The sequence below is a fragment of the Streptomyces sp. Ag82_O1-12 genome (genome assembly GCF_900182715.1).
Taxonomy (GTDB): Bacteria; Actinomycetota; Actinomycetes; order Streptomycetales; family Streptomycetaceae; genus Streptomyces; species Streptomyces massasporeus.
Genome location: NZ_FXUW01000001.1, coordinates 2,504,384 through 2,733,573 on the forward strand (window position 1 = coordinate 2,504,384; position 229,190 = coordinate 2,733,573).

194 protein-coding genes, 4 tRNA genes and 6 pseudogenes (2 of these 204 running past the window's edge) are annotated in these 229,190 nt (G+C 71.9%); 110 read left to right on the plus strand and 94 right to left on the minus strand.

From position 1 onward, the window contains the following. The 4 genes from QOL88_RS11530 to QOL88_RS11545 all read right to left on the minus strand — a co-directional run. Nucleotides 1–831 carry the 5' portion of a DMT family transporter gene (locus tag QOL88_RS11530; protein ID WP_097216354.1) on the minus strand. Its footprint begins 138 nt before the window's first position, so only the first 831 of its 969 coding nucleotides appear in the window; the start codon lies at nt 829–831; the stop codon falls past the left edge of the window. 50 nt (nt 832–881) lie between these two features. Beyond that, a complete protein-coding gene (locus QOL88_RS11535; RefSeq protein WP_257027717.1) occupies nt 882–1,613 on the minus strand; it encodes a 2OG-Fe dioxygenase family protein in 732 nt (243 codons plus the stop codon). Nucleotides 1,614–1,690: 77 nt separating this feature from the next. Further along, nucleotides 1,691–2,899 carry an argininosuccinate synthase-related protein gene (locus QOL88_RS11540; RefSeq protein WP_097216356.1) on the minus strand — a complete coding sequence of 403 codons (1,209 nt, stop codon included), beginning with the start codon at nt 2,897–2,899 and terminating at the stop codon, nt 1,691–1,693. A gap of 226 nt (nt 2,900–3,125) precedes the next feature. Further along, nucleotides 3,126–5,180, minus strand: coding sequence for a bifunctional glycosyltransferase 87/phosphatase PAP2 family protein (locus tag QOL88_RS11545; RefSeq protein ID WP_097216357.1), 2,055 nt, complete (start codon nt 5,178–5,180; stop codon nt 3,126–3,128). Nucleotides 5,181–5,467: 287 nt separating this feature from the next. Here QOL88_RS11545 and proP point away from each other — a divergent pair, with 287 nt between their 5' ends. Further along, the gene (gene proP / locus QOL88_RS11550) at nt 5,468–6,853 is read left to right on the plus strand and encodes a glycine betaine/L-proline transporter ProP (protein ID WP_097216358.1); all 1,386 of its coding nucleotides are present in this window, start codon (nt 5,468–5,470) and stop codon (nt 6,851–6,853) included. 89 nt (nt 6,854–6,942) lie between these two features. Then, nucleotides 6,943–7,614 (plus strand): O-methyltransferase, encoded by a 672-nt coding sequence (locus tag QOL88_RS11555; RefSeq protein ID WP_097216359.1) that lies wholly within the window; start codon nt 6,943–6,945, stop codon nt 7,612–7,614. 31 nt (nt 7,615–7,645) lie between these two features. Here QOL88_RS11555 and cydC read toward each other — a convergent pair whose 3' ends face one another. The 4 genes from cydC to QOL88_RS11575 all read right to left on the minus strand — a co-directional run bounded on the left by cydC (nt 7,646) and on the right by QOL88_RS11575 (nt 13,668). Beyond that, the gene (gene cydC / locus QOL88_RS11560) at nt 7,646–9,361 is read right to left on the minus strand and encodes a thiol reductant ABC exporter subunit CydC (RefSeq protein WP_097216360.1); all 1,716 of its coding nucleotides are present in this window, start codon (nt 9,359–9,361) and stop codon (nt 7,646–7,648) included. A gap of 208 nt (nt 9,362–9,569) precedes the next feature. Beyond that, nucleotides 9,570–11,246, minus strand: coding sequence for a thiol reductant ABC exporter subunit CydD (gene cydD, locus QOL88_RS11565; protein WP_097216361.1), 1,677 nt, complete (start codon nt 11,244–11,246; stop codon nt 9,570–9,572). A 46-nt stretch (nt 11,247–11,292) separates the two neighbouring features. Further along, nucleotides 11,293–12,318, minus strand: a complete 1,026-nt coding sequence (cydB, locus tag QOL88_RS11570; RefSeq protein WP_283445888.1) for a cytochrome d ubiquinol oxidase subunit II — start codon at nt 12,316–12,318, stop codon at nt 11,293–11,295. A 60-nt stretch (nt 12,319–12,378) separates the two neighbouring features. Continuing rightward, nucleotides 12,379–13,668 (minus strand): cytochrome ubiquinol oxidase subunit I, encoded by a 1,290-nt coding sequence (locus QOL88_RS11575; RefSeq protein WP_097216362.1) that lies wholly within the window; start codon nt 13,666–13,668, stop codon nt 12,379–12,381. 151 nt (nt 13,669–13,819) lie between these two features. On the opposite strand from QOL88_RS11575, the gene QOL88_RS11580 reads away from it, so the two are divergent. Then, a complete protein-coding gene (locus QOL88_RS11580; RefSeq protein WP_097222943.1) occupies nt 13,820–14,749 on the plus strand; it encodes a LysR family transcriptional regulator in 930 nt (309 codons plus the stop codon). Nucleotides 14,750–14,765: 16 nt separating this feature from the next. Here the strand turns inward: QOL88_RS11580 and QOL88_RS11585 are convergent, their stop codons facing one another. Beyond that, on the minus strand, nt 14,766–15,158 hold the full coding sequence (locus QOL88_RS11585) for an FHA domain-containing protein (protein ID WP_097216363.1): 393 nt from the start codon (nt 15,156–15,158) through the stop codon (nt 14,766–14,768). 90 nt (nt 15,159–15,248) lie between these two features. Between QOL88_RS11585 and QOL88_RS11590 the strand changes: the two genes are divergently transcribed. Further along, a complete protein-coding gene (locus tag QOL88_RS11590; RefSeq protein WP_097216364.1) occupies nt 15,249–15,656 on the plus strand; it encodes a DnaJ family domain-containing protein in 408 nt (135 codons plus the stop codon). A gap of 22 nt (nt 15,657–15,678) precedes the next feature. Here QOL88_RS11590 and QOL88_RS38830 read toward each other — a convergent pair whose 3' ends face one another. Then, the gene (locus tag QOL88_RS38830; RefSeq protein ID WP_373559276.1) at nt 15,679–16,419 is read right to left on the minus strand and encodes a hypothetical protein; all 741 of its coding nucleotides are present in this window, start codon (nt 16,417–16,419) and stop codon (nt 15,679–15,681) included. 4 nt (nt 16,420–16,423) lie between these two features. Beyond that, entirely contained in the window at nt 16,424–17,119 is a 696-nt protein-coding gene (locus QOL88_RS11600; protein ID WP_097216365.1) for a hypothetical protein, read from the minus strand. Nucleotides 17,120–17,289: 170 nt separating this feature from the next. Between QOL88_RS11600 and QOL88_RS11605 the strand changes: the two genes are divergently transcribed. Beyond that, on the plus strand, nt 17,290–17,781 hold the full coding sequence (locus tag QOL88_RS11605; protein WP_097216366.1) for a GNAT family N-acetyltransferase: 492 nt from the start codon (nt 17,290–17,292) through the stop codon (nt 17,779–17,781). Nucleotides 17,782–17,783: 2 nt separating this feature from the next. Here QOL88_RS11605 and QOL88_RS11610 read toward each other — a convergent pair whose 3' ends face one another. After that, complete coding sequence (locus QOL88_RS11610) at nt 17,784–19,835, minus strand: MDR family MFS transporter (RefSeq protein WP_097216367.1); 2,052 nt, start codon at nt 19,833–19,835, stop codon at nt 17,784–17,786. A 159-nt stretch (nt 19,836–19,994) separates the two neighbouring features. On the opposite strand from QOL88_RS11610, the gene QOL88_RS11615 reads away from it, so the two are divergent. Then, nucleotides 19,995–21,530, plus strand: a complete 1,536-nt coding sequence (locus tag QOL88_RS11615; RefSeq protein ID WP_143668850.1) for a peptidoglycan-binding protein — start codon at nt 19,995–19,997, stop codon at nt 21,528–21,530. A 27-nt stretch (nt 21,531–21,557) separates the two neighbouring features. Continuing rightward, nucleotides 21,558–22,112 (plus strand): chloramphenicol phosphotransferase CPT, encoded by a 555-nt coding sequence (gene cpt, locus QOL88_RS11620; RefSeq protein ID WP_097216369.1) that lies wholly within the window; start codon nt 21,558–21,560, stop codon nt 22,110–22,112. 16 nt (nt 22,113–22,128) lie between these two features. Here the strand turns inward: cpt and QOL88_RS11625 are convergent, their stop codons facing one another. Together QOL88_RS11625 and QOL88_RS11630 are read right to left on the minus strand one after the other, a co-directional pair. Next, nucleotides 22,129–22,788: an HAD-IA family hydrolase gene (locus tag QOL88_RS11625; protein ID WP_097222944.1), complete on the minus strand. Its 660-nt coding sequence runs from the start codon at nt 22,786–22,788 to the stop codon at nt 22,129–22,131. Between the two features lie 207 nt (nt 22,789–22,995). Beyond that, a complete protein-coding gene (locus QOL88_RS11630; protein ID WP_031109598.1) occupies nt 22,996–23,577 on the minus strand; it encodes a TMEM165/GDT1 family protein in 582 nt (193 codons plus the stop codon). A gap of 390 nt (nt 23,578–23,967) precedes the next feature. On the opposite strand from QOL88_RS11630, the gene QOL88_RS11635 reads away from it, so the two are divergent. From QOL88_RS11635 to QOL88_RS11660, 6 genes and pseudogenes are all read left to right on the plus strand, one after another. Beyond that, nucleotides 23,968–24,612: an HNH endonuclease family protein gene (locus QOL88_RS11635; protein ID WP_097216370.1), complete on the plus strand. Its 645-nt coding sequence runs from the start codon at nt 23,968–23,970 to the stop codon at nt 24,610–24,612. Between the two features lie 78 nt (nt 24,613–24,690). Continuing rightward, entirely contained in the window at nt 24,691–26,328 is a 1,638-nt protein-coding gene (locus QOL88_RS11640; protein WP_097216371.1) for an alkaline phosphatase D family protein, read from the plus strand. A 118-nt stretch (nt 26,329–26,446) separates the two neighbouring features. Then, nucleotides 26,447–26,845, plus strand: a pseudogene (locus QOL88_RS11645) (FAD/NAD(P)-binding protein); the annotation flags it as partial. An 83-nt stretch (nt 26,846–26,928) separates the two neighbouring features. Next, complete coding sequence (locus tag QOL88_RS11650) at nt 26,929–27,381, plus strand: DoxX family protein (protein WP_097216372.1); 453 nt, start codon at nt 26,929–26,931, stop codon at nt 27,379–27,381. Between the two features lie 285 nt (nt 27,382–27,666). Further along, nucleotides 27,667–28,263 (plus strand): DedA family protein, encoded by a 597-nt coding sequence (locus QOL88_RS11655; protein WP_097216373.1) that lies wholly within the window; start codon nt 27,667–27,669, stop codon nt 28,261–28,263. Nucleotides 28,264–28,391: 128 nt separating this feature from the next. Further along, the gene (locus tag QOL88_RS11660) at nt 28,392–29,678 is read left to right on the plus strand and encodes a phosphatase PAP2 family protein (protein ID WP_283445924.1); all 1,287 of its coding nucleotides are present in this window, start codon (nt 28,392–28,394) and stop codon (nt 29,676–29,678) included. 41 nt (nt 29,679–29,719) lie between these two features. Here QOL88_RS11660 and QOL88_RS11665 read toward each other — a convergent pair whose 3' ends face one another. Beyond that, entirely contained in the window at nt 29,720–29,950 is a 231-nt protein-coding gene (locus tag QOL88_RS11665; RefSeq protein WP_097216374.1) for a DUF2277 domain-containing protein, read from the minus strand. A gap of 102 nt (nt 29,951–30,052) precedes the next feature. Between QOL88_RS11665 and QOL88_RS11670 the strand changes: the two genes are divergently transcribed. Next, nucleotides 30,053–30,949, plus strand: coding sequence for a ketopantoate reductase family protein (locus tag QOL88_RS11670; protein WP_097216375.1), 897 nt, complete (start codon nt 30,053–30,055; stop codon nt 30,947–30,949). A gap of 51 nt (nt 30,950–31,000) precedes the next feature. Continuing rightward, complete coding sequence (locus tag QOL88_RS11675; protein WP_097216376.1) at nt 31,001–31,363, plus strand: DUF8825 domain-containing protein; 363 nt, start codon at nt 31,001–31,003, stop codon at nt 31,361–31,363. Nucleotides 31,364–31,378: 15 nt separating this feature from the next. Here the strand turns inward: QOL88_RS11675 and QOL88_RS11680 are convergent, their stop codons facing one another. Both QOL88_RS11680 and QOL88_RS11685 read right to left on the minus strand, forming a co-directional pair. After that, nucleotides 31,379–32,053 (minus strand): DUF305 domain-containing protein, encoded by a 675-nt coding sequence (locus tag QOL88_RS11680; RefSeq protein WP_097216377.1) that lies wholly within the window; start codon nt 32,051–32,053, stop codon nt 31,379–31,381. A gap of 51 nt (nt 32,054–32,104) precedes the next feature. Continuing rightward, complete coding sequence (locus QOL88_RS11685; RefSeq protein WP_257027719.1) at nt 32,105–32,530, minus strand: DUF6153 family protein; 426 nt, start codon at nt 32,528–32,530, stop codon at nt 32,105–32,107. A 178-nt stretch (nt 32,531–32,708) separates the two neighbouring features. On the opposite strand from QOL88_RS11685, the gene QOL88_RS11690 reads away from it, so the two are divergent. After that, nucleotides 32,709–33,260 (plus strand): hypothetical protein, encoded by a 552-nt coding sequence (locus QOL88_RS11690; protein WP_097216379.1) that lies wholly within the window; start codon nt 32,709–32,711, stop codon nt 33,258–33,260. Nucleotides 33,261–33,335: 75 nt separating this feature from the next. Here the strand turns inward: QOL88_RS11690 and QOL88_RS11695 are convergent. Then, nucleotides 33,336–33,410 (minus strand) — tRNA-Val (locus QOL88_RS11695). A 211-nt stretch (nt 33,411–33,621) separates the two neighbouring features. Here QOL88_RS11695 and QOL88_RS11700 point away from each other — a divergent pair. Beyond that, the gene (locus QOL88_RS11700; RefSeq protein WP_097216380.1) at nt 33,622–34,449 is read left to right on the plus strand and encodes a DUF4097 family beta strand repeat-containing protein; all 828 of its coding nucleotides are present in this window, start codon (nt 33,622–33,624) and stop codon (nt 34,447–34,449) included. 74 nt (nt 34,450–34,523) lie between these two features. After that, nucleotides 34,524–35,924 (plus strand): coiled-coil domain-containing protein, encoded by a 1,401-nt coding sequence (locus QOL88_RS11705; protein ID WP_097216381.1) that lies wholly within the window; start codon nt 34,524–34,526, stop codon nt 35,922–35,924. A 19-nt stretch (nt 35,925–35,943) separates the two neighbouring features. Here the strand turns inward: QOL88_RS11705 and QOL88_RS11710 are convergent, their stop codons facing one another. From QOL88_RS11710 to QOL88_RS11720, 3 genes are all read right to left on the minus strand, one after another. After that, nucleotides 35,944–37,116, minus strand: coding sequence for an amidase domain-containing protein (locus QOL88_RS11710; RefSeq protein ID WP_097216382.1), 1,173 nt, complete (start codon nt 37,114–37,116; stop codon nt 35,944–35,946). A 105-nt stretch (nt 37,117–37,221) separates the two neighbouring features. Further along, entirely contained in the window at nt 37,222–38,499 is a 1,278-nt protein-coding gene (locus QOL88_RS11715) for a polysaccharide deacetylase family protein (RefSeq protein ID WP_097216383.1), read from the minus strand. 59 nt (nt 38,500–38,558) lie between these two features. Continuing rightward, nucleotides 38,559–40,715 carry a transglycosylase domain-containing protein gene (locus QOL88_RS11720; protein ID WP_179879102.1) on the minus strand — a complete coding sequence of 719 codons (2,157 nt, stop codon included), beginning with the start codon at nt 40,713–40,715 and terminating at the stop codon, nt 38,559–38,561. Between the two features lie 250 nt (nt 40,716–40,965). Here QOL88_RS11720 and QOL88_RS11725 point away from each other — a divergent pair, with 250 nt between their 5' ends. Together QOL88_RS11725 and QOL88_RS11730 are read left to right on the plus strand one after the other, a co-directional pair. Next, on the plus strand, nt 40,966–41,190 hold the full coding sequence (locus tag QOL88_RS11725) for an FmdB family zinc ribbon protein (protein WP_097216384.1): 225 nt from the start codon (nt 40,966–40,968) through the stop codon (nt 41,188–41,190). A 58-nt stretch (nt 41,191–41,248) separates the two neighbouring features. After that, nucleotides 41,249–42,058, plus strand: coding sequence for a DedA family protein (locus QOL88_RS11730; protein ID WP_097216385.1), 810 nt, complete (start codon nt 41,249–41,251; stop codon nt 42,056–42,058). Here the strand turns inward: QOL88_RS11730 and QOL88_RS11735 are convergent. From QOL88_RS11735 to QOL88_RS11745, 3 genes are read right to left on the minus strand one after another with little or no spacing between them, the layout of a single operon-like run. After that, nucleotides 41,979–42,788, minus strand: coding sequence for an HAD family hydrolase (locus QOL88_RS11735; RefSeq protein ID WP_097216386.1), 810 nt, complete (start codon nt 42,786–42,788; stop codon nt 41,979–41,981). The two genes, QOL88_RS11730 and QOL88_RS11735, sit on opposite strands and share 80 nt — an antisense overlap. After that, complete coding sequence (locus tag QOL88_RS11740; protein ID WP_283445889.1) at nt 42,788–45,355, minus strand: phosphoribosyltransferase; 2,568 nt, start codon at nt 45,353–45,355, stop codon at nt 42,788–42,790. The genes QOL88_RS11735 and QOL88_RS11740 overlap by 1 nt, the downstream gene beginning before the upstream one ends. Before the next feature lie 20 nt (nt 45,356–45,375). After that, nucleotides 45,376–46,542: an HpcH/HpaI aldolase/citrate lyase family protein gene (locus QOL88_RS11745; RefSeq protein WP_097216387.1), complete on the minus strand. Its 1,167-nt coding sequence runs from the start codon at nt 46,540–46,542 to the stop codon at nt 45,376–45,378. A 229-nt stretch (nt 46,543–46,771) separates the two neighbouring features. Between QOL88_RS11745 and QOL88_RS11750 the strand changes: the two genes are divergently transcribed. Continuing rightward, nucleotides 46,772–47,677: a TerD family protein gene (locus QOL88_RS11750; protein WP_097216388.1), complete on the plus strand. Its 906-nt coding sequence runs from the start codon at nt 46,772–46,774 to the stop codon at nt 47,675–47,677. A 76-nt stretch (nt 47,678–47,753) separates the two neighbouring features. On the opposite strand, the gene QOL88_RS11755 is transcribed toward QOL88_RS11750, so the two are convergent. The 6 genes from QOL88_RS11755 to QOL88_RS11780 all read right to left on the minus strand — a co-directional run bounded on the left by QOL88_RS11755 (nt 47,754) and on the right by QOL88_RS11780 (nt 52,327). Beyond that, nucleotides 47,754–48,488, minus strand: a complete 735-nt coding sequence (locus tag QOL88_RS11755; protein WP_097216389.1) for a TerD family protein — start codon at nt 48,486–48,488, stop codon at nt 47,754–47,756. Between the two features lie 130 nt (nt 48,489–48,618). Then, nucleotides 48,619–49,764: a DUF475 domain-containing protein gene (locus QOL88_RS11760; protein WP_097216390.1), complete on the minus strand. Its 1,146-nt coding sequence runs from the start codon at nt 49,762–49,764 to the stop codon at nt 48,619–48,621. Nucleotides 49,765–49,889: 125 nt separating this feature from the next. After that, nucleotides 49,890–50,465, minus strand: coding sequence for a TerD family protein (locus QOL88_RS11765; protein WP_030836941.1), 576 nt, complete (start codon nt 50,463–50,465; stop codon nt 49,890–49,892). 137 nt (nt 50,466–50,602) lie between these two features. Continuing rightward, nucleotides 50,603–51,178, minus strand: a complete 576-nt coding sequence (locus QOL88_RS11770; RefSeq protein ID WP_030836938.1) for a TerD family protein — start codon at nt 51,176–51,178, stop codon at nt 50,603–50,605. Nucleotides 51,179–51,324: 146 nt separating this feature from the next. Continuing rightward, entirely contained in the window at nt 51,325–51,783 is a 459-nt protein-coding gene (locus QOL88_RS11775; protein ID WP_097216391.1) for a peroxiredoxin, read from the minus strand. A 106-nt stretch (nt 51,784–51,889) separates the two neighbouring features. Further along, nucleotides 51,890–52,327, minus strand: a complete 438-nt coding sequence (locus QOL88_RS11780; protein WP_031104104.1) for a DUF3052 domain-containing protein — start codon at nt 52,325–52,327, stop codon at nt 51,890–51,892. A gap of 417 nt (nt 52,328–52,744) precedes the next feature. Between QOL88_RS11780 and aceE the strand changes: the two genes are divergently transcribed. After that, nucleotides 52,745–55,492, plus strand: coding sequence for a pyruvate dehydrogenase (acetyl-transferring), homodimeric type (gene aceE / locus QOL88_RS11785; RefSeq protein ID WP_097216393.1), 2,748 nt, complete (start codon nt 52,745–52,747; stop codon nt 55,490–55,492). Nucleotides 55,493–55,575: 83 nt separating this feature from the next. After that, a complete protein-coding gene (locus QOL88_RS11790; RefSeq protein WP_097216394.1) occupies nt 55,576–56,331 on the plus strand; it encodes a potassium channel family protein in 756 nt (251 codons plus the stop codon). Between the two features lie 49 nt (nt 56,332–56,380). On the opposite strand, the gene QOL88_RS11795 is transcribed toward QOL88_RS11790, so the two are convergent. Then, entirely contained in the window at nt 56,381–56,689 is a 309-nt protein-coding gene (locus QOL88_RS11795; protein WP_097216395.1) for a small hydrophobic protein, read from the minus strand. A 236-nt stretch (nt 56,690–56,925) separates the two neighbouring features. Next, nucleotides 56,926–58,551, minus strand: a complete 1,626-nt coding sequence (locus QOL88_RS11800; RefSeq protein WP_097216396.1) for an MFS transporter — start codon at nt 58,549–58,551, stop codon at nt 56,926–56,928. Between the two features lie 115 nt (nt 58,552–58,666). On the opposite strand from QOL88_RS11800, the gene QOL88_RS11805 reads away from it, so the two are divergent. From QOL88_RS11805 to QOL88_RS11815, 3 genes are all read left to right on the plus strand, one after another. Further along, nucleotides 58,667–59,299: a TetR family transcriptional regulator gene (locus QOL88_RS11805; RefSeq protein WP_257027720.1), complete on the plus strand. Its 633-nt coding sequence runs from the start codon at nt 58,667–58,669 to the stop codon at nt 59,297–59,299. Nucleotides 59,300–59,372: 73 nt separating this feature from the next. After that, on the plus strand, nt 59,373–60,581 hold the full coding sequence (locus tag QOL88_RS11810) for an alpha/beta hydrolase family protein (protein ID WP_097216398.1): 1,209 nt from the start codon (nt 59,373–59,375) through the stop codon (nt 60,579–60,581). Between the two features lie 66 nt (nt 60,582–60,647). Next, nucleotides 60,648–61,499, plus strand: a complete 852-nt coding sequence (locus QOL88_RS11815; RefSeq protein WP_097222947.1) for a DUF4429 domain-containing protein — start codon at nt 60,648–60,650, stop codon at nt 61,497–61,499. 93 nt (nt 61,500–61,592) lie between these two features. Here the strand turns inward: QOL88_RS11815 and QOL88_RS11820 are convergent, their stop codons facing one another. After that, nucleotides 61,593–62,609 carry an aldo/keto reductase gene (locus QOL88_RS11820; protein WP_097216399.1) on the minus strand — a complete coding sequence of 339 codons (1,017 nt, stop codon included), beginning with the start codon at nt 62,607–62,609 and terminating at the stop codon, nt 61,593–61,595. Next, nucleotides 62,606–63,073 carry a MerR family transcriptional regulator gene (locus tag QOL88_RS11825; protein ID WP_031104091.1) on the minus strand — a complete coding sequence of 156 codons (468 nt, stop codon included), beginning with the start codon at nt 63,071–63,073 and terminating at the stop codon, nt 62,606–62,608. The genes QOL88_RS11820 and QOL88_RS11825 overlap by 4 nt, the downstream gene beginning before the upstream one ends. Before the next feature lie 98 nt (nt 63,074–63,171). Between QOL88_RS11825 and QOL88_RS11830 the strand changes: the two are divergent. Together QOL88_RS11830 and QOL88_RS11835 are read left to right on the plus strand one after the other, a co-directional pair. Next, nucleotides 63,172–63,643: pseudogene (locus tag QOL88_RS11830) on the plus strand (GNAT family N-acetyltransferase). Between the two features lie 18 nt (nt 63,644–63,661). Next, complete coding sequence (locus QOL88_RS11835; protein ID WP_097216400.1) at nt 63,662–64,477, plus strand: serine hydrolase domain-containing protein; 816 nt, start codon at nt 63,662–63,664, stop codon at nt 64,475–64,477. A gap of 16 nt (nt 64,478–64,493) precedes the next feature. Here QOL88_RS11835 and QOL88_RS11840 read toward each other — a convergent pair whose 3' ends face one another. Then, nucleotides 64,494–65,144 (minus strand): pirin family protein, encoded by a 651-nt coding sequence (locus QOL88_RS11840; protein ID WP_097222948.1) that lies wholly within the window; start codon nt 65,142–65,144, stop codon nt 64,494–64,496. A gap of 62 nt (nt 65,145–65,206) precedes the next feature. Here QOL88_RS11840 and fasR point away from each other — a divergent pair, with 62 nt between their 5' ends. The 5 genes from fasR (at nt 65,207) to fabF (ending at nt 70,146) form a co-directional block, all read left to right on the plus strand. Next, nucleotides 65,207–66,412 carry a fatty acid biosynthesis transcriptional regulator FasR gene (gene fasR / locus QOL88_RS11845; RefSeq protein ID WP_097216401.1) on the plus strand — a complete coding sequence of 402 codons (1,206 nt, stop codon included), beginning with the start codon at nt 65,207–65,209 and terminating at the stop codon, nt 66,410–66,412. An 89-nt stretch (nt 66,413–66,501) separates the two neighbouring features. Beyond that, nucleotides 66,502–67,431, plus strand: a complete 930-nt coding sequence (locus QOL88_RS11850) for an ACP S-malonyltransferase (RefSeq protein ID WP_097216402.1) — start codon at nt 66,502–66,504, stop codon at nt 67,429–67,431. A 25-nt stretch (nt 67,432–67,456) separates the two neighbouring features. Further along, nucleotides 67,457–68,458, plus strand: a complete 1,002-nt coding sequence (locus QOL88_RS11855) for a ketoacyl-ACP synthase III (protein WP_097216403.1) — start codon at nt 67,457–67,459, stop codon at nt 68,456–68,458. Nucleotides 68,459–68,539: 81 nt separating this feature from the next. Beyond that, entirely contained in the window at nt 68,540–68,788 is a 249-nt protein-coding gene (locus QOL88_RS11860; protein ID WP_003989952.1) for an acyl carrier protein, read from the plus strand. A gap of 86 nt (nt 68,789–68,874) precedes the next feature. After that, complete coding sequence (gene fabF, locus QOL88_RS11865; protein ID WP_097216404.1) at nt 68,875–70,146, plus strand: beta-ketoacyl-ACP synthase II; 1,272 nt, start codon at nt 68,875–68,877, stop codon at nt 70,144–70,146. 150 nt (nt 70,147–70,296) lie between these two features. Here fabF and QOL88_RS11870 read toward each other — a convergent pair whose 3' ends face one another. Next, nucleotides 70,297–70,791 carry a DUF3145 domain-containing protein gene (locus QOL88_RS11870; RefSeq protein ID WP_030836890.1) on the minus strand — a complete coding sequence of 165 codons (495 nt, stop codon included), beginning with the start codon at nt 70,789–70,791 and terminating at the stop codon, nt 70,297–70,299. A 259-nt stretch (nt 70,792–71,050) separates the two neighbouring features. Between QOL88_RS11870 and QOL88_RS11875 the strand changes: the two genes are divergently transcribed. Together QOL88_RS11875 and QOL88_RS11880 are read left to right on the plus strand one after the other, a co-directional pair. Next, a complete protein-coding gene (locus QOL88_RS11875; protein WP_097216405.1) occupies nt 71,051–71,944 on the plus strand; it encodes an SGNH/GDSL hydrolase family protein in 894 nt (297 codons plus the stop codon). Nucleotides 71,945–71,954: 10 nt separating this feature from the next. Continuing rightward, on the plus strand, nt 71,955–72,926 hold the full coding sequence (locus tag QOL88_RS11880; protein ID WP_097216406.1) for an aldose epimerase family protein: 972 nt from the start codon (nt 71,955–71,957) through the stop codon (nt 72,924–72,926). 81 nt (nt 72,927–73,007) lie between these two features. Here QOL88_RS11880 and QOL88_RS11885 read toward each other — a convergent pair whose 3' ends face one another. Further along, entirely contained in the window at nt 73,008–75,494 is a 2,487-nt protein-coding gene (locus tag QOL88_RS11885; RefSeq protein ID WP_373559277.1) for a beta-glucosidase, read from the minus strand. 52 nt (nt 75,495–75,546) lie between these two features. Continuing rightward, nucleotides 75,547–75,993, minus strand: coding sequence for a RidA family protein (locus QOL88_RS11890; protein ID WP_097216407.1), 447 nt, complete (start codon nt 75,991–75,993; stop codon nt 75,547–75,549). A 58-nt stretch (nt 75,994–76,051) separates the two neighbouring features. On the opposite strand from QOL88_RS11890, the gene QOL88_RS11895 reads away from it, so the two are divergent. Further along, nucleotides 76,052–77,002 (plus strand): LysR family transcriptional regulator, encoded by a 951-nt coding sequence (locus QOL88_RS11895; protein WP_257027721.1) that lies wholly within the window; start codon nt 76,052–76,054, stop codon nt 77,000–77,002. Nucleotides 77,003–77,091: 89 nt separating this feature from the next. Continuing rightward, on the plus strand, nt 77,092–78,324 hold the full coding sequence (locus QOL88_RS11900; protein WP_097216409.1) for a pyroglutamyl-peptidase I: 1,233 nt from the start codon (nt 77,092–77,094) through the stop codon (nt 78,322–78,324). On the opposite strand, the gene QOL88_RS11905 is transcribed toward QOL88_RS11900, so the two are convergent. Beyond that, nucleotides 78,275–79,102 carry an EI24 domain-containing protein gene (locus QOL88_RS11905; RefSeq protein ID WP_097216410.1) on the minus strand — a complete coding sequence of 276 codons (828 nt, stop codon included), beginning with the start codon at nt 79,100–79,102 and terminating at the stop codon, nt 78,275–78,277. The genes QOL88_RS11900 and QOL88_RS11905 overlap by 50 nt on opposite strands. Nucleotides 79,103–79,245: 143 nt before the next feature. Between QOL88_RS11905 and QOL88_RS11910 the strand changes: the two genes are divergently transcribed. Together QOL88_RS11910 and QOL88_RS11915 are read left to right on the plus strand one after the other, a co-directional pair. Then, on the plus strand, nt 79,246–81,813 hold the full coding sequence (locus QOL88_RS11910; protein ID WP_097216411.1) for a M14 family zinc carboxypeptidase: 2,568 nt from the start codon (nt 79,246–79,248) through the stop codon (nt 81,811–81,813). Next, nucleotides 81,810–82,955, plus strand: a complete 1,146-nt coding sequence (locus QOL88_RS11915; RefSeq protein ID WP_097216412.1) for a serine hydrolase domain-containing protein — start codon at nt 81,810–81,812, stop codon at nt 82,953–82,955. Before QOL88_RS11910 ends, QOL88_RS11915 begins: the two co-directional genes overlap by 4 nt. Nucleotides 82,956–83,123: 168 nt before the next feature. Here QOL88_RS11915 and QOL88_RS11920 read toward each other — a convergent pair whose 3' ends face one another. Together QOL88_RS11920 and QOL88_RS11925 are read right to left on the minus strand one after the other, a co-directional pair. Then, nucleotides 83,124–83,543, minus strand: a complete 420-nt coding sequence (locus tag QOL88_RS11920) for an organic hydroperoxide resistance protein (RefSeq protein WP_097216413.1) — start codon at nt 83,541–83,543, stop codon at nt 83,124–83,126. 96 nt (nt 83,544–83,639) lie between these two features. Beyond that, a complete protein-coding gene (locus QOL88_RS11925; protein ID WP_097216414.1) occupies nt 83,640–84,662 on the minus strand; it encodes an NADP-dependent oxidoreductase in 1,023 nt (340 codons plus the stop codon). A 102-nt stretch (nt 84,663–84,764) separates the two neighbouring features. On the opposite strand from QOL88_RS11925, the gene QOL88_RS11930 reads away from it, so the two are divergent. Next, nucleotides 84,765–85,214 carry a MarR family winged helix-turn-helix transcriptional regulator gene (locus QOL88_RS11930; protein WP_097216415.1) on the plus strand — a complete coding sequence of 150 codons (450 nt, stop codon included), beginning with the start codon at nt 84,765–84,767 and terminating at the stop codon, nt 85,212–85,214. A 331-nt stretch (nt 85,215–85,545) separates the two neighbouring features. Here the strand turns inward: QOL88_RS11930 and QOL88_RS11935 are convergent, their stop codons facing one another. Then, on the minus strand, nt 85,546–86,493 hold the full coding sequence (locus QOL88_RS11935; protein WP_179878838.1) for an SCO2400 family protein: 948 nt from the start codon (nt 86,491–86,493) through the stop codon (nt 85,546–85,548). Between the two features lie 269 nt (nt 86,494–86,762). On the opposite strand from QOL88_RS11935, the gene QOL88_RS11940 reads away from it, so the two are divergent. From QOL88_RS11940 to QOL88_RS11975, 8 genes are all read left to right on the plus strand, one after another. Next, on the plus strand, nt 86,763–87,926 hold the full coding sequence (locus tag QOL88_RS11940; RefSeq protein WP_097216418.1) for a mandelate racemase/muconate lactonizing enzyme family protein: 1,164 nt from the start codon (nt 86,763–86,765) through the stop codon (nt 87,924–87,926). Further along, nucleotides 87,923–88,927: a zinc-dependent alcohol dehydrogenase gene (locus QOL88_RS11945; RefSeq protein WP_097216419.1), complete on the plus strand. Its 1,005-nt coding sequence runs from the start codon at nt 87,923–87,925 to the stop codon at nt 88,925–88,927. Before QOL88_RS11940 ends, QOL88_RS11945 begins: the two co-directional genes overlap by 4 nt. A 110-nt stretch (nt 88,928–89,037) precedes the next feature. Beyond that, nucleotides 89,038–90,006 carry a hypothetical protein gene (locus tag QOL88_RS11950; RefSeq protein ID WP_097216420.1) on the plus strand — a complete coding sequence of 323 codons (969 nt, stop codon included), beginning with the start codon at nt 89,038–89,040 and terminating at the stop codon, nt 90,004–90,006. Between the two features lie 137 nt (nt 90,007–90,143). Further along, entirely contained in the window at nt 90,144–91,256 is a 1,113-nt protein-coding gene (chvE, locus tag QOL88_RS11955; RefSeq protein WP_349362266.1) for a multiple monosaccharide ABC transporter substrate-binding protein, read from the plus strand. Nucleotides 91,257–91,302: 46 nt separating this feature from the next. Further along, nucleotides 91,303–92,853, plus strand: coding sequence for a multiple monosaccharide ABC transporter ATP-binding protein (mmsA, locus tag QOL88_RS11960; protein ID WP_097216422.1), 1,551 nt, complete (start codon nt 91,303–91,305; stop codon nt 92,851–92,853). Then, nucleotides 92,850–94,094 (plus strand): multiple monosaccharide ABC transporter permease, encoded by a 1,245-nt coding sequence (gene mmsB, locus QOL88_RS11965; RefSeq protein WP_097216423.1) that lies wholly within the window; start codon nt 92,850–92,852, stop codon nt 94,092–94,094. The genes mmsA and mmsB overlap by 4 nt, the downstream gene beginning before the upstream one ends. A gap of 56 nt (nt 94,095–94,150) precedes the next feature. Next, on the plus strand, nt 94,151–95,299 hold the full coding sequence (locus QOL88_RS11970; RefSeq protein WP_097216424.1) for an aldose epimerase family protein: 1,149 nt from the start codon (nt 94,151–94,153) through the stop codon (nt 95,297–95,299). Nucleotides 95,300–95,470: 171 nt separating this feature from the next. Continuing rightward, nucleotides 95,471–97,369, plus strand: a complete 1,899-nt coding sequence (locus QOL88_RS11975; protein WP_283445890.1) for a pyridoxal phosphate-dependent aminotransferase — start codon at nt 95,471–95,473, stop codon at nt 97,367–97,369. A 114-nt stretch (nt 97,370–97,483) separates the two neighbouring features. Here QOL88_RS11975 and QOL88_RS11980 read toward each other — a convergent pair whose 3' ends face one another. The 4 genes from QOL88_RS11980 to QOL88_RS11995 all read right to left on the minus strand — a co-directional run bounded on the left by QOL88_RS11980 (nt 97,484) and on the right by QOL88_RS11995 (nt 101,650). Continuing rightward, nucleotides 97,484–98,920: a family 43 glycosylhydrolase gene (locus QOL88_RS11980; RefSeq protein ID WP_097216425.1), complete on the minus strand. Its 1,437-nt coding sequence runs from the start codon at nt 98,918–98,920 to the stop codon at nt 97,484–97,486. Continuing rightward, nucleotides 98,902–99,888 (minus strand): arabinan endo-1,5-alpha-L-arabinosidase, encoded by a 987-nt coding sequence (locus tag QOL88_RS11985; RefSeq protein WP_097216426.1) that lies wholly within the window; start codon nt 99,886–99,888, stop codon nt 98,902–98,904. Before QOL88_RS11985 ends, QOL88_RS11980 begins: the two co-directional genes overlap by 19 nt. A gap of 179 nt (nt 99,889–100,067) precedes the next feature. After that, nucleotides 100,068–101,144, minus strand: coding sequence for a hypothetical protein (locus QOL88_RS11990; RefSeq protein WP_257027724.1), 1,077 nt, complete (start codon nt 101,142–101,144; stop codon nt 100,068–100,070). Nucleotides 101,145–101,194: 50 nt separating this feature from the next. After that, nucleotides 101,195–101,650: a pyridoxamine 5'-phosphate oxidase family protein gene (locus QOL88_RS11995; RefSeq protein WP_097216427.1), complete on the minus strand. Its 456-nt coding sequence runs from the start codon at nt 101,648–101,650 to the stop codon at nt 101,195–101,197. 122 nt (nt 101,651–101,772) lie between these two features. Between QOL88_RS11995 and QOL88_RS12000 the strand changes: the two genes are divergently transcribed. Then, nucleotides 101,773–102,549, plus strand: coding sequence for an intradiol ring-cleavage dioxygenase (locus tag QOL88_RS12000; protein WP_097222951.1), 777 nt, complete (start codon nt 101,773–101,775; stop codon nt 102,547–102,549). 54 nt (nt 102,550–102,603) lie between these two features. Here QOL88_RS12000 and QOL88_RS12005 read toward each other — a convergent pair whose 3' ends face one another. Continuing rightward, on the minus strand, nt 102,604–103,152 hold the full coding sequence (locus QOL88_RS12005; RefSeq protein ID WP_097216428.1) for a YciI family protein: 549 nt from the start codon (nt 103,150–103,152) through the stop codon (nt 102,604–102,606). 64 nt (nt 103,153–103,216) lie between these two features. Here QOL88_RS12005 and QOL88_RS12010 point away from each other — a divergent pair, with 64 nt between their 5' ends. Continuing rightward, nucleotides 103,217–103,993 carry an alpha/beta fold hydrolase gene (locus QOL88_RS12010; protein ID WP_097216429.1) on the plus strand — a complete coding sequence of 259 codons (777 nt, stop codon included), beginning with the start codon at nt 103,217–103,219 and terminating at the stop codon, nt 103,991–103,993. Nucleotides 103,994–104,079: 86 nt separating this feature from the next. Here the strand turns inward: QOL88_RS12010 and QOL88_RS12015 are convergent, their stop codons facing one another. Further along, nucleotides 104,080–104,733: a DUF4360 domain-containing protein gene (locus tag QOL88_RS12015; protein WP_097216430.1), complete on the minus strand. Its 654-nt coding sequence runs from the start codon at nt 104,731–104,733 to the stop codon at nt 104,080–104,082. A gap of 315 nt (nt 104,734–105,048) precedes the next feature. Next, nucleotides 105,049–105,507, minus strand: a complete 459-nt coding sequence (locus tag QOL88_RS12020; protein ID WP_097216431.1) for an RrF2 family transcriptional regulator — start codon at nt 105,505–105,507, stop codon at nt 105,049–105,051. 131 nt (nt 105,508–105,638) lie between these two features. Here QOL88_RS12020 and QOL88_RS12025 point away from each other — a divergent pair, with 131 nt between their 5' ends. Next, on the plus strand, nt 105,639–108,617 hold the full coding sequence (locus tag QOL88_RS12025) for a glycoside hydrolase family 35 protein (protein WP_097216432.1): 2,979 nt from the start codon (nt 105,639–105,641) through the stop codon (nt 108,615–108,617). Between the two features lie 259 nt (nt 108,618–108,876). On the opposite strand, the gene arfA is transcribed toward QOL88_RS12025, so the two are convergent. The 4 genes from arfA to QOL88_RS12045 form a co-directional block, all read right to left on the minus strand. Beyond that, on the minus strand, nt 108,877–110,388 hold the full coding sequence (gene arfA, locus QOL88_RS12030; protein WP_097216433.1) for an arabinosylfuranosidase ArfA: 1,512 nt from the start codon (nt 110,386–110,388) through the stop codon (nt 108,877–108,879). A gap of 107 nt (nt 110,389–110,495) precedes the next feature. Then, a complete protein-coding gene (locus QOL88_RS12035; RefSeq protein WP_097216434.1) occupies nt 110,496–111,344 on the minus strand; it encodes a carbohydrate ABC transporter permease in 849 nt (282 codons plus the stop codon). Continuing rightward, nucleotides 111,341–112,279, minus strand: coding sequence for a carbohydrate ABC transporter permease (locus QOL88_RS12040; RefSeq protein WP_179878839.1), 939 nt, complete (start codon nt 112,277–112,279; stop codon nt 111,341–111,343). Before QOL88_RS12040 ends, QOL88_RS12035 begins: the two co-directional genes overlap by 4 nt. Next, on the minus strand, nt 112,279–113,634 hold the full coding sequence (locus tag QOL88_RS12045; RefSeq protein WP_097216435.1) for an extracellular solute-binding protein: 1,356 nt from the start codon (nt 113,632–113,634) through the stop codon (nt 112,279–112,281). The genes QOL88_RS12040 and QOL88_RS12045 overlap by 1 nt, the downstream gene beginning before the upstream one ends. Nucleotides 113,635–113,895: 261 nt before the next feature. Between QOL88_RS12045 and QOL88_RS12050 the strand changes: the two genes are divergently transcribed. The 3 genes from QOL88_RS12050 (at nt 113,896) to QOL88_RS12060 (ending at nt 117,314) form a co-directional block, all read left to right on the plus strand. After that, nucleotides 113,896–114,507: a toxin-antitoxin system, toxin component family protein gene (locus tag QOL88_RS12050; protein ID WP_179878840.1), complete on the plus strand. Its 612-nt coding sequence runs from the start codon at nt 113,896–113,898 to the stop codon at nt 114,505–114,507. After that, the gene (locus tag QOL88_RS12055; RefSeq protein WP_097216436.1) at nt 114,504–115,733 is read left to right on the plus strand and encodes a DUF6545 domain-containing protein; all 1,230 of its coding nucleotides are present in this window, start codon (nt 114,504–114,506) and stop codon (nt 115,731–115,733) included. The genes QOL88_RS12050 and QOL88_RS12055 overlap by 4 nt, the downstream gene beginning before the upstream one ends. 180 nt (nt 115,734–115,913) lie before the next feature. Then, on the plus strand, nt 115,914–117,314 hold the full coding sequence (locus QOL88_RS12060; RefSeq protein WP_097216437.1) for an NAD(P)/FAD-dependent oxidoreductase: 1,401 nt from the start codon (nt 115,914–115,916) through the stop codon (nt 117,312–117,314). A 245-nt stretch (nt 117,315–117,559) separates the two neighbouring features. Here QOL88_RS12060 and QOL88_RS12065 read toward each other — a convergent pair whose 3' ends face one another. The 3 genes from QOL88_RS12065 to QOL88_RS12075 form a co-directional block, all read right to left on the minus strand. Then, a complete protein-coding gene (locus QOL88_RS12065) occupies nt 117,560–118,408 on the minus strand; it encodes an SMP-30/gluconolactonase/LRE family protein (RefSeq protein WP_097216438.1) in 849 nt (282 codons plus the stop codon). Further along, entirely contained in the window at nt 118,405–119,178 is a 774-nt protein-coding gene (locus QOL88_RS12070) for an IclR family transcriptional regulator (RefSeq protein ID WP_097222954.1), read from the minus strand. Before QOL88_RS12070 ends, QOL88_RS12065 begins: the two co-directional genes overlap by 4 nt. A gap of 215 nt (nt 119,179–119,393) precedes the next feature. Next, the gene (locus QOL88_RS12075) at nt 119,394–120,353 is read right to left on the minus strand and encodes a trypsin-like serine peptidase (RefSeq protein ID WP_097216439.1); all 960 of its coding nucleotides are present in this window, start codon (nt 120,351–120,353) and stop codon (nt 119,394–119,396) included. 309 nt (nt 120,354–120,662) lie between these two features. Here QOL88_RS12075 and QOL88_RS12080 point away from each other — a divergent pair, with 309 nt between their 5' ends. Both QOL88_RS12080 and QOL88_RS12085 read left to right on the plus strand, forming a co-directional pair. After that, nucleotides 120,663–122,285, plus strand: a complete 1,623-nt coding sequence (locus QOL88_RS12080) for a M6 family metalloprotease domain-containing protein (protein WP_179878841.1) — start codon at nt 120,663–120,665, stop codon at nt 122,283–122,285. A gap of 42 nt (nt 122,286–122,327) precedes the next feature. Next, nucleotides 122,328–122,633: a hypothetical protein gene (locus QOL88_RS12085; protein WP_097222956.1), complete on the plus strand. Its 306-nt coding sequence runs from the start codon at nt 122,328–122,330 to the stop codon at nt 122,631–122,633. 141 nt (nt 122,634–122,774) lie between these two features. Here QOL88_RS12085 and QOL88_RS12090 read toward each other — a convergent pair whose 3' ends face one another. After that, nucleotides 122,775–124,025 carry a PucR family transcriptional regulator gene (locus tag QOL88_RS12090; protein WP_097216440.1) on the minus strand — a complete coding sequence of 417 codons (1,251 nt, stop codon included), beginning with the start codon at nt 124,023–124,025 and terminating at the stop codon, nt 122,775–122,777. Nucleotides 124,026–124,027: 2 nt separating this feature from the next. Next, the gene (locus QOL88_RS12095; RefSeq protein WP_179878842.1) at nt 124,028–124,180 is read right to left on the minus strand and encodes a hypothetical protein; all 153 of its coding nucleotides are present in this window, start codon (nt 124,178–124,180) and stop codon (nt 124,028–124,030) included. 214 nt (nt 124,181–124,394) lie between these two features. On the opposite strand from QOL88_RS12095, the gene pgfA reads away from it, so the two are divergent. The 10 genes from pgfA (at nt 124,395) to QOL88_RS12145 (ending at nt 136,284) form a co-directional block, all read left to right on the plus strand. Further along, nucleotides 124,395–125,390, plus strand: coding sequence for a cell envelope lipid trafficking protein PgfA (gene pgfA / locus QOL88_RS12100; RefSeq protein ID WP_097216441.1), 996 nt, complete (start codon nt 124,395–124,397; stop codon nt 125,388–125,390). A gap of 219 nt (nt 125,391–125,609) precedes the next feature. Continuing rightward, nucleotides 125,610–126,794: a glycosyltransferase family 4 protein gene (locus QOL88_RS12105; protein WP_283445891.1), complete on the plus strand. Its 1,185-nt coding sequence runs from the start codon at nt 125,610–125,612 to the stop codon at nt 126,792–126,794. 107 nt (nt 126,795–126,901) lie between these two features. Continuing rightward, nucleotides 126,902–127,594: a class I SAM-dependent methyltransferase gene (locus tag QOL88_RS12110; RefSeq protein WP_097222957.1), complete on the plus strand. Its 693-nt coding sequence runs from the start codon at nt 126,902–126,904 to the stop codon at nt 127,592–127,594. Further along, nucleotides 127,591–131,763 carry an alpha-(1->3)-arabinofuranosyltransferase domain-containing protein gene (locus QOL88_RS12115; protein ID WP_097216442.1) on the plus strand — a complete coding sequence of 1,391 codons (4,173 nt, stop codon included), beginning with the start codon at nt 127,591–127,593 and terminating at the stop codon, nt 131,761–131,763. The genes QOL88_RS12110 and QOL88_RS12115 overlap by 4 nt, the downstream gene beginning before the upstream one ends. Beyond that, on the plus strand, nt 131,760–133,004 hold the full coding sequence (locus QOL88_RS12120; protein ID WP_097216443.1) for a condensation protein: 1,245 nt from the start codon (nt 131,760–131,762) through the stop codon (nt 133,002–133,004). The genes QOL88_RS12115 and QOL88_RS12120 overlap by 4 nt, the downstream gene beginning before the upstream one ends. Continuing rightward, on the plus strand, nt 133,001–133,747 hold the full coding sequence (locus tag QOL88_RS12125; RefSeq protein ID WP_097216444.1) for a class I SAM-dependent methyltransferase: 747 nt from the start codon (nt 133,001–133,003) through the stop codon (nt 133,745–133,747). The genes QOL88_RS12120 and QOL88_RS12125 overlap by 4 nt, the downstream gene beginning before the upstream one ends. A gap of 15 nt (nt 133,748–133,762) precedes the next feature. Continuing rightward, complete coding sequence (locus QOL88_RS12130) at nt 133,763–134,668, plus strand: hypothetical protein (RefSeq protein ID WP_097216445.1); 906 nt, start codon at nt 133,763–133,765, stop codon at nt 134,666–134,668. Beyond that, nucleotides 134,665–134,886, plus strand: a complete 222-nt coding sequence (locus tag QOL88_RS12135; protein WP_097216446.1) for a Trm112 family protein — start codon at nt 134,665–134,667, stop codon at nt 134,884–134,886. The genes QOL88_RS12130 and QOL88_RS12135 overlap by 4 nt, the downstream gene beginning before the upstream one ends. After that, nucleotides 134,883–135,710: an FkbM family methyltransferase gene (locus QOL88_RS12140; protein WP_097216447.1), complete on the plus strand. Its 828-nt coding sequence runs from the start codon at nt 134,883–134,885 to the stop codon at nt 135,708–135,710. The genes QOL88_RS12135 and QOL88_RS12140 overlap by 4 nt, the downstream gene beginning before the upstream one ends. Beyond that, entirely contained in the window at nt 135,676–136,284 is a 609-nt protein-coding gene (locus tag QOL88_RS12145; RefSeq protein WP_097216448.1) for a hypothetical protein, read from the plus strand. The genes QOL88_RS12140 and QOL88_RS12145 overlap by 35 nt, the downstream gene beginning before the upstream one ends. On the opposite strand, the gene QOL88_RS12150 is transcribed toward QOL88_RS12145, so the two are convergent. Together QOL88_RS12150 and QOL88_RS12155 are read right to left on the minus strand one after the other, a co-directional pair. Next, on the minus strand, nt 136,265–137,680 hold the full coding sequence (locus QOL88_RS12150) for an MFS transporter (protein ID WP_097216449.1): 1,416 nt from the start codon (nt 137,678–137,680) through the stop codon (nt 136,265–136,267). The two genes, QOL88_RS12145 and QOL88_RS12150, sit on opposite strands and share 20 nt — an antisense overlap. 55 nt (nt 137,681–137,735) lie before the next feature. After that, the gene (locus QOL88_RS12155; protein WP_179879103.1) at nt 137,736–138,605 is read right to left on the minus strand and encodes an ATP-grasp domain-containing protein; all 870 of its coding nucleotides are present in this window, start codon (nt 138,603–138,605) and stop codon (nt 137,736–137,738) included. Between the two features lie 172 nt (nt 138,606–138,777). Between QOL88_RS12155 and QOL88_RS12160 the strand changes: the two genes are divergently transcribed. Then, nucleotides 138,778–139,854, plus strand: a complete 1,077-nt coding sequence (locus QOL88_RS12160) for a MerR family transcriptional regulator (protein WP_097216451.1) — start codon at nt 138,778–138,780, stop codon at nt 139,852–139,854. A 35-nt stretch (nt 139,855–139,889) separates the two neighbouring features. Here QOL88_RS12160 and QOL88_RS12165 read toward each other — a convergent pair whose 3' ends face one another. After that, nucleotides 139,890–140,597, minus strand: a complete 708-nt coding sequence (locus QOL88_RS12165) for a FadR/GntR family transcriptional regulator (protein WP_097216452.1) — start codon at nt 140,595–140,597, stop codon at nt 139,890–139,892. A gap of 193 nt (nt 140,598–140,790) precedes the next feature. Here QOL88_RS12165 and QOL88_RS12170 point away from each other — a divergent pair, with 193 nt between their 5' ends. The 3 genes from QOL88_RS12170 to QOL88_RS12180 are packed head-to-tail and all read left to right on the plus strand — an operon-like array spanning nt 140,791 to nt 145,034. After that, nucleotides 140,791–142,197, plus strand: a complete 1,407-nt coding sequence (locus tag QOL88_RS12170; protein WP_097216453.1) for an SLC13 family permease — start codon at nt 140,791–140,793, stop codon at nt 142,195–142,197. Nucleotides 142,198–142,255: 58 nt separating this feature from the next. After that, a complete protein-coding gene (locus QOL88_RS12175; RefSeq protein ID WP_097216454.1) occupies nt 142,256–143,701 on the plus strand; it encodes an acyl-CoA synthetase in 1,446 nt (481 codons plus the stop codon). Then, entirely contained in the window at nt 143,694–145,034 is a 1,341-nt protein-coding gene (locus QOL88_RS12180; RefSeq protein ID WP_097216455.1) for a carboxyl transferase domain-containing protein, read from the plus strand. The genes QOL88_RS12175 and QOL88_RS12180 overlap by 8 nt, the downstream gene beginning before the upstream one ends. Before the next feature lie 41 nt (nt 145,035–145,075). Here QOL88_RS12180 and QOL88_RS12185 read toward each other — a convergent pair. Continuing rightward, a pseudogene (locus QOL88_RS12185) lies at nt 145,076–145,709 on the minus strand (transposase); the annotation flags it as partial. 54 nt (nt 145,710–145,763) lie between these two features. After that, nucleotides 145,764–146,171 (minus strand): MerR family transcriptional regulator, encoded by a 408-nt coding sequence (locus tag QOL88_RS12190; protein ID WP_097216456.1) that lies wholly within the window; start codon nt 146,169–146,171, stop codon nt 145,764–145,766. Nucleotides 146,172–146,233: 62 nt separating this feature from the next. Here QOL88_RS12190 and QOL88_RS12195 point away from each other — a divergent pair, with 62 nt between their 5' ends. From QOL88_RS12195 to QOL88_RS12225, 7 genes are all read left to right on the plus strand, one after another. Further along, a complete protein-coding gene (locus QOL88_RS12195) occupies nt 146,234–147,043 on the plus strand; it encodes an alpha/beta fold hydrolase (protein WP_097222958.1) in 810 nt (269 codons plus the stop codon). After that, entirely contained in the window at nt 147,040–148,257 is a 1,218-nt protein-coding gene (locus QOL88_RS12200; RefSeq protein ID WP_179878843.1) for an MFS transporter, read from the plus strand. The genes QOL88_RS12195 and QOL88_RS12200 overlap by 4 nt, the downstream gene beginning before the upstream one ends. Before the next feature lie 100 nt (nt 148,258–148,357). Next, complete coding sequence (locus QOL88_RS12205) at nt 148,358–148,765, plus strand: CU044_2847 family protein (protein ID WP_257027725.1); 408 nt, start codon at nt 148,358–148,360, stop codon at nt 148,763–148,765. 32 nt (nt 148,766–148,797) lie between these two features. Next, the gene (locus QOL88_RS12210; protein ID WP_097222959.1) at nt 148,798–150,486 is read left to right on the plus strand and encodes a VMAP-C domain-containing protein; all 1,689 of its coding nucleotides are present in this window, start codon (nt 148,798–148,800) and stop codon (nt 150,484–150,486) included. Between the two features lie 98 nt (nt 150,487–150,584). Then, on the plus strand, nt 150,585–151,592 hold the full coding sequence (locus QOL88_RS12215) for an AAA family ATPase (protein WP_097216458.1): 1,008 nt from the start codon (nt 150,585–150,587) through the stop codon (nt 151,590–151,592). Then, nucleotides 151,582–154,845, plus strand: coding sequence for an SAV_2336 N-terminal domain-related protein (locus QOL88_RS12220; RefSeq protein ID WP_101927778.1), 3,264 nt, complete (start codon nt 151,582–151,584; stop codon nt 154,843–154,845). Before QOL88_RS12215 ends, QOL88_RS12220 begins: the two co-directional genes overlap by 11 nt. Nucleotides 154,846–155,016: 171 nt before the next feature. Beyond that, nucleotides 155,017–156,054 (plus strand): rod shape-determining protein, encoded by a 1,038-nt coding sequence (locus QOL88_RS12225; protein WP_097216459.1) that lies wholly within the window; start codon nt 155,017–155,019, stop codon nt 156,052–156,054. A 45-nt stretch (nt 156,055–156,099) separates the two neighbouring features. On the opposite strand, the gene QOL88_RS12230 is transcribed toward QOL88_RS12225, so the two are convergent. Both QOL88_RS12230 and QOL88_RS12235 read right to left on the minus strand, forming a co-directional pair. Then, nucleotides 156,100–157,053, minus strand: a complete 954-nt coding sequence (locus QOL88_RS12230) for an anti-sigma factor RsbA family regulatory protein (protein WP_097216460.1) — start codon at nt 157,051–157,053, stop codon at nt 156,100–156,102. After that, a complete protein-coding gene (locus QOL88_RS12235; protein WP_257027726.1) occupies nt 157,050–157,406 on the minus strand; it encodes an STAS domain-containing protein in 357 nt (118 codons plus the stop codon). The genes QOL88_RS12230 and QOL88_RS12235 overlap by 4 nt, the downstream gene beginning before the upstream one ends. A gap of 188 nt (nt 157,407–157,594) precedes the next feature. Here QOL88_RS12235 and QOL88_RS12240 point away from each other — a divergent pair, with 188 nt between their 5' ends. The 4 genes from QOL88_RS12240 to uppS all read left to right on the plus strand — a co-directional run bounded on the left by QOL88_RS12240 (nt 157,595) and on the right by uppS (nt 161,608). Further along, entirely contained in the window at nt 157,595–158,293 is a 699-nt protein-coding gene (locus QOL88_RS12240; RefSeq protein WP_097216462.1) for an ANTAR domain-containing protein, read from the plus strand. A gap of 70 nt (nt 158,294–158,363) precedes the next feature. Next, nucleotides 158,364–158,606, plus strand: a complete 243-nt coding sequence (locus tag QOL88_RS12245) for a DUF6411 family protein (protein WP_031111933.1) — start codon at nt 158,364–158,366, stop codon at nt 158,604–158,606. 70 nt (nt 158,607–158,676) lie between these two features. Further along, nucleotides 158,677–159,642 carry a YihY/virulence factor BrkB family protein gene (locus tag QOL88_RS12250; protein WP_097216463.1) on the plus strand — a complete coding sequence of 322 codons (966 nt, stop codon included), beginning with the start codon at nt 158,677–158,679 and terminating at the stop codon, nt 159,640–159,642. Nucleotides 159,643–159,709: 67 nt separating this feature from the next. Then, on the plus strand, nt 159,710–161,608 hold the full coding sequence (gene uppS, locus QOL88_RS12255; protein WP_257027728.1) for a polyprenyl diphosphate synthase: 1,899 nt from the start codon (nt 159,710–159,712) through the stop codon (nt 161,606–161,608). 228 nt (nt 161,609–161,836) lie between these two features. Here uppS and QOL88_RS12260 read toward each other — a convergent pair whose 3' ends face one another. From QOL88_RS12260 to QOL88_RS12270, 3 genes are read right to left on the minus strand one after another with little or no spacing between them, the layout of a single operon-like run. Then, the gene (locus QOL88_RS12260; RefSeq protein ID WP_179878713.1) at nt 161,837–162,058 is read right to left on the minus strand and encodes a hypothetical protein; all 222 of its coding nucleotides are present in this window, start codon (nt 162,056–162,058) and stop codon (nt 161,837–161,839) included. Then, a complete protein-coding gene (locus QOL88_RS12265) occupies nt 162,048–162,416 on the minus strand; it encodes an MmcQ/YjbR family DNA-binding protein (protein ID WP_097216464.1) in 369 nt (122 codons plus the stop codon). The genes QOL88_RS12260 and QOL88_RS12265 overlap by 11 nt, the downstream gene beginning before the upstream one ends. After that, nucleotides 162,413–162,808: an MmcQ/YjbR family DNA-binding protein gene (locus tag QOL88_RS12270; RefSeq protein WP_097216465.1), complete on the minus strand. Its 396-nt coding sequence runs from the start codon at nt 162,806–162,808 to the stop codon at nt 162,413–162,415. The genes QOL88_RS12265 and QOL88_RS12270 overlap by 4 nt, the downstream gene beginning before the upstream one ends. 237 nt (nt 162,809–163,045) lie before the next feature. On the opposite strand from QOL88_RS12270, the gene QOL88_RS12275 reads away from it, so the two are divergent. Continuing rightward, nucleotides 163,046–163,891, plus strand: coding sequence for a helix-turn-helix domain-containing protein (locus QOL88_RS12275; protein ID WP_097222961.1), 846 nt, complete (start codon nt 163,046–163,048; stop codon nt 163,889–163,891). A gap of 108 nt (nt 163,892–163,999) precedes the next feature. Here the strand turns inward: QOL88_RS12275 and QOL88_RS38835 are convergent. The 4 genes and pseudogenes from QOL88_RS38835 to QOL88_RS12290 form a co-directional block, all read right to left on the minus strand. After that, nucleotides 164,000–164,284, minus strand: a pseudogene (locus tag QOL88_RS38835) (cyclophilin-like fold protein); the annotation flags it as partial. Beyond that, a pseudogene (locus tag QOL88_RS12280) lies at nt 164,196–164,975 on the minus strand (aldo/keto reductase); the annotation flags it as partial. The pseudogenes QOL88_RS38835 and QOL88_RS12280, both read right to left, overlap by 89 nt. Before the next feature lie 4 nt (nt 164,976–164,979). Next, nucleotides 164,980–166,002, minus strand: a complete 1,023-nt coding sequence (locus tag QOL88_RS12285; protein WP_179878844.1) for an alcohol dehydrogenase catalytic domain-containing protein — start codon at nt 166,000–166,002, stop codon at nt 164,980–164,982. Between the two features lie 59 nt (nt 166,003–166,061). Continuing rightward, complete coding sequence (locus tag QOL88_RS12290; protein ID WP_097222962.1) at nt 166,062–167,498, minus strand: carboxylesterase family protein; 1,437 nt, start codon at nt 167,496–167,498, stop codon at nt 166,062–166,064. 1,208 nt (nt 167,499–168,706) lie between these two features. On the opposite strand from QOL88_RS12290, the gene QOL88_RS12295 reads away from it, so the two are divergent. The 3 genes from QOL88_RS12295 (at nt 168,707) to QOL88_RS12305 (ending at nt 171,946) form a co-directional block, all read left to right on the plus strand. Continuing rightward, nucleotides 168,707–171,118, plus strand: a complete 2,412-nt coding sequence (locus tag QOL88_RS12295) for a helicase-associated domain-containing protein (protein WP_097216468.1) — start codon at nt 168,707–168,709, stop codon at nt 171,116–171,118. Nucleotides 171,119–171,260: 142 nt separating this feature from the next. Continuing rightward, on the plus strand, nt 171,261–171,503 hold the full coding sequence (locus QOL88_RS12300) for a type II toxin-antitoxin system Phd/YefM family antitoxin (RefSeq protein WP_097222963.1): 243 nt from the start codon (nt 171,261–171,263) through the stop codon (nt 171,501–171,503). Continuing rightward, on the plus strand, nt 171,500–171,946 hold the full coding sequence (locus tag QOL88_RS12305) for a PIN domain-containing protein (RefSeq protein WP_048457563.1): 447 nt from the start codon (nt 171,500–171,502) through the stop codon (nt 171,944–171,946). The genes QOL88_RS12300 and QOL88_RS12305 overlap by 4 nt, the downstream gene beginning before the upstream one ends. A gap of 780 nt (nt 171,947–172,726) precedes the next feature. Here the strand turns inward: QOL88_RS12305 and QOL88_RS12310 are convergent. The 3 genes from QOL88_RS12310 to QOL88_RS12320 all read right to left on the minus strand — a co-directional run bounded on the left by QOL88_RS12310 (nt 172,727) and on the right by QOL88_RS12320 (nt 173,141). Further along, a tRNA-Ile gene (locus QOL88_RS12310) sits at nt 172,727–172,800 on the minus strand. A gap of 190 nt (nt 172,801–172,990) precedes the next feature. Continuing rightward, a tRNA-Asn gene (locus QOL88_RS12315) sits at nt 172,991–173,063 on the minus strand. Nucleotides 173,064–173,068: 5 nt separating this feature from the next. Continuing rightward, nucleotides 173,069–173,141: transfer RNA gene (locus QOL88_RS12320), tRNA-Asn, on the minus strand. Nucleotides 173,142–173,301: 160 nt separating this feature from the next. Here QOL88_RS12320 and QOL88_RS12325 point away from each other — a divergent pair. From QOL88_RS12325 to QOL88_RS12340, 4 genes are all read left to right on the plus strand, one after another. Further along, on the plus strand, nt 173,302–173,607 hold the full coding sequence (locus tag QOL88_RS12325; RefSeq protein WP_097216469.1) for a YtxH domain-containing protein: 306 nt from the start codon (nt 173,302–173,304) through the stop codon (nt 173,605–173,607). Nucleotides 173,608–173,781: 174 nt separating this feature from the next. Beyond that, on the plus strand, nt 173,782–175,230 hold the full coding sequence (locus QOL88_RS12330) for a xylulokinase (RefSeq protein WP_097216470.1): 1,449 nt from the start codon (nt 173,782–173,784) through the stop codon (nt 175,228–175,230). A 111-nt stretch (nt 175,231–175,341) separates the two neighbouring features. Then, nucleotides 175,342–177,075, plus strand: coding sequence for an ABC transporter ATP-binding protein (locus QOL88_RS12335; RefSeq protein ID WP_097216471.1), 1,734 nt, complete (start codon nt 175,342–175,344; stop codon nt 177,073–177,075). Further along, nucleotides 177,075–179,003, plus strand: a complete 1,929-nt coding sequence (locus QOL88_RS12340) for an ABC transporter ATP-binding protein (RefSeq protein ID WP_097216472.1) — start codon at nt 177,075–177,077, stop codon at nt 179,001–179,003. Before QOL88_RS12335 ends, QOL88_RS12340 begins: the two co-directional genes overlap by 1 nt. A 155-nt stretch (nt 179,004–179,158) precedes the next feature. On the opposite strand, the gene QOL88_RS12345 is transcribed toward QOL88_RS12340, so the two are convergent. The 5 genes from QOL88_RS12345 to QOL88_RS12365 all read right to left on the minus strand — a co-directional run bounded on the left by QOL88_RS12345 (nt 179,159) and on the right by QOL88_RS12365 (nt 186,168). Continuing rightward, nucleotides 179,159–180,454 (minus strand): RNA polymerase sigma factor, encoded by a 1,296-nt coding sequence (locus tag QOL88_RS12345; RefSeq protein WP_097216473.1) that lies wholly within the window; start codon nt 180,452–180,454, stop codon nt 179,159–179,161. Nucleotides 180,455–180,540: 86 nt separating this feature from the next. Then, nucleotides 180,541–182,460 carry a DNA primase gene (dnaG, locus tag QOL88_RS12350; RefSeq protein WP_097216474.1) on the minus strand — a complete coding sequence of 640 codons (1,920 nt, stop codon included), beginning with the start codon at nt 182,458–182,460 and terminating at the stop codon, nt 180,541–180,543. 125 nt (nt 182,461–182,585) lie between these two features. Further along, nucleotides 182,586–183,851: an NAD(P)/FAD-dependent oxidoreductase gene (locus QOL88_RS12355; RefSeq protein ID WP_097216475.1), complete on the minus strand. Its 1,266-nt coding sequence runs from the start codon at nt 183,849–183,851 to the stop codon at nt 182,586–182,588. 134 nt (nt 183,852–183,985) lie between these two features. Then, a complete protein-coding gene (locus tag QOL88_RS12360) occupies nt 183,986–185,263 on the minus strand; it encodes a deoxyguanosinetriphosphate triphosphohydrolase (protein ID WP_097216476.1) in 1,278 nt (425 codons plus the stop codon). Nucleotides 185,264–185,400: 137 nt separating this feature from the next. Continuing rightward, complete coding sequence (locus QOL88_RS12365; protein ID WP_097216477.1) at nt 185,401–186,168, minus strand: sirohydrochlorin chelatase; 768 nt, start codon at nt 186,166–186,168, stop codon at nt 185,401–185,403. A gap of 214 nt (nt 186,169–186,382) precedes the next feature. Between QOL88_RS12365 and QOL88_RS12370 the strand changes: the two genes are divergently transcribed. Beyond that, nucleotides 186,383–187,081 (plus strand): SanA/YdcF family protein, encoded by a 699-nt coding sequence (locus tag QOL88_RS12370; protein ID WP_097216478.1) that lies wholly within the window; start codon nt 186,383–186,385, stop codon nt 187,079–187,081. Between the two features lie 115 nt (nt 187,082–187,196). Here QOL88_RS12370 and QOL88_RS12375 read toward each other — a convergent pair whose 3' ends face one another. Genes QOL88_RS12375 through QOL88_RS12385 form a run of 3 tightly spaced genes read right to left on the minus strand, consistent with a single transcriptional unit; the run spans nt 187,197 to nt 190,750 of the window. After that, the gene (locus QOL88_RS12375; RefSeq protein ID WP_097216479.1) at nt 187,197–187,964 is read right to left on the minus strand and encodes an enoyl-CoA hydratase-related protein; all 768 of its coding nucleotides are present in this window, start codon (nt 187,962–187,964) and stop codon (nt 187,197–187,199) included. A gap of 12 nt (nt 187,965–187,976) precedes the next feature. Further along, nucleotides 187,977–189,233 carry an FNR domain-containing protein gene (locus QOL88_RS12380; protein WP_097216480.1) on the minus strand — a complete coding sequence of 419 codons (1,257 nt, stop codon included), beginning with the start codon at nt 189,231–189,233 and terminating at the stop codon, nt 187,977–187,979. Then, nucleotides 189,230–190,750, minus strand: a complete 1,521-nt coding sequence (locus QOL88_RS12385; RefSeq protein WP_097216481.1) for an amino acid adenylation domain-containing protein — start codon at nt 190,748–190,750, stop codon at nt 189,230–189,232. Before QOL88_RS12385 ends, QOL88_RS12380 begins: the two co-directional genes overlap by 4 nt. A 394-nt stretch (nt 190,751–191,144) precedes the next feature. Between QOL88_RS12385 and QOL88_RS12390 the strand changes: the two genes are divergently transcribed. Next, nucleotides 191,145–193,448, plus strand: coding sequence for a molybdopterin oxidoreductase family protein (locus QOL88_RS12390; RefSeq protein WP_097216482.1), 2,304 nt, complete (start codon nt 191,145–191,147; stop codon nt 193,446–193,448). A gap of 18 nt (nt 193,449–193,466) precedes the next feature. Here QOL88_RS12390 and QOL88_RS12395 read toward each other — a convergent pair whose 3' ends face one another. Then, complete coding sequence (locus QOL88_RS12395) at nt 193,467–195,113, minus strand: M4 family metallopeptidase (RefSeq protein WP_097216483.1); 1,647 nt, start codon at nt 195,111–195,113, stop codon at nt 193,467–193,469. A 139-nt stretch (nt 195,114–195,252) separates the two neighbouring features. Here QOL88_RS12395 and QOL88_RS12400 point away from each other — a divergent pair, with 139 nt between their 5' ends. Beyond that, entirely contained in the window at nt 195,253–195,669 is a 417-nt protein-coding gene (locus QOL88_RS12400) for a gamma-glutamylcyclotransferase family protein (RefSeq protein WP_097216484.1), read from the plus strand. Between the two features lie 33 nt (nt 195,670–195,702). Here QOL88_RS12400 and QOL88_RS12405 read toward each other — a convergent pair whose 3' ends face one another. After that, nucleotides 195,703–196,350 carry an NADPH-dependent FMN reductase gene (locus QOL88_RS12405; protein WP_097216485.1) on the minus strand — a complete coding sequence of 216 codons (648 nt, stop codon included), beginning with the start codon at nt 196,348–196,350 and terminating at the stop codon, nt 195,703–195,705. 271 nt (nt 196,351–196,621) lie between these two features. Here QOL88_RS12405 and QOL88_RS12410 point away from each other — a divergent pair, with 271 nt between their 5' ends. Both QOL88_RS12410 and QOL88_RS12415 read left to right on the plus strand, forming a co-directional pair. Then, entirely contained in the window at nt 196,622–197,143 is a 522-nt protein-coding gene (locus tag QOL88_RS12410; RefSeq protein WP_097216486.1) for a GVDTG sorting domain-containing protein, read from the plus strand. 166 nt (nt 197,144–197,309) lie between these two features. After that, nucleotides 197,310–197,915: a class F sortase gene (locus QOL88_RS12415; RefSeq protein WP_097222964.1), complete on the plus strand. Its 606-nt coding sequence runs from the start codon at nt 197,310–197,312 to the stop codon at nt 197,913–197,915. A gap of 159 nt (nt 197,916–198,074) precedes the next feature. Here QOL88_RS12415 and QOL88_RS12420 read toward each other — a convergent pair whose 3' ends face one another. Next, nucleotides 198,075–198,857, minus strand: a complete 783-nt coding sequence (locus QOL88_RS12420) for a sulfite exporter TauE/SafE family protein (RefSeq protein WP_097216488.1) — start codon at nt 198,855–198,857, stop codon at nt 198,075–198,077. A 371-nt stretch (nt 198,858–199,228) separates the two neighbouring features. On the opposite strand from QOL88_RS12420, the gene QOL88_RS12425 reads away from it, so the two are divergent. From QOL88_RS12425 to nirD, 3 genes are read left to right on the plus strand one after another with little or no spacing between them, the layout of a single operon-like run. After that, nucleotides 199,229–200,446, plus strand: a complete 1,218-nt coding sequence (locus QOL88_RS12425; protein ID WP_097216489.1) for an NAD(P)/FAD-dependent oxidoreductase — start codon at nt 199,229–199,231, stop codon at nt 200,444–200,446. After that, the gene (nirB, locus tag QOL88_RS12430) at nt 200,446–203,064 is read left to right on the plus strand and encodes a nitrite reductase large subunit NirB (RefSeq protein ID WP_283445892.1); all 2,619 of its coding nucleotides are present in this window, start codon (nt 200,446–200,448) and stop codon (nt 203,062–203,064) included. Before QOL88_RS12425 ends, nirB begins: the two co-directional genes overlap by 1 nt. Beyond that, nucleotides 203,061–203,411, plus strand: coding sequence for a nitrite reductase small subunit NirD (gene nirD / locus QOL88_RS12435; RefSeq protein ID WP_097216490.1), 351 nt, complete (start codon nt 203,061–203,063; stop codon nt 203,409–203,411). Before nirB ends, nirD begins: the two co-directional genes overlap by 4 nt. Nucleotides 203,412–203,603: 192 nt before the next feature. Here the strand turns inward: nirD and QOL88_RS12440 are convergent, their stop codons facing one another. Together QOL88_RS12440 and QOL88_RS12445 are read right to left on the minus strand one after the other, a co-directional pair. Then, nucleotides 203,604–205,478, minus strand: a complete 1,875-nt coding sequence (locus QOL88_RS12440; RefSeq protein ID WP_257027730.1) for a SulP family inorganic anion transporter — start codon at nt 205,476–205,478, stop codon at nt 203,604–203,606. A gap of 497 nt (nt 205,479–205,975) precedes the next feature. Next, nucleotides 205,976–206,581 (minus strand): carbonic anhydrase, encoded by a 606-nt coding sequence (locus QOL88_RS12445; protein WP_097216491.1) that lies wholly within the window; start codon nt 206,579–206,581, stop codon nt 205,976–205,978. A gap of 217 nt (nt 206,582–206,798) precedes the next feature. Here QOL88_RS12445 and QOL88_RS12450 point away from each other — a divergent pair, with 217 nt between their 5' ends. The 4 genes from QOL88_RS12450 to QOL88_RS12465 all read left to right on the plus strand — a co-directional run bounded on the left by QOL88_RS12450 (nt 206,799) and on the right by QOL88_RS12465 (nt 210,339). Continuing rightward, on the plus strand, nt 206,799–207,671 hold the full coding sequence (locus QOL88_RS12450; protein WP_097216492.1) for a response regulator transcription factor: 873 nt from the start codon (nt 206,799–206,801) through the stop codon (nt 207,669–207,671). Then, a complete protein-coding gene (locus tag QOL88_RS12455; protein WP_097216493.1) occupies nt 207,668–209,155 on the plus strand; it encodes a sensor histidine kinase in 1,488 nt (495 codons plus the stop codon). The genes QOL88_RS12450 and QOL88_RS12455 overlap by 4 nt, the downstream gene beginning before the upstream one ends. A gap of 67 nt (nt 209,156–209,222) precedes the next feature. Next, complete coding sequence (locus tag QOL88_RS12460) at nt 209,223–209,726, plus strand: excalibur calcium-binding domain-containing protein (protein WP_257027731.1); 504 nt, start codon at nt 209,223–209,225, stop codon at nt 209,724–209,726. A 94-nt stretch (nt 209,727–209,820) separates the two neighbouring features. Next, a complete protein-coding gene (locus tag QOL88_RS12465; protein WP_097216495.1) occupies nt 209,821–210,339 on the plus strand; it encodes an NUDIX hydrolase in 519 nt (172 codons plus the stop codon). 157 nt (nt 210,340–210,496) lie between these two features. On the opposite strand, the gene ppdK is transcribed toward QOL88_RS12465, so the two are convergent. After that, nucleotides 210,497–213,244, minus strand: coding sequence for a pyruvate, phosphate dikinase (gene ppdK / locus QOL88_RS12470; RefSeq protein ID WP_373559278.1), 2,748 nt, complete (start codon nt 213,242–213,244; stop codon nt 210,497–210,499). A gap of 407 nt (nt 213,245–213,651) precedes the next feature. Next, complete coding sequence (locus QOL88_RS12475) at nt 213,652–214,878, minus strand: ROK family protein (RefSeq protein ID WP_179878845.1); 1,227 nt, start codon at nt 214,876–214,878, stop codon at nt 213,652–213,654. A 121-nt stretch (nt 214,879–214,999) separates the two neighbouring features. Here QOL88_RS12475 and QOL88_RS12480 point away from each other — a divergent pair, with 121 nt between their 5' ends. The 3 genes from QOL88_RS12480 (at nt 215,000) to QOL88_RS12490 (ending at nt 220,374) form a co-directional block, all read left to right on the plus strand. Then, the gene (locus QOL88_RS12480) at nt 215,000–216,412 is read left to right on the plus strand and encodes an MGH1-like glycoside hydrolase domain-containing protein (protein WP_097216498.1); all 1,413 of its coding nucleotides are present in this window, start codon (nt 215,000–215,002) and stop codon (nt 216,410–216,412) included. Beyond that, nucleotides 216,409–218,346: an amylo-alpha-1,6-glucosidase gene (locus QOL88_RS12485; RefSeq protein ID WP_097216499.1), complete on the plus strand. Its 1,938-nt coding sequence runs from the start codon at nt 216,409–216,411 to the stop codon at nt 218,344–218,346. Before QOL88_RS12480 ends, QOL88_RS12485 begins: the two co-directional genes overlap by 4 nt. Before the next feature lie 153 nt (nt 218,347–218,499). Further along, on the plus strand, nt 218,500–220,374 hold the full coding sequence (locus QOL88_RS12490; RefSeq protein WP_257027732.1) for an alkaline phosphatase family protein: 1,875 nt from the start codon (nt 218,500–218,502) through the stop codon (nt 220,372–220,374). On the opposite strand, the gene dusB is transcribed toward QOL88_RS12490, so the two are convergent. Beyond that, nucleotides 220,375–221,508: a tRNA dihydrouridine synthase DusB gene (gene dusB / locus QOL88_RS12495; protein WP_031110351.1), complete on the minus strand. Its 1,134-nt coding sequence runs from the start codon at nt 221,506–221,508 to the stop codon at nt 220,375–220,377. It abuts the gene before it with no gap. Nucleotides 221,509–221,586: 78 nt separating this feature from the next. Here dusB and QOL88_RS12500 point away from each other — a divergent pair, with 78 nt between their 5' ends. Beyond that, the gene (locus QOL88_RS12500) at nt 221,587–223,032 is read left to right on the plus strand and encodes an MFS transporter (RefSeq protein WP_097222967.1); all 1,446 of its coding nucleotides are present in this window, start codon (nt 221,587–221,589) and stop codon (nt 223,030–223,032) included. Nucleotides 223,033–223,215: 183 nt separating this feature from the next. On the opposite strand, the gene QOL88_RS12505 is transcribed toward QOL88_RS12500, so the two are convergent. Beyond that, on the minus strand, nt 223,216–224,115 hold the full coding sequence (locus QOL88_RS12505) for an MmyB family transcriptional regulator (RefSeq protein WP_179878846.1): 900 nt from the start codon (nt 224,113–224,115) through the stop codon (nt 223,216–223,218). A 102-nt stretch (nt 224,116–224,217) separates the two neighbouring features. Here QOL88_RS12505 and QOL88_RS12510 point away from each other — a divergent pair, with 102 nt between their 5' ends. Further along, nucleotides 224,218–225,651 (plus strand): MFS transporter, encoded by a 1,434-nt coding sequence (locus QOL88_RS12510; RefSeq protein ID WP_097216500.1) that lies wholly within the window; start codon nt 224,218–224,220, stop codon nt 225,649–225,651. 115 nt (nt 225,652–225,766) lie between these two features. Next, nucleotides 225,767–225,973 carry a hypothetical protein gene (locus QOL88_RS12515; RefSeq protein WP_097216501.1) on the plus strand — a complete coding sequence of 69 codons (207 nt, stop codon included), beginning with the start codon at nt 225,767–225,769 and terminating at the stop codon, nt 225,971–225,973. 72 nt (nt 225,974–226,045) lie between these two features. On the opposite strand, the pseudogene QOL88_RS12520 reads toward QOL88_RS12515, so the two are convergent. After that, a pseudogene (locus tag QOL88_RS12520) lies at nt 226,046–226,210 on the minus strand (LysE family translocator); the annotation flags it as partial. A 3-nt stretch (nt 226,211–226,213) separates the two neighbouring features. Between QOL88_RS12520 and QOL88_RS12525 the strand changes: the two are divergent. Further along, nucleotides 226,214–226,342 (plus strand): hypothetical protein, encoded by a 129-nt coding sequence (locus tag QOL88_RS12525; protein ID WP_257027733.1) that lies wholly within the window; start codon nt 226,214–226,216, stop codon nt 226,340–226,342. A gap of 61 nt (nt 226,343–226,403) precedes the next feature. Here QOL88_RS12525 and QOL88_RS12530 read toward each other — a convergent pair whose 3' ends face one another. Next, a complete protein-coding gene (locus QOL88_RS12530) occupies nt 226,404–227,786 on the minus strand; it encodes a glycine--tRNA ligase (protein ID WP_097216502.1) in 1,383 nt (460 codons plus the stop codon). A gap of 171 nt (nt 227,787–227,957) precedes the next feature. Here QOL88_RS12530 and QOL88_RS12535 point away from each other — a divergent pair, with 171 nt between their 5' ends. Both QOL88_RS12535 and QOL88_RS12540 read left to right on the plus strand, forming a co-directional pair. Next, nucleotides 227,958–228,905 carry a metal ABC transporter substrate-binding protein gene (locus QOL88_RS12535; protein WP_097216503.1) on the plus strand — a complete coding sequence of 316 codons (948 nt, stop codon included), beginning with the start codon at nt 227,958–227,960 and terminating at the stop codon, nt 228,903–228,905. Nucleotides 228,906–228,925: 20 nt separating this feature from the next. Next, a protein-coding gene (locus QOL88_RS12540) for a metal ABC transporter ATP-binding protein (RefSeq protein ID WP_097222969.1) crosses the window boundary here: on the plus strand, nt 228,926–229,190 show its beginning. It continues 503 nt past the right edge of the window; only the first 265 of its 768 coding nucleotides appear in the window; it begins with the start codon at nt 228,926–228,928; its stop codon lies off the right edge, out of view.

Consider the following 229,190-nt stretch of genomic DNA (forward strand, 5'->3'; position numbering starts at 1 on the left):
TGGCCATCCCGGCCGGTCCCCGGCGAGTGCGATTCCGAAGACGGCGGCCCACACCGGCTCGGTGCCGAGCAGCAGGCTGACCCGGGAGGGCGATGTCCGGCGTACGGCCCACATCTGCACGAAGAACGCGAACAGGGTGCAGAACGCCGACAGGTAGAGCAGTCCGAGCCAGTCCCCGGCGTCGAAGTCCGCCGCGGCCGCCCACGGGGTGCTGCCGGTACCGGGCGCCGCGAACAACAGCGCGAACACCATGACCGCGCTGCCCAGTTGGGCCGTGGTCATCGACATCGAATCCGCACCCTGCACCGACCGCATGCGCGACATCGCCAGGACGTGCACGGTACGGGCCACGGCCGCGCCCAGCATCAGCAGATCACCGAGGGACGGTGCGCTGAACCCGGCGCCCTGGGTGAGGAGCAGGACACCCAGCACCGAGAGCCCCGCGGCCGCGATGAACGACCGGGAGGGCCGGGTGCCGGTGAGCCGGCTCTCCGCGAGCGGCGTGAAGATCATGGTGAGGCTGATGATGAGCCCGGCGTTGGTCGCGGAGGTGTGCACGACGCCGTACGTCTCCAGGAGGAAGATCCCGGAAAGGATCAGCCCGAGGACGCCGGCGCCCCGTATCTGTGCTGCATCGAGCGCCCGCAGCTTGCGCCACCCTGTGACGACCAGGACCGGCAGCACCACCCCGAATCGCAGGACGAGCACGGCCAGGACGGTTTGGGTTGTGGTGATGTCCTTGGCAGCGAGGTAACTGGAGCCCCACACCACCGCGACCAGCAGGACGGGCAGATCGGTCAGCCAGGCGCGGCGGGCCGCGTTGACGCTCATGTGGGACTCCTAAGGCGGCGGACGATGAGGTGTGCAGCTGGAGCGGCGGCTCAGCGCGCGGTGTAGGCGATCACCAGGACGTCGCGGTGAGCGGCGAGTTCGGGGTCCACCGGCCGCACCGGGGTCACCGAGTGCAGCGTGCGGCGGTCGTCGCCCAGCAGCAGGTCACCGGGCTCGGACAGGGTAACCGTGAGCAGGTGCTCACCCTCGTCGGAGTAGACGCCGCTCTCACCGCCGGTGACGTTGCTGCGGCCGATCAGCAGCGAGGTGATGAAGGTGACGCCGTCACGGTGCCGGCCCTCGGGCGCCGGCTGGCCCTGCTGATCCGCGGAGGCGCTGATGCGGTACGGGTGCAGTTTCACGTTCCACGACTCGGTGCCGTCGACGGCGGTGAAGATCCGGCCGAGTTCGACGAGGACAGAACGCAGCAGCGGGTCATCGACGAAGGACTCGGTCAGCGGGTCGAACACCCGCTCGACGCCGCCGTTGAGCGGATTGATGTCCGACTCCTGACGGTACGGCGCGTGCGGAAGCAGGGTGAGTTCGCCCTCGACCGGGTCGACCTCGAACTGTCCGTAGCGACGGAACCGGTACGTTCCTCCGTCGGCCATGTACGTGTCGAGGGTGAGCTCGTCCCAGTGGGCGGCGAAGCGCGCCCAGTCGGCGGCGCCGACACCGGCCAGCGCGGAGAGCTGTGCGGCGGGCATCAGATGACCGCCGGGCCCGGCAAGAGCGTTGACGGCATCGACGGCGGCGGGGTGCTGGATGGCGGCAGTGGTCACGGCGTACTCCAGGGGGAGGAGAGAGGACGAGGGGGCGACGCGGGGGGGGAGCCGATGAGAAGGGCGGGAGGGAACCATCAGACGGCGGCGAGAACGGCCTCCGCCGCGGGGACGAACGGCGCCGACTCCGCGTTGATCGCCCGCTCCTCCCACTGCTCCCGGTCACGCAGATACAGCGGTGATCCGACGGCGATGGAGCGCGTGTCGGCGCCGCCGGTGCGCAGCCGCCAGGCCACGGACCCGGTGGTGCGGGCCGCGCAGGCGTCGATGAACACCTGGGCCGCGAGACGCAGTTCGCCGAACCAGCGGCCCTCGAGGGCCTCCCGTGTCCAGACCTGTTCCAGGTGCCGCTTCTCGCGGATGAGTTCGGCGCCCAGGCAGGCGCTCTCGATGTGCCGGTAACTGCTGAGCAGGAGCCAGGCGGCGGGCATCTCACGGATTTCGAGGACCTTCTCGCCGTGATCGAGGTGCTCCAGGCCGGAGTAGCGGCCGAGTCCGTACGCGCCGACCCGCCGGTTGAGCCGCTCGACCAGACCGGTCAGCGGCAGCGGTTCTCCGTCGAGAGCAACGGGCAGCCCGTGCTCGAAGGTGACGGTCAGGGTGTCGGTGTCACCGGGGCGGGCGGTCGGCCGGCTCCAGGTGTACATCTCTTCGGGGACCTCGTGGAGTTCAGGGTCGTCGAGGATGCCCGACTCGAACTCGCGGCACCACAGGTTGGAGTCGCCGCTGACGATCCGCCCGGCGAGCAGATCGATGCCGGCGGCGCGCAGTTCGACGAGCTTGTCGTCGCGACTGACGGGATCGAGATCGTACGGGCTGCCGAACGCGCCCTCGTAACCGAGCAGTGTCAGCGCCCCGTTGAGGCGGCGCAGGGTGTTCTGGGAGCGGTTGGCGGTGTGCAGGACGGCCTGCGCACCGAGCGCACGGGCCAGTCCGACCGCACTCTGGGCGATCAGTGGGCGGCTCAGCGTGGAGCTGACGGGGTGGATACCGAGGTAGACGGCCTGAGCGGCGATCGCGGGAGCCACGTACCGGTCGGCGAACTCGGCACGCCGGTCGAGGATGTGGATCGTCGCGCCGAGCGCTTCGGCCACCTGGCGTTTGTAGGTGCTGGACTCGTCCTCTCCGATGTCGACGCTCACGGCGTGCACCTCGCGGATGCCCATCCGCCGCAGCCGCAGCAGCAGATACGAACTGTCGAGTCCGCCGCTGAACAGCGTCACGACGGGGCGGCAGGGGTCCAGGGAGTCGAGCTGCGAGAAGGAACGTATGAGCGGGGAACGCATGGCCTCTTCACCTTCTGTACTGGTCACGGGGAGGAGACTTCCGTCCCGGGAAGCGCTCGACAACGGATTCCGGCGTCCGTGCCCGGCCATGACCGGTCCCGGAAACGCCGCCCGGGTGCCGGCCTGCCGCAACGAGCTCTGGCCCAAGTCGGCGCGGGCGAGTACGCGGCGGCCCGAGAGAGCGCTTTCGACGGTTTCCGGCACGCTGATCCAGCTGGTGCGTGCGTCAGCCGACGGAACTGGTCGAGCGGCCGGTGCTCGGATCCGCCGCCCGGGACGCCCGGCGCGCGGCGGCGGTGCCCGCCCGGGGTCCGGACAGCAGATACGTCAGCGCGAAGCCCGCCCCGACCACCACCGCTCCCCCGGCCGCGTCCAGCACCCAGTGATTCCCGGTTGCCACGATCGAGCAGCCGGTGAGCAGCGGATGCAGCACCCCCAAGGCCTTCACCCACCACCGGCGCGCCAGCACGGCGATCACGACGCCGCACCACAGCGCCCAGCCGAAGTGCAGGGACGGCATGGCCGCGTACTGGTTGGTCAGGTGCGTGAGCGTGCCGTAGTCGGGCTGGGAGAAGTCCTGGACGCCGTGGACGGTGTCGATGAAGCCGAGGCCGGGCATCAGGCGCGGCGGGGCCAAGGGGTAGAGCCAGAAGCCGGCCAGGGCGAGCAGCGTGGCGAAGCCCAGGGCGGAGCGGGCCCAGCGGTAGTCGCCGGGGCGGCGCCAGTAGAGGACCGCGAGCACGGCCAGCGGGACCACGAAGTGGAACGACGTGTAGTACTGGTCGAGGAAGTCCCGCAGCCGGTCGATCCCGACGACGGTGTGGTTGGCCCAGCGCTCGATGTCGACACGCAGGACGCGCTCGAGGTCGTAGACCTGCCTGCCGTGCTCCTCCGCCTCCGCGCGCCCGGCGGCGTTGCTGCCGCCGCCCGCGGCGAGGCGGACCTGGGAGTAGGCGGCGTAGGTGACGCGGAGGAGGAGCAGCTCCAGGAGGAGGTTCGGCCTGGTGAGGGCCCGGCGCAGGAACGGCACCAGCGGCACATGGCGGAAGCGGGCCGCGGCGGCGGGTGCGTACGCGGCCGGTTTCGGCGACCGGTAGAAGGGCGAGCCGCGGGGCAGGAACGGCACGGCGGTGGCGGCGGCGAGCGCGGCCAGCAGGACGACGTTGTCCCGCAGCGGGTGGAGGGCGTCCATGTCCGGCAGCAGCATGCCCGCGGGCAGCGTCATGACCAGGACGACGGCGGCCGGCCACACACAGCGGTCGCCGGCGCGGGTGCCGGTGATGCCGACGACCGCGAGCAGCACCCACAGCAGCTGGTGCTGCCAGGCGGTGGGTGAGACGACGATCGCGGCGCAGCCGGTGATCGCGACGGCGAGCAGCAGCCGTCCGTCGTCGAAGTACCGCACGGCCCGGCGCAGGGCCAGGACGGCGACGGCCGCGCCGAGCGTCAGGAAGAGCGCGATCTCCAGGGGGCCGGTCAGGCCGAGCCGGAGCAGGGCGCCGTGCAGGGACTGGTTGGCGAGGTCGTCGGCCCGGCCGCCGAGACCGGCGCCCGCCAGGTGGTGGACCCAGTAGCGGTGGGAGTCGTGCGGCATCGCCGCCCAGGCGAGTCCGGTGCCGGCGGCGAAGGTGACGCCGGTGGAGAGGGCGGCGCGTCTGCGGCCGGTGAACCACAGGAGGGGCGCGAAAAGCAGCAGCGTCGGCTGGAGCGCCGCCGCGAGGCCGATGAGCAGACCGCTGGTGCGCTGGCCGCGGGCGGTGAAGCAGCCGAGCAGGACGAGCAGGACCGGGATGATGCTGGTCTGGCCGAGCGAGAGGGTGTCGCGTACGGGCAGGGACAGCATCAGCAGGCTGACGGCGACGGGCGCTGCCAGCAGTGCCGTGCGGCGGCTGACCGGCTGGGGCAGGGCGCGGGCGGCGATCAGCCCGAGGGCGACGACGAGCAACAGCGTGCCGAAGGTCCAGCCCCAGCCGAGGGCCTGTTCGGCCGAACGGGTGAGGGGCTTGAGGACGAGCCCGCCGAAGGGCGTGCCCGTGAAGCGGGTGGAGTCGTACAGCGAGCCGTTCACATGCAGGACGCCGTTCGGCCCCACCCAGGTCTCCAGGTCCGTCAGCCGCTCACCACGCGGGGTGGCGAGGACGGCGGCCACCTGCCGGGCGGCGAGGAAGGCTGCGATCAGCCACAGTCCCAGGCAGGCCACGCGCAGGCGTGCACGGGTCCTGCCGACGGCAGTCGCTCCGAAGGCTTCCGTCGGTCGTCCGCCGCGCTCCGCATTCGCCACGCCTCGCCGACCCTCTACCCCTTATGCCCTCTTCGTCCGGTTGACGATAGTGCGCGAGGCTTGCGGCTGCCTCTCGTGACGCGAGAAGGATCACATCAAGATCTCATGGGAACCACTCCCGGGCGGGCATACGTGCCTGCACAGCCAGCGTTTAGATGCATGCTGCAACGATAGGCATACCGCCCGTGATCGGGCATTTGCCGCCTATCGTCGCTTGTTCGGCCCGTTCGACAGCGCCGCCGCGCGGACCGTGTTCCCGTCCCCGTCGAAAGGTAGGCGAGCGAGTCTTGTCGAGTGCCTCATTCGTCGCCCCCGCGTCCCTCGCGAAGAGCCGCAAGGCGAAGGCCCCCGACCCCACCGTCACCGACCCCGCGCTCGTCAAGCGCGCCGTGAAGGCGGCCGCGCTGGGCAACGCGATGGAGTGGTTCGACTTCGGCGTCTACAGCTACATCGCGGTGACGCTGGGCAAGGTCTTCTTCCCCTCGGGCAACCCCACCGCCCAGCTGCTCTCCACGTTCGGCGCCTTCGCCGCGGCCTTCCTGGTCCGCCCCCTCGGCGGCATGGTCTTCGGCCCGCTCGGCGACCGCGTCGGCCGCCAGAAGGTCCTCGCCGTCACCATGATCATGATGGCGGCCGGCACCTTCGCGATCGGTCTGATCCCGTCGTACGCGACGATCGGTGTCGGCGCGCCGATCCTGCTCCTGGTGGCCCGGCTCGTGCAGGGCTTCTCCACCGGCGGCGAGTACGCGGGCGCCTCCACCTTCATCGCCGAGTACGCCCCCGACAAGCGGCGCGGCTTCCTCGGCAGCTGGCTGGAGTTCGGCACGCTGGCCGGCTACATCGGCGGCGCGGGCCTGGTCACGATCATGACCGCCCTGCTCTCCGCCGACGACCTGACCTCCTGGGGCTGGCGCATCCCGTTCCTGATCGCGGGCCCGATGGGCATCATCGGCCTCTACCTGCGGCTGCGCCTGGAGGAGACCCCGGCGTTCGCGGCCGAGGCGGAGAAGGCCGAGAACAACCGCCCGAAGACGCCGCTGCGCGAGATGGTCACCGGCCAGTGGCGCGCGCTGCTGCTCTGCGTCGGCCTGGTGCTGGTCTTCAACGTCACCGACTACATGCTGCTGTCGTACATGCCGAGCTACCTGACCGGCCAGCTCCACTACGACGAGACGCACGGCCTGCTGGTCGTCCTCGGCGTGATGGCCGTGATGATGATCGCCCAGCCGTTCGCCGGCGCACTGACCGACCGGGTCGGCCGCCGCCCGGTGATCGCCACCGGCTGCGCGGGCTTCCTGCTGCTGTCCGTCCCGGCCCTGCTGCTGATCCGCGAGGGCAGCCTGCTCGCGGTCGCGCTCGGCATGGGCGCCCTCGGCATGCTGCTGGTCTGCTTCACGGCCTCGATGCCCTCGGCGCTGCCGGCGCTGTTCCCGACGAAGGTCCGCTACGGCTCGCTGTCGATCGGCTTCAACGTCTCGGTGTCCCTGTTCGGCGGCACGACCCCGCTGGTGGTCACGGCCCTGATCGGCGCGACCGGGAACATGATGATGCCCGCGTACTACATGATGGCCGCAGCCGTGATCGGCGGTTTCGCCGTGTGGCGGATGACGGAGTCGGCGGGGCGTCCGCTGCCCGGCTCGGCGCCCTCGGTGGCGGGTCGACACGCCGAGTGAAAACCCGCTGACAGCGACCCGCGCACCAACTATCTTCGTCAGCGCCAGTAGTTAGGAATGCTAACTATGCTGACGAAAGGTAGCGGCGCATGAGCGAGTCGCACGTCTGGGACGAGGTCGACGCCTACTTCACCACCCACCTCGCACCGGACGACGAAGCCCTGGCGGCCGCGCTGCGCGACAGCGACGCCGCCGGGCTTCCGCACATCAACGTCGCGGGAAACCAGGGCAAGCTCCTCCAGCTCCTCGCTCAGATCCAGGGCGCCCGCCACATCCTGGAGATCGGCACGCTCGGCGGATACAGCACCATCTGGCTGGGCCGCGCCCTGCCCGCCGACGGGCGGCTGGTCTCCCTGGAGTACGACCCGCGGCACGCCGAGGTCGCCCTCCGCAACCTCGCCCGCGCCGGCCTGGACAAGCAGGTCGAGGTGCGGGTGGGTCCGGCCCTGGAGTCGCTGCCCAAGCTGGCCGACGAGAACCCGCCCCCGTTCGACCTGGTCTTCATCGACGCCGACAAGGCCAACAACCCGCACTACGTGGAGTGGGCGATCCGGCTCACCAGCACCGGCAGCCTCATCGTCCTCGACAACGTCGTACGGGGCGGCCGGGTCGTCGACGCGGACAGCACCGCCCCGGACGTCACGGGCACCCGCACCGCGATCGAGCTGATCGCCGCCCACCCGAGGCTGAGCGGCACCGCGATCCAGACGGTGGGCATGAAGGGCTACGACGGGTTCGCCCTGGCGCGCGTACTTGCCTAGGTGTATTGATTCGCAGGGTTGTTGACGCGGGTCAATACACCCAGGACCTCGCCGGGTCGTGGCTCCCACGCCCGTCGAGTGTCACGACATGGTCGGCCGCGTCCAGGCCGGACCGCTCATGGGTGACCAGAAGCATGGTGCGGCCGCGGGTGGCGTCGAGGATGTCGGCCAGCACGGCCCGGGCGGTGTCCGGGTCGAGGCCCTCGGTCGGTTCGTCCAGGACGAGCACGGGCGGGTCGGCGAGCAGCGCGCGAGCCAGCAGCAGGCGCGTGCGCTGACCGCCCGACATGGTGGTGCCGTCCGGTCCCAGATACGTCTCCCAGCCCTCGGGCAGCGACTCGATCCAGTCCAGGAGCCGGGCCCTGCCGGCCGCCGCCCGCAGGTCGGCGTCGGTGGCGCTCGGTCGGGCCAGGAGCAGGTTCTCTCGGACAGTGGCCCGGAAGACGTACGCGTCCTGGGTCATGCCGGTGATCACACGCCGGACGTCGGCGCCCGCGCAGTCGCTCAGTTCGCGCCCGCCGACACGGATGCTGCCTGCCTCGTACGGGACGAAACGCATGAGCGCGGCGATCAGCGTCGACTTGCCGGATCCGCTGGCGCCGACGAGCACCACCCTGCGGCCCGGTGGCACGTGCAGGCTCACGCGGTCCAGGGCCGGCGGCCCACCGGGGCGGTGGCGGACCCGCAGGTCCGTGATGTCCACGCCGAGGGGGCCGTCGGGCATGGCGAGAGGCACCGACGGGTCGATGACCGGGGGCGGTGTGTCGAGGAGTTCGGCGAGCCTTCGCGCGCAGACCCGTACCGCGGCGAGGCGGCGGGCGGCCTCGGGCAGCGGCGTCAGCGCCTCGAAGGAGACCAGCGCCAGGACCGCGAGGACGGTGAGGTGCACGGCGGCCAACTCTCCGGCGGCTTGCGCGCGCAGCGCGAGCCAGGTGACGCCGACCGTCGTCCCGCCCTGGAACAGCAGCACCGTTCCGGAGGCCAGCGAGGTGGTCACAGCCCCCCGGCGTTCGAGCGCTGCGATCCGCGCGGCGGTGTGGCGGGCACGCTCGTGCCCTCGGCCCCGGGCGCCGTACACGGTGAGGTCCGCCGCCCCCCGGGTCAGGTCGACCGTCAACGCGGCGAGTTCGGCGCGGGCCGTCTTCTCCTCCCGGCCGGCGCGGCGGGACAGCTTGAGTACCAGGGCGGGCACCAGGAGGCCCGCCACGGCCAGGAGCAGCCCGAGCAGAAGGCCTGCCGACGGCAGCAGCGCGGTGGCCGCCGCGGTGGCGGTCGCGGCGACCGCGCAGGCCGCCGAGGCCGGGACGAGGACCCGCAGCAGCACGTCCTGGGCGGCGTCGACGTCGTCCACGAGGCGGGTCAGCAGGTCGCCGCTGCGGAAGACGGGGGTGCCGGCCGGGGCGAGCGGCACCAGTGCCTCGTATACCCGGGTCCGGAAACCGGTGACGGCCCGCAGGGCGCCGTCATGACCGAGCAGCCGGTCGGCGTAGCGCAGCGCTCCGCGCCCCAGGGCCAGGGCGCGTACGGCGACGATCGCGACACTCACGGCGGCGAGCGGCGGTTGCTGTGCCGCGCGGGTGATCAGCCAGGCGGCGGTGGCCATCAGTGCGGCCGTGGCGAGTTCGCTCGTGGCCGAGGCGAGCACCGCGGGCACCAGCTTGCGCCAGTACGGAAGGAGATGCCTCAGGAGCCGGAGGGTGGGTCCGCGGCCGCGCGTGGCGAACGCGCCGGCGGCCCTGCTCGGCATCGGCTTCGGACTGCTCTGAGTCGATGCCTCGGATGATGCAGAGCGTGCGGAGGGTACCCGGCCGAGTGCGACGCCCGCGGCACGACCGGGCGCCCACCCGGCGGCCTCCGCGCCCCCGCTGATCTCCGTGGCCCTGCCGGCGTCTGCGGTGTCGCCGGCCTCTGTGTGAGAGTCGATCACGGGGTCCGGTTCCTGACGGGGCATCGAGTCACCGGCCCGTCCGCTGCGGCTGCCGGGGCGGCAGAAGGCTGCCCGCCCGTAGCGTGACGATCCTGTCGGCGTGCGGCAGGAGGCTCGTGCGGTGGGCGACCACGATCGACGTCCGGCCGCGCATGAGGTCGGCCGTGGCGCGCGTGACGGCGGCCTCGCTCTCCGGGTCGAGGTGGGCGGTCGGTTCGTCCAGCAGCAGCACGGGAGCGTCCTTGAGGAAGGCGCGGGCCAGAGCGACGCGTTGCCGCTGCCCGGCGGAAAGCCCCGAACCGTGCTCGCCGAGCCGGGTGTCGTAGCCCTGGGGCAGCCCCTCCACGAACAGGTCGGCGGCGGCTGCACGGGCCGCCCGGCGTACCTCGGCGTCGGTCGCGTCGGGCCGTCCGAGGCGGATGTTGTCGGCGACGGACGCGGCGAACAGGTGCGGTCGCTGCGGTACCCACGCCACCTGCGCGTGCCATGCGCCGGGCGCGATGTCGGCGAGGCCGGTGCCGCCGATCATGACGCGGCCCGACGCGGGGGTGACGAAGCCGAGGAGCAGCGAGAGCAGCGTGGACTTGCCCGCGCCGCTCGGACCGACCAGGGCGATGTGCTCGCCGGGGCGCACGCGGAGGGAGACGCCTCGCAGGGCGGGCGTGGCGCGGCCCGGATAGTGGACCGTGACGTCGTCGAGCCGCAGGTGTGCGGTGCGGGCGTCCGGGGCCGGGGCTGTGGGGCGCGTACCGGCCGGCTCCGCCTCGTCGAGGATCTCGAAGACCCGCTCGACGACCGCGATGCCCTCGGCGCTGTCGTGGAAGGCGGCGCCCGCGGCGCGGAGCGGAAGACAGGCCTCGGGGGCGAGGAAGAGGACGATCAGTGCCGTACGCAGGTCCGTCTCACCTCCGAGCAGGCGCAGGCCGACGGGGACCGCCACCAGCGCCACGGAGAGCGTGGCGACCGTCTCCAGGACGAAGGACGACAGGAACGCCACCCGCAGCGTCCGCATCGTCGCCCGCCGGTGTGCGTCCGCCATCTCGCCCACCACCCGGGCCTGGTGCCCCTCGCGGCCGAACGCGCGCAGTGTCGGCAGTCCGGCCAGCACGTCCAGGAAGTGGCCGCCCAGCCGCGCGAGCAGCCGCCACTGCCGGGCAGTGCGCCGCGCGGTGTGCATCCCGACCAGCGCGCCGAAGACGGGAATCAGCGGCAGCGTCACGACGACGATCAGCGCAGAGGCCCAGTCGGTCCACAGCAGCCAGCCCACGACCGTCAGGGGCACGACCACGGTGGCCGCCATCGTGGGGAGATACCCGAGGACGTACGGGTCCAGGGCGTCGAGGCCGCGGGTGAGCAGCGTGGCCGTCTCGCCGTGCCGGTGGGCCGCCGACCGCAGCGGGCCGGTCCGCTCCAGGTGACCGGTGACGCGGTCCCGCAGCGTGCGCTTGGCGTCGGCGACGGCACGCCGGGCGAGCACTCCGCGGGCCCAGCCGAGCAGCGCGCGCAAGGCCGTGACGACGGCGAGGGCGGCCAGCGGCGCGGCCCCCGGCGTCCCCGCGGCGAAGCCGGCCGCGAGGGCCGTGGCCAGCAGCGTCGCCTGGGCGACGGTGAGCACGGCGCCCAGCAGCGCCAGCGCCGCGGCGGACACCCTGTGGCGTCGCAGCACCGCCACTTCCCGCAGCAGACGGCGTTCGACCTGCTTCATCCTGGTGCTCCCTCGTCGTGTCCCGTCGCCCCGTGGTCGCCGCGGCTCAGAAGTACCGGGGGTGGCGTCGGCCGGTCCGCCCCCGGAAGGCCCACCAGCTCCAGGTCTGGTAGGCGAGGATCACCGGGATCAACACGATCCCGAAGACGGTGAGGATCCTGAGCGTGGCGCCGTCCGTGACGGCCTCGCCGACGGTCATCCCCGGCCCCGAAGAGCTGATCAGGACGTACGGGTAGTGGCCGGCCCCCACGATCGGCACGGGCAGCATCGTCGCGCAGCAGGTCGCGGCGAACGCCCGGCCGTGCCTGCCGCGGCTCAGACACCACCAGGCGCCGGTGAGCGCCATGCCGAACAGGGCGGTGAGGGCGGCCGAGGTACCAGGGTTCGTCAGCGCCGCGCCCGCCCCGAACAGAGTCAGCAGCACCGGAAGGAGGGCAGCCGCCCCGGCCGCCCGCAGCAGGCCGGTGCCCAGCCGCTGTGCCTCCGAGGCGAGAGCGGGAGCCGAGCGCAGGGCCACGAACGCCGCCCCGTGCGCCGCGAAGAGAGGTACGACGGTCACGCCGCAGGCCACCACGAACGGCGTGAACACGTCACCGAGCGCGATGTGGAAGCTCCCGTCGGCCCGGCGGGGCACGCCGTGCAGCAGCAGGCCCAGGAGGAGTCCCCAGCACAGGGCGGGCACCGCCCCGCCGAACACGATCAGGGCACCCCACCGCCGGCGGCCGCGTTCCGTACGGGCGCGCCCGCGCAGCTGGACCGCCGCGTTGCCGAGGACGAGGCCCACCAGGATCGCCACGATCAGCGGGTACAGACCGGGCAGCAGGGTGCCTTCCAGGTGCGGGAAGGCACCGAACAGCACGCCCGCGAAGGCGACCAGCCAGACCTCGTTGCCCAGGAAGAACGGCGCGACGGCCTCCAGGGCCGCGTGGTGGCCGGTGCGCTCAGGGTCCCCCCGGTCCCGGCCGCCCAGGAAGGGGTGCAGCATCTGTACGCCGTAGTCGTAGCCGCCGAGCACGAAGTACCCGGCGAGGAGCAGGCCGAGGAGGGCCAGCCAGCAGGTCTCCAGACTCATCTCTCTCAACTTCTCTTCACAGCAGGTGAGTTCATTTCTTCGCGGGTGCGTCGGACCGGGTCAGAAGGCGGGCAGTGTCCGCTTCTCGCCGGCCTCCCCGGGCACGTCGGCGGCGAGCGGCTCGGTTGCACCGAGCTGGGTGGCGACCGGACCACGGCGGGCGAAGCGGGCGATGAGGGTCCAGTTCGTCACCGTCAGCCCCATGAAGACGGCGATGAAAAGGGCGCAGGACACGGCCAGCGAGGCCCTGCTGACGGGGGAGAGCGCGTCCTCGACCTTCAACCGGCCGTAGACCAGCCAGGGCTGACGCCCGACCTCGCGGACGACCCAGCCGCCCACGGAGGCGACGAAGGGGAACGGGATCAGCGCGGTCATCAGGTGAGCGAGAGGACGCCAACGCACCAGCAGGTCCTTCCACAGCAGGAAGACGGCGACGAAGGTGACGGTGGACACGGTGTTGCCGATGATCGTCATCACGTCCGTCGAGAGGTGCATCCAGCCCTGCGGTGGCACGTAGTCGCCGGGCCCGTACCGCTCGACGAGCTGCTGCCGCAGTGCGGCGACGCCGTGGTCGTCGAGGACGGCCGCCTTCATCGGCTGCGTCCGCCGGATCACCGGGAGCTGCATGTCGCCCACGACGATGACGAAGAAGGAGGCGAGCATGGCCACCCACGTCCCCAGCCGCAGGGAACCGCGGAACAGGTCGGCCTCCTCGGTGCCCCGGACGAAGTGCCAGGCGCTGATCCCGGCGACGAACACGCCGCCCGTCGTCAGCGCGGCGAGGGTGAGGTGGGCGAGCGCGACCAGGGTGCTGGGGTTGGTCAGCAGCGCCCCGAAGTCGGTCAGGTAGGCGACGCCGTCGCGGACTTCGTAGCCGACGGGGTGCTGCATGAAGCCGTTGGCGACGAGGATCCAGTACCCGGAGGCGTAGGCGGTCAGGGCGACCAGCCAGATGAGCGTGACGTGCGTGCCCTTGCGCAGGTGGCCCCAGCCGAAGATCCACATGCCGAGGAAGGTGGACTCGGCGAAGAAGGCGATGAGCGTTTCCAGTGCCAGTGGGGCGCCGAAGACGTTGCCTGCGAACTTGCTCAGGCCGCTCCAGCTGAGCCCGAACTGGAACTCCATGACGAGGCCGGTGACGATGCCGACCGCGTAGTTGACGACGTAGAGCTGGCCCCAGAAGCGGGTCATCCGCTCCCGGACCTCTCTGCGGGCGGGGTCGCGGGTGTACGCGGCCCGGGTGTGCATGACCGCCACGAGAGGGACGAGCCCCATGGTGAGGATCACGAACAACCAGTGAATACCGGTCGTGGCCGCGAACTGGAGTCTGGCCAGATCCACCGAGCTCATGGTGCGACCTTCCTGGGGGCATGCCTGACGGGAGCGGGGAGCGGCGGTTGCGCACCGGCCCCGTCGGAGACCGTAGGAAGAAACCTCTTATGCGTTCCAAGACCACTTTCGCCATGTGATGATGACCTGGAAGGCATAAGTCGAGGTGAACATGGACCTACTGCAGTTGCGCTACTTCCAGGTCGTCGCCCGTTACGAGCACATCAGCCGCGCCGCTGAGGAGTTGCGCGTCGCCCAGCCCTCCCTCAGCCGCACCGTCGCGCGCCTCGAGGCCGAGCTGGGCGCCCCGCTCTTCGACCGGCAGGGCCGCCGCATCAGGCTCAACCAGTACGGCGCGATGTTCCTGCGGCACGTCGACCGGGCCCTGAGCGAGCTGGAGGACGGCCGCAGGGCCCTGCGCGATGCCCGCGACACGGGGCTGGGCCGGGTCACGGTCGCCTCCGAGACGCTGCTGACCATCACTCATGCGCTCGGCAGCTTCCGGGCGGCCCATCCCCGAGCCGACGTACGGCTCTATCAGTCGACCGCGCAGGAAATGGACCGCCGGCTGCGGGCGGGCGAGGTCGACTTCTGTGTCGCCTCACAGCCGCTGACCGGCACCAACCTGGAGTCGGTCGAGCTGACCCGCGAGGAGGTGCTGCTCGCGGTGCCGCCGGGGCACTGGCTCGACGGGCGGGAGAGCGTGACGATCCCGGAGATCGCCGACGAGCCCTTCGTCACCACTCGCCCCGGGCACTGGCAGCGCGCCCTGCTCGACCGGCTGTTCGCGGCCGAAGGTCTCACGCCGGTGCTGTCCTGCGAGGGCGACGAACCGGGGGCCAGCCAGGACATGATCAGCGCCGGCCTCGGCATCGGCCTCATTCCGGCCATGTCCCGCCGCGCCGGTACGGAGTCGTTGGTCCCCGTGGGCTGGGTGCACCTGGACGCGCCCGACTGCCACCGGGTACTGACCTTGGTGTGGAGCCGTGACACCTATCTGTCCGAGGCAGCCCTGCGATTCAGGCGGTTCGTCACCGCACGGCCCTTCATGGAGCACCGCCTGCCCGACCCGCGCCGGGGGCGCGGGGCGGCGGGTTCCTGACCCGGGGGCCTCGCCGTCACACCTCGTGGTAGAAGCCCACGTTGACGCTGCGCGGGGCGGTGCGGTCCTGGATGATGATCTCGCCGCTGCCGCCCCTGGGCAGCGGGACGGTGCCGCCGTAGGCGAGGGGCTGGACGTACTCGCCCAGGGTCAGCCGCACTTCGGAGGACGGGTCGGGCTGGGAGCCGCGCAGCCAGGTGAGCTGCCAGGTCCCCTCCGGCCCGCACAGGAACTCCAGGTGCACGCGGGAGACGAACAGCCAGTCGTCGGGCGTGCTCAGCCGGCACACGGACTTGTCGCGGCCCACCCGCAGCACCGCGCCCGGCTCGCTCGGCGCGTCGGCCATGAGCATGCCGGCCGTGGCTCCCGCCTCCGCCTCCGCGACGGTGGCCATGGTGAGTTCGAGCACGTGCGCTCCTTGTCCGAGACGTCCTGGTGGGACTGCAAGCCCGCCGAATGATAGAACGCCTGGCCGCACGGTGTCCGGCACAATGGCTTCATGACCGAGCGGAAGCCACCAGGCGTCGACTTCGAGTCCTGGGTCGACAAGCAGATCCGTGACGCGGAGACGCGCGGGGAGTTCGAACGGCTGCCGGGAGCGGGCGAACCCCTCCCCCGAGACATCGAGAGCACCTACGACGAACTGTGGTGGGTCAAGCGGAAGATGGCCCGCGAGGGCTTCTCCGTCCTCCCGCCCACGCTGGCACTGCGCAAGGAGGCGGAGGACGCGCTGGAGGCCGCGCTCGCGGCCCCCTCGGAGCGGATCGTCCGGAAGATCATCGGCGAGATCAACGACAAGGTCCGCGAGATGATGTTCAAGCCGCCGCCCGGCCCCCCGCTGGGAAAGAAGCCGTACGACGTCGAGGACGTCGTACGGCAGTGGCGGGAGCGCCGGGCGGAGCACTGACGACCGGGGGCTTCACCCCGGATCACACGTGCAGCAGCCGTTCGGCCAGCTCGCGGTAGTCCTTCAGGGCCAGCCGGAGCTGCTCGGTGTCGGCCGACGACACGGACCTGCCCTCGCCGCCCTCGACGGACTGCCAGGAGTGGCGCAAGGTGCGACGGCGCTGCGTCACGGCCTCGGTGAAGCGGGCCGCGATCTCCTCCAGCACGTGGTCGGCCTCCTCGACGGCGGCCCGGGGCCCGTCGACGAACCCGGCGACGGCGTGCTGCAACTGCGAGCCGAGCTTGTCGGAGTCGTCGTGGGCGAGGAGGTGGGCCCGGTTCTTGGCGGAGCCGACCTTGTCGGGGCCGGTGCCGTGGTCGCCGCGGGGTGCCTCGGCGCCGAGCCGGTCCGTGTCGTGCCGGTCGGTGCCGGGCAGGTCGGAACCGTGCCGGTCGGTGCCGGGCAGGTCCGTTCCGTGCCGGTCGGTGCCGGGCAGGTCCGTACCGTGCCGGTCGGTGCCGGGCAGGTCCGTACCGCGCCGGTCGGCAGCGGGTATGTCGGCGCCGTGCGCCGCCGCGCGGTCCGCGTCGGTGCCGTGCGGGGCGCCGCGGTCGGTCTCGATGCCGCGCGTGGCGCCGCGGTCCGCGTCCAGGTCCCGGGCCGTGTCGTGGTCCGTGCCCGGCGCGTTCGTGCGGTGGCCGGTGCCCAGGGCGCTCTCGCCGCGGGCGTCCGGCGTGTGGTCGTCCGGGGTGTGGTCGCCCGGCGGTCGGGTCATGTCGGTCATTGCCTCAACTCTCCTTCGCCTGACGTCGGTTCATCGCCCACGGCGTGTGACCGCCGCGGCCCGGAGCCTTGCGGCCCCCGTTCAGGGCGGTGCGCTCGCGGCCGCCGTCGTGCCGTCCGCCGGTGTGGCCGCCGCCGTCGTGGGGAGCCGGCTTCACCAGCTCCTCGAACAGGGCGCGGGCCGCCACAAAGGCCTCACGCATGTCTTCCGTGCCCTGGCCGCCGTCGCGGGCGTCCTCGGCGCGCAGATGCGCCGCGCGGTGCACGCGCCGGTAGCCGTCCACGTGGTGGGCGTGGTGCACGGACAGCGCGGCCAGCTGTTCCTCGTACTGCCCGCCGTCCGGGAAGCCCCGGACACCGGCGACCTCGGCGAGCAGCCGGTCCGCCTCGGCGACGGCCTCGCGGGGCGAGTCGACGAAGCGCTCCTGCGCGGCCGTCCAGCGCGCCTCGTACTGCTCGCGCTGCGCCGGCTCCAGCGACCGCTCGCGCAGATCGCCGTGGCGCTGCACGCGCTCGGTCAGCTCGCGCTCGGCCGCTTTGGTGTCACCGTCGTGCCGGGCTACGGCCCGGTCGTATTCGGGTCCGAAGCGCCGCTTCAGGCTCGGGCCGCGCCGAGGCCCGCGGGCGCGCAGGGTCATGACGGCCGCGATGATGACGACCGCCGCTATCACGATCAGAGCAATGATCAGGCCAGTGGACATGAATGCCTTCCGGGTTCTCGGCCCAACCGGCTCTCCTCGCGAGCCGGTTCGCCCGTCGGGTGTCCCCAAAGCCCGTCTCCAAACGGCTCCCGGGCGCAACCGGGGCGTGAATCGGTGGCCGGGACTATTCGCTTGCGTGTCCGGTGGGGTGCCTGAGGAGAATGCGGTCCATGACCTGGACCGTGACTCAGGAGCCGTACGACTCGCCCGTGGCCGCCGCGCTGTGGCGGGCGTACTACACCGAGGTCAGCGACCGCTGGTACCTGCTGCACGAGGGGCGCCGGACCGACCCGGCCGAGCTGGAGCGGGAGATCGCCGCCCAGCCGGGTGCCGACCTCGCACCGCCGCGTGGCCGGCTGCTGGTCGCCCGGTACGGCGGTGAGCCGGCCGGCACCGCCGGCGTACGGCTGCTGGACGCCACCACGGCCGAGCTCAAGCGGGTGTTCCTGCACGAGCCGATGCGCGGTCGGGGCGGTGCCCCGCTCCTGGTCCGGGCCGCCGAGGACGCCGCACGCGCGCTCGGCGCCACCCGGATGATCCTCGATACCCGGGGCGACCTCGTCGAGGCCCGCGGCCTCTACGCCCGCCTCGGTTACACGGAGACCGGACCCCACAACGACGACCGGTACGCGGAGCACTGGTTCAGCAAGGAGCTGGCCTGAACTCAGGCCCTCTCCCGCGCGGAGCGCACGCTGTACGGCCGCTCGCGCCGTGATCCGCACAGTTCGCCGGTCAGCTCCCGCACGAGCCGCTCCAGGTCGGTCGGCCGGTCCGGCCCCCACCAGTCGCCGAGCAGCTCGGCGAGGGACTCCTCACGGGCCGCGGCCAGCCGTCCGGCCACCTCGCGCCCCTCGTCGGTCAGGACCATGTCGACGCCCCGCCGCACGGCGAGGCGGCGCTCCTCGGCCTGCCGGGCGGCCTCCATGACCACGGTCAGCGGCACGGGCATCGTGTCGGCGAGCACGCCCGGCTCCACGGAGCCGTTGCGCCGCATCCGCAGCAGCAGCCAGCTCGTGGCCGGGAGCAGGTCGTAGCCCGCCCGGGTGGTGATCTTCCGGTAGATCTCGCGCCGCCCCGCGCGGGTGCCGAGCACCGACAGCGCCCGGCACACCTCGTCGTACGAGGTCCGCTCGACGGGGTTGCTGGCGAGGGTCTCGGAGACGTCGGGCACGGTGACCGAGCCGCGCAGCCGGTCCTCCTTCAGGAACCAGGCCAGGACGAAGCCGAGGAGCGCGACGGGGGCGGCGTACAGGAAGACGTCCGTGATGGAGACGGCGTAGGCGTGCAGGGCGGGCGGGCGCAGGCCGGACGGCAGGGCGGCGATGCCGCGCGGGTCGGCCTCCAGGGTGTCCACGGAGATGCCGGGCGGGAGCCGGACGCCCCGGAAGGCGTCCGTGAGCTGGTCGCCGAGCCGGCCCGCGAAGACCGTGCCGAAGACGGCGACGCCGAACGAGGCGCCGATGGAGCGGAAGAAGGTCGCGCCGGAGGTGGCCACGCCCAGGTCCTCGTAGGGGACGGCGTTCTGCACGATGAGCACCAGGACCTGCATCACCAGGCCGAGTCCGAGCCCGAAGACGAAGAAGAAGCCGCTCAGCTCGGCGGTGGAGCTGTGCTCGTCGAGCTGGTGGAGCAGGAGCAGCCCGAGCGTGGTGATGCCGGTGCCGGCGATCGGGAACACCTTCCAGCGGCCGGTGCGGCTGACGATCTGCCCGGAGGCCGTCGAGGCCAGCAGCAGGCCCAGCACCATCGGCAGCATGTGCACACCGGACATGGTCGGGCTGATGCCCTGCACGACCTGGAGGAAGGTCGGCAGATACGTCATGGCGCCGAACATGGCGAACCCGACGACGAAGCTGATCAGGGCGGCGAGCGTGAAGGTGCGTACGCCGAACAGCTTGAGCGGCAGGACGGGCTCGGCGGCCCGCCGCTCGACCGCCACGAAGGCGACGGCGAGGAGCACGCCCAGGACCGCGAGGCCGACGATCTGCCAGGACCCCCACGCCCAGGTCGTCCCGCCGAGCGAGGCGACCAGCACCAGGCAGGTGGCGACGGCGGCGATGAGGAACGTGCCGAGGTAGTCGATGACGTGCCGTTGCGCCGTGCGCGGGATGTGCAGGACGGCGGCGATCACGGCGAGCGCGACGACGCCGACGGGCAGGTTGACGTAGAACACCCAGCGCCAGCTCAGGTGCTGGGTGAACAGCCCGCCGAGCAGCGGCCCGAGCACGCTGGTGGCGCCGAACACGGCCCCGAACAGGCCCTGGTAGCGGCCGCGTTCACGAGGCGGCACCAGATCTCCGACGATCGCCATCGACAGCACGATCAATCCGCCGCCGCCGAGCCCCTGAAGGGCCCGGAAGGCGATCAGCTGAGCCATGTCCTGCGCGGCGCCGCACAGCGCGGACCCGATCAGGAAGATCACGATCGCCGTCTGGAACAGCCTCTTGCGCCCGTACTGGTCGCCGAGCTTGCCCCACAGGGGGGTGGCGGCGGTCGCGGCCAGCAGATAGGCGGTGACCACCCAGGACAGGTGGTCCAGGCCGCCGAGATCGCTGACGATCGTGGGCAGCGCGGTCGACACGATGGTCTGGTCGAGGGCGGCCAGCAGCATGCCGAGGAGCAGGGCGCCGATGGAGACCAGGACGTTCCCGGGCACCTGCTCCTGCGGGGCCGCGCCCGGGGGCGTCAGCGTGGTGGCGTTCACGTCCCCGGCCATACGACCTCCCGAGTCTCCTGTGACATTTTCCATCGTGACCGCTGTGACCGGTTATGGCCCGCCGGGCCCTTTTGGAAGCTGCGCTTCCGGGGGCTCCTCGACCGCACTGTGGAGAAGATCTGGATAATCTCTGGAGTTCGCGAGGGGAGGGAGGAACGCGTGGAACCGCCCAACGGCCACCCGTGCCCGGAGTGCGGCGCGCCCAGACAGCGGGACAACACCCCCGCCTGCGCCTGCACGCACCGCGCCGCCGAGGCCCTCCGCGACGCCCGCACGGCCGAGGCGGCGGCAGCGGAGGACTTCGACCCGCTGCGGATCCGCCCGTACGTGGAGATCGACGCCGGGGCCTCCGGCGGTCCGGGCAGGGATACGGCGCCCTCGGCCGACGCGGTCGAGCCCACCCCGCATGCCCCGGACGACGCCGCCCTACGACCCGGAACCGGCCCGGCGGAAGCACCACCCGGCCAGAACCCCGGCGCGAGGGCCGAGGACGCACAAGGCCGAGCCGCAGCGGACAACACCACCGCCCTTCCGCACGGGGCCGGACCCCGGCCGCCGGGAAACGGTTCCGCAGAGGCAACGCGGACCCAGCGCCCCGGGCAGACGGCCGAGGGCACACAGCGTCCAGCCGCAACGGCCAATGGCGCCACACCCGCGTACGAAGACGCTCCCCGGCCGCCGGGAAACGGTTCTGCGGAGGCACCCCGGCCCCAGGGCCACGGCTCCGGAGCCGATGGCAGACAGGGTCGGGCCGCGACGGACAGCAGCGGAACGCCGTCTCAGTCTCCGGCCGGAGCCACACCGGGCCCGGCCGCCGCGGCGGACCGTGCCGGCAGCCTCCCGCACGCCGAGACCCCCCGCCCCGCCCGTGCCGCCGGGCCACTCTCCCCCGCCGACGCCACCATGCCGCTGCGCCCCGTGGACCCGGACGCGACCGCCGTACTGCCGGCCGCAGTTCCCGTCACCGCGGCGCTTCCGACGCCCCTGGCTCCCGCCGCGACCGAGCCGAGCGTCACCGATCTGCGCATGTTCGACGGCACGGCGGGGGCGGATCGCGGCACGCCGGAAGGCGGCAGGCGTCGGCCGCGTCGGCGCAGCACCCTCCTGATCGCCGCCGCCGGGGCCTGCGCCGCCGTCGTCGTGGCGGCCGGGTACGCGAGCGGGCTGTTCTCCTACGAGAGTCCGTCCCGGGACACCGCCCTGCCGGACGACATCCGCGCGAGCGTCCCGGACGCCCCGTCGAGCAGCGCGGCGTCGACGCCCCCGCAGGGCAGCGCCTCGGCCGCTCCCCCGGCACCGGCCGCACCGTCGCCGTCCCGCAGCGGGAGCCCGTCCGTTTCGCCGTCGCCGTCCGCGCCGAGCGCCTCGGCGAGCCCGTCGCAGTCACCCTCACCGTCGGCTTCGCAGCCGTCCGGGTCGGCGACCGGCGCCGAGCAGGCGCCCCCGGACAACGGCCGCCAGAAGGCCGGCCCCACCGTCCTGCGCCTCGGCGACCGCGGCCCGGAGGTCACCGAACTCCAGCTCCGCCTGCGCCAGTTGTACCTCTACGACGACGACGCCGACGGCACCTTCGACGACCGCCTGGCGGAGGCGGTCCGCACCTACCAGTGGTCACGCGGCGTCCAGAGCGACGAACTCGGCGTCTACGACCGGGCGACCCGGGAGAAGCTGGAGTCGGAAACTCGCGAGCCCTGACCGGCCCGGGCGCCCTACCGTGACGGGGTGACCATTCAGGTGATCGTTCTCAACGGCGGTTCGAGCTCGGGCAAGTCCGGGATCGTCCGGTGTCTGCAACAGGTTCTGCCCGATCCGTGGCTGGCCTTCGGCGTCGACTCGTTCGTCGACGCGCTGCCCGCGAGGCTGCGGGACTCGGAGGGCGGGATCACGTTCACGGCGGACGGCGGCGTGAGCGTGGGCGCGGAGTTCCGGGCGCTGGACGCGGCCTGGACCGAGGGCATCGCCGCCATGGCCCGCGCGGGCGCCGGGATCATCGTCGACGATGTCTTCCTCGGCGGTCCGGCGTCCCGGCAGCGGTGGGAGAAGGCCCTGTCCGGCCTCGCCGTGCTGTGGGTGGGCGTCCGGTGCGACAGCGCGGTCGCCGCGGGGCGCGAGATCGCCCGGGGAGACCGTGTCGGAGGCATGGCGGCGTCACAGGCCCAGGTCGTGCACGCGGGCATGAGCTACGACGTGGAGGTGGACACGACCCACACCGAGTCCCTGGAGTGCGCGCACGTCATCGCCGCGCGAGTGACGCGCTCGCCCTCTTCCTCCGGGTGAGCCGGGCGGCCGTGGCTCACCCGATGTGCAGGCGGATCGTCCCGTCGCCCACGGCCTCCACCCGTACCCGCGTCAGGTCCTCCACCACCACGTCCGGCTCGTGGATCGCGGCCCGGGGCCCGATCCCGACGACCGTCATCCCGGCGGCGCGCCCCGCCGCTATCCCGGCTCCGGAGTCCTCGAACACCACGCAGTCCCCGGGGGCGATCCCCAGCTCCGCGGCGCCCTTCAGGAAGCCCTCCGGGTCGGGCTTGCTCGCCCCGACGGACTCCGCCGTCACCCGTACCTCGGGCAGGTCCAGACCGGCCGCCGCCATCCGCGCCGTCGAGAGCGGCACATCGGCGGAGGTCACGAGCGCGTGCGGCAGCCCCCGCAGCGAGGCCAGGAACTCCGGCGCCCCCGGGATCGCGACGACGCCCTCGGTGTCGGCCGTCTCCTCGGCGAGCATCCGGGCGTTGTCGGCGTAGTTCTGCTCCATCGGCCGCTCGGGCAGCAGCAGCGCCATGGAGGCGTAGCCCTGCCGGCCGTGGACGACCTTCATGACCTCGCCGCCGTCGAGCCCGTGGCGCTCGGCCCAGCGCCGCCAGACGCGTTCGACCGAGGCGTCGGAGTTGACGAGGGTGCCGTCCATGTCCAGCAGGAGGGCGCGGGCGGTGAGCACGGCGGTGGCCGTCATCGGCAGCTCCAAGGCTCGGGGCGCGTTCCAGCGCGGGAGGGGGCGGACCACAAATCGCGACCGGCACGCCCCGGGGAGACAAGGCGGCCCCGCCCGCCGGTCAGGGAAAACGGGCGGAGGCCACTTTGTTCCCCCACGGTACAAAACAAGGCCGCCTTCGCGCCAGGGGCCCCCTGTGACGTTCACCCACTGTTCAGCCCGCCCGGCTCAGCCGGTCACGGCCTCCCACAGGCTCCACAGCCCGAGCGCCAGCATGACCAGCGCCGCGATCTGGGTGATCAGCCGCAGCGGCACCTTCTTCATCAGCGCCTTGCCGCCGACGATGCCGAGCCCCGCCACGGCCCACAGTGCGAGCACCGCACCCAGGCCGACGGAGAGCGGGTCGTCGTACCGGGCGGCCAGGTTCGCGGTCATGATCTGGGTCAGATCACCGAACTCGGCGACCAGGATGAGCATGAATCCGGCACCCGAGACCTTCCAGAAGGACTGGTTCTCCGGCTTGCGGACCTCCTCCTCGTCCTCGCCCTTCCTCAGCAGCAGCACCGCGGCCCCGCCCAGGAAGAGCACGCCCGTGAGGGCCTGCACGATCTGCTGCGGCAACAGCGTCAGCACACTGCCCGCCGCGACGGCCAGCACGACGTGCAGCGCGAAGGCGGCGGCGACACCGGCGAAGACGTAGGAGGCGCGGTAGCGGGTGCCGAGGACGAGGCCGGCGAGGGCGGTCTTGTCCGGCAGTTCTGCGAGGAAGACGACGCCGAAGACGACGGCCGTCACGGTCAGGCTGATCAAGGGTTCCTCAATCGGTCGGGGCCGCCCCACCGAGAGTGCTGGACCTTCGCACACGACACCTCGGCACGGCAGCACATTCGGGACCCGCGCCGGGGGCACGGGCGTGCACTGCTTTGCCGAAGGTCTCGCTGGCGGGTCCTGGGAAAGGACCGCCTCCGGGCGCCGGCTCAGGCGGGCTGAGCAGTATGTCGACGGTCCGGCGAAGAGCTACTCCCCTTCTGCGCCGTCCATGGTACGGGACGCGCCCGAAGTGAAAAGTTCCGCCTCGAACCTTGTCATGTCATGACCGCGTCACTAACTTCTCACCGGGCGCACATCTGTGCGCAACACGGCACCGCGAGCATTCCCCTCGCTCGCAAGCCAACACCCCCCTCTCCCCAGGGAGTTCGCATGCCCAGGTTCTACGCGCGTCGACGGTTGAGCATGGCCGCGGCGGCCACCGCGCTCATATCCTCCGTGGCCCTCTTCAACGCCCCCACGGCCTCCGCCGCCCTCCCGACGCCGGTGAGCGCCGCCACCGCCCGCACCTACCTCGCCTCGCTCACCGTCGCGACCGAGGACCGCACCGGCTACGACCGCGACCTCTTCCCGCACTGGATCACCCAGTCCGGCGCCTGCAACACCCGCGAGGTCGTCCTCAAGCGCGACGGCTCGAACGTCCAGCAGGACTCCTCCTGCGCCGCCACCAGCGGCAGCTGGTACTCCGTCTACGACGGCGCGACCTGGACCGCCGCCTCCGACCTGGACATCGACCACCTGGTCCCGCTGGCCGAGGCCTGGGACTCCGGTGCCGACTCCTGGACGACGTCCCGCCGCCAGTCGTTCGCCAACGACCTCACCCGCCCGCAGCTCATCGCGGTCACCGACAACGTCAACCAGGCCAAGGGCGACCAGGACCCCGCCACCTGGATGCCCTCCCGGACGGCGTACCGCTGCACCTACGTCCGCGCCTGGGTGCAGGTGAAGTACTACTACGGCCTCTCGGTCGACTCGGCCGAGAAGTCGGCGCTGCAGAACTACCTCGCGAGCTGCTGACACGCTGAATTCATGTCGGGACCTCCCCGCTGACCTCCGTCGCTGCGTACCGTACGGGGCGACGGAGAGGGGAATGACATGAGCACACTGCGCCTCGGACCGCTGCTGAGGTACACCGACGGCTCGTCCGCGACCGTGTGGGTCGAGACGAGCCGTCCGTGCACCGCCGAGGTGCGCTGCGCCGACGGCGCCGGCGGCACGGCCCGCAGCTTCCAGATCGCGGGTCACCACTACGCGCTGGTCCCGGTGACGGGCCTGACGGCCGGCACGACCACGACGTACGAGGTGCTCCTCGACGGCACCCAGGTGTGGCCGCTGCCCGGCTCCCCCTTCCCGCCCTCGGCGATCCACGCCCCGGGCCCGGACGGCGATTTCGACGTCGCCTTCGGCTCCTGCCGCTGGGCCTCTCCGCCGGCGGGCGGGGACGACCCCGTCGGCCCGGACGCCCTGGACGCCCTCGCCACCCGCCTCGCGGCCGACCCCGAGGGCGAGCGGCCGCACGTGCTGCTGCTGCTCGGCGACCAGGTGTACGCCGACGAGACCTCCGACTCCACCCAGCGCTGGCTGGCGGGCCGCCGCGACATCAAGGAGGGGCCGGGCACCGGGGTCGCGGACTACGAGGAGTACACCCACCTCTACTACGAGTCCTGGCTCGACCCGCGCATCCGCTGGCTGCTGTCCACCGTGCCCAGTTTCATGATCTTCGACGATCACGACGTCATCGACGACTGGAACACCTCCGCCGCCTGGCTCACCGACATGCGCTCCACCGACTGGTGGCAGGAGCGGCTGCTGAGCGGCCTGATGTCGTACTGGGTCCACCAGCACCTGGGCAACCTGTCCCTGGAGGAGCTGGCGGCCGACCCGGTGTACGAGGCGGTCCGCGAGACCCCCGACGGCACCGACGCACTGCGCGCCTTCGTCGCCCGGGCCGACGCCGACGCGGCCACGGCCCGCTGGAGCTACCGGCGGGACTTCGGGCGCGTACGCCTGGTGATGGTGGACAGCCGGGCCGCCCGGGTGCTGGCCGAGGACAAGCGCGCGATGCTCGACCCGGGTGAGGAAGCCTGGCTGCGCGAGCAGGTGCTGGGCACACCCGGGGCCTACGACCACCTCCTGATCGGCACCTCGCTGCCCTGGCTGCTGCCGCACCTGGTGCACGACGCCGAGCACTGGAACACGGCACTGTGCGGCGGCGAACGGGGCGCGCGCTGGGCACGGTTCGGGGAGAAGGTGCGGCGCGCCGCCGACCTGGAGCACTGGTCGGCGTTCCCCGAGTCCTTCGCGGGGCTGGCGGAGCTGATCGCCGAGGCGGGCTCGGGGCGTAACGCGCCGGCGACGGTGTGCGTGCTGTCCGGGGACGTGCACCACGCCTATATCGCCGAGCCCTCCTGGCCCGGCCGGAGCCCGGACGCCCGGGTGCTGCAACTGGTCTGCTCACCCGTCCACAACTCGGTGCCGCTGTCGATGCGGCTGGCCTTCCGTATCGGCTGGAGCGCGATGGCACGGGGCATCGGCCGCGGCCTGGCCCGGCACGGCCGTCTGCCGCAGACCCCGGTCGGCTGGCGCAAGACGGGCGGCCCCTGGTTCGGCAACCAGCTGATGACCCTGACTCTGCGCGGCCGTTCGGCCCGGCTGCGACTGGAGCACGCCAAGACCCGCGAGGGGGCGGGCCCCCGCCTGACGACACTGCTGGACTCCGAACTCACCCCCTGAACCCCCTGACCCCCTCGTCCCCTGGCCCCCCGTTCCGCCCGTTTGTCGCGCTGTGACCGGTGGTGCCCCGTAAGGCCGGTGAGGCATCCCACGGCGACCGTCAGGCCTTCCCGGGGGAGGGCCGGCGGTCCGTGTGAGAACCCTCATAGGCAGCCCGCCTGCCGGAGCCCGACCTTCGGCACACCGCCGACGACCTCCCGGCGGTGTGCCGCGGTGCGGGCAGCGCCGCCCGTACGTCGTGGACGGTTATGAGACAGGGGGTGGACGCGTCACAGCGCGCCCCTGTCGGCTGATGGTTCGTCAAGAAGTTGCACACACAAGGCGGTTCGCGTTCGGCGTGCCGACAGAAGGCGTGCACTGGGCGACCGCCGCGGGAGCCCGCCCAGGGGTGGATTCGGTCATTCTTTCGGACGTGGACGCGGTGGCGAGAGCCGCTCCACGTGCGGCTGGGCCCGAGATCGAGCCCCAACGGGAGCTAAAGCAGTGGCCAAATGTTGAACTTGCAAGCATCAATTAGGCGCACCTAACGTGGGCTACTCCGCGGTATCCGTCCCCGACCGGCCTCCCCAGGGCCGGCCAACCGAAGGAGTGACCCCCCACATGACCGCTCGCCTCAACGGCGCCCAGCCGTACGCGCTCGGCCTGTTCCGGATCGTCGTCGGCCTGCTGTTCGCCTGCCACGGCGCCGTCGCACTCTTCGGCGTTCTCGGCGGCGCGGACGGCAAGGGCGGCACCGCCGCGACCGGCGCCTGGCCGAACTGGTACGCGGCCGTCATCGAGCTCGTCGGCGGCATCCTGGTGCTGCTGGGCCTCGGCACCCGCATCGCGGCGTTCATATCCTCCGGGGCGATGGCGTACGCGTACTTCAAGGTCCACCAGCCCCAGGGCCTGTGGCCGATCGAGAACAGCGGCGAGGGCGCGGCGATGTTCTGCTGGGCCATGTTCCTGCTGATCTTCACGGGCTCCGGCGCGTTCGGCCTGGACCGGCTGCTGTCCAAGCGCACCTCGATCCAGGGGCAGCGCTCCGCGGATCAGACCCCGGTGGCCGCCTGAACCGCCCGCCCCGTCGGACACACAGCGGCGCCTGCCCCTCGGGGGAGGCGCCGCTGCGTCTGTACCGGACCGCGATCAGCGTGTCGGCGGAGAAAACCGCGCATATGCTGACACAGCCGGACGAGGCGCGCCGAGGTGAACAGTCCACACCGAACGTATGAGCCCCCCGTGAACCGCCCCTCACACCCAGGCGTACGCTCTATGGCTGTCATGGCCACCCCTGCCGCTCCCCCGCGCCACCGCGGCACGGCGGTCCGGCCCACGGGGGAGTCACGGGGAGTTGCGGTGCTGGAGCAAGTGGGGCTGCCGATCGGCAGCCCATGGATATACGCGGTGGTGGCCTTGTCCGTGCTGCTCGACGTGTTCCTGCCGGTGCTGCCCAGCGGCGTCCTGGTGATCACGGCGGCCACGGCGGCGGCAGCGGGCACGGCGACCGACGTGCCCGACATCCTCGCCCTGACGCTCTGCGCGGCCACCGCCTCCGTCCTGGGCGACCTGGTCGCCTACCGCCTCGCCTGGCGCGGCGGCGCCCGCCTGGACCGGGCGATCTCCCGCTCCCGACGGCTGACCACCGCCCAGCAACGACTCGGCGCGGCCCTCGCCCGGGGCGGCGGAGCCCTCGTCGTCCTCGCCCGTTTCGCTCCCGCCGGCCGCTCCGTGGTCTCCCTCGGCGCGGGCGCCGCCCACCGCCGCGCCCGTGACTTCCTGCCCTGGTCGGCCCTGGCCGGCTTCACCTGGGCCGTGTACAGCGTCGCCCTCGGCTGGTTCGGCGCCCACTGGCTGGGCGCGACCTGGCTGGCGACGGCGGTGTCGGTGGGGGCGCTGTTCGCCGCCGGGGCGGGAGCGGCGTTCCTGATGCGGCGCGAGCCGCGGACGTCGTAGACCGGGCTCCGGCTCACCACCACGACCATCCAGACCTGGAAGCGGCTGAGACATTGACCATCACGGAGTCGCGGAAAACCTCCCGGACGAGACGGATCGCCCTCGCCGCGAGGCGGCACCCACGGGCGCTGCTGTGGGTCGCGGCAGGCGTGGCCACGCTCGGGTTCCTCGTCGCGCTCCAGATCGCCGCGCACCACTTCGGCACCGAGGGGCCGATCACCGCGCAGGCACGCGAGGTGATCTACGCCCCCAAGTCCGGGTTCCTGCTGTACGCGAGCCTGGCGCTGACGATGGTGGTGCTCACCTGGCGGCAACGGCTCATCGCCCTCGGCGCCGCGCTGGGCATCGACCTCGTCTTCCTGCTGGTGCGGTGGCTGGCCGGCGCCTATCCCGACGAGGGCCACCCGTTCGGCAACGGCGCGCTGTGGGTGATCCTGGGCATCGCGGTCATCGCCCTCACCCGGCGCACCGGCCCGGAACGCGTCCTGATGCTGAAGGGCGTAGGACTGGGCCTGCTGCTGGTGGCCGGCCGCAAGACCGGTGACACCTGGCTGCTGATCACGTCGAAGACCCGCCCGCTCATCCTCGACCCGTACGTCGCCATGGCCGACCACGCGCTGGGCAACCCGTCGTGGCTGGCGGGCCGGCTCCTGCGGGCGAGCGGCCCGGTCGGCGAGCACGCCCTCGACTACGTCTACGCCCAGCTCGCCGTGGCCGCGGTCTGTGTGGCGCTGTACCAGCTGCGCGACGTGGCGGCCGAGCGGCGCTTCCCGCGCCACCACCTGGTCCGCACGTTCCTGCTGATCGGCCTGCTCGGACCGGCCTTCTACATGATCTATCCCGTGGTCGGGCCGATGTTCGCCTACGGCCCCGAGGGCGGGCACTGGGCGGCGGCCGACCTGTGGCCGGACACCCTGCCGCCGGTGATCACCCCGTACGCGATGCCGTTCGACGAGATCACCCCGCGCAACTGCATGCCCAGCCTGCACACGGCCTGGGCGACCACGATCTTCATCCACTCCCGCAAGGGGCCGCGCGCCCTGCGGTACGCCGGCACGTTCTGGCTGGTCGCCACGCTCGCCGCGACGCTGGGATTCGGCTGGCACTACGGGGTGGACCTCATCGCCGGCGTGGTGTTCGCGTACACGGTCGAGGCAGGACTGCGCACATACGACCGCGGCTGGGACCGGGCTGGACTCCGGCTGATCGGCTACGGGACGGTCGTCTTCGCCGTGCTGCTGGCGTCCTACCGCTTCGTGCCGATGGAGATGGCCGCGTACCCGTGGATATCCGGCCCGCTCCTCCTGCTGGCGATGGCCTCGGTGGTCTACGGCTACCGGCGGACCACCAGGCTGTGGGAAGCGGAGCCGGCGCCCGCCGCGCGCCCCGAACCGCAGCCCGAACTGGCGGTCTGAGACCGGCTCGGGGCCGACCGGATCTAAGCTCCTGGGGTGTCCTAGCTCGCCTTCCGCGCCCCGGCCCCGCGCACCTCCAGACCGTCCAGCAAGTCGGCCGTGGCCTGCGCGACGGCCTCCACGGCGCGGTCGAACACCTCCTGGTTGTGAGCGGCGGGGGCGCGGAATCCCGACACCTTCCGCACGTACTGCAGGGCGGCAGCGCGCACGTCCGCCTCGGTGGCCTCTTCGGGCATCGCGGGCGGACGCAGCGTCTTGATACTCCGGCACATGCCCCCAGTCTCACCCGCCCGGCCCTCGTACGACAGAGATGCCTGCCATGATCGCTCCGAGGCGGCCACCATTCCGGGGCCGACCGACGAGAGGAACTCCTCGTGGCGAACGAACTCAGCGTGGCCGTCCTGGGCCCCGGCGGCGTGGGCGGCCTGCTCGCCGCCCTGCTCTCCCGCGCCGGCCACCGCGTGATCTGCCTGTCCGGCGAGAAGACCGCCGAGGCCCTGCGCACCGACGGCATCCGGGTCCGCAGCGCCCGCTTCGGCGACTTCACGGCCCGGATCGAGGCCGACACCGAGCTGCGGGAGCCGGTCGACGCGTGCCTGGTCACCGTGAAGCACACCGCCCTCGACACCGCCCTGGCGCGGGTTCCCGCCCCGGTGCTGTCCGACGGGCTCGTGGTGCCGTTCCTGAACGGCGTCGAGCATCCGGCGGCCCTGCGCGCCCGCTACCGGCCGGACCGGGTGGCCCCCGCCGTGATCCGCGTCGAGTCCACCCGAGTCGCGCCGGGCGTCGTCGAACACGGCAGCCCCTTCGCGGAGATCGACCTGACCGGCACGGACGTGCCCCGGCCCCGTCTCGACGCCCTCGCCGACGCCTTCGCCGCGGCCGGTCCGGCCGCCCGCGTCCTGGAGGACGAGACGGCCACCCTGTGGGCGAAGATGTCGTTCCTGGCGCCCTTCGCCCTGCTGACCACCCGCTACGGACTCCCCCTCGGCGACGTCCGCACCCACCACCGCGACGAGCTGACCGCCCTGGTGGAGGAGACGGCCGCGATCAGCCGCGCGTGCGGCGGCCCGGCGGACCCGGCCCAGGCCCTCGCACGCTACGACGCCTTCCCGCCGTCGACGAAGTCCTCGATGCAGCGCGACGCCGAGGCCGGGCGGCCCCTCGAACTGGACGCCATCGGCGGCGCGTTGCTCCGCGCGGCCGAGCGGCACGGGATCCCGGCGCCGGTGGCGGCCCGGGTGGTGGCGGAGGTGCACCCGTTCGCCTGAACCACAGGAAGGAACTCGCCTACCAAATTCGAACAGGCGTATCATTGGGGCGTGGCTACGACCTATGACTTTCCGAGTGACCTCCTGGCCGGTCAGGAGGAACTCCATCAGGTCCGGGCCGAGCTGTCGGCCCTGCTGAAGCGGCTGCCCTGGTCGGTGGAGCCGCTGGACGGCTTCAGCGACGACAACGGCTGGCGCAAGGTGGAACGCCCCGCCTCCCCCGGCTGGACCGCCGACGAACAGGCCGAGGTGGAAAAGCTCCGGCAGCGGGAGCACGAGCTCGCGGTGTTCGTGAGCACGCACCGCTACTGGTCCGAGCTCGCCGGCTCCGATCGGGTGGCGGCCCGCTCGCAGCTGAAGCACACACAGCACACGCACGGGGTTGTGCCGGAGGAGACCGGCACAACCCCGTGACGCCCGGCCGTCAGGTCAGCTGTCGCTCTTGCTCTCGCTCTTGCCGAGGAGCTTGTTCATCTCGCCGATCTCGGCGTTCTGGGCGGTGACGATGTCGCCGGCCATGGCCTTGGCGGGGGCGTGGCGGCCCTTGCGCTGCTCGGTCTCCGCCATCTCCACGGCCCCCTCGTGGTGCTCGACCATCAGGGTCAGGAACTGGACGTCGAACGCCTTGCCCGTCAGCCTCTCCAACGCGGCCATGTCCTCGCCGCCCATCATGCCGGGCATGCCGGAGTGGCCCGACGCGGAGTGGTCCATGCCGCCGCCTCCGGTCCCTCCGGGGACCTTCTCGCCCCAGGACTTCAGCCAGCCGGTCATGGTCCGGATCTCCGGGTCCTGCGCCTTCTCGATCCGCCCCGCGAGGTCCTTGACCGTCCCGGAGGAGGACCGGTCCGCGGCCAGCCGCGCCATCTCCAGCGCCTGCCGGTGGTGCGGGATCATGCCCTGCGCGAAGGCGACGTCCTGGGGGTTGTGGGCGCCTGCGGGCGACGGGGTTCCGGCGGGGGCATGGCCACCGGCGTCGCCGTGCCCGGCACCGCCGGCGGCGCGGTCGGCGCCGTCACCGCCACACGCGGCGAGGACGAGGGCCGCGGCGCCCGTCGCCGCCACCAGGGCGGCGCGGCGCGCCAGGGTACGAATGCTGCTGCTCATGCGTGAACTCCTGCTTCTACGAGGAACTGGGGGATCTCGGACACGACGTGTCTAGATCCGCAGAAGCTGGAGCTCGGAGAGGGAAGGCGGGGCCCGGGCACCCTCCGTATCCATGACGGCATACGCCCGAACGGCGCTCTCCCCCTCGTCCACGGGGACCGGGTCGGTGACGAGCGGCGGCACCACCGGCCCCCCGCCCACGGCACCCGACGCACAGGTCGGGTCGGCGTGCTGAACATGCCCGCCGTCACCGCAGTCGCCGTACGGCATGACCTGGGTCCGGGGCTCGTGGAGCACATGACTCCGGGGCACGGCCGCCTGCGAGGCGTGCGCCCGCTCCCCGTGCCCCTGCCGGGGCAGACCACCACCGGGCGCCAGCCCGTGCATCCCGAGCAACCCGGCCAACAGCCCCAGCACACACAGCACATGCCACCGCCGGGCGACGGTTCGCTGAGCACGCTGCCCGGGGCTGTTCACGCGCTCATCGTAGAGAAGGGCCCGGGGCCGGCATCGACCCGGGGCGCACGCGCGTACGGGCGGCCGCAGGCTGTGCGACCGGCTGTACTCCCATCAGGTGAACTCGTTCAGCCTTCTACAACCACGAGGCTCCCCCGGCAGGTCGTACGCACGACACGCAAGATCCCGAGGGGGACCCATGAGCCAGCAGTACCCGCAGCAGCCGACCCAGCCCTACCCGCCGCAGCCCGGTTACGGCGCCCCGGCGCCCCAGCCGCCCAAGAAGCGCGGCGTGGGCAAGATCGCGGGCCTCGGCTGCGCGGGCATCATCGCCCTCTTCGTCATCGCCGCCGTCGCCACGGGCGGCGGAGGCGACGACAGCGGCGACACCTCGAACAAGGACAAGGCCGTCGCCGCCGACGGCAAGCGCGGGGGTGACAGCGCCGAGAAGGCCGGGGCGGCCGAGGAGAAGCCTCAGGCCGAGCAGTTCAGGGACTGCGTCGCCAAGAACGGCACGGAGACGGAGAAGGCGGCGGTCGAACACGTCACGAAGGTGACCGGCGCGGACAAGCGCAACGACATCCTCGACGCCGCGGAGGTCTTCACCGACTTCAGCGGCGGCCTGATGGGCCCCCACCAGGGCGAGGGCAAACTCATCGCCTCCGCGTTCACCTCGTGCTACGAGTCGAAGAACGGCCTCGTCACGGTGTACGACAAGGACGGGGAGCTCCTCGCCAACGCGAACTACTGAGCCCTGCCGACGCGGGACCAACGGCGGAGGCCCTCCAGGTACATCCCTGGAGGGCCTCCGCCGTGGAACTCGGTGTGGTGGGCGCGGACGGTTTCGAACCGCCGACATCCTGCTTGTAAGGCAGGCGCTCTACCCCTGAGCTACGCACCCGGCTCCCGGGCCTCGCGCCCAGGACGAGTCGACAGCCTACATGGCCCGGGGCACGGTCCCGCAAACCCGTTTCGCGGGCCGTGGCGGGTCCCGCGCCTGGGGTTAACCCCACCTCACATCCGGGAGTGACCCGGATCCCCCGGCGGGCCCCCGATCCATACGGTCGTAGAGCGCCCCAGAGCGCCCGTCGTCCGTCCAGGGGGAGATCGTCATGACCACACGCACCGCCACCGCCCGCACCGTCGCCCTCGCCGGTGCCGTCGTGGTGCTCGTCGCCGGGCTCAGCGCCTGCGGGGCGTCCGCCGGGGACGACACGGACCCCGATCACCGGTCTTTCGGCCTCCAGGGCCGCACCCTCACCGTCGACTCCGACGACTCCGCCCTGGAGATCGTCGCCGCCGACGGCAATCCGGCGGGCAAGGTCGAGGTCACCCGGTGGTTCCAGGGGTCGGTCGCCATCGGCAAGGATCCCAAGGCCACCTGGTCCCTGCGGGAGGACCGGCTGGTCCTGCGGCTGAGGTGCTCCGGCATCGTCGTCGACTGCTCCGCCAAGCACCGCATCGAGGTGCCCCGAGGGATCACCGTCAAGGTCAAGGTCGCCGACGGCAGCGTGCGGGCCCGCGGCTTCCACGATCCCCTGAACATCCGCACCGGCGACGGCTCCGTCCGCGTCCAGGACACCACCGGCCCCGTCGAGCTGCGCACCGACGACGGTTCGATCCGGGTCAGCGACACCACCGGTTCCCTGCGGATGCGCACCGGCGACGGATCGATCCGGGCGGACGTCTCCTCCCGCGACGTCCGCACCCACACCGGCGACGGCTCCGTCCGCCTCGAACTCGGCGTCGTACCGGACCGCGTCGAGTCCCGCAGCGGCGACGGCTCCGTGACCATCGTGGTGCCCCGGTCCACCTACCGCGTGACCACCGAGACCGGCGACGGGGGCGTCGACGTGTCCGTGCCCCGCGACGAGACCAGCCCCCATCTGGTGTCCGCCCACACCGGCGACGGCAAAGTGACGGTCCGAACAGCGAACTGACCGGCCCGTGTGTTCGTCCTTAACCGGTGGGAGAATGACACCGGGCAGGGCGGACCACAGCACGGGAGAGGGATGTGACGGCGACACCAGGACAGCCGGACTCGCCGTCGGCGCCGCGCGCCCATCGTGCGCGCGGCGGCACCCCCCGCACCCCCGGCCCGCTGCGCGACACGCTCACCCTGGTCGGGCTTCCGCTGCTGGCCGCGCTGGCCCTGCCCGCCGCCTTCGCCGGCGGGGGCACCCGGCGCTGGTTCGGCGGCCGGGCCGAGAACCAGCGGGCCGAGGCCCAGGCCGCCAAGGACGCCGCCGCCGCGGCCTTCTACGAGCTGGACACCGCCCAGCGCGACCTGCGCATCTCGATCGAGACGATCACCGCCGTCGACGACTCCCCCGCCGCCCGGCGGGCCGTCGCCGACTTCGACGCCCTCGGCAACCGCATCGACGAGGCCAGTCACCGCTACATCGACGCCGTCGACGCCCACGACCTCGACCGTGACGACCTGGAGGCCTCCACCGCCTCCCGCGCCCGCGGCGAGCTGACCGCCGCCAAGGAGGAACTCGACCGGGTCAAGCAGGAGCTCGACCGGTTCACCGACGGCCTCGGCCCCCTCCTCGGCAAGGCCGAGACGCAGCTGGCCCGCCTGGCCCCCGCGGTCGAGCGGGCCCGCCAGGCCCTGCTCGCCGCCTCCAACGCCCTCGACTCCGTCCGGGCGTCCGGTCTGAAGGCGGACGACCTCGCCGCCCGGCTCGCCGCCCTCTCGCCGGAGCTCACCAAGCTGAACCAGGGCGCCGGACAGCACGGCGTCCCGCACACCCTGGAGCGGGCCGAGCGGGTCACCCGCGAGGCGGAGGCGGTCCGCGTGGAGGCCGAGCGGCTGCCGGACCGCGCCGCCGAGATCGACCACCGCCTCGTCTCCCTGCGCACCCGCGCCCAGGCCCTCACCACCCGCTCCGAGCAGGTCGAGCCGACCCTGAGCGAACTGCGCCGCCGCTTCACCGCGGCCTGCTGGCAGGACCTGCAGCACGTCCCCGACGCCGCCGCCGAGAACGTCCGCCAGGCCGAGGCGAAACTGGCCGAGGCCCACACCGCCCGCGGCGCACAGCGCTGGGCCGACGCCACGGCCTTGCTGTCGACCGTGCGGGCCCTGCTGAACAGCACCGACGAGGCCGTCTCGGCCGCCGGGGACCGCCTGCACCGGCTGAACGCCGTGCAGAAGGACCCCCAGCAGGAGATCGACCGCACCCGCTTCGCCATCCGAGACGCCCAGCGCCTCGCCATGGCCGGCCGCAACACCCCCGACCCGCGCCACGCCCGCCCCCTGGACGACGCCGTGGCCCGGCTGGACCGCGCCGTCGCCACCCTGGAGGGCCGCCACCCCGACTACTGGCACTTCCTCACGGAGACCGAAGCGGTCCGCCGGGCAGTGGCCCACGTGGTCTCCGGGATCCGCGAGGAGCGAGGGGCCGGACACTGAGCCCGGCCCCGGCCCGGTCTCAGGTGCGGTAGGCGTAGTAGTACGCGTTCGGGTACGACGCGACGAGGCTCGCCACCGACCTGCGGAGGGTGTTGTTGGAGTGGTAGGTCACGTACGGCACACCGCCGCTCTTGTACGTGACGATCATCGTGTGGTCCTTGGACCCGTCCCGGTCGAAGTCCATCTGGAGGACGTCGCCGACCTCGAGCTGGAAGACGTTGGCGAGCGGCGTGGTCCGCTTGGAGTTCTGGGCGAACCAGGACCACTCGTTGACGCCGACGAAGGAGTCGGACTGGATGTCGGCGTTTCCGAACCACTTGGTGTAGTCGTACACGTAGCCGGGGGCGTGCTTCCAGCCGCCCGCCTTCAGCGACTGGCTGACGAAGTTGGTGCAGTCGCCGCCCGCGCCGTGCCCGTTGAAGTCCGGGTAGTCCTTGTTGTAGACGTTCCAGTACTTCTCGGCGTAGGCCGCCATGGCCTTGTAGTCGTACGTCGTGCCGGTCTTCGGGGCGGCGGCCGGGTTGCGGGTGATGGCCGCGCGCGGGGCGTTCGGCGTGGTGTTGTCGGCGGCGGTGGTCGCCTTGACGGGGGCCGGCTTGGAGAGCGTGTTCACCGCGAGACCGCCCTCGTCGGTGTCGCGGATGCCGGTCAGCCGCCAGTCGCCCTGCCGGTCGGCCTTGAAGGTCAGCTCGTGCCGGGCCTGGAAGCCGGTGGTCTTCGGCGCATTGCCACGCGCCCGGGCGTAGGTCAGCGTCGTGGTCTCGGTGACGTCCGCCTTGGCCGTACGGCCCGTCACCCGCGTGGCGTTCAGGGTGACGGTGGTGCTGGCCTTGCCGTACGTCTCGCCGGCCTTCGCCAGCTGCTCCTTGCGCTGCCCCAGTTCGGACAGCGTGGCGTCCTCGGTGCGGGCCGTGCCGGAGGACAGGGCGACGTCGCCGGAGAAGGCGTCGGTCAGCGGCTTGTCCGCGCCGGCCCGCCCGCCGTCGACCAGGGCGTTGGTGCGGTCGGTGAAGACCGCGTCCGCCAGCCGCTGGAAGGTGGCCTTGGTCCGCGCGTCCACCGTCGGATCGTCGACGACCGCCGCGCCCGCGCTCCAGTTGGGCAGCAGGGCCACTCCGGCGACGACCGAGGTCGCCGCGGCCCCGAGTATCGTGACGCGACGTCGCGTCCCGCTCAGTTTCCGTGATTTCACTGGTGTTTCCCCTCTTGCCCCGGCCAAAGGGTTGCCGGGGTAGGCGATCTTCGCATGGAGTGTGTGGCTGCTGTGAAGGGTGCTGCGGCCGTTACTTTGGCGTGATCACTTCACGACCGTCGACCAGTCGGGCGACTGCGCCGGGTCCAGGCCGCGCAGCCGCTGAAGGGTCCCGGGCTTCTGCACGTCGAGCCAGTCGGCCAGTTCCCGGAAGGACACGCACTTGACGTCCTTCTTGGTGCACATGTCCTTGACGACCTGGTCGACGGCCCGCATGTAGATGCCGCCGTTCCAGTCCTCGAAGTGGTTGCCGATGAACAGCGGGGCCCGGCTGCCGTAGTACACGCGGTTGAAGCCGGACATGTAGGAGGCCACGGTCTCCTGTTCCCACTCGGGGTACTTCGCCGGGTCGCCCTCGGTCTCGCCCTCGGACTGGTTGTAGAGGAAGTTGAAGTCCATCGAGAGGCCCTGGTACTTGCCGCCCTCGTACGGGAGCATCTGCAACGGAAAATCCCAGATGCCGTTCTTCTTGGCGGGCCATATCTGGAAGTCGCCGGCGGAGCTGGCGTCGTAGCGCCACTTGTAGTCCTTGGCGGCCTTCAGCAGGTTCTTCTGTCCCTCCAGGCAGGGAGCGCGGCCGCCGGTGACCTCCTTCCTGATGTCGAACGGCAGCGGGTCGACGTCCTGGAAGCCGGTGTTGGTCTTCCACTTCTCGGTGAACGCGTAGAACTGGTCGATCTCGCTCTTCCACTCCGCGACGCTCCAGTCACCGCCGCCCTTCTTGCCGCAGAAGTGGCCGTTGAAGTGGGTGCCGATCTCGTTGCCGCCCTGCCACGCCTTGCCGAGTTGCTCCAGTGTGGTGCGGATGTGCTCGTCGGTGGCGAAGCTGATCGCCGCCGAGCCCTTGGCGTGCTGGGGCGGGGAGTACAGCTCCTTCCTGGCCTTGGGCAGCAGGTAGATGCCGGTGAGGAAGAAGGTCATGTGGGCGTCGTACTCCTCGGCCAGCTCCCGGTAGTGCGAGAAGAGCGCGTCGTCGCCCTGCAGCGCGCCGTCCCAGGAGAAGACCACGAACTGGGGCGGCTTCTCCCCCGGCTTGAGCGGCACCGGCTTCAACTGGCCCTTCTGCGGGCCGGTGTAGGAGGTGGAGCCGTCTCCGAGGACCTTCGGCTTGCCGTCCCACCGGGGCTCCTGGTGCGGCTTCGGGGAGGTTCCCTTGCGGGCTCCGGAGGAGGCGGTCGGGGTGGTGGTGTCCGAGCGGGTCAGGGCCAGATATCCCCCGACCAGGGACGCGACGACGAGGAGCGCCGCGAGAGTCAGGACCCCCGGGGGCGTGGTGCGGCGGGGTGCGCGGGATCGGCGGCGGCGGCCGGACGGCTGTTTCATGCGCGGCTCATTCTGCGAGGGAGGGGGCGGAGGCCCGGGTGCGGGGTCCTGGGTGGGGGTCAGCCGATGCCGCGGGCACCGGACCAGATGCGGTACGGGACGCTGTCGCCGACAGAGCCCGCGATCCCGTCCAGCGGCAGGGGTTCGAGGCTCTTGGTGAGGTCGATGCGATAGGCCACCACGGCCGTCGACACGGAGTTGGCCGTGCCGACGTACCAGGCGGCGGTGTCGTTCTGCGTGGTACCGGCCTTCCCGGCCACCGTGGCGGTCGTGACCGCCCCCGGGCGGGCGGTGCGGAAGGCGTCCGTGAGGGCGGACTGGACCGCCCCGGCCACGCTCGCCTTCACCGCGCGGCGGGACCCGGGCTCGGTGAGCGGGACCCCGGAGCCGTTGCGGGTGATCCGGGCCACCGAGTACGGCTCGACGTGCTTGCCGGCGGCGGCGAACGTGGCGTATCCGCTCGCCATGCGGATCGCGCTGGGCGTGGCACTGCCCAGGGACATCGCGGGCACCTGCGGACCGAAGCTGGAGGGGAGCAGGCCCGCCCGCTGGGCGGTGTCCCGCACCGTGTCCAGGCCGGTGTCCATGCCGAGCTGCATGAACGGTGTGTTCACCGACAGGGCGAGCGCCCGGCCCAGGCCGATCCGCCCGTAGGACTTCCCGCCGTCGTTGTGGGAGGTGACCTGTTTGCCGCCGCGGTCCCAGTAGGGGCCCTCGGGTGTCCTGACGGCGATGCCGTCGTCCCCGTCGTACAGCGTCTGGGGGGTGACCTCGGCCGCGGCGCCGTCGCGGGTGGTGTGCACACCGTGCTCCAGGGCGGCGGCGTAGACGAACGGCAGGAAGGCCGAACCGGCGGGGACGGTGGTCGCGTTCGACTCGTTGTAGCCCTGCTCGCGGTGGTCGGGGCCGCCGTGGACGGCGAGGATGCGCCCGTCGGTGGCCACCGAGGAGGCGCCGAAGTGCAGGGACTTCGCCTTGGCCGGGTCGTCCTTGCGCGCCTTCTTGCGGGCCTTGTCCACGGCGTCGGTGAGCGCGGTCTCCTGCTTGCGGTCGAAGGTCGTGTAGATCTGGTAGCCGCCGAGGTCGAACTCCCTGGCCGAGAGGTGCGCCGCCTTCTTGGCGTACTGGGCGGCCAGTTCCACGAGGTAGTCGCTCTGCTTGCCGGTGTCGAACCCGGGCGCCCGCTTCAGCGGCTCGGGGAACTCCTTGTAGCGGGCCCGCTCGGCCTTCGACAGTGCGCCGGTGTCGACCATGCGGTCGAGGATCCAGGACCAGCGCTCCACCGCCCGGTCGTGGTTGGCCTCGCTCAGGGCCGGGTCGTAGAGCGCGGCGCCCTTGAGGAGGGAGGCGAGGAAGGCGGCCTCACCGGCGTCGAGTTCGCCGACGTCCTTGCCGTAGTAGGCCTGGGCGGCGCGCTGGATGCCGTAGGTGCCGCGGCCGAACCAGCTCGTGTTGAGGTAGCCCTCGAGGACGTCGTCCTTGCTCATCTCGTTGTCGAGCTTGAGGGCGAGCATGGCCTCGGTGAACTTGCGGCCGACCGAGCGGTCCTGGTTGAGGTAGACGTTCTTGACGTACTGCTGGGTGATGGTGGAGCCGCCCTGGGTCTCCCCCTGGCCGAGGGTGCGCCACACGGCTCGGGTGAGGCCGCTGAAGGATATGCCGGGGTCGCTGTAGAAGCTCGCGTTCTCCGCCGCCAGCACGGCCCCGCGGACGTCCTCGGGTATGTCCTTCAGGGGCATCGCCTGCCGCCGCACCCAGCCGGTGCGGGCCATGGGCGTCCCGTCGGACCAGAAGTAGACGTTGTCCTGCTGGGTGGCGTACGAGTTGAGGTTCTCCGGGATGTCGGTGGCGGCGTAGGCGGAGCCCAGGAGGACGACGCTCAGGCCGGTGAACGTCAGCGCGGCACCGAGCCATTGCCGCCAGGAGGGCGCCCAGCGCCGCCAGCCGGTGCGGTCGGCGTGCGGGTAACGGGGCCGCAGGCGGCGGGCGGCGGATGCGGCGCGGGCGACGAGTCGGGCCGGCCCCGGGGCGGCGGCGGTGAGACGGGTCAGGGGGGAGGGCCGGGGAGCCCTGCGCCGGCGACGCGATCTGTCCGGTGCGCTCCCGTCCTTCGCCGCGCCGGACGCCGTGTCCGCCTGGTCGGTCGAGGCCGCCCCGACGACGCGCAACATCATGGTCTCGTCCGCGTGCACGGAGTCGGGGACCTTCAACTGCATGGTCTCGTCCGGTTCCCGCCCATCCTTCGACACGGCTGCGTCTCCCTCCCGCTTACGGTGGTGCTCGCGCGGAAGGGCTTGGCTGCGGTGGTCGACGGCAGCGATCCCTCGTCATCCCCCGCCTGTACGGCTCCTCGCGCTTTCGAAAGTTATCAGCGGCTTTTACATGTCCTCCACACCGGTACGGCAACAATGGTCAGACGGGTTCACGAAAGGCGGCATTTACGTCGGCGACGATTAATCTGTCCCCATGCCTCGCTACGAGTACCGCTGCCGGACCTGCGGCGACACCTTCGAACTGAGCCGTCCCATGGCCGAGTCGTCCGACCCCGCGGCCTGCCCCTCGGGCCATGACGACACGGTGAAACTCCTCTCCACGGTCGCGGTCGGCGGCTCCGCCTCCGCCCCGGCGTCCGCGCCCCGCGCGAGCGGCGGCGGTGGGGGCGGCTGCTGCGGAGGCGGCTGCTGCGGCTGACGCCCTCCCCCGGGCTTCCTCAGGAACCCTTCAGCTTCGGTTTCCTAGCGTGAGTGGCATGACAGCCATCGCAGCGGACGCCGGGCCGCAGTGGGTCAACGACCTGATGGACGCGCTGGGCGCGCCGGGAGCCGGTCTCGCCATCGCCTTGGAGAACCTGTTCCCGCCGCTGCCCAGCGAGGTGATCCTGCCGCTGGCCGGGTTCGCCGCGAGCAGCGGCCGGATGAGCCTGCTCGCCGTCCTGCTGTGGACGACGGCCGGCTCGGTGATCGGCGCGCTCGCGCTGTACGGGGTCGGCGCGCTGCTCGGCCGTGACCGGACGGTGGCGATCGCGGCCCGGCTGCCACTGGTGAAGGTATCGGACATCGAGAAGACCGAGGCCTGGTTCCTGAAGCACGGCACCAAGGCCGTGTTCTTCGGCCGTATGATCCCGATCTTCCGCAGCCTGATCTCGGTGCCGGCGGGCGTCGAGCGCATGCGCCTGCCCGTGTTCCTGGGACTCACCACCCTGGGCAGCGCCATCTGGAACACGGTGTTCGTCCTCGCGGGCTACTTCCTCGGCGCGAACTGGCACCAGGTCTCGGACATCGTCTCGACCTATTCGAAGGCGGTCCTGGCCGTGGCGGCGCTGGCGGTGGCGGCGTTCATCGCGGTACGGCTGCTGCGACGCCCCAAGGGGACGCGCCCCGAAGAGGCGCGGGGCCGTAACGATCAGCGGCTCCGCCGCGGGGCGCGAACGGCCACGACGGCGCCGCACCCGCACGACGACGACCACCCCACCCGAACGCTCAGGCGCCCCGCACTGCCCCCAGAAACTCCCTCAGGATCCGCTCCCCGGCGAGGACACCCCGGTCGGGAAGCGCCCTGAGCGAGGGAGCCGTGAACCCGGTGTCGGCCAGCTCTCCGTGTCCCGGCCGCCAGCCCCGGTCGGCCGCGAGGAGCAGGTCGGCGTCGAGCAGGGAGTCACCCGCGGCGAGCGTGAGATCGGCACCGGTCCGCCGCGCGACCTCCCGCATCGCCGCGCTCTTCGTGAGGGGCTTGGGAACGGCGTAGATCTTGCGGCCCTGGAGGGACACGGTCCAGCCGCGGTTCTCCGCCCACACCGCGAGTTCCTTCACCCAGTCCTCGTCGAGCAGCTCGCGCTCGACGACGAGATAGGCGAAGAGGTCGTCGGCGACGCGCTGCTTGCGCACCCAGACCGGGTCGGCGGCCCGCAGCAGGTGCTCCTGCACCTCGGCCAGGGGCGCGCACTCGTCGGCCAGCCGCGCGGTGACCTGCGCGTGCCAGTCGGGGTCGGAGACACCGTCGACCAGCAGATGCCCGCCGTTCGCGCAGATCGCGTACGTGGGCTCCGGGCCCGGCAGGTTGATGCGCTGGTACTGCTTGCGCGTCCGGGTCGTCGTCGGCACGAACACGGCCGCGTCGCCCAGGTCGGTGAGGAGCCGCGCCGCCGTCTCCGTCATGTACGACAGCGGCTTGCTCTCGTGCACCTCCACGCACAGCAGCCGGGGCGCCCGCGCGTCCGGCATGGTGAGCGCCAGCGCGGCGGCGGAGTAGATCAGGGTGCGATCGAGGTCGCTCGCGACGAGGACGGGCATCAGACCGACACCGCCTTGCCGTCGGCGCCGGTCGCGCCCCGGGTGTACTTGGGGTGGATCAGGCCGACGCAGGTGTAGGGCAGTCCGTCGACCTCCTCCACGGGCACGCCGCGTTGCTCGGCCAGCAGGCGCACGTGGTCGAGGTCGCTGCCCGCCCCGGCGCGCGCCAGCACCTTCCAGGGCACGCGGCGCAGCATGACCCGGGTGGTCTCGCCGACCCCGGGCTTGACGAGGTTCACGTCGTGGATGGCGTACTCCTCGCTGATGCGCTCGACGGCGGCCCAGCCCTCCCAGGTGGGTGAGCGGTCGGTCGCGAGCAGTTCCTTGGCCTGGGCGCACGCGGCGTCGGCGACCTCGGGGAAGCGGGCGGACACGGCGTCCAGGAAGGCCACCGAGACGTCGGTGCCGGCGAGTTCGCGGTAGAACTTGGCGCCGTGGAAGTCGTCCGGGCCGACCAGGTCCGCGCGCAGCACGGTCCGCGAGATCAGGCCGGAGACGGTGGAGTTGAGGCAGGCGGAGGGGATCAGGAAGTCCTCGCGGGTGCCGTAGGTCCGCACGCAGGAGCCCGGGTCGGCCAGGACGGCGATCTCGGGGTCGAAGCCGGTGATGCCGTCGGACTTCTCGAACTCCTCCAGGGCCTTGGCGAGTTCGCGGGTGATGGCGCCCTTGCCGGTCCAGCCGTCGACGAAGACGACGTCCCGGGGGTCGTGGTGCCGGGCGAGCCAGCGCAGCGCGTTGGCGTCGATGCCCCGGCCGCGGACGATCGACACGGCGTAGTGCGGCAGGTCGAGGCCGTGCCGGTGCTGGGCCCAGCGGCGCATGAGGATGCCGACGGGGGTGCCGGCGCGGGCCAGGGAGACCAGCACGGGGCGCGGGGACCGCTCGGCGAGGACCGTCTCGGTGACGACGCCGGCCGCCTGGGCGATACGGGCCGCCGAGTCCTCCAGCGCGGCGTGGAACAACTCCTGGTACTGCTCGCTCGGCTGGTACTCCACGGGCAGCGACTCCGCGTAGTGCGCGCCGCCGCTCTGGATCGCCTCCTCGCGCTCCTCGGTCGGCGCCTCCAGCGTCACGTCCGAGAGGTCCTGGAGCAGCCAGCCGACCTCCTCGGGCGCGTACGAGGAGAAGGCGGGGCCGCGGAGGGGCTCGGGCAGCATGGAGGGCCTTTCGGGGGCGTACGACGGTATGACGGCGAGCAGGACCCGCGGGGTGTGCGCGGCGAGGCGGGCCAGCAGACCGTCGGGCGCGTGCAGCGCGGGGGTGTCCCCGGCCGAGTCGACCACCGCGACGACGGCGTCGAATCCGGCGCCGGCGACGTTGTAGGCGTACCGCTCGCCGGGGCCGTCGGCGGGGTCGTCGTGGGCGGGGAAGGCGAGGCGGGTGCGTATCGCGTAGCCGGGGTCGTCGACGGCCAGGACGGGTGAGCGGGTGGTGGTGGAGTAGCGGACCTCGATGCCCGTCACACGTTCCAGCTCCCGGGCCAGCCTGAGCGGCGCGTACATCAGCTCTTCGAAGCCGAGGATGTGCACGCGGCGGGCGTTGCGAGGCAGAGCCTCGACGATCCTGGCCGCCATCGCGGGCAGGGCGGCCTCCAGCCGGGCGCGGTGAGCGGGCGTGAACCCGTGCCGGGCGCCGTCCGGCAGGTTGGCGGGCCAGTGCAGGTCGATGCGGGTGGTGTGGGGGGCGGTGCCGTTGTCGTCCGGGTGCGGGCCGGTGGGGGCTGGTCGCGCAGTTCCCCGCGCCCCTGAAAGGGGCGCGACCGGCCACGACGGCGCCGCACCCGCGGGCGAAGCCTCCCCCGCGGTCTCCGACTCGTACCGCGCCACGAGCTCCTGCCCCTTCTCCAGCACCCCCTCGGGCAGCCGCACCGTCCCCCTGGCAGCCGTCACCAGATCGACCCGGGCTCCGATCTCCTCGGCGAGATCCGCGAGGCGACTCGCATCCGCCGCGGACCGCATGTCCACCAGCGCCACCACGACATACCGCCGCCGCGGATACCGCTGATGAAGATCGCGCACGGTGTTCAGCACCGTGTTCCCCGTGGAGAACTCGTCGTCGACCAGGACCAGCGGTCCGTCACCGCCGAGCAGCGCGGGATCCTCCGGCAGCAGCAGATGCGAGGTCGCGTGGGAGTGGGCCTCCTCGAAGCCGCCGGCCGCCGCGACACCGGCGACAGGACGGCGGGTGGAGTGCAGGTAGGGGGCCAGGCCCAGCCCGTCGGCGACGGAGTGGCCGAGACCCGTCGCGGTCTCCGCGTAGCCGAGGACGACGGCCCTGCCCGCCTCCTCGGCACCCAGCAGCTCCCGCACCCGGCGGCCGAGCTCGACGCCGTAGCCGTAGACGACGGACGGCGACTGCGGCACATGCTTGCCGAGCACGTTCGACACCAGCAGATGGGCCCGCTTGGGGTTGCGGCGCAGCGCCAGCCCCAGCAGGCCGGTCAGCGGGTCGTCGCCGACGAGCTCGACGCCGAGCCGCTCGGCGACCCAGCTGCCGGACCAGACGCGGTCGCCCTCGTCGCACACCTGATGCTCCCCCTCGTTCACTGCGTTCTCAGCCTTCTCCATGGATCCCTTGCGTCGTGCCGTCAGCCCGGCAGACCCGCCGCCAGCAGTTCCACGAAGCCGATGTCCTGGTGCGCCACGCCGAAAACCTCGGCCCGCAGCAGGGTCCGCTCGGCCCAGGCCCGGTGCGGCTTCACCTCGTTCATCTTGTTCGTGTACGCCGATCTCAGCACACCCCCGCCACCGCGCTCGGGCCGCAGGATGTCCTGGGCGTCCGAGAACTCCTCGTGACTGACGACCGACAGGGCGTGCACCGGCAGCACGTGCGAGGGGTGGATGCAGGTCTTGCCCAGCAGGCCGTTGGCATGGTCCAGGGAGATCTCCCTCAGCAGGCCGTCCATGGCGTGCTCAATCAGCTTCTCGCGCAGTTCCGCGGCCTGCACCTCAAGGAAGGGGCTCTGCCGCAGCTGCGGCTTGAACATGCGCTCCTGGACCCGGAAGTACTCCCACACGGGCCCGGTCACGGTGAAGCCGGTCCCGTCGGCGCGGCCCAGCATGTTCACCACGTCGGCGATCACGGAGGCGACGATCTGCACGTCGTAGGCCGTCATGTCGGGGCCCCGGCGCAGCCCGTAGGAGGAGCAGAAGTCCGTCACGCCGAGGCGCAGGGCGAGGACGCGCTCGCGGTACTTGTCGATCGCCCGGGAGATGCCCTCCAGGGTCTCCACGCGCGACTCCCGGTAGAGCAGCTCCGGGGACTCCAGCACGGGCATGGCGAAAAGGCGACGGCCGCTTTCGGCCTCGGCGGTGGCCAGGGCCTCCAGGAAGGGAATGCCGCGTTCCTCGGTGAACTTGGGCAGGACGAATCCGGACAGCTGCCGGACGGCGGGGCCGAGGCGGCGCACCAGGTCGGGTATCTGCTCGGGGGTGCGGACCCGGATGAACAGCAGCGGCAGGTCGGCGTCCGGGAGGTCGTCCAGGGCCGTCAGCTGGCAGACGAGGTTCTCCTCGCCGGGGCCGACGTCCGCGTCGTCGATCGAGTCCTCCAGGCACAGCACCATCGACACCACACCGCGGCCGGCCTGCTTGAGGACGTCGTCGGCGAGGCGTGGCCTGGTGGCCGGGCTGTACAGCGTGGCGCCCAGGGCGGCCGCGAGCAGCCGGGCCGGGGAGTCCGGGGTGAACACGCCCGGCTCGCGGAAGAAGAGACGCTTCCGCACCTCAGGGGCGACGTGCCCGAAATGACGCATGAAAGTCCCCCGTGGTGGTGGTGCGACCTGCGAATCGACGAAAGGTGGCCGGTAATAGTACGTAGATGTCCGTGTCAGAGGTTCCCATCAGGCATGAATTTCAGGTAACGCGGGCAATCACAGCCAGTACCCAGCCCTGACAACCGTAGTCCGAGACGGCGGTCGGCGCCGCTCGCGACCAGGGGCCCCCGCGTTGTCGTGAGCAGGACCGAGCAGGCAGGATGACCGCATGACGCACGCCATGCTGAAGGGGTCGAACGTCCCGCTGGAAGCCACCACGGTGCGCGCCGTGCTGCGCTGGACGCCCGGGCAGGGGGTTCCGGACGTCGATGCCTCCGCGCTGCTCCTCGGCCCTGACGGCCGTGTGCGCTCCGACGAGGACTTCGTCTTCTACAACCAGCCCCGGCACCCGGCCGGAAAGGTGTGGCGGCTCGGCAAGAAGCGGGTCGCCGAGGGCCTGACCGACACGATCCAGACAGAGCTCACCGGTGTCGAGTCGGAGGTCGGCCGGATTCTGCTCGTCGCATCGGCGGACGGCGTGACGTTCGACCGGGTGCAGGCCCTGCGCATCCTGCTGTACGACGCCGCGGACACCGGCGCGGAGGCGCTGGCGTACTTCGACGTCAAGCCGGAGACGGGCGAGGAGACCGCGCTGATCTGCGGCGAGCTGTACCGGCGCGGGGACGGCTGGAAGTTCCGGGCGCTCGGCGAGGGCTATTCGAACGGACTGAAGGGGCTCGCGACCGACTTCGGCATCTCGGTCGACGAGTCGGAGGGGCTGGAGGAGGCGACCACGACGGTCCCCGCTCCTCCCACCACGAACACGCCCGCGCAGCCGACGACCGCCGGCCCCGCACAGCAGTCCCCCGAGGTCTCCCTGCCGCTGCCCCCGGAGCAGCCGACCGCGGCGCCCGCGCAGCCCGGGTACGGGTACCCGCAGCAGCCGCCGGCGACGCAGCCGGCCTACGGCTACCCGCAGCCCACCGGCCGGCCCACGTACGGCTACCCCCAGGCACCGGCCGCGGCGGGCGCCGCGGGGGCGCAGACCGGCTACGGCTACCCGCCGCCGGTCTCGGCGGTCCCCGACCCCGACTTCCGTCTGCCCCCGCAGGGACCGCAGTTCATCGGGCGCTAGGGTCTGCCGTTTGGATCAGGTCGGCTGAGAGACTGCGCCCTTCGGCCGCGAGGCGGGTCGCACCGGGGCCGCGCGGTCAGCGGTCGACCTTCGTCTTGTAGCCGCGCCCCCACTGCAACCCCCACCCGTACAGCCGGTCGAGCTCGGCCTGGAAGCCGTAGACGAACTTCGCCTCGCGGCGGACGACGATCTCGTCCTTCACCTTCTCGATCATGACGACGGCGCAGGAGCGGGCCTGCGGCTGGCGTTCGTCGAGGTGGACCTCGATGCGGGGGCCGCTGCTCGGATACAGGGTCACGCTGGCGTGCGTGCGGTCAAAGGCGGGTGTCTGGTCGTAGATGTAGACGAAGACCAGCAGCCGTTTGATGCTGTCGCGGTGGTCGAGGTTGATGTACATCGTCTCGCCGGACCCGGAGCCGAACCGGTCGTCGCCGCTGAGCTTGACGTACGGCGCGGCGTTGGCGTCGCCGTAGTAGCCGCCGAGGGGCTGGACGACGCCCTTGCTGCCGTCCTGGAGTTCGTAGAGGCAGCCGAGGTCGAGGTCGACGTTGACCATGCTCTGGCTGTGGCCGACGACCTCGGGGGGCTTGAGCGCCCGGAAGGGATGGCGCAGCAGGCTCTCGCGCTGGGAGCCGCCGATGTCGGACGTGCGCATCCGCCAGCTGAGGTTGACGCGCAGGTGGCCGGTGGCCGCGCCCTGCTTGGTGAGTGATATCTGCGCCCGCCGCTTGGTCAGTTCGATCGCGTTGGTCGACGCGTCGCCCGAGTCGAACTGCACATCGCCGCGCCGGAGTCCGTCGAACAGGCCCATTCCGCCCCCACGTTCACTTGGAGACCGTAGGTCATCGCCCGTACCCACGGCCCATGACGACCGAACGGGGCGGCCGCCGAGGAGTCCTCGGTAACCGCCCCGCACAGAGCGTTCCTCACCCGGAGGGGTGTCACACCCCGGACGAGACCTCAGTCTTCTCGTCCGAGCCGGCTTTTCCCTCGGCCGCCGCCAGTGCCTTGTTGCGGCGCACGGAGGACCAGAAGGAGGCGGCGATCAGAATGACGCCGATGGAGCCGGTGATGAACTCGTTGATCTCGTACTGGATGGTGACGAGGAGGACCATGGCGAGCGCGCCGATGGCGTAGTGCGCGCCGTGCTCCAGGTAGACGTAGTCGTCGAGAGTGCCCTCGCGGACCAGGTAGACCGTCAGCGACCGGACGTACATGGCGCCGATGCCGAGGCCGAGGGCCATCAGGACGATGTCGTTGGTGATGGCGAAGGCGCCGATCACGCCGTCGAAGGAGAAGGACGCGTCCAGGACCTCGAGGTAGAGGAACATGAAGAAAGCGGCCTTGCCGGCCAGCGTGACGGCGGAACGGGGCTTGCCGCTGCGCGCGGCCTCTTCCTCCGCCTCGTGCTCACGCTCCTCCTCCTCTTCGAGCTTGTCCTCGAAGTAGCCGGAGAGACCACCGACGATCATGTACGTGATCAGACCACCGATACCGGAGAGAAGGACCGTCTCCGCCTTGTCGACGTGGGCACCGCCGTGCTGGTGGGCGTTGGCCGCGAAGGTCAGCGCCGAGATCAGCAGGACGACCAGGGCGATGCAGACCGACAGCATGTCGACCTTGCCGAGCTTGGCCAGCGGGCGCTCCAGCCAGGCAAGCCACTTGATGTCCCGCTCCTCGAAGATGTAGTCGAGGAAGATCATCAGCAGGAACATGCCACCGAAGGCGGCGATCGCCGGGTGGGCGTCCGTCACCAGTTGCTGGTACTGCTCCTTGTCGTTCAGGGCGAGGTTGACGGCCTCGATCGGGCCCATCTGGGCGCTGATCGCGACGATCACGACGGGGAAGACAAGCCGCATGCCGAAGACGGCGATCAGGATGCCGACGGTGAGGAAGATCTTCTGCCAGAAGGCATTCATCTTCTTCAGGATCCCGGCGTTGACCACCGCGTTGTCGAAGGACAGCGAGATCTCGAGGACGGACAGGATCGCGACGATGCCGAGCGCGCTCCACCCGCCGAACAGGACCGCCGCGACCAGGCCGAGCGCGGTGACCGCGAACGACCACCCGAAGGTTTTCAGAACCACTGGCTACCCAATCGTGTGTGTACGGGGCTCCCCCGCGCCGTACCCGGCTTTACGAACTTTTGAAGCCGAAGTCTAGTCGTCCCCCCGCGGCACCCCACTGGGCCCCGGATTTTGCTCATAACGCGTTATGAGACGTTGACCCCGAAGTCCAGCGCGATGCCCCGCAGCCCCGACGCGTACCCCTGTCCCACGGCCCTGAACTTCCACTCGCCCTGGTAGCGATAGAGCTCGCCGAAGATCATCGCGGTCTCCGTGGAGGCGTCCTCGCTGAGGTCGTAGCGGGCGAGTTCCTGGCCGTCGGCCTGGTTCACCACGCGGATGAAGGCGTTGCTGACCTGGCCGAACGTCTGGCCGCGCTCGTCGGCCATGTGGATCGAGACGGGGAAGACGATCTTGTCGCACTGCGGCGGCACCTTCGGGAGGTCGATCAGGAGCGACTCGTCGTCGCCGTCACCCTCGCCGGTGAGGTTGTCACCGGTGTGCTCGACCGAGCCGTCCGGGCTCTTGAGCTGGTTGTAGAAGACGAACCACTCGTCCCCGAGCACGCGCCCGCTGCTGCACATCAGGGCGCTGGCGTCGAGGTCGAAGGGTGCTCCGGTGGTGGAGCGCGCGTCCCAGCCGAGCCCGACCATCACCTGAGTGAGGTTCGGCGCGGCCTTGGACAGGGAGACATTGCCCCCCTTGGCGAGCGTGACGCCCATGATGCTGTCCCTCCCCTTGGGGCCACAGGCCCGGTGGTGTCACTGAGGTGGTCCTGCGCGTCCGGCGCCGCACGTAAACCGTGCGGCGCCGGACAAGAAGACCTTTCGGGCCCCGTCGCCAGGGCCCTTCAGGTGGTTCAGACGTTCACGCCGAAGTCCTGCGCGATGCCGCGCAGGCCGGAGGCGTAGCCCTGGCCGATGGCGCGGAACTTCCACTCCGCGCCGTGCCGGTAGAGCTCACCGAAGACCATGGCGGTCTCGGTGGAGGCGTCCTCGCTCAGGTCGTAACGGGCGATCTCCGCCTCGCCGGCCTGGTTCACGACGCGGATGAACGCGTTGCGGACCTGGCCGAAGGACTGCTGGCGGGTCTCGGCGTCGTAGATGGAGACCGGGAAGACGATCTTCTCGATCTCCGGCGGGACGGTCGCGAGATTGACCTTGATCTGCTCGTCGTCACCCTCGCCCTCACCGGTGATGTTGTCACCGGTGTGCTCGACGGAGCCGTCCGGGCTCTTGAGGTTGTTGAAGAAGATGAAGTGCTGGTCGTTGCCGACCTTGCCGGAGTTGTTCAGCAGCAGCGCGCTGGCGTCCAGGTCGAAGTCCGTGCCGGTCGTGGTGCGGACGTCCCACCCCAGACCGATGATGACCGCGGTCAGGCCCGGCGCCTCCTTGCTCAGCGATACGTTGCCGCCCTTGCTGAGGCTGACTCCCACGAGTCCTCCATTGGTGTCCAGGGGCGGATGCCCCGTTGTGCTCGGATGTCGGATCAACGAGTCGATCCTAGTGACGGGTTCCCGCCCCACCCAGGCCCTGAAGCCCGGATTTCAACGGGTGTCGGGCGCATGCCGCCCGACCGGCGTCACAGGGAGTCGAGCGCCTTCACGTAGTCGTTCAGGTCGCGCGCGTCCGGCAGGCCGTTGACGACGGTCCACCGCACGACGCCCTCCTTGTCGATGACGAAGGTGCCGCGCACGGCGCAGCCCTTGTCCTCGTCGAAGACGCCGTAGGCGCGCGAGACGTTGCCGTGCGGCCAGAAGTCCGACAGCAGCGGGTACTCCAGGCCCTCCTGCTCGCCGAAGACGCGCAGGGTGTGGATGGAGTCGTTGGAGACGGCGAGCAGCTCGGTGTCGCGGTCGGAGAACTGCGGCAGGTGGTCGCGCAGCTCGCACAGCTCGCCGGTGCACACGCCGGTGAAGGCGAAGGGGTAGAAGAGCAGCACCACGTTCTTCCGGCCCCGGAAGTCGGACAGCCGCACGGCCCGGCCGTGGTTGTCCTTGAGCTCGAAGTCGGGGGCCTTCTCGCCGACCTGGATCGCCATCGCTGTGGGTGTCCCTTCGTGGGGCTTTTCGGGTGAGACCACCCTACGCAGACACCGGCGCAGGCCGACGGGCGGGCCGACAACGCCGGCCCGCCCCGCCGTACGACTAGCGCTTGGACTTGGCGGCCTTCGGCGTCGCCAGCCGGCTGCCACTCCAGTCCTTGCCGACGCTGACGCTCTTGGACGCCGTCAGACCCGCCGTGGTGGCGGCTTCCGAGATGTCACTCGGCTCCACGTACCCCGAACGGCCGGTCTTCGGCGTGAGGAGCAGGATCGCGCCGCCCTCTTCGATGTACGTGGTGGCATCGACCAGCGAGTCCGTCAGGTCGCCGTCGTCGTCACGGAACCACAGCACAACGGCATCGGCCACGTCGTCATAGTCCTCGTCCACCAGGTCGGCCTCGATGATGCCCTCGATGGCCTTGCGGAGCTCCTGGTCCACGTCGTCGTCGTAGCCGATCTCCTGGACCACCTGCCCGGGCTGGAACCCCAGCCTGGCGGCAGGGTTCGTCCGCTCCTCCGCGTGGTCCGCGGTCGCGCTCACGGGTTGCCTCCTGATCATGTTTTGGGAATAACTCAGCCACGCGCGTGCGCGAAGCATTGGCCGTAGTCCACACGGGCGGGACGGATCGCGCAAGTACCCGGCCGTTCAGACCGCCGAAACGGTGACGATCCTGGCGGTGTCACCGCAACTCCTGGCACACCATCATGCTCCGACGTGACACACACCACACCTTTCTGCCCTGTTTGCGCGTTTGGAAATCGTCTATGGGTACGAGACTCGAAGGTATTCGCCCCATACGTCACGGAGTCGATCTCACGTCTGGGTTACCGCTGGGTAGAGATGACGTTTCCCGGCCCCGAGGTGGACCATGGGAGCGGCGCGCCCTCCAGCGACGACGCCCCGGCGACGACAGCGAAACAGCGGCCCTCGCGGGCCCTCTGACAGGTAAGGAACAGCGTGGCTTCCGCATCCGATCGCAACCCGATCATCATTGGCGGCCTTCCGAGTCAGGTTCCTGACTTCGATCCCGAAGAGACGCAGGAGTGGCTCGACTCCCTCGACGCCGCCGTCGACGAGCGCGGCCGGGAGCGGGCCCGCTATCTGATGCTGCGGCTGATCGAGCGGGCCCGTGAGAAGCGCGTGGCCGTGCCGGAGATGCGCAGCACGGACTACGTCAACACCATCCCCACCAAGAGCGAGCCGTTCTTCCCGGGCAACGAGGAGATCGAGCGCAAGGTCCTCAACGCCACCCGCTGGAACGCGGCGGTGATGGTCTCCCGGGCCCAGCGCCCCGGCATCGGCGTCGGCGGCCACATCGCCACGTTCGCGTCCTCCGCCTCCCTCTACGACGTCGGCTTCAACCACTTCTTCCGCGGCAAGGACGACGGCCTCGGCGGTGACCAGGTCTTCTTCCAGGGGCACGCCTCGCCGGGCATCTACGCCCGCGCGTTCCTGCTGGACCGGCTGAACGAGGGGAACCTGGACGGTTTCCGCCAGGAGAAGTCGAAGGCGCCGCACGGCCTGTCGTCGTACCCGCACCCGCGGCTGATGCCGGACTTCTGGGAGTTCCCGACGGTGTCGATGGGCCTCGGCCCGATCGGTGCGATCTACCAGGCGCGGATGAACCGCTACATGCACGCGCGCGGGATCGCCGACACCTCGAAGTCGCAGGTCTGGGCGTTCCTCGGCGACGGCGAGATGGACGAGCCGGAGTCGCTGGGCCAGCTGTCCATCGCCGCGCGCGAGGGCCTGGACAACCTCACCTTCGTCGTCAACTGCAACCTGCAGCGCCTCGACGGCCCGGTGCGCGGCAACGGCAAGATCATCCAGGAGCTGGAGTCGATCTTCCGCGGGGCCGGCTGGAACGTGATCAAGCTGGTCTGGGACCGCAGCTGGGACCCGCTGCTCGCCCAGGACCGCGACGGCGTGCTGGTCAACAGGATGAACACCACGCCGGACGGACAGTTCCAGACGTACGCCACGGAGACCGGCGCGTACATCCGCGACCACTTCTTCGGCGACGACCACCGGCTGCGGGCGATGGTCGAGGGCATGACCGACGACCAGATCCTGCACCTGGGGCGCGGTGGCCACGACCACAAGAAGATCTTCGCGGCGTACAAGGCGGCCGTGGAGCACAAGGGCCAGCCGACGGTGATCCTCGCCAAGACGATCAAGGGCTGGACGCTGGGCCCGAACTTCGAGGGCCGCAACGCCACGCACCAGATGAAGAAGCTGACGGTCGACGACCTCAAGCGCTTCCGCGACCGTCTGCACCTGCCGATCCCGGACAAGGAGCTGGAGTCCGGCGCGCCGCCGTACTACCACCCGGGCCGGGACTCGGAGGAGATCCAGTACATGCACGACCGCCGCAAGGGTCTCGGCGGTTACGTCCCCACGCGCGTGGTCCGCTCCAAGCCTCTGGCGCTGCCCGAGGACAAGACGTACGCGACCGTGAAGAAGGGCTCGGGCCAGCAGTCCATCGCGACGACCATGGCCTTTGTGCGGCTCCTGAAGGACCTCATGCGGGACAAGGAGATCGGCAAGCGGTTCGTGCTGATCGCGCCGGACGAGTACCGCACGTTCGGCATGGACTCGTTCTTCCCGAGCGCGAAGATCTACAACCCGCTCGGCCAGCAGTACGAGTCGGTCGACCGTGACCTGCTGCTCGCCTACAAGGAGGCGCCGAACGGCCAGATGCTGCACGACGGCATCTCGGAGGCGGGCTGCACGGCGTCGCTGATCGCGGCCGGTTCGGCGTACGCCACGCACGGCGAGCCGCTCATCCCGGTCTATGTCTTCTACTCGATGTTCGGTTTCCAGCGCACCGGCGACCAGTTCTGGCAGATGTCCGACCAGCTGGCGCGCGGCTTCGTCCTGGGCGCGACCGCCGGCCGTACGACGCTGACCGGTGAGGGCCTCCAGCACGCGGACGGCCACTCGCAGCTGCTGGCCTCCACGAACCCGGGCTGCGTCTCCTACGACCCGGCGTTCGGCTTCGAGATCGCGCACATCGTGAAGGACGGCCTGCGCCGGATGTACGGCGGCTCCGAGGAGCACCCGCACGGCGAGGACGTCTTCTACTACCTGACCGTCTACAACGAGCCCATCCAGCACCCCGCCGAGCCGGAGAACGTCGACGTCGACGGCATCCTCAAGGGGCTCCACCGGTTCAGCGAGGGCACGGCCGGCTCGATCCCGGCGCAGATCCTGGCGTCCGGTGTCGCGGTCCCCTGGGCCGTCGAGGCGCAGAAGATCCTCGCCGAGGAGTGGAACGTCAAGGCGGACGTCTGGTCGGCGACGTCCTGGAACGAGCTGCGGCGCGAGGCCGTGGACTGCGAGGAGCACAACCTGCTGCACCCGGAGGAGGAGCAGCGGGTGCCGTACGTGACGCGGAAGCTGGCGGACGCGCAGGGGCCGGTCGTGGCCGTGTCCGACTGGATGCGGTCCGTTCCCGACCAGATCGCGCGCTGGGTGCCGCAGACGTACCAGTCGCTCGGTGCCGACGGCTTCGGCTTCGCGGACACGCGCGGTGCCGCCCGGCGGTTCTTCCACATCGACGCGCAGTCGATCGTGGTGGGAGTGCTGACCGAGCTGGCCCGGGAGGGCAAGGTCGACCGTTCCGTGCTGAAGCAGGCCATCGACCGGTACCAGCTGCTCGACGTGTCGGCGGCCGACCCGGGGGCCGCGGGCGGCGACGCATAACACGTCAAACCCTGTCAAGGGGTGGTGCGCATCACGGACACACCGTGGGCACACCACCCCTTCACGTTTCCTACGATGCGGCCATGCAGCAGCAGTCGGCCCAGCTCCGCTGGGAACAGCACACGCAAAGACCCCTGTTCGGCCTGGCCCTGGCCTTCGCCGTCGCCTATGCCGTGCCGATCGTCCGGCCCGACGCGGGCCGGAACGTGGTCGGGCTGTGCACGGCGGTCGAGTGGGTGGTGTGGGCCGCGTTCGCCCTCGACTACGGCGTACGGCTGACGCTCGCGCCGCACCGGCGGACGTTCGTGCGGACGCACTGGCTCGATCTGGGGGCGGTGCTGCTGCCGATGTTCCAGCCGATGCGGCTGCTGCGGCTGGTGTCGACGCTGCTGCTCGTCGGGCAGCGGGCGCGGATGGCATCCCAGATCCGGCTGACGACGTATGTCGCGGGCGCGGTGGTCGGGCTGCTGATGTTCGGGTCGCTGGCCGTGCTCTCGGTGGAGCGGGACGCTCCGGACGGGAACATCAGGACACTGGGTGACGCGGTCTGGTGGTCCTTCACGACGATGACGACCGTGGGGTACGGCGACCATGCGCCGACCACCGGGCTGGGGCGGATGCTGGCGGTCGGGCTGATGCTCTCCGGGATCGCGCTGCTCGGTGTGGTGACGGCGAACATCGCGGCCTGGTTCATCGCACGCTTCGAGAAGGACGACGTCGAGGAGCGGCGGCAGACCGAGGCGATCCGGGAGCTGACGGAGGAGGTGCGGGCGCTGCGGGGGGAGTTGGCGGCGCTCAAGGGGGATCTCGGTGGAGCGATGACCCCGGTGGAGCAATGAGAGGGCCCCCGGCCGAGCGGCCGGGGGCTCTTCCCACAATTCACCCGGGTCAGAGCATGCCCATGCCCGGTGTGGCCGCTCCGGACAGCCAGATGATGGCCAGGAGCGTGTCGATGGCGCCCAGGACCAGGGCGACGACGGCCGCGGTGGGGCGGGAGCCCGACCACGCGCGGCCCATGGCGAGCCAGCCGCAGACCATCGCGGCGGGACCGAGCACGATCCCCAGCACGAAGAAGCCTGCAACGGCGCAGATGACTCCGATGAGTCCGAGCGTCGCGCGATCCGTCCCGGCCCGTGACCACGTCCGGCCACGTGAGCGGGGGTGCCTGCGCGTACCGTGTCCGAAGCTCGCCATCATCAACTCCCGTAAACCCTCGATCGGTTGGGGTTTCTCTTCGGGTATGACATGACGGGTACCCCGTCGGTGCGCGTTAATCCCGCTGCCTGCGCGCCACCCCCCTCCGGCAGCGCGCCGCAGCGTCCGCCCTCCATGTCCTGCGGAGGACTTGACCCACTGTGACCTGCGGCACGGGCCGGAGGGGAGGGTTCAGCGGCCGCGTTCACCCTGATGAGGGAACGAACCGCCGGGAACCGTCAGATGTGTGCCGCGCCCGCGCCGGCTTCGGCGTTCTCACCGCGCTTGGTGAGGAACGCGACCAGCACCGCCACCACGGCGACCCCGGCCGCCACGAGCGAGGCCGCGCTCATGCCCGAGATGAACGTGTCGTGCGCGACGCCCGCGATCTTCGCGGCGATGGCGTCCGGCGTGCCCGGTGCCACCGGCGGGACGCCGACCTGGACCGCCTCGGAGGCCTGGTGCTCCTGCTCCGGGGTGAGCGGCGGGAGGCCCGCCTTCGCCCAGTTGCCGGCGAGGTCGCTGTTGACCTTGGAGGCCATGACGGCACCCAGCACGGCCGTGCCGAGGCTGCCGCCGATCTGCATGGCGGCCTGCTGGAGACCGCCCGCGACGCCCGAGAGCTCCATCGGGGCGTTGCCGACGATGACTTCGGTCGCACCGACCATGACCGGCGCGAGGCCGAGGCCCAGCAGGGCGAACCAGAGCGACATGATGCCGCTGCCGGTGTCCGTCTCCAGCGTCGACATCCCGTACATGGCGATCGCGGTGAGCGCCATGCCGCCCGCGAGCGGGACCCGGGGGCCGAGCTTGGTGATCATCGCGCCGGCGAGCGGCGAGCCGACGATCATCATGCCGGTGAGCGGCAGCAGGTGCAGGCCCGCGTCGATCGGGCTCATGCCGTGCACGTTCTGAAGGTAGAACGTCACGAAGAACAGGCCGCCCATGAACGCGATGGCCATCAGCACCATCAGCACGACACCGGCGGACAGCGCCACGGAACGGAATAGCGCGAGCGGGATCAGCGGCTCCCTCACCTTCGTCTCCCAGAAGGCGAAGAGCGCGAAACACAGCACCGAAGCGCCCAGGAACGACAGCGTCTTGACGTCGCCCCAGCCCCACTCGGACGGCGGGGCCTTGATGAGCGCCCACACCAGGCAGAACACGGCGGTCGACAGCAGGGCGATGCCCAGCAGGTCGAAGGAGCGCGGGGCGTTCTCGGCGCGGTGGTCGAGCAGGATCAGCACCCCGAGGACGACGGCGAGGACACCGACCGGCACGTTGATGAAGAACACCGACTGCCAGTTGACGTGCTCGACGAGCACACCACCGAGGATCGGGCCGCCCGCGGTGGACGCGCCGATGACCATGCCCCAGATGCCGATCGCCATGTTCAGCTTCTCGGCCGGGAAGGTGGCCCGCAGCAGGCCGAGCGCGGCCGGCATCAGCAGCGCGCCGAACAGGCCCTGAAGGACGCGGAAGACGACGACGAACGCGATGCTGTCGGACAGGCCGATCGCGCCCGAGGCGGCGGCGAAGCCGACGACGCCGATGAGGAAGGTCTGGCGGTGGCCGAAGCGGTCACCGAGCTTGCCCGCGGTGATCAGGGAGACCGCGAGGGCGAGGAAGTATCCGTTGGTGATCCACTGGACCTCGGCGAAGGTGGCGCCGAGGTCCTTCTGGATGGCCGGGTTGGCTATGGCCACGATGGTGCCGTCGAGGGCCACCATCATGACCCCCACAGCGACGGTGATGAGGGTGAGCCAAGGGTGCCCGCGCAGCCCCTTGCCCGGCGTCGCGTCCGACGGCGACGCCGGCACCTTGCCCCCCGACCCCGTCGTGTCGATGGTGGTCTGACTAGTCATACCGCGAGGCTAATGACAGCCACTGACAATTGACAAACCGATTCACTAGTCGGTAACTGACACGACATCCCCGTATAGCCTGAACTGCGAGAACACTTCGGATGAGAGGCACGTCTTGAACCTGCGCGAACGCAAGAAACGGCGCACCCGGGACGCATTGCTGCGGGCCGCGCTGGAACTGTTCGCCACGCGCGGGTACGAGGAAACGACCGTCGACGACATCGCCGCCGCCGTGGACGTCTCGCAGCGCACCTTCTTCCGCTACTTCGCCGGCAAGGAGGAGACGGCGTTCTTCGTGCCGCGCCTGGCGGAGACGCTCGTCGTCGAGGCCCTGCGCACGCGCCCGCCGGACGAGGTGCCGCTGGAGGCGCTGCGCCGGGCCGTGCTGGAGAGCTGGGACGCGATCAACGAGGCCGTCGAGGAGCTCGTGCCGATCGACCTCCACATGCGCGTCTACCGGGTGATCGAGTCCACGCCCGCGCTGCTCGCCGCCCATCTGCGGCGCTCGGCGGAGCTGGAGGAGCAGCTCGCCGGCATCATCGCCGAGCGCGAGGGTCTCGACGTGGACGCGGACCCCCGGCCGAGGATCGTCGTGGCCCTCTTCGGCGGGGTGATTCGTGTCACCGAACGCTTGTGGTCCGCGGGGGACGACGTCACCCTCGACGGAATGCGCGAACTCACCGCGACATACCTGGATCAGGTGGGTCCCGCGCTGGCGGGGAACTGGCGTGCGGAGCAGTCCCCTTAGCCCCTCCACCGAAACGTGATCCCGGTCACTTGGTTAACGCGAGACCCTCTCGTTCTCCTAGTGTGTCCTTTCAGTGACTTCCTTCGACACCTCCCCGCAACTGAACGTCTGGCGCGCACTGCTCGCTCTGGCCGTCGTGTTCGTGATGCTGGCGACCACCGGCTGGACGGCCCTGCGCAACCAGCGGGGCGCCACGCCGCTCCAAGCATCGCTCTCCGCCTGGGAGCACGGCCGGATCGGCGGGCACGAACTGCCGGACCCGCAGTCCGAGCCGACGAAGCTCGCCCGCTTCTTCTCCTCGCTGTCCGAGCAGGACCGTTCGACCCTGATCCGCAAGTACTCGCTCGCGGTGGGCAACATGAACGGCGCGCCGGTCGAGGTGCGCTACCGCGCCAACCATCTCGCGCTCGCCAAGGCGCGCAAGGTCGAGCGGGAACGCATGCACGACCAGCGCCTCACCCCGGCCGGGCAGCACGAGGCGGGCCGCAGGATGCACCGCTTCGAGGACCTCATGGAGCCGGGCCGTCACATCCTGGCGTTCGACCCGGAGGGCTCGGGCCGGGTGGCGGAGGTGTTCGGCAACCTGCGCAGGGCCGAGCGGGTCTCGGTCGTCGTCCCCGGCGTCGATACCGACCTGCTCACCTTCCAGCGCACCGACCGCACGTACTCCGCGCCCGTCGGCATGGCCAAGTCCCTGTACGCGGCCGAGCGGAAGGTGAGCCCCTCGACCCGTACGGCCGTGATCGCCTGGGCCGACTACACGGCGCCCAGCGGACTCGGCATCGACTCGGCCACGGCGATGCGCGCCCAGGAGGGTGCCGTACGCCTGAACGCGTTGGTGCGGGCGCTGCCCGGCGGTTCGCCGGTCTCGCTGTTCTGCCACAGCTACGGCTCCGTGGTGTGCGGGGTCGCCGCGCACTCAATGCCGGGCCGGGTGTCCGACATCGCGGTGGCGGGCAGCCCCGGCATGCGGGTCGAGAAGGCCGCCCAGCTGCACACCGGCGCCCGGGTGTGGGCGATGCGGGACTCCGACGACTGGATCCAGGACGTGCCCTACCTGGAGGTCGGCGGGCTGGGCCACGGCGCCGATCCGGTGTCCGCCGGCTTCGGGGCGCGGGTGCTGTCGGCCGAGGGCGCGAAGGGCCACGCGGGCTACTTCGAGCCGGGCACGGCAAGTCTGTTCAATTTCGCAGAGATCGGCGTTGGCGCATACCGCTCGGTGCACTGCGCGCACGAAGACGGCGTCTGCCGTACCGGTTTGTCCGGCACGGCGGCGGCCTGACGCGCGTAGAGGCGAAGAAATTGCGGTCTGCTCGGAAGGGGGACGGAGGAGCTCGTGCCGCATACGATGAGCCGCATGGGTGACGTGCTGGCCGGATTTCATGCCGCCTGGGAGTTCGAGTCCGACTCCGTGTGCATCCGCTACGAACGGGGGATTCGAGCACCCAAGCTCTTCCAGGCCCTCGGGGAACGCCGTGTGCCCCTGGAGGCGATCGCCGGGGTGACGCTGACCCGCGGCAGACGCGGCACGGTCGTCCTGCGCGTGGAGCCGCGACCCGGGGCGGACCCGTTGCTGGAGGCGGCCGCCGGTCAGCTGAAGGAGAACGTCGACCCCTACCGCCTGGTGCTGCCCGCCGACCGGGAGGTCCTCGCGGAGTACTACGCCGACGAACTGCGGGGTCTGCTGACGGAGTCCGGGCCCGCCGATCGTTTTCTCGTGAAGCCGCCCGAGGGGCCGCTGTCGTTCAAGGCGTACGACGGGAAGGCGACCTTCGACGGACGCACCGTGAACTTCCGGTGGTTCTGGACTGGGGCGTCGTCGGCGAAGTGGAAGGCCGGCGACCAGAGCTTCTCCGTCGGGGAGCTGAACGGCGTGGAGTGGCGGTCGCCGGAGGTCTTCGAGGGGCATTTGCGGCTTTTGCGCCGGGATGCGGGAGTATCGGGGGCTCAGGCCGATCAGGATCCCGCGGCGGTGGTGTTCGGGCTGGGGTACGGCCCCGTGCACGAGTCGCTGCCGTTCGCCGCCGCGGTGTTGGCGGCGGTGCGGACGTCGAGCCCGGTGGCCGCGGTGCCAGCGCCCCGGCGGGATCCCGCGGACATCGCCGAGCGGATTCGTCACCTGGGTGAGCTGCATCAGGCCGGGTTGGTGACGGATGAGGAGTTTTCGGTCAAAAAGGCCGAGTTGTTGGCGGAGCTGTAGCGTCTGCGGGGTGCTGCGCGCCTGCGGGTGCGGGCCGTACGTGGCCCGCACCCGCAGGCGCGCTGGTCCCTGTGCCTCTGAAGGGGCGCTTCGCTACTCCCGGCCCGCTGACGTGAAGGTCATGTCCGCGTAGCGCGTGCCCGCCACCTGGGCCGCTATGCCGTCCAGCAGCTCCAGTTGCTCGTCGGTCAGGACGATCCTGGTCGCCGCCGTGTTCTCCTCGACCCTGGAGGGCTTGCGGGTGCCCGGGATCGGGATGACCGGGAGGTCGTGGATCGTCGCCTGCTGCTGGGCCCAGGCCAGGGCCGTCTGACCGAGCGTCGCGTCATGCGCCTTGGCCACCGAGCGGATCAGCTCCAGCAGGGTCGCGTTCGCCATGGCGTTGTCGCCGGTGAAGCGGGGCTGCTGGCGGCGGAAGTCACCGTCGCTCAGGTCCTGGTCGGCGTTGGTGAAGGAGCCGGTGAGGAAGCCGCGGCCGAGGGGTGAGTACGCGACGAGGGCCACGCCCAGCTCACGTGCCGCGGGGACGACGTGCGTCTCGATGTCACGGCTGAACAGCGACCACTCCGACTGCACGGCGGCGATGGGGTGGACGGCGTGGGCGGCGCGCAGTTCACCGGCCGTGACCTCGCTCAGGCCGAGGTGCTTGACCTTGCCCTCGCGGACCAGGTCGGCCATGGTGCCGACGCTCTCCTCGATCGGCACGTTCACATCGCGCCGGTGCATGTAGTAGAGGTCGATGGCGTCGACGTCCAGGCGCTTCAGGCTCGCCTCGACAGCCTGGCGGATGTAGGGCGGGTCGTTGCGGATGACACGGCGCGTCGGGTCGTCCGGGGGGATCGACAGGGCGAACTTGGTCGCGATGACGACCTCGTCGCGGTGGGCCTTGAAGAACGGCGCGAGGAACCGCTCGTTCTCCCCGGCGCCGTACGCGTCGGCCGTGTCGTAGAAGGTGACGCCCAGTTCGAGCGCCCGCTCCAGCGTGGCCCGGGACGCGTCCGCGTCCGCGGGGCCGTAACCGAAGCTCATGCCCATGCAGCCCAGGCCCTGGACGCTCACCTCAAGGCCGTGGTCGCCGAGCTTCGCCGTCGTGATCCTGCCGTCCGTCATCGGGACCTCTCCGACGCCAGGGCACGCCCGGCGTCCGCGTAGAAACTGATCTTCCGGTCGAGCACGGCGAGCGTGCCGCGGAGTTCGTCGATCCTGGCCAGGACGTCCTCGCGGGTCGTCTGGAGCAGTTCGAAGCGCTCGCCGTAGGTGTGGTCGCCCTCGCGCACCAGTTCCGCGTACCGGACCATGTCCGCGACCGGCATGCCCGTCAGGCGGAGCTTGCCGACGAGGTCGAGCCAGTCGAGGTCGCGGTTGGTGTAGCGGCGCTGGCCCGTGTGGGACCGGTCGATGTGCGGCATCAGGCCGATGCGCTCGTACCAGCGCAGGGTGTGGGCCGTCAGGCCGGTGAAGGCGACGACCTCGCTGATCGTGTAGTGGTCGTCACCGTCCGGGCGCCGGTTCTGCTGCTGCGTCGGGCCGGCGCAGGTGTCGGTCCTGGTCCCCGTGGTCTCCATCACCGTCATGGCCCCAACGCTAGAACCTTGGAGTGCACTCCAAGCAAGCGCCGACGGTAAGAAATCGGCAGGACGTTTCCTGATCCGGCTGGTTAGCGTACGGACTCATGAGTGTTGTGCGTCGCGCCCTGCCCAGGGACGCCGAAGAAGTCCTGCGGCTGCGCCAGATCATGATCGACTCGATGTTCGCCTCCGATCCGTCCGTCGCCTGGCACGGGGAGTCCCTGCCCACTCTGCGGGCCAAACTGGGCGAGCCCGACGGGGACTTCACGGCGTTCGTCGTGGACCACCCGGAGCGGCCGGGGGCGCTGGCCTGCCTGGTGGCCGGGACGATCGACTACCGCATCGGCAAGTCCGGCGACCCGCAGGGCATGGTGGGCTTCGTGTTCAGCGTCGCCACCGACCCGGACGCCCGGCGCCGCGGGTACGCGCGGGCCTGCATGACCACGCTGCTGGGAGTGGTTCCGCGAGCGCGGTGCCCGGCGGGTACAGCTCACCGCCTCGCCGGAGGCGGAGCCGCTGTACGTCTCGCTCGGTTTCCGCCCCAAGCCCGACCCTTTGCTGGAGCTCGCGCTCTGAGCGCATAGGCTCGAACGCATGTCGCTGAAGAGCCTCGCGTTGATCGATAACTGGCCGGTTCCCACCGCTGCGGCGGGTGTCGTACGGGCAGACGGCACCCTCCTCGGCACCCACGGGCCTGCCGCGCAGCGGTTCCGGCTCGCGTCGGTGACCAAGCCGCTGGCCGCCTACGCGGTGCTCGTGGCGTACGAGGAGGGGGCCGTCGAGCTCGACGAGCCGGCGGGTCCCACCGGGTCGACGGTCCGGCACCTGCTCGCGCACACCTCGGGCCTCGCCTTCGACGAGCACAAGGTCACGGCCCCGCCCGGGGAGCGTCGGCTGTACTCCAACGCCGGCTTCGAGCAGCTGGGCGACCATGTGGCGAAGGCCACCGACATCCCGTTCGGGGAGTACCTGCGGCAGGCCGTGCTGGAGCCGCTGGGCATGACCTCGACGACCCTGGAGGGCTCCCCGGCCAAGGACGGGGTGTCGACGGTGGAGGACCTGCTGCGGTTCGCCGCCGAGGTGCAGGCGCCGCGGCTGCTGGACCCCCGCACGGTCGCCTCGGCGATGACCGTGCACTACCCGGGCACCAAGGGCGTCCTGCCGGGGTACGGCCACCAGAACCCCAATGACTGGGGGCTCGGCTTCGAGATCCGCGACTCCAAGTCGCCGCACTGGACGGGCTCCTCGTCCTCGCCCCGCACGTTCGGGCATTTCGGGCAGTCCGGTACGTTCCTGTGGATCGACCCGGACGCGGGCGCGGCCTGCGTGGCCCTGGCGGACCGGGCGTTCGGGCCCTGGGCGACCGAGGTGTGGCCGGCGTTCACGGACGCGGTGCTCGCGGAGCTGTAGAGCGAGCCCCGGGTCGCTAGGCCATCTCCCAGACCAGCAGCTCCGCCTGCGTCACGCCCTCGGCCTCCAGGCCCTTGGCGTCCGTGATCCGGGCGGCGTCTCCGGCGCCCAGTTCGTCGCCGTCGAGGCGGATGTCACCGCGTACGACGTGCACGTACACGTACGGCCCGTCCGGCACCGCGGTCCGCTCCCCCGGCCCGAGGCGCCGCACGTGCAGCATCGCGCCGGCCTCCGGGACGGCGTAGGGCGTGGAGTCGGCGATGCCGTGGACGACCTCGTAGAACGGGTCGCCGCCGGGCCGCAGGGGTGCCAGCCACATCTGGATGAAGGTCAGGGGCTCCGGGCCGTCGTTGCGCTCCACGTGCCGCACCCCGCCCGCCGAGCTGAGCCGCTGCACGTCCCCGTGGCGTACCACCGACTCGTGCCCGGTGGAGTCCCGGTGGGTCAGCTCGCCCTCCACCACCCACGTCACGATCTCGGTGTGGCTGTGCGGGTGTTCGTCGAATCCGGCCCCGGGCGCCAGACGCTCCTCGTTGCACGCGAGCACCGCGCCGAACCGGAGGTTGTCCGGGTCGTAGTGGGACCCGAAGGAGAAGGCGTGCCACGACTCGATCCCTGCGGCCGGATCCCCTCCGGGGTAGCGCCCGTCTCCGCGCCTGACGTCCATCACGGAGTCCACGGTAGGCCCTGCGCCCCACCCTCCCGTCCGGATAAGGCAGTCTTGTCCCCGTGCCCGAACCCGAAACCAGCAAGAACGAAGCCGCAGCCCACGACGTCCACGCCCATGCCGCGACGCTGAAGCGGCTGGAGAAGTCGTCCGGGTCGCTCGCCGCGCAGGCCATCGCGCGGATGGACGAGACGCTGCCCTGGTACCGGGCCATGCCCCCGGAGAACCGTTCCTGGATCGGTCTGGTCGCGCAGGCGGGCATCGCCGCGTTCACCGAGTGGTTCCGGCATCCGGACGCCCCGCAGGCCATCTCCACCGACGTGTTCGGCACCGCGCCGCGCGAGCTGACCCGGGCGATCACCCTGCGCCAGACCGTGGAGATGGTGCGCACCACCATCGAGGTCATGGAGAGCGCGATCGACGAGGTCGCGGCCCCGGGCGACGAGCGGGTGCTGCGCGAGGCGCTGCTCGTCTACGCCCGGGAGATCGCCTTCGCCACGGCCCAGGTGTACGCCCAGGCCGCCGAGGCTCGCGGCGCCTGGGACGCCCGGCTGGAGTCCCTGGTCGTGAACGCCGTGCTCAGCGGCGAGGCCGACGAGGGCGCCGTGTCCCGGGCCGCCGCCCTCGGGTGGAACTCGCCCGAGCACGTGTGCGTGGTGCTCGGCACGGCGCCCGACGGGGACAGCGAACTGACCGTCGAGGCCATACGGCGAGCGGCCCGGCACGCCAAGCTCCAGGTGCTCACCGGGGTGCTCGGCGACCGGCTGGTCGTCATCGCGGGCGGCAGCGACAACCCGCTGGCCGTCGCCAAGTCGCTCATCGGCCCGTTCGCGGCCGGGGCGGTCGTGGCGGGCCCGGTGGTGCCGGACCTGCTGGCCGCGACCCGGTCCGCGCAGGCCGCCGCGGCCGGGCTGAAGGCGTGTTCCGCCTGGCAGGACGCCCCGCGCCCGGTCCTGGCGGACGATCTGCTCCCGGAGCGTGCGATGGCCGGGGATCCCTCGGCCCGTGAGCAGCTGGTGGAGGAGATCTACAGACCGCTGGAGGAGGCCGGGGCCGCGCTCCTGGAGACCCTCAGCGTCTATCTCGAGCAGGCGAGCAGTCTCGAGGGCGCCGCCCGGATGCTGTTCGTCCATCCCAACACCGTCCGCTACCGGCTTCGACGTGTGACTGACGTCACCGGCTGGTCACCCTCCGATGTACGCTCTGCGTTCACACTGCGGATCGCGTTGATCCTGGGGCGTCTGGTCGATGGAGATCTCCAGCCCTAAGGTTTTGTCGGGGCTCGACAAAACCCCTCCCTGTTCTTCGTCCCTGTCCCCACGGGCGGCCGTGCCCGTACCCAAGAGAGAGTGTGAGAGTGCTCGTACTCGTCGCTCCCGGCCAGGGCGCTCAGACGCCCGGCTTCCTGACCGAATGGCTCGACTTCCCCGGTGTTCGCGGTGCCCTCGAGGCCTGGTCCGACGCCGCGGGACTCGACCTGATCCGTTACGGCACCGAGGCCGACGCGGAGGAGATCCGCGACACCGCGGTGGCGCAGCCGCTGCTCGTCGCGGCCGGACTGGCGTCCGCCGCCCTGCTGTTCGACGACCCGGCCGAGCTGCCGCAGAAGGTCGGCGCGATCGCCGGGCACAGCGTCGGTGAGTTCACCGCCGCCTCGCTCGCCGGAGTGCTCCCCCACGAGGAGGCGCTCCGCCTGGTCCGCACCCGCGGGCTGGGCATGGCCGAGGCCGCGGCCGTCACCGAGACGGGCATGGCCGCGCTGCTGGGCGGCGACCCGGCGGTGACGGTCGCGCACCTGGAGAAGCTCGGGCTGACCCCGGCGAACATCAACGGCGCGGGCCAGATCGTCGCGGCCGGCACGAAGGAGCAGCTCGCCGCGCTGGAGGCGGACAAGCCCGAGGGCGTGCGCAAGGTCGTCGCGCTGAAGGTCGCCGGCGCGTTCCACACGCACCACATGGCACCGGCGGTCGACACGCTGGCCAAGGCCGCCGAGGCCCTGGCGCCCGGCGACCCGAAGGTCCGTTACGTCTCGAACAAGGACGGCCGGACGGTCGACGGCGGCGCCGAGGTGCTGGAGCGTCTGGTCGGCCAGGTCGCCAACCCGGTCCGCTGGGACCTGTGCATGGAGACCTTCAAGGAGCTCGGCGTCACGGCCCTGATCGAGGTGTGCCCCGGCGGCACCCTCACCGGCCTCGCCAAGCGGGCCCTGCCCGGCGTGAAGACGCTGGCCCTGAAGTCCCCCGCCGACCTCGACGCGGCTCGCGAGCTCATCGCCGAGCACGCCTGACCGCCGCCCCCAAGGAGCCGACCGCATGGCGAAGATCAAGCCCAGCAAGGGCGCCCCGTACGCGCGCATCCTCGGCGTCGGCGGCTACCGCCCGACCCGGGTCGTGCCGAACGAGGTGATCCTCGAGACGATCGACTCGTCCGACGAGTGGATCCGCTCGCGCTCCGGCATCCAGACCCGGCACTGGGCGAACGACGAGGAGACGGTCGCCGCGATGTCCGTCGAGGCGTCCGGCAAGGCGATCGCGGACGCCGGGATCTCCGCCGAGCAGATCGGCGGCGTGATCGTCTCGACCGTCTCGCACTTCAAGCAGACCCCGGCCGTCGCCACCGAGATCGCCGACACGCTCGGTACGAACAAGGCCGCCGCCTTCGACATCTCGGCCGGCTGCGCGGGCTTCGGCTACGGCCTCACGCTCGCCAAGGGCATGATCGTCGAGGGCTCGGCGGAGTACGTCCTGGTGATCGGTGTCGAGCGGCTGAGCGACCTGACCGACCTGGAGGACCGCGCGACGGCCTTCCTGTTCGGCGACGGTGCCGGCGCGGTCGTGGTCGGCCCGGCCCAGGAGCCCGCGATCGGCCCCACCGTGTGGGGCTCCGAGGGCGACAAGTCCGAGACGATCAAGCAGACCGTGCCGTGGACGGACTACCGTTCCGGCGAGGTCGTCAAGTTCCCCGCCATCACGCAGGAGGGCCAGGCGGTGTTCCGCTGGGCCGTCTTCGAGATGGCGAAGGTCGCCAAGGAGGCGCTGGACGCCGCCGGCATCTCCGCGGAGGACCTGGACGTCTTCATCCCGCACCAGGCCAACGAGCGGATCATCGACTCGATGGTGAAGACACTCAAGCTGCCGGAGTCCGTCACGGTCGCCCGTGACGTACGCACCACCGGCAACACCTCGGCCGCCTCGATCCCGCTCGCGATGGAGCGGCTCCTGGCGACCGGAGAGGCGAAGAGCGGCGACACCGCGCTCGTCATCGGCTTCGGGGCGGGTCTCGTCTACGCCGCGACTGTCGTTACCCTCCCCTAGGCACTCCGTGCCGGATCATGCGATCCGGCACGGGAGGAAACACCTGCCACACCCTCTGGATATCTACGAAGGAGCGCCAACATGGCCGCCACTCAGGAAGAGATCGTCGCCGGTCTCGCCGAGATCGTGAACGAGATCGCCGGCATCCCGGTTGAGGACGTCCAGCTGGACAAGTCCTTCACCGACGACCTGGACGTCGACTCGCTGTCCATGGTCGAGGTCGTCGTCGCCGCCGAAGAGCGCTTCGACGTCAAGATCCCCGACGAGGACGTCAAGAACCTCAAGACCGTCGGTGACGCGACCGACTACATCCTCAAGCACCAGGGCTGATCCCACCGATCAGGCCCCTGGCTGACTGCCCCGCCACCCGGCGGTGGCGCCGCTTAATCCTCGTAACCGTTGGAGAGAGAATTCCCGTGAGCCCGACCAATCACACCGTGGTCGTCACCGGTATCGGCGCAACCACACCGCTGGGTGGCGACGCAGCCTCTACCTGGGAGGGCCTCGTCGCCGGCAAGTCCGGCGTCAAGCCCCTGGAGCAGGACTGGGCGGCCGACCAGGCCGTCAAGATCGCGGCCCCGGTCGCCGTGGAGCCCACCGAGGTCATCCCGCGGCCGCAGGCCCGCCGACTGGACCGCTCGGCGCAGTTCGCGCTGGTCGCGGCCAAGGAGGCCTGGGCCGACGCCGGTTTCGAAGCGAAGGCCGGCGAGGATCCGAACATCGACCCCGACCGGCTCGGCGCGGTCATCGCCTCCGGTATCGGCGGCGTGACGACGCTGCTCGACCAGTACGACGTGCTGAAGGAGAAGGGCGTCCGCCGCGTCTCCCCGCACACCGTGCCCATGCTGATGCCCAACAGCCCGTCGGCCAACGTGGGTCTGGCCGTGGGCGCCCGGGCGGGCGTGCACACGCCGGTCTCCGCGTGCGCCTCCGGCGCCGAGGCCATCGGCTACGCCATCGAGATGATCCGCACCGGCCGCGCCGACGTGGTCGTCGCGGGCGGCACGGAGGCGGCGATCCACCCGCTGCCCATCGCCGCGTTCGGCAACATGATGGCGATGTCCAAGAACAACGACGACCCGCAGGGCGCGTCGCGTCCCTACGACACCGCCCGCGACGGCTTCGTCCTCGGCGAGGGCGCCGGTGTCGTGGTCCTGGAGTCCGCCGAGCACGCCGCGAAGCGCGGTGCCCGGGTGTACGCGGAGGCGGTCGGGCAGGGCATCTCCGCCGACGCGCACGACATCGTGCAGCCGGAGCCGGAGGGGCGGGGCATCTCGCACGCCTTGCAGAACCTGCTGGACCGCAACGACCTGGACCCGGCGGAGATCGTGCACGTCAACGCGCACGCGACGTCCACGCCGGCGGGTGACATCGCCGAGCTGAAGGCGCTGCGGAAGGTGTTCGGCGACGACGCCGACCACTTCGCGGTGTCCGCGACGAAGTCGATGACCGGGCATCTGCTGGGTGGTGCCGGTGGTGTCGAGACGGTCGCGACCGTGCTCGCGCTGTACCACCGGGTGGCTCCGCCGACCATCAACGTGGAGAACCTCGACCCCGAGGCCGAGGCGAATGCCGATGTCGTTCGGGGTGAGGCTCGGAAGCTGCCCGTCGAGGGCCGCATCGCCGCGCTGAACGACTCGTTCGGTTTCGGTGGACACAACGTGGTGTTGGCGTTCCGGACGGTTTGATCTTGAGCGTTGAATGGCCCGAACTCCTTGGGTGGGGGTTCGGGCCATTCGCCGTTTCGGTGAGGTGGTGTGCCGGGTGCGGCCGGTGGGGGCTGGTCGCGCCCGCGCGGCGGAGCCGCAAATCGAAACAGCCCCGCGCCCCTGAAAGACTCACACCACCTGGTGCAACCAGCGGACCGGGGCGCCTTCGCCGGCGTAGCGGAAGGGTTCCAGTTCGTCGTCCCAGGGCTTGCCCAGGAGTTTGCTGAGTTCGGCTTCCAGGTCGGTCTCGCCGCGCTGGGAGCGCGTCAGGGCCGCTCTGAGACGGTCCTCGGGGATGAGGATGTCGCCGTGGATGCCGGTGACGGCGTGGTAGATGCCCAGGTCGGGGGTGCAGCTGTAGCGCTCGCCCTCGGCGGTCGCGCAGGGTTCGGCGGTGACCTCGAAGCGGAGGAGGTGCCAGCCGCGGAGCGCGGAGGCGAGTTTGGACGCCGTGCCGACCTGGCCCTGCCAGGAGAACTCCGAGCGCCAGGTGCCCGGGGCGGCCGGCTGCCGGATCCAGTCCAGGCTGACGCGTGTGCCGAGCACCCCGGCGACGGCCCACTCGACGTGCGGGCACAGCGCGCGCGGCGCGGAGTGCACGTACAGAACTCCACGTGTCGTCACCGGAACCTCCGGGCAGAGCGGGACATGGTGCAAACGGGCGGAACGGCTGTGACCGGGCGGGTCACGTTGATGGCGAGGCTACCGTGCGGGGGCGCAAGGAGTGTGACGTACGGTCGGTCCAGGTGCCGGGAAACGCCTGCCATTCACCCAGGGGGACGCTTGTACGGGTGTGAGCCGTTGCACCTGATCGGTCGGGAACCCTCGTGCGTTGTTATTGGTTGGGGAGACCGGCTCGGCGTGGCGAGGGGATGGACCAGGGATGCGGAAGCGAGGCCGTCGTACACGGGGCGTTCTGGCCGTGGTCGCGGCGGCCGTGCTGGGTGTCGCGGGGTGTGATGCCGTGGGGGGTGATTCCGCGGCCCCGTCCGAGAAGGCGACACCGTCACCGAAGCCGACGCCGTTGTGGGACCGCAGTCCGGGTTCCGTCGCGGCCGTCGGGGACTCCATCACACGGGGGTTCGACGCCTGTGACGTGCTGTCGGACTGTCCGGAGGCGTCCTGGGCGACCGGTGCCAGCCCCGAGGTCGACTCGCTCGCGGTGCGGCTGCTGGGCAGGGCGGGGGCCGCGCAGCGCAGCTGGAACTACGCCGTGACCGGGGCGCGGATGGCCGACCTGCCCGGGCAGGTGGCGCAGGCGGTGCGGCGCGAGCCGCAGTTGGTGACGGTGATGGTGGGGGCGAACGACGCCTGCCGGCGGACACCTTCGGCGATGACTCCGGTCTCCGCCTTCCGCGCCGACTTCGAGGATTCCCTGCGCTCCCTGCGCGAGGCCCTGCCCAGGGCGCAGGTGTTCGTGGCGAGCGTGCCCAACCTGAAGCGGCTGTGGTCCGAGGGCCGGAGCAGCCCGATGGGCAAACAGGTGTGGAAGCTGGGCATCTGCCCGTCGATGCTGGGCGACGCGGACGCCCTGGACTCGGCGGCTACCCTGCGGCGGGACACGGTGCAGAAGCGGGTGGAGGACTACAACAAGGTCCTGAAGGAGGTCTGCGCCGAGGACAAGCGGTGCCGCTACGACGGGGGCGCCGTGTACGACTACCGCTTCGGCACCGCCCAGTTGAGCCGCTGGGACTACTTCCACCCCAGCGTGAACGGACAGGCCCGGTTGGCGGAGATCGCGTACCGCACCGTCACCGCGCACAAGCCCCTGACTTAGAGTTCCGCACATGAACGAACTCTTCGGAACACTTTCCGACGGGACCCCGGTGCATCGCTGGACCCTGGAGCGGGCGGGAGTGCGGGTGCGGGTCCTGTCGTACGGCGGGATCGTGCAGTCCGTGGAGGTGCCGGACCGGGAGGGCCGGGCCGGGGACGTGGTGCTGGGGTTCCCGGATCTCGACGGGTATCTCACCCATCCGGAGCCGTACCTCGGTGCCCTGGTCGGCAGGTACGCCAACCGGATCGCCGGTGGCCGGTTCACCCTGGACGGTCGGACGTACGCCCTGGAGCCGAACAACGGGCCGAACTCGCTGCACGGCGGGGAGCGGGGTTTCGACAAGCGACCGTGGGACGCGGAGCCGGTCGGGCACGGGGTGCGGCTGACGCGGATCAGCGCGCACGGCGAGGAGGGGTTCCCGGGCCGGCTCGAGGTGTCGGCGACGTACACGCTGGACGGGTCCGGCGCCCTGCGGATCGCGTACGAGGCGGTGACGGACGCGCCGACCGTGGTGAACCTGACGAACCACAGCTACTTCAACCTGGCCGGTTCCGGTGACGCCGGCGGTCATGAACTGCGGCTGGCCGCCTCCCGGTACACGCCGGTGGACGCCGACCTGATCCCGGCCGGTGGCCCGCAGGACGTGACCGGCACGCGCTTCGACTTCCGCGAGGCCCGCAAGACCGGCTCCGGCTACGACCACAACTTCGTGCTCGACAAGGGTGTGACGGACACTCCGGTGAAGGTCGCCGAGTTGCACGATCCGGCGTCGGGGCGGCTGCTGACGGTGGCGACCACCGAGCCCGGCCTCCAGCTGTACACCGCCGACCACCTGTCCGGCCCCTTCGCGCCCGGCGACGGCATCGCGCTGGAGACCCAGCACTTCCCGGACTCGCCGAACCGTCCGGACTTCCCGACGACCGTGCTGCGGCCGGGCGAGGTGTTCCGCTCGGAGACGGTGTACGGGTTCGGCGTCCGCTGAAGGGCGGCCCCACGAACCACGAGCCCCGGTCCGGAGGTCAGGTCCCGGACCGGGGCTGCTGGGTGGGGAACTTGTCCCGGATCAGACGTTAATCGTCGCGGTGATCCTGCGGTCCGTGATCGAGCGTCCGACCTGGATCTCGTACGAACCCTTCACATGCGACCACGAGCCGGTCGCTTCGTCCCAGATCTCGAAGGCGCGGCGCGGCAGTTCGACGGTGGCTTCGGCGCTCTCGCCGGGGGCGGCCTCGACGCTCACGAAGCCGGCCAGCCAGCGGGCCGGACGGGTGGGGTCGGGGTCGCCGGGGGCGAGGTAGACCTGGACGACCTCGCGGCCGGGGCGGTCGCCGGTGTTGCGGAGGCGGACCTTCGCGGTGGTCCCCTCGGCGCTCTCCTCCACCTCGACGGAGTCGTAGGTCCAGTCGGTGTAGCCGAGGCCGTGGCCGAAGGGGTATGCGGGGCTGCGGCCGTGCTTCTCCCAGGCCCGGTAGCCGATGAAGACGCCCTCGTCGTAGGGGAGTTCGCCGTTCTCCGGGACGACCCGGGTGACCGGGGCGTCGGTGAGGCCGCCCCAGGTGGTGGGCAGGCGGCCGCCGGGTTCGTGGGTGCCGGTGAGAACGTCCGCCAGGGCCGCGCCGCCCTCCTGGCCGGGGAACCACGACAGGAGTACGGCGGCGACGTCGTCGCGCCACGGCAGTTCCACCGGGGAGCCGGAGTTGACGACCACGACGGTGTTCGGGTTGGCGGCGGCGACAGCGCGGACCAGGTCGTCCTGGCGGCCGGGCAGGCGCAGGTCGGTGCGGTCGAAGCCCTCGGACTCGACGCGTTCGGTGGTGGCGACGACGACGACGGCCGTGTCGGCGGCCCGGGCTGCCGACACGGCCTCGGCGATGAGTTCGTCGGCGTCGCGCTGCGGGTCCTGGTGGGCGAGGGTGAAGCCGATGACCCGCATGGGGTGGTCGCCGAGCGGCGGGACCGTGTAGGTGAGGGACACCTCGACCGGTTCGCCCGCGGTGAGTTCGGGCCGGGCGTGGGGCACCGGGGCGCCGAAGAACGCCGCGAAGGGGTCACCGTCCCCGGCGGGGCGCTGGACGTCGTCGTAGTACGTGGTGTCCGCGACGGTCAGCCGGAACGGGCCGAGGCCCTTGATGCCGAAGGTGTGGGTGCCGGTCTCGCGCGGGGTGAAGGTGCCGGTCAGTTCGACGCTGTGCAGGGCGTCGTGGGTGACGCCGTCGGGGAGGTCGTCGCCCATCCACTGGATGTGGCCACTGGGGGCGGAGCGGCTGCCGAGGACGGTGCCCTGGCTGTCCCGGCAGACGGCGCGCAGTTCGAAGCCCTGGTCCGCGACGGGGAGTTCGGTGTTCGGGTCGGCGCCGAGGCCGTAGGTGAGGGTGCCGTCGGGGAGGGCGGCGGTGAGTCCGTCGAGCGGGGAGACGACCCGGGCCGGGAAGACGGTGGCGGAACCGCCGCCGAGGACACGGGCGTCGCGCGCGGCGGCGCCGATCAGCGCGACCCGGCCCGGCTTCAGCGGCAGCGCGCCGTTCTCGTTGCGGACGAGGACGAAGGAGCGGCGGGCGATCTCGCGGGCGAGGGCCTCGCCGTCGACGGCTGCGGGCAGGTCGGTGACGGCCGGTTCGGCGCCCCGGAGGACGCCGACCCGGGCGGCGAGGCGCAGGACGCGGCGGACGGCCTCGTCGACCAGGGCCTCGTCCGCCTCGCCGTCCCGCACGGCCCGGGCGAGGGCCTCGCCGTAGACGGTGCCGGGGCCGGGCATGGCGATGTCGAGGCCGCCGGTGAGGGCGCCGATGGTGGAGCGGGCGGCGGTCCAGTCGGAGACGTTGACCCCGTCGAAGCCCCATTCGCCGCGCAGGACCTCGTCGACCAAGTGGTGGTGCTCGGTCATGGTCGGGCCGTTGACGGAGTTGTAGGCGGTCATGATGCCCCAGGGGTGGGCGTTCTCGACGATCGCCTCGAAGGGGGCCAGGTACAGCTCGCGCAGGGCGCGTTCGCCGACGAGGTTGTTCACCGTGAGGCGGTCGGTCTCGGCGTCGTTGGCGACGAAGTGCTTGACGGTGGTGCCGACGCCGCCGGACTGGACGCCGCGGACGTACGCGGTGCCGATCCGCCCGGTGAGGTACGGATCCTCGCTGTAGGCCTCGAAGTGGCGGCCGCCGAGCGGGGAGCGGTGCAGGTTGACGGTGGGCGCGAGCAGGAGGTGGACGCCCTTGCGGCGGGCCTCCTGGGCCAGCAGCACCCCGGCCCCGTGGGCCAGTTCGGGGTCCCAGGTGGCGGCGAGGGCGGTCGGGGAGGGCAGGGCGACGGACGGGTCGTCGGCGCTCCAGTGCACGCCCCGGACGCCGATCGGGCCGTCGGACATGACCAGCGAGGCCAGCCCGGCCTCCGGGATCGCGGGCAGGCTCCACATGTCCTGGCCGGCCAGCAGCCGCGTCTTGGCGTCCAGGTCGAGTGCGCCGAGGGCGGCCTCGACGACGACCTCACGGGCCGCATCCTGCATTGTCTGTACCGTCTCCGCCACGTCGGCCTCCTCGTCGAAGTCGATGTACGTCATCATCCTGCCTCGGCAGCATGCGAAGGACTCGCGACCGCGACCAGTCTTTGACTCACCCAGCAGGGGCTGCCGCACCACTTCCCGACGAAGGAGGCGCTGCGAAGAGCACCGACCAGCGGGCCGGTACGGCGGCGACGGCCTCCACCTCGACGAAGGCCTCCGGGCGGAAGAGCCGGGCGGCCTCGAAGGTCATGCTGGTCGGCGGGGTCCCGGTGAGGAACTCCCGTCGTACGGCGCCGTATTCGTCCAGCTTGGAGATATCGGTCAGGTAGGTGCGGATGTTGACGACGTCGGCCAGTCCGGCGCCGTGGGCCTTCAGCAGCGCGGCGAGGGTCTCGAACACGCCCCGGGTCTGCTCGGCGAGCGTGGCACCCTCGGCGATCTGGCCGGAGACGAACAACAGGGCGCTGCCGTCGGGGTGTTCGATGCGGGCGACCTGGGAGTAGTAGGGGCTCAGGGGCTGGGGCGCGGAGGCGGGGCTGTCCAGGCTGATCTGCATGCCGCCGACGCTAGGCGCGACCCTGTGTTGCGACAAGCGAATGTCTAGCATGGCTGCCATGCCGAACACGCATGAGACTCCGCTGCCGCACACGCGTGAGACCGGGCCCGAGCTCTCCACCGTCTGGTTGCGGGTCTTCCTGGAGGTCGCCCGGCACGGCTCGTTCACGGTGGCGGCGCGGACGCTCGGCTGGACGCAGTCCGCGGTGTCCCGGCAGGTCGCCTCGCTGGAGGCCGCGCTGGACGGCGGCCCGCTCTTCGACCGGCTGCCGCGCGGGGTGGCCCTGACGGAGGCGGGGCGGCTGCTGGTGCCGTACGCGGAGACGGTCACCGGCGCGCTGCACGACGCCCGTCGTGAACTCGGTGCCCTGCGGGAGGCGGCCGGCGGGCGGCTCAGGTTCGGCGCCTTCGCCACCGCCGACGCGGCCCTCGTGCCGCACGCCCTCGCCCTGTTCCGTGCCCGCCACCCCCGGGTCCGGGTCGTCCGCGAGGAGGGTTTCACGCCCGCGCTGCTCGACCGGCTGACGGCCGGTCACCTGGACCTCGCGGTCGTCTCGACGACGGGCCGCGCGCCGCTGGAGTCGTACGAGCTCCACCACCTCCTCGACGAGCCGCTGTACGTCGCCGTGCCCGCCGGCCATCCCCTCGCCGGACACGAAGGCCCGGTGCCGCTCGGCCGGTTCGCGGACGCCGACTGGATCTCCGGCAGCCCGCGGCCCGAGGGCACCCTCCTGGACGCGGCCCTGCGTCAGGGCTTCAGCCCGCGGGTCGCCCATGTCGTCGGCGAGTGGACCGCCAAGCAGGGCTACGTCGCCGCCGGGCTCGGCGTGACCCTCGTACCGGCGCTCGCGGCCGCGTCCGTACGCCCGGACATCGCACTGCTGCGGGTCGACGACACCGCCCCGGCCCGGGCGGTGTACGCGGCGACCCCGCGCGGCCGGTCCCTGACCCCCGCGGCCTCGGCGTTCCTGGACGCGGTGCGGGAGGCGACGGCGACGATCCCCACCTGAACCCCGCCCATGGCGTGGACCACACCCGTCACGCGATACTTCGGCCGTCCGGCACCGACCCCCCACCGCGACGGAAGGCCTGAACACCCTTGAACTCCCTACGCGTTCGCCTCGGCGTCCTCGGCCTCGCCCTGCTGACCGGCTTCACCACCCCGACGGCGGCGAGCGCCGCCCAGGCGGCCCCCTCCCCCACCGTCGAGGAGCAGCGGCTCGGCGGAGCCGCCCCCCAGGAGATCCTGCGCCGCTCCGGGTTCGACGCCGCGGCCCCGCGGCTGGCCCGGGCGCTGGAGGGGGCTCGCTCCTACGGGGAGGCGCGCCGGGCGGTCACGCGTGAGGGCGCGCGGTTGTGGCAGCGTGCGGTCGACCGGGCGCAGGGGCGCGGACCGGCAGGCGGGGACTTGAGCCGGGACGACGACCGGCCGCTGTACTGGGCGCGGCTCGGCATGACGCGTGACGTGCGCACCTGGGAGCCGGAGTTCGGCCTGACGGACGGGCAGCGGGCCGCGCTGCTGGACGAGCTGGAGCGCACCTCGCGCGGCCAGGACGCCATCCGGTATCCGCACGGCAAGGGCCTGAAGCGGATCCTGCTCACCGGCTTCGACCCGTTCACCCTGGACCGGGACATCCGCATCTCCAACCCCTCCGGCGCCACCGCCCTGGCCCTCGACGGCACGGTGATCGAGACGGCGGACGGCCCGGCCCGGGTCGAGACGGCCGTGTTCCCGGTGCGCTGGCGGGACTTCACGGACGGCACGGTGGAGCGGACCCTGCGGCCGCACCTGCCGAAGGTCGACCTGTTCACGACGGTGAGCCAGGGCCGGGTCGGGCGGTTCGACATCGAGCGGACCAACGGGGCCTGGCGGGGCGGCTTCGGGGACAACGAGAACATCGGCCGCACCGAGACCGTGCCGGTGAGCGACCCGGCCTCGCAGCCGCAGTGGACGACGACCACGCTGCCGTACGCGGCGATCACCGCCGCGCGGACCGGCCGTTTCCCGGTGTACGACAACACGAGCGTCACCGAGATCCCGGCCGGCGGCACCGAGTCCGTCGTGCGCCCGGACGGGCCGACGCCCGGCTCGACCGCCCGCGCGGGCGGGGGCGGGGACTACCTGTCCAACGAGATCGCCTACCGGGCGACGCTGCTGCGGGACCGGCTGGGACTGCACGGCACGCTGCCGGGCGGGCATGTGCACACGCCCGTGCTGCAGTTCGCCGCCGGGAACACCACCGAGGTCACCGACCCGGAGTTCGTGCGGAACCGGCTGGACATCATCGCCCAGGTGCGGGCGATCCTGAAGGTGGCTGCGGAAACGTCGTAGCGGCCCGGTCGCCCTCCTCGCCGCCCTCGTCGATCTCCTCACCCAGCAGGTCACGCGCCATGAGGGTGGCGCCCGCGACCGCGCCCGGCATCAGGAACACCGCGACGAACGGCACCAGGAAGGCCACGGCGAGCGGTGTGCCGAAGCCCCAGACGAGGGTCTTGCGGGAGCGCAGCAGGGTGAGGCGGGTGCGCAGTTCGACGCTGCGGCGCTGGAGGGCGACGGCGGTCAGTTCCTCGGTGAGGAAGAACCCGGTGACGAAGAACCCGATCACCGGGACGACCGTCTGCCCGACCACCGGGATGAAGCCGCACCCGAACAGCAGCACACCCCACAGGGCGGCCCGCACCACGATCCGCAGGCTGTCCCGGGCGGAGATCCACAGCTCGCGCCAGAGCGGCAGCCCCGACTCGGGGGCGTGCCCGTCCGGGGACACGTCCCGGTCGACCTTCTCGGAGAGGTTCTCGTAGAAGGGCTGCCCGATCAGCAAGGTCACGGCGGTGAAGGTCACGACGGACAGGAGCAGGCCGAGGGCGAACAGCACGGCGGTCAGGAAGCCGCGGAAGAGCCCGCGCCACGGGCTGGTCCAGTCGTCCGCGAAGGGTGTCGCCCAGCCCACGAGGTCCTCGCCCCACAGCGCCAGCGCGACGAGCGCCGCCGCGTACAGGACGAGGGTGATCAGGCCCGGGAGCAGCCCGAAGCCGTACTGCCTGCCGTGCCGGGCCACCCATCGCTGGCCCTTCAGGAGGTACCGGAAACCCGCCCCTAGATCGCGCATGGGGAAACCCTATCCGGGCAGGCCCGGACAGCTCCCGACAGGGCCGTCCGGGGCTCCGGTGACACCAAGGCGTCCTTGTTGCCGTTGAGTCGAAGCGGTACACCTCGCCGTACCGATCTCAGGAAGCCCCGGAGGAGGCACGCGTGCGCACCACGAGAAGCGTTCCCGCGAGACCTGTACTGATCACCGTCCTGGCCCTGGCCACGGCGGGTTCACTCCTGCTCACCCCGGGCGCCGCGGGCGCGGACCCGAAGCCCGTCACCCGTGAGGGCTCCGCCGTGGACGACCGCGCGGCACGGGCGCCCGCGAGCGCGACGCGACGCGCGTTGACCGAGGACGTCCCCACCGGCACCGCCACCCGCGCCTACCCCCGCCGCCTGGTCCTCTCCCCCGATCCGGAGAACCCCGGCGACACGTCCCTGAAGCTGGGCCTCACGCCGTACCACGCGATCGCGCCGAAGCTGAACGCGTTACAGCGTCTTGGCGACCGGGTGAGCGTGGAGGTGACGGGCCGCTCGGCCGGCGGCCACCGCCTCTACCTCGTCACCGTCACCGCCCCGGAGACCACGCGGCAGTCCCGCGCCCAGGAACGGATGCGCGAACTGATCCGGGACGCCCCCGCCGCGGCGGCCAAGTCCCGTGAGATCAAGCGCGACTACAAGACACCGGTCTTCGTCAACAGCAACATCCACGGCAACGAGTGGGAGGGCACGGACGCCTCCCTGAAGACCATCGAGCGGCTCGCGACGGCGAAGGACGCGAAGACCAGGGATCTCCTCGCGCACAGCCGCCTGTACTTCAACATCACGGCCAACCCGGACGGCCGGATCGCCGGGACCCGCGCCAACGCGAACGGTTTTGATCTGAACCGGGACTTCGTCACCGCCTCCCAGCCCGAGACGCGGGCGATGCGGCGGATCGAACTCGGCACGCAGCCGGCCGTCCTGCTCGACCTGCACGGCTACGTCAACGGCACCCTCATCGAGCCCACCACTCCCCCGCACGGCGAGAACTACGAGTACGACCTCTTCCTGAAGAACACCTACGCCAACGCCCTCGGCATGGAGTCCGCGGTCAACGCTCTCGGCTACACGCCGGCGAAGGACGGTGTGGAGGCGGCCCAGATCCCGTTCCGCGACCAGGAGGAGGGCTGGGACGACTGGCCGCCGATCTTCACCCCGCAGTACGCGGCCTTCCACGGCACGGTGGCCGCCCACACGGTGGAGATCCCGCTCGCGGTGAACAACGAGGAGTACGACGAGCTGCCCGTCCCGGAGCTGCGCCGCCGCTCGGCGATCAACACGGCCGTGGCGGGCGCGGCGATCGGCGCGACCCTGGCCCATGTCCGCGAGCACCGCGGCACCCTGATCACCGACCAGATCGAGGTCTTCCGCCGCGGCGCGACGGGCGCCGCGCAGGTGCCGGTGTCGGCACAGACGGTTCCCGGCGTCCCGGGCATCGGCCCGGAGGACGTCTACACGACCAGGTTCCCGCGCGCCTACGTCATCCCGCCCGGCGACGCCCGCAGCCGGCGCTCGGGGCCCGCCGCCGCCCGTCTGGTCGACCACCTCATCGCCAACGACGTCCGCGTCACCCGCGCCACCCGCCCCTTCCGGCTCGCCGGACGGACCTACCCCGGGGGCTCGTACGTCGTCGACATGCACCAGCCCAAGCGCGGCATGGCGAACGTGCTGCTGGCCGACGGCCGGGACATCAGCGGCAAGGTCTCGGTGATGTACGACATCTCCGGCTGGAGCCTGGGCCGTCTGTGGGGCGCCACGGTCGAGCGGGTGCCGTCGGGCAGCCTGCGGGGCGCACCCCTGCGCGCGATCGGCGAGGCGACACCGGTCGCCCACGTGCCCGCGCACGGCGATCTGCGGCTGGGCCTGACCGACCCGCGCGAGATCGCCGCCCTCAACTCCCTGCTCCGGCAGGGCGTCCCGGTCCGGCGGGCGGACGACGGCAGCGTCGTCGTCCCGGCGTCGGCCCGCCGCGCGGCGCGCACGGCTGCCCGCGACCACGACGTCTCCTTCACGGCCACGCGGCAGGCCGGCACGACACCGCTGCACCGCCTCCGGGTCGCCGCCGCCGTCACACCGGGTGAGCTGTTCGCCCTGCGGGAGATGGACTTCGACGTCACACCGATCTCGACGGCCGTCCTGAACGCGGGCTTCGACTGGTCCGGCACGGACGTGCTGTTCGTGTCCGCCGGCCTGGAGCACGCGGACCTGACCGCCCCCGCCCGCCAGGCCCTGGACACCTTCCTGGACGGGCACGGCCTGGTCGGCCGGGGCGCGACGGGGGCGGCTCTGAACGCGGCGGCGGGCCGGCTGGCCGTCAAGCCGGTGGAGGGCAACGCGGATGCGAACGGCGTGGTGAAGGTGACCAACACCGGCGGCATCACGCGCGACGCACCGGACCACGGCTTCGTCTACGCCCCGCTCTGGTTCACCGACCCGGGCCCCGGCGTCCGCGTGGAGCAGTCGTACGCGACCGGGAACCCGCTGGTCTCCGGGCACTGGCGGCCGCTGCCCGGCGGCACCGGCGGTCCCGCGGCGGCCGCCGGGCAGGCCTCGGTCGTCAGCGGGGGCAACACCGTCCTCTTCGGCACCGAACCACTCTTCCGGGACCACCCCAAGGGGGAATTCCCGCAGGTGGCAAGGGCATTGTTCACAGTGGCACACAGCGCTTCAGTCAAGGAGAGCGGATGACGCAGGAGATCCACGGCACCGTGGCGGACGGCTTCGAGGCGGTGCGCGAGGAGTTCACCGCGTTCGTCGCCGGGGAGCGAGCCGACTACGAGGGGCAGCTGTGCGCCTACGTCCACGGCCGGAAGGTCGTCGACCTGTGGGCGGGGACCGACGCGGACGCCCTCTACGGTGTGTTCTCGTCCACCAAGGGCGCCGCCTACCTGGTCGTGGCTCTGCTCGTCCAGGACGGCACGCTCGAACTGGACCGCAAGGTGACGTACTACTGGCCGGAGTTCGCGGCCGAGGGCAAGGGCGCCCTGACCCTGCGGGATCTGCTGGCACACCGGGCGGGCGTGGTCGGCACGGACACCGGCTTCTCGCTCGCGGAGCTGGCCGACGACCGCCAGCTCGCCGAGCGGCTCGCCGACCAGCGGCCGTTCTGGCGCCCGGGCACGGCCTTCGGCTATCACGCGCTGGTCGCCGGCGCCCTGGTCGGCGAGGTCGTACGCCGCGCGACGGGCCGCACGCTGCAGGAGGTCTACCAGGAGCGGATCAGGACTCCGTACGGACTGGACTTCCACCTGGGGCTGCCCGCGCCCGGGGAACCACGCTTCCGCACCACTCAGCCGATGGATCCGACGCCCGAGCAGCAGGCCGTCCTCGACGCCGCACCCACGGGTCCGCACGCGCTGGCCTCGATCGCGTTCAACCGCCACGCGGCGGAGGCGACCGACCTCGTCTCCCTCCCGAACATGCCGCTGATCCGCGCCAAAGGACCGGCGTCGGTGGGCGGGGTGGCGTCCGCGCGGGGCCTGGCGGGGATGTACGCGGCGGCGATCAGCCAGGTGGGCGAGCAGCCGGCGCTGCTGAAGCCGGACACGGTGGCGGAGTTCGGCCAGTTCCACTCGGCCGGCTACGACCTGGTGGCCCGGGCCCACAAGTCGTTCGGCCTCGGCTTCCAGATGACGGCTGACACATGGCACCCGTTCCTCGGTGCCGGGACGATCGGGCACAGCGGCGCGGGCGGCTCCCAGGCCTTCGCGGACCCGTGGAGCGGCCTCGCCTACGGCTACACGCGCCGCCGGTTCGCCTTCCCGGGCGGGGCGGCCCCGGAGAACGACCGGCTGGCGCGGGCGGCGCACACGGCGGCGCTCGCCCTCTGAGGCCGGGCAGCGGCGGCGCTCGCCCTCTGAGGCCGGGCAGCGGCGGCGCTCGCCCTCTGAGGCCGGGCACGGGCGGAGAGGCCGGAGCAGGAGCGGAGAGGCCGGAGCAAGGGCGGAGGCCGCACCCCACGTCCAAGGGTGCGGCCTCCGCGTACGCAACGACCGAGGTCAGACCAGCGTCACGGTGATGTTGCCGCGGGTCGCCTTCGAGTACGGGCAGACCTCGTGCGCCTTCTCGATCAGCGACCGCGCGGTGCCCCGGTCGGCCTTGGGAATGTCGGCCGAGATCTCGACGATGATCCCGAAGCCGTCCCCGTTCTTGCCGAGGCCGACCTTCGCGGTCACGGTCGAACCGGTGAGGTCGGCCCCCTCCTGACGGGCGACGACACCGAGAGCGCCCTGGAAGCAGGCGCTGTACCCGGCGGCGAAGAGCTGCTCCGGGTTGGTGCCGGCGCCGCTCCCGCCCATTGCCTTCGGCGGGTTGACGACGACGTCGAGCGTGCCGTCGTCGGTGGCGACCCGGCCGTCGCGCCCGTTCTCTGCGGTGGCGACGGCGGTGTACAGGACGTCGGACTGCTGGATCGGCATGCGGTTGTGTTCCTTAGGTCGTCCGCCGCGGCTCGCGCCCGGGCCGGGACGGATTCGGAAACAAGTTACCGCATGCCGGAATCCGCAAGGAAGGTGTCAGAGCTTGACGATCATCTTCCCGGTGTTGTCGCCGCGCAGCACACCCAGGAACGCCTCCAGGTTGTTCTCGATGCCCTCGACGACGGTCTCCCGGTACTTCAGCTCACCGGAGGCGACCCACGGGGCGACCTCCCGCACGAACTGCGGCTGCAGGTCGTAGTGGTCGCTGACCAGGAAGCCCTCGATACGGCCGCGGGTCGCGATCAGGCGGGCGAGGTTCTTCGGGCCCGGGGCGGGCTCGGTGTTGTTGTAGACGGAGATCATGCCGCAGACGGCGATCCGGCCGCCCTCGTTGAGGGAGCCGATGGCCGCCTCCAGGTGGTCACCGCCGACGTTGTCGAAGTAGACGTCGATGCCGTCGGGGGCGGCGGCGCGCAGCTGCTCGGCGACGGACCCGTCCTTGTAGTTGAAGGCGGCGTCGAAGCCGTACTCCTCCGTGAGGAGCTTCACCTTCTCGTCCGACCCGGCGGAGCCTATGACGCGCGAGGCGCCCTTGAGCCGGGCGATCTGACCGACCTGGCCGCCCACGGCGCCGGCGGCGCCGGACACGAAGACGGTGTCGCCCTCCTTGAAGGCGGCGGTGCGCAGCAGACCCGCGTAGGCGGTGAGGCCGGTCATGCCCAGCACACCGAGGTACGTCGACAGCGGCGCGGCGTCCGGGTCCACCTTGACGGCGTTCTTCGCGCCGACGACCGCGTACTCGCGCCATCCGAAGAAGTGCAGTACGTGGTCCCCGACGGACAGCCCCTCGGCGTTCGAGGCCACGACCTCGCCGACGGCGCCGCCCTGCATGACCTTGCCGAGCTCGAAGGGGGCGACGTAGGACTTGGCGTCGCTCATGCGGCCACGCATGTACGGGTCCACGGAGAGGTACTTGTTCCGGACGAGGACCTGCCCCTCACCCGGCTGCGGGACCTCCGCCTCGACGAAGGCGAAGTCCTCGGGCTTCGGCCAGCCGACGGGACGGCTCGCCAGGTGCCACTCGCGACTGACGACGGGGAGGGTGGGGGTGTCGGTCATGATGCGCCTTACCTCACTGGCTCGATGCGGATGTTTCAGTACCTGAAACAACCATGCTCCTGAAAATTTCATGTTGTCAAATAACCGGGTACCCTCGATGGCATGGCCTCCACCACACCGACGCCCCCCGAGATGACCAACCGCCCGGATCCGCTGACGCTCGAGGTCGTCGAGCTGATCGGGGAGGTCGTGGCGCGGTTCCACGAGGACTACGAGTCGGGGGCGGCGGAACACGCCCTGACCGGCGCGCAGGCGCGGCTGCTCAGCCTGCTGTGCCTCGAACCGCTGCCGATGCGCAGGCTGGCCCAGCAGCTGAAGTGCGAGCCGTCCAACGTGACGGGGATCGTGGACCGGCTGGAGGCGCGGGGGCTGGTCGAGCGCCGGCCGGACCCCGCCGACCGCCGGGTGAAGGTGGCGGCGGCCACGGAGGAGGGACGCCGGGTGGCCCGGAGCCTGCGGGAGTCACTCCGGTTCGCCCGCGAGCCCCTGGCGGGGCTCTCCGAGGGAGAACGGGTGGCACTGCGGGACACGCTGCGGCGGATGCTGGGCTGAGGAGGGGCGCGAAGCGCCGTGGCGCGCGCCGGCGGGCGGTGATGCCCGGGGAGCGGTGACGTCCGGGGGCGGTGATGCCCGGGGAGCGGTGGCTCACGACCGCGCGGGGAGCTGCGCGGCGGGCGCACCCCTGAACGGCGGGCCAGTCACCGGCGATGCGCGCTCGGACCTCCGACACACGTCGGAGCAGGCCCCGCCCGGAGACGCCCGACTCGCCCGCTCCGGGTGCCGCGAACTCGACGTTGCGCAGAAGGACTTCCAGGATTTCCAGGGGCAGGAAGCAGCGGTTCCGCTCCTGCGACGGATGCCGGCGAAGTCGGCCGAGTCGGCGCTAAGCGCACCACCACAGGAACCGCTTGCACGGTTCGGACTCGGACGGTTCCGGTTCCGGCGCCTGCGTGGTCGGGCCCGAGGTCGGGGCCGGCTCCGGAGCGGGCGGGGCGGCCGTGGGATCGGACGCCGGGCGGCTGGGTGCGCCTGCCGCCGTCGCCGACTCGGGGTCCTTCGTCGGTTCGTCGCCCTTCGGGGACTCCGACTTCTCGCTCTTCGGGGATTCGGAAGCGGACGGCCCATCGGACGCCTCGGGCGAGGCGGATGCCGACGCGCCGTCGGCCCCGGCCGCCTTTCCGTCCGGGCCACGGCCCGTCTCCCCCGCCTCCCCCGAGGCGTCCCCGTCCGCCGACTCGCCCCCGGCCGCGGCCGACTTCGGCGTCGAGTCGGGGGCGTCCATGCCGAGCTCCGCGAGGCTCAGGCCACCGGCCGCCAGCACGAACCCGGCCGCCACGAACAGGGTCCGGCGTCGCCGTCGGCGGTGTGCCGCGGCCTTGCGATCCCGCCGGCTCGACCCGCCCGGGCCGTCGGCGACCGGACCGTGCCCGCGCCCGCGCCCACGCCGCCGGGCGGCGCGCCCGAGGTGCTCGCCGTCGCCATCAGCGTGGCTGTCGCCCTCAGCGTCGTCGTGGCCGTGGTCGTCGCTGTCGTCATCGGCATGGGGGCCGGCGTAGGTGTCGTCGTACCCGTCGTGCTCGTCGTACCCGTCGTGCTCGTCGCGTCCGCCGCACCCGTCGCGCCCGTAGTCGGAGGCGCCTGGCGTATCCGGCCCCTGCGGCCCGTCCGCCCCTGTCGGCCGTCCCGGCACTACGCCGGGGTGCCCTGCCGCGGTGGCGCCGTACCCGCCGTACTCCTGCCCGCGCCTGCGCAGCGTTTCGGCCGAGGTGCCGCACCCAGGGCAGGCAAGGGCGCCGTTGAGGTGCCGTCGGCACGGGTCGCAGTAGTCCATGACGCGGGAAGATTAAGTTCCGCGCAGGTCACGTTCCTAGAGCCAGCCGTGAAGGTTCTGTAGGGACCCGGCCCACCCATGGTTTCGAAACTGTCGAAACCGTTATGCGCGCGACCCATTGACACCCCCGCCGCCCGATCCTTACTGTCACGCCAGCATTTCGAACGTGTGCCGAAATCTCGAACAGACCGAGTCGCCGGAACACGAGCGGGACGCTGACGGAACACACTGACGGAACTGAGCCGACGAAGCTGCGAGGGACAACCGCCGTGCGCATCACCGGAATCAGCACACACGTGGTCGGGACGCCTTGGCGCAACCTGACGTACGTCCAGGTGCACACCGACGAGGGGATCACCGGAGTCGGCGAGACCCGGATGCTGGGACACACCGACGCCCTTCTCGGATACCTGAGGGAGGCCGAGACCAATCACATTCTCGGGTCCGACCCCTTCGCTGTCGAGGACCTCGTCAAGCGCATGAAGTACGGCGACTACGGCCGCGCGGGCGAGATCGTCATGTCCGGTATCGCCGTGATCGAGATGGCCTGCTGGGACATCAAGGGCAAGGCCCTGGGCGTCCCCGTCTGGCAGCTGCTGGGCGGCAAGGTCACCGACAAGGTCAAGGCGTACGCCAACGGCTGGTACACCACCGAGCGAACCCCGGAGGCCTACCACAAGGCCGCCCAGGGCGTGATGGAGCGCGGTTACCGGGCGCTCAAGATCGACCCGTTCGGCACCGGCCACTTCGAGCTGGACCACCAGCAGACCCTGTACGCCGTCTCCCTGATCGAGGCGGTGCGCGACGCCATCGGCCCCGAGGCCGAGCTGATGCTGGAGATGCATGGCCGCTTCTCCCCGGCCACGGCCGTGCGCCTGGCCAAGGAGCTGGCCCCGTTCAAGCCGGCGTGGCTGGAGGAGCCGGTCCCGCCGGAGAACCTCAAGGCGCTGGAGAAGGTCGCCGCCAAGGTCGACATGCCGGTCGCCACCGGTGAGCGCATCCACGACCGGATCGAGTTCCGGGAGCTGTTCGAGAGCCAGGCCGTCGACATCATCCAGCCGGACGTCGGCCACATCGGTGGAATCTGGGAGACCAGGAAGCTCGCGGCGACCGCCGAGACCCACTACATGCTGGTGGCTCCGCACAACGTGGGCGGTTCGGTCCTGACCGCCGCGTCCCTCCAGGTCGGCTTCACCTCGCCGAACTTCAAGATCCTTGAGCACTTCAACGACTTCGCCGACGCGGAGATCAAGAAGGTGGTCAAGGGCGCCCCGCAGGTGAACCCGGAGGACGGCTGCTTCCACCTCTCCGACGCCCCGGGCCTCGGTGTGGAGCTGGACGTCGACGCCGCCGCCGAGTTCCCCCAGCAGCAGGCCCGTTTCGACCTCTGGGCGGAGGGCTGGGAACAGCGCAAGCCGAAGGGCGCGCAGTGAGCACCGCGGTCGTCATCGACGCCCCGGGCGAGCACCGTCTCGTCCCGCACGAGCCCCGGCGGCCCGAGGCCGGCGAGGCGCTGGTCCGGGTGCACGCCTCCGGGATCTGCGGCAGCGACCGCGAGGTCTACCAGGGCAACCGCCCCGAGGGCTATGTGCGCTACCCGCTGACCCCGGGCCACGAGTGGTCCGGGACGGTTCAGGCCGTGGGCCCCGGTGTCCCGGAGTCCCTCGTCGGCCGCAAGGTCGTCGGTGAGGGTTTTCGAAACTGTCAGGTCTGCGATCGCTGCCACGCGGGCGACACGACGCTGTGCACGGCGGGTTACGAGGAGACCGGGTTCACCCAGCCGGGCGCGATGGCGGCCACGCTGACCCTCCCGGCCCGTCTCCTGCACGCCCTCCCGGACGACTGCGACCTCACGGCCGCGGCACTCCTGGAGCCCGCCGCGTGCATCGCGGCGGCCGCGCTGAAGGGCAACGCACAGCCCGGTGAGCGTGTCGCCGTGGTCGGCACCGGCACCCTCGGCATGTTCGCCGTGCAGTTCCTGAAGGCGAACTCGCCGTCCGAGCTGCTGGTCGTCGGCACCCGCCGGGACCGCGAGGCGCTTTCGCGGCAGTACGGCGCGACGGACTTCCGGACGAAGGACCAGGAACTCCCGGACGACTTCGACGTGGTGATCGAGACGGCCGGGTCCGCGGACGCCGCCCGGATCTCGGCCGGCCTGCTCAGGCGGGGCGGCCGGCTGGTCCTGACCGGGATCCCGGCACCGGACGCCGACGGTCTCGACCCGACCGACCTCGTCGTACGGCAGCTGGAGGTGCACACCGTCTTCGGTGCGCCGCCGGATGCCTGGGCGCACACGGTGCGGGTGTTCGCCGCCGGTCTGCTCGATCCGCTGCCGCTGGTGACGCACGAGCTGCCGCTCACCGAGTTCTCGCAGGCCATCGAGCTGGTCGGAGCCGGTGACCCGAAGGTGGGCAAGGTCCTGCTCCGCCCCTAGACGTACGCCGGTACGGGGGCAACCTGACGGCTCCCGTACCGGCGTACCCCAGCCTCGCCCTACCCAGAGCCGCGAACCTCGTCCGAAATATCGAACCGAAGGACATTCCTGTGACCGACGCTTCCACCACGGCAGCCCGCAGGCCCGGTGAGCAGGCGCTCACCGCACTGGGCCTGAGCGCGCCCGCCCCCGATCCCGCCGACGCCTCCGCGCACTCCTTCCCCGGCGGCGGCCGCTGGCGCACCGAGATCCCCTCCTGCGAGGGCCCCGAGGCGCTCGCGGTGGTGCTGAAGGAGGCCTCGCGGCTGGACGTCCCGATCCACCGGATCAGCCAGGGCAGCGGCGTGTGGATGCTGACCGACGCCGAGATCACCGAGATGGTCGAGTCGACCGGCGAACGCGACATCGAGCTCTGCCTGTTCACCGGGCCGCGCGGCACCTGGGACATCGGCGGGTCCACGCGCACCGACTCGCGGGGAGGCGGCCTGCGCGCCCGCGGCCACGACGCCGTCGCAGGCTGTGTCGAAGACGCGGTGAGGGCAACGGAGTTGGGCGTGAAGTGCCTGCTCGTCGCCGACGAGGGCGTGCTGTGGACGCTGCACCGGGCACGGGTCGCCGGGATCATCCCGGCCGACACGACGCTCAAGGTCTCCGCGCTCATCGGCCCGGTCAACCCGGCGGCGTACGCGGTGTACGAGCGCCTCGGCGCGGACTCGGTCAACGTGCCCAGCGACCTGACGCTCGATCACCTCACCGAGATTCGGCGGGTGTCGGGCGCTCCGATGGACATGTACATCGAGGCGCCCGACGACCTCGGCGGCTACGTCCGGATGTACGAGGTGGCCGAACTCATCAGACGTGGGGCCCCGTTGTACCTGAAGTTCGGCCTGTCCAAGGCCCCCGGGATCTACCCGTACGGGCACCACATGCGCGAGTTGACGCTGGCCACCGCCAAGGAGCGGGTGCGTCGCGGCCGGCTCGCCCTGGACCTGCTGGCCCGCCACGGCGCGGACGGCGACATGGCGCCGCTCGGCTCGCGGCTGCCGGGCGATCTGCAACGGTTCGAAACCTCGTCATAACGTTCCGGCTACTCGGCTTACAAAAGACGACACAGCCGCGCACAATCCCACACATCTTCTCGGTCTTTCCGGCACGACCACCCGGAGCGACTTCGCGCCTCAGACCGAGCCCTGCACACAGATCAAGGATGATCATCATGCGTAACCGCAGAGCCGCTCTCGCCGCCATAGCCGGAGCCGCGTCCCTCGCCCTCACCCTGTCCGCCTGCGGTCAGAGCAGCGAGGGTGGCGGCAAGGAGGCCGAAGGGGACACCAAGGGCGCCACCATCGGCATCGCGATGCCGACCAAGTCCTCCGAGCGCTGGATCGCCGACGGCAAGAACGTCGTCACCGAACTGGAGTCCAAGGGCTACAAGACCAAGCTGGTCTACGGCGAGGACGACCCGGACCAGCAGGTCTCACAGGTCGAGAACCTGATCACGCAGGGCGTCAAGGCGCTGATCATCGCCGCGATCGACAACAAGTCGATGAACAACGTCCTCCAGCAGGCCAAGGACGCGAACATCCCGGTCATCTCCTACGACCGCCTGATCCTCGGCACGAAGAACGTCGACTACTACGCGTCGTTCGACAACGAGAAGGTCGGCGAGCTCCAGGGCACCTACATCGTCGAGAAGCTCGGCCTGAAGGACGGCAGCAAGAAGGGCCCGTTCAACATCGAGCTCTTCGCCGGCTCGAACGACGACAACAACACGCGCTACTTCTTCGGCGGCGCGATGAAGGTCCTGCAGCCGTACATCGACAAGAAGCAGCTCGTCGTCGGCTCCAAGCAGACCAAGCTCAACCAGGTCACCACCCTGCGCTGGGACGGCGGCACCGCCCAGAAGCGCATGGACGACATCCTGACCTCGGCCTACAAGAGCGAGCGCGTCGACGCGGTCCTCTCCCCGTACGACGGCATCTCCATCGGCATCCTGTCGGCGCTGAAGTCGGACGACTACGGCTCCAAGGCCAAGCCGCTGCCGGTCGTCACCGGCCAGGACGCCGAGGTCGCCTCGGTGAAGTCGATCATCGCCGGCCAGCAGTCGATGAGCGTCTTCAAGGACCTCCGAAAGCTCGCCAAGGTGTCCTCGAACATGGTCGACGCGCTGCTGAAGGACAAGAAGCCCGAGGTCAACGACACCAAGACCTACGACAACGGCGCGAAGGTCGTCCCGGCCTACCTGCTGGAGCCGGTCGCCGTCGACAAGAGCAACTACCAGAAGGAGCTCATCGACTCCGGCTACCTCAAGGAGAGCGACGTCAAGTAGCCCCCGCCACCGACCGACGATTCACCACTGATTGGAAGGCACGACCATGGCGGGACCCGTCCTGGAAATGCGCTCGATCGTCAAGACCTTTCCCGGCGTCAAGGCGCTGTCGGACGTCACGCTGACCGTCCGGCAGGGCGAGGTCCACGCCATCTGCGGGGAGAACGGCGCCGGCAAGTCGACCTTGATGAAGGTCCTCTCCGGCGTCCACCCGCACGGCACGTACGAGGGCGACATCCTCTTCGAGGGAGAGGTCTGCCAGTTCAAGGACATCCGGGCCAGCGAAGAGCGCGGCATCGTGATCATCCACCAGGAGCTGGCCCTGGTGCCCTACCTCTCCCTCGCGGAGAACATCTTCCTCGGCAACGAGCACGCCACCCGCGGGATCATCAGCTGGACCGAGACCCTGCGGCACGCCACCGAACTGCTGCGCCGGGTCGGTCTCTCCGACCACCCGGACACCCGCGTCGCCGACATCGGCGTGGGCAAGCAGCAGCTCGTGGAGATCGCCAAGGCCCTGTCGAAGAAGGTGAAGCTGCTCATCCTGGATGAGCCGACCGCCGCGCTGAACGACGAGGACAGCGGCAAACTCCTCGATCTCATCCTGGAGTTGAAGAAGCAGGGCATCACCTCGATCATCATCTCCCACAAGCTCAACGAGATCCGCAAGGTCGCCGACTCGGTGACGATCCTCCGCGACGGCCAGACCATCGAGACCCTCGATGTGAAGGCCGCGGAGACCACCGAGGACCGGATCATCAGCGGCATGGTCGGCCGCGACCTGGAGAACCGCTTCCCGGAGCGGTCGCCGCACGAGCCCGAGGAGGGCGCGGCGCCGGCGCTGGAGATCCGGGGCTGGACCGTGCACCACCCGATCGACCAGCAGCGCAAGGTGTGCGACGACGTGTCGCTGCACGTGCGGCGCGGGGAGATCGTCGGGATCGCCGGTCTCATGGGCGCGGGCCGTACCGAACTCGCGATGAGCGTCTTCGGGCGGACCTACGGGCGGTACGCCGGCGGCACGGTCCTCAAGGACGGCTCGGAGATCCGTACGAAGACCGTCCCCGAGGCGGTCAAGCACGGCATCGCCTACGTGACCGAGGACCGCAAGCACTACGGCCTCAACCTCATCGACACCATCAACCGGAACATCTCGCTCAGCGCCCTGGGCAAGGTCGCCAAGCACGGTGTGGTCGACGAGCACGAGGAGCGGCAAGTAGCCGAGGGCTTCCGCAAGTCCATGAACATCAAGGCGCCGACGGTGTTCGAGCCGGTGGGCAAGCTGTCCGGCGGCAACCAGCAGAAGGTCGTCCTCAGCAAGTGGATCTTCTCGGGTCCGGACGTGCTGATCCTGGACGAGCCGACGCGCGGTATCGACGTCGGTGCCAAGTACGAGATCTACACGGTCATCGACCAGCTGGCCGCCCAGGGCAAGGCGGTCGTCTTCATCTCCTCCGAGCTGCCCGAGCTGCTCGGTATGTGCGACCGCATCTACACGATGGCCGCGGGGCGGCTGACGGGTGAGTTCTCGCGGGCCGAGGCCTCCCAGGAATCGCTGATGCGTCAGATGACGAAGGACAAAGAGGTAACCCGATGAGCACGGACGTGACCGCCAAGAGCCCGGCCCCCGCGCCGCCGGGCAAGAGCGGAGGGGCCGCGGCCGACGGCCTGCTGCAGCTGGTGATCGACGGTATGCGCCGCAACATGCGGCAGTACGGCATGCTGATCGCGCTGGGCCTGATCGTGGTCCTGTTCGCCGTCTGGACCGACGGTGACCTGCTGCTGCCGCGCAACGTCTCCAACCTGGTGCTGCAGAACAGCTACATCCTGATCCTCGCGATCGGCATGATGCTGGTCATCATCGCCGGCCACATCGACCTTTCGGTCGGCTCACTGACGGCGTTCGTCGGGTCGATGGCCGCCGTGTTCATGGTCAAACATGACCTTCCCTGGCCCCTCGCCGTGGTCCTCTGCCTGGCCGTGGGCGCGGTCGCGGGTGCCGTACAGGGGTTCTTCATCGCGTACGGCGGGATACCGTCGTTCATCGTGACCCTGGCGGGCATGCTGATCTTCCGCGGTCTGACGGAGATCTTCCTGGAGGGCCAGACCCTCGGCCCGTTCCCGGACGGGCTGCAGAAGGTCGCCAACGGGTTCCTGCCCGAGGTCGGCCCGAACACGAACTACCACAACCTCACCCTGCTGCTGGGCTTCGCGATGATCGCCTTCGTGATTTTCCAGGAGGTCCGTGACCGCAAGCGGCAGCAGGAGTTCAACCTGGAGGTCCCGCCCACCAAGCTGTTCCTGCTGAAGCTGGTCGCGATCGGCGCCGCGGTGCTGACGCTCACCATGCTGCTGGCCAGCTACAAGGGCGCCCCGATCGTGCTGCTCATCCTCGGCGTGCTGCTCGTCGGCTTCGGCTACGTCATGCGCAACGCGATCATCGGCCGCCACATCTACGCGATCGGCGGCAACCTCCCGGCGGCCAAGCTGTCGGGTGTGAAGGACAAGAAGGTCACCTTCCTGGTCTTCCTGAACATGGGCATGCTCGCGGCCCTGGCGGGTCTGGTCTTCGCCGCCCGCTTCAACGCGGCCTCTCCCAAGGCCGGCCTCAACTTCGAGCTGGAGGCGATCGCGGCCTCGTTCATCGGCGGTGCGTCGATGAGCGGCGGTGTCGGCACCGTGCTCGGCGCGATCATCGGTGGCCTGGTCCTGGGCGTGCTGAACAACGGTATGAACCTCGTCGGCATCGGCACCGACTGGCAGCAGGTCATCAAGGGCCTGGTGCTGCTGGCGGCGGTCGGGTTCGACGTGTGGAACAAGCGCAAGGTCGGTTCGTAAGTCAGATCGGGGCCCCGCCGGCAGGCGGGGCCCTCTCCTTATCGGGAGCCGCACACATGGAACTGAACAGACGCACGGTCATCGCGGGAGCGGCGGCGGCGGGCATAGCCGCCACCACGCTCGGCGGCACGGCGCACGCCACGGGAGGCAGGAAGCCGGTGAAGACGCTCTTCGGCAAGCTGGCCGACGGCACCAAGGTCTACAGCTGGTCGCTGGAGAACGGCGGCACCCGCCTGAAGGTCCTCTCCTGGGGCGGGGTCGTCCAGTCCCTGGAGATCCCCGACCGTCGCGGCCGGTACGCCAACGTCTCCGCGGGCTTCGACAACCTCGAGGACTACGTCGCGAAGACCCCGTACTTCGGCGCCCTGATCGGCCGGTACGGCAACCGCATCGGCAAGGGCAAGTTCACCCTCGACGGCAAGAACTACCAGCTGTCCGTGAACGACGGCGAGCAGAGCCTGCACGGCGGCGCCCAGGGCTTCGACAAGCGCGTGTGGGACGTCGAGCCGTTCGTGAAGGGCTCCGACGTCGGTCTGCACCTGTACTACACGAGCGTCGACGGCGAGATGGGCTACCCGGGCACGCTCAAGACGAAGGTGACGTACACGCTCACCCGGCACGGCGACTGGCGCATCGACTACGAGGCCACCACGGACAAGGCCACCGTCGTCAACCTCACCAGCCACGTCTACTGGAACCTGGCCGGCGAGGGCAGCGGCACGATCGAGGACCACGAGCTGCACATCGCCGCGTCCCGCTACACGCCCACCGACGCGGGCCTGATCCCCACGGGCGAGCTGGCCAAGGTCGCGGGCACGCCCTTCGACTTCAGCCGTGCCAAGCCGATCGGCCGGGACATCCGCACCTCGCACCCGCAGCTGGTGACCGCCAAGGGCTTCGACCACAACTGGGTGCTCGACAAGGGCATCACCGCCCGGCCCGAGCATGTCGCGACCCTGCGCGACCCGGCCTCCGGCCGCAGCCTGAAGATCGCCACGAACGAGCCGGGCCTTCAGTTCTACTCCGGCAACTTCCTCGACGGCACGCTGACCGGCCCGTCCGGCCGCACCTACCGGCAGGGCGACGCGCTCTGCCTGGAGACGCAGCACTTCCCGGACTCGCCGAACAAGCCGAAGTTCCCGTCGACGGTGCTGCGACCGGGGCAGACGTACCGCACGACCACGATCCACACGTTCGGCTGCTGAGGTCACTGACAGTCCTTCACGCAATGGGCACATGTTCTGACCGTTTTCCCGACGGTTGAACGGCGCCCCCGTGGTCTCCGTATGAAAGGGCGGCCCGCGCTCCCCCGCGCGGGCCGCCCTTGAACGTCGGGCCCGTCCGTCCCCAACGGGCCCGCCCCATACGGAGGTTCCATGGCCGACAACGTCACGTCGCTGTTCCGCAGTACCGCGGCACACAGCCCGTCGATGGCGGCTCTGACACGTGAGGGCGGCGAGGGAGCCGGCCCCGTGGACTTCTGTATCCCCTGCAACCCGTACTTCCCGACCCCGGCCATGTTCGAGGACATGGCGGCCCGGCTGCGCGACATCATCACGTACTACCCGAGCAGCGCCGACACGATCACCGCCGAGCTGTGCAGCCTGCTCCAGCTGCCCCCGCAGTGCGTGGCCATGGGCAACGGCTCGACCGAGCTCATCACCTGGATCGACCACCTGCTGGTCCGCGAGTCCCTCGCCGTCCCCGTCCCCACCTTCGGCCGCTGGACCGACCAGCCCATGGAGACCGGCAAGCGGGTCGACATGTTCCCGCTCCAGGAGTCCAGCGGCTTCGCCCTCGACCTCGCGCAGTACGCCGAGTTCATCCGGGCCCGCGGCACCCGCGTCGCGGTGATCTGCAACCCCAACAACCCCGACGGCGGGTTCCTGCACAAGCACGCCATCGTGCAGTTCATGGACGCCATGGCCGACCTCGACCTGATCGTCATCGACGAGTCGTTCCTGGAGTTCGCGGACGCCGAGGCCGAGCCGTCCGTCGTCCAGGAGGCGATGCTGCGGCCCAACGTCGTCGTGCTGCGCAGCCTCGGCAAGAACTTCGGCCTGCACGGCATCCGCTTCGGCTACCTCGTCGCCAACCCGGCGCTCGCGGGCCGTATCCGCTCGATGCTCCCCAAGTGGAACCTCAACTCCTTCGCCGAGCACGTCGTCTTCATGCTCAAGGAGCACGGCGCCGAGTACGCGCAGAGCCTGACGCAGGTGCGCCGCGACCGCCTCGACATGGCCGGCCAGCTCTCCTCCCTGCCCGGGCTCACGGTCTACCCGTCGCAGGGCAACTTCCTCTTCGTGCGCCTCCCCGTGGGCGCCGAGGGCACCGTGGTCCGGGACCGGATGCTCACCGAGCACCGGATCCTGGTCCGCGAGTGCGGCAACAAGATCGGTTCGTCCAGTCGCTTCCTGCGTCTCGTGGTGCGCCCCCAGGTGGACGTGCGTCGCCTGGTGTCCGGCCTGGAACAGGTGCTCTACGGGACGTCCAGGAGGGGAGCCGCCGTACCCGAGCTGGGCAACGGGACCAGCTACAGCTCGGGTACGGCGGCGGTGGACCGTCTGGTGAGCGAGACGAACGGGTCGGGCATGCGGGGGCTCGCGGCGCAGGCGATGGGGATGGCCCCGGCAGCGGTTCCGATGCCGGCTGCCGCGGCGGGGGCCGGGGGGCCGGGGCTCGCCCCGGCGGCCGCGAGCACGGGTGGGGCGGGTTTCGCTCCGGCGGCCGCGAGCACGGGTGGGGCGGGTTTCGCTCCGGCGGCCGCGAGCACGGGTGGGGCGGGGTTCGCTCCCGCCGCGGCGTCCGCCGCCCCGGCCCCCGCTCCGGCCACCGGCATCGGCATCGGCATGCCGCTCCCCGCCGCCGCGTCCGCCGTGCCGGCGGGTGCGGGCGGCGGGATGCCGATGCCGGCCGCGGCGCAGATGCCGCAGCCGCAGGTGCCCCAGCCTCAGATGCCGCAGGCGGTGCCGCAGCCCGCTCCCCAGCCGGTGGCCGCCCCTGCGCCGCCCCTGGCGCCCGTGGCCCAGGCCCCTGCGCCGCCCCTGGCGCCCGTGGCCCAGGCCCCGGTGCCGGTTCCTGCTCCGGCTCCCGCGCCCGCGCCGTCGCCCATGGCCGCTCCGTTCACCGGGCCCACGCCGCCCGGTGTTCCGGCCCGCGGGGGCCTGACGGCGGCGCAGGTGCGGGGGACGAACGGGCTGACGCCGGCACCGGCCACGGGGTGGCCTGCGGCGCAGAGCTGGCCCAACGCGGCGGGGATGGGGCAGGCGGGGTAGCGCCCTCTCGCCGTCGGCGGTTTCCGTGTCCGGCCGGGTGCGGGGCAACGTCATGGTTGTTCGCGCCCACGCGGCGGAGCCGCACATCGAGCACGGCCCCGCGCCCCTGGGGGGTTACACCGCTGTCAGTTTCCACTGCTGGCAGGTGTTGTTGAGCCAGGACCACTGGCGTACGTCGGCGCCGTCCGCTGTCGAGCAGTTCGCCACGTCGGCCACCTTGCCGGAGGCCTGGTTGGCGATGCGGACGTAGCCGCTGTCCGTGGCCACGAAACGGAACCGCTGGCACGTGTTGTTCAGCCAGGACCACTGGCGCAGGTCGGCGCCGTCGGCCGTCGAGCAGTCGGCGGTGTCGAGGACCTTGCCGGTGGCGGCGTTCACCAGACGGTGGGTGTCGTCGCCGAGGTCCTCCAGACGCCAGCGCTGATTGGCCCCTCCGTCGCACCCGTACTGCTGGACGTCGGCTCCGTCGGCCGAGGAACTCCCCGCCACCTCCAGGCACTTGCCGCTGTTGCGGTTGGTGACGGTGTAGGTCGTCGAGGCGGAGGCCGGCTCCCCCGACGGCCCGGACTGGCCCGCCCCGAGCCGGACGGGCGTGCCGAGGTTCGGCGTGCCGTCGGAGTTCCAGGTGAACTTCTGCGCCCGGGTCGTACGGCCGTTGTCGCAGCCCTCGGAGGCGGAGTCGTTGGCGTGGTAGACGATCCAGTTCTCGCGGCCGTCGGGCGAGGTGAAGAAGCCGTTGTGGCCGGGGCCGTACACCCCGTTGGCGTCACTGCGCTGGAAGACCGGCGTGGACTTCTTGGTCCAGGAGGTAGCCGACAGCGGGTTGGAGCCGGTCAGCTCCAGTTGCCCGAGCTTGTAGTCGGGCGTCCAGCAGCCGCTCGCCGAGTAGATCAGGAAGGTCCGGCCGCCCCGCTGCAGGATCTCCGCGCCCTCGTTGACCGTGCCGCCCTGCCGCTCCCAGGCGTACGTCGGGGTCGAGATCGTCGAGTAGGAGCCACTGACGGTGTACGGGTTGGGCATCGGGGCGATGACGAGGTTCTGCGTGCCGCCGGTGATCGCGCTACCGAGCATGTACAGCCGGCCGCCCACGTCCAGCACGCTCGGGTCGAGCATCCAGGCGCTGTTGAGCTGCCCCTTGTAGGTGTACGGCCCCATGGGGTCGGAGCCCGCGCTCTCCAGCACATGGCTGCGCTGCGTCGGGTTGTAGTCGGACACGTTCTGCCCGGCGACGTAGTACAGGTACCAGCGGCCGCCCCGGAAGTGCAGCTCCGGCGCCCAGATGTTGCAGCAGCGGGAGGCGGCGTCGCCCTTCCACACCTGAACGCTGGGGGCGGTGGAGAGCCCGGCGAGGGTGGTGGACTTGCGGATGGTGATGACGTCGGTCCAACTGGTCGTCACGAGGTAGTAGTTGCCGTCGTGGTACGAGATCCAGGGGTCGGCGCCCTTCACGGACTTGACCGGGTTGGAGAAGGAGGCGGCGCTCGCGGAGGGCTGGCCGACGCTCAGCGCGAGCAGCAGGGCCGCCAGCAGGGTCAGTAGGCGACGGGCCATCCGCTGCTCCAGTTCAGGAGGTTGACGCCGAGCTTGGGTGTGCCGTTCGCGTTGCCGTCGTAGTAGTGGTAGACGATCAGGTCGCCGTCGGTGTCCTTCAGGATCGACTGGCCGCCGGGGCCGATGACGCTGCCGTGCGACTCCAGGACGGGCGTGCCGCCGTTGTTCATCAGGTCGACGCCGTTCTTGTCGCGGTACGGCCCGGTGACACTGGAGGCGCGCCCGACCTTCACCTTGTACGTCGAGCTGGTGCCGGCGCAGCAGGTGTCGTACGAGGCGAAGAGGTAGTAGTAGCCGCCCCGCTTGACGATGAAGGGCGCCTCGACGGCCTTGGTCCCGGTGGGGCGGGAGGCGAGCGAGTACCGGGTGGTGTTGGAGGAGAGCTGCTTTCCGGTGGACGGGTTGATCTGGATCATCTTGATCCCGGTCCACCAACTGCCGAACGACAGCCACCACTTGCCGTCGTCGTTCACGAAGAGGTTCGGGTCGATGGCGTTGAAATCACTGGCGGAGTTCGAGGTCTGGACCGTGCCCTGGTCGGTCCAGCTGCCCGGCTGGCCGGTGCTGGAGGTGGCGAGACCGATGGCGGAGGTGTTCGAACCGAACTTCGAGACGGAGTAGTACATCAGGTACTTGCCGCCGTGGTACGAGATGTCCGGCGCCCAGGCCTCCGGGACGGACGAGTAGTTCTTCCACCAGCTCGGCCTGCTGGTGAAGGCGTCGCTTCCGTTGCGGAAGGCGGTGCGGTCACCGGAGGTCTTGCTCGCGATGCCGCCGCCGGTGGCGTACAGCAGGTATTGCCCGGACGAGGTGCGGATCATCGAAGGGTCGTGGGTGACGACGTCGCCGGTGACCCGGCCGGGGTTGGGGTACGCGGACGCCGTGCCCGGGACCAGTGCCAGCAGTGCGGCGGCGGGGAGGGCGAACAGGGCGGTTCGCCTGCGGAGGGTGCGGGGACTGCGGCTCATGCGGGTCCTCTCCTTGCGGTGGGGGTGAAAAGCTGCTCGATATTTCGAACAGCGATCGCAAGTTCGAACGGACCGTAGAATCGAACCCTTTGCGCGTCAATGGTCCGCGCAGCAACTACTGCGCGGACCATGGAAGACGGGGGATGAGCCGAGGATCCGGCTGGGGGGCCGCTGAAGGGTCAGCCGGTGGGCAGGCCCAGGCCGTAGTACCTGACGTGGTAGACGTCCACGTACTCGGCCTCGCCGCCGACGATCAGACCGGCCGGCTCGGTCACCCCGGCCGCCCTGGCCGTCGCCACGAGCATCTCCGCGAGGGCGCGGCCCTTGGGTTCGCCGGGACCTCCGGCGTCCACGCGCCACACCGGATCGTCGTCCCTCCAGATCGAGGCCGTGCCCGGGTGTTCGGCGACGGTGCCCCAGCCGAGTGCGGCCGCGTCGACGCCGTCCGGGGCGAAGCAACCGATCGAGAGCCGGTCGTCGCATGTCACGTCGAAGAGGAGGGGCGCTCCGTCGCCGGTCCTCCCGTAGAACGGCATCCCGAATCCGGTGCCGAGGGCGACGGCCTCCGCGGGCAGGGTTTCCAGGAAGTCGCCCAGCGACCGGGTGACGGTCCCCCAGCTGCGGGCTCGCCAACCGCCGGGAAATCCGAGACCGGCGTTGGCCGGATCGTCGTTGCTGCCGAAGAAGCCGCTGATCGCGTGCTCCTCGCCGCTGCCCTGCCGCCAGAACCAGTTCTCGGCCGGGTCGGTGGGCTGCAGGACCAGCTCCGGCCCCGACTTCCCGGCACGCAGCTCAAGGGTGTCCGGTGTGCCGCGCCAGCGCACGAAGGGGGCGCCCCACAGCGGCCCGCTGTCGTAGAAGGGGCCCATGTCGCCGTGCGAACCCATGACGGACGGGCGGCCCAGGGCCGATGTCAGTTCCTCACGCGCTGCCCGGAAGGCGGCGGCCTGCGCCGCGGCGTCGGGTGCGGCGGTCGCCACGGGCACCGCGAGCTCGACGTACGACTCGCCGCCCGCGTAACGCCGCTCGTAGGTGCCGACGGGACGCAGCCGGGCGTCACCCGAGGACCGGCCGGTGACCAGGACGGGATGCTCCGCGGTACCGCCCTGGGCCCAACCGAGCCCGTCCGCCAAGGCCCTGACGACGTCCGGCGTCCAGCCGCCGGTGTCCACCGCGAGGAGTCGCCGGCCGAGATCCGCGAGGGAGGGTTCGTCGGTGATCGGCCCTCGGGTGGACGGCTCTTCAGCGATCGGCACTTCAGCGCTTCCCCGTTGTTCGTTCATGCGCTCATCGTGCCGCAGTCCCCTTACGCGATGTCGAGCGCGGTCCCGTACAGCCGGTCCACCCTCAGTCGGATGACGACGCGCCGCTCGTCGACCAGTTGCCGGAGGAAGGCGTCCTCGTCGTCCGGTCGGGCGCCCGCCGGGACCATCGCGAGCAGTTCCCGGCCGACCGTGTCGCCGGGGACCGTGGTGACGTCGGAGACCTCGGCGTCGCCCTCGGCGACGGCGAACGACCAGACATCCCCGCCCTGCACATGCAACGCCGCACGCGGTTCACGGCGCAGGTGCTGGACCTTGACACGGTCGGCGGTGGTCGAGAAGCGCACCGTGCGGGACTCGGCGTCCCAGCTGTACAGCATGGTGGTCAGGTGCGGGTGGCCACTGCGCTTGACGGTGGCGAGCGTGCCGAACTGCTGCTTGCCGAGCAGGTCGGAGAGGGCCGCGTCGGACAGGGGACGAGGCCCCGGATTCTGCGTCATGCCGTGCTCAACACCCGCGCCCGGCACGGTATTCCACGACCGTCTCACAAGTCACTTGACGCGCCGTCACTTTGCCGGATCCACAGCTCCCCGACAGAAAGCCTCCCTAGGGTGACGTGTTCATGACAGACACCTCGAAGAACCACCCCGACACGTCCATCGGCCGCCGCACCGTCCTGCTGGCCACCGGCGCCACCGCAGCCGCCCTGGCCGTGGGCGCGGCAGCCCCCGGCACCGAGACCCCCGCCGGCCGTGCCGCGACCGCCCCGGTCGCCGCCACGGCCGTCTGCACCCTGACCAAGGAGCTGACCGAAGGCCCCTACTACCTCGACGGGCAGTACGTCCGCTCCGACATCCGCGAGGACAAGACCGGCATCCCCCTGAAGCTGACGCTCACGGTCGTCGACGACGACACCTGCGCGCCGCTGAAGGACGCCCTGGTGGAGATCTGGCACTGCGACGCCCTCGGCGAGTACTCGGGCTTCGTCGGCAACAACGGTCACGACGAACCCGACAACGGCACGTTCCTGCGCGGCGGCGTCCTCACCGACGCGCGCGGCGTCGCGGCGATCACCACGGTCTACCCGGGCTGGTACCGGGGTCGCTGCGTGCACATCCACATCAAGGTCCACACGGACGTGACCCTGACCCCCGACGGCTCCTTCACCGGCGGCGAGGAACTCCACACCGGCCAGCTCTTCTTCGCCGAGGCGATCACGACCAGGGTCGCCGCACTCTCGGCGTACAAGGTCAACACGGTCCCGCGCACCACACTCGCCCAGGACTCCATCTACGACGAGGGCGGCGCGGCCTCGGGCCTCCTCACCCTCACGCCCCTCGGCAGCACGACGTCGGCGGGCTACGCCGGTGCGCTGACCCTGGGAGTGGAACAGGGCTGACACGGCCCAAGGCCCGGAGCCCACCCCCGCTTCGGTGGGCTCCGGGCGCTCGCGTCACCGCCGCCCGCCGAACTCCCACACGTGCACCTCGATGGCCGCGTACCGCCCCCGGGGCAGCACGGCACGCGCCGCCTCCGGGTCGGGGGCCCGGACCAGTGCGGCCGTGCCCACCCATACCTCGCCGTCGTCGGACAGCAGGGGGCCGAGCGCGATCAACTCGTCCGGCCGGTTGGGTACTTCGAGAGGTTCTCCGGTCGAGGGGCCGAGTCCGAGCACCAGATGGCGGTCGCCGCCCGTCCGCCCGCCCGGAAACTCCCACATGGTCCGCCCCAGCAGGTTCCGCCAGCGCCGCAGCACGACATCCCGGTACACCCCGGCCTGGTAGTTGGGCTCGTCGAAGGCGAACGCCCGCGCGGCGGCGGGATCCGGCAGGTCGACGATGTGCACACTGCCGGTGGGCGTCTCCCCGTCCTCGGCGAAGGTCGGCCCCCGGGCGATCAGCTCCGCCTCGTACCGGTCCATATAGGCCCAGTGCGCCTCACCCAGCTCCTCCCGCAGCGGCAGGGAGCCGGGCCGGTCGCGGTGGTAGCAGAAGAATTCCATGGCTCATCCAACCTCAGTGGTTACTCTCGTGTCTCCCGTCGTCGTGACCACAGGAGAGCAGACCGTGCGCAGCGCCGCCGTAACGCCCGAAGGCGACCAGATCCGCTGGGTCGAACTGCCGGGGCAGGAGCCGCCGCGCGTCTACGTGCACGGACTGGGTGCCACGTCGCCCGCCTACTTCACCCAGGTCGCGGTCCACCCGCTGCTCGCCGGACACCGGTCACTGCTGATCGACCTGCTGGGCCACGGCATCAGCGACCGTCCGACGGCCTTCGACTACACGCTCGCATCGCACGCCGACGCGCTCGCCGACGCCCTGACCGCCGCGGGGGCTTCGGGCGCCGAGGTGATCGCGCACAGCATGGGCGGCTCGGTGGCGATCGTCCTGGCGGCCCGCCACCCCCACCTGGTCTCCCGGCTGGTGCTCATCGACGCCAATCTCGACCCGATCCCGCGTACGCCCGGCTCCTCGGGCAGCAGCGGCATCGCCGCCTACTCCGAGGAGGAGTTCGTGACGGGCGGCGGCTGGGAGGAGGTCCGCGACCGGGCCGGCGCCCACTGGTGGTCCACGATGCGTCTGGCCGGCCGCGAGGCCCTGCACCGCAGCGCGTTCCATCTGACGCGCGGCACGGACCCCACGATGCGGGAGCTGTTGCTGGATCTGAGGATTCCCCGCACCTTCCTGCTTCCCGAGGCGGACGGGCCGCTCCCGGGCTCCGACGCCCTCGGCGAGGCGGGTGTGTCCGTCGTCGCGATCCCCGACTGCGGTCACAACATCATGCTGGACAACCCGGAGGCCTTCGTGCGGGCCACCGCGGCGGCGCTGGCGCCCCGGGGCTGACCGGTCCTCGCCGCATCGTCCACGCGGGAACACGAGGGGCGGCCCACCGACCACCGGCCCGGTGAGGCCGCCCCCCGTTCACACCGTCACGACTTCTTCGGGCACTCCTTCCACGCCAGGTGGTACACCGTGCTGATGTCCCCGTCCGTGGAGTCCATCGTCATGAAGCTGACCTTGTCGGCCGACTGGGTGCCGGCGTTGACGCGGATCTCGGTGTTGATGTTGAAGTTGCGCTGGACTCCGCAGGGTGCGTAGACCAGCTGGGCCCAGTCGGTCTCGTCGGTGGCCTGCCAGTTGTCGTTGAGGGGGCCGCTGAAAGGGTGGTTCTTGTACACCGTGCTGGGCGAGCCCTGGAAGTAGTACGAGGCCCGCTGGGAGGCGCTCGCGCCCCGCTGGAGGGAGGCGAATCCCCGGTAGTCCGCGCTCGCGATGGCGTAGGTGAAGCCGCCGGGGACGTGGACCTTCAGGTTGAGCTGGCAGTTCCTGCGGAACGCGGTCGGGTCGGAGCTTCCGCCGGCCTGGGCGAGGTAGTCGCTGTAGGTCACCGTGAAGGCGGTGTTGTCCTCGGAGACGGCGACCGCGGCCGTGCCCTGCGGGCAGCCGGAGCCGTTCACCGTGGCGACCTGGATGATGATCTTGTCCGGGGGCGGGTCGTCGAACCCGGAGGACGAGGCTTGTGCGGGAAGTGCGCTGGTGAGGAGCGCGGCTACCGCACCGCTCAGGAGCAGGCCACCGGCCATGGTTCTCCCATCCGTACGTGGGGGGTGGATCGTGACGGTGATGGAGCATGAGACTGAGCATGCGCATGTCAAAGTGACAGCCACACGCACCCCCGACCTGTGACCATTCCATGAAGGGGATGTGAAGAGCGGGAGCGGTCGCATCGTACGCAGCCCGACGGGGGTGGGCCAGGTCGCTCTCCGGCCATTCACACTGGCGGGAATTCACTGGGATACCGGCAGGCACATAGGGTGCGTTGCACCAGTGCGTCAGACCGAGGACATCCCGAGGACGGAATGAGGATCACGCACAGCGCCGCGCACGGCCGCAGCCCCTCAGGGGTTCTCCCAGGCCGCCGGTTCCGCCGCCAGCCGCTCCACCGGCTCCGGCAGCGCCCCGGCCGCGAGGTCGGCGACCGTCACGCCCTCCAGGATCCTGCGCACATTGGCCCGCAGGGCGATCCACAGCGGCAGCAGCGGCTCGGCGGTGCCGGAGTAGGCGAGACCGGTCGGCCGTTCGCCCCGCACCGAGACGATCGGCCCGTCGACGGCCCGGATCACGTCCGCGACCGTGATCTCCGTGGCCTCCCGGGCCAGCCGGTAGCCGCCGCCCCCGCCACGCCGGCTGTCGACGACCCCGCCGCGCCGCAGATCCCCGAGGATCCCCTCCAGGAACTTGTGGGGGATGTCCTGAGCGGTGGCGACGGCCTCCGCCTTGACCGGCCCCTCCCCCTGCCGGACGGCCAGCTCCACGACCGCTCGTACCGCGTAGTCCGCTCGTGCCGAGATCCTCATAGGACCATTGTCCCCGTGACCCTGTAGACATTGAGCACACGCACCGCGCACCACAGCGAGCACACGCACCCCGCACGACGATCACCCGCACCACGCACCACGTATCGCAAGGCACAACAGGAGGCGCTCCCTTGGAGCTCAGCAGGCGTACCTTCCACGCTCTGGCCGGCACGGCGGCGCTCGGCTTCGCGCTGACCGGCAGCGGGTCGCCCACCTCCGCCAACCCGGCACGCACCGCGCCCACCGGCCCGCCGCCACCGGTGCCGAGCGCGGACGGCCGGCCGCACGAGATCGGCTTCGACCGCTACTCGCTGCTGGTCGACGGCCGCCGCCTGGTGCTTTGGTCGGGCGAGATGCACCCCTTCCGGCTGCCGAGCCCGTCGCTGTGGCGGGACGTGCTGGAGAAGATGCGGGCGCACGGATACAACGCCGTCAGCGTGTACGTCGCCTGGAACCACCACTCCCCCGCCCCCGGCCGCTACGACTTCACCGGCGTGCGCGACCTGGACCTGTTCCTGCGGACGGCCGCCGAGGCGGGGCTGTACGTGATCCTGCGGCCCGGGCCGTACATCAACGCGGAGGTCGACGCCGGCGGCTTCCCGGGCTGGCTGACCGCCACCGAGGGCCGGGCCCGGACCTCCGACCCGACGTATCTGCGCTATGTCGACGAGTGGCTGACCGCCGTCAACGCCGTCGTCGCGAAACGCCTGTTCACGCACGGCACGGGCACGGTCCTGCTCTACCAGATCGAGAACGAGTACGACGCGCACGTCGACGAGCCGTCCGGGCGCGCCTACATGTCGTACCTGTACGAGAAGGTCCGCGCCGACGGCATCGACGTACCGCTGTTCCACAACGACAAGGGGCCGGGCGGGCACTGGACCCCGGGGTCGTTCGGCACCGGCGGGGAGAAGGGGCGCTGGCTGTACGGGTTCGACGGATACCCGGAGCCGGACCGGGTGCCGCACGACTGGGGGCTCTTCGGGACCGGCGGCGCGACGGGCGGAGCCACGGCCAGTCCGAAGACGCCCGGGTTCGTGCCCGAGTTCGGCGGGGGCTGGTTCGATCCGTGGGGCGGGTCGGCGTTCGACGGCAAGGGGTACGCCGAGGCGCGCCGGACCCGGGACGCGGCGTACGAGCGGCGCTTCCACCTCACCAACCTCGCCAACGGCATCACCCTGCACAACGTCTACATGACCTTCGGCGGCACCTCCTGGGGCTGGCTGCCCGCGCCTGCCGTCTACACCTCGTACGACTACGGCGCCGCGTTCGACGAGGCCCGCAACGCCACCCCGAAGCTCGCGCCGATGCACCAGACCGGGCAGTTGCTGCGGTTCGTGCCCGACCTCGCCAAGCTGCACCGGGCGAAGTCCGTGCGCGCGACCGACGAGCGGATCAAGGTCTACCACCTGACCAACCCCGACACCGGGGCCCACTTCTACGTCCTGCGCAACGACACCGGCGAGGCGGTCTCCTCGACGCTGCCGGACGCCGGGATCGACGTGCCGGTCACGGTCCCGGCCCGGGACGCCAAGCTGATCGCCGCCGGTCTGCGGCTCGGGCACCGGACGCTGGTGCACTCCACCGTGCAGCCCATGCTGAGCCTGACCGCCGGGCGGCAGGACATCGCCGTGTTCGCGGGCCGCCGGGGCGAGATGGCCCAGGTCGTCCTGGAGTGCGCGGACGAGCCCACGCCCATGCGGCTCGACGCGGAGCCCGCCTGGGCGTACAACCTCGGCAAGCTGAACATCACGGCCCCGCTCGGCGCGGGCGGGCTGAGCCGGGTGCGGGTCGAGGGCGACGGGGTGGACACCCCGATGCTGGTGCTGTTCGCGGACGACGCCACCGCGCTGCGGCTGTGGCCCTACGAGACCCCGTCCGGTCCGCTGCTCGTCTACGGCCCCGCCCTGCTGCGCTCGGCGGAGCTGCGCGACTCCACGGTCCATCTCACCGGCGACACCACCGGGCAGACCGGCCTGGAGGTGTGGGGGCCGCGCGGGATCACCCACGTCACCTGGAACGGGCGCCCGGTCGCGACCCGGATCAGCGCCTCCGGGAGCCTGCTGGCGCTGCGGCCGCTGCCCGGGGTGGCCCGGCCGTCCCTGCCCGCCCTCGACGGCTGGCGGCGCCGGGACGGGAACCCCGAGTCCGAGCCGGACTTCGACGACTCGGACTGGACGACGGCCGACAAGGAGACGACCTTCAGCACCACGCCCGTGCCCGACGGGCAGCCCGTCCTGTTCGCGGACGACTACGGCTTCCACTACGGCGACGTCTGGTACCGGGGCGAGTGGAACGACGAGAACGGCATCGAGTCCGTGTCCCTCGCCTACAGCACGGGCACCCAGGGCCTGCTCATGGCCTGGCTGGACGGCGAGCCGCTGGGCACGCACCGGATGCCGGTCCCCGACAAGGAGCGGGCGCGGCAGGGGACGTGGACGGCGAAGGCCGGCTTCGACCTGCCGGAGAAGCTGCGGGAGAGGTTCCGCGAGGCGCGGGACGGGACACGTGACCGGCATGTGCTCTCCGTGCTCGTGCGGCGGATGCAGCACGACATGGACGGCGAGGCTCTCGACACGCACAAGGCCGCGCGGGGTCTGACCGCCGTCACCTTCGAGGGCGGCTCCCCCGAGGTGAAGTGGCGTATCCAGGGCGCTTCCACGCCCGACCCCGTGCGCGGGCCGATGAACACCGGCGGGCTGCACGGGGAACGCGAGGGCTGGCATCTGCCCGAGTACGACGACGGGGACTGGAAGGACGCCGAACTCCCCCGGGCCGACCGGCGGCAGGGCGTCACCTGGTACCGGACGGACTTCCGGCTGGACGTCGCCCCGGGTGTCGACGCCTCGATCGGGCTCGTCCTCGACGACGACCCGGGCCGGGCCTACCGCGTCCAGATCTTCCTCAACGGCTGGAACATGGGCCAGTACATCAACGACGTGGGCCCGCAACACACCTTCGTGCTGCCCAACGGGATCCTGCGCACACGGGGTGCCAACACACTGGCGCTGGCGGTGTTGTCCGACGGGACCACACCGTCCGGGCCCGGAGAGGCGCGGCTGACCCTGCTGGGCGCGGCGGCCGGAGGAGTGCCCGTGACACCGGTGTGACCGGATCGGGATCGTCGCCGACGCGCGGAGACGGCCGGACCGGATCGCCGGCCGGGACTTCTGGGACCGGACCCGGGGCCCACTGCCCGCGCCGGGACGGCACGGCCCGGGTGAGCGAGCGGGGGCCGGTGGTGACGCCCCCCTCGTCATGAACGCCTTGGCGAAGGTGCCGGGCTCGGACGGCTACCGGGCGGTCGGGACGACCTCGATCTCGGCGTCCTCGACCGCCCTGCCGCACATCGAACGCCGACCGGGGCCGTCACGCCAGCCGGATCACGTTCCAGGACAGCGGCTCCAGGACGGCGCTGAGCGTGCCGTCCTGGAGGGCCGTGCCGTCGACCGCGTGCGGGGCGACCCGCTCGGGGTCGTCGAGGGTGTTGCGGGCGTCGGGGTCGGCGTCCGCGAGGGCGCTGTGCTCGACGACCCGCGTGAGGTCGAGGCCGCTCAGGGCGACGTCGAGGGGCAGGGCGTCGGTGCGGCTGCGGTTGACGGCGAAGACGGTGACGGTGCCGTCCTCGGCGCGCACGGCGGTGGCGTGCAGCAGGTCGGTCTCGCCGTACTTCTTCGTCTCGTGCTTCGGCGAGTCCACGCGGACGTCGAGGACTCGGCCGCGGCCGTACTTGCTCGCCTGCGCGAACGGGAAGAACGTGGTCTGGCGCCAGGCGGGGCCGCCCGGCTCGGTCATGATCGGCGCGATGACGTTGACGAGCTGGGCGAGGCAGGCGATCGTGACCCGGTCGGCGTGCCGGAGCAGGGCGATGAGGAGCGAGCCGAAGACCACCGCGTCCATGACGCTGTAGTTGTCCTCCAGGAGGCGAGGGGCCTCGGCCCAGTCCCGCGCGCCGGAGTTCTCGATCTCGTGCCACTCCGAGATGTACCAGACGTTCCACTCGTCGAAGGAGAGGTTGATCTTCTTCTTCGACTTCAGCTTCGCGCCGATGTGGTCGGCGGTGGCGACCACGTTCTCGATGAAGGACTCCATGTCGACGGCGGAGGCCAGGAAGGAGTCGAGGTCGCCGTCCTCGGGCTGGTAGTAGGCGTGCAGGGAGATGTGGTCGACGAGGTCGTAGGTCTCCTCCAGGACCGTCGCCTCCCACGCTGCGAAGGTCGGCATCGACTGGCTGGAGGAGCCGCAGGCGACGAGTTCGACGCCCGGATCGATCTGGCGCATGGCGCGGGCGGTCTCGGCGGCGGTCCGGCCGTACTCCTGGGCGGTCTTGTGGCCGGTCTGCCAGGGGCCGTCCATCTCGTTGCCCAGGCACCAGAGGTTGATGCCGAAGGGGTCCTTGTCGCCGTGCGCGGCACGGAGGTCGGACAGGGCCGTGCCGGCGGGGTGGTTGGCGTACTCCTGGAGTTCGAGAGCCTCGGCGACACCCCGGGTGCCGAGGTTGAGGGCCATCATGGGCTCGGCCTGGGGGCCGATCTTCTTCAGGAAGGCGATGTACTCGGAGAGGCCGAAGCGGTTGGTCTCGGTGGAGCGCCAGGCGAGGTCGAGCCGGCGGGGACGGTCCTCGACCGGGCCGACCGAGTCCTCCCACTTGTAGCCGGAGACGAAGTTGCCGCCGGGGTAGCGAATGGCGGTGACGCCGAGTTCACGGACGAGGTCCAGGACGTCGGTGCGGATTCCGTCCTCGTCGGCGGAGGGGTGGCCGGGTTCGAAGATGCCGGTGTAGACGCAGCGGCCGAGGTGTTCCACGAAGCTGCCGAAGAGGCGGGGGTTGACCTCGCCGACCGTGAATGCGGGGTCGAGGGTGAAGCGGGCCTTGTGCATGCTTGCCTTTCGAGGTTCGGTTTCGTCTGCGGGTGCGAGGGGGCTTGTCGCGCCCCCGCGGCGGTGCCGCACATCGAGCACAGCTCCGCGCCCCAAGACGGAGGGCGTTATTGGCCTGCCAAGCCCGTATGGGCCACGCCCGCCACTATCTGGCGTTGGAAGAACACGAACACGATGATCAGGGGCAGGCCCGCCATCAGGCCACCGGCCATGAGCTGGGCCCATTGGATGCCGTAGGAGTTCATGACGGTCGCGATGCCGTTCGGCATGGTCATCAGGTCGGGGTTGTTGGTCACCATGTACGGCCAGAGGAAGTTGTTCCACGAGGCGATGAAGGTGAAGATGCCGACGGCGGCGAGGGAGGGGCGGGAGAGCGGCAGGACGATGGTGAAGAAGACCCGCCAGCGGCCCGCCCCGTCGATGAACGCGGCCTCCTCCAGCTCCCGCGGGATGCCCTGGAAGAACTTGTAGAGGATGTAGACCATCGCGGCGGGCGCGCACTGCGGCAGGATCATGCCCCAGTAGGTGTCGACCATCCCCATCTGCTGGACCGTGGTGAACAGCGGCACGCCGAGGACGGCGGGCGAGATCATCAGTCCTGCCATGACCAGGCCCATCAGGACGTTCTTGCCGCGGAACTCGGTGCGGGCGAAGCCGTATCCGGCGAGGGCGCTCACCAGCAGGACGACGGAGGTCACACAGACCGAGACGACCAGGGAGTTCACGAACCAGTTGGTGATGTTGCCGGACTCGAACAGGGCCTTCCAGGCCTGGCCCGTCCAGTCCTTCGGAAGCCAGTGCGCCGGGACCTCCACCGCCTCGGTCTCGGACTTGAGCGAGGTGAACAGGCCCCAGGCGAAGGGGGCCAGGAAGACGAGGGAGACGGCGGCGCCGAGGAGGGTCAGGACGATCTGGCTCGGGGTCCACGGCTTGCGGGGCTGTGCGGCCGTGCTCATCGGGCGGTCTCCTTGACGTTGCGCAGCAGCCACATCCGCGCGAGGGCGACGGCCGCGATGATCACGAAGAAGATGACGGAGATCGCGGAGGCGTAGCCCACGCGGTAGCTGGTGAAGCCCTCTTCGAGGGTGTACTGCACGAAGGTGCGGGTCGAGCCCTCGGGTCCGGGGAGGAAGTCCATCATCACGACGGCCTGGTCGAAGATCTGGAGCGAGGCGAGGACCTGGAGGGCGATGACCAGGCCGGTGATGTTGCGCAGCATCGGCAGGGTGATGTGGACCGTGCGGTGCCAGGCGTTCGCGCCGTCCAGTCTGGCGGCCTCGTAGAGGTGCTCCGGGATGCCCTGGAGGGCGGCGAGGTAGAGCAGGAAGCTGAAGCCGACGGTCCACCACAGGGTGGTGATGACGATGGCGAGCATCGCGTAGGACTTGTCGGTGAGCCAGGGCGTCTGAAGGCCGAAGACGTGGTCGATCATGCCGGTGCCGGGGTTGAACAGCCACTGCCACAGGTTGGCCGCGACGGTGGACGGCAGCAGGAACGGGGCGAAGAAGCATAGCCGCCACAGCCACTTGCCGCGTTCGATGTGGTGGGCGAGCATCGCGAGGAGGAAGGCGAGGACGGTGATGCAGGGCACGACCAGGAGCGTGAAGTACACGCTGTGGCCGAGGGAGTCCCACACCAGGGGGTCGTCCAGGGCCTCGCGGTAGTTGTCGAGGCCGACGAAGCTCGCGCCCTCGCCCGTGATGTTGGCGTCGGTGAAGCTGAGGTAGACGCCGCGCAGCAGCGGCCAGATCACGAACACCGCGAAGAGCAGCAGGAACGGGGCGACGAACCAGCCGCCGTGCTGGAAGCCCTGCTTGCGGCGGAGGGTGGCGATGCCGGTGGCGGTCCTCGCGCGTGCGGGTGCGGCGAGGGTGTGGGCGCTGGTGGCCATCAGGCGGCACCTCCTTCTGCGGCTGTCTTCCCGTCCATGGGGTTCTTCGTGGCGAGGAGCTGGGTGAGCGCCTTCTTCATGCGGTCGGCCGCGGTCTCCGGCTTGGCGGAGCCCATCGTCGAGGAGACCACGATGGGGCCGACGCGCTGGGCGAGGATGCCGGTGGAGCCCGCGAACCACACCTTCGGCTCGGTGGCCTGGTGGTCCATGGCGGAGACGTACTCGCTCTGCGGGTCCAGCTTCTTGTACGCCGCCGTGGACAGGGTGGGGGTGTACGCGGGGATGTGGCCGCCGGCCGCCCACTGCCGGGCGTGCTGGACGACGTAGGCGGCGAGCCGGTGGGCGGCCTCGTTGGCGGCGCCGCCGCGGTCGGACTGGTGCGGCAGGACGAAGGAGTGGGACTCGGCGTGGGTGGCCTGCTTGCCGAAGACGGGCGGCAGGGGGGTCGCTCCGTAGTCGAGCTTCGCTCCGGAGTAGACCGGGACCGACCAGTTGCCCTCCCAGACGAAGGGGGAGCCGTTGATGAACTGTTCGGCGCTCGCGAGGCCTCCGAAGCCCGGGTCGGAGTACCCGTCGGTGACGTGCCGGCGCAGGAACCGAAGGACCTGGACGGCCTTGTCGGTGTCGAAGGTGACCTCGGTGTCGGCGGCGTTGAACCAGGTGCCGCCGAGCTGGGTGTAGAAGGCGACGAAGAACCACCACTGGAAGTTCTGGTCGGCGTTCCACATGCCGATGGTCTGGAGCCCCTTCTTCGTGGCCCGCTTGGCCTCCTTGAGGACGTCGAACCACTCGTCGGTGGAGGTGACGGGCACGATCCGGCCGTCGTCGCCGAGCAGTCCCGCCTTCTTCAGGACGTCCTTGCGGTAGAAGCAGAGCTGGACGTGGATGTCGAGCGGGAGGGCGTAGAGCTTGCCGTCGATGACGCCGCGCTTCCACAGGGTGGGGTTGTAGTCCTGCTCCCGGACGCCGTACTTGGCGAGCAGGCCGACGTCCCAGGGGTCGAGGAGGCGGCCGGGTGCGAAGCCGGTGACGCGGCCGAGGTGCATGACGCCGAGGTCGGGGGCGCGGTTGCCCGCCGCCGCCATGGCGAGTTTGGTGTAGAAGGGGCTGCCCCACTGGAGGGTGGAGTCCTTGACGGCGATGTCCGGGTTGGCCGTACGGAAGGCGTCCAGCATCGCGATCATGTTGGAGCCGTCGCCGCCGCTGAAGAGGTTCCAGTAGCGCACCCGGGTGTCGGCGTCGGAGGCGAGTGCGTCGGCGCCGGTGCCGAGCGCGGCGAAGCCGAAGCTGCTCGCGACGAAGAGGCCGCCGAGCCCGCCGAGAAGCTGCCTGCGGTTCAGGTCAGGTCGTCCCATGCCCTGCCCTTACGATCGATGATCAGAAACCGTTCGGTATTTCGGATGGCGCTCGTTACTTCGAACGGGACCGTAAATTCGAAGCGCTTGCGCGTCAATGGTCCGGCCAGATTTCGGACAGGACGTTCCGGGCGGGAACGGTCGTTCCGCGTTGAACATCGGACGTCGGATCGCATGACGCGCACACTTTCGGGCGCGTAGTCTCGGACGCGCCGGCAGGGCCGTCGTCGGTCGACGGGCCGGCGGTGAGAAGGGGGAGCGATGGACATCGCGGGCGCGCGGATCAGGGCCGCCCGAGCCACCGCCGCGCTCAGGCGCCCACGCAGTGGCTCAGCCATGCGCGGCCTGGCCGCCGAGCTCGCCACCGCGGTCCGGGCCAGACCCCGCTACCCCACCGACGTGCGGTCCCTGTGCCGGGCGCTGTGCGAGGAGATGAGCACCCGGCGCGGCGGACGCCCCGTCGAGGTCCGCTTCGAACGCTTCCCGGACGAGATCGAAGTGACCGGCCTGTGGGTGGAGTTCCAGGACTTCGACCTCGTCATCGTCGAGGAACGGGCCGAGGCCGTGCAGCAACTGGTCATACTCGGGCACGAGCTGTGGCATCTGCACGCGGGGCACCGCCATCACCCGGGGGCGGGTGCGGCGGCGGCCGACGCGTTCGCCGACCGGCCGGGGTGGGAGGACATCGCGCTGACCGTGGCCGCCCGCAACGGCTCCCGGGAACGGGACGAGTCCGAGGCCGATGCCTTTGGACATCAACTGGCGGCGCGCTGCCGGGCACTGCTGCCGGGCGGGCGCGGACCGGACGTACCCCTCGGCCCCCTGCAGCGGTCGCTGGGCTACCGGGGACCGCGAGGAGGTGCGGCCCCGTGACGACGGTGGCGCTCACTCCGGCCGAGTTCGTCAACCAGTTCTATCCGAACTTCTGGTGGATCCCCGCGGGAGTCCTCGCCGCCGCCCTGGCCATCAAGCTGCCGAGCATCATCCGGCTCTGGAAGGACCCGCTGCTGCGCGCGGTCGGCGGGCTGCTGCTGCTCGCCTGCGCGGTGTTCGTCTTCGTGGCGCCGTCGACGATCGCCCGGGTCAACCGGCTCACCGGGGTCGCCAACTTCTCCGGCCCCTGGGTCTACTCGCTGCTCACGGCCTTCTGCGCCTCCTGCCTGCTGCTGATCATCTCCTGGCGCAACGGCCTGTCCGACCGCTCCGACCACACCCGGCGCGCGATGCGGGGGGTCGTGGTGGTCTATGCGAGTGTGATCGTCGCGATGTGGGTGCTGTTCGCTCTCGCGGACGTACCGGAGGAGCGGCTGCGGGATCTCGACACGTACTACGCGAACACCCCGTACATGCGCGAGATGATCGTGCTCTACCTGCTCGCGCACACCCTGGCCGCGCTGGTCACCAACGGGCTGATCTGGAACTGGGTCCGCACGGACGGGCTCGACTCGCTGCTGCGCTGGGGGCTGAAGTTCCTCGGCGTGGGCTACGCGGCGCAGTTGCTCTTCGACGCCGCCAAGGTCAGTGCCGTGGCGGCCCGTTGGTCCGGGCGGAACGTGGACTGGCTGAGCACGGCCGTCGCCCCGCCGCTCGCCTGCCTGTCCGCCGTGCTCATCGCGGTCGGCTTCATCCTCCCGCACGCCGGGCAGTACCTGCACGGCCGCTGGCACGTCCGGCTCGCCCTCCACGAACTGCGGCCGCTGTACCTGCTGATGAAGACGGTCAACGGCGCGGGGGTCCCGTTCCTGCTGCGCGCGACACCGGAGCTGCGGCTGGTGCGCCGGGAGACGTTCATCCGCGACGTGCTGCTGCCGCTCGCCCGGCACATCGACGAGAACCGGCGCGAGCGGTTCCACGACGCCGCCCTCGCCCTCGGCCACCCGCCCGACCTGGCGAAGGCACTCGCCGCCACCGCGGCGATCCTGGACGCGATCGACGCCAGGAACCGGACCGGGGAGGACGACGGCACCGGTGCCCGCGACACCACGGACCTGCTGCGCGAGATCGGCGCCGTGTCCCGGGTGTTGCGCCGCCCGGAGGACCTCCGGGCGATCCGCGCCCTGGCGCGTGACACCAGGGGCGGCAAGTCGCTCACCGGCTGAACCGCACAGGGGGGCCGCGGGGACGGTACGTGAAGGTACGGTGAGAGCCGTCCGGGGCGGGTCCCGCATGGCTCGAAACCGGTGTCGGCGGAGGGTGTTGTGCGCTGCGCGGCTGTGGCCGGACGTCGGGGAATGCCCGCAGGGCTTAAGGAGCCTTCATGGCTGAGTGCGAGGAGTCGCATGTCGCGTAGAGCAGTCGTCATCGGTGCGGGTCTGGCCGGAATGCTGGCCGCGGCGGCCCTGTCCGCCGTCGCGGACGAGGTGGTCGTGCTCGACCGCGACGATCTGCCCGAGGGGCCGGAGCACCGCAAGGGCCTGCCGCAGGGACGTCACGCGCATCTCCTCATGGCCGGCGGGCTGGCCCCCATGGAGGAGCTGGTGCCGGGCGTGAGCATGCGCAAGCACCTGCTCGCCGCGGGTGCGCACGAGATACCGCTCGGCTCGGGCATGGTCGCCCTCACGCCCGAGGGCTGGCTCCGGCGCTGGCGTCACCCGGGCCCGAGCATGCTGACCTGCACCCGGGCCCTGCTCGACTGGGCGGTGCGGGGCGCTGTGCTGGACAGCACCGCGGTGGTGATCCGCAAGGCGCGGGTGCTGGAGCTGACGGGGTCGCGGCAGCGTGTGACGGGGGTGCGCCTGTCGACCGCCGCCGGGGAGGAGGACCTCGCCGCCGACTTCGTGGTGGACGCGAGCGGACGCGGCTCCCGGATCGTGCACTGGCTGGCGCGGCTGGGCGTCGACGACGTGCGCGAGAAGACGGTGGACGCCGGTCTGGTGAACGCCACCCGTCTCTACCGCGCTCCCGAGGGGGCCGGGCGTTTTCCCCTGACCATGGTGCAGGCCGATCCGTATCGGGGACGGCCCGGCCGCAGCGGCATGGTGCTGCCGATCGAGGGGGACCGCTGGATGGTCAGCCTCGCCGGCACGCGGGGCGGCGGCGAACCGCCGTCCGACCCGGACGCGTTCCTCCGGTACACCCTGGACCTGCCCGACCCCATCGTGGGCCGTCTGATCTCCGGCGCGGAGCCGCTCACCGAGGTCCACGTCAGCCGCAGCACCAGCAATCACCGCCGGTACCTGGAGAAGGTCCGCTCCTGGCCCGACCGCCTCGTCGTCCTCGGTGACGCGCTGGCCACGTTCAACCCCGCCTACGGGCAGGGCATGTCGGTGGCCGCGCTGGGCGCCCGGGAACTGGACCGCGAGCTGCGGCGGTCCGGACTCGACGAGCCCGGGCTCGCCCGGCGTGCGCAGCGGCGGGCGGCCAGACCGGTGGAGGCCGCGTGGACGATGGCGGTGAGCCAGGACGTCTGGTACCCCGGGACGCGCGGGGGCTCGCCCGGGGTCGCCGACCGCCTGGTCACCGCCTACACCCGCCGCATGATCCGCACGGCGACCGGCTCGTACACGGCGGCGTCGGCGCTCTGGGACGTGATGAGCATGACGACGGGGCCGACGCGGCTGCTCCGGCCCTCGACCGTGCTGGCGACGCTGAGCGGGCCGCCGTTGCCGACGGCGGTGGGGGCGCCGCTGACGGAGGACGAGCGGACGGTCCTGCGGCGGCTGGACCACACGGGACGCTGAGGCTGGGGCTGGAACCGGACTGCGACTGGGAGCTGGGACTCGGACTGCGTCTGGGGCTGGGGGTTGGGACAGGGACCGGGAGCTGGGACAGGCTGGGGGCTGGGACTCGGACTGCGTCTGGGGGTTGGGACAGGCTGGGGGCTGGGACAGGGACTGGCGTGTCCGTCCGGGGTCCGCGCCCCGGCGGCGTACGCGCCTGCGAGCCTCTCGGGAACCCGGCCGCCCTCGCCCCGCCTCACCTCGCGTCAGCCCGCGAACGGCGGGTGAGCCAGTCCCTTCCCCGCCCCGGGCACCACGAACAAGGACCCCGCGAGCGCGGGCGGCTCGGTGAGCCCCACGCGAGCCGTGGTGATGTACAGATCGCTCAGGTCGGCCCCGCCGAAGGCACAGGCCGTGACCAGCGGCACCGGCAGGTCGATCACCCGGTCCAGCTCACCGTCGGGGGTGTACCGCCGCACCGCGGACCCCTGCCACAGGGCGACCCACACGCACCCCTCGGCGTCCACGGTCAGCCCGTCCGGGAAGCCCGCGCTCTCCTCGATCTCGGCGAGGGTCCGCCGCCCGGTGATCCGCCCGTCCACGTGGTCGAAGACGTCGACCCGCCGGGTCGGGGAGTCGATGTAGTACATGAGGCGCCCGTCGGGGCTCCACCCCGTGCCGTTGCTGACGGCCACGTCGTCGAGCACCACGTCGACCGAGCCGTCCCCCGTGACGCGGGACAGCGTCCCGCCCCCGGGTGCCTCGTCGTAGCGCATCGTGCCCGTCCACAGCGCGCCGTCGGGTGCGACGGCGGCGTCGTTGGCGCGGCGGCCGGGGACCGGCTCGTGGTGGAGCCAGCGGAAGCCGCCGTCGGGGTCGAGGAGGCCGACCCCGTCGCGCAGGTTCAGCACCAGCCCGCCGCCGGCGCGGGGCTTGACGGCGCCGATGTGCTGTTCCGTGCGGCGCACGGAGCGGCGTCCGGTGACCGGGTCGTAGGTGTGCAGGCGGGAGCCGAGGATGTCGATCCACAGGAGACGGCCGGTCGCCGCGTCCCAGGTGGGTCCCTCGCCCAGCTCGGCCTCGGCACGCACCGCGACCTCGTACGACGTCGTCATGCCATGCTCCGGTGCCCGAGGTGCTCGGACAGTTCGGCGGCGCCCTTGGCGGCGAGCTGCTCCAGCTCGGCCCGGCGCTCCTCGCTCCAGCGGATCATGGGCACGGAGATCGACAGGGCGGCGACGACCTGCCCGGTGCGGTCGCGGACCGGCGCGGCCACGCAGGACACGTCCGGGTTGGACTCGCGGTTCTCCACGGCGAGGCCGCGCTCACGGATCTCGGCCAGGGCCTCGCGCAGGGCGGCCGGGTCGGTGATGCTGTTGGGGGTCATCGCGACCAGCTCGGCGCTGTCGGGGATGCGCGCGGTGAGCTCCGGCTCGGGAAGGGAGGCCAGCAGCATCTTGCCGACGGACGTGCAGTGGGCGGGCAGCCTGCGGCCGGCCGCCGACACCATCCGCACGGCGTGCGTGGAGTCGACCTTGGCGATGTAGATGACGTCCGTGTCCTCGAGGATCGCCACGTGCACGGTCTCGTCGCAGGTCTCGGCGACGGTCCGGGCGACCTGCTGGCCCTCGGCCGCGAGGTCGAGCTGCTCGGAGTAGCGCGCACCGAGTTGGTACGGGCGCACGCCGAGCCGGTAGCGTCCGGGCTGGCCGGGCACCTGCACGATGTACTTCCGGGCGGCGAGCGTGGTCACCAGCTCGTGCACGGTGGTGCGCGGCAGCTGGAGCCGGCGCACGATGTCGGGGGCGGAGAGCGTCCCGTCCCCGTCGAGAAAGAGCTCGAGAATGTCGAGAGCCCGGGTCACAGCTGGTACGAGGCGTCCCACGACCGGCACCCTCCCTAAATGTCTCAGGCGCCTGTGTTCGAGATTTCAACAGGCGATCGGCATGACGAACACAGGCTAGCCATAGAGGAATGCCCGGGCAATGGGCAGAGGCACGCAATGGGCGCGGGGCACCGGCGGGAGCCGCGTTCCTGCGGCGGCTCCCGCCGGTGCCCCGTGGGGTCCGGCGTCGGCGGCCGGACCGGGAGGGCCGTGGATCAGGGGAAGTCGGCCCTGGCCTTGTTGACGAGCCGGGTCAGGTTGTTGCCGCCGGCGATGGCGTTGTAGTTGCCGGACAACCCGCCGTTGGCTCCGGCGCTGGCCACGCCGACCACGAAGGGGCCCTCGGGCCAGAAGCCGAAGACCGGGCTGCCCGACATGCCCTTGAGGAAGTCGCCGGTCTTGGTGATCAGCATGCGGCCGCCGCCGAGGTCGAAGTCGTCCTCGTCGAGGAAGAAGCCGGTCTGGAAGTTCGCCGCCGTGGCGTGGATGAGCGGCTCGTAGGCGATGTTGAACCAGTTCGCCGTCTCGTTGTCCCAGTCGGAGTCGTAGGTACGGCAGCCGAAGTGTCCGAAGCCGTCGCCGAGCCTGCGGTCCAGCATGACGACCGCGTAGTCGTCGTCGGCGTTGCTGTAGGTCACGTCCACGATGTGCTCGTAGGCCATGATGTGGGTCGCGCCCGCGCTCGCGAGCTGGGTGGAGCCCTGCACCATGCTGACGGAGACGGTGAGCGCCTGCCAGTCGATGACGTGGCTGGCGGTCAGCACGTGCCGCGGCCCGATCAGCGCGCCGGACCCGTTTCCGGACCCGGAGAACACCCGGCAGGACAGCACCCAGGGGAAGGTGCGGTCGTCGTAGGGGTGGCGGCCGTCGGGGTTGAAGACCAGGAGCGGCTCGAGTTCCTGTCCGGCGAAGACCAACTGGGGCGGTTCGCCGACCTGGAAGCGGTTGGGTTCGAGCCGGATGTCGTCCTGCCCGTTCGGCATCGAGGGCGCCAGGTCGGGCGCCGGCTGCTCCTGTGCCGTCGGGGTCTTCACCGGGACGACGGTCGACTTGGGCAGTTCGACGGGCTTGAAGCCGTTGGGGTCCGGGGCGTCGTGCTGAGGGACCTGGAGGGGGGAGGTGCGGATCTCCGCGGCGGAGAGCGGAGGGCGGTTCGAGTCCGGGGTGCCAGGCATGGGGGTGCTCCACGGATGGGTGTGCCGGTGGAGGGGCGCGAGGTGAGAGGGACGCGAGGGCCCGCGCCGGGATCGGGGGCGACCCGATGAAGTTGAATGTTGTGCCGTCCTGTTGAGGACGCCGCGCGGGCGTCGTGCCCTGCGCTCCCTTCCATCAAACCTCGGATCCGCCCGTCGCGCATATGCACATCGGGGCCTCCGCGGCGGCGAGATGAGCCCGCGAGCGCGGCCGGGCACTGCGGTTGCGGCGGCCTGCGCGGCGTGCGTCACTGGCCGAAACCCCACCTTCTCACTCCGAGGGGCACCACCATGTCCGATCACCTTCCCCACCGTACGGGCGCCGTCGCCGTCTGGTCCGACTTCTGCGCCGTCTCGCCGAGCCCCGAACTGCGGGAGCGGTTCCTGGAGGAGCGGCAGCGGATCGAGTCCGCCTCGCCGCTGGGCGGCCAGTTCGTCCTGGGCGGCGAGCCGCGCCACCCCGGCTTCAACGACGGCACGATCAAGCCGCCTGACGAGTTTCCCGTGGGCACTCCCCGGGAGTCCATCGCGGCCGCGGCGGCCGAACGCGCCCCGCTCACCGGCGCGGTGCGGGTGGTCGTCGTCCTCGCCGACTTCGACGACAAGGAGATGACGGCCACTCAGGAGCATTTCGAGGAGCTGTTCTTCTCCCTGGGTTCGATGCCGCACGGCAGTGTCCGGGAGTACTACCGGGAGGCGACGCACGGCCTGGTCGACATCGTCGGCGAGGTCGTCGGCCCGGTGCGGCTGCCGAAGAAGGTCTCCTGGTACGCCAACGGCAACTTCGGCATAGGCCGGCCGTCCGGGGAGGCCCGGGCGCAGCTGATGGCCCGGGACACCGCGATCGCCGCCGACCCGCAGATCAACTACGCGCCGTACGACAACGACGGCAACGGGTTCGTCGACGCGTTCATCGTCGTGCACGCGGCGCGGGGCGGCGAGGTCACCGGTGACTCCGGGGACATCTGGTCGCACAAGTGGGTCCTGCCGAACGCCTACAACGCGGACGGAGCGCGGATCTTCGCCTACCTCACCATTCCCGAGGACGCCAAGATCGGTGTGTGCGCCCACGAGTTGGGACACCTCGTGTTCGGTTTCCCGGACCTGTACGACATCGACGGCTCGTCGGAGGGCGTCGGCAACTGGTGCCTGATGGGCGGCGGTTCCTGGGGCGGCGGCGGTGACGTGCCGACGCATCCGTCGGCCTGGTGCAAGCTCGACCAGGGCTGGGCGACGGTCGCCAACGTCACCGGCTCCGCGACCCTTTCACTGCCGGACGTGAAGAACAGCCACCAGGTGCACAGGCTGTGGACCGGAGGGCTGCCGGGCAGCGAGTACTTCCTGCTCGAGAACCGCCAGCGCACCGGCTACGACGTCTCGCTGCCCGGCGACGGGCTGCTGATCTGGCACATCGACGAGCACCGGCCGGACAACACCGACGAGACCCAGTACATGGTGGGGCTGGTGCAGGCGGACGACGAACGGGAGCTGGAGTTCGGGGTCAACCGCGGCGACGCCGGGGACGCCTACCCCGGCAGCTCCGGCAACACCGCGTTCGGCGCGGCCACCGCCCCGAGTTCGCACTCCCACGCGGGCGCCCCGACCGGCGTCTCCGTCACCGGCATCTCCGCGTCCGGCCCGACGATGACGGCCACCGTCGGGGTCACCGTGCCGGGCCCCGTCCACCTGCCGGTCCGCTCCGGCGCCGCCCGCACGGAACCGGCCGCCGAGACCGGGCTGCACGAGATGGTCCACGCCCTTCAGGCCCGGCTCGACGCGCTGGAGCAGCGGATGACCGGCGACGCGCGCCGGCCCGAGCCGTACGCCGAGGCGGGCTCGCGGCCCGAGCTCAACGGCGCACCGCGGGCGGCGAACTCGGGCGCGGGCGGTGTGGGGCACTCCTACCGCCGGTAGGCGGTCGCGGCGGGCGGCGGCTGACCGATGGAGGTGACCGGCATGGTGCAGGCGATGGAGAACCTCACCGCGCTGACCACGCGCCTGGTCTCCTCCGGTCCGGACCCGCGGCTGGCGGGCTGGGACCGGCTGGTCGTCGACGTGCTCGACGCCCGGCCGGTCTCCGGCTACGCCGACCTGCTGTCCCGCTACGCGGGCGGACGCCTGGACGTCGCCGTCCCCGCCGAACGCGTGGCGGGCCTGCCCCCCGGCACCGTCCTCCGGCTGCGGGCGAAACTCGCCGGAGGCCGGGCACTGGCGGAACGGCGGCCACCACCGGGCATGTTCACGACGGAGCCACCGAGCTGAGACACCCTCCCCGCGAACGCATGCGGGCCTGCCCCGGCACCGTCCTCCGGCCGCGGGCGAAACTCGCCGGAGACCGGGCACTGGCCGAACGGCGGCCACCACCGGGCAGGTTCGGGTCCGGGGCGCGGTGCTGAGATGCCGTCAGGGGCGTCGTCGTCCCCGCGCCACCCCGAGCTCCCCACGCAACCGCTGGGCCCGCAGCACCAGTTCCAGTTCGAAGCGGCGGTCGGGGTCGTCGATCTCGTCGCCCCACAGTTCGCGGATCTGGCGCAGGCGGTAGCGGACGGTCTGGGGGTGGACGCCGAGGCGGGTGGCGACCTCGGGGGCGCCGCCGCGGGTCTCCAGCCAGGCCAGGAGGGTTTCGGCGAGGCGGCGGCCGTGGGTGGGGCCGCAGTGGGTGAGGGGGGCCAGGCACCTGAGGGCCAGGTCGTCGATGAGTTCCTCGGGCTGGAGGAGGACCAGGGCCTCGGTGTGCTCGGTGCAGTAGAGGACCTCGCCGGAGGGGAGGAGGCCGCGTTCCATCAGGCGGACCGCCGCCTCCGCCCAGCGCAGGGACTTCGCCGCGTCGGTGAGCGGGACCGGCGGGCCGATCGCGCCGGACCAGCCGGCCAGGGCCCGGTAGACCAGCTCGGGGCGGCCCGCCGCGTCCGGTTCGGGCACGACCATGCGGGGCTGCTCGTACTCCATGTCGAGCAGGACGCCCTGGCCGACCGCGGGGGCCATCGCCTCACGGGCCGGGCGCAGCAGCACGCCCACCGCGACCTTCGCCGGTAAGGGCCAGCCGATGCGGGCGGCGCGTTCGGTCAGGGCCTCGGCCGGGTCGCCGCGGTGGTGCTCGGCGAGCAGCAGCTCCATCAGGCGGCGTTGCAGGCGCAGGCGTTCGCCGGCCTGGCGGGCCGCCGCCTCGGCGTAGCCGCGTACGGACTGGTCGACCAGGCCGTCCAGGTACTCGTAGCCCGCGTCGACGAGTTCGTACATCGCCGGGGGCGGGATCTCCACGCGCTGGCCGATGTCGGCGAATCGGCGCCAGGCCAGGCGTACGCCCATGCGGTAGATGGCCTGGAGGGAGTCGAGGGAGCGGCCGTCTCTGCCCTCGCCGCGGCCGAAGTCCTGGAAGACGCCGGGCGGGACGGTCGGGCGTCCCTCCGAGTGCTCCAGGTGCTGCACGAACACCTCGATGGCGCGGCGGATGCCGACCAGGGCCATCGGTTCGCCGGAGTCGTCGAGGACGACGGGCAGATGCGGGTACTCGCGCTGTATCTCGCAGAGGATCTCCTCGGCGAGCGCGGGTGCCTCCGCCATGGCGATCGCGGCGAACCGGCGCACCTGGAAGCGCGGTACGTCGTGCCAGGCCGAGCGGGTCGTGACGGCTGCGGTGCGGGCGGCCGTCACCGTCAACCCCCCTGCCCGTCCTGCTCGTACGTGATCAGGGGGGTGTTGGGCTGGTCGGGTGTGGCTTCGAGCAGTGCGACCACGCCAAGGGCGGCGCCCACGGCGAGGGCGGCTCCGAGCGCGACGGTCAGCGCGGCAGCGAGCAGTCTGGACATCGCAGGGTCAGCCTCTCTGTCCGGATCCGTCCGGAGAACATCCGGAGGTTTCCCCACCCCGGCGTCCCGTCCCTGCCTGTCGCGCCCAGTCTCGACAAGCATTGACACCCCGTCAAGAGCGGCCTACGGTTCCCGGCCCAACCGCACGCGCCGTTTCCCGAGCCGTGTCGGCCCTCTCGTACGTCGAGCCGTCCCAAGCCACTGGAGTGCCCGGATGCGCCGTACAACCTCTCCCTTTTCCCTGGTCCTGCTGGGTCTCGGCACGTTCCTGCTGGTGCTGGCGCCCCTGCTCGCCTGGTACGTGGAGCCGCGTGCCGCGGTGAACCCGATCGACATCGACACCACCGCCGTCTACACCGGCCGGGGCAGCGTCTTCGACACTGACCGGATCGAGACGGTGGACGACCGGACGATCACCGTGACCCAGCGGGTGCGGGGCAACGTCGAGGACAGCGAACGCAGCGGCAACGCCATCTGGGACGTGACGACCACGGTCGACACCGACAAGTCGCTGCCGGCCGCCGATCCGCACGACGCGCTGGACTTCGTGCCGCACCGCTGGGTGATGGACCGCGAGACCACGCGGCCGGTGCACTGCTGCGGGGAGAAGCCGTACATCGAGGGTGAGGCGTATCTGAAGTTCCCCTTCGACGTGCAGAAACGCTCCTACCAGTGGTGGGACAACACCCTCGGCGACACGGTGGTGCTGCGCTACCGCGGCACCGCGAAGGTCCAGGGGTACACCGGCTACAAGTTCACCGGCTCCGTGCCGCCGACCAAAACCGGCACGCGCATGGTCCCCGGCAGCCTCGTCGACCAGCCGAACCGGCCGCAGGTGCTGGCCGAGGAGTGGTACTCCAACCATGGCTTCGAGCTGGTCGTGGACCAGGCGACGGGCCGGGTGATCTACGCGCAGACCGGCCCGAGGCGAACCCTGCGGGCGCCGGGCGGCGAGAAGGACGCGGCGGTGCTGCTGGACAGCCCGAAGGTCTCGTTCACGACCGCGACCCAGAAGGAGGCCGTGCGGCAGGCGAAGCGGGACAGCGGACAGCTGCGGATGGTGGGCACGACACTGCCGATCGGGGCGGCGGTGGGCGGCTTGGTGCTCGCGGTGGTGGGTGGCGTTCTCGTGGCGCGCGGGCGGAAGGAGCCGGAGAACCCCGTTCCGGCCGATACGTCCGGAACGCCCCAGCCCTCTCTCACGAAGTGATGTGACGTCAGTTCTAACAAAGCCCGAAATTGTCACGTCGGTGAGTAGCCGTGGCGAACGTCCGGGCGAAAACTGTCCAACCCCACCCCAGCACATCCCGTCCACACTCCCCTCCCAGGAAGAGCTCAGGCTCCCCACGAGCCGACTCCTCCGTGACGAACGCACCCCCCACGTTTTCCCCACGCTGAGTTCCGCACCCCGAGACGAGTTGGAGCACCCATGCCCCAGCACGTACCCTCCACTCCCCCACTCTCGGCTGCGCTCGAGCTGGGGGACCCCCACCGCGCCGCGTCCCCCAGCGCGCAGCACCCCCCGGCGCTCCCCCCACATCCGCGCCGGATCGTCTTCCTCGCCCATCGTGATCTGGACAACCCGTCCGCCGGCGGCTCCGAGCTGCTGGTCGACAAGCTCGCCGACGGCCTGACCCGACTGGGCCACCAGGTGACCCTGCTGTGCGGGGGGCCCGCGGCCTTCCGCGACTACCGGGTCGTGTCGGCGGGCGGCCCGTACGGGCACTACCTGCGCGCACGGTCGGCCTTCACCCGCCGGGTCGGCGACTGCGACCTGCTGGTCGAGGTGTGCAACGGCATGCCGTACCTGGCGCCGCTGTGGCATCACGGGCCCACGCTGACCCTGGTCAACCACGTCCACACGGACCTGTGGAAGATGCGCTTCGGCGGGCCGCTGGCACCGGCGGCACGGATCGGCCGAAGACTCGAGCACTGGGCGCTGGCCGGGTCGCAGCAGCGGAACCTGCTCGTCGCCGTGTCCTCCTCGACCGCCCACGCGCTGCGCGCGATCGGGGTCGAGCGGGACCGGATCAGGGTCGTGCACAACGGGGTCGAGGAGCCGGGCCCGCGGGCCGACCGCTCGGCCGAGCCGCTGTTCGTCGCCGTCGGGCGGCTGGTCGAGTACAAGCGCATCGATCTGCTGCTGCGGCTCTGGGAGCGGGTGCGGCCGGTGACCGGCGGCCGGCTGGTGATCGTCGGAGACGGGCCCGAACGGGAACGTCTCGAACGGCTCGCCGGTCCCGGTGTGGAGTTCACCGGGTATGTGACGGAAGCCGAGAAGCACCGGCTGCTGTGCGCGGCCTGGCTGTTGCTGCACCCCTCCGCCGTGGAGGGGTGGGGCCTGGTCGTGACGGAGGCCGCGGCCCGCGAGACGCCGAGCGTCGCCTTCGACGTGCCGGGGCTGAAGGACTCCGTGGTGGACGGTGAGACCGGCGTTCTCGCCCGCGGCGAGTCGTCGTTCGCCGCGGCCTGGTGTGCGCTGGCCCTGGCCGGGCGGGAGCGGGAGTTGATGGGGAAGGCGGCGCGTGAGCGTGCGGCGCGGTTTCGGTGGGACCGGACTGTGCGGGCGTTCCGGGTCGTCGCCGCGGAGGCGGTGAGGGGCTGGGGACCTTGAGGCGGCGTGCGGTGGTCCGTGGCTGGTCGCGCCCACGTGGCGCAGCCGCGCACGGTGCAACCCCGCGCCCCTCTCACCAGGACCCCTCGTTCCGGAGATCGCTTGCCCTGTTCCGTGCCTTCCTCCACGAACAGGATGATCCCGACAGCTGTTACGCGTTGCTCGCGCGCGACGCCGTGGACCAGGTCGAGGCCTACGACGGTCCGGTCGCGGGGCGTACCGTCCTGGACATCGGCGGCGGCAGCGGCTACTTCACCGAGGAGTTCCGGCGTCGCGGCGCCCATGCCCATCTGTTCGAACCGGACATGGCCGAGCTGGGCGAGAAGCCACCGGGCGGCACGGTCGTCGCGGACGGGTATCTGCTGCCCCTGCGGGACGGCGTCGCGGACGTCACCTTCTCCTCCAACGTGCTGGAGCACGTGGCCGATCCGGAGACGTTCCTCAGCGAGCTCGCCCGGGTGACGCGGCCCGGTGGGCTGATCTACGTGTCCTTCACCAACTGGCTGTCGCCGTGGGGCGGGCACGAGTGGGCTCCCTGGCACTACTTCGGTGCCGCGCGGGCCCGGGCCCGCTATCTGCGGCGGACCGGCAGACCCGCCAAGCACACGCTCGGCGAGAACCTGTTCGCGGTGCACATCGGCTCGACCCTGCGGCAGGTGCGCGCCCGGGACGACGTCACGGTCGTCTCGGCCCGCTCCCGCTACTGGCCGTTCCTCGCGGAGGCCGTCGTCAAGGCGCCCGGCATCCGCGAGTTCGCCACCTGGAACCTCCTCCTCATTCTGCGGCGGTGTCCCCCATGACAACCACGGTCCAGGCTCCTCCCCCGGCAGCCGTCCCCACCACCGCGACCGCCTCGGGCCCGCCCGACGGCCCGCGGTCGCGGCGCTGGCTGCTGGGTTTCTGGGCCGTGGTGTTCGTGCTGTTCCTCGCGGTGCGGCCGGGGCGGCAGACCTTCGACACCAAGCTCGGTGTCACGGTCGACCCCGGGCAGTTCCTCGCCGACCTCGGCCAGTTGTGGCACGACCGGGCCGGGTTCGGCGGCATCCAGGACCAGTACGTCGGCTATCTGTGGCCGATGCTGCCGTTCTACTGGCTGTGCGACCTTCTGCGGCTGCCGGTGTGGCTGGCGGAGCGGCTGTGGCTGTCGCTGATCGTGTCCGTCGCCTTCTGGGGGGCGTTGCGGCTGGCGGAGCGGCTGCGGGTGGGGAGCGGGGCGTCCCGGCTGCTGGGCGCGGTGGCGTACGCGCTGTGGCCGCTGTTCACGACCGTCATCGGGTCGACGTCGGCCGCCGCCCTGCCCGGCGCGTTCCTGCCGTGGGTGCTGCTGCCGCTGACGAACGAGCGGTACGCGGCCCGGGTCGCGGCGCTGCGGTCGGCGCTGCTCGTGCCGTTCATGGGCGGGGTGAACGCGTCGGCGACGCTGGCCTCCCTGCTGCCGGCCGGGCTGTATCTGCTGTCCCGGCCGCCCGGCCCCCGGCAGCGCAAGCTGATCGCCTGGTGGGCACCGGCCGTGCTCGTGGTGACGGCCTGGTGGTGGGTTCCGCTGCTGCTGCTCGGGATCTACGGCGAGAACTTCCTCCCCTACATAGAGACGGCGCAGACGACCACGGACACCATGTCGGCGACCGAGGCGCTGCGCGGCGCCGGGAACTGGGTCGCCTATCTGCACCTCGGTGAGGCGTGGCTGCCGGCCGGCTGGGCCGTGGCCTCCTCCGTCATCGTGATCCTCTGCTCGGCTCTCGCGGCCGGCCTCGGGCTCGCCGGACTCGCCCGGCGGGACATGCCCGAGCGGCGGTGGCTGGTGCTGACGGTCCTGGTGGCCGTGCTGGTGCTGCTCGCCGGGTACGGCGGGGCGTTCGGGGCGCCGTTCCACGGGGTCGTGCAGAGCTGGCTGGACGGGTGGGCGTCGCCGTTCCGGAACATCTACAAGTTCCAGACCGGTGTGGCGCTGGCGCTCGCACTGGGTCTGGCGCATCTGGTGGGTGTCGCCGCCGAGCCGCGCGGGGCCCGGCGGGTGCGCGGGCGGCGCCTCGCCCCGCTGATCGCGGCCGTGCTGATCCTGCCCGGACTGCTGTGGCCGTACCTCAACGGGTCGATCCTCAACCCGGGTTCGTTCCAGAAGCTCCCCACCTACTGGCAGGCCACGGCCGACTGGCTGGAGAAGTACTCGCCCGATTCGCGGGCCCTGGTCGTCCCGGCGACCGCGCACGGCGTCTACTCCTGGGGCTCCCCCGTCGACCAGCCGCTCGACGTGCTCGCCGAGTCGCGGTGGGCGCAGCGCGACTACGTGCCGTTCGGCACGCCCGGCAACCGGCGCGCGATGGACGCCGTCGAACAGGCACTGCTGTCCGGCTCCCACGTGCCGGGTCTCGCCGACTACGTGAGCCGGGCCGGGCTGTACTACGTCGTCGTGCGCAACGACCTCGACCCCGACCAGATCGGCTATGTGCCCACGGCGACCGTCAAGCGCACCCTGGAGCAGTCGGGGTACGAGCGGGTGACCGGGCTCGGGCCGGTGATGACCGGCGGCCGGATCGCGCAGGACGCGCCGCTCCAGGTGGAGGGGCTGTACCCGCGGCAGCGGGCCGTGGAGATCTACCGCCCGACGGGTGCGGACGTGGTCCGGCCCGGCCAGGCGGGGCTCGCCCCGGTCGCCGACACGGCCGTGGTGTCCGGCGGGCCGGAGGCGCTGCTGCCGCTGGCGGAGCGGCTGCGCGGGCGGGCGACCGTCCTGACCGGCGACAACCACCCGGGGCTCGGCACCCCGGCCGTGCAGGTGCTCGGTGACGGGCTGCGGCGGGCGGACACCCGGTTCGGGCTGGTCAACGCCGGCACGTCGTACACGTACACCCGGGACGAACGCAACGCGCCGGACGCGCTCCAGGACCCGGGTGAGAAACCGCGCCAGATCCTGCCCGCCGAGGGCACCGGTCACCAGACGGTGGCCGAACTGCGCGGCGCCCGCTCGGTGTCGGCGTCCTCGTACGGCAACTGGCTGTTCCACCTCCCGCAGTACGACCCGGTGAACGCCTTCGACGGCAACCCGGACACCGCGTGGGCGGAGGGCGCGCCGGACACACCGGACGGGCAGTGGCTGCGGATCGGCTTCACCGGCTCCTACGACATGCCGTCCTCGTTCAAGGTCACGCCGCTGCCGCAGGAGAGCGTGCGCGCCGCCGCGACGAAGGTCCGGGTGGAGACCGAGAAGGGCGAGAGGACCAGCTTCCTCCGGCCGAACGGCATGACCCAGCGGATCAAGGCCCCTGCGGGCGCGACGGGTTGGATGAAGCTGACGATCGTGGACTCCGTGGAGCGCCGGGCCGGTCTGACCGGCGCGGGCTTCTCCGAGATCGACCTGCCGGACGTGCAGGTGACGCGGCTGCTGCGGCTCCCGGCGGACGCCGAGGACGCCACGTCGGCCGCGACCGTCGTCTCCCTGCACCGCGCCTCCGATCCGACGGGTCTCTCCGCGACCGGCACCGAGGCCGGACTGCACCGCCGCTTCACGACGTCGGCCTCCGGGACGTACGAGGTGAAGGCGAGCGCGGTGCCGGTGCCGGGCGAGGAGTTCGACAAGCTGCTCTACGAGGTGGCGCCCGAGCAGCAGGCCCGGATCGTCGCCACCGCCGACTCCACGGCGAGCCTCGGCGCGGGCCTCACGGCACGCAACCTCACCGACGGCGACCTGACGACGGCGTGGATCGCGGGCGACCGGCCGACGATCCACCTGCGCTGGGAGGGCAAGCAGCCGGTCGGCGAACTGGTCCTGGCCCCCGCGGGCGGCCTGTCCGCCCGGGCCTCCGAGGTGCACATCAGCTCCCCGGACGGCGCGGCCATCGCCGGAGTCGACGAGAACGGCTGGGTCCGCTTCCCGCCGATCACCACCGACCGGCTCGACATCACGATCACCGAGACGGCCCCGCTGACCCTGCACAACCCGGTCGCCGACGAGGACCTGCGCCTCCCGGTGGGCCTCACGGAGGCCTACCTGCCCTCCCTCGACCAGTACCGCACCCCGCAGCCGGACGGCACCCGGACGTTCTCCCTCCCGTGCGGCAAGGGCCCGGACGTGGCGCTGGACGGCGAGCTGTACCAGACGAGCGCGAAGGGCACCGTGCGGGACCTGGTGGAGCGCCGGGGCGTGGAGGTGACCCTCTGTCAGGACGGCCGGGGCGACGCCGAGGTGCGGCTCTCCTCCGGCGACCACCGGCTGGAGGGCGGAGACGCCGGCCCGCTCGCGCTGACGGACGTGACCCTGACCCGGGGCACGGTGCCCGAGGCCGCCGCGGCCGGGCGCGACCTGCGGATCCGGGACTGGCTGGGCGACCGGCGCGCGGTGACGGTCGGCTCGGGCGCGGCCTCGTACCTCACGACGTACGAGAACTTCAACGACGGCTGGAAGGCCACCCTGGACGGCAAGGAGCTCACCCCGGTGCGGCTGGACGGCTGGCAGCAGGGCTGGCGGGTCCCGGCAGGGGCGGGCGGCAACGTGACGCTGTCCTACGAGCCGGCCACGACGTACGACGCCGCCCTGATCGGCAGCGGCGCCGGGATCGCGGTCCTGCTGGGCCTGGCACTGTGGCGCCGTCGCGCCCCCAACCCCGACGCTCCGCAGCCGGTCCCGCCGCTGCCCGGGCTGTGGCTCGGCACGGTGGCGCTGACGCTGGTCGGGGTGGTGATCGCGGGCTGGTTCGCGCTGCTGGTCCCGGCGCTGGCGCTGCTCGCAGCGCGGCGGCACGCCCTGCTGGTGCCGATCGCCTTCGCCGCCCTGGCCGGTGCCGGCATCGTCGCGGCATTCGGGGCCGGGGAGCCGGTGGGCGCGGGCGAGGGAGCGTTCGGGCACCTGGCCCAACTGCTGGCACTGATAGGCCTGTTCGCGGGGCTGGTGAGCCTGCGTGAGGAGCCGCCCTCGGAGGCGCCGACGCAACAGTTGCCGAGGACGCGGACCGGGGAGGGCCGGCCCGTATGACGGCACCGGCACGCATCCCGTTCCCGGTGGTGGACGAGGTGTCCCGGCACTGCCTCCAGGAGGCCGAACCGGAGACGGTCCACATCGAGGTCCACCTCCCGGGCCCCCTCGACCACGCGCGGCTGCGCAAGGCGTTCCTGGAAGCCCTGCACCGGCATCCGCGGATCCTGATGCGGGAGGCGCGGGGGCCCTGGTACCGGCGGCAGTACGAGTGGGAGCTGACGCCGGAGCCCGATGTGGAGGTGGTGACCTTCGCCCCGCCGGGCCGCGCCCTGCACGAGGCCCGGACCCGGGCCCTCACGGACGCCCCGCCGCTGTCGATGTCCCCGCCGATCCGGCTCGAGGTGGTGGACTCGGTCCTGCTGCTCACCATCAACCACACCGCCCTGGACGGCCCGGCGTGCCTGCGTGTGCTGGCCACGGCCGCCGAGCTGTACGGGGGCCGGGACAACGCCCCGGCCGCGCCCCCGACCCGCGCCGCCGAACCCCGGCAGGAGGTGCCGGACACCCCGGCCGGCTGGGCACCCCCCGCGCGGGTGGCGCGCGGCACCCCCGAGCCCTCCCCCGGCAACGGCCTGCTCGTCACCGAACTCCCCCTCCCGCACCGCCCCAAGGGTTCCCCGTACACCGTCAACGACCAGCTCATGGTCACCACGGCCCTGACCATCGCCCACTGGAACCGGGAGCACGGCGCCCGCCCCCGCCCCCTGCGCATCACGATGCCCGTGGACGATCGCCCCCGCGACACCACGATGCCCATCGGCAACGGCACCCGCCTGGTGGAAGTCCCGTACGCGCCGCGGGAGCTGGACGTCACCGACATGCCGGCCCTGCTGCGCCGCACCGCGGAGCGGACCCGCGCCCTGAAGTCCCTCCCCCGCCCCCAACTCGGCCACGGCGCGGCCCTCCTGACGTCCCCCTGGGCGCCCGTCACCGCCCGCGCCGCCCTCACCCGCACCCTGCGCAGGGCCGCCGCGCCCTGGACGTCGACGACCCTGCTCAGCAACATCGGCCGCATCCCCTACCCCCTGGACTTCGGCGAGGAGGCGGGCCGCGCGCACGCGGTCTGGTTCTCGGCGCCGGCCCGGATGCCACGCGGCCTGACCGTCACCACCGCCTCCACGGCCGGCCGTCTCCACCTGGCCCTGCGCTGGTCGAAGGCCCTGCTCGGCCACGGCGACGGCGCCCACCTCCGCGACCTCTTCGAGCACTACCTGCACACCACGGAGGTGACCCCGTGACCGCACCGACCACCACCGGGCCCCCGCCCCGCGACCTGCGCGACTTCTACGAGAACCCGGCCGTGCCGGTCGCCTCCGGCACCCCGCGCAGCCTCCGCCAGGCCCGCATGCTGGCCCGGGCCCTGGGCGGCCCGGCGACCACGAGCCCGCGGACGATCATCGACATCGGCTGCGGGGACGGCACCGCCGCAGCCACCGCCGCCCCGCTCCTGCCCGGCCACCGGGTCATCGGCGTCGACTGGTCCCAGGACGCCCTGCGCCGCGCCCGCACCCGCATCCCGTACGCGGTGCGCGGCGAACTCACCGGCGGCGGGCTGCCGTTCGCCTCCGGGTCGGCCGACGCCGTGCTGTTCAGCGAGGTCGTCGAGCACCTCGTCGACCCGGACGCCGCGCTCGACGAGATCCGGCGGATCCTGCGCCCCGGCGGCCATCTGATGCTGTCCACGCCGAACCTGGCCGCCTGGTACAACCGCGGCCTGCTGCTGGCCGGTGTGCAGCCGGTGTTCTCGGAGGTCAGCCTGCGCGGCATCCACGGCCGCCCGGGCAAGGAGGTGGTCGGGCATCTGCGGCTCTACACCGCCCGCGCGCTGAAGGAGTTCGTCACCGCGTCCGGGTTCACCGTCGTCGGGCTCGAAGGGGCTCCCTTCCACGGCGTGCCGCGCCCGCTGCGCCCGCTGGACCGGCTGGCCTGCGCCCGGCCGCAGCTCGCGTCGATCCTGCTGCTGCACGCCAGGAGGACGTAGCCCATGGGGTGGGGAGTGGCCGCGGCCCTGCTGGCGAACACCCTCTACAGCCTGGGCTTCGTGCTGGAGAAACGTGCCCTCACCTCCCTGCCCGAGGTCACGATCCGCCGGCCGGCCCGACTGCTGCGCCTCGTCCTCGGCAGTCCCCTGTGGATCGGGGGGTCCCTGGCCCTCGCGGCCGGTTTCGCCGCGCAGCTCGTCGTCTACCGCACCCTGCCGATCGCCGCCGCCCAGGGCATCTTCGTCTCCGGCCTGGTGCTGCTGGTGCTGCTGTCGGCGCGGCTGCTCGGGGAGGAGACGTCCGGCCGGGAGCGGTACGCGCTGGGCGCGATCCTGCTGGCGCTGCTGATGGTGGTGCTGTCGCTGCGGGAAGGGTCGGACACCGTCAGCCAGGACGCGCCCTACCCGCTGATCCTGCTGGTGTGCGTGCCGTCGCTGGCGGCCGGGGTGTGGCTGTACGCCTCGGCCGAGCGGCGCACCCGCAACCGGCACCGGCGGCCCACGACCGGCGTCGAGTACGGCGTGGCCGTGGGCCTGCTCTACGGGGTCAGCTCACTGGCCATCAAGGGCGTCTCCAGCCGGCTGACGACCCGCGGGATCGGCGGCGCGGTACTGGACCTGCTGAGCTCCCCCTATCCGTATCTGCTGCTGTTCACCGGTGTGTTCGGCCTGGTGATGTCGCAGGCGGCGTTGCAGCGCTGCCGGGCCTCGCTGATCGTGCCGGTGTGCACGACCGTGACGAGTCTGTTCACGGCGGTGCTCGGCACGCTGTCGTTCGGCGAGGCCCTGCCGGACGAGCCGCTGCGGCTGGCGCTGCGGGTGGCGGGCACGGCCCTGGCGGTGGCCGTGCTGCTGACCATGCCCAAGCACGACACCGCTCCCCAACCCTCCCCACCCGCCAAGGAGCTGGCATCGCCATGAAGTCCGACGACCCGCTGCTGAAGATCCTGGCGTGCCCGCTCGACAAGGGGCCGCTGCATCTGCTCGCCGAGGAGGCCGGGCGGGAGGAGGCGCTGTACAACCCGCGTCTGCACCGCCGTTACCCGATCACCGACGGCATTCCGCAGCTGCTGCCGTCCTCGGGCGAGCAGGTGCCGGACGACGAGCACGAGGAACTCCTGAAGAGGATGGCGCCGTGACCAGCCTGGCGGCCCGCCTCGCCCCTCTGCTGCCCACCCGGCTGGTGGCCGCGACGGCCCGGGCGCTGTACCCCCGCTTCGAGCCGGAGCTGGCCCGGCTCGCCGAGCTGTGCCCGCCGGGCTGCGGTACGGCGGTGGACGTCGGCGGTTGGTACGGGCCCTGGACGCACCGCCTGTCCGGCCTCGCCGAGCGGGTCGTGACCGTCGAGCCGGTGCCCCATCTGGCCCGGCTGCTGGCCACCGCCGCCCCGCCGAACGTCCGGGTGATCCGGGCGGCGGCCTCGGACCGGCCGGGCATCGCCCGGCTGTGGCTGCCACCGGACGACTCGGGCGACCGGGGCGTGTCCTCGCTGGTCCGCCGCGACATCCACGGCCGCGCGCTGGACGTGCACTGCGTCACGCTGGACGAACTCGGTCTGCGCGACGTCGGTTTCATCAAGATCGACGTGGACGGCAACGAGCTCGCGGTGCTGCGTGGCGCGACCGGCCTGCTGGCCCGTGACCGGCCGGCCCTGTTCGTGGAACTGGAGTCCCGCATCCAGCCGATCGCGCCGGTGGTGACCTACCTGTCGCTGCTGGGCTACGACGGCTGGGTGCTGCCCGGCGACACCTGGGTGCCGCTGGCGAAGTTCCCGCTGGAGGACCACCAGGCCCGCGCGTCCTACGTCGTCTCCCACGGCCTGCTCCGCCGGGTCCTGCCCTCCCCGCTCCTGCGCGGCCCGCGCTACGTCAACTCCGTCCTGTTCCTGCCCGACGGCCGCCGCCCCGGCAAGGCCCCGGTGGGCGACCATGGGTCCCATGCCCTCCGCAAAGCCCCCCGCTAGCCCCTTCACCCCGCTCGACTTCCAGCTGGTGCTGCTGCGCCGCATGGCCGACCACAACCCCGGGCTCGTGGAGGCCGCCCGCCATGAGCTGGGGGTGTCGATCGCGAACATGCGCGAGGCCAACCGGCGCTGGCAGGCGATGGCCCGCTCCCCGCGCTCCCGGGCGCCCCTGTCCCGGTACCGCCAAGTGCTGGGCGAGCCGGAGACCCGCACGCCGCGCCGGATCGGCGATCTCGACTGCGAGGCCTGGCTGTGGCCGGTGCCCCTGTGGCCCTCCTTGCGCTTCGAGGTGCTGACCGCCCCGAACCGGGCGGTGTGGAACGAGTGGCTGGTCCGCGCGCCGGGCGCGAAGAGCCCCGAGCTGCGCACGCTCGACGATCTCACCCCCTGGTCCTGCACCGTCGACGAGGCGGCCCGGGCCTTCGCCCCGGCGCGTCCCCTGGAGGGCACGGCTCCGACCCGGTGGGGTCTGGCGTTCACCGCGCCGGACGCCGAGGGTGTCAGGCGGGAGGCCGTCGCCGAGTTCACCTGGGGGCTGGTGCAGCGGGTGTCCGTCACCGGTGCTCAGGGCTGAGGCGCGTGAGTCCTGGAGGGCGGCGGGTCCTCGCCGGTACGCACCACCACGCGAGGACCGCCGCGCCCAGATAGGCGAGGGCTCCGGCGCCCATGCTGGTCCGGATCCCGGTGCCGTAGTTCGCGGCCGAGGCGAGGAGGCTGCCGCCGAGTGCGACGCCGGTGGCGCTGCCGATCTGGCGGGTGGTGTTGAACAGGGCGGAGGCGGCGCCCGAATAGGCCGGGGGCGCGGCGCCCATCACGGTGGCGGTCGAGCCGGTGAGGGCGAAGGAGGTGCCGAAGCCCGCGGCCATCATCGGAGCGATCAACAGCGCGTAGGCAGGGTCGGCGCCCGCCGCGGCCCAGCCGGCCAGCCCCAGGGCGGCCAGGAGCATGCCCGAGACCACCAGCGGCCGGTGGCCGGTACGGCGGGACAGCCGGCCGGACAGCACCGAGGCGAACATGGTCATCGCCACCGCCGGGAACAGCGCCAGACCGGTGCCGAGGGCGCTGTAGCCGCGCTGGTGCTGGAACTCCAGGCTGGCGGTGAACACCATGCCGTAGAAGCCGAAGTTGAACAGCAGGCCCATGACGGCGCCGCCGCCCATCGCGCGGGAGCGCAGCAGGTCCAACGGGAGGGCCGGGGACCGGGCCAGCCGCTCGCGCACGGCGAAGGCGACGGCGGACAGTACGGCCAGGCCCAGGCCGGCGAGCACGGCCGGGTCGGACCAGCCGCGCCGTCCGGCCTCGTTGAGCCCCGCGGTCAGCAGCGCCACCGCCGCGACGACGGCGACCTGCGCGGGCCGGTCCAGGGCCCGGTCGGCGCGCCGGGGCGAGCGGGCCACGTGCCGCAGGGTGAGCGCCAGACAGGCCGCGCCGACGGGCAGGTTGATGAGGAACACCCAGCGCCAGCCCACCGTGGAGACGAGCAGCCCGCCCAGCAGCGGCCCGGCGGAGGCCGCGATGCCCGCCATCGAACCCCACAGCCCGAAGGCCCGCGAGCGGACGTCCGGTTCCGGGTAGGCCTGCTGGAGCAGGGCCAGCGAACCGGGCACGATCAGCGCCGCGCCCAGCCCCTCCACCAGCCGGGCCACCACGAGGAAGGGCGTCCCGGGCGCGAGCGCGCAGGCCGCCGAGGCCGCCATGAACACCGCCACGCCCCAGCAGAAGACCCGTCGGTTGCCCAGCCGGTCCCCCAGTGCCCCGCCCGTCAGCAGGAACCCGGCGAAGACCAGGGTGTAGCCGTCGGTGATCCACTGGATGCCGGTGAGCGAGGCCGACAGCTCCCGGCCGACCACCGGCACGGCGACGTTGATGACCGTCACGTCCAGGATCACCATGAAGTACCCGGCGCACACCGCCAGCAGCGGTGCCCAGGACCGTCGCGCGGACTGCGGGACCGGCTCGGGAGAGGGCATGGCCCTACCAGTACACCAAAAGCCCCACCGCGGGACGTATGCCCCACCCGGGGGGTCAGTCGGCGGCGGCCAGCACCGCCCGCACGACCCGCGGCACGGAGTCCGGGTGCAGATCGAGGAACAGGTTCGGCTCGATCAGCTCCAGCTCCATCACGCACGGCTCGCCATCCGGGCCGGTGACGAGGTCCACGCGTGCGTACAGCAGCTCCGCGTCGACGGGCACGGCGGCCAGTGCCTGTTCGGCGACGGCGAGTTCGGCGGGGGCCGGCTCCCAGCGGCGCAGGTCGGGGTGGGCCACCTTGTCCGCGTCGTACGGCGTGCCCGGCGTGAGGACGGCGCCCTTGACACTGGCGTGCAGCAGACGTCCGCCGAAGAACTGCAGGGCCCGCTCGCCGTGCGTGTCGATGCTGCTCAGATAGGGCTGCACCATGACGGTGAACCCCTCGGCGTGCATGCGCTCGACCTGCCGTTCGGCGGCGTCGCGCTCCCCGGCCGGGTGGCGGGCGGCGTACCGGGCTCCGGCCCCGGAGGCGGGCTTCACGACGAACTCGCCCTCGGCGGGCAGCTCGACGGGGTCGCCGGGAGCGAAGTACCGGGTGGGCACGGTCGGCACTCCGGCCTCGGCGAGCTGCCCGAGGTAGCGCTTGTCGGCGTTCCACCGCACGACACCGACCGGGTTGGCGAGCCGGGTCGCCAACCCGCACCGCTCGGCCCACGCCGTGAACTCCTCGGCGCGCCAGCTGTAGTCCCAGGTGGAGCGGATCAGGGCGAGATCGAAGGCGGCCCAGTCGGCGGCGGGGTCGTCCCAGGCCACGGCGACGGCATCGGCTCCGGCCTCCCGCAGCGCGGCGACCAGCACCGGCAGGTCCCGGTCCTTGTGCTGCTCGCCGCGCGGATCGTAGGTGACGACGGCGATGCGCGGGATGCCGGTCACGGCGACTCCATCCTCGTACGAACGATCGATTCGATGTCCGTCGCAGGCTAACAATCCCGTCCGGAACCACGACACCCTGTTTGACCTTCACCTTCGGTGAAGCCCCAGCATCGGTGGCGGAACGAGAACGAGCGCGAGGAGCGCCGGGACCGCAGGGGGTCGCATGACCATGCTCACGATCGGCGCGTTCGCGAAGGCGTGCCGGCTCTCACCGAAGGCACTGCGCCTGTACGACGAGCTGGACCTGCTGCGGCCCGCCCGCGTGGACCCGGACACCGGATACCGGTACTACGCGGCCGGCCAACTGGAGCGGGCCCGGCTGGTGGCGTGGCTGCGGCGGCTGGGCATGCCGCTGGCCGAGATCCGCCGGGTGTGTCTCCTGCACGACCGCGACCCGTCGGCCGCCGCCCGCGAGATCCGTGCCCACTGGGCGCGGGTCGAGGCGGAGACGGCGGTCCGGCGGGACCTCGCCGCGTTCCTGGTCGCTCACCTGACGACGGACCCGAACGGGCCCGGGAAGGACACCGCCATGCTGGAACTGCGTTACTCCGCCCACTCGGACACCGGCCGCGTGCGCCCCGCCAACCAGGACACCGCCTACGCGGGCACCCGGCTGCTGGCCGTGGCCGACGGCTACGGACCGGCGGGCGCGCCCGCGAGCAGCGCCGCCGTGGAGGCACTGCGCTTCCTGGACACCGACGAGGTGCCGGCCGGCGGCGTCCTCAACGTCCTGGAGGACGCGGTGCGGGGCGCCGAGCAGGCCGTCCGGGACGTCGCCGACGGCTCCGACGACATCGGCACGACCCTGACGGCCCTGCTGTGGACGGGCTCACGGCTGGCGCTGGTGCACATCGGCGACTCGCGCGCGTATCTGCTGCGCGACGGTGAGCTGTTCCGCATCACCCACGACCACACGATGGTGCAGTCGATGGTCGACGAGGGCCGGCTGGCGCCGGAGGAGGCGGTCTCCCACCCCCAGCGCGCGATGCTCCTGAGGGCCCTCACCGGAGGCGGCACCGGCACGGCCCCGGACCTGCGCCTGCACGACGCTCTCCCCGGCGACCGCTATCTGCTCTGCTCCGACGGCCTGTCGGGCGTCGTTGCCGAGGACCGCGTCCGGGAACTCCTCGTCGCGCCCGCGTCCCCGGACGAGACCGTTCAGGCTCTGGTCGCGGCGGCGAACGCGGCGGGCGGGCCGGACAACGTCAGCTGCGTGGTGGCGGACGTGGTGGAGAGCTGACCCGGAGGCCCAGGACCGGACCGCCCCCCAGCGTCCTAGCTCTCCTCCCCCGGCTCCCAGTCCAGCAGCCGCACTTTCGCCACCGTGCGGACGTGGCGCCGCATGGCCGCGGCGGCCTGCCGGGGCTGCCCGGCGGCGATCGCGTCGAGGATCGCCCGGTGCTGGGAGAGGGAGCGGGACGGGCGGCCGGGCTGGCGCAGCGACTCGGTGCGGCTCTCGGCGATCTGCTCGGCGATGGAGCGCATGAACTCGGCGAGCAGACTGCTGTGGGCCGCCGCCGTCACGGCCGCGTGGAACAGCCGGTCGCCCTCGACGCCGTGGCCGTCCGCCTCGATCTCCTCGGTCATCACGCCGAGCGCCGAGCGCATCGCCGCCAGGTCGTCCTCGGTGCGCCGCTCGGCGGCCAGCTCCGCGAGCTTCGTCTCCAGCGCCTCCCGAGCCTCCAGGACGTCGGGCAGGCGCCGGCGGCGTTCGACCATCCGCTCGACCGGTTCGGTGTCGAGGCTGTCCCGCACGAGGTAGGTGCCCCCGCCGTGCCGGGCCTCCACCAGGCCCTGGACCTCCAGCACCACGATCGCCTGCTTCACCGAGGCCCGGCTGACCCCGAGCCGCTGGGCGAGATCCCGCTCGGGCGGCAACCGGTCACCGGCCCGCAGACCACCCTCGGCGACGTACTGGCGCAGCCGCTCCAGCACCTGTTCGTAGAGGCGCTGTTTCGTCATGGGGCGCAGGGCGTCGGTCACGGGCTCCCCCTCTCGCCGGGAGCCTAGCACCGGCCTTCGACAGTGGCGCAGTGGCTAAGCCAATTCTCGCGCACCCCCTTGACGGGCGCCCGGCCCGCCCCCACGCTGTTCGACCAACGCACCTCAAGTGGTTCAGCCACTTGACCACTCAAGGTGTGCCCAGTCGCTCCGGGGCCCAACGACGGGAGCCCGCATGTCCCCCGAACTCATCTCGATCCTCGTCCTCGTCGTGGTGTTCGTCATCGCCACCACCCGTTCCGTCAACATGGGCGCGCTCGCCTTCGCCGCCGCGTTCGCCGTCGGGGGGCTGGTCGCGGACCTCGACGCCGACGGCATCTTCGCCGGGTTCCCCGGCGACCTGTTCGTCGTCCTGGTGGGCGTCACCTACCTCTTCGCGATCGCCCGCGCCAACGGCACCACCGACTGGCTGGTGCACGCCGCCGTCCGGCTCGTGCGGGGGCGGGTGGCGCTCATCCCCTGGGTGATGTTCGCCCTGACCGGCGCGCTCACGGCCATCGGCGCGGTCAGCCCGGCCGCCGTCGCGATCGTCGCCCCCATCGCCCTGAGTTTCGCCGCGCGTTACGGGATCAGCCCGCTGCTGATGGGCGCGATGGTCGTCCACGGCGCCCAGGCCGGCGGCTTCTCCCCGATCAGCATCTACGGCTCGATCGTCAACGGCATCGTGGAACGCGAGAAGCTCCCGGGCAACGAGGTCGTCCTGTTCCTGGCGTCACTCGCGGCGAACCTGGTGATCGCGGCGGTGGTGTTCGTGGTGTGCGGAGGGCTGAAGCTGTGGGCGCGGGGCGCGGTGGCCGACAGCGACAGCGCCGGTGGCGGCCCCGCCCCGGCAGCGGGCAGCCCGGCCCAGGCTGCGGGCAGTCCCGCCCCCGCAGCGGGCAATGCCGTCGCGGCTGCGGGCAGTCCCACCCCTGCACCCGGCACCGCCCAGCTGCGGACCCGCCCCGCCCCGGCCGCTCCCACCCGGAGCCCGGAGGAAACCCGCCTCACCCCGGCCCGCACAGCCACCCTCACCTCCCTCCTGGCCCTGGTCGTCGCCGTCCTCGTCTTCGACCTGGACGCGGGACTGACAGCCATCACCCTCGCCGTCGTACTCAGCACCGCCTGGCCCGAAGACAGCCGCAGGGCCGTAGGCGAAATCGCCTGGCCCACCGTCCTCCTCATCTGCGGCGTCCTCACCTACGTCGGCGTCCTCGACGAGATGGGCACCATCACCTGGGCCGGCGAGGGCGTCGGCGGCATCGGCGTCCCCCTCCTCGCGGCCGTCCTGCTCTGCTACATCGGCGCCCTGGTCTCCGCGTTCGCCTCCTCCGTGGGGATCATGGGCGCCCTGATCCCCCTGGCCGTGCCGTTCCTGGAGCGGGGCGAGATCGGCGCGATCGGCATGATCGCCGCGCTCGCCGTGTCGGCGACCGTCGTGGACGTGAGCCCGTTCTCCACGAACGGCGCCCTCGTCCTGGCGGCCGCCCCGGACGTGGACCGCGAGCGTTTCTTCCGGCAGCTGATGGTGTACGGAGGGATTGTGGTGGCGGTCGTACCGGCGGCGGCCTGGCTGGTGATGGTCGCCCCCGGCTGGGGATGACCCGGCCGGGCCCACCGCCCACGGACAACAGCAGGCAACAGTCAAGGAGATGTGACGCGTGCCCCCTCTCTTCCCGGCCCTGACCGACAGCCCGGCCGACCGTCCGGCCCTCCGGTTCGGCGAGCGCTCCCTCACCTACGCGCAGCTCGCCGCCGCGGCCGGAGCGCTCACGGGCCGCATCGGCGGAGCCACGCGGGTCGCCGTCTGGGCGACGCCCACGATGGAGACGGCCGTCGCCGTGGTCGCCGCGCTGCTGGCCGGAGTCCCGGCCGTGCCGCTCAACCCCAAGTCCGGGGAGAAGGAACTCGGGCACATCCTGTCCGACAGCGCCCCCGAACTCGTGCTCACCGCTCCCGACGACCTGCTTCCCGCGCCCCTGCGGGACCTCACCCGCGTGGACGTCGACGTACGCGCCACCGGCCCGGCCCCCGAGGACCGCGCCGCGGACGAGGACCCGGCCCTGGTCGTCTACACCTCCGGCACCACCGGCCCGCCCAAGGGGGCCGTCATCCCGCGCCGGGCCGTCGCGAGCACCCTGGACGCGCTGGCCGACGCCTGGCAGTGGACCGGCGACGACGTCCTCGTCCACGCGCTGCCGCTGTTCCACGTGCACGGCCTGGTCCTGGGCACCCTCGGCCCGCTGCGGCGCGGCGGATCGGTGCGGCACCTGGGCCGCTTCAGCACCCAGGGCGTCGCCCGCGAGCTGAACGGCGGCGCGACCATGCTGTTCGGCGTGCCGACGATGTACCACCGCATCGCCGAGGCCGTGACGAGCGACCCGGACCTGGTGAAGGCGCTGACCGGGGCCCGGCTGCTGATCTCCGGTTCCGCCGCGCTGCCCGTGCACGACCACGGCCGGATCGCGACCGCGACCGGGCGGCGGGTGATCGAGCGGTACGGCATGACGGAGACGCTGATGAACACCAGCGTCCGTGCCGACGGCGAGGCCCGCCCGGGCACGGTCGGCGTGCCGCTGCCGGGCGTGGAGCTGCGGCTGGTCGAGGAGGACGGCTCGGAGGTCACCGCGTACGACGGGGAGACGGTGGGCGAGATCCAGGTGCGCGGGACGAACCTCTTCACCGAGTACCTCAACCGCCCCGACGCGACCGCCGCCGCCTTCACCGCCGACGGCTGGTTCCGCACCGGCGACATGGCGGTGCGCGACCCCGACGGCTACGTCCGGATCGTCGGCCGCAAGGCCACCGACCTGATCAAGAGCGGCGGTTACAAGATCGGGGCCGGTGAGATCGAGAACGCGCTCCTGGAACACCCCGGGGTGCGGGAGGCGGCCGTCACCGGGGAGCCGGACGCCGACCTGGGCGAGCGGATCGTGGCGTGGATCGTGCCGGCGGATCCCCAGGCGCCCCCGACGCTGGAGGAGTTGGCGGACCATGTGGCGCAGCGGCTCGCGCCGCACAAGCGGCCGCGGGTCGTGCACCACCTGGACGCGCTGCCCCGCAACGACATGGGGAAGATCATGAAGCGGGCGCTGGCCCATGGCTGAGCGCCTCTCCGCGCGCGAGATCGTCACCGCCCTCGCCGACGACGCCACCTTCGCCGAACTCCCCGCCCCGGCACGGCAGTCGCGGCCCGACGGCCCGCTCGCCTGGCCGGGCTACGACGACTCCCGGACCCGGGCCGCCGAACGCACCGGCGAACAGGAGTCCGTGGTCTGCGGCACCGCCCGCGTCGGCGGTGTCCGGGCCGTGCTGATCGCGTTCGAGTTCGGCTTCCTCGGCGGCTCCCTCGGTCAGCGCACCGGCGACCGGCTGGAGGCGGCGTACGCCTACGCCCGCGAACGGCGCTTCCCGGTCGTGCCCCTGGTGGCGACGGGCGGCAGCCGCATGCAGGAGGGCATGCTCGCGCTGACCCAACTCCAGCGGGTGGCACGCCAGTCGGCGCTCACCCGGGAGGCCGGTCTCGCGCAGGTCGCGGTTCTGCGCGATCCGACGACGGGGGGCGGCTGGGCCACCCTGGGCGCGGGCGCGGACGTGGTGCTCGCGCTGCCCGGGGCCCAGGTCGGCTTCGCCGGGTCCCGGGTGCGGCCCCCGGCCGCGGACCCGGCGGCGTACACGGCGGAGGCGCAGGTCGCGGCCGGGGCGGCGGACGCGGTCGTCCGGCCTCAGGAGCTGCGCGAGACGCTCGGGCGGTGGCTGCGGCTGCTGACCTGCCCGTCCACCACGCCCGCCCCGCCGCCCGAACCGCTCGGCGAGTCCGCCGTCCTGCCCGTCACCGGCTGGGACGCCGTCCGCCGGGCCCGTTCCCCGCAACGGCCGCGCGCCGACGCCTACTTGGACGCCTACTTCACCGAGAGGGCGGCGATCAGCGGCGACCGCTGCGGCGGCACCGACCCGGACGGCATACTGTGCGGCTTCGGCACGCACGAGGGCCGTACGGTCGCGTACGCCGCGCAGACCGGGACCGCGACCCGCCCCGCCGGATACCGCACCGCCGCCCGGCTGATCCGCCTCGCGGACCGGCTCGGCATCCCGGTGCTGACCCTCGTGGACACCCCGGGCGCGGCCAACGACGCGGAGGCGGAGCGGCAGGGCGCGGGCGCGGCCATCGCCGACCTGTTCGGCGCGGTCGCGAGTGTCCGCACCCCGGTGACCACGCTGGTGATCGGCGAGGGGGGCTCGGGCGGCGCCCTGGCCCTGGCCGCCCCCGGCAACACGTGGGCCACACCCGACAGCTACTTCTCGGTGATCGCGCCGGAACTGGCCGCGGCCATCCTCAAACGGCCCCCGCGCGAGGTCGAGTCGACGGCGGACCAACTCCGCATCCGGCCGCAGGACCTGGTGGAGCTGGGGGTGATCCGGGGGACGGTCGGTGGGTGAGTTCGTTGGATCCTCCCCTCCGGGAAGGAGGGGATTCCGGCTCAGGCCGCCTCCCGGAGCAGCGCTCCAGGAGGTCTTGCGCCATCGGCACCAGCCGGGTTGAGACCAGCCCGGTGGAGCATCACGCGTGCGGAGTTCTTGTCCCGTGGGGACACGTACCCGCACGCGGTGCAGGTGGAGGCCCGTGCTTGCGGCCCGTCTCGACCAGGGCCTTCCTGGTGGCGCCGATCGCGGCGTCCGCGGCCTTGCGGGCCATGGTGCTCTTGGCCAGGAACCTCGGACGGAAATCCTCCACCGCGACAGCGTCGTGGTCCCGGACCACGCTCGTGGCCCACGTGCGGGCGGTGTCGGCACGCTGCCTGGCGACCTTCTTGTACGCCTTCGCCCGCAGCTTCGCCGCCTCGCGGTGGCCCTTCGATCCGGGCTGGCCCTTCTTCGGCCTGCGGCGGGCCATCATCCGGTCGTACCGGGTCAGCTTCGCTGGGACTATCTGCCGTGCTCGGCGTGGGGAGGATCGTGCGCGTCGGAGGTGGTGGTCGCGGTTTCCTCCACGCCCCAGTCGACACCGAGTACGCGCCCGTTCCCCGGCAGCGGCTGCACCTCGGCCGGCCCGACGAAGGAGCCCTACCAGTGCCCGAGACTGTCCTGGTACACCCGCACCGAGGACGGCTCAGACAGGCGCGGTCGCAGACCCTGGCAGCAGTGGGCCGGCCGGCTGTTCCGAGCGGACTAAGCGGCTGCTGGGGAGGGTGTTGCACCCCCGGTCGGCTGTTCGCTCGCGAGGGCTGACGGAGCTGCGTCGAGTACCGTGTCCAGCATGGCCCGTGATGCCTGAAGGGCCTCGATCTCCTGTGTAATCCGCTGCCGTTCGCCTTGGAGCTGACGGACCAGGTCCGGACACATGGGGACCAGGTGGTCGATGTCGTCGGCAACACAGGGCAGGACTCGAGCGATCACGGTGGTGGAGAGGCCGGCCGTCAGGAGGCGGCGGATACGGCGCACTGTCTCCACGTCTGCGTCGCTGTACTCCCGGTATCCGCTGGGAAGTCGGGTCGGGGTGAGCAGCCCCTGCTGTTCGTAATAGCGCAGGAGTCGTTCGTGCACTCCAGTCCGCTGGACCATCTCCTTCATACGCATGGGACGCTGCCTCTCCCGGCGACTTGACTCTGACACCGGTGTCGGAGTTTAGCGTCGTATCCATGAGTGCTGAACAGGCCGTTCTCGAGCGGAATCTTGATGTGTATGTGCAGGGCAGCGGCCCTGCCCTGCTGCTGGCGCATGGTGCCGGCGGCGGTATCGAAGGCAACTTCGGGCTGGTGCTCGACGATCTGGCGCGGGACCACACGCTGATCGGTCCGCACTACCCAGGAGCGGGCGGCACACCGGTCGCGACCGAACCGCTCGATCCCGACGAGCTCGCAGACGCCCTTGTCGCCTCCGCTGTGGCACGCGGCCACGAGACGTTCGCCATCCTTGGAGAGTCCCTGGGAACCGCCATCGCGGTGCGTGCCGCGACCCGCCATCCCGAACGGGTGACAGGACTGGTGCTCACAGCAGGGTTTCCCGTGGCCGATCCAGTCCTCGCACACGCCTCCCGACTGATCGCCCTTCTCGGCAAGGCGGGCGAGTGGACGGAGGTGGCCCGGCTGGCTTTCCTGGCGTGCCTGTCCGAGAGCCAGTTGAACGGGCTGTCGCCGACCGACGTGGAGGAGGCGGTGGCGCAGGTGGAGGCGTCGATGCCTCCCGGCATGCTCGACCACTTCGACCTTGTCTCCCGCGTGGACGTCCGCGGCGACCTCACCGGCGTGACGGCCCCCGCCCTCGTGTTCGCGCCGACGGGAGACCGTCTGGTGCTCCCGGAGAGTTCCCGCCGCCTCGCTGCGGGAATCCAGGGCGCCACGCTGATCGAACTGCCCGGAGCAGGGCACATCCTCGACGCGGACAACCGGGCGCTCTGGCTCGGCCACGTACGCCGTTTCCTCGCGTCTCTTGGCCCTGTTTCCGCATGACCGCTATGGACGCGCAGGGCCAGGCCGTTGCGCCGCGTGGTCCCCTGGGAAAGCACCGCGGCGGCCTGGCCGTCCTTGCCCTGGCCACCTTCATCGTGGTCACCACGGAGATGCTCCCTGTCGGTTTGCTGTCCACGATCAGCACGAGTCTGGAGGTGTCCGAGTCCCAGACGGGGACACTGCTCACGGCCTATGCCTTCACGGTGGCAATGACTGCGACCGCGTTGACTTCCTGGACCGCGAGCTGGCCGAGGAAGCATCTTCTTCTCGCGGTCGTGGGGATCTTCGCCGCGGGTGCGGTCCTCTCCGGTGCGGCGACGAATTTTGCGCTGCTGGCTGTCGCACGGCTCGTCTGCGGTGCCGCGCACGGCGTGTTCTGGTCCATCGTGGCCGGTTACGCCACAGCTCTCGCCCCTCCGGAACGACCGGGCCGAGCAACGGCGGTCGTCTTCGCCGGAAACTCCGGAGCACTGGTCCTCGGCGTCCCCCTGACCGCTGCGTTGGGCGACGCCGTGGGCTGGCGAGCAGCCTTCTGGCTGGTGGCCTTCGCCGCGCTGCTGATGCTGACAGTGGCCATGAGAGTGCTTCCTCCGGTTCCAGGAAATCCACTAGAAGCCGACCCAGGCCCCCATGCACTGCGCCTGCCTGGTCTCCTTCCGTTGGTGATGACCACGATGGTGCTCGTGCTTGGCCACTTCACTCTGTACAGCTATGTCACCCCGCTGCTCCACAGCATGGGGATACCGGACGGCGCCGGAGTGAGCGCGCTCCTGGCGACGTACGGCGTAACAGGGCTCGGCGGCACGTGGCTTGCGGGTCTCTGGGTGGACCGCGCGCCGTCCGCCGCCATATTCGGAACCACGGGAGCGATGGCGCTGGCGATCGGCCTGTTGGCATTCGGAGCTTCACTGACGCCCGTCGCCGTTGTGGCTGTCGCCGTCTGGGGGATGGCCTTCGCAGCCGCACCGGTGTGCTTGCAGGCGACCGTTCTGCGCATCGCCGGCACGGCTCACGACACAGCCTCGTCCTGGTACGTCGCCGCCTTCAATCTGGGAATCGGTGGAGGTGCCCTGGCTGGTGGCGCTGCGCTTGCCATCGCCGGAGTTCGAGCGCTCGGCTGGGTGGCGCTCGCAGCGGTCTCCATAGCCGCGGCGATAGCGTGGCGCTCAAGCAGACACTGGTGCGTGCAGGACCGGAACGCCTCCCCGGCGTGAACGACGGGCCGTCTCCGCGAGAAACAGGTGCTGCCCTCCACGTCTCACGTACCTTCCGTCACAATGGTGCTGCCCAGCGCAATCGGACGACGGGGGTGTCGTGGACGGGTTGGTCGAGTTCAAGACCGGTGACGGGGCCGTGGTCGCGGTCGAGGCGGTGGAGGAGCGGTCCGGCTCGCGCCTGGTCTCCCGTGGCGACGGCACGGTCCAGGCGGCCCGCACGTTCGAGGGCGCCCTGGACGGAGTGCGGGCAGCGGCCGAGTCCGCGCTGCGAGTCTTCCGGGACGGCTCGCTGAGGCCCGACGGCGTGGAGATCGAGTTCGGGGTGAAACTGGCCGCCGAGACGGGCGCGTTCATCGCCAAGGGCACCGCCGAGGGCCATCTGGTGGTCAAGCTGACCTGGTCCCCGTCCACGCCGGAGGCCGCCTCCGCGCCGCACGTCCCGCCCGCACCGGATGCCGTCACACCGGATGCCGCGTCCGCTCCGGGGGCCGGCGCCGCCTCATGAGGAACGCCGTGGACAGTGCGGCGACGGGCGCCCTGAACAGCGCCGAGTGGCACGCCCGGATCGAGTTACGGGGCCGGGTGGCCGGAGCGGGTTTCCTGGTCACCCCGCGCACGGTGCTGACGTGCGCTCATGTCGTGGGCGACGGCGAGGACCTGACGGTGACCTTCACCGAACGGCCCGGCACCCCGGCCGTCCCCGCCCGGGTCGTCGCGCACGGCGGCTGGAGCGGCGGTGTCACCGACCCCGGCGACCTGGCCGTGCTGGAGCTGGACCGGGAGATGCCGATGGCCCCGGCCGCGCTGGCCCCGGTCGACGCGGCACACGGCCCGACGGCCCGACGGCTCGTCGTCTACGGCTTCCCGGACGGCTGGGACGAGGGCACCCTCGCCGAATGCCGGGTCACGGCACCACAGTTGATCAGACGCGAGTGGTTCCAGCTGGAGGCCTGGCACCAGGGCGGCCAGCCTCTGGCCCCCGGCTTCAGCGGGGCCGCCGTCACCCTGGCCGACACCGGCGAGGTCGTGGGCTTGGTCACGGCCGACTCGGGCAGCGGCGAGGTGCGCACCGGCCGGATGATGCCCACCCAGGTCATGGCCCGCTACTGGCCGGACCTGCAGAGCCTGGTCCCCACCTCCGACCACACCGGCGCCGACCGGGCCCGGCTGCGCGCCCTGGTCGAGAAGGCGGCCCGTGCCGGCGTCGACTGCGACCCGGCGCGGCTGTACACGGCGGCGGCCGACCCGTTCGACCCCCCGCCGCCGCAGGAGGGGTTCGACTCGCTGTGGTCGGCGGCCCTGTTCGTGCTGTGCGAACTCGACGGCCCGGGCGCCGCCCGCACCGTCGCCCGGTTCGCCGACCGGCTCCAGGATCTGCTGCACGCCCCGGCCGTGCAGCCGTCGGCACCCGACTGGTCGCCGATCCTGGTGGAGCTCGGGCACAGCGGGGCGGGCGACGGCCTGGTCCGGGTCGAGGTGTCCGCGTACAGCGAGGGGCGGCGGCACCCCGTCGAGTCCGGCACGGTCGAGCAACACCGGCTGCACGCGTACGTGCAGGAGGGGATCGAGGCGGCCTTCCGTCATCTGACGCCCGGCGCTGACGAGTTGGTCGCGTTCGCGCTGCCCCGGGACTGGCTGGACTGGCCGGTCGACCGCTGGGAGAGCGCCCCGGACGACGACACACCGCTCGGCTGCGTCTACCCGCTGGTCGTCACCGACCACGCCCGCCGCAAGGCCAGCACCCGGCACGTGCTGACCCGGACGTGGAAGCGTCTGGACTCCTGGCCGGGAGCGCGGATGCACCGGGTGGAGTGCGGCGGGCCGGAGGAGCCCGGGCGGCTGCGGTTGCGGCTGCGGCAGAGCGACGCCTGCCTCGCCGGGTTCGGCACCGCCCCGGCCGCCGCCCGCACCCGGCCCCACTTCGACGTCTCGCTCACCGCTCCGGCCCCGGTGATCGTGTGGTCGCGCGGCGGCTGCGGCTCCGGGCAGGAGGAGTGCGCCGGGGCGGACGGCTGCACCGGCAAGGTGTTCCTCGACGCGCTCGACGCCCACGTCATGGCCGTACCGCCCGCCGAACTCCCGCGCCACGTCCTCGCCCTGCGTGAGGAGGCGCTGGCCGAGGAGGACCACTGGGCCCACGGCATCCAGCTGCTCTGGGACGACCCGCGGCTCTTCGCCGACCCGCACGCCGTCACGCCCGCGCACGCGAGGTCGCCGGTGGCCTGACCCGCCCGCACGCGAGGCGACGCGCTTCGGGAAGACACCCGCACGCGAGGCGTCTCGGGAAACACCCGCACGAAAACGGAGAGCGGAGACCACTCCCCATGCCGCACTGGTCCGTCTACACCGGCCGCAACGAGCCGCACGACGGCATCGCCGACCTGCCCGCCCCGCCGCCCTGGCGTGCCTTCGACGGCGGGCCGGCCCTGCCGCCGCCCCACGACGGCGACGACGCGACGGCCGTCTCCCCCGACCGTGTGCACCGGGCGAGGTCGTACGTCGCCGGCGAGGAGAGCGTCCGGCTCGTCAACGCCGCGCTCTGCCTGCGCCGCCCCCTGCTCGTCACCGGCCCACCCGGCACCGGCAAGTCGTCCCTCGCCTACGCGGTGGCGCGCGAGCTGCGGCTCGGCCCGGTGCTGCGCTGGAACATCACCAGCCGCAGCTCGCTGGCGGACGGCCTCTACCAGTACGACCCGCTGTCCCGGCTGTACGCGGCCCGGGAAGGGCAGGAGGGACCCGGCGGTGTCGAGGACCACCTGCGGCTCGGCCCGCTCGGCACCGCCCTGCTCCCCTACGACCGGCCCCGCGCGCTGCTCGTCGACGAGATCGACAAGAGCGACCTCGACCTGCCGAACGACCTGCTGAACGTCCTGGAGGAGGGCCAGTACGAGATCCCGGAACTGGTCCGTGCCGCCCGGCACTCCGGCGACGGCACCGCCGAGGTCCTCGCCGACGGCACGGACACGCCGGTCGCCGTCCGCCGCGGCCGGGTCCGCTGCCGGGCCTTTCCGTTCGTCGTGCTGACCAGCAACGGGGAGCGCGAGTTTCCGCCCGCCTTCCTGCGCCGCTGCGTCCGGCTGAAGCTGCGCCGCCCCGGCCGGGACCAGCTCACCCACATCGTCCGGGCCCATCTGGACACGCCGAGCGATGACGCGGACCGCCTGATCAGCCGCTTCCTGGAGCGGGCCGCCGGCGGCGAACTGGCCACCGACCAGCTGCTGAACGCCCTCTACCTCACGGGAGTGGCGGGCCTGGACGCCGAGTCGCGCGACGACCTCGCCGAGCAGTTGATGCCGTACCTCAGCGCGGCGGCCGACGGCGATGGCTTCTGAGGCCGGATCCGGGCCGTCGCCGGTCGCACGGCTGGCGGCGGCCCTCTCGGCGGCGGGCGCCGCTCCGACGCCCCGGGAGATCGCCGAACTGCTGTGGCTGGCACGCCAGTTGGAGCAACCGGCAGAGGAGCCCCGCGCCGGGAAGCCCCCGGCCGGGCAGCCCGAGACCGGCCGGCCGGCCGCTCCGAAGACCCCCGCCACCGGAGGAGACCCGCCCGGCCCCGCCGAGCAGGCACCCGCCGCCCCCGCACCCGCGCACCCCACCGAGCCCCCGGTCCGGCCCGCTCACGACCGCGTGCCCCTCCGCCTCCCCGCCCCGAGGTCCCCGGACGGTTCGCAGCACCGTCCCGGCGCCGGTGGATCGCCCCTCCTCGCGCCCGCGCCCCCGATGCTCCCCCACCCCCTCGCGTTGCAACGCGCCCTGCGTCCGCTGCAGCGCAAAATGCCCTCCCCGCACGCGCGCCTGCTGGACGAGCGCGCGACGGCCGACCGGATCGCGCGGCTGGGCGCCCACCCGGACGTGTGGCTCCCCGTGCTGCGCCCGGCGCCCGACCGCTGGCTGCGCCTGAACCTCGTGCACGACACCGGCCCCACCATGCCGGTCTGGCGTCCCCTGGTGAGCGAACTGCACGCGGCACTCGCCCAGTCGGGCATCTTCCGCACGGTCACCCTGCACCCGGCCACGCCCGACGGCCGGGCCCGCCAGGTCCCCGTCCTCGACGACGGCCGCACGGCCACCCTCGTCGTCAGCGACTGCATGGGCCCGCAGTGGCGCCCGGGCGAGGCGGGCGAGCGCTGGTACCGCACCCTGCGGAACTGGGCCCACCGCATGCCGCTCGCCGTGGTCCAGCCCCTCCCCGAACACCTGTGGCCCACAACGGCGTTGCTCGCCGAGCCGGGCCTGCTGACGGCCCCCACCACCGCGGCCCCCACGGCGGCCCTCGCGTTCACCCCGTACGACGCGTCTCCGCCCCCGTACGAGGCTCTCCCGCTGCCGGTCCTGGAACCGGGCGCCCCCTGGCTCGCCCACTGGGCCGCCCTGCTCGCCGACCCGGGCGGGGGCCGCACACCCGGCGCGGTGGCCTGGCTGCCGCCCGCTCCCGCACCCCCCGCCGAGCCCGCCCCCGACCTCACCACCGCCTCCCCTGAGGACCTGGTGTTGCGTTTTCGCGCGACCGCCTCCCCCGAGGCCTTCCGTCTGGCCGGGCACCTCGCGCTGGCGGTCCCCTCGGTGCCGGTGATGCGTCTCGTCCAGCGCACCCTGGACCGCGACCCGCGCCCCCAGCACCTGGCCGAGGTGATCCTCAGCGGCATGCTCACCTCCGTCCCCGGCCCCTCCGGCTCCTACGCGTTCCGGCCCGGCGTACGGGAGTTGCTGCTGCGCTCACTGCCCCGCACGGCCCGCGGTCGCACCCGGGAGTTCCTCGCCCGGGTCGGGGGCCTGATCGACGAGCGCGCGGGGCTCGCGGCAGGTCAGTTCCGGGCCGAGACGGGCGACGGACACGGCGAGGCCGGCCCGGCGTTCGCGACGGTCAGCGCGGAGACCGTGCGGCGGCTAAGCGGGACGGACCCGCAATCGGACACAGGTACCGCCGCTCCCACGATCCTCTTCGAGTCCGACGACCTCACCGGCCACCCCGAGGCCCGCATCACCCTCGAGTACGCGGTGCACGAGATGCTCGCCCGCGGCGCGCTCGCCCCCCACCGGTTCGACGTACGCGTCCGCGGCAGCGGCTACGACGTCCACACCGAGCCCGGCACCTACCTCCTCCCCGTGCTGGTCGCCGTCCTGCGCGGCCTGCCCGAGGTGCTCACCGGACTCGTGGACCCACCGCCCCTGACCGTCACGTTCTGGGACCGGCCCGTCCCGCCGCCCGAGCCGCCGCCCGTGCCCGCCGACATCCAGGTGATCGTCTCCCCGGCCGTCTACGAGCAGTTCGCCGCCAGCTCGGCCGCCCATGGCCCCCAGCGCTTCCAGCCCCTCTACCAGGGCGGCGCCACGGACACCCCGCCCGTCGCCTGGTACTGCCCGCTGTCCCCCGCCACGACCCCCGAGCCCGAGGCCCGCGACCTGGTGCAGGGCCCCTTCATCACACGCGACCTGCGCCGGCTCGGCATACCGGCCCCGGGCCGCACGGCCGTCGTCCACACCCGGCCCGACGGCCCGCTGACCCTCCTCAATCCCGCCCGGCCGCACGGCGACGGCAAGACGCGGCTCGTGACGTACTACGAGGTCGACCTCACCACGCACCAGGCCCACCACCAGGTCTCCCTGCCGAGTTCCGGCAAGGGCGTCTTCGCCGCCGCGGTCGAGCTGTCCTGGCACGTGGAGGATCCGGTCGCCTTCGTGCGGGCCGAGGTCGGCCGGGTGTCCGAGCCGTTGCTCGACCACCTGCTGGAGGAGGCTGCCCGCATCACCCGCCGGCATCCGCTGCGCCGGGCGGGCGCCGCCCAGCGCGCGGTCAACGCCGGACTGCGCCGCTGGCCGGTGCCCGGGCTGTCGGTGACGGCGTCGGTACAACTGGACCGGGAGGGTGCGGCCCTGCCCGAACCGCAGGTGGCCGCGCCCGCGCAGCTCCCGCTGCCGCGGCTCCTCGGCGAGGCCGAGACCGTCCTGGTCGGCTTCGACGGCCCGATGACCCGTCTGTTCTCGGCGAGCGCCGCGCGCGAGGCCGTGCTCGGCCTGCTCGCCCTGGTCGACGAGCACCGCGACGCGCGGCACGCCCTGCCCGGCGCGGTGCGGGAGACGTTCGCCCATCCGCTGGACGTGCTGCGGGCTTTCGCGCGGGACCCTCTCGGGCCGTTGCTGCGCGAACGCCTGGACGAGATCGAACTGCGGGCGGTGCCGCACGCCCCGGCGACGCACAACTCCGCGCCCCTGGTCCGCACCCTGCACGCCTCCGGCCGCCGCGTCTGCGTCATCACGGACGTCTGCGCCGAGGCCGTCCCCCGCTATCTGCGGCCCTACGGCGCCCTGCCCGTGGCCGGCGTCCACGGACGCGCCGAGGACCTCGCGCTGCTCACCCCGCACCCGGACTGCATGCTGCGCGCCCTCGACGCCTGCGCCGGGTCGGCCGCGACGGGCCTGGTGATCGGTTCCACGGTCGCCGAGCTCGCCGCCGCCCAGCGGGCCGGGCTGCGTTTCGTCGGCCTCGCCCGGAACACCACCACCGACCGGCAGCTGCGCGAGGCCGGCTGCGAGACCACCGTGACCTCCCTCGCGCCCCTGCTGGAGGCCGCGCACTCCCTGTGACGAGACGGCGAACCCCCCGTTCGGCGGCACCCCGCCCGGCCCCCCACGAAAGGCGGCCCGGCTCCCTGCCGCGCACGATGCGAAAAGAGGCCCGCCGACCCGGCGGACCCACGTCTGCGAGGCCCGCCACCTGGCGGCCCCCCACGGTCTGTGCTCTCGGGAGGACCTGCCATGACCGCCAGTCTGGAGCAGTTGCGCCGCTGCCATTTCGCCGTCGACCTGGGGGCGGCCCGCACACGCGTCTACGTCAAGGGCGCCGGGCTCGTCGTCGACCAGCCGTCCGCCGCCGCCGTGAACACCCGCACCGGCGCGCTGATCGCGGTCGGCGAGCTCGCCGAGAAGATGACGGGGCGCACCCCGCACTACATCCGGGTGGTCCGGCCGGTCTCCGGCGGGACCGTCGTCGACATCGAGATGGCGCAGCGCATGCTGCGGCACCTGCTCGGCGACAAGATGCGCCGCGGCCTGCGCCGCAAGCCGATCCTGCGGGCCGCCGCCTGCACCCCGCACGACGCCGACCCGCTGGCCCAGCGCGCCGCGATCGAGACGCTCGTCGGCCTCGGTGCGCGCCGTGTGGAGCTGGTCGACACGCTCATCGCCGCCGCCGTCGGCTGCGGGCTGCCCGTGGAGCAGCCCGAGGCGACCATGATCATGGTGTGCGGGGCGGCGGCCACCCAGGTGGCCGTGCTGTCGCTCGGCTCCATCGTCACCGCCGAGCGCATCCCGGTGGGCGGGGAGGCCGTCGACCAGGCGATCGTGCAGCACCTGCGCCACGAGCACGAATTGATGCTGCCGAGCCAGTCGGTACGGCCGCTGCAACTGGCCCTGTCCGGCAACGGCCTCACCGCGCAGGGCCCGGCCTCCACGGAGATCCACGGCCGGGACGTCGCCACCGGCCTGGCCCGCTCCGTCCAGGTCGACACCGCGGCCGTCCGGGACGCCATCCAGACGCCGCTCACCGCGATCCTGGACGGCATCGGCAAGGTACTGCGGGCCTGCCCGCCCGACCTGGTCGCCGACCTCGGCGACCGGGGGATCATGATGGTCGGCGGCAGCGCCCTGCTGCCGGGCCTGGACCAGATGCTGCGTCAGGCGACGGGCATGCCGGTGCACATCGCCGAGCGCCCGGACGTGTGCGCCGTGCAGGGTCTCGGCGCGATGCTGGAGGGCCGGATCGCGCCGCTGGCGCTGGACCCGCTGAGCACCTGAGCGTCAGGCGCCGGACCCGGCGAGCACCTGAGCGTCAGGCGCCGGTCAGCGGGCGAACCAGCAGCGCACGGTCGTCCCGGTGTCGCTCCGGTGCACCCGCACCAGGTCGGCGATCAGATTGACCAGCAGGACCCCGCGCCCGCCGCGCTGCTCGCGGGGCACGGGCCGGCGTCCGGCCAGGATGTCCGCGAGCTGCCCCTCGTCGCGGACCTCGCACACCACGTACCCGTCCTCGGCCCACACCCGCAGCACGCCGGAACCACCCCCATGCACCACGCTGTTGGTGGTGAGCTCGGCCGTGGCGAGGGCCAGGTCGTCCAGCTTCACGCCGGCCAGGCCGAGCCGCGCGGCCTCCCCGACGGCCACGTGCCGGGCATGGGACAGCGAGTCGGAGACGAAGGAGAACGTCAGCGCGTCCCGCACCGGCGCCAGCGGCTCGTTGTAGCGGCTGACGACGTCCTCGGGAGCGTACGCGTCGTTGTCCCGCGCCGTGCGGGAGCCGGGGTGGATGACGGCGGGGTGGGTGGCGTACGCGTCGGCGACCATGTGCTCGGGCAGCCGCGCCACGTCGTACGGGCACATGATCGTCGCCGTACGCCCCCGGAAGGCGGCGTTGATGAGCGCCTCGTGCTGGGCGCAGGCCGGGTACTCGGTGTCGGAGCGGCCCGCCCAGACGGGCTCGCCGATGATCCGCACCCGGCGGCCGGCGGGCTGGGCGTCGGCGAAGGCGCGCAGCACGCCGGGGATGATCCGCCCGGGGTTGCGTCCGGCCTCGCGCATGTCCAGCAGCCGCACGGCTCCGGCGGCGTCCCCGAGCGCGTCCCTGATCAGGGCGAGGTTCTTGCCGGGCACGGCGACGGCGACCGGCTCTCCGGCGTCCAGGCCGTCGTGCACGAACGGCAGGGTGCCGTCGAGGTACTCCTGCTCGTCCCGGTAGAAGAGCGCGGGGTGGGCGAAGGGGTCGAGGGGCCCGAAGGGCTCGGTGACGGCAGTGGTCATGACGTCGACACCTCGATTCCCCTCTGGCCCGGCCACAGCAGGTCCAGCGTGCGCCGCAGGGCGGGCGGCGGCCTGCGCACCACGAACCGCCGGCCGTCCCGGAGCTGCCCGGCGGCGGCCGCGAGCGCGCCGGCGCCCGCGACGTCGACGAACGTCACGCCGGACAGCTCCAGGTAGTACACGTCTTCATCCTCGCGAACAGCCTGTTCCAGTACGCCTTCCCAGATCGCACGGGTCGTCAGGCCGACCTCGCCGGCCGCCCGGACGCCCTGCTGCCCGGCCAGCGGGAACACCGCGAGGCCCGGCACCGGGCCGCGAGGGCCGCTCTCCGACAGCTGATGCCGAGTGTTCAAGGCCCTCTCCCGACGCTTCTGGACCACTGCGCTCGTACCCGTACGACGAAAGCTCATTCCCCCAAAGGGTGTGTAGTACGCCGTACGCCGGGCAGGCGCACCTCACACCGACGTCCACGGGGGCGAGTGACGTGGTGCAGTCCGGCGAGCGAGACGAACACGACCGACGAGGACGACAAGGCGGTGACATGACCTCAGCGGCATCACCACATCTCACGGGAGGGCTGGACACCCTGGTCATCCGTGGCCGCGTCGACGCGGACCGCGCCGAGCTCACCCCGCGGGGTGAGCTCGTTCACGGCTGCGCGGACGTCCTGGCCCGGACCCTGGCCGGTATGCCGGCCACCGTCACCCGGGTCGACCTGGACATGGCGGGCGTGCACTTCATGGACACGGCCGGTCTGCAGTTCCTGGACGTGCTGGCCGACCACGGCCGGCAGCGGTCGCTGACGGTGACGGCGACGAACTGGAACGGCCAGCCGCGCCGGATCCTGGAACTGGCGGGCCTGGACACGACGGACCCGCTGACCGGTCTGGCCGTCACGGGCCCGGTTCCCGACGGGCCGCCGACCGCTCCCGCCTCCTCGGCGGTCGCCCTGGAACGCGCGGAGTGCCTGCACGTGCTGCAGGAGGAGGTCGAGCAGCTCCGCCAGGCCATCGCCTCCCGCCCGGTCATCGACCAGGCCCGGGGCATCCTCATGGCCACGCACGGCTGCACGTCCGACGAGGCGTGGCACATCCTGCGCGAGACGTCCCAGCTGTCGAACACCAAACTGCGCGATGTCGCGGCGGCGGTGACGGCGAGCGCGGAAGCGGACGGCCCCCCGCCGTCCCCCGAGCTGCGCACGGCGCTGCAACAGGCTGTCGCGCGGCGCCGCCGGGGCTGAACGGAGAAGGCCACATGGAGGCGGCACGACGGGGCACCCGTACCTCCCCAACCAAGTAAGGGAGTTACTCGTGATCATCGCGGTCGTCATAGCCGGGTGCGTGCTCCTGGCCGTGCTCGCCTTCCTCGTCCCCCGTCTCTCGCGCCACCCCGAGCGCGGCACCCAGCGTTCGCTCGGCGCGGGCGCCCGCGCCGGCAGCAAGGCCCCCGGCGTCCTGGGCAGGCTCTTCAGCAAGCCCTTCCACACGAGCTCCCGCGCGGTGAGCCGCAGCGGCTCGGCCGGCCGCCGCACGCGTGGTCGTATGCCCTTCTGACATACCGCCCGGCCGGACCGCCAGGCATGCTGGTCCGGTACAGCAGGGCAGGCAGAAGGAGACCTTCTCGATGGGCACCGCAGTGCATGTCCCGCAGACGCGGGACATGATCGGGGAGGAACTCTCCGGGGACGAGGCGTTCACCGCGCTGCGGCGCTACGGGGGCCGTCGGCTGCTCGTCGACGCGTTCACCCGGTTCCGCTACGCCGACGGCTTCAGCAACTCCCGCTCCCTCGCCTTCCAGGTGGTCCTCGGGATGGTGCCGTTCACCATCGCCCTGGTCGGTGTCGCCACCACCGTGCACACCGAGAGCGTGGGGCGGATCATCGAACTCACCCTCGGCCGGATCGTGCCCGGCGCCAGCGCGGAGCTGATCGAGGACGCCCTCGACGGCACCGAGCGCAGCGCCGGTTCCGGCGTCTGGGGCGCCGTCGCCATGTGGACGGGCCTGGCCTTCGCCGTACTCAACCTGGCCTCGGCGATGGCCCAGGTCGAGCGGGGCGCCAACCGCATCTACGGCATCGAGCGCGACCGGCCCTTCCTGGCCAAGTACGGCCGTTCCCTGCTCCTCGCCCTCGCCGCGGGCATGCCGATGGTGCTGGGATTCCTCGTGCTCGTCGCGGGCGACGCCGTCGGCAGCGCGGTGGTGGAGACCTACGGCTGGTCCCGCACCTGGCTCGGCTGGTGGGGCGCCCTCGACGTGCCCCTGGGCGTGGTGCTCGCCTGGGTCGCCTCGGCGGTGATCTTCCGCTGGGCGCCCCGCCGGGACCAACCGGGCTACACCTGGCTGGCGTTCGGCTCGGCGGTCCATCTGGTGCTGTGGATCACGGCCACCTGGCTGCTGGCCCTCTACGTCGCCGAGAGCGGTTCCTTCGGCGCGGTGTACGGGCCGCTGACGGCGTTCGTCGCCCTGCTGCTGTGGGCCAACCTGACCGGGGTGGTGCTGTTCCTCGGCATCGCGTTCGCCGCTCAGCTGGAGGCGGCCCGGGCCGGCATCACCGAGGCCGTGCACCCGGACCCGGGACCGGGCCCGTGACGTCCACCGCTGACGCGCGCCCGGCCCCTGTGATCACCGCGCGGAACCAGGACGTATCGTCCTCGGTGTGAGCGACGTGCCCCCCGCGACCAGCGACGTGCCCCCCGCGACCACAGCACCGGCAGACCTCGAAGCGACCCCCACACCCCCCGGACCGGCCGGCCCCTCGGTGACCGGCGACGACCCGGCCCTGCGGGCGGCCTACCGACTGTGCCGGCGCCGGACGAAGGACGAGGACCCGGCGGAGTACGCGCTGATCCAGCTGGTGCCCGCGGCCCTGCGCCCGGCGCTGCACGCCCTGTGGGCGGCCGCCAACGCCCTGGACGACCTGGGCGACGACCGCACCGCGCCCGCCGCCGAGCGGGCCGCCCGGGTCGGGGCCTGGATCACCGCCCTGCACCGCGAACTGCCCACCGGATCGAGCCCGGACCCGGTCCGCCGCGCCCTGGTGGACACCGCGAACCGCTGGCGCCTGGACCTGTCCGAGCTGCGCGACGCCATGGCCCAGGTCCAGGACGACACCGGCGGCAGGCACTTCACCGACTGGGCCGAGTGGCGCACCTGGGGCCGGGACAACCTCCTGCCCTGGTTCGGCCTGGTCCGCACGGTCTTCGACCGGGCCGGCATCCCCGTCGCCCTGCGTCTGGACACCCGGGAGACCTACGAGGAGTTCCTCGACGGCGTCCGGCTCACCGACATCCTCACCGACCTGGCCGCCGACCTCGCCCAGGGCGACCTCCTGCTGCCCGCCGAGGCCCTCGACCTCCACCCCGGGTCGGCGGCCGACCTGGCGCGGCGCCGCTGGAGTCCCGCCGTCGCCGCCCTGATCACGCACCTGACCGGCCTGGCGCGCCAGTGGGTGAGCCACGAGTCGCTCACCCGCGGCATGCACCCCGGCCCCGCCACGGTCCTGCACACGATGGCCGCCCTGCTGCGCGCCCAGCTCGACGCGATCGACGCCGCGGGTCCGGCCCTGCTCCGCTCGCCGCCCCGGCCCGCGCTGCGCACCCGGGCCCGCATCCTCGCCCCCGCCCGGACCCGCGCGGCCCTGGCCTGGAGCCTGACCCCGCTGACGGTGCCGCCGCCGCAACACCCCGGCGCCCACCGGCCCCCGGCACCGGCCCGGCCGGCACCCGCCCCCGGCACCTTCCGGCTGCCGCCGCCCCACCCGAGCGGCGCGCGGCCCCCCGAGATCCCGCCCGGCGATCTGCCCGCCCACGTCGCCGTGATCATGGACGGCAACGGCCGCTGGGCCCAGCAGCGCGGCCTGCCCCGGCACGAGGGCCACCGCGCCGGTGCCGCCGCGGTCCGCGAGGTGGTCCATGGCGCCCTGGACCTCGGCCTGCGCCATCTGACGCTCTACACCTTCTCCACCGAGAACTGGCACCGCGACCCGGAGGAGGTCGACGCGATCCTCGACCTGCTGCGCCGCGAACTGGCCGAGAACCCCTTCCGCGACCTCGACGTCCGGATGCGCTGGCACGGCCGCGCCGGCCGCCTGCCCCCCGACCTGGTCGACGTGCTCCACCTGAGGGAGCGCACCACGCGCGCCCGTACCGGCCTGACCCTGACGATGTGCATCGACTACGGCGGCCGGGACGAGCTCACCCGCACGGCCGCCGCCCTGGCCGGCCGGGCCCGGGAGGGCCGTCTGGAGCCCCACCTGATCGCCGAGGACGACTTCGCGCGGCACCTGCCCCTGGCGGACCTGCCGGACGTGGACCTGCTCTGGCGCACGGGCGGCGAACAGCGCGTCTCCAACTTCCTGCCCTGGCACACGGCCTACGCGGAGCTGCACTTCACGCCCGGCCTCTGGCCCGACACCGACCGCCGCGACCTCTGGCAGGCGCTCACCGCGTACACCCACCGCCAGCGCCACCACGGCGCGACCCCGGCCACGTCCCCCACCGACGGACCGTCAGCAGCCCACTGCTCGACGGCCCCTGCTGCGGGGCCGGGCGGGTGAACCGGATGAGCCGCTCAGGAGCGGCACCGCCCTTCTCGCTCTCCCGCGAGTAGAAACGGTTCTGCGCCTGTAGCGCGGTGGGGCCTGCGGACGCACGGCCAGGGCGGAGCTTGATCCGGCCGGGAACGAAGACCAGCGCCCCAGCTCGGGAGGCGATCTCGACCCCGCCCGCAGCGGACTCCCTTTCCAACCGCGCGGAGGCTCTCCCCGGGTGCTGAGGCAGAGCCTCTACGCCATTCGGGGAGCGGGGCAGCACGGCGACCAGGCCCGCCGCAAAAATTCGAAGCTCGGGTTCTCCGTGGTGGCGCCGATCAGGGGGACGGTGCCGTCCTCGACGTAGGGCAGGAAGCTGTCCTGCTGGGCACGCTTGAAGCGGTGGATCTCGTCGACGAACAGCAGGCAGGTGTGGCTCAGCCGCTCATGGGGAAGCTCGCGGTGCTCATCGGACACGGGGGCGGTCGCGTCTCGGCAGCCGCTCGGCGGCCAGGTCGTAGGAATCTTCGACCGCGTCGGTGACCAGCCGCTCGGTGATGCCGGGGCCAGGCCCGAGCGAGATCCAGTGGCGTTTGTCGAGGTAGCGGCCCGGTGAGATCGAGGGGTAGCCGCTTACATGCGCGCGGGCGTGTTCGGGTTCGCACTTGACCGTGATGATCTGTTCGTCCGGGTCGTCGGTGACGATCAGGAACACTTTCCCCGCGACCTTGTACACGTCGAGTCCCGGGGTGAAGGGGTAGCCGTGGCTGACGTCGGGGAGGGCCAGGGCCACCCGGCGGGCGGTGCCCTGGAGCCGCGCACCCGCCGCGCTCACCGGGCCCCCCGCGTGCCGGTGCCGTAGGTGTGCGGGTCGACAGGCCGCTCAGCCTTGGGCAGGTGAGCGACAACGAGACGATAGGAGTCGGTGACGAGCTCCCTGACGAGTTCCTCGTCGACGCCTTCTCCGCTCTCCAGGGTGATCCAGTGCTTCTTGTTCATGTGGTAGCCGGGGGTGATGTGGCTGTACTGCTCCCGCAGGGCGTAGGCCTCTCCGGGGTCCGCCTTGAGGATCACGACAGGCCGCCCCGGGACATCGGTCATCAGCATGAACACCTTGCCGCGCACCTTGTAGACCTCCCAGTCGGGGCCGAAGGGGTGCTCCAGCTGGGCCCCGGGGAGTTCCTCCGCGCAGTCGGCGGCGATCTTGTGCAAGGCCGATCCATTCATGGGTGGTGAGCCTCCTCAGGTGGTGACGGGCTGCGGCATCGCAGAAGGCGCGGAGCGCGCCGCGCGGGCGCGCCGGCACGTCCCATCCTTCCGCCGCAGCCGATCGGAAGGGCGCTAGGCTGCGGACACGTGATGGTCGACAAGCGACACCGCGACCCGAGCGGAAGCACGGCCGGACCGGCTGCGGTTCCGCTGTACGGTTTCCAGCCCCCGGTCGGTACTCCCTACGGCCTTGAGGTGAGCACCGTCGAGGACTTCTTCGCCCAGCACGACGACTGGCCGTGGAACCCGCCCCGTCCAGGCCGTGCCACCTTCCACTACCTCATCGCGGTCACCGAGGGTGAGCTGCTCCACGACGTCGATCACGTCACGCGGACGGTCGCCGCCGGCCAGTGGCTGTGGGTGCGTCCGGGGCATGCGCAGTGCTGGCATCCGCCCGGCGCGGCCCGCGGCCCGTTCATCCTGTTCGAACCGGATGTAGTGCGGCCCGACGTAGCCCGTCTTCTGGCCCCGCTCACCGCGCACGAGGCCCCTGCCGTGCTCAGCCCGCGCCCCGACGACACCGCCTGGCTCCAGCAGACGGCACTCCAGCTCCTGGACGAACACCGCGCCCTGGGGCGCCGCCCCCTCGACATCCACCACGCCCTGCGGCGCAGCCTGCTCGAATCACTGCTGCTGCGCCTGGCCGACTCCCCGGGCATCGCCCCCATCGGCACGGCCACGGCCCACGCGGGCCGCGCCGACCGGTACCGGCGCTTCCTGGACGCCTTGGAGCTGCACTTCCGCGAACTCCACCAAGCCGCAGACTACGCCGAGTTGCTCGGCTGCTCGGTCCGCACCCTCAGCCGCGCCGCCCAAGACGCCACCGGCAAGGGAGTACGTGAACTCATCGACGAGCGGCGCCTCCTCGAAGCCCGGCGCCTGCTGAGAGGAGCCCGATGGGATGCCCGTACCGTGGCCGTGCACCTCGGCTTCACCGATCCCGCGAACTTCGGCCGCTTCTTCCGCGACCGCACCGGCCTCACCCCGTCCGCCTTCGCGGCCGGCGAATCCCCGATTCTCCCCCCTCGCTCCCTTGGTTGACGAGATCTCGGTGGTTTCCGGCTGGGTCTCAGTCGATGGCCTCGATGGCGACGTCGACCGCGCCGCCGTACTTCTTGAGAGCATCGGCCCCAAGTGGTCGATTTTCCCGGGGATCACGATGCCGGGGTCGGGGATGGACTCGCCGTCGTGGTCATAGCAGACGGCGATGTCGGGGCCAGGTGACCAGTAGGCGATGTCGCCGATCTCGTAGCTGAACCGCGGCTCGCCTCCCACGGCGAGAGACCGGGACAGGTGACCGTACGCCTCGCGCTTGATGCCCGTGCGGGCCGCGTGGAGTGGCGGCTCAGTCGGTGGTGAAGCTGGACAGCATCGCGGCCGGGAGGCGGCTGCCTGCCGAGCCGTGGGGAAGGATCTCGGCGATGCGGGCCAGATCGGTGGCGGAGAGCTGGACGTCGGTGGCGCCGGCGTTCTCCTCGAGGCGCTTGGTGCTGCGGGTGCCGGGAATGGGCGCGACGTCCTCGCCCTGGGCGAGCAGCCAGGCCAGCGCGAGCTGGGCGACGGTGATACCCGCGGTGTCGGCCAGGTCCTTGAGCTGCTCGGTGGCGTGCAGGTTGTACGTGTAGTTCTCGCCCTGCCAACGCTCGTCCCAGCTGCGCATGTCGTCCGCGGGGTATTCGCCGGCGGGCTTGACCTGGCCGGTGAGGAAGCCGCGACCGAGCGGGGAGTAGGGCACCAGGCCGACGCCGAGTTCCCGCAGAACGGGAAGGATCTTCTCCTCGACCTCCCGCTCGAAGAGCGAGTACTCGTACTGGAGCACGGAGACCGGGGTGACGGCGTGGGCGCGCCGGATGTACTGGGGGCCGACGTTGCTCAGACCGAAGTACTTCACCTTGCCTTCGGTGATCAGTTCGCCGACCACGCCGGCGACCTCCTCGACCGGAACGTCCGGGTCGGAGATGTGCTGGTAGAAGAGGTCGATGTGGTCGCTCTGCAGGTAGCGCAGGCTGTTCTCGGCGACCTTGCGGATGTTTTCCGGGCGGCTGTTGAAGCCGGGGCTGAGCGCCGGGGCGGTCATGTCGAAGCCGAACTTGGTCGCGAGGACCACCTCGTCGCGGAAGTCCCGGGCCTCAGTCGTCCAGGACGACGACGTGCTTGCCCGGCGTTGTGCCGGACTCGACGTCGGCCTGGGCGTCACGGACCTGTTCCAGGCCGTGGTAGACCTTCGCGACCGGGACGTTGAGGCGTCCTGCGGCGATGGCCTGGAGCTGGTGGGCGAAGACGTCGGCCGGGAGGTCGGCTGCCTGACCGCCGTAGGACGTCAGCCGCACCCCGCCCGGGATCATGAACGGGCTGAAATCGGGGATCGTCCACTGGCCCGCCAGGGCTCCGGTGAAGCAGACGGTGCCGTGCCGGCGGACGGTGCGGAGGGTGTCGGCGAGGACCGAGCAGCCCACCAGCTCCAGTACGGCGTCGACACCCTCCGGCATCAGCTCGCGCACCTGGTCGGCGATCGTGCCGCTGTCGACGAGGGGATGGTCGACGCCCGCGGCCCGCAGGTCCCCGGCCCGTTCCGGGCTGCGGGTGGTGGACAGCACGGTGGCTCCGAGGTCCTTCGCGATCGTGGCCGCGCTCAGCCCGACCGTGGAGGTGCCGCCGCGGATCAGCAGCGTCTGCCCGGCCTTGAGGTCCAGGCCGGTGGTCAGCGATCCGTAGGCGGTCTGGAACATCTCCGGCAGCGCACCGACGACCTCCCACGGCAGACCGGACTCGAACGGGATGACCTGCCCGGCCGGAACGCTCACGTACTGGGCGTACGTGCCGTCGTAGGAGCGGCCCATGCCGCCCATCATCGTGGCCACCTGCTGTCCCGGCCGCAGCCCGCTGTCCTCATCGGCCTCATCGACCACGCCGACGCCCTCGATGCCGGGCACACGCGGGTAGCCGACCTCCGCATCCGACTCGCCCTTGCGGGTGGTGACCTCGGACTCGTTGACGCCGAACGCCTTCACCCTGATCCGCACCCAGCCGGGCTTTCGTGCGGGCACCGGCACATCCTGGATCTCCAGTGCGTCGAGGCCGCCGGGCCGGGTGACGACGACGGCCCGCATCGTGGCTGGTGCGGCCTCGCCGGCTGCTGTCGGTTGGCTCATGCCGGATTCCTCACTCTGTTCGCCCCCGTGGTGCGCGGTTGGGTATCAGCCGATGCCTGTCAGGGGCGGTCGATGCCCTCCCACAGGTCGAGGGCCTGCTGATAGTGGGTGGTGGCCTCGAAGGGAGGGTTGCCGACGCTTTCCGAGGTGGGCCGGTTCGTGACGGCGGGCCACAGCCGGGGCTGCTCGCCGGTGGCGAAGTCGAGCACGATGTCGCGGATACGCTTGTCACGCTCGGCCTGTTCCGCGCTGCGGCCCGGCCGCTCCTGGCCGACCAGCGCGTACATCTCGGTGCCGTGCACGGCGGGCGCGCCCTCGGCGGGCCCGATCAGAAGGAGATGGGCGTTGCCGCCCGCCGCGGTGTGCGCCAGGGCGCCGCGGGCTGCGGGGAGCCCGAAGATGTAGTCCGACAGGAGTGCGGCGCGGACTTCGGCAGGGGTGCGGCCGCCCTGGTCGTAGGCGTCGACGATCTTCTTGGCGCGGGAGCGGGGAATGCGCCACCCGGCGACCTCGTCGACGATGCGGTCGACGGTGTGCGGGTCGAACCGGTCGAGGTCGTTCGCCACCCACCAGCCCATGTCGTCACTGGCCATGCTCAGCAGCACGTCGACATCACGGTGTGCGCCCGAGGCGAGTTCGTCCATGGGGTGGGCGTGCAGCACCGCGCCGGGCTGTCCGGCGTCCAGGACGACGCCGAGGCTCTTGCTGTCCATCCCGCCACGGACTCCGAGGTCCGTCGGGGTGACCTTGTGCAGGGCGGCCACCAAGGAGGCCGTATCAAGGTCGAGCAGCTTCTCCGGGTCGTCCGCGACGCCGAGCTCGGTGACGAACCGGTGGGCGAGTTCCTCGGCCCACCAGGCCGGCTGGAGACGCGAGGGCCCGGCGGAGAAGCCGGCCAGTCGCCGGTACAGGCCGCCTGCGGAGGCGGCGCCGAGCAGCCCGAAGGTGGCATAGGCGCCGCCGCTGTGGCCGTAGACGGTGACGTTGTCGGGGTCGCCACCGAAGTGGGCGATGTTCCGCTTGATCCAGGTCAGTGCGGCGATGACATCCTGCAGACAGAGGTTGCTGGCTTCGGCGAGCCGCCCGCCGTACTGCGACAGCGAGAGCGCACCCAGCGCGCCGAGCCGGTAGTTGACCGACACACCCACCACGCGCCCCGTCGCGGCGAGGCCGGAGGCGTTCGAGGTGATCTGCGTGTTCGCGCCGTACTCGAATCCGCCGCCGTGGATGTACACGGCCACCGGAAGCGCCGTCCCGGCCGGCTGCTCAGGAGCCCAGACGTTCAGGTTCAGACAGTCCTCGCCCATCCCGCTGTCCGCTTCCAGCCAGTCGCCGCTGTCGGGCTGGACAGAGACGACGCCCTTGCGGTCATAGGGACGGTTCGGATCGAAATCCGCGACCACGGGGCGACGGTACCGCTCGGCGGTGGCGTACGGGATTCCCCACCAGGACCGCACCCGGGGTGCAGTCGGGGCCTTGGGAGCGGTGGCGGTCAAGGCATGTCCTTCCAGCGCGATTCGGGTGTTCGCGCGGTGCTTCGGCGGCTGGTTGCTCGCGGTGACGTCTCCCATCGTTTCCAGGGATCCGGCGAAACGCCCGGCGGGTGGCGGTCACCCGATGGTCACCAGGTGACACTTCGGCAACAGGATCTCGGTGCAAGCCATGAGCTTCTCCTGCATGGCCGACGGCCGGATCGTCGGCCAACGGGCCGGCCTGACCTCCCGCAAGAGGTCGGTCTCTTCTTCTTGATCCGGCGTCTTCGCCCGAACAGCGCCCGCTGCGGTGAGAGCTGTACTCCCTAGGGGTGCGGTGTTGCGGCTGCTGAGGCGGTCGAGGGAGATGCGCAGGAGGAGGCGGCACTCCTGGCCCGGACAGCTGTCACCGGTCGTCAGGGCGGCCCGGCCCAGGGAGCTGTTGCACAGAACCAGACCTCGGCGGTGAGATCGGGGCACAGCGGGCCGTCGTTCGTCACGAGCCTCGCCCGGCTCGCGATCGCGGTCGGCCGACGTCCTCCTGTCCACATCCCGCGGTCTCCAGACCCTGGCAGAGACGGCCGCCGCGCTGTCGGGCAAGGTCGTGCTCGACATCGGAGCGTCCGTGACGCACCGTGCGACGGACCCGGGGACTGCTGGTCGGCCTCGTCGAGCCTCGGCGCGTCCCAACTCGGACCTCGAACTCACGAGCAGCGGATTCAGCTCCGTGGGCCAACGCCCTGAATCCACACCTCAGATGAGACGTTTCCGCAGGTCAGAGAGGTGCACAGTGGGGCGGGTGGGACTCGAACCCACGGCCGACGGATTATGAGTCCTTGCGGGTGTTTCGCTCCCGTCCGGGTTCCTTCCCTTACCTTCCTGTTTGTGCAGGTCACAAGGGTGGCGACCGCCGCTTCCTGCTCCGGTCTTCCTGATCGTTACCGGTCCTTCCGTCCACTGCGTGTCCACTACGGGCCCACCATGCAGCCCTCCGCACGGCTACGGTTCCCTCTCGCCTTGCGCAACCGATCCCTCTCCGGCTTCTCCATCTGCCACACGGCGACGACTTTGTGTGGGAAGAGAGACCCGGTGCGGCCCTGTCCGCGAATCTCTGACGACGGCCATGCGGCACCCGCCGAATGCGCCATGCTTGGAGGCCGTACGGCACGGCGCGTCTCGCCCAGCCTGTGGGCGCGAAGCGTGGCGTTTCCCTCAACGAGGTGCACTGATCAGTGAAGTCCGGTAAGTCGACCCTCGCAGCATGGCTCCACCGCCTCAGCGCCGAACACTTGGAGCGGGTACTCGCGGCACGGCCGGACGCCGTGTCCCCGCCGGAGCCCCGCTCGGTGAGCGAACTGGCCGAACGCCTGCAACGCCCGGGCTCGGTCGCGCTCGCGCTGCCCCGGCTCCCGCTGCCCGCCCTGCAGACAGCCGAGGCACTGGCGGCACTGGGTGCGCCGGCCTCTCGGGACGTCCTGGCCGACCTGCTGGACGCGACGGAGGGCCGGGCCGCACGCGGTCTGGAAACGGCGCTCCAGACGCTGTCCACGCATGCGCTGGTCTGGCCGGACCGCGAGGGAGCCCTGTGCATGGCCGCGCCCCTGCGGCAGGCGTGGGACACGCCGCTCGGGCTGGACCAGCCGCTGGCGGCGCTGTCGAAGGACACGACCTCCGAGGAGTTGCGCCGCATGCTCACAGCTCTGGGCGTGCGGCCTCCCGGCACCAAACCGCAGCGCCTCGCGTCGCTCGTGGAGCACCACAGCGACCCGGCACGTGTCGCCGCGGTGGTAGCCCAGGCACCGGCCGACACCCGGAAACTGCTGAAACGCAGGGCGGACCCCGCGTACCGACCCCAGGCATTCGTCCTCTTCGGGAGCCAGCCCGCTTCTGAACCGGGTGCGCGCTGGGCGCTGGAGCGGGGGCTGCTGGTCCAGCATCGATACGGCTACGGCCCCGCACGGATGCCCGCCGAGGTGACGCTCGCGCTGCGCGGACCAGGCTGGCATCCTCCGTTCGACCCCGCGCCGCCCGTCACACCCCTGGTGCCCGTCTCCCCGGCAGAAGTCGACAGTGAGGCGTCCGCCGCGGCCACGGCGTTCGCCGCCCACGGCGCCTCGGTCCTGTCGGTGTGTGCGACGGCTCCGCCCGCCCGGCTGAAGTCCGGCGGCGTCGGAGCACGCGAACTGGCCAGGATCGGCAAGGCAGCACGCTGCGAGGAGACCGTCGTACGTCTCACCCTCGAGACGGCGTACGAAGCCGGTCTCATGGCCCGTGACGGCGACCGGGTCGCGACGACGGACGCCTACGACACCTGGGCCGAGTCGGAGCCCGCGGAGCGACTTCCGGTATTGCTGCACGCCTGGTGGACACTTGGGCTCACCCCGTCGCAGGCCCGCGACAACGACAACAAGGTGCTGCCCGCCCTGGCCGGGACCCCGTCCTGCGCCGGCTGTCTCCAGGCCCGGAAGGGGCTGCTCACCGCCGCTTCCCGGCTTCCGGCCGGGCAAGGCGCGAAGAACGCAGCCGAACTGGGTCCTCTTGCCCACTGGTCACGGCCACTCGCCGAGGTGCTGCCACAGGACGCGATGCCGTTCGCCACCGTGATCCGGGAGGCGGAGGTGCTCGGTGTCCTCGCTCGCGGTGCGCTGTCCCCGATCGGTGCCGCTCTGCTGGCCGACAGCACCGAGGAACTGGCCGCCGCCTGCTTGCTTCCCGCCGCCACCGCGACGGCCCGCTTCGGCAGCGACCTGACCGCTGTCGTCACCGGCACGCCCGCCGCGCGGCTGGTCACGCTGCTGGACTCGGTCGCCGACCGGGAGACCAGCGGCACGGCCTCGCTGTGGCGGTTCAGCCCGGCGAGCGTCCGCCGCGCCCTGGACGCCGGCCATCGCCCGGACTCCATCGAGGCCGACTTGGGTGCCGTCGCCGTGGGCCCGGTGCCCCAGCCCCTGTCCTACCTGATCACGGACACGGCACGCAGCCACGGCCGGATCCGCATCGCCTCGGCCGCCTGCGTCATCCACGGCGAGGAACCCGCCCTCCTCACCGAGATCGCCGCCCACCGCAAACTCTCCAAACTGGGCCTGCGGCACCTTGCCCCGACCGTCCTCGTCAGCCGCACCCCGCTGGAGAAAACCCTCGCCGCACTGCGGACCGAGGGATACGCGCCGGTCGCGGAGACAGCCGACGGAACCGTGCGCGTCGAACGGCCCCGCAGTCCCCGGGCGACCGCGCCGGTACCGCCCCCGCGCAGAGCGGTCAGCAGGCCCAGCACCCCATCCCGCACGACCGCCACCCCGAAGCAGGCCGAGCTGGCCGCGCTGGCCACCCGACTCGCGGTCGCCCCACTGACCCATCCCGCCCCCGACCCCTGCAACGGCATCCTCTTCGCCACCGATACCGAAGAAATCATCGCCGGATACGCGACCCAGATCCCCCACGCCGATGTCCGCCAACTCGCCCACGCCGTCGACAGTGGGACGGCGGTCACCATCGAGTACGTCGCCACCACGGGAAGCCGCACGATCCGCACCATCAGCGGCCTCGACCTCGACCCTCCGTATCTGTATACCTGGTGTCATCTACGCGATGCGGAGCGGGTGTTCACTCTGTCGCGGATCCACGCGGTGATGCCCCCGGCATAACGCCCGGGCGATGGGCCCGACGTGCGAGGCGGCCGCACCCATCCCGGAGGGTCGTCGGCACTCGCGTTCCGGCCGTTCCGCTGGGATACCGAATGAGCGGCACCGTCCGTCGCCGACAGCCTATGGTAGTAACATGTACTACATGGAAACCACTGCCCGCGAGTTCAATCAGAAGTCCTCGCAGATCCTTGCCGCCGCGGCCCGTGGCGAGACCGTCACGGTCACCAAGAACGGCACCCCGGTGGCTCGGGTCGTACCGATAAGCGACACCGACATCCCCCCGTACCCGACCGACCCCATGGGGGACCTCGACCTGCCCGACCTCGGCCTGCCCGATCTCACCGACGACGAGATCGAGGACACGCTCAAGGGGATGGGCGCGTGACGATCATCGCCATCGCCGACACTAACGGCCTGTACCGCCTGCTCGACCCGAACCTCACCGGCCATCAGGAGCACAAGAAGGCACTGGCAGCGACCAGCCACCTGATCATCTCCCCCCTGGTTCTGGCCGAGCTGGACTACCTGATCGCGACACGCGCCGGAGCCCGCAAAGCTCTGGCGGCGGCCCGGTTCATCGAACGCAACGTAGCGACGCGCCGATTCGAGGTGCCGCCTGTCAGCACGCACCTGAGTGCGGCGATCGCGGTCGCAGAGGGGTATGCCGACGCCGACGGCGGCAAAGGCATCGGACTGACCGACGCCATGAACGTCGCCCTGGCCGCCGCCTACCGCACCGACGCCCTGCTCACCACCGACCATCACTTCCGCATGGTCCGCCCCCTGACCGGCCATCCCGCCTTCCGGCTCCTACCCGACGACCTGTAGCCCGCACCGCTGGCGCGACACCCAGCACCAGCCGATCACGTCGGTGCGGCGTGCTCCTGGCACAGCCGCTTCCGTCAGGTCGCGGCGAAGACAGTCGGCCAGCGTGCGACCTCGCCGTTGGTCAGCACGAGCAGGGCGCGCTTCAGCGTGATCCCAAGCCGGGGCAGCGGAGGCCACGCGGGGGCCTCGTGTCCACTCAAACTCGGGTACAGGCAGCAATGACGCCTGCTGCGTGCCGCCTGCCGGCGCGCTCGGTCAGGGCTGTCTACAACGGCGTTGGCCACCGCCCTGCTGTGCCGCCTGGGCGGAGCTGGCATACGTGGTGCCTGCAAGCCAACCGCGTTGCAGGAAGGACCAGATGCCTTCCGGGGTGGAGGTCGGGCGCGCAGGGCGGCACGTAGTACGCGGTAGCCACGTGCGGGGTGGCGCCTCACTCACCCGCGGCTTTCATGGTTCCGCTATGACCGAAGCGGCTTTTGAACTCGGACAACCGACCCGACGATCCTCTTCCTCCTCGAACCGGCCATGCCGCTCTCCGACCAGCTCCACGCCCTCGCGTCCACTGTACGTCCACTGGATCTTGGATCGCAGAGCCACCAGGCGGCCTCCAGTGCACCCGAACGCTCGCGTCACTGCAGGTCAGAGCCCTGCCAAGATCAGACAGGCGATCCCCTGCAGCTTCGGACCGTAAGCCTGAGCAGCGGATTCAGTCCGTTCAGCCCGAGTTGACGTTGCAACACCACAGAAGGGACGTTTCCGCAGGTCAGAAGCCTGCACAAGTGGGGCGGGTGGGACTCGAACCCACGGCCGACGGATTATGAGTCCGCTGCTCTAACCGGCTGAGCTACCGCCCCATAGCGGCGTGTCGCGTACATGTGTGCGCGCCGTCTGCCGCAGCATAGCCGCTCATACGATCTCCTGCTTCGGCTGGGCGGCTGCGCACGGCCTACGTGAGCTTGAGGACTGCGCCGGGTGCCGCGCGGTTCCCGGGACAGCGGATCGGACATGAAAAAGGACCCCTGAGAGGGGTCCTCGTTCATCCTGCTCCCCCGACTGGACTCGAACCAGTAACCTGCCGGTTAACAGCCGGCTGCTCTGCCAATTGAGCTACGGAGGACCGAGCTCCCCGGACTGGACTCGAACCAGTAACCTGCCGGTTAACAGCCGGCTGCTCTGCCAATTGAGCTACCGAGGAAGGTCTCGTATTGCATCGAACGTACCTACCTGGGTATCCGCCAGGGGGCGCGCGTTCGCTGCGACACATACATTAGCGCAAGCAGGGGGGTGCTCCGCCAATCGGTACTCCCCGGCACCGACGCCGCACCGGAGACCTACGCAAGGAAAGGGTGGCCGCCATGCGTTACCGGCTCACGTTCGTCGCCGGAGTCGTCCTGGGTTACGTGCTGGGCACGAGGGCCGGACGCGAGCGCTACGAGCAGCTCAAGAAATCAGCCCGGCAGTTCGCTCAGAACCCCGCCGTCCGCAACACCGCGGAGACGGCGGCCCATCAGGGCCGCGAGTTCGCGGGCAAGGCGTACCACGTGGTGAGCGACAAGGTCGGCGACCGCGTCCCCGACTCGGTGACGGAACGCGTCCGCCACCTCCGCGACCGAGCCACCCACAACGGCGGCGAGGACGACTGGGGCACGAGCAATACCTGATCTTCTTGATGCCGAGCAGCCTCGCGCCCCTGGAAAGGAGCGCGGGGCTGTATCGATGTGCGGCTCCGCCGCGTGGGCGCGACCAGCCACGACGAGCCCGCACCCGAAACCCGGCGACACCCCCCACGGCGTCCACGGCTCCAGCCGGCGCGGCGGTACGGCAGAATTTTGGCCATGGGGATAGTCGCCGGGTTGGACAGTTCACCCGATTTCACTCGTATCGTCGTCTGTGACACGGACTCCGGAGCCGTGCTCAGGCAGGGATATGCGCCGCATCCGGTGGAGAGCCCCGAGGGCGGCGGCCGGCCGTCGGACGTCGATCCGCAGGCCTGGCTGCTCTCGTTGGGCGAGGCCGCGGGCGGAGGGCTGCTGGAGGGCGTGCAGGCGATCGGCGTCTCGGCGCAGCAGAACGCCGTCGTGCCGCTGGACGCGCAGGGCAACACCGTGCGGCCGGCGATGGTCGGCGGCGACAAGCGCACACAGGTCGCCGCGGCCGATCTGGTCGACGCGCTCGGCGGGCGCGAGGCGTGGGCGCAGGCGGTGGGCTGTGTGCCGCAGGCCGCTCAGCCGGTCACCAAGCTGCGCTGGCTGGCCCGGACCGAGCCGGAGAACGCCCAGCGCACCGCGATCCTCCTCCAGGCGCACGACTGGCTGGTGTGGCAGTTGCTGGGCCGGCCGGTGCGGAGAACCACCGACCGGGGCGGGGCGTCCGGCACCGGCTACTGGTCGGCGGCGACCGGCGGCTACCGGCCGGACCTCGTGGAGCTGGCCCTCGGGCACCAGGTGATGCTGCCGGAGGTGATCGGCCCGGCGGACGCCGCCGGTACGACGCCGGAGGGGCTGCTCATCTCCGTGGGCACCGGCGAGACCATGGCGGCGGCGTTCGGTCTGGGCATCGGCCTCGGCGACGCGGTGGTGTCGCTGGGCGCGTCCGGGTCGGTGATGGCCGTACACCCCGAGGCGCTGGTCGACGGGTCCGGGATGATCACCGCGCTCGCGGACGCGACCGGCATGCACCTGCCCGTCGTCACCACGCTGAACGCCGTACGGACGCTGCGCGGGGCCGCCGAGCTGCTGGGGCTGCCCGATCTGGAGAGTCTGTCCGACCTCGCGATGAAGTCGACGCCCGGGTCGCACGGGCTGGTGCTGCTGCCCTATCTGGAGGGTGAGCGGACGCCGAACCTGCCGCACACCGCCGGGACGCTCGCCGGGCTCAGGCGCGAGTCGATGAAGGCGGAGCATCTGGCGCGGGCGGCGTTCGAGGGGATGCTGTGCGGGCTCGCGGACGCGCTGGACGTGCTGCGCGGCCGGGGTGTGGAGGTGCGGCGGGTGTTCCTGCTCGGGTCGGCCGCCGAACTGCCCGCCGTGCAGGCCGCGGCGCCCGCGCTGTTCGGGACGCAGGTCGTGGTGCCGCAGCCCGCCGACTACGCGGCGATCGGCGCCGCCCGTCAGGCGGCCTGGGCGCTCGGGGCATCGCAGGGCACGCTCGACGTGCGGAACCCGCCGGCCTGGCAGGGTGCGGTGGCGCAGGTGCTGGAGCCCGGGGACGAGCTGGCCGTGGGGCAGGCGGTGCGGCAGCAGTTCGTTGCGGTGCGGGAGCAGACGCACCCGGGGGCCTTCTGACGGGTTTGACCGCCTGTTGGGTTAATTCGCTTGAGGTAACGCCGGTGGAGTGTTCGACGATAGGGGCCAGGGGCAACCACTCGCCCCGTCGTCCACTCCGAGAGAAGCAGCGTGCTCATACGACTTCTGCGGACCTGTCTCAGGCCCTACAAGAGACCCATCGCTCTACTGGTGCTGCTGCAGTTCCTGCAGACCTGCGCCACGCTCTACCTGCCCACGCTGAACGCGGACATCATCGACCAGGGTGTCGTGAACGGCGACACCGGCTACATCCTGGGCTACGGCGGCCTGATGATCGGCATCTCGCTGGTCCAGGTCGTGTGCAACATCGGCGCCGTGTACTACGGCGCCCGTACGGCCTCGGCGCTGGGGCGGGACCTGCGGGCGTCCGTGTTCGACCGGGTGCAGTCGTTCTCCGCGCGTGAGGTCGGTCACTTCGGGGCGCCGTCGCTGATCACCCGGACGACGAACGACGTCCAGCAGGTGCAGATGCTGGCGCTGATGACGTTCACGCTGCTGGTGTCGGCACCGATCATGTGCGTGGGCGGCATCGTGCTCGCGCTCGGTCTCGATGTGCCGCTGTCCGGGGTGCTGGTGGCGGTCGTGCCGGTGCTGGGCATCTGCGTGACGCTGATCGTGCGGCGGCTGCGGCCGCTGTTCCGGTCGATGCAGGAGCGGCTGGACTCGGTGAACCGGGTGCTGCGCGAGCAGATCACCGGCAACCGCGTGATCCGCGCCTTCGTCCGGGACGAGTACGAGCAGCAGCGCTTCCGGAAGGCCAACACCGATCTCACCGACTTCGCGCTGGGCACCGGCAACCTGCTCGCGCTGATGTTCCCGATCGTCATGACGGTGGTGAACCTGTCGTCGATCGCCGTGGTGTGGTTCGGCGCGCACCGGATCGACAGCGGCGGGATGCAGATCGGCGACCTGACGGCGTTCCTGGCCTATCTGATGCAGATCGTCATGTCCGTGATGATGGCCACCTTCATGTTCATGATGGTGCCGCGCGCTGAGGTGTGCGCCGAGCGCATCCAGGAGGTGCTGGACACCTCCTCCAGCGTCGTGCCGCCGACGGCGCCGGTGCGGGAGCTGCGCCGGCACGGGCATCTGGAGCTCCGCGGGGCGGGCTTCCGCTATCCGGGTGCCGAGGAGCCGGTGCTGCGGGCCGTGGACCTGGTGGCCCGGCCGGGTGAGACGACCGCCGTCATCGGCTCGACCGGCAGCGGCAAGTCCACGCTGCTCGGGCTGGTCCCGCGGCTGTTCGACGCGACCGAGGGGCAGGTGCTCGTCGACGGTGTCGAGGTGGCGGAGATCGAGCCGAAGCTGCTCGCGAAGACCGTCGGGATGGTGCCGCAGAAGCCGTACCTGTTCGCGGGGACGGTGGCGACCAACCTGCGCTACGGCAATCCGGACGCCACCGACGAGGAGCTGTGGCACGCGCTGGAGGTGGCGCAGGCCAAGGACTTCGTGGAGCGGCTGGAGGGCGGGCTCGACGCGCCGATCGCGCAGGGCGGGACGAATGTCTCGGGTGGTCAGCGCCAACGGCTCGCGATCGCCCGGACGCTGGTGCAGCGGCCCGAGATCTACCTCTTCGACGACTCCTTCTCCGCACTCGACTACGCCACGGACGCCGCCCTGCGGGCCGCGCTGGGGCAGGAGACCGCGGAGGCGACCGTGGTGATCGTCGCGCAGCGGGTGGCGACCATCCGGGACGCCGACCGGATCGTCGTCCTGGACGAGGGCCGGGTCGTCGGCACCGGCCGGCACCACGAGCTGATGGCGGACAACGAGACCTACCGGGAGATCGTGCTCTCCCAGCTGACGGAAGCGGAGGCTGCCTGATGGCGGGGCCCATGGGGCGGATGATGGCCGGGGGCGGCCCCGATTCCCGCTCGCTCGACTTCAAGGGGTCGGGCAAACGGCTCGTCGCCCAGTTCCGGCCGGAGCGGATCACCATCTACGCGCTGCTGCTGTGCGTGGTGCTCAGCGTCGGCCTCAGCGTCGTCGGGCCGAAGATCCTCGGCAAGGCGACCGACCTGGTCTTCGCCGGCATCGTCGGGCGCGGCATGCCGGAGGGGGCGACCAAGGAACAGGTCCTCGACTCGATGCGGCAGCGCGGGGACGGCGACGTCGCCGACATGCTGCGCAGCACCGACTTCACCCCGGGCGAGGGCATCGACTTCACGGCCGTCGGGCATGTGCTGCTGCTGGCGCTGGGCGTGTTCACGGTGGCCGGGCTGCTGATGGCGGTGGCGACGCGGCTGGTGAACCGTGCCGTGAACCGGACCATGTTCCGGATGCGCGAGGACGTCCAGACGAAGCTGTCGCGGCTGCCGCTGTCGTACTTCGACAAGCGCCAGCGCGGTGAGGTGCTGTCCCGGGCGACCAACGACATCGACAACATCGGTCAGACCCTCCAGCAGTCGATGGGGCAGCTCATCAACTCGGTGCTGACCATCATCGGCGTGCTCGCGATGATGTTCTGGGTCTCCTGGATCCTCGCGCTGGTCGCGCTGGTGACCGTGCCGCTGTCGTTCGTCGTGGCCACGCGCGTGGGCAAGCGGTCGCAGCCGCACTTCGTGCAGCAGTGGCGCTCGACGGGCCAGCTGAACGCGCACATCGAGGAGATGTACACGGGCCACACCCTGGTGAAGGTGTTCGGGCGGCAGGAGGAGTCGGCGCAGCAGTTCGCCGAGCAGAACGACGCGCTGTACGAGGCGGGGTTCAAGGCGCAGTTCAACAGCGGGGTCATGCAGCCGCTGATGATGTTCGTGTCGAACCTCAACTACGTGCTGGTCGCGGTGGTCGGCGGACTGCGAGTGGCCTCCGGCACCCTGTCGATCGGCGATGTGCAGGCCTTCATCCAGTACTCGCGGCAGTTCTCGATGCCGCTGACGCAGGTCGCGTCCATGGCGAACCTGGTGCAGTCGGGGGTCGCCTCGGCGGAGCGGGTCTTCGAGCTGCTCGACGCGCAGGAGCAGGGCGCCGACCCGGTGCCGGGCCTGCGGCCCGAGGAACTGCGCGGGCAGGTGGCGCTGGAGCACGTGTCGTTCCGCTACGACCCCGACAAGCCGCTCATCGAGGACCTGTCGCTGAAGGTCGAGCCGGGGCACACGGTCGCCATCGTCGGCCCCACGGGTGCCGGCAAGACGACCCTGGTGAATCTGCTGATGCGGTTCTACGACGTCACCGGCGGGCGCATCACCCTCGACGGCGTCGACATCGCGCGGATGTCCCGGGACGAACTGCGGGCCGGGATCGGCATGGTGCTCCAGGACACCTGGCTGTTCGGCGGCACGATCGCGGAGAACATCGCGTACGGCGCGTCCCGGGAGGTCACCCGCGGGGAGATCGAGGAGGCGGCCCGGGCGGCGCACGCGGACCGGTTCGTCCGGACGCTGCCGGACGGGTACGACACGGTGATCGACGACGAGGGGAGCGGGGTCAGCGCGGGCGAGAAGCAGCTGATCACCATCGCCCGGGCGTTCCTGTCCGACCCGGTGATCCTGGTGCTGGACGAGGCGACGAGCTCGGTCGACACGCGGACCGAGGTGCTCATTCAGAAGGCCATGGCGAAACTCGCCCACGGGCGCACGTCGTTCGTGATCGCGCACCGGTTGTCGACGATCCGGGACGCGGACACGATCCTGGTGATGGAGAACGGGTCGATCGTGGAGCAGGGTGCGCACGAGGAGCTGCTCGCGGCGGGCGGTGCGTATGCGCGGCTGTACCAGGCGCAGTTCGCGCAGGCGGTGGCCGAGGTGGACTGATGCGCGTTCGGGGGCGCCGCATGGTGTCGTGGGGCGGCTGCGGGACCGTTGTGGTTGGTCGCGCAGTTCCCCGCGCCCCTTGGGTACGTGCAGCTGACGCCCTTTCAGGGGCGCGGGGAACTGCGCGAACAACCCCCACCGGCCCGCAGGCGGCATCAGTCCAGATAGCCCCGCAGCTGATCCGCGAAGGCGTGATCCCTCAGCTTGTTGAGGGTCTTCGACTCGATCTGCCGTATCCGTTCCCGCGTCACGCCGAAGATGCGGCCGATCTCCTCCAGGGTGCGGGGGCGGCCGTCCGCAAGGCCGTAGCGGAGTTGGACCACCTTCCGCTCCCGCTCCCCCAGGGTCGACAGGACCGCCTCCAGGTGCTCCCTGAGCAGCAGGAACGCCGCCGACTCCACCGGAGACGTCGCGTCGCCGTCCTCGATCAGGTCGCCGAGGGCGACGTCGTCCTCCTCGCCCACGGGCGCGTGCAGCGACACCGGCTCCTGGGCGAGGCGCAGGACCTCGCTGACCCGCTCCGGCGGCAGCTCCAGGTGGGCCGCGACCTCCTCGGGCGTCGGCTCGTAGCCGCGCTCCTGGAGCATGCGGCGCTGGACGCGGACGACCCGGTTGATGAGCTCCACGACATGGACCGGGACCCTTATCGTGCGGGCCTGGTCGGCCAGGGCGCGGGACATGGCCTGGCGGATCCACCAGGTCGCGTACGTGGAGAACTTGTAGCCGCGGGCGTAGTCGAACTTCTCGACCGCCCTGATCAGGCCGAGGTTGCCCTCCTGGACGAGGTCGAGCATGGTCAGGCCGCGGCCGACGTAGCGTTTGGCGACGGAGACGACCAGGCGCAGGTTCGCCTCGATCAGGCGGCGCTTGGCCATGCGGCCCATGACGACGAGCCGGTCCAGGTCCAGCGCGAGCTGGCTGTCCAGGTCGGGGGCGATCCGCAGCTTCTCCTCCGCGAACAGGCCGGCCTCGACACGTCGGGCGAGTTCGACCTCCTCGGCGGCGGTCAGCAGGGGGATGCGGCCGATCTCCCGCAGGTACTGGCGGAACAGGTCCGAGGAGGGGCTGCCGGACTCGGTACGGGTCGGGGTCGGTACGACGACCTCCGGGGGCTCGGCCGCCTCGACGGCCTCGGCGGGCGGCTCGTCCGGCTCCGGTTCGGATTCGGGGTGGTGCACGGCGCGGCTCTGCGCCGGGACCGCGGACAGGGCGTCGGCCTCCACGTCCGGCGCGGTGCCGTCGGCGCCGGGCGCGGCACCGGCGTCGGTCTGGGTGAGGGTCTGGGTCTGCACGGGGGCGACCTCCAGGATGATCGCTGCCAAGGAGTACGGCAGCGGTACTTCGGGGGCGGAGTCGGCCTCGCCGCTTTCCGTCCCGTACGCGATGAGCGGAACCGCGGGGGTCTGGGACCCGTCGGTGACGGATCGGCCGCGCTCCGAGGACTCAGGCACCGGAACCCAGTGTGGGGTAAGACACATCGTCGCCACGAGGGGCGTGCGATGACTTTTTGCTTCCGGTCCGTGACCGCGCGGTGACCTCAGAGCGCGGCGGCGCCGTGCTCCCGGAGGGTCTGGTCGTACTGCTGGAGGACCCACAGTTCGTTCTGTACGGCCGCGAGCTCGGCCGGGTCGCCGTGGGTGCCGAGGCGGGTGAGCCGGCCCGTGATGTCGCGGATACGGCGCTCGACGGCCCGGCGGCGGACCGTCACCAACTGGGCGCCCGCGTATACCTCGTCGGCGCCCTTCACGCCCTTGTGCAGCATGATCGCCTCGACGGCCAGCTCCGTGACCATCGCGCGGACGGCGTCGTCGGGGGCGGCCTCGCGGACCCTGACCAGGTAGTCCTGGGGGTCGGCGACGCCCGGTTCGGCGCCGCCCGCGTCATGGATGGCCTGGCGGACGGCGGCGTAGGGCGGGGCGGTGAACTCGTCCACGCCGTACGCGTCGAAGGCCGGGGAGACCAACTCGGGGCGCTGGAGGGCGAGTTTGAGGAGCTCCCGTTCGGTGGCGAAGACCGGGTTGCGGAGGTTGAGGGCCGGGCCGCGGGGGGCGGCGGGCTGGGGCGGGCCGGCGTACTGCTGCCCCTGGCGGTGGCGCTCCGGGGCGGGGCCCTTGCCGCCGCGGTCGCGGGCCCAACGGGCCAGCTGGGCCACGCGCTTGACCACGAACTGGGTGTCGAGGATGCCGAGCATGCCGGCGAGCTGGACGGCGACCTCGTGCTGGGCGCCGCTGTTCTTGATGCGGGCGACGATCGGGGCGGCCTCGTCCAGCGCGGCCGCGCGGCCCGCCGGGGTGTCGAGGTCGTAGCGGCTGACGATCTGGCGCAGCGCGAACTCGAAGAGCGGGGTGCGGGGTTCGACGAGGTCGGCGACGGCCTCGTCGCCCTTGGCGAGGCGCAGGTCGCAGGGGTCCATGCCGTCCGGCGCGATGGCGATGTACGTCTCGGCGGCGAACTTCTGGTCGTCCTCGAAGGCGCGCAGGGCGGCCTTCTGGCCGGCGGCGTCGCCGTCGAAGGTGAAGATGACGCGGGCCGAGCCGTTGTCCATGAGCAGCCGGCGGAGGATCTTGATGTGGTCGCCGCCGAAGGCGGTGCCGCAGGTGGCGATGGCGGTCGTCACACCGGCGAGATGGCAGGCCATGACGTCCGTGTAGCCCTCGACGACGACCGCGCGGGACGCCTTGGCGATGTCCTTCTTCGCCAGGTCGATGCCGTAGAGGACCTGGGACTTCTTGTAGATCGCCGTGTCGGGCGTGTTCAGGTACTTCGGGCCGTTGTCCGCCTCGTAGAGCTTGCGGGCGCCGAAGCCGACGACGTCGCCGCCGATGTCGCGGATGGGCCACATCAGACGGCCGCGGAAGCGGTCGATGGGGCCGCGGCGGCCCTCCTGGGAGAGGCCGGAGAGGACCAGCTCCTTGTCGGTGAAGCCCTTGCCGCGCAGGAAGCGCGTGAGGTGGTCCCAGCCCTGCGGGCTGTAGCCGACGGAGAAGTGCTGGGCGGCGGCCTGGTCGAAGCCGCGCTCGGCGAGGAACTGGCGGCCGGTGTCGGCCTCCGGGCTGGTCGCGAGCTGCTCCACGTACCAGTCGGCGGCGATCTTGTGGGCCTCGACCAGGCGGATCCGCTCGCCGCGCTGGTGGGAGGGGTTGTAGCCGCCCTCCTCGTAGCGCAGGGTGATGCCCGCCTGGCCGGCCAGGCGCTCGACCGCCTCCGAGAAGGTGAGGTGGTCGATCTTCATCACGAACGTGATGGTGTCGCCGCCCTCCTGGCAGCCGAAGCAGTGGAAGAACCCCTTGCTCGGGCTGACCTGGAAGGACGGCGACTTCTCGTCGTGGAAGGGGCAGAGACCCTTGAGGTTCCCGCCGCCCGCGTTGCGCAGCTGGAGGTACTCGGACACCACGGCGTCGATCGGGACCGCGTCCCGTACCGCCTTCACGTCCTCGTCGTTGATCCGTCCTGCCACGAGGTGAGTCTACGGGGCCGAACTGACACTCCTGAGGCCAGACGGCTTTCCGGCCGGGAGTCCGGGGGTTGCCCCCCGGGAATTGCAGCACGGTGGCGGACCGACACTCCTGACAGCCCCGGCGGCTATGCGGCGAGGCTGTCCAGCGGCACGTGCGGGTCAGCCAGGGCCTCGGTGTTCACCCGGGCCCTGGAGCGGATCAGGCGCTGGATCTTGTCCGTGACGTCCCACACGTTCACGTTCATCCCGGCCAGCACCCGGCCCTCCTTCACCCAGAACGCGATGAACTCGCGCTTCCCGGCGTCCCCGCGGATCACCACCTGGTCGTAAGCGCCCGCGGGCGCCCAGCCGGAGTACTCCATGCCCAGGTCGTACTGGTCGGAGAAGAAGTACGGCACCCGGTCGTACGTCACCTCGCGGCCCAGCATGGAGCGCGCGGCCGCCGGTCCGCCGTTGAGCGCGTTGGCCCAGTGCTCGACGCGCACCCGCGTGCCGAACAGGGGGTGCGGGAAGGAGACGACGTCGCCGGCCGCGTAGACGTCCGGGTCGGAGGTGCGCAGCCGTTCGTCGACGACGATGCCGCCGCCGTGGGCCCGGTCGGCGATCTCCAGGCCGGCCGCCTCCGCCAGGTGGGTGCGCGGGGCCGCGCCGATCGCCGCCAGCACGTCGTGCGCCGGGTGCTCCTCGCCGTCGTCCGTGCGGGCCGCGAGGACCATGCCGTCCTGGCCGACGATCTCCGTCAGCCGCCTGCCGAAGTGGAAGCGCACCCCGTGCTCGCGGTGCAGCTCGGCGAAGAGCTCGCCGAGCTCCGGGCCCAGCACGCCGTGCAGCGGGGTCGGCCCGTGTTCGACGACCGTGACCTCCGCGCCGTACTCGCGGGCCGCCGCCGCGACCTCCAGGCCGATCCAGCCGGCTCCGGCGATGACGAGGTGGCCGTTGTCCCGGCCGAGGTTGGTCAGGACGTGTTTGAGGCGCTCGGCGTGGGCGAGGCGGCGCAGGTGGTGCACGCCGGCCAGGTCCGTGCCCGGGATGTCCAGGCGGCGGGGCTCGGCGCCGGTCGCCAGGAGCAGCTTGTCGTAGCGCACGACGGTGCCGTCCTCGCCGAAGCGGACCGTCTTCGCCGTACGGTCGATCGCGTCGACGGTCTGGCCGAGGTGCAGCTCGATGTCGTGGGCCGCGTACCAGGCGGGTTCGTGCACGAAGACGCTGTCGCGTTCCTCCTTGCCGAGGAGGTAGCCCTTGGACAGGGGCGGGCGCTCGTAGGGGTGGTCGCGTTCGTCGCAGATCAGTATCACGCGGCCCGTGAAGCCCTCCGCGCGGAGCGTCTCGGCCGCCTTCGCGCCGGCCAGTCCGCCTCCGACGATGACGAATGTCTGATCCGCGTCGACCACTTGATGCCTCCTCGTCAGGGTGTCGCCACTTGCGAGCGTCCCGCACGGAGCGTGATGCGGGAAGAGGGAGTGACCCGATCAGGCCACGGAGGGTCACATTCGGGGGTGCTCGCGTCCCACCCGTCGCGTCAGTCTCATCCCTGCCCCGTCAGACGGGCGTGAAGCGAACGGGCGGACGTGTCGGTGTGGGAGGCAATCTGGTCCACGATCACCCGTTTGCGCGCCCTGTCGTCCGCCGCCCGGTCGAACAGGGCGCGGAACTGCGGGTCCAGGCCGTCCGGGGCGCGGGCGGTGAGCGCCTCGGCCAGTTCGGCGACGACGATCCGCTGGTCGGCGCGCAGCCGCTCCTGCTCGGCGCGCTGTATGACGTAGAGGTCGGCGACGGCCTTGAGGACGGCGCACTCCATCCGGGTCTCGCGCGGGACGACCAGCTCGGCGGCGTACCGGGTGAGCCGCCCGGCCCCGTACGCCGTGCGGGTGGCGGTCTCGGCGGCCAGGCAGAAGCGGCCGATGAGCTGGCTGGTGGCGTCCTTCAGGCGGGCCTGGGCGACGGCGGTGCCGTCGTAGCCGTGCGGCCACCACTCCTGGGCGAGGAGCCGGTCCAGGGCCTCGGCGAGCTCGGCGGGGTCGGTGTCGGCGGGCACGTACCGGCCGCGGGCGACCTCGAAGACGTCACGGCGTTCGGGGTCGGCCTGGAGGCAGTTCGGGTCGATGTGGCCGGCGTGCAGGCCGTCCTCCACGTCGTGCACGGAGTAGGCCACGTCGTCGGACCAGTCCATGACCTGCGCCTCGAAGCAGGTGCGGGTGCCGGGGGCGTCCTTGCGGAGCCAGTCGAAGACCGGGCGGTCGTCCTCGTAGACGCCGAACTTGTTCGAAGCCGGGTCGCTGGGGTGGGCCCCGCGGGGCCAGGGGTACTTCGTGGCGGCGTCGAGGGCGGCGCGGGTGAGGTTGAGGCCGACGGAGCCCTCCGGGGTGAACCGTTTGGGCTCGATGCGGGTGAGGAGTCTGAGGGACTGGGCGTTGCCCTCGAAGCCGCCGCAGTCCGCCGCGAACTCGTTGAGGGCCTGTTCGCCGTTGTGGCCGAAGGGCGGGTGGCCGAGGTCGTGGGAGAGGCAGGCGGCTTCCACGAGGTCGGGGTCGCAGCCGAGGGCCGCGCCCAGTTCGCGGCCGACCTGGGCGCATTCGAGGGAGTGGGTGAGGCGGGTGCGGGGGCTGGCGTCCCAGGCGGGGCCCATGGTGCCGGGCGTCACGACTTGGGTCTTGCCGGCGAGTCTTCTGAGGGCGGCGGAGTGGAGGACCCTTGCCCTGTCGCGTTGGAAGGCTGTGCGGCCGGGGCGTTTGTCGGGTTCCGGGGCCCAGCGGTCGACTGACGTCGGGTCGTAGGCCGTGGGGTCTTGTGCGGTGCCTGCCATGTGTCGACAGTACGGGCATGGGTGTGCTGTACGCCGTCGCGTGTGCCGAGTCCGGCGGTGTGGCGTCTGCGGGCTCGGTGTGGCTTGTCGCGCAGTTCCCCGCGCCCCTTTTCAGGGCCTGTTCCCGCTCCCGGGTATCAGGCTGAGGCCAGTTGCCTGAAGGCCGCCTTCGCCAACGCCTCCTCGTAGCGGTGGAGGAGGAGCTGGGCCATCGACGGGTGGGTGCCCAGGGGGGCTGCCGCTATCCAGGGGGCCTTCTGGGCGCACTCCGTGGCGAAGCGGCCCGGGGCCGTGAAGTAGGACGCGAGGGCGATGTGGCGGCGGCCCCTTGCCAGGAGGGTGCGGACGGCGGTCTGGACCGTGGGGGTCGCGGCCGAGGCGTAGGCCGGGACGACGGGGACGCCGAGGCGGGCCGCGAGGAGGTGGGCCGTGCGGGCGGTGTCCGTCTTCGCGTCCGGGTCGCGGGAGCCCGCCGCGGCGAGGACCACCGCACTGGTGCGGTGAGGTGTCCCGCCCCAGCCGGCCTCCGTCAGGCGGGCCTGGAGGGCGTCGACGAGGAGCGGGTGGGGCCCGAGGGGGGCCGCCAGGTGGGTGTGCGCCCGGGAGGCCGCGGCCATCTCGGGGATGTCCTGCTTGACGTGGTAGCCGCGGCTGAGGAGGAGGGGGACGAGGACCGCCTCCGTGTCGCCCAGGGCGGCGAGCGTGTCGGGGAGCAGGGGGGCGTTGAGTTCGATGTGGCCCAGGTGCACCGGCACGTCGGGGCGCAGGGCCCGGACCCGGTCGAGGAGCGCGCTCACGGTGCTCAGCGCGCGGGGGTCGCGGCTGCCGTGCGCCACGACCACGAGGGCGGGCGCGGCGGGGCGACGCGGGGCGGGCGGCGGGACGAGGCTGAGCTGACTGGGCATGCACCGATGGTCGCGGCGTCACGTTGCCTTCCCGTTGCATGGGCGTCACGGGTGTTTTCCAGCGGTTCACGATGTGGGGCAGGGGGTGTGTGAGGAGGCTTGACCTGCGGTTTCCGTACATCGAGTGAAGTTGGTCACGCGACCGCGGACGAACCGGGCGGCCCGGGAGGACGTCCTTGACTGTCGAGGGGCCGACCTGGGGAGGGACCGTCCGATGCGTCGTGTGACGTTGCGCGGACCGCGGCTGCCGCGTACCCGGCGGGGGCAGCGGCGGCTGGTGCAGGCCGTGATGGCCGGGTGCGTGCTCGCGCTGCTCCCGGCGACCTGGATGTACACCGTGGCGGGTGACCGGCTGCGTACGACGGCGGATGTGCCGCGAACCGAGGTGGCCGTGGTGTTCGGTGCCGGGCTGTGGGAGGGGGAACCCTCGCCGTATCTCGCGCACCGGCTGGACGCGGCCGCGAAGCTCTACCGGGAGGGGCGGGTGGAGGTGGTGCTCGTCACCGGGGACAACAGCCGTGAGGACTACGACGAGCCGGACGCGATGCGCGTGTACCTGACCCGGCACGGGGTGCCCGACGGGCGGATCGTCAGCGACTACGCGGGGTTCGACACCTGGGACTCGTGCGTGCGCGCGAAGAAGATCTTCGGGGTGGACCGGGCCGTGCTGATCAGTCAGGGCTTCCACATCCGGCGGGCGGTGGCGCTGTGCGAGGCGGCGGGGGTCGCGTCGTACGGGGTCGGGGTGGACGCCGTGCACGACGCGACCTGGTACTACGGGGGCACCCGGGAGATCTTCGCCGCCGGGAAGGCCGCGCTGGACGCGGTGTTCCGGCCGGATCCGCGGTTCCTCGGGCCGCGGGAGCCGGGTGTGGAGAGGGCCTTGGCGTCGGCCGAAGACCCTCTCGGTTGACCGGCTGACCGGTTGACCGGCTGACCGGCTGACCGGTTGATCGGTTGATCGGTTGGCCGGTTGACCCGCTGGCCGGTTGGCCGGTTGGCCGGTTGGCCGGTTGACCCGTCGGCCGTCAGCGTCCGTGGAAGCGCGGGGGGCGCTTCTCCAGGAACGCCGTCATCCCCTCCTTCTGGTCGTCGGTGGCGAACAGGGCGTGGAAGACACGGCGTTCGAAGCGGATGCCGTCGCGCAGGCCGGATTCCAGGGCCATCTCGACGCACTCACGGGCCGCTCTGACCGCGGCGCGGCCGTAGGAGGCGATCGCCGCCGCCGCTTCGAGGGCCTCGGGCAGGACGCGGTCGTCCGGGACCACGCGGGAGACGAGACCGCAGCGTCCAGCCTCCCGTGCGTCCATGGTGCGGCCGGTGAGGACCAGGTCCATGGCAGTGGCCCGGCCGACGAGCCGGGTCAGCCGCTGGGTGCCGCCGATGCCGGGGATCACGCCCAGTTTGATCTCGGGCTGGCCGAAGATCGCCGACTCCCCCGCGACGACCAGGTCGCACATCATCGCCAGTTCGCAACCGCCGCCCAGGGCATGGCCGTTGACGGCCGCGATCTTCGGGGTGCGGAGATCCGCGAACTCCTCCCAGGCGGCGAAGTAGTCCTCGGCCGCCATGTCGACGGCCGACTTCCCCGCCATCTCCTTGATGTCGGCGCCCGCCGCGAAGACCGTGTCCGAGCCGGTGACGACGAAGCAGCCGACCCCGGGGTCCGCGTCCAACGGGCGCAGGGCGTCGAGGAGTTCGGACAGCAGCGCCGAGCTGAGCGCGTTGCGTACGTGCGGGCGGTGCAGCCGTACGGTCACCACCCGGCCGTCCCGCTCCAGCTTCAGGTTGTTCATGGGTATCCCCTTCTACGAGTCCCAGATCGCGCCGTACGCCGGGATGCCCCGCCGCTCCAGGCCGTGGACCACCTGCCAGGTCAGCTTCTTGTTGGAGATGCAGATGACCGCCTCGGCGCCGAAGTCCCGGCAGGCCTCGTGGGCGAGGCGCACCATGTCGGGCTTGCCGTGCCGGGAGGTGTCCCAGATCAGGGCGTGCGGCTGGACGGCGAGGATCTCGTCGACCAGGGCGTCGCCGTAGGTCGTGCGGGGGTCGCGGGTCGCCCAGACGAGCCGGGAGGGCACCTGGGCGGCGAGCAGATGGGGCAGGCAGGGGCCGATGCCGCTGCCGGTGGCGACGTAGACCACCTTGGTGAACAGGACCTCGATGTTGGCGACGCCGGCCGTGGTGATGCCCTTGACCCACACCTGCCGGGGCAGGTCGTCGATGAAGGAGCCGGTCCAGTCGCCGGCCCGGGAGATCGTGAGCCGGAAGCCGGACTCGCCGGGGGCGGGGACGTTGGCGAAGGAGTGCCATTCCGTCAGCGGGCTGCGGCTGATCGCGGTGGACGAGCCCGCGAAGGGGGTCTCGCCGTGGTCGAAGCGGGCCAGGACGACGTGGGAGGAGGGGCGTTCGAGGCGGACGTCCACCTTGCGCAGCCGCAGCCAGGGCAGGGCGACGCTGAAGGTGACCACCGCGAGGGTGCCGACCTCCCAGGGGCCCGGCGACGCCAGCAGCGTGTGCGTCCAGAACAGGGCCAGGGCCGTCCAGCCGCCGAAGCGGTGGATCTTCTCGAAGTGGTCGTGGTGGCGGGAGCGGAAAGGCGGCAGGGCGGTGGCGATGATCAGGACGAGGAGGGCGATCAGGGCCCAGCCGACGGCCCTGAGGGGACCGCTGGGTGTCGTGATCGTCAGCGCCAGGAACCAGGCCGTGCCCGCCAGCGCCCCGCCGACGTGCAGTCCGCCGAAGTGGTACACCTTGCCGAGCGTCCAGCGGACCCGCAGCGGCCAGCTGGTCGGCGCCGAAGTCGCCAGGCGGAACAGCAGGTTGACGACGTACTGCTGGCGCACGACGACGGCGAGGGCGAGGTTGGCGAGGGCCGCGTGCCCGAGGGTGGGCGCCGTCAGCGGCCAGGCGGTCGCCGCGAAGACCGCGTTGGCCAGCAGGACCAGGGCGGCCAGTCGGTTGTAGTGCATCAGGCGGGGGTGTTTGAGCAGGCGGCGCGGGCCGGACAGGAGCGGCGGGAGTCCGCCGGTGGCCTGCTGGCTCCGGGGCGGGGACGTGGTCATCGGGCCACCGCCACGCGCTCCTCGATCATGTGCAGCAGCGCCTGTTTGTCGACCTTGCCGCGGTCGGTCTCGGGGAGGAAGGCCAGCGGCAGGACCTGCTCGGGGACGCAGTAGTACGGCAGGGCGTCCGCGACCGCCCGGCGGGCGGCGTCCGGGTCGACGTCCGCCGGGCAGACGAAGGAGACCAGGGTGCGGGCGTCGCTTCTCAGGGTGACGGCGCGGGTGCAGCCGGCGGCCGACTCCAGGACCGAGGAGACGGAGTCCAGCTCGACGCGGAAGCCGCGCACCTTGACCTGGTCGTCGGTGCGGCCCAGGTGCTCCAGTTCGCCCCCGGGGGTCCAGCGGCCGAGGTCGCGGGTGCGGAACATGCGCCGGCCGCCGCCGAGGAACGGGTCGGGGGCGTAGCGCTCGGCGTTGAGGGCGTCGTCGCCGAGGTAGCCGGCGGAGACGCAGGCGCCGCCGGCCCACATCTCACCCACCTCGCCGATCGGCAGGGGGCGGCGGTCGGCGTCGAGGACGTAGACCGTGTTGTTGGGGGTGGGGCGGCCGATGGTGAGCAGCGGGGCTGACGGGTCGTGGCGGCTCATCGTGTTGACGATCGTCGTCTCCGTCGGGCCGCAGCAGTTGAAGAAGGCGGCCTGCCGGGCCCACCGGTCGGCCAGCGGGCGCGGGCAGGGCTCACCCGCGACGGCGACCGTGCGCACCCGCGGGCAGGCGGCCGGGTCGAGGCCGGACAGCACGGTCGGGGTCGCGACGAGCACGTCCGCCGTGCGGGCCGCCGCGGCGAGGTCCTTGCCCCGGATGACGAGCGTGCCGCCGTGGGCGAGGCAGCCGAGGATCTCCCAGGCGGCCATGTCGAAGGCGATGTTGAGGAGCTGGGCGACGCGGTCGCCGGGGCGGACGCCGAGGCCGCCCGGGGCGGTGAGCAGGAGGTTGGCGACGTTGCGGTGGGTGACCTTCACTCCGTTGGGGCGTCCGGTGGTGCCGGAGGTGAACAGGACGTAGGCGCCGTCGTCGCCGGTGACGCGGACGCGCGGGGCCGGGGCGTACGGCAGCGGCTCGTCGAGCGGGAGCAGCAGATGGCAGTCCGGCAGGGGCACGCGGTGGGCGTGCTCGGCGACCGTGAGGACGACCCGGGTGCGGGCGGTGCGGATGACGTGGGTGAGCTGGGCCGGGGGTGCGAGGCCGATGTCCTGCGGGACGTAGGCGGCGCCGGCCTTCAGGATGCCGAGCAGGCCGACCAGCATCGGGATCGAGCGGCGGACGAACAGGCCGACGTGGTCGCCGGGGCGTACGCCCTCGCGGACCAGGCGGGCGGCGAGGGCACCGGCGTACCGGTCGAGCTCGCCGTACGTGATGCGGGCGCCCTGGTGTTCGGCGGCGACGGCGTGCGGGGTGGCCAGGGCGTGCCGGGCGACGGCGTGGTGCAGGAGGGGGTCGGGGACGGGGACGGTGGGGCCCCGTCCGTACTGCCGGAAGAGCTGCTGGTCATGGGGGGTCAAGTGGCGCAGAGGCATGGTCGGGTGGCCTCCTGGCTGTTTCGAGGTCGGATGGCCACCCGCGGCGGGGCCGCGGGTGGATGCAGCCGTGAGCGGCGGGCATGCCCGGGTGTCGAACGCCGTGCGGAGTCGTGCGAGCGCTGCGCGTAGCGAGAGCGTAGTGCGGCTGCTTCAACTCTCAACGAGGCCGGATCGGCCAAGAAAGGAACGCAATGAGCCACATGTGGCGATTCTCGTCCCACGGGCAACGTCCGTGCCGGTCGGCGGCAACCTGAAGGAGGGCGGGCCTGTCTCTGACCAGGGCGGGGGGCTGCTGCCTCACGCGGGAGGGCCGGCGGTGGGGAGGTTGCCGTCCCGGCCGCGTAACAGGGAACCGGCCCGGGCGTAACACGGCCGACGCACGCTGAACGGTATGCAGAGCACCGTGACGCCCACGCACTGCCCGTACTGCGCCCTGCAGTGCGGGATGAACCTGACTCCCGCGCCGGACGGGACCGTCGAGGTGAGCGAGCGCCCGGACTTCCCCGTGAACCGTGGCGCCCTGTGCGGCAAGGGCCGGACGGCCGCGGCGGTGCTCGCGCCCGGCGTGCGGCTGACCTCCCCGTTGGTGCGCGACGAGAGCGGCACGCTGGTGCCCGCCTCCTGGGAGGAGGCGCTGGACCGGATCGCCGAGGGGCTGGGACGCACACGCGCGGAGTACGGGCCGGACGCGCTCGGGGTGTTCGGCGGGGGCGGGCTGACGAACGAGAAGGCGTACACGCTCGGCAAGTTCGCGCGCGTCGTGCTCGGCACGTCCCAGATCGACTACAACGGCCGCTTCTGCATGTCGTCGGCGGCGGCCGCCGGCATCAAGGCGTTCGGTCTCGACCGGGGGCTGCCGTTCCCGCTGGAGGACATCCCGAAGTCCGGCTGCGTGATCCTCGTCGGGTCGAACCTCGCGGAGACCATGCCGCCGTCGCTGCGGTTCTTCACCGAGCTGCGGGAGAACGGCGGCACGCTGATCGTCATCGACCCGCGCCGCACGAAGACCGCCGAGCAGGCGGACCTGCACCTGGCGCCCCGGCCGGGCACGGACCTGGCCCTCGCCCTGGGCCTGCTGCACCTGGTGATCGCCGAGGGCCGGGTGGACGAGGAGTACGTCCGCGAGCGCACGGCCGGCTGGGAGGACGCCCGGGCGGCGGCGATGGCGCACTGGCCGGAGTACGTGGAGCGGATCACGGGGGTGTCCGTTCCTCAACTGCGGGAGACCGTACGGCTGTTCTGTGAGCCGGAGTCGGCGATGGTGCTCACCGCGCGCGGGCCCGAGCAGCAGTCCAAGGGCACCGACACGGTGGGCGCGTGGATCAACCTGTGCCTGGCGACCGGCCGGGCGGGCCGCCCGCTGTCCGGGTACGGCTGCCTGACCGGGCAGGGCAACGGGCAGGGCGGGCGTGAACACGGGCAGAAGGCCGACCAGTTGCCGGGCTACCGCAAGCTGGACGACCCGGCCGCGCGGGCGCATGTCGCCGAGGTGTGGGGAGTCGACCCGGACAGCCTGCCCGGGCCGGGGCGCAGTGCGTACGAGCTGCTGGACGCGCTGGGCAGCGACATCAGATCGCTGCTGCTGATGGCGTCCAACCCGGTGGTGTCGGCGCCGCGTGCCGCGCACGTCGAGGAGCGCATCAGGTCACTGGACTTCCTGGCGGTCTGCGACGTGGTGCTGTCGGAGACGGCGGAGCTCGCGGACGTGGTCCTGCCGGTCACCCAGTGGGCCGAGGAGACGGGCACGACGACGAACCTGGAGGGCAGGGTGCTGCTGCGGCGCCGGGCGGTCACCCCGCCGGACGGCATCCGCAGCGACCTGGAGGTGCTGCACGAACTGGCCGCCCGCCTGGGCGTGGAGAAGGGCTTCCCGACGGACCCGGAGGAGGTCTTCGAGGAGCTGCGCCGGGCGTCGGCGGGCGGGGCGGCGGACTACTCGGGGATCACCTACCGGCGGCTGGCGGAGGGGAACGGGGTGTTCTGGCCCTGTCCGGCGGAAGAGGCGGAAGGGCCGGAAGGGGTGGAGGCGGAAGCGGAAGGGCCGGAAGGGGTGGAGGCTCCGGGGGGCCGTTCCTTCGTGACGACGGGGTCAGGGGTTGCGGCGCCCGGCCTGCCCGGGCGGCCCGCGCCGGGAGAACCGGCCGGGTCCGACGACGCGGCGGCCGGCCCCGGCACGCAAGGGCGCGCCCCGGGCCGCCCGGCCGTCGCGACGGACGGACCGGCAGGGATCCACCCCGGCACGCCCCGCCTGTTTCTCGACCGTTTCGCCACCCCCGACGGCCGCGCCCGCTTCGTCCCCGTCTCGCACCGCGCGATCGCCGAGGAACCGGACGACGAGTACCCGGTGCTGCTGACCACCGGGCGGGTCGTGGCGCAGTACCAGTCCGGGGCGCAGACCCGGCGGGTGGCGGAGCTGAACACCGCCGCGCCCGGGCCCTTCGTGGAGCTGCACCCGAGGCTGGCCGCCCGGCTGGGGGCGGCCGAGGGCGACCCGGTGGCCGTCGTGTCACGGCGGGGCCGGGCCGTGGCGCCCGCGAGGATCACGGACGCCATCCGGCCCGACACCGTCTTCATGCCCTTCCACTGGCCGGGCGAGGGCCGCGCCAACACCCTCACCAACCCCGCGCTCGACCCGACCTCCCGGATGCCGGAGTTCAAGGCGTGCGCGGTGCGGCTGGAGACCGTCGAGGGGTAGGGCGACAGACACCGGGGATCAGCTCACGGCGACGGCCTTCCACGCCGCCGCGACCGCCTTCTGCTCGGTGCTGTCGCCGCCGTAGAGGTCCTTCGCCGCGCTCAGGGTCGCCGTGCGCGCGTCCGCGTAGGTCGTCGAGGACGTCATGTAGACCGTCAGCGCGCGATACCAGATCTTGCCCAGCTTGGCCCGGCCGATGCCGGTCACCGTGGAGCCGTCGCAGGTCGGGGAGTTGTAGGCGACGCCGTTGAGGGTCTTGCCGCCGCTGCCCTCCGCGAGCAGGTAGGCGAAGTGGTTGCCGACGCCGGAGGAGTAGTGCACGTCGAGGTCGCCGAGCTTCGCGTTCCAGCAGTCCGCCGACTTGCCGTCCTTGGACGGCTTGTCCATGAAGCGCAGGGCCTCGCGGCCGAGGCCGGAGCGGACGACCTTCTCGCCGATGAGCCAGTCGCCCCGGTCCTCGGCGTTGGCCGCGTGGAACTCCACCAGCGTCCCGAAGATGTCCGACGTGGCCTCGTTCAGGCCGCCGGACTCGCCCGAGTACGTCAGCGCCGCCGTCTTCGACGTCACGCCGTGGGACATCTCGTGCCCGGCGACGTCCAGCGACACCAGCGGGCCCATCAGCTTGCCGTCGCCGTCGCCGTACGTCATGCAGAAGCAGTTGTCGTCCCAGAAGGCGTTGTTGTAGTCCTTGCCGTAGTGGACGCGGTTGAAGGAGCCCTTGCCGTCGCCGGCGATGCCGTTACGGCCGTGGACCTTCTTGTAGTAGTCCCAGGTGACGTCCGTGCCGTACTGGGCGTCCACCGCCACCGTGGACCGGTCGGCCGACGCGCCCGTCCCCCACTGGTTGTCGGCGTCCGTGAAGAGCGTCGCGGGGGCGCGGGTCAGGCAGACGGTCAGCAGGCACTTGTCCGTCTTGTTCTCGGCGTCTCCGGTGTACGTGCCGCCGCGCGTCGCGTCCTTGAGCTGGTACGACGAGCCGGCCGCCGTCGTCTCCAGTGGAACCGTGCCGCCGTAGAGGGACTTGCCGTCGCCCGACGCCGACTCCATGGAGTCCCAGGCGTCGATCCGGGCGCCGGTCCTCGCGTCGGTCAGGACCGTGCGCCCGACGGGGTTGCCGATCTCGTCGTGGGCCACCGCGTCGGTCTGCCAGGCCAGCTTCGGGGCGCCGTGCAGGGCGTCGACGACCAGGCGCGGCTTGGCGGTCAGCCTCTTCAGGGTCTCGCCGAGGTGGGCCGCGCGCAGCAGGTTCGCCGCGAGGTCGGCGGCCTTGGGGGCGGTCACCTTCGGGGTGACGCTCGCGAGGGAGAGCGCGGACTTCGTCGCACGGCTCGTGCCGCGGTAGGTGCCGTCCGGGTTCAGGTGGAGGACGAAGTCCCCGCCGAGGACCGGGAGCCGGTGGTAGGCGCGGTCGTAGCGGACGTGCCGGGTGCCGTCATCGTCGACGACGACGTCCCGGACCTTCGTCTCCTGGGCCGAGGTGAGGCCCAGGGCTCCGGCCCGGTCCGCGAGCACCGCCTCCGCGTCCTCGATCGCGGCCGACCTGGTCGGCCGGTCCGCCGCGCCGGCGGCCGGGGAGAGGACGGCGGCCAGCAGGGCGGTGGTGCCGGTGACGGCCACACCGGCGAGGGCGAGACGGGAACCGCGGACATGACGTATCCGACTCATCGGTCTCCTCATACGGGCGCACCCGGTCGCGTGGGGTCGACCGGGGGCGGCGTTGATGTTGACCGCGAGTTAAGGCGGCGCGGACATGGCATGTCCATAGCCCCGATGTGGAGGTGTGTGAGGGTGCAGAATCGTTCCTGTGACCCTCCCTTTCTTCGTCTACGGCACCCTCCGTCCCGGGGAGGTCAACCACGGCCTCTTCCTGCGCGGCCGCACCCGTTCCGAGGAGCCGGGCAGGCTCGCGGACGCGGTGCTGTACGAGGGACCGGGCTATCCGTACGCGGTCGAGGAGCCGGGCGGCGGCGTGGTCGGCGGGGAACTCGTCACCGCGCTGCCGGAGGCGTACGAGGGGCTGCTCGCCGAGCTGGACCGGCTGGAGGAGTACGCGCCGGGGGATCCGCGCAGTCTGTACGTGCGCGTCGAGCGGCAGGTCGTACGGGAGGCCGACGGGGCGGCCGTGCCGGCCTGGGTGTACCTGGCCGCGCCCGCCGTCGCCGCGCGGCTGCGGGCCCGGGGGCGGGCGATCGCGGGCGGGGACTGGCGGGCGCGGGTGTGAGAGGCGAGGTGTGAGAGGGGTGTCGACGCGGGTTCAGCCCCCGTACGGCCGGTTCACCCGGGCCTCCCGCAACGCGCGTCCCCACCACACCAGTTGGTCGAGCATGGTCTTCGCCGCCGCGTCCGGGCCGGACGGGTCGCGCAGGGCGCCCCGGTCGTCGAACGAGGCACCGGCGTGGTGGAAGGAGACGGTGTCGCGGACCGTCACGGCATGGAGCTCCGCGAAGACCTGACGCAGGTGCTCCACCGCGCGCAGGCCGCCGGACAGGCCGCCGTAGGAGACCAGGCCGACGGGCTTGGCCTGCCATTCCGTGAAGTGCCAGTCGACGAGGTTCTTCAGGCCCGCCGGGAAGGAGTGGTTGTACTCGGGGGTGAGCACCACGAAGGCGTCCGCGCGGGCCAGCTTCGGGGTGATGCCGGACAGCGCGGCGGTCGCCTCCGGGGTCGGTTCGAGGGACATGGGCAGGGCGGCCTCGGCGACGTCCACGACCTCGGCGACCAGGTCGGCACGGTCCCGGATGCGGTCGAGGAGCCAGTCCGCGACGACGGGGCCGAAGCGTCCGTGCCGGTTGCTGCCCATGACGAGGGTCAGGCGGAGGGGGTCGGTCGAGGACTGCTGACGGGCAGCCTTGTCCGTCGCGGTCTGCTGACGGGCGGGCGGTTCGGTGGTGGTCGTGTTCATGCGGCACAGCCTCGTACCTCAACCATCCTTGAGGTCAAGCGGCGACGCGTGAACCCGGGTCACCCGTTCACACGCGCACCCCGCGCATTTCCGCACCCCGCTCACCGAACGCCCGTGACCTGCCGAAACGACCGCGCGGAGCCAGCGGTTCACCTCCCCCTGACACCCATTCACCCCAATTCTGACGCTCCCTCAGCAAGCGCGTCGGTGCCGCTGCCCGTTACCTCGGAAGGGCAGGCGCACGACCGACCCGCTCGAAGGGGGAGCACCGATGCGACGTACCGCCCGGCCGCTGACCGGCATCGCGCTCGCCGTCGCCGCCGCGGCTCTCGCCGCCGCCCCCGCGTACGGCGCGTCCGCCGGTGGCCTGGACGTGTCCCCCGCCTCGGTCGTGCCCGGCGGTCAGGTCACGGTGCGCACGGCGGCCTGCGGCGACGGCGGCTCGGCGACGGGTGACGCCAGCGCGGTCGGGGCCGGTTCCCTGAGCCTGGCGCCGGACGCGCACGGGCAGGACGCGACCGGGCGGTTCAGGGTGCCGCCGAGCGCGCAGCCGGGGACGTACGAGATCACCGCCACCTGCGGCGGCAGCGGCCGGCGGACCACCGGGGACCTGGTGGTCACGCTGACGTCGATGCGCGGGCAGGTGCATCCACGGGGGAGCGTGAAGACGGGGGTCGGCGGCGCACTGGGCCCCGACCCCGTGCAGACCGCGGCCGGTGTGGCGGCCCTCGCCGTCGCCGCCGCGGGCGGTACCTGGCTCCTGCATCGCCGGGCGAGAGGCGACGGGATCTGACGGACACCCTCCGCTGTCCGTCGCCGGTACCGCATGTCCCCTCCCCCTCCGGGTCCGACGCCCCTCGCGGCCCGGAGGGGGGTACGGGGCCGAAGCTCAGAAAGGGGTGGGTGTGCGCAGGTTCCCCAGGGTCGGCAGCGGCCTCCGCGATCCCGCGAACGCGGCCATGGCGGCCGTCACGGTGTTCGCCCTGTGCTCGGGGGTGTGGCTGCTGCGCGACGGTGCCGGAACGCACGCCCCGCCGCAGCCCTCCGCCGCGCAGGCCCGGGCCGGGCTGGACGGCCGGGTCGGCGAGCGGCCCGCCGTGCCCGCGCTGCCGCCCTCGCCGCCCGACCGCATCCGCATCCCGGCGATCCGGGTGAACGCCCCGCTGACCGGGCTCGGCCTGACGAGGACCGGCAGCCTCGACGTACCGCCCGCGGCGGACGAGAACCTGGCCGGCTGGTACGAGGCCGGCACCACCCCCGGTGAGCCGGGCACGGCGATCGTCGCCGGCCACGTCGACAACGCCGACGGCCCCGCCGTCTTCTACGACCTCGGCGCCCTGGCCCGGGGCAGCACCATCGAGGTGGACCGGCGGGACGGCGGCGTCGCGGTGTTCACCGTGGACGCCGTCGAGGTGTACGCCGCGAAGGACTTCCCCGACGAGAAGGTCTACGGCGCCGCCCGCCGCCCCGAACTGCGGGTCATCACCTGCGGCGGCGGGTTCTCACGCGGCACCGGGTACCAGGGGAACGTCGTCGTCTTCGCGCACCTCACCGGCAGTCGGTGACCCGCCCAGGACAGGGGCCCGCCCCCAGGCTCCCAGCGGCTCCAGCGCGTCGTTCAGGTTGCTGACGCCGTACATGGAGCTCATGGAGCGGTGGCTCGCCCTGGGGCACGGCGGCGAGGACGGCACGGGGACGGTCGCGCTGCTGGACGGGCGGGGGCGCTAGGCCAGCCACTGTTCGTACGCCAGGTTCCCCACCAGGGCGAAGACGACCGTCAGCAGCACGACGCGGACGAAGCCGCTGCCCTGCTTGAGGGCGGTGTGGGCGCCGAGGGTGCCGCCCGCCAGGTTGAAGACGGCCATCAGGGCGGCCAGCTGCCAGAGGACCGCGCCTTGCCAGGCGAAGGTGGCGAGGGCGCCCGCGTTGGTACAGCAGTTGACGATCTTGGCGGTGGCGGAGGCCGTGACGAGGTCGAGGTGGAGGATCGCGGTGAGCGCGAGGACCAGGAACGTGCCGGTGCCGGGGCCGATGAGTCCGTCGTAGAAGCCGATGCCGAGTCCGGCCAGGCCGATCGCCGCGAGGATCCGACGGGGGGTGGCCGGGCCGGTCGCGGGGGCCGTGCCGAAGGCGGGCCGCAGGATCACGAAGGCGGCGACCCCCAGCAGCACCACCATGATCACCGGCTTGAGGACGTCGGTGCTCATCCCGGCCGCGAAGAACGCCCCGGCCGAGGATCCGGCGAGGGCGGCCAGCCCGATGCGGACGGCGGTGCGGACGTCCACGGGAGCCTTGCGGGCGTACGTCACGGCCGCGCCGGTGGTGCCGACGATGGCGACGGCCTTGTTGGTACCGAGCGCGTGCGCGGCGGGTGTGTGCGCCGGCAGCCCGAGCAGCAGCACGGGCAGCAGCAGGAGGCCGCCCCCGCCGACCACGGCATCGATCCAGCCGGCGGCGAGGGCCGCGACGCAGAGCAGGACGATCATGGTCAGCGATATGTCGGGCATGATCGCGACCCTATGCGAGGCCGGTACGCCGCCTCTGCGACGCCCCTCACAGCCCGCCGTCGCCTCGCTGCGGGATCCGTCACAGCTCAGCGTCGCCGGGTCGCGGGATCCGTCGCAGCCCGCCGTCGCCGTACCTCAGCCCCCCTCATAGCCCGCCGCCCCCGTGCCGCGGAACCCCTCACAGCCCGCCGTCGCCGCACCTCAAGACGCCTCACAGCCCGCCGTCCCCGCACCTCAGGAAGCCTCACAGCCCGCCGTCGCCGCACCTCAGGAAGCCTCACACCCGGCGCCCCCGCCTGCTGAGGGCAGCGTTCCCCGCGGGAAACAGAGGTGATGCTGCCGGGTAACACCGGCACCGCACGCTCAAGGACATGACCTCGAATAAGCGTGTGGTGGTGATCGGCACCGGCCTCGCGGGCGTACGGCTCGCCCGGCGGCTCGGTGAGCTCGGCACGCCCGCGCTGCTGATCGGCGAGGAGGAACACCGGCCCTACAACCGGGTGCTGCTCGCCGAGGTGCTGGCCGGACGGTACAGCCCCGAGGTCATCGCCCTGCCCTCGCCCGCGGCACTGACCCGCGGCCGGGTCACCGGCATCGACCGCGAGGCGCGGACCGTGCGGTGCGCGGACGGCTCGGTGATCGCATACGACACGCTCGTCCTGGCCACCGGATCCAACCCCGTGCTGCCACCCCTGCGCGGTCTGTTCACCGAGAACCACCAACTGCCCGAGGGTGTGCACGCGTTCCGCACCATGGACGACTGCCTGGGGCTGTCCAAGGCGGTCCGGCCGGGCTCGAAGGCGGTCGTGATCGGCGGCGGGCTCCTCGGAGTCTCCGCCGCCCGCGCCCTCGCGCTGCGCGGCGCCCAGGTCGTGCTCGCCCAGCAGTCCGAGCGGCTGATGGAGCGCCAGCTCGACCCGGCCGCCTCGAAGCTGATCCGGCGTCACCTCACTGACCTCGGCGTCGAGGTGCACACCCACCTGCGCGTCCGCGACGTGCGCTGCGTCGGCGGTGCGGTCCGCTCGGTGGAGATGGCCGACGGATACGCCCTCGACGCCGACCTCGTGGTCCTGGCCTGCGGGGTCCACCCGCGGGTGAGTCTGGCGCAGGCGGCCGGCCTCGAGGTGCGCAAGGGCATCGTCGTCGACGACGAGCTGCGCACCTCCGACCCGCACATCCACGCCCTCGGGGACTGCGTCCAGCACCACGGCACGGTGTACGGCCTCGCCACTCCGGCGCTCGAACAGGCCGACGCGCTCGCCGAGTTGCTGGCCGGTGATCCCACCGCCCGGTACACCGGTACGCGTTCCCTGACGCGGCTCACGCTCAACGGGCACGACAGCCCCTTCGACCTCGCCGCGTTCGGCGAGACCGAGGCCCTCCCGGGCGACGACGTCGTCCAGCTCGCCGACGCGACCCGCGGCACCTACCGCAAGGTCGTCGTCCGCGACGACCGCCTGGTCGGCGGGGTCCTCGTCGGCGAACTCGGCACCGTCGGCGCGCTCGCCCGCGCCTGGGAGGGAGCAGAGCCGCTCCCCTCCGACGGCGGCCCGCTGCTCCACCTGCTCACCAACGATGGAGGCTCCTGATGACCGCCACCCCGGAGGCCACGGAGGCCACCCCCACGATCGTGCTCGTCGGACACGGCATGGTCGGCCAGCGCTTCCTCGAAGCGCTCGCCGAGCGCGGCCTGACCGCCACGCACCGCGTGGTCGTGCTCTGCGAGGAGCCGCGCCCGGCCTACGACCGCGTCGCCCTCACCTCGTACTTCTCGGGGAAGACCCCCGAGGACCTCTCCATGACGGACATGGAGTTCATCGCCACGCACGGCATCGAGCTGTACGTCGGCGACCCGGCCGAGACCGTCGACCGTGAGGCGAGGAAGGTCACGGCCCGCTCGGGCCAGGTCTTCGACTACGACACCCTCGTGCTCGCCACCGGCTCCTACCCCTTCGTCCCGCCGGTCCCGGGCAAGGACGCCGAGGGCTGTTTCGTCTACCGCACGATCGAGGACCTCCTCGCGATCGAGGAGTACGCGAAGGCGAAGGCCAAGGTGGGAGCCGTGGTCGGCGGCGGTCTGCTCGGCCTGGAGGCCGCCGGGGCGCTGAAGGGCCTCGGACTCACCTCGCACATCGTGGAGTTCGCGCCCCGGCTGATGCCCGTCCAGGTGGACGACGGCGGCGGTGCCGCGCTGCTGCGCACCATCGAGGAGATGGGCCTGAGCGTCCACACGGGCGTGGGCACGCAGGAGATCCTGGTCGATGCCGAGGGCGCCGTCACCGGCATGAAGCTCTCCGACGGTTCCGAACTCGCCGCCGACATGGTGGTGTTCTCCGCCGGTGTGCGCCCCCGCGACCAGCTGGCCCGCGACTGCGGTCTGACGGTCGGGGAGCGCGGCGGCATCACCGTCGACGAGCAGTGCCGTACGGTCGCCGACCCCCACGTCTTCGCGATCGGCGAGTGCGCGCTGGCCTCCGACGGCCGGGTGTACGGCCTGGTGGCCCCGGGCTACGAGCAGGCCGAGACGGCCGCGGCCACGATCGCCTCGGACGAGGCGTCCTTCCTCGGCGCCGACCTCTCCACCAAGCTGAAGCTGCTCGGCGTGGACGTGGCGTCCTTCGGTGACGCGCACGGCACCGCCGAGGACTGCCTGGACGTCGTCTACTCCGACTCCCGCGCGGGCCTGTACAAGAAGCTGGTCATCGGCCGGGACGGCACGCTGCTCGGCGGCATCCTGGTCGGCGACGCGGAGGCGTACGGCACGCTGAAGGCGTTCACCGGCTCGGTCCCGCCGGTCTCGCCCGAGTCACTGGTGCTGCCCGCCGGGGCCGGGGAGTCCGTGCAGCTCGGCCCGTCCGCGCTGCCGGACGAGGCAATCGTCTGCTCCTGCCACAACGTCTCCAAGGGCACGATCCGCGGCGCGGTCACCGACCACCAGTGCACGACCGTGCCCGAGGTGAAGAAGTGCACCAAGGCCGGCACCGGCTGCGGCTCCTGCGTCAAGGTCCTCGGCCAGCTGGTCAACGCCGAGCTGGAGGCGAGCGGCGTCGAGGTCGACAAGGGCCTGTGCGGCTGCTTCGGGCAGACCCGCGAGGAGCTCTACGAGATCGTCCACGCCCTGCGCATCACCACCTACCAGGACCTGCTGGACCGGCACGGCCGCGAGGAGGCCCGGGGCGGTGACGGCTGCGAGGTCTGCAAGCCGGCCGTGGGCTCGATCATCGCCTCCCTCGCCCCGACGATCGGCGCGAGCGGCTACGTCCTGGACGGCGAGCAGGCGGCCCTTCAGGACACCAACGACCACTTCCTGGCCAACCTGCAGAAGAACGGCTCGTACTCGGTCGTGCCGCGCATCCCCGGCGGCGAGATCGCCCCGGAGAAGCTGATCGTGATCGGCGAGATCGCCCGCGACTTCGGCCTCTACACGAAGATCACCGGCGGTCAGCGGATCGACATGTTCGGTGCCCGCGTCGAGCAACTGCCCCTGATCTGGGCCCGGCTGGTGGACGCCGGCTTCGAGTCCGGCCACGCCTACGGCAAGTCGCTGCGCACGGTGAAGTCCTGTGTGGGCCAGACCTGGTGCCGCTACGGCGTGCAGGACTCGGTGAAGATGGCGATCGACCTGGAGCTGCGCTACCGGGGTCTGCGCTCGCCGCACAAGCTCAAGTCGGCGGTCTCCGGCTGCCAGCGCGAGTGCGCGGAGGCCCAGTCGAAGGACTTCGGCGTGATCGCCACGGCCAACGGCTGGAACCTCTACGTCGGCGGCAACGGCGGCGCCACGCCCCGCCACGCGGACCTGCTCGCGCAGGACCTGTCGGACGCCGAACTGGTCCGGCTGATCGACCGGTTCCTGATGTTCTACATCCGTACGGCCGACCGCCTGGAGCGCACCTCCACCTGGCTGGAGCGGATCCCCGGCGGCCTCGACCACGTGCGGGACGTCGTCGTCCACGACTCGCTCGGCATCTGCGACGAGCTGGAGCAGCTGATGCGGGCACATGTCGCGCACTACCGCGACGAGTGGTCCGAGACCATCAACGACCCCGAGAAGCTCGCCCGGTTCGTGTCCTTCGTGAACGCCCCGGACACCCCGGACCCCGTCGTCGCCTTCGTGCCCGAGCGCGACCAGATGAAGCCCGACCTGCCGCTGCTGTCCATCGGCATGCGACCCGCCGCTGACGTACTGGAAGGAAGCGCCCAGCGATGACCCTGGCACTCGAGACCACCGACCTCAAGATCGAACTCGCCCTGGACGACGACTGGTTCACGGTCTGCGACCTGACGGCGCTGCTGCCGGGCCGCGGGGTGGCCGCACTGCTGCCGGACGGCCGGCAGGCCGCGATCTTCCGCGACCGCTCCGGCGACCTCTTCGCCATCGACAACCGCGACCCCTTCACCGGCGCGGCCGTCCTTTCCCGAGGCCTCACGGGCACCCACCAGGGCCGCCCCTTCGTCGCCTCCCCCCTGCTGAAGCAGCGCTTCGACCTGACGTCGGGCGAGTGCCTGGACGACGAGACGGTCCGGGTGACCGCTTACAAGGTGCGGACGGCGTAGCCGGAGGGCCGGAGCAGTTTCGGAACCGCAGCACGCTGCGGCTGATCCGGCCCCCGGCACGAACGCGGTGGCGTGCAGGCCTGCTCGGGCGTGCACGCCACCTCGGCTTGTCCCCCGCGGGAGCCGCCGCTGACCGAGCTGCACGGCGAGACGGCGAGAAGGGTGCCCCGGTCCTCCGTACCGCCGGACGGGTCAGCCCACGAGGGGTGAGCGCGTGTGCTCCTCCGGGAGGGGCCTGGTGTCGAGATAGAACCACTCGGCGTCCGCGCTGGGCCAGGGCGGCGGTTCCGCCGCGGCCTCCTCGGCACCGGTGACCGGACGCCTGGGCAGCGGCGCCGTCGCCGGATCCTCGAAGGCGGGCGGCTCGGCACCGGCGTGCTTCGCCTCCCCCGGCATCAGCAGCTCCACCCGCAGCCCCAGTCCCCGTTGCTGGGCGGTGAACTCCTCGACCTGCTGGCGGCAGGCGTGGTCCAGGTGGGTCACGCCGGTCAGGTCGAGCCGGATCCGCGGCTTCCCGGACGCGGCGGCCGCCTCCAGCGCGTCGATCACCTTCGGCAGCCGCAGGAACGTGGCGTTGCCCGCCATGACGACCTTCGCCGTGTCCTGCTCCACGTGCTGGCGGATCACGGTCTGCGACATGCGCAGCGCGGCCAGCACGATGCCCGCGGCGAGACCGAACAGCACGCCCTCCAGCAGCGCGGTCGCCACGATGACCAGCATGGTCAGCGTCATCACCGCGAACTCGCCCCTGTCCTGCCGCCACATCTTCGGGAACTCGGCGGGCCCGAAGAGCTTCCAGCCGCTGTGCACGAGGACGCCGGCGAGGACGGAGATCGGGATCAGCGCGAGCACCTGCGGCAGCAGCAGCGCGAACAGGAGCAGCCACAGGCCGTGCAGGGTGCGTGAGAGCCGGGTCTTGGCCCCGGCCTGGACGTTCGCCGAACTGCGCGCCACCACCGCGGTGATGGGGAGTGCGCCGAGGATGCCCGCGACGGTGTTGCCCGCGCCCTGGGCGATCAGCTCGGTGTTGTAGCGGGTGCGCGGGCCGCTGTGCATCCGGTCCACGGCAGCGGCCGTGAACAGGCTCTCCGCGGACGCGATGACCGTGAAGGTGAGGATCGCGGTGATGATCGTCCCGTCGGCGAGCGCGGCGAACTGGGAGGCACCGGGTACCTGAACGGAGTTGAGCAGATTGCCCACCTGGAGCGTCTTCACGTCCACGCCGGGCAGCGCGGCGACGACCATGCCGATGCCCACGGCGACCAGGGCCGCGGGGATCCTCCCGGCCGGCCCGGGCACCTTCTTCCACACGAAGCTGAGCACGATCGTGACGACGCCGAGGAGGGTGGCGATCATCGCCTGCGGGTTCGTCAGGACGCCGGCCAGCAGCCCGGGGATGCCGGCCATGTTCTCGAGCGCGGTGCCGGGAGCCTTGGCGTCGGCCATCGGATAGGCCTGGCTGAACATCAGCGGCACACCGATGCCGGCGAGCATGCCCTGGACGACGGCGACGGAGATGGCCTGGAACATCCGGCCGAGCCGGACCAGCCCCAGGATGATCTGGAGGATGCCGGCGAACAGCACGATCACGCCGAGCATGGCCACGCCGACCTCGGCGACGGTCTCCGCGACCAGCGCGGCGAGGCCGGCGGCCGGACCGCTGACCTGGAGCGTGCTGCCCCGGACCGCGCCCACGACCAGGCCGCCGATCACCCCGGAGATGATCCCCAGTTCGGCGGGGACGCCGGAGGCCACGGCGACACCGATGCACAGCGGCAGAGCGACGAGGAAGACGACGAGGGAGGCGGTGATGTCGGTGGCGAGGTCCCCCCTGGCGCCACCTTGGCCACCGAGCCCCTTGCCGCCGGGCACCTCGCCACGGAGGTCCTCGCCACCGGGCACCTCGCCATGGAGGTCCCTGCCGCCGGGCACCTCCCCACCGAGGCCCCTGCCACCGGGCACCTCGCCACCGAGCACCTCGCCATGGAGGTCCTTGCCACCGGGCACCTCCCCACCGAGGTCCCTGCCACCGGCGCCCTTGCCCCCCAGGACCTTGGCGCCGCTCATCGCTCCGCGGATCAGCCCGCCCAGGGCACCACCGCCCGCACGGCCTGCGACCGGGTCACCAGGAGAGTTCCCGCCCGTTCCACGGGTCGAGCGCCCCCCCTTTGCCGACCCGCCCGTCCCCCAGCCACCTGCCCCACCGGCCAGGCCTCCCCCGGCGCCGCCGCCTCCGGAAGGACCCCCGGAGAAGCCCCAGGCATCACCCCCGGCTCCACCCCCTGGATCACCCGGCGTTCCGCCCCCCGGCCCCCAGGCTCCCGCGCCCCCCGCAGGATCACCCGCCGGCCACCCCCCGGCCCCTCCCTCCCCACCGGCCGTCCCCCGTCCCCCGGCCGCCTCCAGGGGCTCCGGTGGCCCCCAGCCCGCGGTGTCGGCTGTCCCCCAGCCCACGGTGTCGGCTGTCCCCCAGCCCGTGGCGTCGGCGGCCCCCCGGTCCGCCGCACCCCCGGCCGGGTAGGCCGGCCGCCCGCCCCGTCCCCTCCCCCGCGCGTGCGCCCCGCTCACGCGGCGTGCACCCGGAAGTCGCCCTCGTCGCCGAGTTCGTGGACGAAGCCGGTGTCGACCTCGTAGTACCAGCCGTGCAGCCGGAGCCGGCCCGAGTCGAGGCGTTGCCGCACCACGGGGTAACTCCGCAGTGCCGCCAGCTGGTTGACGACATTGCCCTGGGAGACCTCCGGCAGGGACGGGTCGTCCGGCGCGGTCTCCAGTACGGAGGTCAGCTCCGGGCGGGCGAGGCGGAGCCAGGCGTCCACGCCGGGCAGGGACGAGAGGTCGTCGCCGGACTTCAGCGCACCCATCGCACCGCAGTGTGAGTGACCGCACACCACGATGTCCTGAACCCCGAGCACCTCCAGCGCGTACTCGATGGTGGCCGCCTCGCCACAGGCCCCGGGCCGTCCGTAGGGCGGCACGATATTGCCCGCGTTCCGTAGCTCGAATATCTCCCCGGGCCGTGCACCCGTGATCATCGCGGGTATGACACGCGAGTCCGAGCAGGTAATGAACAGCGCCTCCGGATATTGCCCTTCGGCCAGTTTCCGGTATGCGACGCTGTCGAAGTCGACGCGCGTCCTGAACGTGCGGGCACGATCCAGCAAAGTCTTCAAGGCAACCTCCTGAGCTGGGAGTTCATCCTGTGCACCCCACCGTAGACCGCCGACCTACAGCAGCAGGTTAAGCAAACTCCAAAGCCCGGCCAGCAATTGAACATTCTTTGCCCGGATTCCCAGACGCAGCGTCTTCTTGTAGCGTGTGAACTCCGTGGCGGGGAATGTGAATTCACCCTGCCCGGATTCATGCCGGCTTCACGGAGAGACAGGGCGTATGGGCCTACGAGTGCTGCTCATCGAAGATGACGAGACGATCGCCGAGCCGCTCATGGAAGGGCTCGGCAACTTCGGACTGGCGGTCGACCACGTCGCCACCGGCACGGAGGGCCTGAGAGGCCCGTACAACGACGTCGTCCTGCTCGACCTGGGACTGCCGGACATGGACGGCATCGACGTCTGTCGCGGCATCCGGCAGGTCTCGGACGTGCCCATCGTCATCCTCAGCGCACGCGGCGAGGAGGCCGACCGCGTGCTGGGCCTGGAGCTGGGCGCCGACGACTACCTGGCGAAACCGTTCAGCGTGCGGGAACTGGTCGCCCGGGTCCGCGCGGTGACCCGTCGCACGCAACGCGCCCAGCAGGCGTTCCCCGAGGCCCGGGGCGCCCGGAGCGTCCCCGAGCATCCGCCGTTCGAACCGGCTCCGGCCCCCGGGTACGAGCCGACTCCGCCACCCGCCTACGAACCTGCTCCCGCCCCCGCGTACGACCCGGCCCCGGCCCTCTCCTACGAACCCCCCGCGACCGCCGCGCACGACCCCGCACCCGGATCGCCGCACGACCCGGGCCCGCTCGTCGTGGACCGCCGTACCCGCCAGGTCTGGGTCGGCGACGCCCCCGTCCTGCTCACGCCCAAGGAATTCGACCTGCTGGCGCTGCTCAGCGAGGACCCGGGAGCGGTCTACTCGCGGCAGCAGATCCTCGACCGTGTCTGGGACCCGCACTACGACGGCCCGACCAAGACCCTGGACGTCCATGTGGCCGCGTTGCGCCGCAAGTTGGGGCACCCGGCGTGGATCAGGACGCTGCGGGGTGTCGGTTTCCGGCTGGCGGTGCACACGGGGCCGACCGCGCGGGTGGCCTCTCCGTGACCCGCCGACTGCTGCTCAGCTACCTCAGCCTCGCGGCGCTGGTGCTGCTCTGCCTGGAGGTCCCGCTGGGTTTCGTGTACTCGCGCGGCGAGCGGGAGCGGGTCGTCAACGCGGCGAAGGACGAGGCCGAGTCGGTCTCCGCGTACGCCGCGCTGTCCCTGGCGGCGGGGCGGGCCGAGCAGGACCTGCCCGCGCGGGTGGCGCACTGCGCGCGGCGCATCGGCGGGAAGGTGGTGATCGTCGGCGCCACGGGCACGCCGCTCGCCACCTCGCACCCGGTGGACGCCGGGATGTCCGGCGACCTGTCGGCACGGCCGGGCATCGCGGCCGCGCTGCGCGGCACGTCGACGGTGGACGTCCGGACCTCCACGATCGGCGGGGTGGAGTATCTGTCGGTGGCCGCGCCGGTCGGGCAGGAGGCGCGGCCGGTGGGTGCGGTGTGGCTGACGGTGCCGACGAGGACGGTCCACGAGCGGGTGCACCACGTCTGGCTGCTGCTCGCGCTGGGCGGGTTCGCCGTGCTGACGGCGGTCGCCGTGGTCGGTTTCGCCTTCGCCCGCTGGGCGGGCCGCCCCATCCGTGAACTGGAGCAGGCCACGCACGACTTGGCCGAGGGCGGCCGGTTCGCGCCGGTGACGATCACGAAGGGGCCGCCGGAAGTACGCAGTCTGGCCGCCGCGTTCAACCACACGGCGGCCCGGCTCGCCCATCTGCTGGCGTCCCAGCGGGCGTTCGCGGGCGAGGCCTCGCACCAGCTGAAGACCCCGCTGGCGGCGCTGCGGCTGCGCCTGGAGAACCTGGAGCCGGACATCGCCGCCCGGGCCCGGGGCAGCCTCACCGCCGCCGTCACCGAGACGGACCGGCTGGCCCGCATGGTCGAGCACCTGCTGGCCATGGCCCGGCTGGAGGAGCACGCGGCCATCCCCACCACCGTCGACCTGGGCGCGGTCTGCGCGGAACGGCACCGCACCTGGCAGCCCCTGTTCGCCCGGGAGAACGTCTCCCTGGTGCTCTTCGCGGGGAGCGTGGGCCCGGTACTCGCGGTGCCGGGGGCCGTCGAGCAGATCATGGACAACCTGCTGTCCAACGCCCTGCGGGCGTCCCCGGCGGGCAGCACCGTCACGATCGAGCTGCGACTCCAGGCCCCGCCCCGGCGGGCATTGCGCGACACCCGGCCCCGCTGGGTCGGCCTGCATGTCACCGACGAGGGACCGGGCATGACGGAGGAGCAGCGGGCCCGGGCCTTCGACCGCTTCTGGCGCGCCCCGAGTGCCCCCAAGGGCGGTACGGGTCTCGGTCTCGCCCTGGTGCAGCGCCTCGCCCACGCCAGCGGCGGCGAGGCGGCGCTGCGCGCGGCGGCGACCGGCGGCCTGGACGTGGTGATCCGCCTGCCGTCCGCGCGACCGCCGGGCGAGGGCACCCCCGGCCCGGGCGGCGACCGCCCGAGAAGGCCGAGACGGGAGGCCCCGGCGTTGCCGGCGTAGGCACGCGTCCCCCAACCCCGGGCGCAGGGCGGTACACCCTCACGAACCAGCCCTGGGGGGGATGACCATGACCCATCCGTACACCGGCCCGCACAACGGCCCGTACCCCGCACCGCCGCCGGTGCCGCGGCCCGGCGGACCGGCACCCCGCTGGGCCCGGAAGCGCTACGCGCTGCCCGCCCTCGGGCTGGCCCTGTTCATCGGCATCGGCATCGGCATCGGCGCGAGCGGCGGGGAGAGCGCTGACGACGCGAAGCCCGCGTCCGCCGAGCCCCGGCCGACCGTCACGGTCACCACGACGGCCACCGCCACCGCGACGCCGCCCACGAAGGAGCCGGAGCCCGCTCCCACCGTCACCGCCACGAAGACCGTCAAGGTCACCACCACGGTCACCGCACAGCCGGCGGCGGGCGGCGGGTCCGACGACGGTGGCTCCGGGGGCGGCGCGGACGTGTACTACGGCAACTGCAGCGAGGTCCGGGCCGCCGGGGCCGCCCCCATCCACCGGGGTGAGCCCGGGTACGCCTCCCACCTGGACCGGGACAACGACGGGGTCGCCTGCGACACCTGAGCCCGGCGTGCCGGTGACCATCGGCGGGCCCGGCCGTTCCACCGTTCGGGGCAGCTCGTTCCGGGGCTGCCCAGCCGACGGAAGGAACACCACCGTGGACACGACCGTGCCCGCCCCGAACGCGCCGGGTGTGCTGCCCCGTGCCGAGTGGGTCAAGACGCTGCCGCAGACCATCGTCGCGTCCTGCGTGCTGCTGCTCGACGCCGAGGACCGGCTCCTGCTGCTGCGCTACGCCGGGGGCCAGCCCGCCGCGGGCCTCTGGGGGCTGCCGGGCGGCATGCTCGACCACGGCGAGGACCCCGCCGGCGCCGCCCGGCGGGAGCTGCACGAGGAGACCGGCATCGTCCTCGAAGGGGACCTGCCGTTCCTCGGGTACGACCACCGGGCCGACGTGCTGGGGACGGGGCCGGTCCTCGACTTCTACTTCCACGGCGGCAGGCTCCCGGCCGGGCAGCCCGTCCGGCGCAGCGCGGAGCACGACCACCACGGCCTGTTCGCCCTCGCCGACCTGGCGTCCACCCCGCTGGCGACCCGGCTGCCCACCCTCGCAGCCCTGCTGAGCGCGGCCCGCACCGGCACGGCCGTGTGCCTGCGCGACGGCCTGCCGCGGTGACCGTCGCCGGAACCTGAACGGAACGCGGGAACGGAACGCGCGAGAGCGGGGCGGCACCTCCGCACAAGGTGCCGCCCCGCTCTTCTCCGTGCGCCGGAGCCGCCGCGATCGGTGAGGGTCGGGGACCGCCGACGGCTCCGGGTTCTCTACCCCCGGGTCAGCGGTGGTCGCTGCCCTGGGACTGGACCGCCGCCCGGCCCGCCTCCAGGCGGGCCACCGGGATGCGGAACGGGGAGCAGGAGACGTAGTCGAGTCCGACCTCGTGGAAGAAGTGAACCGACTCGGGGTCGCCGCCGTGCTCGCCGCAGACGCCGAGCTTGAGGTCGGGGCGGGTCTCGCGGCCTGCCTTGGCGGCCAGCTTCACCAGGGAGCCGACGCCGTCCTTGTCGATCGTCTCGAACGGGGAGACCCCGAAGATGCCCTTCTCCAGGTACGCCGTGAAGAAGCTCGCCTCCACGTCGTCCCGGGAGAAGCCCCACACCGTCTGGGTCAGGTCGTTCGTGCCGAAGGAGAAGAACTGCGCGGCCTCGGCGATCTGACCGGCGGTCAGCGCGGCGCGCGGCAGCTCGATCATCGTGCCGATGGACAGCTTCAGCTGCGCGCCCGAGGCTGCCTCGACCTCGGCGATGACCTTGTCGGCCTCCTCGCGGACGATCTCCAGCTCCTGGACCGTGCCGACGAGCGGAATCATGATCTCGGCGCGCGGGTCGCCCTTGGCGGCCTTGCGCTCGGCCGCGGCCTCGGCGATCGCCCGGACCTGCATGGTGAACAGGCCGGGGATGACCAGGCCGAGGCGCACACCGCGCAGACCCAGCATCGGGTTCTGCTCGTGCAGCCGGTGCACGGCCTGGAGCAGGCGCAGTTCGTTCTCGTGCGGCTCCTGGCGGGACTCGGCGAGGGCCACGCGGACGGACAGCTCGGTGATGTCCGGGAGGAACTCGTGCAGCGGCGGGTCGAGCAGGCGGACGGTGACCGGGAGGCCGTCCATGGACTCGAAGAGCTGCACGAAGTCCTGCTTCTGCAGCGGGAGCAGCTGCTTGAGGGACTCCTCGCGCTCGGTGTCCGTGTCGGCCAGGATCAGCCGCTCCACCAGTTCGCGCCGGTCGCCGAGGAACATGTGTTCGGTGCGGCACAGGCCGATGCCCTGGGCGCCGAAGCGGCGGGCGCGCAGCGCGTCCTCGGCGTTGTCGGCGTTGGCGCGCACCCGCAGGCGGCGCTTGCGGTCGGCGAAGGCCATCATCCGGTGCACGGCCTCGACGAGCTCGTCGGCGTCGTCGGCGCCCGGGTGCATCCGGCCCTCGAAGTACTCCACGACCGGCGACGGCACGACGGGTACCTCACCGAGGTAGACCTTGCCGGAGGAGCCGTCGATGGAGACGACGTCGCCCTCCTCGACGACGTGCCCGCCCGGCACGGTCATCCGGCGGCGCTTGGTGTCGACCTCCAGCTCCTCGGCGCCGCAGACACAGGTCTTGCCCATGCCGCGCGCGACGACGGCCGCGTGGGAGGTCTTGCCGCCGCGGGAGGTCAGGATGCCCTCGGCGGCGATCATGCCGTCCAGGTCGTCGGGGTTGGTCTCACGGCGGATCAGGATGACCTTCTCGCCGGACCGCGACCACTTCACGGCCGTGTAGGAGTCGAAGACGGCCTTGCCGACGGCCGCGCCCGGGGAGGCGGCGATGCCCCGGCCGACCTGCGAGACCTTCGCGTCCTCGTCGAAGCGCGGGAACATCAGCTGCGCGAGCTGGGCGCCGTTGACGCGGGTGAGCGCCTCGGCCTCGTCGATCAGGCCCTGGTCCACCAGCTGGGTCGCGATGCGGAAGGCCGCGCCCGCGGTGCGCTTGCCGACGCGGGTCTGGAGCATCCACAGCACACCGCGCTCGATGGTGAACTCGATGTCGCAGAGGTCCTTGTAGTGGTTCTCCAGCGTCGCCATGATCTGCATCAGCTGGTCGTAGGACTTCTTGTCGATCTGCTCCAGCTCGGCGAGCGGCACGGTGTTGCGGATGCCCGCCACGACGTCCTCGCCCTGCGCGTTCTGGAGGTAGTCGCCGTAGACGCCCTGGTGGCCGGAGGCGGGGTCGCGGGTGAAGGCGACGCCGGTGCCGGAGTCGGGGCCGAGGTTGCCGAAGACCATGGAGCAGACGTTGACCGCGGTGCCGAGGTCGCCGGGGATGCGCTCCTGGCGGCGGTAGAGCTTGGCCCGGTCGGTGTTCCAGGAGTCGAAGACCGCGTGGATGGCGAGGTCCATCTGCTCGCGGGGGTCCTGCGGGAAGTCCCGGCCGGCCTCGGTCTTGACGATCTTCTTGAACTTGGTGACGAGCTTCTTGAGGTCGGCGGCCTCCAGCTCGGTGTCGACCGTGACCTTCTTGGCCGCCTTGGCCGCGTCCAGCGCGTCCTCGAACAGCTCGCCGTCGACGCCCAGGACGGTCTTGCCGAACATCTGGATGAGGCGGCGGTAGGAGTCCCACGCGAACCGGTCGTCGCCGGCCTGCTTGGCCAGTCCCTGCACCGACTTGTCGGAGAGGCCGATGTTGAGGACGGTGTCCATCATGCCGGGCATGGAGAACTTGGCGCCCGAGCGCACCGACACCAGCAGCGGGTCGTCGGCCTGGCCGAGCTTCTTGCCCATGCGGGCCTCGAGCGCGTCGAGGTGTGCACTCACCTCGTCACGCAGTGCCGCCGGCTCCTCGCCACTGTCCAGGTAGACCTTGCAGGCCTCGGTGGTGATGGTGAAGCCGGGAGGGACCGGAAGGCCCAGGTTCGTCATCTCCGCGAGGTTCGCGCCCTTGCCACCGAGGAGGTCCTTGAGGTCCTTGTTGCCCTCGGTGAAGTCGTAGACGAACTTCACGCCCTCAACGCTGGTGCCGTGCTCAGCTACCTGAAGATCTTTGTTTTCCGACACGGGTCTCGACTCCTCGAGGACGCGGTGGCTGCCCTGACGGGCAGGAACATACCCAGATCAAAGGCGTCTGGGTACGTCCACTCGTGCGTCATGCGCCTGTAACCACTCGTCCGCCAGCGGATCGAAAGTCAAGGCTGAGCAAGCGATCGCAGCCGCATGTTTTCACTTCTTGAACGCAAGAACCTCCTTGAGCCCCTCTGGGCGCTCATGTGAGCGAGGTTTCCGCACATTTGATTTCGCTCGATGAACGATCAAAGGGTGGCACTCAGTGCCACCCTTTGGAGAAGTGCAGCCGCTCAAGATCCGCTCATCTGAGCGCAACCCTTATCAGGGGTGGCGAGAATCACGCTGCCACAGCCGCCGGGATTTCACCATGCGGACGCGTCCCGGGACGAGAAACCCGGCCGTCACACCCCGAGCGCGCGCAGCCGCTCCTCGACCCGCTCGGGCGCGTAGAGGTGCTCCACGACCATGGCACCGGCTCCCACCAGCGCGGCCCGCTCACCCAGCCGCGCGGTGACCACGTCCAGGTGGGCGGTGGAGCGGGGCAGCGCCCGCTGGTACAGCAGTTCGCGCACCCCTGTCAGGAAGGGAGTTCCGGCCAGATCCCCGGCGATCATCAGCACGCCGGGGTTGAGCAGCGTCACGACCGTCGCGAGGACGTCCCCGACCCGCCGCCCGGCCTCCCGGGCGAGTCCGACCGCCTCCGGGTGCCCGGACGCCAGCAGGTCCCGCACGTCCGAGCCGGAGGCCGCCGGCACCCCGGTCTCGGCCAGCCGCCGCGCCACCGCGCCACCGCTCGCCACGGCGGCCAGGCAGCCGTAGGAACCGCACCGGCACAGCGCCCCGGCGCCCTCCGGCACCCGGATGTGTCCGATGTCGCCGGCGCCGCCGTCGATGCCCCGGAACACGGCGCCGTCCACCACGACCCCGGCGCCGATGCCGGTGGAGACCTTCACCAGCACGAAGGCGGAGCAGTCCGGGTGGCCGGTGCGCTGTTCGCCGTAGGCCATGAGGTTGGCGTCGTTGTCCACCAGCACGGGCACCCCGGCGGCGTCCGCGTGCTCGGCGAGCGCCCGGGCCAGCCGGCCCCTTATGTCGTAGCCGTCCCAGCCGGGCATGATCGGCGGCTGGACGACACGGCCGGTCTCGGTGTCGACCGGGCCGGGCACCGCGAGCCCGACCCCGCAGACCGCCTCGGCCCCTTGCCCGGACTTGACCAGCAACTCGGCGAACCAGCGGCCGAGTTCGCCGAGCACGGCGTCCGGTCCGTCCTCGATGACGAGGGTTCCGGAGTGCTCGGCGAGGATCTCGCCGCTCAGTGACAGCACGGCAGCGCGGGCGTGCCGGGTGTCGAGGTCGGCGGCCAGGACCACCGCGTGGTCGTCGTCGAACTCCAGGGTGATGGAGGGTCGCCCGCCCAGCGGGGAGTCGACCGGCCCCCCGGCGCCCTCGCGCAACCAGCCCGCGCGGAAGAGCCGGTCCAGCCGCTGCCCGACGGTGGCCCGGGACAGTCCGGTCACCTGTTGCAGGGCACCCCGGGTCACGGCGCGGCGACTGCGCACCAGTTCGAGCAGATCGCCGGCGCTGGCCTGACCCGCGCCTCGTCCGGTTCTCCCGGCCTGTCCGGTCATGTACACCCCCTTGTGTTTCCCAACCCTGCATTACATATTGGGTTTTGCGTGTTAAATAGACGTAACCCTACGGTAGCTCCTGCCGATCCTGGCCAGGAGTACGTCTTTGGGAGAGCCCCGAGTGGATCGCATCGCCCAGCTCACCACGCGTCCCGCAGGACGCGAGATCGCATACGATCCGGCCGCCGCGCCGCCGTCCCTGCACGTCAGGGCCGCACAGGTCCTGGAGGGCAACTGGACCGGCCGGTCCACCGTGCCCTCGCGCGGCCTGTATCCGCACCAGTGGTCGTGGGACTCGGCGTTCATCGCGATCGGCCTGAGGCACCTCTCGCCGTTACGGGCCCAGACGGAGCTGGAGACGCTGCTGGCGGCCCAGTGGGCGGACGGGCGGATCCCGCACATCGTCTTCAACCCCTCCGTCCCCCTCGACGCGTACTTCCCGAGCCCTGACTTCTGGTGCTCGTCGACCGCCGGGCGCGCCGCCGGCGCCCCGCGCACCGTACAGACCTCCGGGATCGTGCAGCCACCGGTCCACGCCCTGGCCGCGTGGCTGGTGCACCTCGCCGACCCGGGCCTGTCCAGGGCGCGCGGCTTCCTCACCCGCGCGTACCCCCGGCTGGCCGCCTGGCACGGCTACCTCCTGCACCGGCGTGACCTCGGCGGGGGCGGGCTGGTGTCCGTGGTGCACCCCTGGGAACAGGGTATGGACAACAGCCCCTGCTGGGACCGCCCGTTGTCCCGGGTCACCCCGGCCCCGGCCCGCTCCTTCCGCCGCGCCGACCTCGACCACGGCGCCCCCGAGGACCGGCCGACGGATCTGGACTACGGGCGGTACGTGCGGCTGGCGGCCGACTACCGGGACCGTGGCTACGCCGACGGCCCCGGCGACTTCGCCGTGGAGGACCCGGCGTTCAACGCGCTGCTCGCCGCCTCCGAGTACGCCCTGGACCGGATCGCCCACGAGCTCGGCGTGACCGGCGCGGCGGGGCGGGCCCGTGCGGACCGCCTGACGGCGGCTCTGGTGGAGCGGCTGTGGGACCCGGCGGCGGGGATGTTCCTGTGCCGGGACGTGCGCGCCGGGGAACCGATCCCTCAGCGCGGTGTCTCCGGGCTGATCCCCCTGCTGCTTCCGGCCCTGCCCCACGACCTCGCGGCCACCCTGGTCCGCACGATGTGCGGCCCGCACTTCGGCCTCGGCGGCACCACCCGCCTGGTCCCGAGCTACGACCTGCTCGGCGAGGCCTTCGACCCGCACCGCTACTGGCGCGGCCCGGCCTGGTTCAACACCAACTGGCTGCTGGAGCGCGGGCTGCGGCGGCACGGCGAGCGCGGCCGGGCCGACGCCCTGCGCAAGGGCATGCTGCACACCGCCGGCGCCTCCGGCTTCGCGGAGTACGTCGACCCCTACACGGCACAGGCCTGCGGCGTCACCGGCTTCGGCTGGACCGCCGCGCTCACGCTCGACCTGCTGCACGACCGGCCCGCACGGGGCAGGAACGGCCTCACGGCGATCAAGGGAGAGGACCCGGCATGACGGACCGGCATCATCTGCTCGTGCACGGCCGGACGTTCGCCGCCGTCGGCGACCGCGGCGACATCAGCGGCTACCGGGGCGGCAGCGCCCCGGACGGCATGTTCGTACGGGACGCCCGGCATCTGAGCCGGTGGCAGCTCACCGTCGACGGGGCGGTGCCCGACACGCTGACCCCGGTGGCCGACGGGGACACCGCGCGCTGTGTCCTCGTCCCGCGCGGCGGCCGCGACGAACCGCCCGCGTACACGCTCTTCCGCGAACAGGCCGTCGGAGACTCCTCGTTCGTGGAGTCGCTGCGCGTCACCAGCAACCGCCCGGTGCCGACGACGGTCCACCTCGCGGTCACCGCCGACGCCGACTTCACCGACCAGTTCGAGCTGCGCTCCGACCACCGCACCTACACCAAGGCCGGGGCCGTCCGCTCCCGCCACACGCTCACCCACGGCGTGGAGTTCGCCTACCGGCGCGGCGAGTGGCACTCCGTCACGACCGTGACGGCCGAGCCCCGGCCGGACGCCGTGGAGGAGACCGGCACCGGCGCCCGCCGTCTGTCGTGGGCCCTGGACCTCGAACCGCACGGCACCGCCGAGCTGACCCTGCGGGTCATGGCCCGCCCGCACGGCGACCGGCGCGCCCTGCGCGTGCCCTGCTCCCCCGCCGCCGTCCGGGAGCAACTGCGCGCCCGGGAGAACGAGTTCGTCGAGGGTGTGGCCTTCCCGCAGGGGTGGCCCGAACTGGCCGCCGCCTGCACCCGGGGGCTCGCCGACCTCGCCGACCTCCAGGTCCCGGCGACCGGCCCGGACGGCGAGGAACTGCGCGTCCCGGCCGCCGGCGCCCCCTGGTTCCTGACCCTGCTGGGCCGGGACGCCCTGCTGACCTCGCTGTTCGCCCTGCCCTACCGGCCCCGGCCGGCCGCCGCCACCCTGGCCGCGCTCGCCGCGACCCAGGCCACCGGGGCCGGCCCCGACGGGATCGCCCAGCCCGGCAAGATCGTGCACGAGGTACGCCACGGCGAACTGGCCCACTTCGGCCAGGTCCCCTACGGCCGCTACTACGGCTCGGTCGACGCCACCCCGCTCTTCCTCGTCCTGCTCGGCGCGTACACCGAGCACACCGGCGACACGGGCCCGGCCCGCCGCCTCGAACCCCACGCCCGGGCCGCCGTCACCTGGATGCTCGACCACGGCGGCCTCACCTCGCGCGGCTACCTCGTCTACCGCGCCGACCAGGGCGGGCTGGCCAACCAGAACTGGAAGGACTCCCCCGGCGCCATCTGCTCCGCCGAGGGCACCCGCCCGCACGGCCCGGTGACGGCCGCGGGCGCCCAGGGCTACGCCTACGACGCCCTGCGCCGCACGGCGGGCCTCGCCCGCACGGTGTGGCAGGACACCACGTACGCCCACCTGCTGGAGCAGACGGCCGGCGATCTGCGCGACCGTTTCCAGCGGGACTTCTGGATGCCGGAGCAGTCCTTTCCCGCCCTCGCGCTGGACGGCCGGGGCAAGCAGGTCGACGCGCTGGCCTCCGACGCCGGGCACCTGCTCTGGTCGGGGCTGCTGGACAAGGAGTACGGCGAGCTCGTCGGACGGCGGCTGCTCGAGGCGGACTTCTTCTCCGGCTGGGGCGTGCGCACCCTGGCCGCCGGGCAGCCGGCGTACCACCCGCTCTCCTACCATCGCGGCTCGGTCTGGCCGCACGACAACGCGCTGATCGCGCTGGGCCTGGCCCGCTACGGGCTGCACGACGAGGCGCGCGCGATCGCCCGCGGTCTGGTCGACGCGGCGGGCGCGACCGGCCACCGGCTCCCGGAGGTCCTGGCGGGCTACGGCCGCGACACGCACCCGGAGCCGGTGCCGTACCCGTACGCGTGCGTGCGTGAATCCCGCTCCGCGTCCGCCCCGTTGGCGCTGCTCACGGCGGTCGGTGTGGTCTGAGGGCCGGTTGGTCCGCCGTTTGCCGGGTGTTTGCCGAGCGCTGGCCCGGCGGGCTGAACGCACCCGAGGGACGTCCCGTACGGAACGGTGGCGGACCCGCACCCCCACGCGGGTCCGCCACCTCACCGGGTTTTGAACGGGAAGGACCTCCGGGTGCCTGTCTTCACACGCTTCAGCGAGCCGCCGCAGCCGGGTGACGGCATGTCCGAGGCAGAGGCCGAGAAGGCGGAGGGCGGGGAGAGCGGGGAGGACGGGAGAGTGCGGGCGGCGGCGCCCGACTCGGCTCCGGCCTCCACGTGGGCCACCCTCGGACAGCGCTTCGGCCGCCTGCGCGCCCGGGCCGCCAATTCAGAGGACCAGCCCCCCCGCCTGCGCGCCTGGCGCACCCGCCACCCCCGGACCGCACGCGCCGTCCGCCTCGCCACCACCGCCCTCGCCGCCGCCCTGGTCCTCGGGGCCCTGCTGCTGCCCAACACCCTCCCCGCCCTCAAGGCGGCCGGCTTCGCGCGGATCCCGGCCGAGGCGGTCATCGGGGCCGTCGTCGTGCTGGCGCTGCCGCGCCGGCCCCGGCTGGTGGCGGCGGTGCTGTACGGGCTCGGTCTCACCGTCCTGACCACGGTGAACCTGCTCGACATGGGGTTCAACGAATACCTGGGCCGGGGTTTCAACGCCGCGCTCGACTGGGATCTCCTGCCCGACGCGCAGGGTTACGTCGAGGACACGCTGGGCGGGGGCGTCGCGACCGCCGTCTCCGTCGGCGCTGTGGTGCTCGTGCTGCTCGTGGCTGCCGTCATGGTCGCGGCGACGATCCGGCTCGCGCACGTGCTGGCCCGCCACCGGGTGCGGGCGACCAAGGGCGCCCTGATCGCCGGCACCGTCTGGGTCACCTGCTCCGCGCTGGGCCTGACCCTGTTCGGCGGCCCGATCGCCTCCGAACGCGGGGCGGGTGCCCTCCGGGTGCACGCGCAGCGGACGGTGGAGTCGCTGCGGGACGAGGCCGCGTTCGTGCGGCAGTCGAAGGCCGACACCTTCGGCAACACCCCGCCCGGCGAACTGCTGCCGGACCTGCGCGGCAAGGACGTGATCTTCACGTTCATCGAGAGCTACGGCCGCAGCGCCATCGAGGACCCGGTCATGGCCCCCGGCGTCGACCGCACCCTGGACGCGAGCACCGCCGCCCTGGAGCAGGCCGGGTTCGCCGCCCGCAGCGGCTGGCTGACCTCGGCGACGTACGGCGGCAGCAGCTGGCTCGGCCACTCCACGACCATGTCCGGCCTGTGGATCGACAACCAGCGGCGCTACCGCACGGTCAGCGCCGGCGACCACCTCACCCTCACCAAGGCCTTCCAGAAGACCGGCGCCTGGGACACGGTCGGCGTCATGCCGGGCGTACAGAAGGGCTGGCCGGAGGAGAAGTGGTACGGCCTCGACAAGCTCTACGACGCCTTCGACCTGGGGTACGAGGGGCCGAAGTTCAGCTGGTCGACCATGCCCGACCAGTACGCGCTGGAGGCGTTCCAGCGGCGGGTGCACGGGAAGAAGCGGGACAAGCCGCTGATGTCGTTCGTCATCCTGACCTCCAGCCACCAGCCCTGGGCGCCCATCCCGAAGACGGTCGGCTGGGACGAACTCGGCGACGGCTCGGTCTTCGACGCGATCCAGAAGGCCGGCAACAAGGCCTCCGACGTCATCACCGACACCACCAAGTCCCGCGAGGAGTACGGCAAGTCCATCCAGTACTCGGTCACCAGCCTCACCCAGTGGCTGGAGCGCTACGGCACCGACGACACCGTCCTGGTCTTCCTCGGCGACCACCAGCCCATCGCCCGGGTCAGCGGGAACGGCGCCAGCCGGGACGTGCCGGTCTCGATCGTCGCGAAGGACCCGAAGGTCCTGGACAAGGTCGCCGACTGGAACTGGACGCAGGGCCTCAAGCCCGACCGTGACGCGCCCGTGTGGAAGATGAGCTCCTTCCGCGACCGCTTCCTGAAGGCGTTCGGCTCCACACCGCACCCCTCCGAGGGCTGATCAGCCGCCGGAGGTGTCGAGCTCGGCGTCCTCGCCGACTCCGGCGCAGTCGTAGGGGTCCTTCAGCCAGCCGTCCGGCAGCACCACGCGGTTGTTGCCGGACGTACGGCCCCGGGGCCCGTCGGCGCCGGTGGGCCAGGGCTGGTCGAGGTCCAGCTCGTCCAGGCCGGAGCGCAGTTCCTCCAGAGACGAGGTGATCGCGAGGCGCTTTCGCATCTCGGAGCCGACCGCGAAGCCCTTCAGGTACCAGGCGACGTGCTTGCGGAAGTCGATCACGCCCCGGGCCTCGTCGCCGATCCACTCCCCGAGCAGGGTGGCGTGCCGGACCATGACGTCGGCGACCTCGCGCAGGGCGGGGCGGGCGATGTCCTCGGTGCGGCCCTCGAAGGCGGCGACCAGGTCGGAGAAGAGCCAGGGCCGCCCCAGGCAGCCGCGGCCCACGACCACCCCGTCGCAGCCGGTCTCGCGCACCATGCGCAGGGCGTCCTCGGCCGACCAGATGTCGCCGTTGCCGAGCACCGGGATCTCCGGCACGTGCTCCTTCAGCCGGGCGATGGCGTCCCAGTCGGCGGTGCCGCCGTAGTGCTGGGCGGCGGTGCGGCCGTGCAGGGCGATGGCGGTGACGCCCTCCTCGACGGCGATCCGGCCGGCGTCGAGGAAGGTGATGTGGTCGTCGTCGATGCCCTTGCGCATCTTCATCGTCACGGGCAGATCGCCGGCGCCGCTGACGGCCTCGCGCAGGATGGCCCGCAGCAGGTTCCGCTTGTACGGCAGCGCGGAGCCGCCGCCCTTGCGGGTGACCTTGGGCACGGGGCAGCCGAAGTTGAGGTCGATGTGGTCGGCGAGGTCCTCCTCCGCGATCATGCGGACGGCCTTGCCGACGGTCGCGGGGTCCACGCCGTACAGCTGGATGGAGCGGGGGCGCTCACTCGCGTCGAAGTGAATGAGCTGCATGGTCTTCTCGTTGCGCTCGACCAGCGCCCTGGTCGTGATCATCTCGCTGACGAACAGGCCCTTGCCGCCGCTGAATTCCCTGCACAGGGTGCGGAAGGGCGCGTTGGTGATCCCGGCCATGGGGGCCAGGACGACGGGGGGCTGGACGGTGTGCGGACCGATCTGGAGGGGCGTGGACATGCCTCCATTGTGCCGTGCAATGAGATGGCAAAATTCATTAGTTAGCAACACTATCGAAGTCGGCGTACGATGGTCCGCATGCCCGAGCTCAGCCCCCGCCGCCGCATGCTGGTGCTCGCGATCTGCTGCATGAGCCTGCTGATCGTGAGCCTCGACAACACGGTCCTGAACGTGGCCCTGCCGTCGATGCAGCAGGACCTGCACGCGAGCACCTCGGGCCTGCAGTGGACGATCGACGCGTACACCCTGGTCCTCGCCTCCCTGCTGATGCTCGCGGGCTCCACGGCCGACCGGATCGGCCGCAAGCGGGTCTTCATGGCGGGGCTGGTCGTCTTCACCCTCGGCTCGGTCCTGTGCTCCCTCGCGCCGAACCTTCAGGCGCTGATCGCGTTCCGGATGGTGCAGGCGGTGGGCGGCTCGATGCTGAACCCGGTCGCCATGTCGATCATCACCAACACCTTCACCGACCCGCGCGAGCGGGCCCGGGCCATCGGCGTCTGGGGCGCGGTCGTCGGCATATCGATGGCCGCCGGCCCGCTGGTCGGCGGGCTCCTGGTCGACTCCGTCGGCTGGCGCTCCATCTTCTGGATCAACCTGCCGGTGGGCCTCGCGGCCCTGCTGCTCACCCTGCGCTTCGTGCCCGAGTCCCGCGCGCCGCGCGCCCGCCGCCCCGACCCCGTCGGGCAGGTGCTGGTGATCGCGCTGTTCGGCTCGCTCACGTACGCGATCATCGAGGCGCCGAGCACCCCGTTCGGGTCGATCGCGCCACTGGCCGTCGTCGCCCTCGCCGCCCTCGTGGGGCTGCTCGTCCACGAGCCGCGCCGCAAGGAACCGCTGATCGACCTGCGCTTCTTCCGCTCGGCGCCGTTCAGCGGCGCGACGGTCATCGCGATCAGCGCGTTCGCCGCGCTCGGCGGCTTCCTGTTCCTGTCGACGCTGTACCTGCAGAACGTCCGTGGTCTGACCGCCCTGGAGGCGGGCCTGTGGATGCTGCCGATGGCGGTCCCGACGTTCCTGTGCGCGCCGCTGTCGGGCCGCCTGGTGGGCACGCGCGGTCCGCGCCTGCCGCTGCTGATCGCGGGCTTCGCGATGACGACGAGCGGTGTCCTGTTCGCCGCCTTCGAGGCGGAGACCTCCAACGTCACGCTCTTCGCCGGCTACGTCCTGTTCGGCATCGGCTTCGGTTTCGTCAACGCGCCCATCACCAACACGGCGGTGTCCGGCATGCCGCGCGCCCAGGCGGGCGTCGCCGCGGCGGTCGCCTCCACGAGCCGGCAGCTCGGCCAGACGCTGGGCGTGGCCGTGGTGGGGGCGGTCCTCGCCTCGGGCGTCGGCACCTCCTCGTACCGGGAGGTGTTCGTGTCCGCGGCCCGGCCCGGGTGGTGGATCCTCGCCGTGTGCGGGTTCGCGGTGCTGGCGCTGGGAGCGGTGACGAACGGGCGGTGGGCCCGGGGGACCGCCGAGCGGGCGGCGGCGAGGCTGGAGAACGCGACGGTGCGACAGGCCGTCGGGACGAGCGGCTGAGCCTCGTCACGGCGCGGCCGGCGGGGCGCCCTGCTGCTCATCCCGGGCGGTCCCGGCGGGGACAGTCTCGCCGGCCCCTCCGGCAAGGGGCAGAAGCTGCCGCAGAGCGTGCGGAACGCCTACGACCTCGTCGCGGCCGGCCCGCTGCCCCCGCAACGGGTCCTCGGCGGCCGATGGCGTCCGCTACACCATGGCCGCCGCCCGCCCCATGGCGATCTCCCGCAGCCGCTCCAGCCGCTCACGGGACTCCCCGTCCGCCGGTACGTACGTCACCATCCGCGGCCCCGTCCCCGGCGTCAGCCACAGGTCCGTGTGGTCGACGGTGACGCGGCCCACGTGGCGGTTGCGGAACTCCTTGCGTTTGGTGCGGTGGGACACGACCTCGTGGCGGTCCCAGGCCGTGCGGAACGCGGGGGACTCCGCGTGCAGACGGTCCAGGAGCATCTTCCAGGCGGGCTCGGTGAGGTGACCGGCCATCGTGGCGCGGAAGCGGGCGGCCATGAGGCGCTGGGTCTCCTCCAGGTGCACGATCGAGGACTGCCATTCGGCGTGGGTGTAGGAGAGCAGCATGCAGTTGCGGTCCTCGGGCGGGACCGCGTCCAGGTCGCACAGCAGCAGTCCGTAGGTGCGGTTGTGGGCGAGGATGTCGTACCGGCTGTTCTGCAGGCACGCCGGAAACGGCTCGACCTGCTCCAGCAGCGTCCGCATCGCCGGGGTGACCGACGGGCAGATGGTCGCCGGTGTCGGGTCGGCGGCCCCGGCCAGCCGGAAGAGGTGGGCGCGCTCGCTGGGGTCGAGCAGCAGGGCGCGGGCGAGCGCGTCGAGGACCTGCACGGAGACCTGGATGTCCCGGGCCTGCTCCAGCCACGTGTACCAGGTGACGCCCACCGCCGAGAGCTGGGCGACCTCCTCGCGGCGCAGACCCGGCGTGCGGCGCCGGCGGCCCCGGGGCAGGCCGACCTGCTCGGGGGCGATCCGCTCCCGGCGGCTGCGCAGGAACGCCGCCAGCTCGCGCCGGCGGACATCCGCGTCGCGGGGCGCCTCGGGGGTGCGCGGCGTCGTCTCACGCGCCATGGTCGTCATGGTCTCCAGCCTGCCGCCGTCCGGACCCTGTTTCCAGGTGGTGCCGCTACCAGGATAAGGACACTCTGGTACCAGTCTGAGTGACGTCGCAGGCTCGGGAGCGTGACCACCGAATCCCTCGCCCCCAGTCCCCTGCGTTCCCCCGCCGCACCGTCCCCCGCGCTCGGCGGTCTCGGGCTGTTCGCCGTGCTGCTGGCCGCGGCCCTGCCCCTCGTCGACTTCTTCATCGTCAACGTCGCCCTGCCCACCATCGGCACCGACCTCGCCGCGAGCGAGTCGGTCCTGGAACTCGTCGTCGCCGGGTACGGGGTGTCGTACGCCGTCCTGCTGGTCCTCGGGGGCCGGCTCGGCGACCTGTTCGGCCGGCGGCGGCTGTTCCTCGTCGGCATGGCCGCCTTCGGGCTGACGTCGCTGGCCTGCGGGCTGGCACCCGGCGCCTGGTCGCTGGTCGCCGCCCGGGTCGCGCAGGGCGCGTCGGCCGCCGCGATGCTGCCCCAGGTGCTCGCCACGATCCAGGCGACCACGACCGGCCCCCGGCGCGCCAGGGCCATGGGCCTCTATGGCGCGACCGCCGGGCTGTCGATGGTGGCCGGGCAGATCCTGGGCGGCGTGCTGGTCGCCGCCGACATCGCGGGGACCGGCTGGCGTTCGGTGTTCCTCGTCAACGTGCCGGTCGTGCTCGCCGGGCTGGTGCTGGCCGTCCGGGTGGTCCCCGAGACCCGCTCGCCGCGGCCCGAGCCGGTCGACGTCCCCGGCACGTTCCTCCTGGCGGCCTCGCTCCTCACCCTGCTCGTGCCGCTCACCGAGGGCCGGGCGGCGGGCTGGCCGCTGTGGACGTTGCTGTCGCTGGCGGCTTTCCCGTTCGTCACGGCGGCGTTCTACGCGGTGGAGCGCCGGGCCGACCGCGAGGGCCGTACGCCGCTGGTGCCGCCGAGCCTGTTCGCGCTCACCTCGCTGCGGCGCGGGCTGCTGCTGGTGCTGCCGTTCTCGATCGGCTTCAGCGGCTTCATGTTCGTGATCGCGGTGGCCTTGCAGCAGGGCGCCGGGCTCGGGCCGGTGGCGGCGGGGCTGGCACTCGCGCCACTGGCGGTGGTGTTCTTCGTGTTCTCGCTGCTGGGCCCGCGCCTGGTCGCCCGGTACGGCACCCGCGTGGTGACGGCCGGTGCCGCCCTCCAGGGCGTGGGGCTGGCCCTGATGGCCCTGGCCGCCTGGCGGTTCTGGCCGCACCTCGGCTTCGTCGAGCTGCTCCCGGGCGCGGCGGTCGCCGGTGCGGGCCAGGCGCTGCAACTCCCCGTCGTCTACCGGGTGATCCTCTCCGAGGTGCCGCCCGCCCGGGCCGGTGTCGGCAGCGGCGTGATGATCACCACCCAGCAGTCGGCACTGGCCCTGGGCGTGGCGACCCTGGGCACGCTGTTCCTGTCCCTGGTTCCGGGGATGGGCATGCGGGACGCCCTGGTCACGACCCTGCTGGTGCAGCTCGGCGGCGTCGTACTGACGGGCCTGCTGAGCCTGCGGCTGCCCCGCACCGTCGCCTGAGGTCTCTCACGGCCTGATAACTCATCTCCGGGGAAGCCCTGTTGATGTCGGTCTTGCTGCACACTCCTTGCTGCGAGCAGACCGGAACGCCGGATTTCTCGACGCGGGAGGGGCCATGACGCAGATCGACACGAGCAAGGTCAGCCGGTGGGACCAGCACGGCCGGGAGCACGTGGTGCGGGTGCACCGGACGGGCGTCCAGCGCACGATCAGATGCGCCACCTGCGGCTGGCACAGAGGCGCCCAGTTCCTGCCCTGGCTGAAGGCGGAGGAGCACCTGGCAGAGGCCCACCAGGCCACGGTGGACCCGACGGCGGCGTGAGGACACGCACGGCTCGGGCCGCCGTCGCCCCGGGGGATACTGCGTCGCCGTCGCCCCCGGGAGGTACCGCGGCTACCCCGCCGTGAGCGCCGGCTTCGCGCCCAGGGCCACGAACGAGCCCGCGAAGCCCCGCCGCAGCCAGGCCATCACCCGCGGGCGGCCCACGACGTGCCGGCGCACCGACGCGGCCGGCACCCCGTACGCGGCGAACACCACGAAGGTCGCCGGCATGCAGACCAGGTGCAGCACGTGGAGGTCGAGCGGCGCGGCGTCCGGGCGCCGTCCACCATCAAGTCCTTCGGCACCGTCACCTCGAAGTGGAACCGCGCCTCGGACCCCGCGGCGGTCTACGTCAACCTCGACCTGTGAGACGCGGCGGTGCCGGGCCCCTCCACAGAGGAACCCGGCACCGCGACGCAGCGAGAGGCGATCAGCAGCCGACCAGGCGGCTCGCCAGGTAGCCCTCGATCTGGTCGAGGGAGACGCGCTCCTGCTTCATCGTGTCGCGCTCGCGGACGGTCACGGCGTTGTCCTCGAGCGTGTCGAAGTCGACGGTCACGCAGAACGGCGTGCCGATCTCGTCCTGGCGGCGGTAGCGGCGGCCGATGGCGCCGGCGTCGTCGAACTCGATGTTCCAGTTCTGCCGGAGCGCCTGGGCGAGGCCCTTGGCCTTCGGGGACAGCTCCGGGTTGCGGGACAGCGGCAGCACCGCGACCTTCACCGGGGCGAGGCGGTGGTCGAGGCGCAGCACGGTGCGCTTCTCCATCTTGCCCTTGGCGTTGGGCGCCTCGTCCTCGATGTAGGCGTCCAGCAGGAACGCCAGCATCGCGCGGCCGACACCGGCCGCGGGCTCGATGACGTACGGGGTCCAGCGCTCGCCGGCCTCCTGGTCGAAGTAGGTGAGGTCCTGGCCGGAGGCCTTGGAGTGGGCGCCGAGGTCGTAGTCGGTGCGGTTGGCCACACCCTCGAGCTCGCCCCACTCACTGCCGCCGAAGGAGAACCGGTACTCGATGTCGGCGGTGCGCTTGGAGTAGTGGGAGAGCTTCTCCTTCGGGTGCTCGTACCACCGCATGTTCTCCTCGCGCAGGCCGAGACCGGTGTACCAGTTCCAGCGCTGCTCCATCCAGTACTCCTGCCACGTCTCGTCCTCGCCCGGCTTGACGAAGAACTCCATCTCCATCTGCTCGAACTCGCGGGTGCGGAAGATGAAGTTGCCGGGCGTGATCTCGTTGCGGAAGGACTTGCCCATCTGGGCGATGCCGAACGGCGGCTTGCGGCGCGAGGTGGTCTGCACCTGGGAGAAGTTGGTGAAGATGCCCTGCGCGGTCTCGGGCCGCAGGTAGGCGACGGAGCCGGAGTCCTGGGTCGGGCCGAGGTGGGTGGACAGCAGGCCCGAGAACTGCTTGGGCTCGGTGAACTGGCCCTTGTTGCCGCAGTTGGGGCAGTTGACGTCGAGGAGGCCGTTCTCCGGGGCGCGGCCCTTCTTCTCCTCGTAGGCCTCCTCCAGGTGGTCCGCGCGGAACCGCTTGTGGCAGGAGGTGCATTCGGTCAGCGGGTCCGTGAAGGTGGCGACGTGACCGGAGGCGACCCAGACCTCGGGGGCCAGGATCACGGACGAGTCGATGCCCACGACGTCCTCGCGCGACGTCACCATGTAGCGCCACCACTGGCGCTTGAGGTTCTCCTTGAGCTCGACACCCAGGGGGCCGTAGTCCCAAGCGGCGCGCTGACCGCCGTAGATCTCACTACAGGGGAATACGAAGCCACGGCGCTTGCTCAGGCTGACGATGGTGTCGATCTTGTCGGCGGCCACGGTGCTCTCTTCATTACGACGACGGGCGACGAAGCGAGTTGCTTCCAGCGAATGACTCAGGTTACCGGCGGGGGCGCCCCCTCAATCAAATCGCTCCCCCTCCGGCGCCCTCAAGGCCCCGGTCAGGGCGTTTGTTGACAACGGTTTCCATATTTGTTGAAAATGAGTGTCATGAACGTACGACGACGCCTCATACCCGCCGCCGCGGCCGCCTCTCTCGGCCTCGGCGCCCTGACCGCCTGCTCCAGCGACAGCGCGGCCACGGGCAACACGGACAAGTTCGACGTCGTCGCGTCGTTCTACCCGATGGCCTTCCTCGCCGAGCAGATCGGCGGCGACCACGCGAACGTCACCAGCCTGACCGAGCCCGGCCAGGAGCCGCACGACCTGGAGATCAGCACCAAACAGCGCGCGCAGCTGGAGGAGGCCGACGCGGCGCTCTACCTCAAGGGCCTCCAGCCCGCCGTCGACGAGGCCGTCGGCCAGACCGGTATCAAGACCAAGATCGACGCGGCCGGCCTGACCCACCTCGAGGACCACGGCACCGGCGGCCACACCCACGAGGGCGAGGAAGGCCACTCCGAGGAGGACGAGCACGGCCGCGACCCGCACGTCTGGCTCGACCCGGTGAAGTACGCCGAGATCGCCCAGGGCGTCGGCAAGGCCTTCGAGAAGGCCGACCCGGACCACGCGGCCGACTACAAGAAGAACACCGAAGCCCTGGTCACGAAGCTGAAGAGCCTCGACGGCGACTTCGAGAACGGCCTGAACAACACCAAGTCCAAGGTCTTCTTCACCAACCACGCCGCCTTCGGCTACCTCGCCGAGCGCTACGGCCTCACCCAGGAGGCCATCTCCGGCGTCGACCCCGACAGCGAGCCCAGCGGCGCCCGCGTCCGGGAGCTCCAGCAGGAGGCGAAGGCCGACGGCGTCACCACCGTCTTCTACGAGACACTGGTCTCCGACAAGACCGCGAAGACCCTGGCCCGCGACGCGAACCTGAAGACCGACGTCCTCGACCCGATCGAGGGCATCACGGACACGTCCCGCGGCGACGACTACTTCCAGGTCATGGAAGCCAACCTCAAGGCCCTGCAGACGGCCCTGGGAGCCAAGTGATCGACCCATCGGAGGACGGCATGACCGAGCCCGTCGTATCCCTGCGCGGCGTCCGCGCGGACCTGGGCTCGCGCCCCGTGCTGCGCGGCATCGACCTCACCGTGCACCGCGGCGAGGTCGTCGCGCTGCTCGGCGCGAACGGCTCGGGCAAGTCCACGGCCGTGCGCAGCGTCATCGGCCAGGTGCAGACCGGCGCCGGCGCCATCGAGCTGTTCGGCACGGACCGCGGGCGGTTCCGCGACTGGCACCGCGTGGGCTACGTCCCGCAGCGCACCACGGCCGCCG

Coding starts and splice junctions, on each gene's coding strand:
- QOL88_RS11540 (WP_097216356.1), bottom strand. CDS start 2,899: ATGCGTTCCCCGCTCATACGTTCCTTCTCGCAGCTCGACTCCCTGGAC.
- QOL88_RS11555 (WP_097216359.1), top strand. CDS start 6,943: ATGAGCGAGTCGCACGTCTGGGACGAGGTCGACGCCTACTTCACCACC.
- cydC (WP_097216360.1), bottom strand. CDS start 9,361: ATGCCGAGCAGGGCCGCCGGCGCGTTCGCCACGCGCGGCCGCGGACCC.
- cydD (WP_097216361.1), bottom strand. CDS start 11,246: ATGAAGCAGGTCGAACGCCGTCTGCTGCGGGAAGTGGCGGTGCTGCGA.
- cydB (WP_283445888.1), bottom strand. CDS start 12,318: ATGAGTCTGGAGACCTGCTGGCTGGCCCTCCTCGGCCTGCTCCTCGCC.
- QOL88_RS11575 (WP_097216362.1), bottom strand. CDS start 13,668: ATGAGCTCGGTGGATCTGGCCAGACTCCAGTTCGCGGCCACGACCGGT.
- QOL88_RS11580 (WP_097222943.1), top strand. CDS start 13,820: ATGGACCTACTGCAGTTGCGCTACTTCCAGGTCGTCGCCCGTTACGAG.
- QOL88_RS11590 (WP_097216364.1), top strand. CDS start 15,249: ATGACCGAGCGGAAGCCACCAGGCGTCGACTTCGAGTCCTGGGTCGAC.
- QOL88_RS38830 (WP_373559276.1), bottom strand. CDS start 16,419: ATGACCGACATGACCCGACCGCCGGGCGACCACACCCCGGACGACCAC.
- QOL88_RS11600 (WP_097216365.1), bottom strand. CDS start 17,119: ATGTCCACTGGCCTGATCATTGCTCTGATCGTGATAGCGGCGGTCGTC.
- QOL88_RS11605 (WP_097216366.1), top strand. CDS start 17,290: ATGACCTGGACCGTGACTCAGGAGCCGTACGACTCGCCCGTGGCCGCC.
- QOL88_RS11610 (WP_097216367.1), bottom strand. CDS start 19,835: ATGGCCGGGGACGTGAACGCCACCACGCTGACGCCCCCGGGCGCGGCC.
- QOL88_RS11625 (WP_097222944.1), bottom strand. CDS start 22,788: ATGACGGCCACCGCCGTGCTCACCGCCCGCGCCCTCCTGCTGGACATG.
- QOL88_RS11635 (WP_097216370.1), top strand. CDS start 23,968: ATGCCCAGGTTCTACGCGCGTCGACGGTTGAGCATGGCCGCGGCGGCC.
- QOL88_RS11640 (WP_097216371.1), top strand. CDS start 24,691: ATGAGCACACTGCGCCTCGGACCGCTGCTGAGGTACACCGACGGCTCG.
- QOL88_RS11650 (WP_097216372.1), top strand. CDS start 26,929: ATGACCGCTCGCCTCAACGGCGCCCAGCCGTACGCGCTCGGCCTGTTC.
- QOL88_RS11665 (WP_097216374.1), bottom strand. CDS start 29,950: ATGTGCCGGAGTATCAAGACGCTGCGTCCGCCCGCGATGCCCGAAGAG.
- QOL88_RS11680 (WP_097216377.1), bottom strand. CDS start 32,053: ATGAGCAGCAGCATTCGTACCCTGGCGCGCCGCGCCGCCCTGGTGGCG.
- QOL88_RS11690 (WP_097216379.1), top strand. CDS start 32,709: ATGAGCCAGCAGTACCCGCAGCAGCCGACCCAGCCCTACCCGCCGCAG.
- QOL88_RS11700 (WP_097216380.1), top strand. CDS start 33,622: ATGACCACACGCACCGCCACCGCCCGCACCGTCGCCCTCGCCGGTGCC.
- QOL88_RS11715 (WP_097216383.1), bottom strand. CDS start 38,499: ATGAAACAGCCGTCCGGCCGCCGCCGCCGATCCCGCGCACCCCGCCGC.
- QOL88_RS11720 (WP_179879102.1), bottom strand. CDS start 40,715: ATGCAGTTGAAGGTCCCCGACTCCGTGCACGCGGACGAGACCATGATG.
- QOL88_RS11725 (WP_097216384.1), top strand. CDS start 40,966: ATGCCTCGCTACGAGTACCGCTGCCGGACCTGCGGCGACACCTTCGAA.
- QOL88_RS11730 (WP_097216385.1), top strand. CDS start 41,249: ATGACAGCCATCGCAGCGGACGCCGGGCCGCAGTGGGTCAACGACCTG.
- QOL88_RS11735 (WP_097216386.1), bottom strand. CDS start 42,788: ATGCCCGTCCTCGTCGCGAGCGACCTCGATCGCACCCTGATCTACTCC.
- QOL88_RS11740 (WP_283445889.1), bottom strand. CDS start 45,355: ATGGAGAAGGCTGAGAACGCAGTGAACGAGGGGGAGCATCAGGTGTGC.
- QOL88_RS11745 (WP_097216387.1), bottom strand. CDS start 46,542: ATGCGTCATTTCGGGCACGTCGCCCCTGAGGTGCGGAAGCGTCTCTTC.
- QOL88_RS11750 (WP_097216388.1), top strand. CDS start 46,772: ATGACGCACGCCATGCTGAAGGGGTCGAACGTCCCGCTGGAAGCCACC.
- QOL88_RS11755 (WP_097216389.1), bottom strand. CDS start 48,488: ATGGGCCTGTTCGACGGACTCCGGCGCGGCGATGTGCAGTTCGACTCG.
- QOL88_RS11765 (WP_030836941.1), bottom strand. CDS start 50,465: ATGGGCGTCACGCTCGCCAAGGGGGGCAATGTCTCCCTGTCCAAGGCC.
- QOL88_RS11775 (WP_097216391.1), bottom strand. CDS start 51,783: ATGGCGATCCAGGTCGGCGAGAAGGCCCCCGACTTCGAGCTCAAGGAC.
- QOL88_RS11790 (WP_097216394.1), top strand. CDS start 55,576: ATGCAGCAGCAGTCGGCCCAGCTCCGCTGGGAACAGCACACGCAAAGA.
- QOL88_RS11795 (WP_097216395.1), bottom strand. CDS start 56,689: ATGATGGCGAGCTTCGGACACGGTACGCGCAGGCACCCCCGCTCACGT.
- QOL88_RS11800 (WP_097216396.1), bottom strand. CDS start 58,551: ATGACTAGTCAGACCACCATCGACACGACGGGGTCGGGGGGCAAGGTG.
- QOL88_RS11815 (WP_097222947.1), top strand. CDS start 60,648: ATGAGCCGCATGGGTGACGTGCTGGCCGGATTTCATGCCGCCTGGGAG.
- QOL88_RS11820 (WP_097216399.1), bottom strand. CDS start 62,609: ATGACGGACGGCAGGATCACGACGGCGAAGCTCGGCGACCACGGCCTT.
- QOL88_RS11825 (WP_031104091.1), bottom strand. CDS start 63,073: ATGACGGTGATGGAGACCACGGGGACCAGGACCGACACCTGCGCCGGC.
- QOL88_RS11835 (WP_097216400.1), top strand. CDS start 63,662: ATGTCGCTGAAGAGCCTCGCGTTGATCGATAACTGGCCGGTTCCCACC.
- QOL88_RS11840 (WP_097222948.1), bottom strand. CDS start 65,144: ATGGACGTCAGGCGCGGAGACGGGCGCTACCCCGGAGGGGATCCGGCC.
- QOL88_RS11855 (WP_097216403.1), top strand. CDS start 67,457: ATGGCGAAGATCAAGCCCAGCAAGGGCGCCCCGTACGCGCGCATCCTC.
- QOL88_RS11860 (WP_003989952.1), top strand. CDS start 68,540: ATGGCCGCCACTCAGGAAGAGATCGTCGCCGGTCTCGCCGAGATCGTG.
- QOL88_RS11875 (WP_097216405.1), top strand. CDS start 71,051: ATGCGGAAGCGAGGCCGTCGTACACGGGGCGTTCTGGCCGTGGTCGCG.
- QOL88_RS11880 (WP_097216406.1), top strand. CDS start 71,955: ATGAACGAACTCTTCGGAACACTTTCCGACGGGACCCCGGTGCATCGC.
- QOL88_RS11885 (WP_373559277.1), bottom strand. CDS start 75,494: ATGACGTACATCGACTTCGACGAGGAGGCCGACGTGGCGGAGACGGTA.
- QOL88_RS11890 (WP_097216407.1), bottom strand. CDS start 75,993: ATGCAGATCAGCCTGGACAGCCCCGCCTCCGCGCCCCAGCCCCTGAGC.
- QOL88_RS11895 (WP_257027721.1), top strand. CDS start 76,052: ATGCCGAACACGCATGAGACTCCGCTGCCGCACACGCGTGAGACCGGG.
- QOL88_RS11905 (WP_097216410.1), bottom strand. CDS start 79,102: ATGCGCGATCTAGGGGCGGGTTTCCGGTACCTCCTGAAGGGCCAGCGA.
- QOL88_RS11915 (WP_097216412.1), top strand. CDS start 81,810: ATGACGCAGGAGATCCACGGCACCGTGGCGGACGGCTTCGAGGCGGTG.
- QOL88_RS11920 (WP_097216413.1), bottom strand. CDS start 83,543: ATGCCGATCCAGCAGTCCGACGTCCTGTACACCGCCGTCGCCACCGCA.
- QOL88_RS11925 (WP_097216414.1), bottom strand. CDS start 84,662: ATGACCGACACCCCCACCCTCCCCGTCGTCAGTCGCGAGTGGCACCTG.
- QOL88_RS11930 (WP_097216415.1), top strand. CDS start 84,765: ATGGCCTCCACCACACCGACGCCCCCCGAGATGACCAACCGCCCGGAT.
- QOL88_RS11935 (WP_179878838.1), bottom strand. CDS start 86,493: ATGGACTACTGCGACCCGTGCCGACGGCACCTCAACGGCGCCCTTGCC.
- chvE (WP_349362266.1), top strand. CDS start 90,144: ATGCGTAACCGCAGAGCCGCTCTCGCCGCCATAGCCGGAGCCGCGTCC.
- mmsA (WP_097216422.1), top strand. CDS start 91,303: ATGGCGGGACCCGTCCTGGAAATGCGCTCGATCGTCAAGACCTTTCCC.
- mmsB (WP_097216423.1), top strand. CDS start 92,850: ATGAGCACGGACGTGACCGCCAAGAGCCCGGCCCCCGCGCCGCCGGGC.
- QOL88_RS11970 (WP_097216424.1), top strand. CDS start 94,151: ATGGAACTGAACAGACGCACGGTCATCGCGGGAGCGGCGGCGGCGGGC.
- QOL88_RS11975 (WP_283445890.1), top strand. CDS start 95,471: ATGGCCGACAACGTCACGTCGCTGTTCCGCAGTACCGCGGCACACAGC.
- QOL88_RS11980 (WP_097216425.1), bottom strand. CDS start 98,920: ATGGCCCGTCGCCTACTGACCCTGCTGGCGGCCCTGCTGCTCGCGCTG.
- QOL88_RS11985 (WP_097216426.1), bottom strand. CDS start 99,888: ATGAGCCGCAGTCCCCGCACCCTCCGCAGGCGAACCGCCCTGTTCGCC.
- QOL88_RS11995 (WP_097216427.1), bottom strand. CDS start 101,650: ATGACGCAGAATCCGGGGCCTCGTCCCCTGTCCGACGCGGCCCTCTCC.
- QOL88_RS12000 (WP_097222951.1), top strand. CDS start 101,773: ATGACAGACACCTCGAAGAACCACCCCGACACGTCCATCGGCCGCCGC.
- QOL88_RS12005 (WP_097216428.1), bottom strand. CDS start 103,152: ATGGAATTCTTCTGCTACCACCGCGACCGGCCCGGCTCCCTGCCGCTG.
- QOL88_RS12015 (WP_097216430.1), bottom strand. CDS start 104,733: ATGGCCGGTGGCCTGCTCCTGAGCGGTGCGGTAGCCGCGCTCCTCACC.
- QOL88_RS12020 (WP_097216431.1), bottom strand. CDS start 105,507: ATGAGGATCTCGGCACGAGCGGACTACGCGGTACGAGCGGTCGTGGAG.
- arfA (WP_097216433.1), bottom strand. CDS start 110,388: ATGCACAAGGCCCGCTTCACCCTCGACCCCGCATTCACGGTCGGCGAG.
- QOL88_RS12035 (WP_097216434.1), bottom strand. CDS start 111,344: ATGAGCACGGCCGCACAGCCCCGCAAGCCGTGGACCCCGAGCCAGATC.
- QOL88_RS12040 (WP_179878839.1), bottom strand. CDS start 112,279: ATGGCCACCAGCGCCCACACCCTCGCCGCACCCGCACGCGCGAGGACC.
- QOL88_RS12045 (WP_097216435.1), bottom strand. CDS start 113,634: ATGGGACGACCTGACCTGAACCGCAGGCAGCTTCTCGGCGGGCTCGGC.
- QOL88_RS12050 (WP_179878840.1), top strand. CDS start 113,896: ATGGACATCGCGGGCGCGCGGATCAGGGCCGCCCGAGCCACCGCCGCG.
- QOL88_RS12060 (WP_097216437.1), top strand. CDS start 115,914: ATGTCGCGTAGAGCAGTCGTCATCGGTGCGGGTCTGGCCGGAATGCTG.
- QOL88_RS12065 (WP_097216438.1), bottom strand. CDS start 118,408: ATGACGACGTCGTACGAGGTCGCGGTGCGTGCCGAGGCCGAGCTGGGC.
- QOL88_RS12075 (WP_097216439.1), bottom strand. CDS start 120,353: ATGCCTGGCACCCCGGACTCGAACCGCCCTCCGCTCTCCGCCGCGGAG.
- QOL88_RS12080 (WP_179878841.1), top strand. CDS start 120,663: ATGTCCGATCACCTTCCCCACCGTACGGGCGCCGTCGCCGTCTGGTCC.
- QOL88_RS12085 (WP_097222956.1), top strand. CDS start 122,328: ATGGTGCAGGCGATGGAGAACCTCACCGCGCTGACCACGCGCCTGGTC.
- QOL88_RS12095 (WP_179878842.1), bottom strand. CDS start 124,180: ATGTCCAGACTGCTCGCTGCCGCGCTGACCGTCGCGCTCGGAGCCGCC.
- pgfA (WP_097216441.1), top strand. CDS start 124,395: ATGCGCCGTACAACCTCTCCCTTTTCCCTGGTCCTGCTGGGTCTCGGC.
- QOL88_RS12105 (WP_283445891.1), top strand. CDS start 125,610: ATGCCCCAGCACGTACCCTCCACTCCCCCACTCTCGGCTGCGCTCGAG.
- QOL88_RS12115 (WP_097216442.1), top strand. CDS start 127,591: ATGACAACCACGGTCCAGGCTCCTCCCCCGGCAGCCGTCCCCACCACC.
- QOL88_RS12120 (WP_097216443.1), top strand. CDS start 131,760: ATGACGGCACCGGCACGCATCCCGTTCCCGGTGGTGGACGAGGTGTCC.
- QOL88_RS12135 (WP_097216446.1), top strand. CDS start 134,665: ATGAAGTCCGACGACCCGCTGCTGAAGATCCTGGCGTGCCCGCTCGAC.
- QOL88_RS12145 (WP_097216448.1), top strand. CDS start 135,676: ATGGGTCCCATGCCCTCCGCAAAGCCCCCCGCTAGCCCCTTCACCCCG.
- QOL88_RS12150 (WP_097216449.1), bottom strand. CDS start 137,680: ATGCCCTCTCCCGAGCCGGTCCCGCAGTCCGCGCGACGGTCCTGGGCA.
- QOL88_RS12160 (WP_097216451.1), top strand. CDS start 138,778: ATGACCATGCTCACGATCGGCGCGTTCGCGAAGGCGTGCCGGCTCTCA.
- QOL88_RS12170 (WP_097216453.1), top strand. CDS start 140,791: ATGTCCCCCGAACTCATCTCGATCCTCGTCCTCGTCGTGGTGTTCGTC.
- QOL88_RS12180 (WP_097216455.1), top strand. CDS start 143,694: ATGGCTGAGCGCCTCTCCGCGCGCGAGATCGTCACCGCCCTCGCCGAC.
- QOL88_RS12190 (WP_097216456.1), bottom strand. CDS start 146,171: ATGCGTATGAAGGAGATGGTCCAGCGGACTGGAGTGCACGAACGACTC.
- QOL88_RS12195 (WP_097222958.1), top strand. CDS start 146,234: ATGAGTGCTGAACAGGCCGTTCTCGAGCGGAATCTTGATGTGTATGTG.
- QOL88_RS12200 (WP_179878843.1), top strand. CDS start 147,040: ATGACCGCTATGGACGCGCAGGGCCAGGCCGTTGCGCCGCGTGGTCCC.
- QOL88_RS12215 (WP_097216458.1), top strand. CDS start 150,585: ATGCCGCACTGGTCCGTCTACACCGGCCGCAACGAGCCGCACGACGGC.
- QOL88_RS12220 (WP_101927778.1), top strand. CDS start 151,582: ATGGCTTCTGAGGCCGGATCCGGGCCGTCGCCGGTCGCACGGCTGGCG.
- QOL88_RS12225 (WP_097216459.1), top strand. CDS start 155,017: ATGACCGCCAGTCTGGAGCAGTTGCGCCGCTGCCATTTCGCCGTCGAC.
- QOL88_RS12230 (WP_097216460.1), bottom strand. CDS start 157,053: ATGACCACTGCCGTCACCGAGCCCTTCGGGCCCCTCGACCCCTTCGCC.
- QOL88_RS12240 (WP_097216462.1), top strand. CDS start 157,595: ATGACCTCAGCGGCATCACCACATCTCACGGGAGGGCTGGACACCCTG.
- QOL88_RS12250 (WP_097216463.1), top strand. CDS start 158,677: ATGGGCACCGCAGTGCATGTCCCGCAGACGCGGGACATGATCGGGGAG.
- QOL88_RS12270 (WP_097216465.1), bottom strand. CDS start 162,808: ATGAATGGATCGGCCTTGCACAAGATCGCCGCCGACTGCGCGGAGGAA.
- QOL88_RS12285 (WP_179878844.1), bottom strand. CDS start 166,002: ATGAGCCAACCGACAGCAGCCGGCGAGGCCGCACCAGCCACGATGCGG.
- QOL88_RS12300 (WP_097222963.1), top strand. CDS start 171,261: ATGGAAACCACTGCCCGCGAGTTCAATCAGAAGTCCTCGCAGATCCTT.
- QOL88_RS12325 (WP_097216469.1), top strand. CDS start 173,302: ATGCGTTACCGGCTCACGTTCGTCGCCGGAGTCGTCCTGGGTTACGTG.
- QOL88_RS12330 (WP_097216470.1), top strand. CDS start 173,782: ATGGGGATAGTCGCCGGGTTGGACAGTTCACCCGATTTCACTCGTATC.
- QOL88_RS12340 (WP_097216472.1), top strand. CDS start 177,075: ATGGCGGGGCCCATGGGGCGGATGATGGCCGGGGGCGGCCCCGATTCC.
- QOL88_RS12360 (WP_097216476.1), bottom strand. CDS start 185,263: ATGGCAGGCACCGCACAAGACCCCACGGCCTACGACCCGACGTCAGTC.
- QOL88_RS12365 (WP_097216477.1), bottom strand. CDS start 186,168: ATGCCCAGTCAGCTCAGCCTCGTCCCGCCGCCCGCCCCGCGTCGCCCC.
- QOL88_RS12370 (WP_097216478.1), top strand. CDS start 186,383: ATGCGTCGTGTGACGTTGCGCGGACCGCGGCTGCCGCGTACCCGGCGG.
- QOL88_RS12375 (WP_097216479.1), bottom strand. CDS start 187,964: ATGAACAACCTGAAGCTGGAGCGGGACGGCCGGGTGGTGACCGTACGG.
- QOL88_RS12380 (WP_097216480.1), bottom strand. CDS start 189,233: ATGACCACGTCCCCGCCCCGGAGCCAGCAGGCCACCGGCGGACTCCCG.
- QOL88_RS12385 (WP_097216481.1), bottom strand. CDS start 190,750: ATGCCTCTGCGCCACTTGACCCCCCATGACCAGCAGCTCTTCCGGCAG.
- QOL88_RS12390 (WP_097216482.1), top strand. CDS start 191,145: ATGCAGAGCACCGTGACGCCCACGCACTGCCCGTACTGCGCCCTGCAG.
- QOL88_RS12395 (WP_097216483.1), bottom strand. CDS start 195,113: ATGAGTCGGATACGTCATGTCCGCGGTTCCCGTCTCGCCCTCGCCGGT.
- QOL88_RS12405 (WP_097216485.1), bottom strand. CDS start 196,350: ATGAACACGACCACCACCGAACCGCCCGCCCGTCAGCAGACCGCGACG.
- QOL88_RS12410 (WP_097216486.1), top strand. CDS start 196,622: ATGCGACGTACCGCCCGGCCGCTGACCGGCATCGCGCTCGCCGTCGCC.
- QOL88_RS12415 (WP_097222964.1), top strand. CDS start 197,310: ATGGCGGCCGTCACGGTGTTCGCCCTGTGCTCGGGGGTGTGGCTGCTG.
- QOL88_RS12420 (WP_097216488.1), bottom strand. CDS start 198,857: ATGCCCGACATATCGCTGACCATGATCGTCCTGCTCTGCGTCGCGGCC.
- QOL88_RS12425 (WP_097216489.1), top strand. CDS start 199,229: ATGACCTCGAATAAGCGTGTGGTGGTGATCGGCACCGGCCTCGCGGGC.
- nirB (WP_283445892.1), top strand. CDS start 200,446: ATGACCGCCACCCCGGAGGCCACGGAGGCCACCCCCACGATCGTGCTC.
- nirD (WP_097216490.1), top strand. CDS start 203,061: ATGACCCTGGCACTCGAGACCACCGACCTCAAGATCGAACTCGCCCTG.
- QOL88_RS12440 (WP_257027730.1), bottom strand. CDS start 205,478: ATGAGCGGCGCCAAGGTCCTGGGGGGCAAGGGCGCCGGTGGCAGGGAC.
- QOL88_RS12450 (WP_097216492.1), top strand. CDS start 206,799: ATGGGCCTACGAGTGCTGCTCATCGAAGATGACGAGACGATCGCCGAG.
- QOL88_RS12460 (WP_257027731.1), top strand. CDS start 209,223: ATGACCCATCCGTACACCGGCCCGCACAACGGCCCGTACCCCGCACCG.
- QOL88_RS12475 (WP_179878845.1), bottom strand. CDS start 214,878: ATGACCGGACAGGCCGGGAGAACCGGACGAGGCGCGGGTCAGGCCAGC.
- QOL88_RS12485 (WP_097216499.1), top strand. CDS start 216,409: ATGACGGACCGGCATCATCTGCTCGTGCACGGCCGGACGTTCGCCGCC.
- dusB (WP_031110351.1), bottom strand. CDS start 221,508: ATGTCCACGCCCCTCCAGATCGGTCCGCACACCGTCCAGCCCCCCGTC.
- QOL88_RS12500 (WP_097222967.1), top strand. CDS start 221,587: ATGCCCGAGCTCAGCCCCCGCCGCCGCATGCTGGTGCTCGCGATCTGC.
- QOL88_RS12505 (WP_179878846.1), bottom strand. CDS start 224,115: ATGACGACCATGGCGCGTGAGACGACGCCGCGCACCCCCGAGGCGCCC.
- QOL88_RS12515 (WP_097216501.1), top strand. CDS start 225,767: ATGACGCAGATCGACACGAGCAAGGTCAGCCGGTGGGACCAGCACGGC.
- QOL88_RS12535 (WP_097216503.1), top strand. CDS start 227,958: ATGAACGTACGACGACGCCTCATACCCGCCGCCGCGGCCGCCTCTCTC.